Source organism: Devosia sp. Micro-HW1 (assembly GCF_056341075.1).
In genome coordinates this window covers 2,990,906-3,217,984 of sequence record NZ_CP094375.1, presented here as the reverse complement: position 1 = coordinate 3,217,984, position 227,079 = coordinate 2,990,906, and the positions used below count along the sequence as shown (strand labels likewise).

Annotated in this window: 212 protein-coding genes, 1 tRNA gene and 1 pseudogene (2 of these 214 only partly in view); 101 read left to right on the top strand and 113 right to left on the bottom strand. The window is 63.6% G+C overall.

Features of this window, described 5'->3' with window-relative positions:
• A protein-coding gene (locus MQW79_RS15505; protein ID WP_476585370.1) for a diguanylate cyclase domain-containing protein crosses the window boundary here: on the bottom strand, positions 1-931 show its 5' portion. 809 nt of this gene lie to the left of the window's left edge; only the first 931 of its 1,740 coding nucleotides appear in the window; the start codon lies at positions 929-931; its stop codon lies off the left edge, out of view.
• A gap of 66 nt (positions 932-997) precedes the next feature.
• Entirely contained in the window at positions 998-1,828 is an 831-nt protein-coding gene (locus MQW79_RS15500; protein WP_476585369.1) for a sugar phosphate isomerase/epimerase family protein, read from the bottom strand.
• 135 nt (positions 1,829-1,963) lie between these two features.
• On the opposite strand from MQW79_RS15500, the gene MQW79_RS15495 reads away from it, so the two are divergent.
• Entirely contained in the window at positions 1,964-3,454 is a 1,491-nt protein-coding gene (locus MQW79_RS15495; RefSeq protein ID WP_476585368.1) for an amino acid permease, read from the top strand.
• 122 nt (positions 3,455-3,576) lie between these two features.
• Here MQW79_RS15495 and MQW79_RS15490 read toward each other — a convergent pair whose 3' ends face one another.
• The 3 genes from MQW79_RS15490 to MQW79_RS15480 form a co-directional block, all read right to left on the bottom strand.
• A complete protein-coding gene (locus MQW79_RS15490) occupies positions 3,577-4,641 on the bottom strand; it encodes a D-TA family PLP-dependent enzyme (protein WP_476585367.1) in 1,065 nt (354 codons plus the stop codon).
• A complete protein-coding gene (locus tag MQW79_RS15485) occupies positions 4,638-5,414 on the bottom strand; it encodes an SDR family oxidoreductase (protein ID WP_476585366.1) in 777 nt (258 codons plus the stop codon). Before MQW79_RS15485 ends, MQW79_RS15490 begins: the two co-directional genes overlap by 4 nt.
• Positions 5,415-5,524: 110 nt before the next feature.
• Entirely contained in the window at positions 5,525-5,908 is a 384-nt protein-coding gene (locus tag MQW79_RS15480; RefSeq protein WP_476585365.1) for a RidA family protein, read from the bottom strand.
• A gap of 177 nt (positions 5,909-6,085) precedes the next feature.
• Between MQW79_RS15480 and MQW79_RS15475 the strand changes: the two genes are divergently transcribed.
• Complete coding sequence (locus tag MQW79_RS15475; protein ID WP_476585364.1) at positions 6,086-7,543, top strand: M81 family metallopeptidase; 1,458 nt, start codon at positions 6,086-6,088, stop codon at positions 7,541-7,543.
• Positions 7,544-7,760: 217 nt separating this feature from the next.
• Here the strand turns inward: MQW79_RS15475 and MQW79_RS15470 are convergent, their stop codons facing one another.
• The 7 genes from MQW79_RS15470 to MQW79_RS15440 form a co-directional block, all read right to left on the bottom strand.
• On the bottom strand, positions 7,761-9,767 hold the full coding sequence (locus MQW79_RS15470; RefSeq protein WP_476585363.1) for a beta-N-acetylhexosaminidase: 2,007 nt from the start codon (positions 9,765-9,767) through the stop codon (positions 7,761-7,763).
• Between the two features lie 154 nt (positions 9,768-9,921).
• A complete protein-coding gene (locus MQW79_RS15465; RefSeq protein WP_476588248.1) occupies positions 9,922-10,788 on the bottom strand; it encodes a MurR/RpiR family transcriptional regulator in 867 nt (288 codons plus the stop codon).
• 31 nt (positions 10,789-10,819) lie between these two features.
• Positions 10,820-11,896: an ABC transporter ATP-binding protein gene (locus tag MQW79_RS15460; RefSeq protein WP_476585362.1), complete on the bottom strand. Its 1,077-nt coding sequence runs from the start codon at positions 11,894-11,896 to the stop codon at positions 10,820-10,822.
• A gap of 176 nt (positions 11,897-12,072) precedes the next feature.
• On the bottom strand, positions 12,073-13,275 hold the full coding sequence (locus tag MQW79_RS15455; protein ID WP_476588247.1) for an extracellular solute-binding protein: 1,203 nt from the start codon (positions 13,273-13,275) through the stop codon (positions 12,073-12,075).
• A 137-nt stretch (positions 13,276-13,412) separates the two neighbouring features.
• A complete protein-coding gene (locus MQW79_RS15450) occupies positions 13,413-14,255 on the bottom strand; it encodes a carbohydrate ABC transporter permease (RefSeq protein ID WP_476588246.1) in 843 nt (280 codons plus the stop codon).
• 101 nt (positions 14,256-14,356) lie between these two features.
• Positions 14,357-15,244, bottom strand: a complete 888-nt coding sequence (locus tag MQW79_RS15445) for a carbohydrate ABC transporter permease (protein WP_476585361.1) — start codon at positions 15,242-15,244, stop codon at positions 14,357-14,359.
• An 11-nt stretch (positions 15,245-15,255) separates the two neighbouring features.
• Positions 15,256-16,410 carry a Gfo/Idh/MocA family protein gene (locus tag MQW79_RS15440; RefSeq protein ID WP_476585360.1) on the bottom strand — a complete coding sequence of 385 codons (1,155 nt, stop codon included), beginning with the start codon at positions 16,408-16,410 and terminating at the stop codon, positions 15,256-15,258.
• 368 nt (positions 16,411-16,778) lie between these two features.
• Here MQW79_RS15440 and MQW79_RS15435 point away from each other — a divergent pair, with 368 nt between their 5' ends.
• The 5 genes from MQW79_RS15435 (at position 16,779) to MQW79_RS15415 (ending at position 21,929) form a co-directional block, all read left to right on the top strand.
• Positions 16,779-17,273 (top strand): hypothetical protein, encoded by a 495-nt coding sequence (locus MQW79_RS15435; RefSeq protein WP_476585359.1) that lies wholly within the window; start codon positions 16,779-16,781, stop codon positions 17,271-17,273.
• 326 nt (positions 17,274-17,599) lie between these two features.
• Positions 17,600-18,787 (top strand): MFS transporter, encoded by a 1,188-nt coding sequence (locus tag MQW79_RS15430; RefSeq protein ID WP_476585358.1) that lies wholly within the window; start codon positions 17,600-17,602, stop codon positions 18,785-18,787.
• Positions 18,787-20,220 (top strand): M81 family metallopeptidase, encoded by a 1,434-nt coding sequence (locus tag MQW79_RS15425; RefSeq protein ID WP_476585357.1) that lies wholly within the window; start codon positions 18,787-18,789, stop codon positions 20,218-20,220. Before MQW79_RS15430 ends, MQW79_RS15425 begins: the two co-directional genes overlap by 1 nt.
• A 188-nt stretch (positions 20,221-20,408) precedes the next feature.
• The gene (locus tag MQW79_RS15420) at positions 20,409-21,176 is read left to right on the top strand and encodes a DeoR/GlpR family DNA-binding transcription regulator (protein WP_476585356.1); all 768 of its coding nucleotides are present in this window, start codon (positions 20,409-20,411) and stop codon (positions 21,174-21,176) included.
• A gap of 18 nt (positions 21,177-21,194) precedes the next feature.
• A complete protein-coding gene (locus tag MQW79_RS15415) occupies positions 21,195-21,929 on the top strand; it encodes a 2-keto-4-pentenoate hydratase (RefSeq protein WP_476585355.1) in 735 nt (244 codons plus the stop codon).
• Between the two features lie 151 nt (positions 21,930-22,080).
• Here MQW79_RS15415 and MQW79_RS15410 read toward each other — a convergent pair whose 3' ends face one another.
• The 8 genes from MQW79_RS15410 to MQW79_RS15375 all read right to left on the bottom strand — a co-directional run bounded on the left by MQW79_RS15410 (position 22,081) and on the right by MQW79_RS15375 (position 31,347).
• Entirely contained in the window at positions 22,081-23,352 is a 1,272-nt protein-coding gene (locus MQW79_RS15410) for an L-fuconate dehydratase (RefSeq protein ID WP_476585354.1), read from the bottom strand.
• A 164-nt stretch (positions 23,353-23,516) separates the two neighbouring features.
• Complete coding sequence (locus tag MQW79_RS15405) at positions 23,517-24,248, bottom strand: SDR family oxidoreductase (protein WP_476585353.1); 732 nt, start codon at positions 24,246-24,248, stop codon at positions 23,517-23,519.
• 183 nt (positions 24,249-24,431) lie between these two features.
• A complete protein-coding gene (locus MQW79_RS15400; protein WP_476585352.1) occupies positions 24,432-25,379 on the bottom strand; it encodes a substrate-binding domain-containing protein in 948 nt (315 codons plus the stop codon).
• 83 nt (positions 25,380-25,462) lie between these two features.
• Complete coding sequence (locus tag MQW79_RS15395) at positions 25,463-26,458, bottom strand: ABC transporter permease (RefSeq protein ID WP_476585351.1); 996 nt, start codon at positions 26,456-26,458, stop codon at positions 25,463-25,465.
• Positions 26,459-26,692: 234 nt separating this feature from the next.
• On the bottom strand, positions 26,693-28,249 hold the full coding sequence (locus MQW79_RS15390; RefSeq protein ID WP_476585350.1) for a sugar ABC transporter ATP-binding protein: 1,557 nt from the start codon (positions 28,247-28,249) through the stop codon (positions 26,693-26,695).
• A gap of 236 nt (positions 28,250-28,485) precedes the next feature.
• A complete protein-coding gene (locus MQW79_RS15385) occupies positions 28,486-29,427 on the bottom strand; it encodes a sugar-binding protein (RefSeq protein WP_476585349.1) in 942 nt (313 codons plus the stop codon).
• Between the two features lie 148 nt (positions 29,428-29,575).
• A complete protein-coding gene (locus tag MQW79_RS15380) occupies positions 29,576-30,607 on the bottom strand; it encodes an ABC transporter permease (RefSeq protein ID WP_476585348.1) in 1,032 nt (343 codons plus the stop codon).
• Positions 30,607-31,347: an ATP-binding cassette domain-containing protein gene (locus MQW79_RS15375; RefSeq protein ID WP_476585347.1), complete on the bottom strand. Its 741-nt coding sequence runs from the start codon at positions 31,345-31,347 to the stop codon at positions 30,607-30,609. The genes MQW79_RS15380 and MQW79_RS15375 overlap by 1 nt, the downstream gene beginning before the upstream one ends.
• A gap of 356 nt (positions 31,348-31,703) precedes the next feature.
• Here MQW79_RS15375 and MQW79_RS15370 point away from each other — a divergent pair, with 356 nt between their 5' ends.
• On the top strand, positions 31,704-32,396 hold the full coding sequence (locus MQW79_RS15370; protein WP_476585346.1) for a FadR/GntR family transcriptional regulator: 693 nt from the start codon (positions 31,704-31,706) through the stop codon (positions 32,394-32,396).
• Between the two features lie 83 nt (positions 32,397-32,479).
• Here MQW79_RS15370 and MQW79_RS15365 read toward each other — a convergent pair whose 3' ends face one another.
• The 7 genes from MQW79_RS15365 to pcaD all read right to left on the bottom strand — a co-directional run bounded on the left by MQW79_RS15365 (position 32,480) and on the right by pcaD (position 38,015).
• Positions 32,480-33,193, bottom strand: a complete 714-nt coding sequence (locus MQW79_RS15365) for a copper homeostasis protein CutC (RefSeq protein WP_476585345.1) — start codon at positions 33,191-33,193, stop codon at positions 32,480-32,482.
• Positions 33,190-34,104, bottom strand: a complete 915-nt coding sequence (locus tag MQW79_RS15360) for an ROK family protein (RefSeq protein WP_476585344.1) — start codon at positions 34,102-34,104, stop codon at positions 33,190-33,192. The genes MQW79_RS15365 and MQW79_RS15360 overlap by 4 nt, the downstream gene beginning before the upstream one ends.
• Positions 34,105-34,304: 200 nt before the next feature.
• Positions 34,305-35,333 (bottom strand): 3-carboxy-cis,cis-muconate cycloisomerase, encoded by a 1,029-nt coding sequence (locus tag MQW79_RS15355; RefSeq protein WP_476585343.1) that lies wholly within the window; start codon positions 35,331-35,333, stop codon positions 34,305-34,307.
• 160 nt (positions 35,334-35,493) lie between these two features.
• Complete coding sequence (gene pcaG / locus MQW79_RS15350; protein WP_476585342.1) at positions 35,494-36,099, bottom strand: protocatechuate 3,4-dioxygenase subunit alpha; 606 nt, start codon at positions 36,097-36,099, stop codon at positions 35,494-35,496.
• Positions 36,099-36,845, bottom strand: coding sequence for a protocatechuate 3,4-dioxygenase subunit beta (gene pcaH / locus MQW79_RS15345; protein WP_476585341.1), 747 nt, complete (start codon positions 36,843-36,845; stop codon positions 36,099-36,101). Before pcaH ends, pcaG begins: the two co-directional genes overlap by 1 nt.
• The gene (pcaC, locus tag MQW79_RS15340; protein ID WP_476585340.1) at positions 36,842-37,231 is read right to left on the bottom strand and encodes a 4-carboxymuconolactone decarboxylase; all 390 of its coding nucleotides are present in this window, start codon (positions 37,229-37,231) and stop codon (positions 36,842-36,844) included. The genes pcaH and pcaC overlap by 4 nt, the downstream gene beginning before the upstream one ends.
• On the bottom strand, positions 37,224-38,015 hold the full coding sequence (pcaD, locus tag MQW79_RS15335) for a 3-oxoadipate enol-lactonase (RefSeq protein WP_476585339.1): 792 nt from the start codon (positions 38,013-38,015) through the stop codon (positions 37,224-37,226). Before pcaD ends, pcaC begins: the two co-directional genes overlap by 8 nt.
• A gap of 146 nt (positions 38,016-38,161) precedes the next feature.
• On the opposite strand from pcaD, the gene pcaQ reads away from it, so the two are divergent.
• Positions 38,162-39,097: a pca operon transcription factor PcaQ gene (gene pcaQ, locus MQW79_RS15330; RefSeq protein WP_476585338.1), complete on the top strand. Its 936-nt coding sequence runs from the start codon at positions 38,162-38,164 to the stop codon at positions 39,095-39,097.
• Between the two features lie 27 nt (positions 39,098-39,124).
• Here pcaQ and MQW79_RS15325 read toward each other — a convergent pair whose 3' ends face one another.
• Entirely contained in the window at positions 39,125-39,997 is an 873-nt protein-coding gene (locus tag MQW79_RS15325; RefSeq protein WP_476585337.1) for a helix-turn-helix domain-containing protein, read from the bottom strand.
• A gap of 73 nt (positions 39,998-40,070) precedes the next feature.
• On the opposite strand from MQW79_RS15325, the gene pobA reads away from it, so the two are divergent.
• Entirely contained in the window at positions 40,071-41,228 is a 1,158-nt protein-coding gene (pobA, locus tag MQW79_RS15320; RefSeq protein ID WP_476585336.1) for a 4-hydroxybenzoate 3-monooxygenase, read from the top strand.
• Between the two features lie 259 nt (positions 41,229-41,487).
• On the opposite strand, the gene MQW79_RS15315 is transcribed toward pobA, so the two are convergent.
• From MQW79_RS15315 to MQW79_RS15305, 3 genes are all read right to left on the bottom strand, one after another.
• Entirely contained in the window at positions 41,488-42,507 is a 1,020-nt protein-coding gene (locus MQW79_RS15315; RefSeq protein WP_476585335.1) for a TRAP transporter substrate-binding protein, read from the bottom strand.
• 80 nt (positions 42,508-42,587) lie between these two features.
• Positions 42,588-43,910: a TRAP transporter large permease gene (locus tag MQW79_RS15310; protein ID WP_476585334.1), complete on the bottom strand. Its 1,323-nt coding sequence runs from the start codon at positions 43,908-43,910 to the stop codon at positions 42,588-42,590.
• The gene (locus tag MQW79_RS15305; RefSeq protein ID WP_476585333.1) at positions 43,907-44,449 is read right to left on the bottom strand and encodes a TRAP transporter small permease; all 543 of its coding nucleotides are present in this window, start codon (positions 44,447-44,449) and stop codon (positions 43,907-43,909) included. The genes MQW79_RS15310 and MQW79_RS15305 overlap by 4 nt, the downstream gene beginning before the upstream one ends.
• Positions 44,450-44,719: 270 nt before the next feature.
• On the opposite strand from MQW79_RS15305, the gene MQW79_RS15300 reads away from it, so the two are divergent.
• Positions 44,720-45,181 (top strand): MarR family winged helix-turn-helix transcriptional regulator, encoded by a 462-nt coding sequence (locus tag MQW79_RS15300; RefSeq protein ID WP_476585332.1) that lies wholly within the window; start codon positions 44,720-44,722, stop codon positions 45,179-45,181.
• A 145-nt stretch (positions 45,182-45,326) separates the two neighbouring features.
• Here MQW79_RS15300 and MQW79_RS15295 read toward each other — a convergent pair whose 3' ends face one another.
• From MQW79_RS15295 to MQW79_RS15270, 6 genes are read right to left on the bottom strand one after another with little or no spacing between them, the layout of a single operon-like run.
• Positions 45,327-46,094: a crotonase/enoyl-CoA hydratase family protein gene (locus MQW79_RS15295; protein ID WP_476585331.1), complete on the bottom strand. Its 768-nt coding sequence runs from the start codon at positions 46,092-46,094 to the stop codon at positions 45,327-45,329.
• Position 46,095: 1 nt separating this feature from the next.
• A complete protein-coding gene (locus tag MQW79_RS15290) occupies positions 46,096-46,527 on the bottom strand; it encodes an acyl-CoA thioesterase (RefSeq protein ID WP_476585330.1) in 432 nt (143 codons plus the stop codon).
• A gap of 8 nt (positions 46,528-46,535) precedes the next feature.
• Positions 46,536-47,297 (bottom strand): SDR family NAD(P)-dependent oxidoreductase, encoded by a 762-nt coding sequence (locus tag MQW79_RS15285; RefSeq protein WP_476585329.1) that lies wholly within the window; start codon positions 47,295-47,297, stop codon positions 46,536-46,538.
• A complete protein-coding gene (locus MQW79_RS15280) occupies positions 47,297-48,538 on the bottom strand; it encodes a thiolase family protein (RefSeq protein ID WP_476585328.1) in 1,242 nt (413 codons plus the stop codon). The genes MQW79_RS15285 and MQW79_RS15280 overlap by 1 nt, the downstream gene beginning before the upstream one ends.
• A 3-nt stretch (positions 48,539-48,541) precedes the next feature.
• On the bottom strand, positions 48,542-50,401 hold the full coding sequence (locus MQW79_RS15275) for a feruloyl-CoA synthase (RefSeq protein WP_476585327.1): 1,860 nt from the start codon (positions 50,399-50,401) through the stop codon (positions 48,542-48,544).
• Between the two features lie 40 nt (positions 50,402-50,441).
• Positions 50,442-51,224, bottom strand: coding sequence for an IclR family transcriptional regulator (locus MQW79_RS15270; RefSeq protein WP_476585326.1), 783 nt, complete (start codon positions 51,222-51,224; stop codon positions 50,442-50,444).
• Positions 51,225-51,436: 212 nt separating this feature from the next.
• On the opposite strand from MQW79_RS15270, the gene MQW79_RS15265 reads away from it, so the two are divergent.
• Both MQW79_RS15265 and MQW79_RS15260 read left to right on the top strand, forming a co-directional pair.
• Positions 51,437-53,140 carry a thiamine pyrophosphate-requiring protein gene (locus MQW79_RS15265; RefSeq protein ID WP_476585325.1) on the top strand — a complete coding sequence of 568 codons (1,704 nt, stop codon included), beginning with the start codon at positions 51,437-51,439 and terminating at the stop codon, positions 53,138-53,140.
• Between the two features lie 29 nt (positions 53,141-53,169).
• Complete coding sequence (locus MQW79_RS15260; protein WP_476585324.1) at positions 53,170-53,703, top strand: 2,4'-dihydroxyacetophenone dioxygenase family protein; 534 nt, start codon at positions 53,170-53,172, stop codon at positions 53,701-53,703.
• Positions 53,704-53,889: 186 nt separating this feature from the next.
• Here MQW79_RS15260 and MQW79_RS15255 read toward each other — a convergent pair whose 3' ends face one another.
• The 6 genes from MQW79_RS15255 to MQW79_RS15230 form a co-directional block, all read right to left on the bottom strand.
• The gene (locus MQW79_RS15255; protein WP_476585323.1) at positions 53,890-55,341 is read right to left on the bottom strand and encodes an aldehyde dehydrogenase; all 1,452 of its coding nucleotides are present in this window, start codon (positions 55,339-55,341) and stop codon (positions 53,890-53,892) included.
• A gap of 11 nt (positions 55,342-55,352) precedes the next feature.
• Entirely contained in the window at positions 55,353-56,078 is a 726-nt protein-coding gene (locus tag MQW79_RS15250) for an ABC transporter ATP-binding protein (protein WP_476585322.1), read from the bottom strand.
• Positions 56,071-56,799, bottom strand: a complete 729-nt coding sequence (locus MQW79_RS15245) for an ABC transporter ATP-binding protein (protein WP_476585321.1) — start codon at positions 56,797-56,799, stop codon at positions 56,071-56,073. The genes MQW79_RS15250 and MQW79_RS15245 overlap by 8 nt, the downstream gene beginning before the upstream one ends.
• Complete coding sequence (locus tag MQW79_RS15240) at positions 56,799-57,731, bottom strand: branched-chain amino acid ABC transporter permease (protein WP_476585320.1); 933 nt, start codon at positions 57,729-57,731, stop codon at positions 56,799-56,801. The genes MQW79_RS15245 and MQW79_RS15240 overlap by 1 nt, the downstream gene beginning before the upstream one ends.
• The gene (locus MQW79_RS15235; RefSeq protein WP_476585319.1) at positions 57,728-58,600 is read right to left on the bottom strand and encodes a branched-chain amino acid ABC transporter permease; all 873 of its coding nucleotides are present in this window, start codon (positions 58,598-58,600) and stop codon (positions 57,728-57,730) included. The genes MQW79_RS15240 and MQW79_RS15235 overlap by 4 nt, the downstream gene beginning before the upstream one ends.
• Before the next feature lie 218 nt (positions 58,601-58,818).
• Positions 58,819-60,048 carry an amino acid ABC transporter substrate-binding protein gene (locus tag MQW79_RS15230; RefSeq protein WP_476585318.1) on the bottom strand — a complete coding sequence of 410 codons (1,230 nt, stop codon included), beginning with the start codon at positions 60,046-60,048 and terminating at the stop codon, positions 58,819-58,821.
• 154 nt (positions 60,049-60,202) lie between these two features.
• On the opposite strand from MQW79_RS15230, the gene MQW79_RS15225 reads away from it, so the two are divergent.
• The gene (locus MQW79_RS15225) at positions 60,203-61,096 is read left to right on the top strand and encodes a helix-turn-helix domain-containing protein (protein WP_476585317.1); all 894 of its coding nucleotides are present in this window, start codon (positions 60,203-60,205) and stop codon (positions 61,094-61,096) included.
• Between the two features lie 205 nt (positions 61,097-61,301).
• On the opposite strand, the gene MQW79_RS15220 is transcribed toward MQW79_RS15225, so the two are convergent.
• The 3 genes from MQW79_RS15220 to MQW79_RS15210 all read right to left on the bottom strand — a co-directional run bounded on the left by MQW79_RS15220 (position 61,302) and on the right by MQW79_RS15210 (position 65,456).
• Positions 61,302-63,560 (bottom strand): ATP-binding cassette domain-containing protein, encoded by a 2,259-nt coding sequence (locus MQW79_RS15220; RefSeq protein WP_476585316.1) that lies wholly within the window; start codon positions 63,558-63,560, stop codon positions 61,302-61,304.
• 168 nt (positions 63,561-63,728) lie between these two features.
• Positions 63,729-64,481: an ABC transporter permease gene (locus MQW79_RS15215; RefSeq protein WP_476585315.1), complete on the bottom strand. Its 753-nt coding sequence runs from the start codon at positions 64,479-64,481 to the stop codon at positions 63,729-63,731.
• A gap of 12 nt (positions 64,482-64,493) precedes the next feature.
• On the bottom strand, positions 64,494-65,456 hold the full coding sequence (locus MQW79_RS15210; protein ID WP_476585314.1) for an ATP-binding cassette domain-containing protein: 963 nt from the start codon (positions 65,454-65,456) through the stop codon (positions 64,494-64,496).
• A gap of 171 nt (positions 65,457-65,627) precedes the next feature.
• On the opposite strand from MQW79_RS15210, the gene MQW79_RS15205 reads away from it, so the two are divergent.
• The gene (locus tag MQW79_RS15205) at positions 65,628-66,404 is read left to right on the top strand and encodes a TetR/AcrR family transcriptional regulator (RefSeq protein WP_476585313.1); all 777 of its coding nucleotides are present in this window, start codon (positions 65,628-65,630) and stop codon (positions 66,402-66,404) included.
• Here MQW79_RS15205 and MQW79_RS15200 read toward each other — a convergent pair.
• From MQW79_RS15200 to MQW79_RS15170, 7 genes are all read right to left on the bottom strand, one after another.
• Positions 66,394-67,338 (bottom strand): N-acetylglucosamine kinase, encoded by a 945-nt coding sequence (locus MQW79_RS15200; RefSeq protein WP_476585312.1) that lies wholly within the window; start codon positions 67,336-67,338, stop codon positions 66,394-66,396. The genes MQW79_RS15205 and MQW79_RS15200 overlap by 11 nt on opposite strands.
• Positions 67,335-68,000, bottom strand: a complete 666-nt coding sequence (locus tag MQW79_RS15195; RefSeq protein ID WP_476585311.1) for an N-acetylmannosamine-6-phosphate 2-epimerase — start codon at positions 67,998-68,000, stop codon at positions 67,335-67,337. Before MQW79_RS15195 ends, MQW79_RS15200 begins: the two co-directional genes overlap by 4 nt.
• Positions 67,997-68,860 carry a carbohydrate ABC transporter permease gene (locus MQW79_RS15190; RefSeq protein WP_476585310.1) on the bottom strand — a complete coding sequence of 288 codons (864 nt, stop codon included), beginning with the start codon at positions 68,858-68,860 and terminating at the stop codon, positions 67,997-67,999. Before MQW79_RS15190 ends, MQW79_RS15195 begins: the two co-directional genes overlap by 4 nt.
• Positions 68,857-69,777 (bottom strand): carbohydrate ABC transporter permease, encoded by a 921-nt coding sequence (locus MQW79_RS15185; protein WP_476585309.1) that lies wholly within the window; start codon positions 69,775-69,777, stop codon positions 68,857-68,859. The genes MQW79_RS15190 and MQW79_RS15185 overlap by 4 nt, the downstream gene beginning before the upstream one ends.
• Before the next feature lie 196 nt (positions 69,778-69,973).
• Positions 69,974-71,215 (bottom strand): extracellular solute-binding protein, encoded by a 1,242-nt coding sequence (locus tag MQW79_RS15180; protein WP_476585308.1) that lies wholly within the window; start codon positions 71,213-71,215, stop codon positions 69,974-69,976.
• A 47-nt stretch (positions 71,216-71,262) separates the two neighbouring features.
• Entirely contained in the window at positions 71,263-72,327 is a 1,065-nt protein-coding gene (locus MQW79_RS15175; protein ID WP_476585307.1) for an ABC transporter ATP-binding protein, read from the bottom strand.
• Between the two features lie 207 nt (positions 72,328-72,534).
• Complete coding sequence (locus tag MQW79_RS15170) at positions 72,535-73,386, bottom strand: MurR/RpiR family transcriptional regulator (RefSeq protein ID WP_476585306.1); 852 nt, start codon at positions 73,384-73,386, stop codon at positions 72,535-72,537.
• A gap of 216 nt (positions 73,387-73,602) precedes the next feature.
• Here MQW79_RS15170 and murQ point away from each other — a divergent pair, with 216 nt between their 5' ends.
• The 9 genes from murQ (at position 73,603) to dgcA (ending at position 82,522) form a co-directional block, all read left to right on the top strand.
• Entirely contained in the window at positions 73,603-74,538 is a 936-nt protein-coding gene (gene murQ / locus MQW79_RS15165) for an N-acetylmuramic acid 6-phosphate etherase (protein ID WP_476585305.1), read from the top strand.
• 10 nt (positions 74,539-74,548) lie between these two features.
• Positions 74,549-75,037, top strand: a complete 489-nt coding sequence (locus MQW79_RS15160) for a GNAT family N-acetyltransferase (RefSeq protein WP_476585304.1) — start codon at positions 74,549-74,551, stop codon at positions 75,035-75,037.
• Positions 75,038-75,041: 4 nt separating this feature from the next.
• Positions 75,042-76,064 carry a glycoside hydrolase family 3 N-terminal domain-containing protein gene (locus MQW79_RS15155; RefSeq protein WP_476585303.1) on the top strand — a complete coding sequence of 341 codons (1,023 nt, stop codon included), beginning with the start codon at positions 75,042-75,044 and terminating at the stop codon, positions 76,062-76,064.
• A 33-nt stretch (positions 76,065-76,097) separates the two neighbouring features.
• Complete coding sequence (locus MQW79_RS15150) at positions 76,098-77,765, top strand: ABC transporter substrate-binding protein (RefSeq protein ID WP_476585302.1); 1,668 nt, start codon at positions 76,098-76,100, stop codon at positions 77,763-77,765.
• A 169-nt stretch (positions 77,766-77,934) separates the two neighbouring features.
• A complete protein-coding gene (locus MQW79_RS15145) occupies positions 77,935-78,912 on the top strand; it encodes an ABC transporter permease (protein WP_476585301.1) in 978 nt (325 codons plus the stop codon).
• A gap of 13 nt (positions 78,913-78,925) precedes the next feature.
• Positions 78,926-79,804: an ABC transporter permease gene (locus MQW79_RS15140; protein WP_476588245.1), complete on the top strand. Its 879-nt coding sequence runs from the start codon at positions 78,926-78,928 to the stop codon at positions 79,802-79,804.
• Positions 79,801-80,619 carry an ABC transporter ATP-binding protein gene (locus MQW79_RS15135; protein WP_476585300.1) on the top strand — a complete coding sequence of 273 codons (819 nt, stop codon included), beginning with the start codon at positions 79,801-79,803 and terminating at the stop codon, positions 80,617-80,619. Before MQW79_RS15140 ends, MQW79_RS15135 begins: the two co-directional genes overlap by 4 nt.
• A complete protein-coding gene (locus MQW79_RS15130; RefSeq protein WP_476585299.1) occupies positions 80,616-81,530 on the top strand; it encodes an ABC transporter ATP-binding protein in 915 nt (304 codons plus the stop codon). Before MQW79_RS15135 ends, MQW79_RS15130 begins: the two co-directional genes overlap by 4 nt.
• Before the next feature lie 8 nt (positions 81,531-81,538).
• Complete coding sequence (dgcA, locus tag MQW79_RS15125; RefSeq protein WP_476585298.1) at positions 81,539-82,522, top strand: N-acetyl-D-Glu racemase DgcA; 984 nt, start codon at positions 81,539-81,541, stop codon at positions 82,520-82,522.
• 120 nt (positions 82,523-82,642) lie between these two features.
• On the opposite strand, the gene MQW79_RS15120 is transcribed toward dgcA, so the two are convergent.
• Positions 82,643-83,494, bottom strand: coding sequence for a MurR/RpiR family transcriptional regulator (locus MQW79_RS15120; RefSeq protein ID WP_476585297.1), 852 nt, complete (start codon positions 83,492-83,494; stop codon positions 82,643-82,645).
• Positions 83,495-83,760: 266 nt separating this feature from the next.
• Here MQW79_RS15120 and MQW79_RS15115 point away from each other — a divergent pair, with 266 nt between their 5' ends.
• Genes MQW79_RS15115 through MQW79_RS15085 form a run of 7 tightly spaced genes read left to right on the top strand, consistent with a single transcriptional unit; the run spans position 83,761 to position 91,406 of the window.
• Positions 83,761-85,272 (top strand): ABC transporter substrate-binding protein, encoded by a 1,512-nt coding sequence (locus MQW79_RS15115; RefSeq protein WP_476585296.1) that lies wholly within the window; start codon positions 83,761-83,763, stop codon positions 85,270-85,272.
• A 58-nt stretch (positions 85,273-85,330) separates the two neighbouring features.
• Positions 85,331-86,290 (top strand): ABC transporter permease, encoded by a 960-nt coding sequence (locus MQW79_RS15110; RefSeq protein WP_476585295.1) that lies wholly within the window; start codon positions 85,331-85,333, stop codon positions 86,288-86,290.
• Positions 86,290-87,132, top strand: a complete 843-nt coding sequence (locus MQW79_RS15105; protein WP_476585294.1) for an ABC transporter permease — start codon at positions 86,290-86,292, stop codon at positions 87,130-87,132. The genes MQW79_RS15110 and MQW79_RS15105 overlap by 1 nt, the downstream gene beginning before the upstream one ends.
• The gene (locus MQW79_RS15100; RefSeq protein WP_476585293.1) at positions 87,129-88,859 is read left to right on the top strand and encodes an ABC transporter ATP-binding protein; all 1,731 of its coding nucleotides are present in this window, start codon (positions 87,129-87,131) and stop codon (positions 88,857-88,859) included. The genes MQW79_RS15105 and MQW79_RS15100 overlap by 4 nt, the downstream gene beginning before the upstream one ends.
• Complete coding sequence (locus tag MQW79_RS15095; RefSeq protein WP_476585292.1) at positions 88,856-89,848, top strand: serine hydrolase domain-containing protein; 993 nt, start codon at positions 88,856-88,858, stop codon at positions 89,846-89,848. Before MQW79_RS15100 ends, MQW79_RS15095 begins: the two co-directional genes overlap by 4 nt.
• 10 nt (positions 89,849-89,858) lie before the next feature.
• A complete protein-coding gene (locus MQW79_RS15090; RefSeq protein WP_476585291.1) occupies positions 89,859-90,977 on the top strand; it encodes an anhydro-N-acetylmuramic acid kinase in 1,119 nt (372 codons plus the stop codon).
• A gap of 3 nt (positions 90,978-90,980) precedes the next feature.
• Entirely contained in the window at positions 90,981-91,406 is a 426-nt protein-coding gene (locus MQW79_RS15085; protein WP_476585290.1) for a GNAT family N-acetyltransferase, read from the top strand.
• On the opposite strand, the gene MQW79_RS15080 is transcribed toward MQW79_RS15085, so the two are convergent.
• The 5 genes from MQW79_RS15080 to MQW79_RS15060 form a co-directional block, all read right to left on the bottom strand.
• Complete coding sequence (locus MQW79_RS15080) at positions 91,403-92,221, bottom strand: ABC transporter ATP-binding protein (RefSeq protein ID WP_476585289.1); 819 nt, start codon at positions 92,219-92,221, stop codon at positions 91,403-91,405. The two genes, MQW79_RS15085 and MQW79_RS15080, sit on opposite strands and share 4 nt — an antisense overlap.
• Before the next feature lies 1 nt (position 92,222).
• Positions 92,223-93,062 (bottom strand): ABC transporter permease subunit, encoded by an 840-nt coding sequence (locus tag MQW79_RS15075; protein ID WP_476585288.1) that lies wholly within the window; start codon positions 93,060-93,062, stop codon positions 92,223-92,225.
• A 62-nt stretch (positions 93,063-93,124) separates the two neighbouring features.
• Complete coding sequence (locus tag MQW79_RS15070; RefSeq protein WP_476585287.1) at positions 93,125-94,084, bottom strand: aliphatic sulfonate ABC transporter substrate-binding protein; 960 nt, start codon at positions 94,082-94,084, stop codon at positions 93,125-93,127.
• Between the two features lie 30 nt (positions 94,085-94,114).
• Positions 94,115-94,672 carry an FMN reductase gene (msuE, locus tag MQW79_RS15065; protein WP_476585286.1) on the bottom strand — a complete coding sequence of 186 codons (558 nt, stop codon included), beginning with the start codon at positions 94,670-94,672 and terminating at the stop codon, positions 94,115-94,117.
• A complete protein-coding gene (locus tag MQW79_RS15060) occupies positions 94,672-96,042 on the bottom strand; it encodes an LLM class flavin-dependent oxidoreductase (protein WP_476585285.1) in 1,371 nt (456 codons plus the stop codon). The genes msuE and MQW79_RS15060 overlap by 1 nt, the downstream gene beginning before the upstream one ends.
• A gap of 436 nt (positions 96,043-96,478) precedes the next feature.
• Between MQW79_RS15060 and MQW79_RS15055 the strand changes: the two genes are divergently transcribed.
• The 9 genes from MQW79_RS15055 to MQW79_RS15015 all read left to right on the top strand — a co-directional run bounded on the left by MQW79_RS15055 (position 96,479) and on the right by MQW79_RS15015 (position 103,675).
• Complete coding sequence (locus MQW79_RS15055; protein ID WP_476585284.1) at positions 96,479-97,513, top strand: sulfate ABC transporter substrate-binding protein; 1,035 nt, start codon at positions 96,479-96,481, stop codon at positions 97,511-97,513.
• A gap of 70 nt (positions 97,514-97,583) precedes the next feature.
• Entirely contained in the window at positions 97,584-97,805 is a 222-nt protein-coding gene (locus tag MQW79_RS15050; RefSeq protein ID WP_476585283.1) for a hypothetical protein, read from the top strand.
• Positions 97,802-98,395, top strand: a complete 594-nt coding sequence (locus MQW79_RS15045; protein WP_476585282.1) for an RBBP9/YdeN family alpha/beta hydrolase — start codon at positions 97,802-97,804, stop codon at positions 98,393-98,395. The genes MQW79_RS15050 and MQW79_RS15045 overlap by 4 nt, the downstream gene beginning before the upstream one ends.
• 71 nt (positions 98,396-98,466) lie before the next feature.
• Positions 98,467-98,913 carry an RrF2 family transcriptional regulator gene (locus MQW79_RS15040; protein WP_476585281.1) on the top strand — a complete coding sequence of 149 codons (447 nt, stop codon included), beginning with the start codon at positions 98,467-98,469 and terminating at the stop codon, positions 98,911-98,913.
• A 37-nt stretch (positions 98,914-98,950) separates the two neighbouring features.
• Positions 98,951-100,294: an FAD/NAD(P)-binding protein gene (locus tag MQW79_RS15035; RefSeq protein WP_476585280.1), complete on the top strand. Its 1,344-nt coding sequence runs from the start codon at positions 98,951-98,953 to the stop codon at positions 100,292-100,294.
• A gap of 165 nt (positions 100,295-100,459) precedes the next feature.
• On the top strand, positions 100,460-101,326 hold the full coding sequence (gene cysT / locus MQW79_RS15030; protein ID WP_476585279.1) for a sulfate ABC transporter permease subunit CysT: 867 nt from the start codon (positions 100,460-100,462) through the stop codon (positions 101,324-101,326).
• Complete coding sequence (gene cysW / locus MQW79_RS15025; protein WP_476585278.1) at positions 101,310-102,185, top strand: sulfate ABC transporter permease subunit CysW; 876 nt, start codon at positions 101,310-101,312, stop codon at positions 102,183-102,185. Before cysT ends, cysW begins: the two co-directional genes overlap by 17 nt.
• An 11-nt stretch (positions 102,186-102,196) precedes the next feature.
• Positions 102,197-103,231, top strand: a complete 1,035-nt coding sequence (locus tag MQW79_RS15020) for a sulfate/molybdate ABC transporter ATP-binding protein (protein WP_476585277.1) — start codon at positions 102,197-102,199, stop codon at positions 103,229-103,231.
• Between the two features lie 15 nt (positions 103,232-103,246).
• On the top strand, positions 103,247-103,675 hold the full coding sequence (locus MQW79_RS15015; protein ID WP_476585276.1) for an RrF2 family transcriptional regulator: 429 nt from the start codon (positions 103,247-103,249) through the stop codon (positions 103,673-103,675).
• Between the two features lie 7 nt (positions 103,676-103,682).
• On the opposite strand, the gene MQW79_RS15010 is transcribed toward MQW79_RS15015, so the two are convergent.
• Positions 103,683-105,401 carry an SLC13 family permease gene (locus MQW79_RS15010; protein ID WP_476585275.1) on the bottom strand — a complete coding sequence of 573 codons (1,719 nt, stop codon included), beginning with the start codon at positions 105,399-105,401 and terminating at the stop codon, positions 103,683-103,685.
• A 361-nt stretch (positions 105,402-105,762) separates the two neighbouring features.
• Here MQW79_RS15010 and MQW79_RS15005 point away from each other — a divergent pair, with 361 nt between their 5' ends.
• The 7 genes from MQW79_RS15005 (at position 105,763) to MQW79_RS14975 (ending at position 112,957) form a co-directional block, all read left to right on the top strand.
• Complete coding sequence (locus MQW79_RS15005) at positions 105,763-107,340, top strand: ABC transporter substrate-binding protein (protein ID WP_476585274.1); 1,578 nt, start codon at positions 105,763-105,765, stop codon at positions 107,338-107,340.
• A 72-nt stretch (positions 107,341-107,412) separates the two neighbouring features.
• The gene (locus MQW79_RS15000; RefSeq protein WP_476585273.1) at positions 107,413-108,393 is read left to right on the top strand and encodes an ABC transporter permease; all 981 of its coding nucleotides are present in this window, start codon (positions 107,413-107,415) and stop codon (positions 108,391-108,393) included.
• Positions 108,394-108,396: 3 nt separating this feature from the next.
• Positions 108,397-109,356 carry an ABC transporter permease gene (locus MQW79_RS14995; RefSeq protein WP_476585272.1) on the top strand — a complete coding sequence of 320 codons (960 nt, stop codon included), beginning with the start codon at positions 108,397-108,399 and terminating at the stop codon, positions 109,354-109,356.
• Positions 109,356-110,996: an ABC transporter ATP-binding protein gene (locus tag MQW79_RS14990; RefSeq protein ID WP_476585271.1), complete on the top strand. Its 1,641-nt coding sequence runs from the start codon at positions 109,356-109,358 to the stop codon at positions 110,994-110,996. The genes MQW79_RS14995 and MQW79_RS14990 overlap by 1 nt, the downstream gene beginning before the upstream one ends.
• Before the next feature lie 15 nt (positions 110,997-111,011).
• Positions 111,012-111,623, top strand: a complete 612-nt coding sequence (locus tag MQW79_RS14985; protein ID WP_476585270.1) for a TetR/AcrR family transcriptional regulator — start codon at positions 111,012-111,014, stop codon at positions 111,621-111,623.
• A gap of 51 nt (positions 111,624-111,674) precedes the next feature.
• Positions 111,675-112,193 carry a sigma-70 family RNA polymerase sigma factor gene (locus MQW79_RS14980; RefSeq protein ID WP_476585269.1) on the top strand — a complete coding sequence of 173 codons (519 nt, stop codon included), beginning with the start codon at positions 111,675-111,677 and terminating at the stop codon, positions 112,191-112,193.
• Entirely contained in the window at positions 112,190-112,957 is a 768-nt protein-coding gene (locus MQW79_RS14975) for an anti-sigma factor family protein (protein ID WP_476585268.1), read from the top strand. The genes MQW79_RS14980 and MQW79_RS14975 overlap by 4 nt, the downstream gene beginning before the upstream one ends.
• A gap of 52 nt (positions 112,958-113,009) precedes the next feature.
• Here MQW79_RS14975 and MQW79_RS14970 read toward each other — a convergent pair whose 3' ends face one another.
• The 7 genes from MQW79_RS14970 to MQW79_RS14940 form a co-directional block, all read right to left on the bottom strand.
• Positions 113,010-114,167, bottom strand: coding sequence for a mandelate racemase/muconate lactonizing enzyme family protein (locus MQW79_RS14970; protein WP_476585267.1), 1,158 nt, complete (start codon positions 114,165-114,167; stop codon positions 113,010-113,012).
• Positions 114,168-114,220: 53 nt separating this feature from the next.
• A complete protein-coding gene (locus MQW79_RS14965; protein ID WP_476585266.1) occupies positions 114,221-114,967 on the bottom strand; it encodes a ribonuclease activity regulator RraA in 747 nt (248 codons plus the stop codon).
• A 19-nt stretch (positions 114,968-114,986) separates the two neighbouring features.
• Positions 114,987-116,147, bottom strand: coding sequence for a mandelate racemase/muconate lactonizing enzyme family protein (locus tag MQW79_RS14960; protein WP_476585265.1), 1,161 nt, complete (start codon positions 116,145-116,147; stop codon positions 114,987-114,989).
• A gap of 24 nt (positions 116,148-116,171) precedes the next feature.
• Complete coding sequence (locus tag MQW79_RS14955; RefSeq protein WP_476585264.1) at positions 116,172-117,269, bottom strand: ABC transporter ATP-binding protein; 1,098 nt, start codon at positions 117,267-117,269, stop codon at positions 116,172-116,174.
• A gap of 12 nt (positions 117,270-117,281) precedes the next feature.
• Positions 117,282-118,160: a carbohydrate ABC transporter permease gene (locus MQW79_RS14950; protein ID WP_476585263.1), complete on the bottom strand. Its 879-nt coding sequence runs from the start codon at positions 118,158-118,160 to the stop codon at positions 117,282-117,284.
• Complete coding sequence (locus MQW79_RS14945; protein ID WP_476585262.1) at positions 118,157-119,116, bottom strand: carbohydrate ABC transporter permease; 960 nt, start codon at positions 119,114-119,116, stop codon at positions 118,157-118,159. Before MQW79_RS14945 ends, MQW79_RS14950 begins: the two co-directional genes overlap by 4 nt.
• A 72-nt stretch (positions 119,117-119,188) precedes the next feature.
• Positions 119,189-120,670, bottom strand: a complete 1,482-nt coding sequence (locus tag MQW79_RS14940) for an ABC transporter substrate-binding protein (protein ID WP_476585261.1) — start codon at positions 120,668-120,670, stop codon at positions 119,189-119,191.
• Positions 120,671-120,915: 245 nt separating this feature from the next.
• Between MQW79_RS14940 and MQW79_RS14935 the strand changes: the two genes are divergently transcribed.
• From MQW79_RS14935 to MQW79_RS14915, 5 genes are read left to right on the top strand one after another with little or no spacing between them, the layout of a single operon-like run.
• Positions 120,916-121,617 carry a GntR family transcriptional regulator gene (locus tag MQW79_RS14935; RefSeq protein ID WP_476588244.1) on the top strand — a complete coding sequence of 234 codons (702 nt, stop codon included), beginning with the start codon at positions 120,916-120,918 and terminating at the stop codon, positions 121,615-121,617.
• A 20-nt stretch (positions 121,618-121,637) separates the two neighbouring features.
• The gene (locus MQW79_RS14930) at positions 121,638-122,816 is read left to right on the top strand and encodes a mandelate racemase/muconate lactonizing enzyme family protein (protein ID WP_476585260.1); all 1,179 of its coding nucleotides are present in this window, start codon (positions 121,638-121,640) and stop codon (positions 122,814-122,816) included.
• A gap of 52 nt (positions 122,817-122,868) precedes the next feature.
• Positions 122,869-124,221 carry a mandelate racemase/muconate lactonizing enzyme family protein gene (locus tag MQW79_RS14925; RefSeq protein ID WP_476588243.1) on the top strand — a complete coding sequence of 451 codons (1,353 nt, stop codon included), beginning with the start codon at positions 122,869-122,871 and terminating at the stop codon, positions 124,219-124,221.
• Between the two features lie 46 nt (positions 124,222-124,267).
• Entirely contained in the window at positions 124,268-124,594 is a 327-nt protein-coding gene (locus MQW79_RS14920) for an NIPSNAP family protein (RefSeq protein WP_476585259.1), read from the top strand.
• A 9-nt stretch (positions 124,595-124,603) separates the two neighbouring features.
• Positions 124,604-125,806, top strand: a complete 1,203-nt coding sequence (locus MQW79_RS14915) for a mandelate racemase/muconate lactonizing enzyme family protein (RefSeq protein ID WP_476585258.1) — start codon at positions 124,604-124,606, stop codon at positions 125,804-125,806.
• An 81-nt stretch (positions 125,807-125,887) separates the two neighbouring features.
• On the opposite strand, the gene MQW79_RS14910 is transcribed toward MQW79_RS14915, so the two are convergent.
• From MQW79_RS14910 to MQW79_RS14900, 3 genes are all read right to left on the bottom strand, one after another.
• A complete protein-coding gene (locus tag MQW79_RS14910) occupies positions 125,888-126,730 on the bottom strand; it encodes a carbohydrate ABC transporter permease (protein ID WP_476585257.1) in 843 nt (280 codons plus the stop codon).
• Positions 126,730-127,662, bottom strand: a complete 933-nt coding sequence (locus MQW79_RS14905) for a carbohydrate ABC transporter permease (RefSeq protein ID WP_476585256.1) — start codon at positions 127,660-127,662, stop codon at positions 126,730-126,732. Before MQW79_RS14905 ends, MQW79_RS14910 begins: the two co-directional genes overlap by 1 nt.
• A 108-nt stretch (positions 127,663-127,770) precedes the next feature.
• Positions 127,771-129,027 (bottom strand): extracellular solute-binding protein, encoded by a 1,257-nt coding sequence (locus MQW79_RS14900; protein WP_476585255.1) that lies wholly within the window; start codon positions 129,025-129,027, stop codon positions 127,771-127,773.
• Positions 129,028-129,342: 315 nt separating this feature from the next.
• Here MQW79_RS14900 and MQW79_RS14895 point away from each other — a divergent pair, with 315 nt between their 5' ends.
• The 13 genes from MQW79_RS14895 to MQW79_RS14835 all read left to right on the top strand — a co-directional run bounded on the left by MQW79_RS14895 (position 129,343) and on the right by MQW79_RS14835 (position 144,099).
• A complete protein-coding gene (locus MQW79_RS14895) occupies positions 129,343-130,569 on the top strand; it encodes an ROK family transcriptional regulator (RefSeq protein ID WP_476588242.1) in 1,227 nt (408 codons plus the stop codon).
• The gene (locus MQW79_RS14890; protein ID WP_476585254.1) at positions 130,566-131,210 is read left to right on the top strand and encodes a ThuA domain-containing protein; all 645 of its coding nucleotides are present in this window, start codon (positions 130,566-130,568) and stop codon (positions 131,208-131,210) included. Before MQW79_RS14895 ends, MQW79_RS14890 begins: the two co-directional genes overlap by 4 nt.
• A gap of 31 nt (positions 131,211-131,241) precedes the next feature.
• Positions 131,242-132,330 carry an ABC transporter ATP-binding protein gene (locus MQW79_RS14885; protein WP_476585253.1) on the top strand — a complete coding sequence of 363 codons (1,089 nt, stop codon included), beginning with the start codon at positions 131,242-131,244 and terminating at the stop codon, positions 132,328-132,330.
• Positions 132,331-132,959: 629 nt separating this feature from the next.
• Positions 132,960-134,198, top strand: coding sequence for an ABC transporter substrate-binding protein (locus tag MQW79_RS14880; protein ID WP_476585252.1), 1,239 nt, complete (start codon positions 132,960-132,962; stop codon positions 134,196-134,198).
• A 157-nt stretch (positions 134,199-134,355) separates the two neighbouring features.
• Complete coding sequence (locus MQW79_RS14875) at positions 134,356-135,387, top strand: carbohydrate ABC transporter permease (RefSeq protein WP_476585251.1); 1,032 nt, start codon at positions 134,356-134,358, stop codon at positions 135,385-135,387.
• 2 nt (positions 135,388-135,389) lie between these two features.
• On the top strand, positions 135,390-136,274 hold the full coding sequence (locus MQW79_RS14870; protein ID WP_476585250.1) for a carbohydrate ABC transporter permease: 885 nt from the start codon (positions 135,390-135,392) through the stop codon (positions 136,272-136,274).
• A 5-nt stretch (positions 136,275-136,279) separates the two neighbouring features.
• A complete protein-coding gene (locus tag MQW79_RS14865; protein ID WP_476585249.1) occupies positions 136,280-137,332 on the top strand; it encodes an ABC transporter ATP-binding protein in 1,053 nt (350 codons plus the stop codon).
• A gap of 3 nt (positions 137,333-137,335) precedes the next feature.
• Complete coding sequence (locus MQW79_RS14860; protein ID WP_476585248.1) at positions 137,336-138,856, top strand: amidase; 1,521 nt, start codon at positions 137,336-137,338, stop codon at positions 138,854-138,856.
• Between the two features lie 90 nt (positions 138,857-138,946).
• Entirely contained in the window at positions 138,947-140,269 is a 1,323-nt protein-coding gene (gene hisD, locus MQW79_RS14855) for a histidinol dehydrogenase (protein ID WP_476585247.1), read from the top strand.
• Positions 140,270-140,273: 4 nt separating this feature from the next.
• On the top strand, positions 140,274-141,038 hold the full coding sequence (locus tag MQW79_RS14850; RefSeq protein WP_476585246.1) for an SDR family NAD(P)-dependent oxidoreductase: 765 nt from the start codon (positions 140,274-140,276) through the stop codon (positions 141,036-141,038).
• Positions 141,023-142,093 (top strand): LacI family DNA-binding transcriptional regulator, encoded by a 1,071-nt coding sequence (locus tag MQW79_RS14845; RefSeq protein ID WP_476585245.1) that lies wholly within the window; start codon positions 141,023-141,025, stop codon positions 142,091-142,093. Before MQW79_RS14850 ends, MQW79_RS14845 begins: the two co-directional genes overlap by 16 nt.
• Positions 142,094-142,189: 96 nt before the next feature.
• A complete protein-coding gene (locus tag MQW79_RS14840; RefSeq protein WP_476585244.1) occupies positions 142,190-143,233 on the top strand; it encodes a cupin domain-containing protein in 1,044 nt (347 codons plus the stop codon).
• Between the two features lie 164 nt (positions 143,234-143,397).
• The gene (locus MQW79_RS14835; protein WP_476585243.1) at positions 143,398-144,099 is read left to right on the top strand and encodes an RraA family protein; all 702 of its coding nucleotides are present in this window, start codon (positions 143,398-143,400) and stop codon (positions 144,097-144,099) included.
• A gap of 68 nt (positions 144,100-144,167) precedes the next feature.
• Here the strand turns inward: MQW79_RS14835 and hisD (MQW79_RS14830) are convergent, their stop codons facing one another.
• Complete coding sequence (gene hisD / locus MQW79_RS14830; protein ID WP_476585242.1) at positions 144,168-145,457, bottom strand: histidinol dehydrogenase; 1,290 nt, start codon at positions 145,455-145,457, stop codon at positions 144,168-144,170.
• 173 nt (positions 145,458-145,630) lie between these two features.
• Here hisD (MQW79_RS14830) and MQW79_RS14825 point away from each other — a divergent pair, with 173 nt between their 5' ends.
• The 5 genes from MQW79_RS14825 (at position 145,631) to MQW79_RS14805 (ending at position 149,951) form a co-directional block, all read left to right on the top strand.
• Positions 145,631-145,759, top strand: a complete 129-nt coding sequence (locus MQW79_RS14825; RefSeq protein ID WP_476585241.1) for a hypothetical protein — start codon at positions 145,631-145,633, stop codon at positions 145,757-145,759.
• On the top strand, positions 145,756-147,681 hold the full coding sequence (locus MQW79_RS14820; RefSeq protein ID WP_476585240.1) for an alpha/beta fold hydrolase: 1,926 nt from the start codon (positions 145,756-145,758) through the stop codon (positions 147,679-147,681). The genes MQW79_RS14825 and MQW79_RS14820 overlap by 4 nt, the downstream gene beginning before the upstream one ends.
• Positions 147,682-147,850: 169 nt before the next feature.
• Entirely contained in the window at positions 147,851-148,138 is a 288-nt protein-coding gene (locus MQW79_RS14815; RefSeq protein ID WP_476585239.1) for a hypothetical protein, read from the top strand.
• Between the two features lie 260 nt (positions 148,139-148,398).
• Positions 148,399-148,995, top strand: coding sequence for a cysteine hydrolase family protein (locus tag MQW79_RS14810; RefSeq protein WP_476585238.1), 597 nt, complete (start codon positions 148,399-148,401; stop codon positions 148,993-148,995).
• A complete protein-coding gene (locus MQW79_RS14805) occupies positions 148,992-149,951 on the top strand; it encodes a TIGR03885 family FMN-dependent LLM class oxidoreductase (RefSeq protein ID WP_476585237.1) in 960 nt (319 codons plus the stop codon). Before MQW79_RS14810 ends, MQW79_RS14805 begins: the two co-directional genes overlap by 4 nt.
• A 62-nt stretch (positions 149,952-150,013) precedes the next feature.
• Here MQW79_RS14805 and MQW79_RS14800 read toward each other — a convergent pair whose 3' ends face one another.
• From MQW79_RS14800 to MQW79_RS14780, 5 genes are all read right to left on the bottom strand, one after another.
• A complete protein-coding gene (locus MQW79_RS14800) occupies positions 150,014-151,786 on the bottom strand; it encodes an alpha-amylase family glycosyl hydrolase (protein ID WP_476585236.1) in 1,773 nt (590 codons plus the stop codon).
• Positions 151,787-152,012: 226 nt separating this feature from the next.
• Positions 152,013-152,906 (bottom strand): SDR family oxidoreductase, encoded by an 894-nt coding sequence (locus tag MQW79_RS14795; RefSeq protein WP_476585235.1) that lies wholly within the window; start codon positions 152,904-152,906, stop codon positions 152,013-152,015.
• A gap of 132 nt (positions 152,907-153,038) precedes the next feature.
• Positions 153,039-154,145, bottom strand: coding sequence for a DUF3618 domain-containing protein (locus MQW79_RS14790; RefSeq protein WP_476585234.1), 1,107 nt, complete (start codon positions 154,143-154,145; stop codon positions 153,039-153,041).
• Entirely contained in the window at positions 154,145-154,564 is a 420-nt protein-coding gene (locus MQW79_RS14785) for a phage holin family protein (RefSeq protein ID WP_476585233.1), read from the bottom strand. Before MQW79_RS14785 ends, MQW79_RS14790 begins: the two co-directional genes overlap by 1 nt.
• Positions 154,561-155,160 carry a nutrient deprivation-induced protein gene (locus MQW79_RS14780; protein WP_476585232.1) on the bottom strand — a complete coding sequence of 200 codons (600 nt, stop codon included), beginning with the start codon at positions 155,158-155,160 and terminating at the stop codon, positions 154,561-154,563. Before MQW79_RS14780 ends, MQW79_RS14785 begins: the two co-directional genes overlap by 4 nt.
• Before the next feature lie 380 nt (positions 155,161-155,540).
• Here MQW79_RS14780 and katE point away from each other — a divergent pair, with 380 nt between their 5' ends.
• Complete coding sequence (gene katE, locus MQW79_RS14775; RefSeq protein ID WP_476585231.1) at positions 155,541-157,655, top strand: catalase; 2,115 nt, start codon at positions 155,541-155,543, stop codon at positions 157,653-157,655.
• Positions 157,656-157,764: 109 nt separating this feature from the next.
• On the opposite strand, the gene MQW79_RS14770 is transcribed toward katE, so the two are convergent.
• Positions 157,765-157,841, bottom strand: a tRNA-Arg gene (locus MQW79_RS14770).
• Positions 157,842-158,022: 181 nt separating this feature from the next.
• Here MQW79_RS14770 and MQW79_RS14765 point away from each other — a divergent pair.
• Positions 158,023-158,631, top strand: a complete 609-nt coding sequence (locus tag MQW79_RS14765) for a DNA-3-methyladenine glycosylase I (protein ID WP_476585230.1) — start codon at positions 158,023-158,025, stop codon at positions 158,629-158,631.
• Between the two features lie 128 nt (positions 158,632-158,759).
• On the opposite strand, the gene MQW79_RS14760 is transcribed toward MQW79_RS14765, so the two are convergent.
• From MQW79_RS14760 to MQW79_RS14750, 3 genes are all read right to left on the bottom strand, one after another.
• Complete coding sequence (locus tag MQW79_RS14760) at positions 158,760-160,298, bottom strand: PQQ-dependent sugar dehydrogenase (protein WP_476585229.1); 1,539 nt, start codon at positions 160,296-160,298, stop codon at positions 158,760-158,762.
• Entirely contained in the window at positions 160,291-160,674 is a 384-nt protein-coding gene (locus tag MQW79_RS14755) for a DUF2231 domain-containing protein (protein ID WP_476585228.1), read from the bottom strand. Before MQW79_RS14755 ends, MQW79_RS14760 begins: the two co-directional genes overlap by 8 nt.
• A 213-nt stretch (positions 160,675-160,887) precedes the next feature.
• Positions 160,888-161,325 carry an FKBP-type peptidyl-prolyl cis-trans isomerase gene (locus MQW79_RS14750; RefSeq protein WP_476585227.1) on the bottom strand — a complete coding sequence of 146 codons (438 nt, stop codon included), beginning with the start codon at positions 161,323-161,325 and terminating at the stop codon, positions 160,888-160,890.
• A 566-nt stretch (positions 161,326-161,891) separates the two neighbouring features.
• Here MQW79_RS14750 and MQW79_RS14745 point away from each other — a divergent pair.
• Positions 161,892-162,230, top strand: a pseudogene (locus MQW79_RS14745) (transglycosylase SLT domain-containing protein); the annotation flags it as partial.
• A 15-nt stretch (positions 162,231-162,245) separates the two neighbouring features.
• Here MQW79_RS14745 and MQW79_RS14740 read toward each other — a convergent pair.
• Positions 162,246-162,587 (bottom strand): response regulator, encoded by a 342-nt coding sequence (locus MQW79_RS14740; protein ID WP_476585226.1) that lies wholly within the window; start codon positions 162,585-162,587, stop codon positions 162,246-162,248.
• A 263-nt stretch (positions 162,588-162,850) separates the two neighbouring features.
• Here MQW79_RS14740 and polA point away from each other — a divergent pair, with 263 nt between their 5' ends.
• Complete coding sequence (gene polA, locus MQW79_RS14735; protein ID WP_476585225.1) at positions 162,851-165,769, top strand: DNA polymerase I; 2,919 nt, start codon at positions 162,851-162,853, stop codon at positions 165,767-165,769.
• Positions 165,770-165,773: 4 nt separating this feature from the next.
• Here the strand turns inward: polA and MQW79_RS14730 are convergent, their stop codons facing one another.
• Complete coding sequence (locus tag MQW79_RS14730; RefSeq protein WP_476585224.1) at positions 165,774-167,867, bottom strand: ATP-binding protein; 2,094 nt, start codon at positions 167,865-167,867, stop codon at positions 165,774-165,776.
• 55 nt (positions 167,868-167,922) lie between these two features.
• Complete coding sequence (locus MQW79_RS14725) at positions 167,923-168,231, bottom strand: hypothetical protein (protein ID WP_476585223.1); 309 nt, start codon at positions 168,229-168,231, stop codon at positions 167,923-167,925.
• A gap of 737 nt (positions 168,232-168,968) precedes the next feature.
• Between MQW79_RS14725 and MQW79_RS14720 the strand changes: the two genes are divergently transcribed.
• From MQW79_RS14720 to MQW79_RS14710, 3 genes are all read left to right on the top strand, one after another.
• Positions 168,969-169,124: a hypothetical protein gene (locus MQW79_RS14720; protein ID WP_476585222.1), complete on the top strand. Its 156-nt coding sequence runs from the start codon at positions 168,969-168,971 to the stop codon at positions 169,122-169,124.
• Entirely contained in the window at positions 169,108-169,569 is a 462-nt protein-coding gene (locus tag MQW79_RS14715) for a DUF1810 domain-containing protein (RefSeq protein ID WP_476585221.1), read from the top strand. Before MQW79_RS14720 ends, MQW79_RS14715 begins: the two co-directional genes overlap by 17 nt.
• A gap of 132 nt (positions 169,570-169,701) precedes the next feature.
• A complete protein-coding gene (locus tag MQW79_RS14710; protein WP_476585220.1) occupies positions 169,702-170,256 on the top strand; it encodes a hypothetical protein in 555 nt (184 codons plus the stop codon).
• Here the strand turns inward: MQW79_RS14710 and tsaE are convergent.
• The 10 genes from tsaE to MQW79_RS14660 form a co-directional block, all read right to left on the bottom strand.
• Positions 170,249-170,683 (bottom strand): tRNA (adenosine(37)-N6)-threonylcarbamoyltransferase complex ATPase subunit type 1 TsaE, encoded by a 435-nt coding sequence (gene tsaE / locus MQW79_RS14705; protein WP_476585219.1) that lies wholly within the window; start codon positions 170,681-170,683, stop codon positions 170,249-170,251. The genes MQW79_RS14710 and tsaE overlap by 8 nt on opposite strands.
• Before the next feature lie 225 nt (positions 170,684-170,908).
• Positions 170,909-173,344, bottom strand: coding sequence for a sensor histidine kinase (locus MQW79_RS14700; RefSeq protein WP_476585218.1), 2,436 nt, complete (start codon positions 173,342-173,344; stop codon positions 170,909-170,911).
• Positions 173,345-173,707: 363 nt separating this feature from the next.
• On the bottom strand, positions 173,708-175,108 hold the full coding sequence (gene ahcY, locus MQW79_RS14695) for an adenosylhomocysteinase (protein WP_476585217.1): 1,401 nt from the start codon (positions 175,106-175,108) through the stop codon (positions 173,708-173,710).
• Positions 175,109-175,360: 252 nt separating this feature from the next.
• The gene (locus tag MQW79_RS14690; protein ID WP_476585216.1) at positions 175,361-175,879 is read right to left on the bottom strand and encodes a DUF2937 family protein; all 519 of its coding nucleotides are present in this window, start codon (positions 175,877-175,879) and stop codon (positions 175,361-175,363) included.
• 49 nt (positions 175,880-175,928) lie between these two features.
• Positions 175,929-176,462: a GrpB family protein gene (locus tag MQW79_RS14685; RefSeq protein ID WP_476585215.1), complete on the bottom strand. Its 534-nt coding sequence runs from the start codon at positions 176,460-176,462 to the stop codon at positions 175,929-175,931.
• Positions 176,459-176,758 (bottom strand): HPr family phosphocarrier protein, encoded by a 300-nt coding sequence (locus MQW79_RS14680; protein ID WP_476585214.1) that lies wholly within the window; start codon positions 176,756-176,758, stop codon positions 176,459-176,461. The genes MQW79_RS14685 and MQW79_RS14680 overlap by 4 nt, the downstream gene beginning before the upstream one ends.
• 3 nt (positions 176,759-176,761) lie before the next feature.
• Positions 176,762-177,160, bottom strand: a complete 399-nt coding sequence (locus MQW79_RS14675) for a PTS sugar transporter subunit IIA (RefSeq protein WP_476585213.1) — start codon at positions 177,158-177,160, stop codon at positions 176,762-176,764.
• 142 nt (positions 177,161-177,302) lie between these two features.
• Positions 177,303-177,770: an HPr kinase/phosphorylase gene (locus MQW79_RS14670; protein WP_476585212.1), complete on the bottom strand. Its 468-nt coding sequence runs from the start codon at positions 177,768-177,770 to the stop codon at positions 177,303-177,305.
• Between the two features lie 9 nt (positions 177,771-177,779).
• Positions 177,780-179,564 (bottom strand): stimulus-sensing domain-containing protein, encoded by a 1,785-nt coding sequence (locus tag MQW79_RS14665; RefSeq protein ID WP_476585211.1) that lies wholly within the window; start codon positions 179,562-179,564, stop codon positions 177,780-177,782.
• A gap of 7 nt (positions 179,565-179,571) precedes the next feature.
• Positions 179,572-180,288: a response regulator transcription factor gene (locus MQW79_RS14660; RefSeq protein ID WP_476585210.1), complete on the bottom strand. Its 717-nt coding sequence runs from the start codon at positions 180,286-180,288 to the stop codon at positions 179,572-179,574.
• Between the two features lie 256 nt (positions 180,289-180,544).
• Here MQW79_RS14660 and pckA point away from each other — a divergent pair, with 256 nt between their 5' ends.
• The gene (pckA, locus tag MQW79_RS14655; protein ID WP_476585209.1) at positions 180,545-182,137 is read left to right on the top strand and encodes a phosphoenolpyruvate carboxykinase (ATP); all 1,593 of its coding nucleotides are present in this window, start codon (positions 180,545-180,547) and stop codon (positions 182,135-182,137) included.
• A 178-nt stretch (positions 182,138-182,315) separates the two neighbouring features.
• Here pckA and MQW79_RS14650 read toward each other — a convergent pair whose 3' ends face one another.
• Entirely contained in the window at positions 182,316-183,209 is an 894-nt protein-coding gene (locus tag MQW79_RS14650; protein ID WP_476585208.1) for a cell wall hydrolase, read from the bottom strand.
• A 276-nt stretch (positions 183,210-183,485) separates the two neighbouring features.
• On the bottom strand, positions 183,486-184,160 hold the full coding sequence (locus MQW79_RS14645; protein WP_476585207.1) for an HAD family hydrolase: 675 nt from the start codon (positions 184,158-184,160) through the stop codon (positions 183,486-183,488).
• 105 nt (positions 184,161-184,265) lie between these two features.
• Here MQW79_RS14645 and MQW79_RS14640 point away from each other — a divergent pair, with 105 nt between their 5' ends.
• The 8 genes from MQW79_RS14640 to MQW79_RS14605 all read left to right on the top strand — a co-directional run bounded on the left by MQW79_RS14640 (position 184,266) and on the right by MQW79_RS14605 (position 196,270).
• A complete protein-coding gene (locus MQW79_RS14640) occupies positions 184,266-185,675 on the top strand; it encodes a protein adenylyltransferase SelO (protein ID WP_476585206.1) in 1,410 nt (469 codons plus the stop codon).
• A gap of 170 nt (positions 185,676-185,845) precedes the next feature.
• Positions 185,846-186,400, top strand: a complete 555-nt coding sequence (locus MQW79_RS14635; protein ID WP_476585205.1) for a gamma carbonic anhydrase family protein — start codon at positions 185,846-185,848, stop codon at positions 186,398-186,400.
• A 109-nt stretch (positions 186,401-186,509) separates the two neighbouring features.
• Complete coding sequence (locus MQW79_RS14630) at positions 186,510-188,042, top strand: acyl-CoA carboxylase subunit beta (protein WP_476585204.1); 1,533 nt, start codon at positions 186,510-186,512, stop codon at positions 188,040-188,042.
• A 10-nt stretch (positions 188,043-188,052) separates the two neighbouring features.
• Entirely contained in the window at positions 188,053-188,856 is an 804-nt protein-coding gene (locus tag MQW79_RS14625; RefSeq protein ID WP_476585203.1) for an Abi-alpha family protein, read from the top strand.
• Positions 188,856-190,835 (top strand): acetyl-CoA carboxylase biotin carboxylase subunit, encoded by a 1,980-nt coding sequence (locus MQW79_RS14620; RefSeq protein ID WP_476585202.1) that lies wholly within the window; start codon positions 188,856-188,858, stop codon positions 190,833-190,835. Before MQW79_RS14625 ends, MQW79_RS14620 begins: the two co-directional genes overlap by 1 nt.
• A gap of 135 nt (positions 190,836-190,970) precedes the next feature.
• Positions 190,971-193,085 (top strand): methylmalonyl-CoA mutase, encoded by a 2,115-nt coding sequence (scpA, locus tag MQW79_RS14615; RefSeq protein ID WP_476585201.1) that lies wholly within the window; start codon positions 190,971-190,973, stop codon positions 193,083-193,085.
• Positions 193,082-193,486: a methylmalonyl-CoA epimerase gene (gene mce / locus MQW79_RS14610; protein WP_476585200.1), complete on the top strand. Its 405-nt coding sequence runs from the start codon at positions 193,082-193,084 to the stop codon at positions 193,484-193,486. Before scpA ends, mce begins: the two co-directional genes overlap by 4 nt.
• 123 nt (positions 193,487-193,609) lie before the next feature.
• Positions 193,610-196,270: a bifunctional diguanylate cyclase/phosphodiesterase gene (locus tag MQW79_RS14605; RefSeq protein ID WP_476585199.1), complete on the top strand. Its 2,661-nt coding sequence runs from the start codon at positions 193,610-193,612 to the stop codon at positions 196,268-196,270.
• Positions 196,271-196,348: 78 nt separating this feature from the next.
• On the opposite strand, the gene MQW79_RS14600 is transcribed toward MQW79_RS14605, so the two are convergent.
• Positions 196,349-197,074: an SIMPL domain-containing protein gene (locus MQW79_RS14600; protein ID WP_476585198.1), complete on the bottom strand. Its 726-nt coding sequence runs from the start codon at positions 197,072-197,074 to the stop codon at positions 196,349-196,351.
• Positions 197,075-197,152: 78 nt separating this feature from the next.
• On the opposite strand from MQW79_RS14600, the gene MQW79_RS14595 reads away from it, so the two are divergent.
• A complete protein-coding gene (locus MQW79_RS14595) occupies positions 197,153-198,187 on the top strand; it encodes a Gfo/Idh/MocA family protein (protein ID WP_476585197.1) in 1,035 nt (344 codons plus the stop codon).
• Here the strand turns inward: MQW79_RS14595 and MQW79_RS14590 are convergent.
• From MQW79_RS14590 to MQW79_RS14565, 6 genes are all read right to left on the bottom strand, one after another.
• The gene (locus MQW79_RS14590; RefSeq protein ID WP_476585196.1) at positions 198,177-199,250 is read right to left on the bottom strand and encodes a YihY/virulence factor BrkB family protein; all 1,074 of its coding nucleotides are present in this window, start codon (positions 199,248-199,250) and stop codon (positions 198,177-198,179) included. The two genes, MQW79_RS14595 and MQW79_RS14590, sit on opposite strands and share 11 nt — an antisense overlap.
• Positions 199,251-199,307: 57 nt before the next feature.
• Positions 199,308-200,138, bottom strand: a complete 831-nt coding sequence (locus MQW79_RS14585; protein ID WP_476585195.1) for an ABC transporter ATP-binding protein — start codon at positions 200,136-200,138, stop codon at positions 199,308-199,310.
• Positions 200,135-200,983 carry an ABC transporter ATP-binding protein gene (locus MQW79_RS14580; protein WP_476585194.1) on the bottom strand — a complete coding sequence of 283 codons (849 nt, stop codon included), beginning with the start codon at positions 200,981-200,983 and terminating at the stop codon, positions 200,135-200,137. The genes MQW79_RS14585 and MQW79_RS14580 overlap by 4 nt, the downstream gene beginning before the upstream one ends.
• A 3-nt stretch (positions 200,984-200,986) precedes the next feature.
• Positions 200,987-201,907 carry an ABC transporter permease subunit gene (locus MQW79_RS14575; protein ID WP_476585193.1) on the bottom strand — a complete coding sequence of 307 codons (921 nt, stop codon included), beginning with the start codon at positions 201,905-201,907 and terminating at the stop codon, positions 200,987-200,989.
• Positions 201,907-202,914 carry an ABC transporter permease subunit gene (locus tag MQW79_RS14570; RefSeq protein WP_476585192.1) on the bottom strand — a complete coding sequence of 336 codons (1,008 nt, stop codon included), beginning with the start codon at positions 202,912-202,914 and terminating at the stop codon, positions 201,907-201,909. Before MQW79_RS14570 ends, MQW79_RS14575 begins: the two co-directional genes overlap by 1 nt.
• 190 nt (positions 202,915-203,104) lie before the next feature.
• The gene (locus MQW79_RS14565) at positions 203,105-204,700 is read right to left on the bottom strand and encodes an ABC transporter substrate-binding protein (RefSeq protein WP_476585191.1); all 1,596 of its coding nucleotides are present in this window, start codon (positions 204,698-204,700) and stop codon (positions 203,105-203,107) included.
• 226 nt (positions 204,701-204,926) lie between these two features.
• Between MQW79_RS14565 and MQW79_RS14560 the strand changes: the two genes are divergently transcribed.
• The 3 genes from MQW79_RS14560 to MQW79_RS14550 are packed head-to-tail and all read left to right on the top strand — an operon-like array spanning position 204,927 to position 206,760.
• Positions 204,927-205,319 carry a VOC family protein gene (locus MQW79_RS14560; RefSeq protein ID WP_476585190.1) on the top strand — a complete coding sequence of 131 codons (393 nt, stop codon included), beginning with the start codon at positions 204,927-204,929 and terminating at the stop codon, positions 205,317-205,319.
• A complete protein-coding gene (locus tag MQW79_RS14555; RefSeq protein ID WP_476585189.1) occupies positions 205,292-205,825 on the top strand; it encodes a hypothetical protein in 534 nt (177 codons plus the stop codon). The genes MQW79_RS14560 and MQW79_RS14555 overlap by 28 nt, the downstream gene beginning before the upstream one ends.
• A complete protein-coding gene (locus MQW79_RS14550; RefSeq protein WP_476585188.1) occupies positions 205,822-206,760 on the top strand; it encodes an aldo/keto reductase in 939 nt (312 codons plus the stop codon). The genes MQW79_RS14555 and MQW79_RS14550 overlap by 4 nt, the downstream gene beginning before the upstream one ends.
• Positions 206,761-206,764: 4 nt before the next feature.
• Here MQW79_RS14550 and MQW79_RS14545 read toward each other — a convergent pair whose 3' ends face one another.
• Positions 206,765-207,790: a LacI family transcriptional regulator gene (locus MQW79_RS14545; RefSeq protein WP_476585187.1), complete on the bottom strand. Its 1,026-nt coding sequence runs from the start codon at positions 207,788-207,790 to the stop codon at positions 206,765-206,767.
• A 134-nt stretch (positions 207,791-207,924) separates the two neighbouring features.
• On the opposite strand from MQW79_RS14545, the gene MQW79_RS14540 reads away from it, so the two are divergent.
• Together MQW79_RS14540 and MQW79_RS14535 are read left to right on the top strand one after the other, a co-directional pair.
• Positions 207,925-211,119 (top strand): alpha-mannosidase, encoded by a 3,195-nt coding sequence (locus MQW79_RS14540; protein ID WP_476585186.1) that lies wholly within the window; start codon positions 207,925-207,927, stop codon positions 211,117-211,119.
• A 63-nt stretch (positions 211,120-211,182) separates the two neighbouring features.
• Positions 211,183-212,367 carry an ROK family transcriptional regulator gene (locus tag MQW79_RS14535; RefSeq protein ID WP_476585185.1) on the top strand — a complete coding sequence of 395 codons (1,185 nt, stop codon included), beginning with the start codon at positions 211,183-211,185 and terminating at the stop codon, positions 212,365-212,367.
• A 59-nt stretch (positions 212,368-212,426) separates the two neighbouring features.
• Here the strand turns inward: MQW79_RS14535 and MQW79_RS14530 are convergent, their stop codons facing one another.
• Positions 212,427-212,732: an HU family DNA-binding protein gene (locus MQW79_RS14530; protein WP_476585184.1), complete on the bottom strand. Its 306-nt coding sequence runs from the start codon at positions 212,730-212,732 to the stop codon at positions 212,427-212,429.
• A 195-nt stretch (positions 212,733-212,927) separates the two neighbouring features.
• Here MQW79_RS14530 and rirA point away from each other — a divergent pair, with 195 nt between their 5' ends.
• On the top strand, positions 212,928-213,404 hold the full coding sequence (rirA, locus tag MQW79_RS14525; protein WP_476585183.1) for an iron-responsive transcriptional regulator RirA: 477 nt from the start codon (positions 212,928-212,930) through the stop codon (positions 213,402-213,404).
• Between the two features lie 249 nt (positions 213,405-213,653).
• Positions 213,654-215,468 carry an ABC-F family ATP-binding cassette domain-containing protein gene (locus MQW79_RS14520; protein WP_476585182.1) on the top strand — a complete coding sequence of 605 codons (1,815 nt, stop codon included), beginning with the start codon at positions 213,654-213,656 and terminating at the stop codon, positions 215,466-215,468.
• Between the two features lie 102 nt (positions 215,469-215,570).
• Here the strand turns inward: MQW79_RS14520 and MQW79_RS14515 are convergent, their stop codons facing one another.
• Positions 215,571-216,617: a LacI family transcriptional regulator gene (locus tag MQW79_RS14515; RefSeq protein ID WP_476585181.1), complete on the bottom strand. Its 1,047-nt coding sequence runs from the start codon at positions 216,615-216,617 to the stop codon at positions 215,571-215,573.
• A 500-nt stretch (positions 216,618-217,117) separates the two neighbouring features.
• On the opposite strand from MQW79_RS14515, the gene MQW79_RS14510 reads away from it, so the two are divergent.
• Entirely contained in the window at positions 217,118-217,333 is a 216-nt protein-coding gene (locus MQW79_RS14510) for a hypothetical protein (RefSeq protein WP_476585180.1), read from the top strand.
• 49 nt (positions 217,334-217,382) lie between these two features.
• Here MQW79_RS14510 and MQW79_RS14505 read toward each other — a convergent pair whose 3' ends face one another.
• From MQW79_RS14505 to MQW79_RS14485, 5 genes are read right to left on the bottom strand one after another with little or no spacing between them, the layout of a single operon-like run.
• Positions 217,383-217,589: a hypothetical protein gene (locus tag MQW79_RS14505; RefSeq protein WP_476585179.1), complete on the bottom strand. Its 207-nt coding sequence runs from the start codon at positions 217,587-217,589 to the stop codon at positions 217,383-217,385.
• Positions 217,576-217,725, bottom strand: coding sequence for a hypothetical protein (locus tag MQW79_RS14500; RefSeq protein ID WP_198877164.1), 150 nt, complete (start codon positions 217,723-217,725; stop codon positions 217,576-217,578). The genes MQW79_RS14505 and MQW79_RS14500 overlap by 14 nt, the downstream gene beginning before the upstream one ends.
• 54 nt (positions 217,726-217,779) lie before the next feature.
• Complete coding sequence (gene phnN / locus MQW79_RS14495; RefSeq protein ID WP_476585178.1) at positions 217,780-218,346, bottom strand: phosphonate metabolism protein/1,5-bisphosphokinase (PRPP-forming) PhnN; 567 nt, start codon at positions 218,344-218,346, stop codon at positions 217,780-217,782.
• Entirely contained in the window at positions 218,343-219,479 is a 1,137-nt protein-coding gene (locus MQW79_RS14490; protein ID WP_476585177.1) for an alpha-D-ribose 1-methylphosphonate 5-triphosphate diphosphatase, read from the bottom strand. Before MQW79_RS14490 ends, phnN begins: the two co-directional genes overlap by 4 nt.
• 5 nt (positions 219,480-219,484) lie before the next feature.
• Positions 219,485-220,177: a DUF1045 domain-containing protein gene (locus MQW79_RS14485; protein WP_476585176.1), complete on the bottom strand. Its 693-nt coding sequence runs from the start codon at positions 220,175-220,177 to the stop codon at positions 219,485-219,487.
• Between the two features lie 123 nt (positions 220,178-220,300).
• Here MQW79_RS14485 and MQW79_RS14480 point away from each other — a divergent pair, with 123 nt between their 5' ends.
• Positions 220,301-221,554, top strand: coding sequence for a glycerate kinase type-2 family protein (locus tag MQW79_RS14480; protein WP_476585175.1), 1,254 nt, complete (start codon positions 220,301-220,303; stop codon positions 221,552-221,554).
• 103 nt (positions 221,555-221,657) lie between these two features.
• Entirely contained in the window at positions 221,658-222,596 is a 939-nt protein-coding gene (locus MQW79_RS14475; protein WP_476585174.1) for a Gfo/Idh/MocA family protein, read from the top strand.
• Here the strand turns inward: MQW79_RS14475 and MQW79_RS14470 are convergent.
• Both MQW79_RS14470 and MQW79_RS14465 read right to left on the bottom strand, forming a co-directional pair.
• On the bottom strand, positions 222,506-223,333 hold the full coding sequence (locus MQW79_RS14470) for a DUF1365 domain-containing protein (protein WP_476585173.1): 828 nt from the start codon (positions 223,331-223,333) through the stop codon (positions 222,506-222,508). The two genes, MQW79_RS14475 and MQW79_RS14470, sit on opposite strands and share 91 nt — an antisense overlap.
• Complete coding sequence (locus MQW79_RS14465) at positions 223,330-224,679, bottom strand: NAD(P)/FAD-dependent oxidoreductase (RefSeq protein WP_476585172.1); 1,350 nt, start codon at positions 224,677-224,679, stop codon at positions 223,330-223,332. The genes MQW79_RS14470 and MQW79_RS14465 overlap by 4 nt, the downstream gene beginning before the upstream one ends.
• Between MQW79_RS14465 and MQW79_RS14460 the strand changes: the two genes are divergently transcribed.
• From MQW79_RS14460 to MQW79_RS14445, 4 genes are read left to right on the top strand one after another with little or no spacing between them, the layout of a single operon-like run.
• Positions 224,678-224,818 carry a hypothetical protein gene (locus MQW79_RS14460; protein WP_476585171.1) on the top strand — a complete coding sequence of 47 codons (141 nt, stop codon included), beginning with the start codon at positions 224,678-224,680 and terminating at the stop codon, positions 224,816-224,818. The two genes, MQW79_RS14465 and MQW79_RS14460, sit on opposite strands and share 2 nt — an antisense overlap.
• A gap of 52 nt (positions 224,819-224,870) precedes the next feature.
• Positions 224,871-225,500 (top strand): sigma-70 family RNA polymerase sigma factor, encoded by a 630-nt coding sequence (locus MQW79_RS14455; RefSeq protein ID WP_476585170.1) that lies wholly within the window; start codon positions 224,871-224,873, stop codon positions 225,498-225,500.
• The gene (locus MQW79_RS14450; RefSeq protein WP_476585169.1) at positions 225,497-226,147 is read left to right on the top strand and encodes a ChrR family anti-sigma-E factor; all 651 of its coding nucleotides are present in this window, start codon (positions 225,497-225,499) and stop codon (positions 226,145-226,147) included. The genes MQW79_RS14455 and MQW79_RS14450 overlap by 4 nt, the downstream gene beginning before the upstream one ends.
• Positions 226,148-226,156: 9 nt before the next feature.
• Positions 226,157-226,573, top strand: coding sequence for a DUF2177 family protein (locus MQW79_RS14445; RefSeq protein WP_476585168.1), 417 nt, complete (start codon positions 226,157-226,159; stop codon positions 226,571-226,573).
• On the opposite strand, the gene MQW79_RS14440 is transcribed toward MQW79_RS14445, so the two are convergent.
• Positions 226,574-227,079: the 3' portion of an SDR family NAD(P)-dependent oxidoreductase gene (locus MQW79_RS14440; RefSeq protein ID WP_476585167.1), read on the bottom strand. Its footprint extends 226 nt past the window's final position; only the last 506 of its 732 coding nucleotides appear in the window; its start codon lies off the right edge, out of view; it ends in the stop codon at positions 226,574-226,576.

Sequence of the window (227,079 nt, the reverse complement as noted above, 5' to 3'; positions counted from 1 at the left end):
TCTCGGCAGCCGGGTTCATGAAGACGACGCGACCGTCGAGATCGGTTGAAATCATCCCATCGGCCATGGCCTCGAGGGTCACGCGCAGCCGTTCCTTTTCGGCCGCCAGTTCCTGCTCCATCACCTTCAGCCGCGTGATGTCGGTATCGGTGCCGATGGTGCGGACGGGATTGCCGTCCTCGTCCCATTCCACCGGGCGGCCGCGGCTCAGGATCCAGACATAGCTGCCGTCCCGCTTGCGCTCCCGGTATTCGAGGGCATCGAAATCGGTATCCCCGAGATCCTGCTTGTCGACATTGGCCAGGATATGGGGACGGTCATCGGGATGGATGCGCTCAATCCATTTGCGCTGGTCGCCATCGACGTCTTCATCGGGCGGGATGCCACGCATGACGCGCCACATGCGCGAATAGAACATGGTGTCGCTGCGGATGTCGTGGTCCCACACACCCTGGCGCGCGCTTTCGAGCGCGAAATTCCACCGGCTCTCGGAGGCGGCCAATGCCTCCTCGGCGCGTTTCTGCAATTCGATACTGTTCATCTGCACCAGCACCAGCGCCGGCGTGTCGTCCTCGGCCGGGAGGATGGTAGCGCCGACCATGACCCAGACGGCATGTCCGTCGGCATGGCGCAACTGGTGTTCGCCGCGGCTGACCGATAGCTCGCCGCGCAGCAGGCGATCAAAGTGCAGTCGCGCCGTGACATGCGCCTCTGTGGCCACCAGGTCGGCAAAGTTGAGCTGGCCGCCGGGCTCGGGCAGGTGGCCCAGAAGGTCGGCAAAGGCAGGGTTGGCATAGACCACGACGCCATCCACCGTGGTCACCAGCATGCCGAGCGGGGCCGCATCGAGCAGGCGCGCAAAAGTCCGCGCCGTATGCCATGCATCGGCGCCGGACTGCGTCGCGGCCTGTGATCGGGGCTTTACCATCATGTCATCATCGCCGGTGAGGCTTAATAACTGGCTTCGCGCCGATCACATTTTCACGGCGGATTGTCGCTAGGGCAGGCGTTCGAGGATGAAATCGCGCTCGACCCCGAGGCCAACCCACTCGCTGGGATGATCGGCGTCGAAGATCAGCGTATAGGGGCCGGCATAGCCCGCCTCCTGGGCGGCCGCAACGCAGAGGCCGTAATCGGCCTCGTCCATCACGCCATCGGCAAAGCTCGCCTTGGCGTGGCAGAGCGAGGCGCGCGGAAAGATCGACCTCAGGCCTTCATACTTGTCGGGGCCGGCCCAGTTGCCCATGTCGGCCAATAGGCCCACCTGCCCCTCCAGCCGGTCGAGCAATTCGTGCACGGCGTCGGGCGTCGCGAGCAGGTCGAACCAGTTTTCGGTGACGAGCTTGAGCGGTGAGCCGGCATTGAGCGCCAGCAATTCCCTAAAGCCAGCGACCGACCGAGCCATAGTTTCGGCAGAGTATTGCTGCTTGCCGGCAATGATCCGGGCATTCTCGGCCCCCAATGCATTGGCGACATCGACCCAGCCGGCAATCCAGCGCGTGTCGCTCTGGCCATTGACCGGGTCCGTCATGTCGCCGGCATCGATGAGCAGGGTCTGCAGGGTCACACCGGTCACTTTGAGCTGGTCGCGCAACTCACCGAGATAGACGGGATCGCGGCTGCGCAGGTGAAAGGAGACGATCTCGAGCCGGTTGTATCCGTGGTTGTTGAGCACCGAAGGCAGGCCGAGCAGGGATTCCTCGCCTTCACCATAGCGGTCATCACCATTCCCGATGGCATCGGTGCTCAGGTCGTGGGGATAGATCGTTCCCAGGAACCGGTGCAGCGACCAGGTGGATACGGCGATGCGCTCGTTGGAGTCGGCCATTTGTGTCTCCTCTTTTTTCGAGAGAGTTCCACGACATAGCGGGCATGGCAAGGCACCGCTCGCGGCAAGGAATCGTTGACTTGTGCGGCTCGCTGGCGCCACCTCTGCGCAGGGGCGCGAGCGGGGAGACAGGTCATGAACAATGCCAGGGGCCAAGGCGGGGTTGCCTATGCCAGCCGCGAAAAGGCCTATTTCGACCGGCGGGGCCTGGTTCGCCACGCCAATGTCTGGCACCTCTGGGCGCTGGGCGTCGGCGCCGTCATCTCCGGGCATTTTTCCGGCTGGAATGGCGGCCTCTTGCAAGGCGGCTGGGGCGGCATGCTGGCCGCCACGCTCATCATCGGCGTCATGTATCTGGGTCTCACCTTCGCCATTGCCGAAATGAGCCCGGCTCTGCCCCATACCGGGGGTGCCTATTCCTTTGCCCGCACGGCCATGGGCCCATGGGGCGGCTTCATCACCGGCCTCACCGAGAATGTGGAATATGTGCTGGCGCCCGCCGTCATCGCCTTTTTCATCGGCTCCTACATGACCGGCATTTTCGAGACGCCAGAGGCCTGGCAACCGGCCTGGTGGGTCGGCTGCTATCTGGTTTTTGTCGGTCTCAACATGTGGGGCGTGGCGCTGAGCTTTCGCGTCACCGTGGTGGTCACCCTGCTCGCCCTCGCCTGCCTGCTCACCTTCTGGATCTCGGCCCTGCCGCGTCTCGATTTTGCGCGCTTCGCCCTCAATGTCGGGCCTGAAGGCATCGAACTGCCGGACGGGAACGGGCCGCTGCTGCCCAACGGGATCATGGGCATTTTCATGGCCCTGCCCTTTGCCGTCTGGCTGTTCCTGGCCATCGAGCAATTGCCGCTGGCCGCCGAGGAAAGCATGGACCCTAAGCGCGACATGCCGCGCGGCATTCTGCTTGGCTTCCTCACCCTCTCGGTTTCGGCGCTGGCCGTGCTGACGCTCAATCCATCGGTTGTGGGTGTCGGCGCCTTCGCCCTGGGCGGATCGGGCGAGCCGCTGCTCGACGGCTTCCGCGCCATCTTTGGCGACGGGCTGGCCAAGGTGCTGTCGCTGGTGGCAGTGCTCGGGCTCGTGGCCTCGTTCCATACCGTGGTCTTTGCGCAGGGGCGGCAGATTTATTCGCTGAGCCGGGCCGGCTATTTTCCGACCTTTCTGTCGCTGACGCATGACCGGCGGCGCACGCCGCACCTGGCCATGGTGTTCGGCGCCATTGTCGGCCTCTCTGTGCTCACCGCCATCTGGTTTCTTGCCGGGGAAGACGACCGCGGCTCCATCATCGGCTTCACCCTGCTCAACATGGCCGTGTTCGGCGCCATGCTGAGCTACATCATGCAGGCGCTGAGTTTTATTCTCCTGCGCCGCAACCTGCCCCATATCCCAAGGCCCTTCCGCAATCCGCTGGGCATTCCGGGCGCAGTGGCGACGATCGCCATCGCAGCGGTGACCCTGTGGTTTCAGGTGACCGGCGACGCGACCTATCGTGCCGGTATTTTCGGCGTCGGCATCTGGTTTTCCGTCTGCATCGCCTATTTTGCCCTGTTCGGGCGGCACCGACTGATCCTCTCCCCCGAGGAAGAGTTCGCGCTCGAGCATGGGCGGAGGACGCGGTGAGCAAACGAGGTGGTCATTGCCCGGCCTGACCGGGCAATCAAGGTTTTACGACACCGCAGCATGGACCACCCGGTCAAGCCGGGTGGTGACGATAGTCGGGTTAGCCAGCGTGTGGACCTAAGTTAGTCCACCCGCCCGCGTGCCGCGACAGCGACGGTCTCGACCAGTTCGCCATTGCGGATGAGGTTGACCCGATCAAAGAGATTGGTCACCGGGCAGCAGTGATTGGGGATGATGCGGATGACATCGCCGATCCCAGGCTTGGTGGCGCAGGCCGAGACGTCGAGCGTCCCGTGCTCTTCGCTGAGGCCAACCACTTTCGCATCCGGGAATTCCACCACATGACCGTGGCCGACAAGGCCGAGCAGGTCGCTGGTCAGTGCCTTGGAGCCGGCGTCGATGATGGCGCGGTTTTCGGTCGGGCGGGAGACGACCGTGGCGAGGACGGTCAGGGCGCAGTCCTCAAAGCTGGCGGCGCCGGCGGCGACCTGCGAGCGATCCATATAGATATAGGTGCCGGGGCGATATTCCGACGCGACGGCGGCGGCCTCGCCCATCTTCCAGATGTCGGGCGTGCCGCCGGTGGTGATGGCGGGCAGCTCAACGCCCGCGGCCAAGAACACGTCTCGCGCGCCGGCCAGCCACTGCGCCGCCGCCTGATATTTACCGGCTGCCGGATAGGTCATCAGCCCGGCAAAGGCGAGGCCGGGCGCGGCAATGATCTGCCTTGCCAGGTCCAGCGCTGCCGCTGGCGACTGCACGCCGCAACGCCCCATGCCGGTATCGCATTCAACAAAGACGCCCAGCGGCCTCATCGCATCGGTGAAGGTCGCAGCCAGGCCCGCGACGCAGTCGGCACTATCGGCCACGACGCGAATGGTGACGCGCTCATGCAGCGCCTTGAGGCGCCTCAGCTTGGCGGCGCCGATGATATTGAACGTCAGCAGCAGATCGGTGAGCCCGGCATCGGCCATGACCTCGGCCTCGCCCAGCTTCTGCACGGTGATGCCCACGGCGCCCAGTTCCACCTGCCGTTTGGCAAAGTAGGGCAGCTTGTGGGTCTTGATATGGGGGCGCAGCGCAATGCCGGCGGCGTTGGCGGCATCCTGCGCTTTGCTGAGATTGGCCTCGGCGCGGTCGAGATCGATGAGGACGGCGGGGGTATCGAGTTGGGAAAAATGGGTCACTTGGCCCTCAGGACTTCGTCGACGAAACGGAGATTGCCGGCGGTCAGACCAGCATCGACGGCAATGGTGACGCCGGTGACGCCCGAGGCGGCGTCGGAGGCAAGGAACAGCGCCGCATTGGCCACTTCTTCCGGGCTCACCATCCGCCCCAGCGGATAGTGCGGCAGGACATTGTCGAGGAGGTTGGGATTGGCGGCGAGGCGATGATCCCAGGCCGGGGTGCGCACCGAGCCGGGCGCCACGACATTGGCCCGCACCCCCTCGCCGCCGCGTTCGACGGCAATGGCCTTGGCATAGGCGATGAGCCCGGCCTTGGCGGCTGAATAGCCCGGATTGCCGAAATGCTGGAGCGCGTTGACCGAGGAAATGAACACGACATTGCCCGAGCCGCGCTTCGCCATGGCATGGGTGATCGGATCGACCAGAGCATAGGCGCCGTTGAGATTGATGGCCATCTCACTGGCCCAGACATCGTCGTCCAGATGCCCCAGATGTTCGGCGCGGGTGAAACCGGCATTGGCGACAACGGCATCGACCACGCCATGCGCGGCAATGTCGGCCATGGCCGCGGTGCGCGTCGCCTTTGCATCGGCCTGGTCGAACAGCACCGTTCGCGCCAGCGGCAGGTCTTCGAGCATGGAGGCTTCACGATCGGCGCCAACCACAAGGGCACCTGCCTCGTGGAACACACGCACCAGCGTGCGGCCGATGCCGCCACCGGCGCCGGAGATGAGGACGGTCTTGCCGTCGAGGCGGAAGGGATTGAATGTCATTTTGCTTTTGCCCTCACAAACACAGTGCCGCCCAGCGCCCACCGTCGGTCAGCGCTGAACCTGAATGGCCCTCGGGTCGAGCCCGAGGACGGCCCGGTGGACGGATGAAATCACGGCCCCTTATAGGCCACGCATTCGATCTCGACCTTGCAGTCGACCATCATGTGGCTCTGCACGCAGGCGCGGGCCGGCGGATGCTCGCCGAAATAGGACTTGTAGACGGCGTTGAAGCTCCAGAAGTCCCTGGGATCGTCGAGCCAGACGCCGCAACGCACCACGTGTTCGAGCCCGTAGCCGGCCTCTTCGAGAATGGCGATGACATTCTGGATGGTGAGATGGGTCTGCTCGATGATGCCGGAGCCGACAATCTCGCCATCCTTCATCGGCACCTGTCCGGAGACGTAGAGCCAGCCGCCGGCCTCGACGGCACGGGCGAAGGGCAGGTTCTGGCCACCGGCACCCGACTTCTCTGCTCCATAGCGCTTGATCGGCATTCTGATCTCCATTTCATGAAATTCAATTTCGCTAGTTCGGGTATTTATAGCCAAAATTCTGACACAGGGCGAGTTTCGCTGCCTCAAAATGTAAATTTCTTACGTGAATAGCATTCAGGCTTGGTGTAGTGTGCGGCTCGATCACATCACCGTCCCGTTTCCTCCGGAAATCCGTCCTTGCGCATTTTCACTGCGGCCCTCGCCACCGAAACCAATACATTTTCGCCCATTGCCATCGACAAGCGCGCCTTCGAGGCGTCGCTGCATGCCAAGCCGGGGCAGCACCCGGTCACGCCGACGCTGTGCACCGCGCCGATCACTGTCGGACGGGAGGTTTGTGCGCGCCAAGGGTGGACGCTCATCGAGGGTACGGCAAGCTGGGCGGACCCGGCGGGGCTGGTGGCGCAGGCGACCTACGAGGAGCTGCGCGACGAAATTCTTGAGCAATTGCAGTCGGCTATGCCGGTTGACGCGGTGGTGATGGGCCTTCATGGCGCGATGGTGGCGCAGGGCTATGACGACCCGGAAGGGGATCTCCTCAGCCGCGTCCGCGCCATTGTGGGGCCGGATGTGCTGGTCTGCGCCGAGCTCGACCCCCACAGCCATCTGACGGCCAAGCGCGCCGAAGCGGCCAATTTCTTCGTCTATTTCAAGGAGTTCCCGCATACCGACTTTGTCGACCGGGCGCGCGACCTGTGGTCCATCGCGGTGCGGGCGCTCAAGGGCGAGATCAAGCCGGTCATGAGCGTCTTCGACTGCCGGATGATTGATGTCTTCCCCACCAGCAAGCAGCCGATGCGTGGATTTGTTGACAGGCTGTTAGCATTGGAGACGACGAAAGAGGGACTTTTGTCCCTTTCGGTCGTGCATGGCTTCATGGCCGGCGATGTCCCCGAGATGGGCACCAAGATCGTTGCGGTGACGGACAGCCGTCCAGAGATGGGCGCCGCGCTGGCCGAAGAACTTGGGCGCGAGCTCTTTGCCATGCGCGGCACCTTCATGGTGGCGCAGGTTGACGAAAAGACCGCCGTCGACGCCGCTCTCGCCGCCACCAGCGGGCCGGTTGTCATCGCCGATGTCTGGGACAATCCGGGCGGCGGCACGGCAGGCGATGCCACGGTCATTCTGGGCGAGCTGATGGCGCGCGGCGCGAGCGATGTGGCCGTGGGCACGATCTGGGACCCGATTGCCGTGCAGATCTGTTTTGCCGCCGGGGAAGGCGCGGTCATACCGCTGCGTTTCGGGGCAAAATCGGCGCCCCATACCGGCCACCCGGTCGATGCGCTGGTGACCGTAAGAGGCCTCGTGCGCAATGCCGAGATGAAGTTCGGCGACAGCTTTGCGCCCTTCGGCGACGCGGCCTGGATTCATTTCGACGGGGTGGACGTGATCCTCAATTCCACCCGCGCGCAGAGCTTTGACCCCAGCCTGTTCTCGGCGCTCGGCATCGATCCGACATCGAGGAAGATCCTGCTGATCAAGTCGACCAACCATTTCTACGACTCGTTCTCGAAGATCGCCTCGGAGATCATTTACTGCTCGGCCGGCAAGCCTTATCCGAACCGGCCGGCGGAAACGGATTATCGCAAGGCCCCGCGCGACATTTGGCCGATGGTGGACAATCCGTGGAGCTGACTGCTCAGAACGAATGCTCCTGCGCCTCCCTCCCCTTGAGGGGGAGGGAATGAGGGTGGGGTGAGGCATGAGCTCCGCGGGCGCCATTAGGTCACCCCACCCTAGCTTTGCTACGGACCTCTCGGTCCTAGCGACGCTACCCTCCCCCTCAAGGGGAGGGTGACGAAGGAGCCGAAGTCGTCAGTCGCTTCACCGGAGCGATTTGCGGTTAGTCGGCCTACTCGGCAGACCAGTGCCCATACATGATCGGCATGAGGCCGACCATGGACTTGAAGCGGTCGTAGCTCTTGCGCTCGGGCAGGGTCCAGCCGCTTTCGGCAATGGCCGAGATGCGCGGGAAGACCAGGCGGTCGAAGATGGCGCGGTCGGTCATCGATTCCGACCAGATGCAGCCCTGGATGCCCTTGAGGTGCTTCAGCCCCGCTTCTGAGAAGCCGGCGCGGGCTTCGAATTCGTAGGTTTCCTGCGGGCCGGACCAGCCGGCCCAGCCGGCGCCGGGTTCCGCCCAGGAGACGCCATTGGCCATGTCGAGATAGTAGCGCTGGCCGGGCGAGACGACGATGTCAAAACCGCGTTCGGCCAGGGCCGCGTTGATTTCCACATTGCGCCAGCCAATGACATAGGCCTTGTCCTTAGCCACGGCATCGCCGTGGGCCGCCTCTTCCCAGCCGCCGGTAATGGCGCCCTTGGACGCGATGTATTTGTGCACGCGCCTGATGAACTCGGCCTGCAGGATGGCCGTGGGCGAGCCTTCGATTTCGTCGGCGCCGTGGTGGTTGCCGAGCTGGTTGAACTGGGCTTCGTGCTTCTTGCGCATGGCGGGGCCCGCCATCTTCTCGATCATGTCGAGCGCCAGCGGCGAGCCCGACCAGGCGGCCAGCGGCACTTCGTCGGCGCCGAGGTGGAAAATGCCGGCCGGGAACAGTTCCAGCACTTCATCGACCACCGTCTCGACGAAGCGGTAGACCGGCTCATGGGCGGGGTTGAGACTGTTATTGGGGAAGCCCTGGACCGACTGGTATTCGCCCTTTTCATTGGGATCGCGCAGTTCGGGCAGCGCCTGCAAGGCCGCATAGAAATGGCCCGGCATGTCGATTTCGGGAATGACGGCAATCCCCAGGTCATCGGCCAAAGCCACGATCTCGCGCACCGCCTTCTTGGAATAATAGCCACCGGTGGGCTGCGGGCCGGAGCCGAGCAGCGGCGGCAGCGCCTTGCCGTGACCGCGCCAGGCGGCGATCTCGGTCAATTGCGGATAGGCGTCGATTTCAAGGCGCCAGGCCTCATCCTCGGTCAGGTGCCAATGGAATTTGTTCATCTTGTTCCAGGCCATGAGGCGGATGAGGCGGCTGACTTCGGCGGCAGTATAGAACTGGCGGGCCACGTCGAGATGTTCGCCCCGGAAGGAGAAGCCCGGCGCGTCGCTGATGCTGCCCGCAGTGGGGAACTGGAACGTCCCCGGATACTGCCGCGCGCCGCGCAGGATGTGCCCCAGGGTCACGAGGCCGTAGAAGAGGCCCGAGCGCGTGGTGGCCGAAACCGTGGCAGAGTTTTCGGCGAACGTGATTTCATAGGCCTCGTCGCCAAGACCCGCCTTTTCCACGATATGGACCGGCATGCCCGCTTCCGAAGCCGGGCGCACGATGGCTTCCACCGGGAAGAGCTCGGCGGTGAGGTCGGCAAAGGCCGCTGCCGCGCGGGTGGCGAGGTCGCCGACCGGCTTCAGATCAAAGCCCGGCGGGGCAATGCGGCTGCCGCTGGCGGCGACGTGGTTGGGCCAGGGAATGATCGAATAGGGCGCCGGGGCCTTTGCTGGAACCGGGAATTTCGCGGCGCCCTTGAGCAGCGGGGAATTGTGGCCCTTGCCCTGGGTCGGTGCCGTTGGCACGGCGACGATCTTGCCATCCTCGAGCACGACATAGGCCGAATTGGCGCCATCGCTCCAATGCCGGAGGCCATAGGAGAGGCCACGCGCCGTCGCCGTCCAGGTTTCACCCGGCTGCAGGACGAACCCGTCAGGCGGAGCGATCATCGTATGGTTGGACAGTCGCACGAGGAGCTTGCCGTTTTCCAGCGTCGCATGCGGATCGATACGGGCCGGGCCCGAGAAGCCAAGCTGGAAATTGCGGATCGGCTGGTCGCCGTTATTGGTCAGCTCGATGCCATAGCCAAGCGGCTCGGTGGCGGTAGCGGGGGACCAGGTGGTGACGAGAGAGAAAGACATGGAAGGGGTCCTGATGTGTCGGGATTTCAAGTTCAGCGTCATTGCCCGGCTTGTCCGGGCAATCCATGGCCCGGCTCGCGCCAGGTCATCGCATGGATCACCCGGTCAAGCCGGGTGATGACGAAAGAGCGGAAGGACAGCGGGGATCAAAACATCAATCCCCCAGCGGCTGGGCGTCGTCGCCGTCGCGGTTGACGACGAGCTGGTGCTTGATGCGGCGCATGCTGGCCACCGCCGTGGAGCCCAGCCGGGCGGCTATGGTCTGACTGAGGATGTCGAGCGTGGCGAGGAAGGCGTAGCGGGCGGGGGTGGGGCGCAGGATGTCCTGGTTCTCGCGCCAGTGGACGGGCAACAGGATGTCGGCCTGTTCGGCCATGGCTGAGCCCGGGCGCGACAGCACGATGCGCGTCATGCCATATTCGCCCGCCACGGACAGCGCCTTGACCAGCGGCAGGTTATTGCCCGACAGCGAGAAGGCGATCAGTACGGAGCCCGAAGGCGCCGAGGCCGCCCGCATCATCTGCATCTGGTGATCGGTGGAGGCGCTGACCTTGAGGCCAAGCCGGAACAGCCGTGCCTCGGCCTCGTTGGCCATCATCGAGGACGCCCCGCCCGAGCCGAAGCTCAGAACGAAGCTGGATTTCACCAGCGACTCGGCGGCGCGTTCAATGGCGTCGAAGTCGAGGCTTTCGAAAGCGTCATAGATGGTGGACTGGATGCCGTTGACGACGCCCTGGGCAATCTCGCGCACGCTCGAAGGGCCCGAGGCCGGCGCGAAATAGCGCTGGCCCACGAAGCGCGACTGGGCCAGCCGCACCTTGAAATCGGCATAGCTGTCGCAGCCAAGGCGGCGGCAGAAACGGGTGACGGTGGGCGGAGACACATCAGCCTGCGCCGCCAGGTCGACAATGCTCATCTTGAGCACGCTGTCGACATCGGCCAGCACGATTTCGGTGAGGGCGCGCTCGGACCGCGTGAAGGCATCCTTCTCGGTTTGCAGCAGCCCCACAATATCGAGCATCACGCGTCCCCCCCTGCGTCTGCGGACCGGACTAGTAGACGGCCAGACCCCTGGAGTCGAAGAGATGAACCTGTGCCGTGTTGAAGCCGACGCGGATGGTTTTGCCATCTTCGAGGTCGGGATTGCCTTCGAACAGGCCGATAAAGGGCTCGCCGCCAGGCAGGGTCGAATAGGCGATGGTGTGGATGCCCAGATGCTCGACGATATTGGGAGTGGTTTCGATGACGAACTGGCCAGCGTCGAGCGTCAGGTGTTCGGGGCGGATGCCCACGGTCACGTCCTGGCCAGCCACGGCCGTGCTGGTGCGCGGCAGTTCGAGGATGCCCAGTGCGCCCAGATCCACGGTCACGGTCGTGCCATTGGCGGCCCGCACCTTGCCGTTCACGAAATTCATCTTGGGCGAGCCGATAAAGCCGGCGACAAAGAGATTGTCGGGGCGGTGGTAGAGCTCGAGCGGCGAGCCCACCTGGCTGATTTCACCGGCATTGAGCACCACGATCTTGTCGGCCATGGTCATGGCTTCGATCTGGTCGTGGGTCACGTAGATCATGGTCGAGCCGAGGCGCTTGTGCAGCTCCATCAGTTCGATGCGCATTTCCGAGCGCAGGGCGGCGTCGAGGTTGGAGAGCGGCTCGTCGAAGAGGAAAATCTTGGGCTGGCGCACGATGGCGCGGCCGATGGCGACGCGCTGGCGCTGGCCACCCGAAAGCTGGCCGGGACGGTGCTGCAAACGGCTTTCCAGCTGGAGCACCTTGGCGGCTGCGCCGACGCGCTGGTCCACCTCGGCCTGCGGCAGTTTTTCAACGCGCAGCGGAAAGGCGATGTTTTCATAGACGGTCATATGCGGATAAAGCGCATAGGACTGGAACACCATGGCAATGCCACGCTGCACCGGGGGGAGATCATTGACGACCTTGCCGCCGATCTCGATCTCGCCTTCGCTGACGTCTTCGAGGCCCGCGATCATGCGCAGCAGGGTGGACTTGCCGCAGCCCGAGGGGCCGACAAAGACCACGAATTCACCCTCGCTGACATCGAGGTCGATGCCCTTGATGATGCGCGCTTCGTTGAAGGATTTTTCGAGGCGCTTGAGGCTCAGTTGCGACATGGTTCGCGTTCCATCAGTGCTATCGGGCCCCTCATCACCCCACCCTCACGCCCTCCCCATCAAGGGGAGGGATGCGCAGGGTGAGAGGTCCCGGTTCCAGCGTCTCCCTCCCGCTTGTGGGGAGGGATCAAGGGTGGGGACGTTGCCGCCCCTGGGGGCGGCAACGTCGTTTCAGATCACTTGTACTGTTCGAGCTCGGCGGCAGCCTTGTCGATGGCAGCCTGGGGCTCGGCAGCGCCGGTGACGACCGACTGCACCATTTCGATCATGACGTTCTGCAGACCGATATAGTCATTGAACAGCGGCTCGGGACCACCGAACTCGATGCCGTCGAGGAACGGCTGCCAGTACGGCTTTTCGGCCAGCAGTTCAGCGGTCTGCGGCTCGAGCGGACGCAGCGGGGTCAGGCCCTGGGCCATTTCGGCAGCCCACTGGCGTTCGCCGTCGGTGATGAACTTGGCCAGGCTGATGGCCTGCTCTTCAACACCGGTGCCCTTGAAGATGGCCAGAGCGTCGGTGATCAGCAGCGTGCCGGGACCCTGGGCATCAGGACCGAGCGGCAGGTTGGCGACACCCCAGTTCATGCCGGCTTCTTCAGCGCGGATGGCAGCACCCGGAGAAGCTTCGATCATGGCGACGCCGCCGTCGAGCCAGATGGCGCGGACTTCGTTCTGTTCGTAGGCGGTCGGGCCTTCTTCAGAATAGGGGATGATGTCCTTGAGGGCGGTCAGGGCAGCCAGGACCTGCGGCGAGTTCAGGGTGATGTTGCCGTCGGCATCGATCACCGAACCGTTGTTGGTGTACACCCAGTGCAGGAACTGGTGCATGGTGTTGTCGAAGGTCTTGGCGACAGCGCCGTAACCGGCGGCATCGGTGTTCTCGGTGATCTGCTTGGCGAAAGCGATCTTTTCTTCCCAGGTCTTGGGCGGGGTTTCCGGATCGAGGCCGGCTTCTTCGAACAGGTCCTTGTTCCAGAACAGGGCCTTGGTGGAGAAGGCGACCGGAACGCCCCACTGGGTGCCGTCGAAGGTGACGGTATCGGGAACGTAGTTGTAGTAGGCAGCCTTTTCCTCGTCGGTCATCGGCACCGGAACGATCAGGTCGTTCTGGGCGAACTGCTTGAGGGTACGCGAGCCGACATAGGCGAGCGAAACCGGCGTACCGGCAGCAGCCAGCGTGGTCACCTTGTCCTGGCACTGGCCCCAGCCGACGATTTCCGGCACGACCTTGAAGCCGGGATTGGCAGCTTCCCACTCGGCGAAGTATTCGGCATAGCCGGCGGTCAGTTCGTCACCGCAGTTGATGAAGGAGATTTCCTTCACGTCCTGGGCGAACGCACCAGATGTCGCGCTGGCCAGAGCCAGCATCGAAACGGCCATCAAACCGATTGTTTTTTTCACTTGTAGTCTCCCTTGCATGTGGGCCCCTCGGCCCTTTCCGGAGCGGATCACGTTTCTCCCGAAACGGCGGACCAGCTCCAAACCCTTGTTGCGCCCCGTTGCAGGGGGAGCGCCCCCTATTGCTTCACCGCCCCCGCAGTCAGACCGGCCACGAGATAGCGCTGCAGCAGGATGATCACGACCATGACCGGCAGGATGCCGACGAAGCTGGCTGCCATCAGCTCGTTCCAGATCACTTCCTGCTTGCCGAAGAAGGCGAAGAGCCCGATCGGCAGCGGCATGAATTCGGTCTTGGAGTTGAAGGTCAGCGCGAAGATGAACTGCTGGGCATAGGCACCGATGAAGGTCATGATGGCGACCACCACGATGCCCGGCATGGCCAGCGGCAGGATAACCCGGCGCAGGGTGTAGAGGCGGCTGGCGCCATCCACCCAGGCGGCTTCGTCCAGCTCGCGCGGAATGCGCATCATATAGGTGCGCAGGAGCCAGATGGACGAGGGAATGAGGAAGGCGGCGCCCGGCACGATCATCGCCCAATAGGTATTGAGCAGGCCCAGCGAGCGCATCAGGCGGAACAGTGGGATCAGCAGCACGGCGCCCGAGAACATGTTGACGGCCAGGAACATGGCCAGCAGCAGGCCCTGCCCGGCAAACCGGAAGCGGGCGAAGGAATAGGCGGCCGGGACCACGATGGCGACGACGATGCCGGTCACCACGGTGGAGATGAAGAACGAATTGAAGATGTGCAGGCCCAGCGCCGGCACCGAAGTCCAGATGGAGAAATAGGCGTCGAAGGACCAGGTCTTGGGAATGAAGCTATAGGGCGTCGAGAACAGCTGCGCGAGCGGCTTCAGCGACACCAGGAACCCTTCGATGAATGGCGAGAGCACAAAGAAGAGGAACACGGCAAGGCCAAGATAGAGCCCGGTGACTTCGTACCAGCGGTAACGGTCGATCATCGGGCGGGAAGCAGACCAGAGACCGCGGCGCCTGGCGATGGCGGGCTTGATGCTGGCCGGGCTCTCGACAGCGGCCACTTCGGTGGTGCGGGCGACGTCGCTCATTTGGCTTCTCCCTGCTGGAGCTTGCGGACGGCACGGAAGTAGACGATGCAGAAGGCTGTCACGAACAGCGAGATGACCACGGCACGCGCCGCACCCTCACCGTATTTCCGGCTGCCCATAGCGGTCTTGTAGGTGTCGATGATCATCGTGGTGGTCGAGCCCGAGGGGCCGCCCTGGGTGAGGATCCAGATGATGTCGAAGGAATTGAAGGTGGCGATGAGCGAGAGCAGGCTCATGGTGATGATGGCCGGCACCATCAGCGGCACGGTGATGCGGCGGAAGCGGTAGAAGCGGCCGGCGCCATCGGTCCAGGCGGCTTCATGCAGGTCCCGCGGGATCGACTGCATGGCGGCCAGGAAATAGATGGTGACCATGGGCACGCCGATCCACACGTCGGTGACGATGGTGGCCCAGAAGGCGGTGTTGCCATAGGCGAGCCAGGCGATGGGGCCATCGGTGATGCCGAAATTCTGCAACAGGCCCGAGATCATCCCGAACTGGCCGTTATACATCCAGCCCCACATGAAGATGCCGATAGCCATGGGCACGATCCAGGGCGGCATGGTGAGGATGCGGAACACGGTCTGGCCGGGAATGGCGGCATTGAGCAGCACGGCCCCGAACATGCCGATGACCATCTTCATGGAGACCGAGAAGAAGGTCCAGATGAAGGTGCGGATGATGACTTCGGTGAAATTGCCAGCTCCGAAGATGCGCTGGTAATTGGCCCAGCCGACAAAGTCATATTCCTGGCGCAGCGAGGCATTGGTAAAGCTGAGGACGATCGTATCGACCAGCGGGTAAGCCACGATGGTCAGGATGTAGATCAATGCCGGAGCCAGCAGGGCGAGGGCGAAGATTGTGGCGCTTCTGGTGCTGGTCATCGGCTCTCTCCTCAGTGCCCTTGGCCCAGGGCAGCATCGAAACGCTGCCAGATCGGGGTCATGTCGATCACGGATTTGGTCCGCATCGCCTCATCCATGGAGATGGCCAGCAGGCCCGCCTCCAGCGCGTTGGTGACCGAGACCGGCAGCGGCGCGCCTTCCAGGCAATGCTTGAGGATATCCTCGGCCATCTGCTCGTCGGCGCCATAGTGCTGGCTGAGCTCGGACATCTGGTAGGTGGTGTCGACAAGGCGATCGGACGTGCGGCTGTCGGTGACCCGGAAGTAATTGCGGATGAAATCGCCTTCCGCCATGCCCTTGGCCCCCATGACGGCAAAGCGACGGAAATCGTCGGGCACGTTCATGTTGGTGTGGAAGGTCAGGGCCGCGCCATTCTCGTACTGCACGATGGCGGTCTGGAAATCGATGATGTCGCCATCGCTGTCGAAGACCTTGTCCGAACCCTGCCAGCCCGACGGCTTGCGGTGATAGACTTCCAGGTCGTTGACGCCTGACGTGGCGGGCGCATTTTCGGGCGTAAAGCTCTTGCGGCCGCCAAAGCTGGCCACAAAGTTCGGGCGGCAGCCCATGACGCCGTTATAGAGATCGAGGTCGTGGCAGCACTTTTCCAGCATGAAGCCGCCGGCATATTTGCCGTAGCGGCGCCAGTCGCGCATGAAGAAGGCGCCATGATAGGGCGGAATATGCTCGGAGGCCTCGATGGAAACGATGTCGCCCAGCTTGCCTTCGGCCTGGGCCTTCCTGAGGTCGACATAGAGCGGCGCATAGCGCAGGACCAGGCCCACCATGACATTGTCGGAGCCGTATTTGCCGATCAGTGCGGCCAGCGCCATGGTGTCTTCCACCGTGGTCACGACCGGCTTTTCGGCAAAGATCTTCATGCCGCGCTCAAGGCCGATGCGAATATGTTCGAGATGCAGGTGGTTGGGCGAGCCGACCATGAGCAGGTCCAGATTGCCCTCGTCGATCATCTGCTCGAGGCTGCCGAACGACGTGCCGACCGAAACGCCATGCTCGGTGGCATAGGCAAGCCCAGCCGGGGCCGGGTCCACGTAGCCAACAATATGGAAGTCATCGCGCGCTGCCGAAAAGACGCGCGACAGATAGCCAAGACGATAACCCAGGCCGATAATGCCTACCCGCATATCCCGCCGTTCCCTTTTTATTAATCCGCCGATCTCTTCCGGACCGGTGTCGTTTTGTGTAAACGATTTTCAAGACTAGGCGCCTTGCGAAGCCAATGTCAACACACATTCGGCGCAAGCACAATACCAATTTAAGCCACCCCTTTTCACTGCCCAAAGCCGCGCCGCTTTGCTTCAATTCTAGGCGTTTATTGGTATCTCAGTGGTATTGCGGGAGTAGACAAAACCCTCTTTACCGGGCAGCATGTCGCAATTGGTATCCATGTGGCCTCTTTCACGAGACCCCATATCCATGTCGAATCTGAAAATATGAAACAGAATTGGTGCACGTGCCTCGGGCAGGTGTTCCAGCCAGGCAAGAGACGGAAATGAGCCTATCCACCAACCCTTTCCCCAATGACGCCGACCGCTCCGCCATCTGGACCATGCTGGTGCCGCGCGACATCAAGGCCTATGTCAATGCCGACTGGTCGATGGTGGAAGGCGACTTCGTCGCTGATGATTTCATGGGCATCAACGGCAACCGTGTCGACAACCCTGACGGATGGACCATCAGCTTCCCGACCCTGCCCGACTATCGCGACGAATGGCTGCGCCAGGCCCATGAAGGCCAGAAGACCGAATATGCCGAGGATGTCGAAGCCGGCATTCACCGCGCCACCAGCCTCACCGAAATCGAAATCACCGGCGATCGCGCGGTGGCCCACAAGAAGTTCAATGGCGAGATCAAGCTGAGCAATGGCGGCGTCGATCGCCTCAACTGGCAGACGCTCTATTTCCTGCGCAAGGTCGGCGGAGAATGGAAGCTGACCGGGTTTGTTGGCTATCTGCCCTACCCAATGGGCTCGCCAACGTCCCGCTAGGCCAATCGCTCCCGTGGAGCGATTTGAGGCGGCGAGGCCATGAGAGCTACGCTCGAATGGCGGGGCTACCACCCCATACCCACCGCACCGCCCTCGGACTAGATCCGAGAGCCACTCACAGCGCGGAGGGCACTTGTACTGGTCCTCGGGTCAAGCCCGAGGACGGAATTCGTGGGGTACTGGTATTGCACCCCACACGATGTCATCCCGGCGAAGGCCGGGATCGAAATCCGCGTAGATTCTCAAGCGCCGGCGTTGCGCGCGACATCCGGACATGGATTCCGGCCTTCGCCGGAATGACCTGGTGATCGAAACAAGAGATGCAGATGTCTTTCCTCACTCCCCAACGCCTTGTCATGCTGGTTTTCTTCCTCCAGCCCGTTGCCTTCGGCTCCTGGCTGCCGCGCATTCCGGAAGTGCAGGCCAGCATGGGCCTCGGGCCGGCCGCCCTGGCGCTGGCGCTCCTGGGCATGCCGGTGGGCACCCTGCTGACGCTGCCTTTTGCCGGGCCGCTGGTGGGCAAGATCGGGGCGCGCACCGCGATCTTTACCGGCTTCATCTTCTATTCCATCGCCGTGAGCCTGCCGGTGCTGGCACCCAACCCGGTGCTGCTGTTCATCGCGCTTGGCCTGGCCGGCTCGGCCATTTCCTTTGTCGAGCTCGGGCTCAATGTGCAGGCGGACCTCGTGGAAAAATCCACCGGCAAGCTGATCATGAACACGTCCCATGGCTGCTGGTCGCTCGGCATCATGGCGGGCAGCCTGATCGGGTCCGGTTTTGCGGCCATGGGCCTGGCGCCCGGTTATGCCGTGCCACTGCTGGCCGCTCTGGTCCTGCCTATTGCCCTGCTCGCCACCAAAGCCTTGCCCGTGCTCCATGACACGGCGGCGGAAGGCGAGACGCAGCGCTCGGCCTGGTCCCTGCCCAGCCCGGCGCTGATCGGCATCTGTCTGTTTGTCTTCGGCATCACCATGACGGAAGGCGCCATGGCCGACTGGTCGGCGATTTTCCTGCGTGACGCCCTCAATGCCGAAGGCGGCCTCGTGGGCCTCGGCTACTCGGTCTTTGCCTTCATGGTGGCCGCCGGCCGCTTTGGCGGCGATACGCTGAAGCGCCGGTTCGGCGGTGTCGGCACCGCCCAGCTTTGTGGCGCCCTCGCCGTGGCAGGCGCGGTGCTGCTCTATCTTGCGCCCAGCACCGAACTGGCCCTCGTCGGCTTTGGCGTCATTGGCGTCGGCGTCTCGGTCGGCTTCCCGCTGGCCGTCACAGCCGCTGCCGGCATTGGCGACCGCGCTGCCTCGGCCAATGTCGCCGTGCTCTCCTTCGTGGCACTGACCGGCTTCCTCATCGGCCCGCCAATGATCGGTTTTGTCGCCGAGCATTGGGGCATTCGTGTCGGCGTGGCCTGCGTCATCCCGGTGCTGCTGCTGAGCCTGTTGCTCACGCCGCGCCTCAGGCCGAGGCCGGCCAGCACTACCCACAATCCTGAAGCCGAAGTCCCGGGAGTCCTCTAGTGAAAATCGCCGTTGCCGGTCTCCACATCGAATGCAGCACCTATAATCCTGTCCTCAACCGCGAGGCCGATTTCCGGGTGCTGCGCGGCGCGAGCATGCTCAAGGATCAGTACTTTGATTTCCTGACGCATTTCCCGGCCGAGTTCGTGACCATTTTCCATGCCCGCGCCATTGCCGGCGGGCCGGTGGCGCGCGACACCTACGAGACGTGGAAGGCGGAAATCCTTGCCGGGCTCAAGGCGGCCATGCCCTTCGATGGCGTCTACCTGCCCATGCACGGCGCCATGTATGTGGAGGGGATGTTCGACGCCGAGGGCGATTTCATCGCCGCGGTGCGCGAGACCGTTGGCCCCGACGTGCTGATCTCGGCCAGCTATGACCTGCATGGCAATGTCAGCCAGAAGATCATTGATGGGCTCGACATGTTCTCGACCTATCGCACCGCGCCCCATATCGACGTGCAGGACACGATGCGCCGCTCCGTGACCATGCTGGTGCGCGCGTTGAGGACCGGGGTGAAGCCGCTGCTCGCCTGGGCGCCGGTTCCAGTGCTGCTGCCGGGCGAGCGCACCTCAACGCAGGATGAACCGGCGCGGACTTTTTACACCCAGATCCATGAGGTCGAGGAACCGACGGGGATATGGGATGCCAGCTTCCAGGTGGGCTATGTGTGGGCCGACGAACCGCGCGCCACGGCCTGCGCGGTGGTGACCGGCACCGACCGCGCGGCGGTGGAAAAAGCCGCTGCCCATCTCGCCCAAAACTATTGGGATATCCGCGAGGGCTTTGTCTTCGGCATGGAAACCGGCTCGATTGCCGAATGCGTGGACCGCGCCATCGAGAGCCCGACGCACCCCGTCGTGCTGGCCGAATCGGGCGACAACCCGACCGGCGGCGGCGTGGGCGACCGCGCCGAAGTGCTGGCCGAACTCATCGCCAAGGGTGCTGATGGCGTCATCTTTGCCGGCATCACCGACAAGGCTGCCACCGACGCCGCCTATGCGGCGGGCGTTGGCGCCAGGGTGCAGCTTCACATCGGGGCGAGCCTTGATCCATCGAGCACGCCTGTGGATGCCGAAGCCGAGGTGGTGTTCCTCGCCGAAGTCACCGAGGACCGGCTGCGCGAAGCCGTGGTGCGCATCGGCGGGATCGACCTCGTGCTCACCGCCCGCCGCCGGCCGTTCCACAATATCGTGGACTTCACCCGGCTCGGGCTCGATCCGCATGGGGCCAAGATCATCGCGGTGAAATCGGGCTATCTATCGCCCGAACTGGGGCCCATCGCCAATCCCGGAATCATGGCCCTGTCGCCGGGCGTGGTGGATCAGTTCGTCGAACGCACGGAGCGCAAGCACACGCCGCGGCCGAGCTATCCGTTTGATCGGGATTTTGCGTTTGTGCCTGACGTGAAGTGGTCGAGAAGGGCGGGGTGACGTTGGAGCACCCCCCACCCTTGGTCCCTCCCCACAAGGGGGAGGGAGACGATGAACACCGGCGACTGATGCCTGCGCCTCCCTCCCCTTGATGGGGAGGGAATGAGGGTGGGGTGGCCTTCAGGGTAACTCCCCTTCCCCTTTCGCCCCCTTTCGTTTAATCACCAAACGAAAGGGAGGGCCGCCGAATGACCCCATCGATGCGGCAGGCGAAAATCGTCGAACTGGCGCGCCAGCAGGGCGAAGTCACGGTCGAAGAGCTCGTTGCCGCTTTCGACGTCACCCCCCAGACCATCCGCAAGGATCTCAATATTCTCTGCGACCGGGGCGCGCTCAAGCGCACCCATGGCGGGGCCATGCATCCCTCCGGGGTCGAGAATGTCGAATATGAAGCCCGCCGGCAGATCGCCCCGGCCGAAAAGCGCGCCATTGGCCGGGCCGCCGCGGCGCTGATCCCTGACCATGCCTCGCTGTTCATCAATATCGGCACCACCACCGAGGCCGTGGCCCAGGCGCTGACCGAGCATCGCGGCCTCATGGTCATCACCAACAATATCAATGTCGCCAATCACCTGCGGGTCGTGCCGGGCCTTGAAGTGGTGATTGCCGGGGGCGTGGTGCGCGCCAGCGATGGCGGCATTGTCGGCGAGGCGGCGGTGGATTTCATTCGCCAGTTCAAGGTCGACTACGCAGTCATCGGCGTTTCCGCCATCGACCCGGATGGGGCCCTGCTCGATTTCGATTTCCGCGAGGTGAAAGTGGCGCAGGCGATCATTGCCAATGCGCGTCATGTCATCGTCGTTGCCGATCAGAGCAAGTTCACCCGGACGGCGCCTGTGCGGATCGGCCACCTTTCCCAGGCGCAGAGCTTTATTACCGACATTTGCCATCTGGATTCCATCCGCCGAGTCTGCGCAGATGCCGGCATCCAGTTGATCGAAACAGGCGCCGCCTGAACTGCTTAGGACTTTCCCATGAACACGATTGCCGACCTCGCCAGTGCGCTCATTGCCGCCCATGACGGAGGCGACCCGGTGGGCGTGGTGCCCGAGGCCGTGGTCCCTGCCGATCTTGACGCCGTCTATGCGGTGCAGGACGAAATCATCCGCCAGATCGGTCCGGTCGGCGGCTGGAAGGTCGCGGCCGGCCTGGGGCACCCGCCGCTCTGCGCCCCCATTCCGGCCAATCGCTGCTTCGTGGACGGCGACCGGATCGATGGCCAGCACCACAAGATTTTCCTCGCCGAGATCGAATTTGCTGTGCGCCTGGGCAGCGACCTCCATGCCGGTGCCACCAGAAACGATGTCGAAGCCGCCATTGCCAGCCTGCACCCGGCCATCGAGCTGATCGGCAATCCCTTTGTCGACCGCGATGCGCAGCCGCGCAATGTGCAGCTCGCCGATCTGCAGTCCAACGGCGCCGTTGTGGTTGGCCCCGATCTCGATCGCAGCATCACGGCCGCGCTCGCGACCCTGCCGGTCACGCTCCATCTCGACGGCCGCGAAGTCCATGGCGTCGACAAGGGCGCCAGCTGGGACGACATCATCGAAGCCATTGCCTGGCTCGCCAGCCATGCCGAAGCCCGCGGCCTGCCGCTGAGGGCTGGCCAGGTGATCATCACCGGCTCGCGGGCCCTGCTCAAGCTCGACGGCGCGACCACGATCGAGGGCGTGCTGGGGGATTTTGGCCGGGTCCGCTGCCGGGTTTGAGCTGCCAGCAACAAGCCCCCTCACCCGTCTCGACCTTCGGCCGATCCACCCTCTCCCACAAGGGGAGAGGGGTGAGCCGGTTCTCGTTCAAGCTCGGTGCCCCCTTCTCCCCTCGTGGGAGAAGGGGGCGCGCAGCGCCGGATGAGGGGGCCTAACCCCTGAACGTGTTCTCCGCAATCGAACCCGGCTTCATCTCAATCGAAAAACCCGGCCTCTCCGGCGGCATATAGGCGGCGCCCCTGATGACGCAGGGATCGAGGAAGTGTTCGTGCAGGTGGTCGACATATTCGATCACCCTGCCCTCCTTGGTCCCCGACACGACCAGATAATCGATCATCGAGAGGTGCTGCACATATTCGCAGAGGCCGACGCCGCCGGCATGGGGCCAGACCGCCTTGCCGTATTTCGTCGCCATCAGCAGCACCGAGAGCACTTCGTTGAGGCCGCCGATGCGGCAGGCATCGATCTGCACGATGTCGATGGCATCGCGGGTGATGAACTGCTTGAACAGGATCCGGTTCTGGCACATTTCGCCGGTCGCCACTTTCACCGGGCCGATGGCCTCGCGGATCTTGCGGTGGCCTTCCACATCATCGGGACTTGTGGGTTCCTCGATGAAATAGGGTTCAAACCGCTTGAGCTGGTTGACCCAGTCAATGGCCTGATCGACCTCCCAGACCTGGTTGGCGTCGATCATCAGATAGCGGTCGGGGCCCATGATCGAGCGGACGATTTCGAGGCGGCGGATGTCGTCAGAGAGATCGCGGCCGACCTTCATCTTGATATGGGTGAACCCCTGCTCGACCGCTTCGGTGGCGAGCCGCGTCAGTTTCTCGTTGGAATAGCCCAGCCACCCTGCCGAGGTCGTGTAGCAGGCATAGCCTTCGGCGCGGAGGCGGGCGATGCGTTCGGCCTTGCCCGGCTCTGCGGCCCTGAAAATCTCCAGCGCCTCTTCGGGAGTGATGGCATCGGTGAGGTAGCGGAAGTCGATGATATTGACGAGCTGTTCGGGACTCATTTCGGCGACGTAGAGCCAGACTGGCTTGCCGGCCCGCTTGGCGAGGAGATCCCAGACCGCGTTGACCACGGCGCCGGTCGCCAGATGCATGGCGCCCTTGTCGGGGCCGATCCAGCGGAGCTGGCTGTCGCCGGTCATGTGCCGCCAGAAGCGACCGGGATTTTCTTCCACCCAGTCGAGATCGAGTCCCACGACCCGATCCGTCAGCGCCGCAATGGCCGCGCAGACCACTTCATTGCCGCGGCCGATGGTGAAGGTGAGACCATGGCCTTCGAGCGCGCCATCACTGCCGAGGACGACATAGGCGGCGGAGTAATCGGGATCGGGGTTCATGGCGTCGGAGCCATCGAGGGACGCCGAGGTAGGGAAGCGGAGGTCGTGGGTGGTGAGGGTTGTGATCTTCATGTCGTCGCTATCCGGAAAGGCCCCCTCACCCGGCCCTTTGGGCCGACCTCTCCCCCAAAGGGAGAGGTGGGGCATCGTGCCCTATCTAATTCTGTCGGCTCCTGCGTCCCCTCTCCCTTGGGGGAGAGGGTAGGGTGAGGGGGCCTTCCCACCGCGTTGACCAGTCAGGCCGTCCAGCCGCCGTCGATGATATGCACCTGCCCGGTCGTATAGGTGGCGCCCGCCAGATAGACGGCGAGGTCCGCCACTTCATCGGGCCTGGCAATGCGGCCGATGGGCTGGCGGGCGATGAAGGCCTTTTTCGCCGCCTCGAAATCGCCGGTCGCGTGCCAGCGTTGATGCAGGCTCGGGCTATCCACCGTGCCCGGGCAGATGGCGTTCACGCGGATGCCCCTGGTCGTATAGTCGGCAGCCATGGACTTGGTGAGGCCCACCACGGCTGCCTTGGAAATCGTATAGGCCGCGCGGTTGGGCACGCCTTTGATCGAAGAGGCCACTGTCGCCATGTTGATGATGGCGCCGTCCTGACGCTCCAGCATCTGCGGCAGCACGGCCCTTATGGTGCGGATCTGCGCGCGGACGTTCAACGCCAGCGCGAAATCGAGATCATCGTCGCTCATCTCAAGCACCGTGCCGGAATGGACGACACCGGCGCAATTGAAGAGCACATCGATGCGGCCGATCTCGGCGACGGCCCGGTTGACCGCCTCGGCGGAGAGCACGTCGAGCACCCGCGTCGTGACATTGGGCACGGCGTCGAGTTCACTCAACAAGGCGGCATTGATGTCGGTCGCAATCACCTTCGCGCCGGCCTTGGCAAAGGCCTCGGCCGAAGCCCTTCCGATGCCCTGGGCAGCGGCGGTGATGAGAACGATCTTTCCAGTGAGGTCGGCCAATTTTTATCCTTTTGCATTCGGTGCGCCATACCCCCACCCTTGATCCCTCCCCACAAGGGGGAGGGAGACGCAGGACCACAAAGTCCCTGTTCATCGCCTCCCTCCCCTTGATGGGGAGGGACTGAGGGTGGGGTGACGGCGAACCCTCGCCCGTCAATAGAGCAAAGGCTCATCGCGTCGAAGTCAGTCGTACAGCACGGCCGCGATTTCGGGATCGGCCATGTTGGTCGCATCATAGTAGTAGAAGCCGGTATCGATGACTTCAGGCAGCTCTTCGCCGTTGAGGGCGCCGATGGCGGCCTTGACGGTTTCGTAGCCGATGCCGACGGGGTTCTGGGTGATGGCGCCGGCCATGACGCCCGAGGTGATCATGCCCTTCTGGGCGGCGCCGCTATCAAAGCCGATGACGACGACTTCGCTGCCCAGTTCCGTCTTGCCATTGGCAACACCGATGGCCGAGCCTTCATTGGCACCAAAAATGCCCTTGAGGTCCGGATTGGCCAGGAGGATCGACTTGGTGATTTCAGTCGACTGCAACTGGTCGCCGCCACCGTACTGGACGGAGACGACTTCGATATTGGGATAGGCTTCGGCCATGCGGTTGACGAAACCGTCGACGCGGTCGATGCCGGTGCGGCTGGTCTGGTCATGGGCCACGACGGCCACCTTGCCTTCGCCGCCGATCAGCTCGGCCATCTTGTCGGCCGCGAGCGCGGCAGCGGCAACGTTGTCGGTGGTGGCGGTCGAAAGCGGAATGTCGCTGTCGACGCCGGAGTCAAAGGCGATGATCGGAATGCCGGCATCCGACGCCTGCTGCAGCAGCGGCACGGCGGCCTGGCTGTCGAGCGCGGCAAAACCGATGGCGTCGGGCTGGCGCGACAGGGCGGCGGCCAGCATGTCCATCTGGCGGTCGACCTGGCTTTCGCTTTCCGGGCCTTCGAAGGTGACATTGGCACCGAACTCGGCGGCGGCCTGGTCTGCACCGGCCTTCACGGCCTGCCAGAACTGATGCTGGAAGCCTTTCGAAATGAGGGCAATGTCGACTTGGTCCTGTGCCAGGACTGCGGGGCCGGATGCGGCCAGCATGGCAATGGCGCTGATGGCACCAATCAGGCTACGGCGGTTGAGCATGGTTTTCCTCCCAGATGCTGCTTTGAAACTCATTTGCTTGTTCTTCTTGTTATTGGCGCAGGACGCGCTGGTATTTTCGGCGTCTAAAGTTTGCGGCGCCGCAGGATGTCGGCATAGACGGCCAGGATGATGATGCACCCGGTCACCACCGTCTGCCATTCCTGGGCCACCGACAGGATGCGCAGGCCATTGGCCAGCACGGAGATGATGAGCGCGCCGATCAGCGTGCCGAGTACAGTGCCGCGCCCGCCCGAGAGCGAGGTGCCGCCAATGACCACGGCCGCGATGGCGTCGAGCTCATAGCCCTGGCCCAGGGCCGGCTGGGCCGAATTGAGCCGGCTGGCAATGAGCAGGCCCGCGACTCCGCAGATCGAGCCGGCCAGCGCATAGACGGCAATTTTCCAGCGATCGACATTAACGCCCGAAAGGCGCACCGCCTCCTCGTTGGAGCCCAGCGCAAAGGTGTAGCGGCCGAGCGCAGTCTTGCCGAGAATGAAGGCGGCGAGCAGGGCCACGCCGAAGAGGATCAGGACGCCATTGGGGATGGGCAGGCCCGGAATGACCGAGCCGACAAGCGAACCCAGCGAAATCTGGGAAAAGCCGGGCGTATCGTTGAAATAGATCGGCCGCGTCCCCGAGATGACCAGCGACAGGCCCTTCATGATCAGCATCATGCCCAGGGTGGCGATGAAGGGCGGCACTTTGAGCTTGGCAATGATCGTGCCCGATGTCGTCCCGACCACGGTTCCGGCGAGGATGGCGCCGATGATGCCGAGCGGCAAAGGCAGGCCCCAATAGGTGAGGATCACCCCGGCGATCACGGCGCAGAAGGTCATCAGCGTGCCGACGGAAAGATCAATGCCGCCGGTGATGATGACCAGCGTTGCGGCAATGGCCAGGACGCCATTGACCGAGGTGGCCTGCAGGATGGCCAGGATATTCTGGGTCTGCATGAAATTGGGCGAGGCGAGGGAAAACACCACGACCAGCGCGATGAGGCCGGAAAAGGCCAGCAGCCTATGGAAGGCGCCGGTGATGCGAATGCCCGATTTCTGGCCGGGGGCTGCGGTGTCGGTCATGGGGTCTCTCCGGTCGTGGGAGCAATGTACCCCCACCCTTGCTCCATCCCCACAAGGGGGAGGGAGACGATGAACACAGGCGCCGTAGCCTGCGCCTCCCTCCCCTTGATGGGGAGGGAATGAGGGTGGGGTGATGCCGGCCAAAGGGACAGGGCAGGCCCCCTCACCCGGCGCTGCGCGCCGACCTCTCCCCCAAGGGAGAGGTGAACGCGCTGCCGGCTCGTCGAAGACAACCTACCCCGCATGGCGCACCTCCATCGCAGGCTCGCGCATGGTGGCGAGGCGCATGATTTCTTCCTGGCTCGAGCCGCCCGGCAGCATGCCGGTCAGGCGTCCCTCGCACATGACCGCGATACGGTGGCTCAAGCGCAGAATTTCCGGCAGCTCGGACGAAATCACGATGATCGCCTTGCCCTGCGCCGCGAGATTGTTGAGCAATCTGTAGATTTCGGACTTGGCGCCGACATCGATGCCGCGGGTCGGCTCGTCGAAGATCAGGATATCACAGTCACGCAGCAGCCATTTGGCGATGACCACCTTCTGCTGGTTGCCGCCCGAGAGCAGCCGCGCTTCCTGTGTGTCGCTGGGCGTCTTGATGGAAAGCTGGCGGATGGCATCCCTGGCCGCGCTTTCCATCGCCCCTTCATTGAGCACGCCGCCAAGGCCGGTGAAGCGGTCGAGACTGGCCAGGGCAATGTTGTTGCGCACGTCGAGGCCCGTGGCGAGGCCGAAGAGTTTGCGGTCCTCGGAGAGGTAGCCGATGCCCTTTTCAACGGCGTCGCGCGGTGTCGATATGCCGACGCGCTGGCCATGCACCCAGATTTCGCCGGCCTCCTTGCGGTCTGCCCCGAAAATGGCGCGGGCGACTTCCGTCCGCCCTGCCCCCATCAGCCCGGCAAAGCCAAGGATTTCCCCCTGCCGCACGGCAAAGCTGACATCGCGGATTTCACGGCCGCGTCTGAGGCCCTTCACTTCCAGCGCCACGGGCGCATTGGCGGTGTTGGGAATGGTCAGAACCTCATTGGAGAGCGTCCGCCCCACCATCATGGAAATGATGGTTTCGATAGGCGTCGTGGCGGCCTCGATGGTGCCGACATATTCGCCGTCGCGCATGACGGTGACGCGGTCGGAGATGCGCTTGATCTCGTCCATCTTGTGGGAAATGTAGACGATGCCGACGCCCTCGGCCTTGAGGCGATTGATGATGGTGAAGAGCTCGGCAATTTCCGCATCGTTCAGCGCCGCCGTCGGCTCGTCCATGATCAGCACCCTGGAGCGATAGGAGAGCGCCTTGGCAATCTCGACCATCTGCTGCTTGGCAATGGTCAGGCTCTCCACCGGCACGGATGGTTCGAGCTTCAAATTCATCGACGCGAAGATGGCCGCAGTGTCGCGGTTGAGCTGGCCCTCGTCGAGAATGCCGAAGCGGCGCGGCTCGCGGCCGATGAAGATGTTCTGCGCGGCGGTCAGGTCGCGCATCAGGGCCAGTTCCTGGTGGATGATGGAAATGCCGGCATCCTGGGCCTGGCGCGGCGAGGTGATCTCCACCGGCACGCCGCCGAGCTTCACCTCGCCGGCATCGCGGGCATAGACACCGGAGAGCACTTTCATCAGCGTCGACTTGCCGGCGCCATTCTCACCCATCAGGGCATGGACTTCCCCTGCGCGCAGGTTGAACTGCGCACCCACCAGCGCCCGCACGCCGGGAAAGGTCTTGTCGATCCCGGTCATTTCGACCAGGGGCACGGCATGGGTCGACGTGGCTATGCCCTCGAAAGCTCCTCCCGCCATGCCTTGCTCCTCCACTTCGGCTTCCGCCCGATCTGTGCCGGGTCGTGAAATCTGAAGTGGAGCTAATGGCAAGTCCATCAGGCTGTCAAGTGGTCAGACCAGTTGATGCGCGTGACGCCACCGATCAGGCAAAACAGGCCCCGCCGAGGCGGAGCCAGTTGCCGGCATGGGCCGGGTTCTTCAGGAGGTCACACGATCAGGAGGTGCCGGGGCGGTAGGCCGCCCCGGCAAGTCACTTACTGCAGGAATTCATCGACATTGTCGGCGGTGACGACGTCATTGCCGGTATAGATGATCTCTTCGACCGTCTCGCCATTGACGAGGGCAAGCAGGGTATCCATTGCCTTCTCGCCCATTTCATAGGGACGCTGGCCGACCAGGCCATGCGCATAGCCTTCCTTGAGCAGCTGGAGCTGCTGGGGGAGGGTGTCGGCGACGACCAGCGCCAGGGCGCCGCTATCGACATCGGCCTTGTACTGGTCGACGAAGTTCTTCCAGCCGTCAGGCGCGAACATCGGCCAGCCGCCGACCGGCACGATGGCCTTGATATCAGGATTGGCGGTCTTGAGGTCGCCCATCTGCTGCACGGCCAGGGCAATGTCGTCATTGGAGAAGGTCGGCGATCCCGGCACTTCGGTCCAGTTCGATCCGGCGAGGGCCTCGCGGACGCCATCGACGCGCAGGGCCAGGTTCGGCGCGGCGGCGCCGCCCGAGATCATGCCATAGGTGCCGCCTTCGGGGGCAACCTGCAGCAGAAGCTTGCCAAGATCTTCGCCAAACAGCTTGTTGTCGGTGCCGACATAGGCGGTGCGGGTGCTGTCGGGCGCGTCCGAGTCAAAGGTAATGACGGCAATGCCCGCTTCGGTGGCGCGATCGATCACGGTGGTGGCGGCGGCAATGTCCGACACCGAAATGGCCAGGCCGTCGACACCCTGGGTGATCAGGTCTTCGATGATCTGGGCCTGGGTCGTGGCTTCGTGTTCGACCGGACCGATATAGAGGCAGGTCACGTTGCCGAGTTCGGCGGCCCGGGCTTCACAACCGTCGCGGGTGAGGTCGAAGAACGGGTTGTTCATGGCCTTGGGAACGACGGCAAAGGTATAGCTATCCTGTGCGATGGCAGTACCGCCAAGGAACAGGCTGGCGATCGTGCCGAGCACGATGGCTGTCTTGGTCATTGTTGTCTCCTCAAATGGACCGGATGGGTGCATCCGGTTAGTCGAACCGGCGAGCCATTCGCCGGCCTCCCTTCGACGCCGCCAGTCGTTGCTGCGGTGCCGATCTCGTGGGGACCGCCATGGCGCGGCCCCTGAACTTGTGCCGAAGTCAGCCGTTGCGGGCCGAGCGCAGCCGGTCCACCAGCACGGCGGCGACAATGATCGCGCCCACCAGGGTCTGTTGCCAGTAGGGGTCGACACGGGCGAGGACGAGGCCGTTGCGGATCACCTCGATCAGCACGCAGCCGATGATGGCGCCGGCAGCGCCGCCGACCCCGCCCGCCAGATTGGCGCCGCCGATGACGGCCGCCGCAATGATGGTCAGCTCGTAGGCCGTCGCCAGATTGGCGGGGGCCGAGCCGAGCCAGCCGGAGATGATGATGCCATTGACCCCGGCCGCCAGCGAGCAGAGCACATAGACCTGGATCTTGACCCGATCTACATTGACCCCGGTCAGCCGCCCCGCATTCTCGTTGCTGCCGATGGCAAAGACATGCTTGCCCCAGGCGGTGTGGTTGAGCGCCACCCACATCACGACGGCGCAGATGATGAGATAGAGGAAGGATACCGGCACGACGTTGAAAAGTTTGCCGGCGGTGACGGCCAGGAACATGTCCTTGTCCGGCCCGGCCGGAAACGTGCCGCGCCCCTGGGTGGCGACATAGACGAGGCCGCGCACCATGGAGAGCGTGCCCAGGGTGGTGACAAAGGGACTGAGCTTGAGCTTGGCGATGGCCACGCCATTGAACAGACCCACCGCCGCCGCTGCCAGCAGGCCCGCCAGCACCGAGATCAGGAGGGCACTGCCGGGGAAAGGGTAGAAGCCCGCCGTGACCAGACCATTCATGGCGAGCGAGGTCACCGTAGCCGACAGGGCAATGGTCGAGCCGACGCTGAGGTCGATGCCACCGGTAATGATGACCAGGGTTATGCCCAGCGTGGCAATGGCGATGAAGGAGAAATTGCGGGTGATGTTGGAGATGTTGCCGGCGGTCAGAAAATTGGGCGAAAGCAGGCTCATCACCACGACGAGCACGATCAGGGCCACCAGCACATAGGCGGACTGGCTGGCGAAGAAACCGCGCTGCCAGAAACGGACCCGCCCCACATTGGTAAAGGTCGATGCATGGGCGTTGGACATCACGCGGCCTCCTTGGCGCCGGTTATCAGCGCGGTCACTTCTTCCGGTGACGAGCTGGCTATGGCCTTGTCGGCCACCTTGGTGCCGCGGCGCATGACGATGACCCTCTCGCACACGGCAAACACGTCCGGCATGCGGTGGGAAATCAGGATGACGGCGATGCCGGCTTCCTTGAGGCGGTGGATCAGGTTGAGCACTTCGGCGACCTGGCGCACCGAAATGGCGGCGGTGGGCTCGTCCATCAGGATCAGCCGGGCATCGGCGAGGCGCGTGCGGGCAATGGCCACGGCCTGCCGCTGGCCACCCGACATCTGGCGCACATAGTCGTCGGCACGGGTTTCGGACTTGAGTTCGGCAAAGAGTTCGGCAGCACGCACATTCATGGCGGCGTGTCGCAGGAACCGGAAGGGGCCGACCTGGCGCTTGAGTTCGCGGCCGAGAAAGATGTTCTCGGCGGCGGTCAGGTTGTCGGCCAAAGCGAGGTCCTGATAGACCGTTTCAATTCCCAGCCGGCGCGCTTCGCCGGGGCTGTGGATATGGGCGTGATCGCCGGCGAAATGCAGGCTGCCCGCCGTGGGCTGGTAGATGCCCGAGATAATCTTGACCAGCGTGGATTTACCGGCGCCATTGTCGCCCATCAGCCCGACCACCTCGCCGGGCTCGACGGAAAAGCTGACATCGGACAGAGCCCGGATGGCCCCGAAATCCTTGGTTACGCCGTTCAGTTCCAGAAGAGCCAACACGTCCTCCCTTGTTGGCGATCTATTGATGTACGTACCTACGCGCGGGGTGCGCGCCGCCGCAGAGCGGGTGTAACAGGTCAATCGGCTGCGTGTGGTCGGCCTGCCGCCGCAGGTCGCACCAGATCACTGTCCTCTTCCCCGACAGCGCGGTCGCCTCCTCCCAAAGGCGACAGTCACTCAGTTCTAAGTCAGACAGATTAGTATTACAATATGATTTTCATGATTGGCCGCCGCGTCTGGCGATTAAATGCAGGCCACGAAGTAATTGCTAAGCCCGCAGCCTCTTCCTGTCAAGTGGTCAGACCAGTGGACAGGCGGCCGGACGGGGGCTAAGAGAAGGCAAAGAGGGCACAATGAAGCTTCAGGCCGTTTCCAACCGTAAACTCTATATCCAGATCGCCGACCAGATCCGCGACCAGATCCATGCGGGTGCGGTCGAGCCGGGCGGGCAATTGCCGTCCGAACGCGATCTGGCACTCAGCCTGGGCGTTTCCCGTCCCACGGTGCGCGAGGCTCTCATCGCGCTGGAAGTGGCCGGTCTTGTGGAAGTACGGGTGGGGGTCGGGGCCTTCGTGCGCAAACGCGACACGGCCAACGAGGCTTTGCCGGAGCAGAGTGCCTCGCCGCTTGAAATCATGGCCGTGCGGCGCCTGCTCGAACCCGAGGCCGCGGCGCTGGCCAGCCAGCACATCACCCCTGAAGGCACGGCGCGCCTGGCCGAAACCATCCGCAAGATGCGAGCCGAAACCCTCTTGGGCCAGTGGTCCTCCGACAGCGACCGGCTGCTGCACATGACCCTGGCCGATGCCTGCGGCAATGCCGTCTTGCGCGAGATGCTCGACGGGCTGTGGAATTCGCGCCGCGGCGAAGTGGATACCCGTTTCCACCAGCACCTGGCCGATATCGGCGACGTGCGCAGCCATATTCTCAATGACCACGAGGCGATCATCGCGGCCGTGGTCAGCGGCAATGCGGAGGCCGCGCGCACGGCCATGGCCCGGCACCTGCAATTTGTCGCCGACGCCATGCTCGAAGCCTGGGAATAGCACAGACGCTGCGAACCCCTTGCCTTCCGCCCGGGTCGGGTGGTGACGCGCGAGGGGGAGGCCAGGCCTGTCGGGTGAATGCCCTAACCCAGCACTGCCTTCAATGCCGCTACAAGCTCGCGGCTGGTGCTGCGCCGTCCGGGGCTGACAAAGCCCAGCCGCTGCGCCACGACGCTGTCGGCAATGGCCAGCTCCGAGCAGGACCCATGCACCGCGCCCAGCGGCACGCGCCGCAGGATGTCGGGGGCCGTCCCCGCATTGATGCCTGACCCGGCCATGATGGTGATGCGCCCATCGGCATGGGCATGGGCGCGCTCCAGCACCGCGATACCCTCGAGCGCCGTCTTGGCCTGGCCGGAAGTCAGGATGGTGTCAAAACCCAGGGCGATCGCCTGGTCGACCGCCGCGATGAAGTCGGGCGCCAGGTCGATGGCCCGGTGCAGGGTCCGGGGCATTTCGCCCGCCTCGTCCACCAGCCTTTCGATCATGTCGAGGTCCAGCCTGCCATCGTCGAGGCTGGCCCCGAGCACGACGCCGGCAAGGCCGGCGCGGCGCGCTGCGTCGATGTCACCGAGCATGGTCTCAAGATCATCGGGCCCGAAGGCAAAGTCCCCGGCGCGCGGCCGGATCATGGCGCGCACCGGCACGGGCGATGCCGCGGCGAGGGCCATGAGACCGGCGGAAGGCGTCAGCCCGCCCATTTCCAGGACCGAGCAGAGTTCGATGCGATCGGCGCCGCCAGCTATGGCAGCCGCGAGCCCGGCGGCATCGTCGACGCAGACTTCGAGAATGGTCATGCCACACCCTCCGAGAATGCCAGACTGGCCGCGCCAATCAGCCCGGCATCTACAGTCAACTGCGCCGGGACCACCAGCGGCCGGTCGAGCTTGCGCAGGATGCGCGCGCGCACCGCCGTATCGAGGCGGGCGATCAGAGCATGGACATTGCCCAGCCCCCCGCCGACCGGAATGATGTCGGGGCCGACAATATTGATCGTTAAAGCCAGAGGCACGCTCACCAGTTCCACATGGAGGTCCACCGTCTGCGCGGCCTTTGCGTCCCCCGCCTGCCAGGCGGCGATGATTTCGGTGCTGTTCAGGTCCACGCCGTGCAAAAGCCGGTGCAGTTTCTCGATGCCGCGCGCGCCACCGATCGTGTCGACGCAACCGGCCTGGCCGCAGCCGCAGGGGAAATGCGCCACCTCGAAGGGCGGCACGCTGGCTCTCGTGGCCACAGCCGTGCCATGGCCCCATTCGCCCGAAAGCCCACCGCCGCCCCGGAACAGCTTTCCATCGGCCACGATCCCGCCGCCGACGCCGGTGCCCAGAATGGCGCCGAAGACGACGCGATGCCCGCGGCCGGCGCCGGCATGCGCTTCGGCCAGGGCAAAGCAGTCGGCGTCATTGGCGACCAGCACCTGGCGCCCGAGGCGTGCACCGAGTTCGGCGCCCAGATAGCGCCCGTCGATGCAGGGGATATTGGCAACCGTGGCCAGACCGCTATCGGGATCAACGACGCCGGTGACCGATATGGATATGGCGCTGCCATCAGGCGCACCGCCCTGCTCCACCAGGCCGGCAATGACGTCGACGAAGGACTGAAAATCGTCGCGCGGCGTCGGCAGGCGACCGACCGGTGTGAGCGCTGTGGGACCGATGGCGGTCGCGGCCTTGATTGTGGTGCCGCCGATATCAAATGCTGTGATCATGGGAATGGTGCGCACGAGACTGGACACAGGCTTGTGGCCCCGCCCTCGTACAAAAGCAATCGGCTTACTGCGTGGCCCCGGCCTGCCGGGGCAGCCACAGGACGATGTCGGGTCGCTGTGCGCTGACGCCGAAAGCCGCCAGGCGGCTTCCATCACCCACGGTGTCGTGCGCGTGGGCGGGGCAAAGGGCCGACAAGTCCTCAGGCGATCCGCACCTGCTCCAGCAGCAGCCAGGCCAGACGCAGGCTCGCGCCTGTGGTCACCAGCATCGGCGGGAGCGTCAGCCATTCGAGCGTCCAGGCGGCGCCCGAGCGCTCGTTTTCATGCACCATGGCCTGGTTGAGCGTGCCCGAAAGACCGGCACTGTAGCGTGCCAGTGCCACCAGCACTTCGGCATTCACCGGGTTGGACTTGTGCGCCATGGCCGAGGAGCCGCCACCGCCGGCGAGCGTGATGGCCGCGACTTCGTTCTGCGCCAGAAGCGTCACGTCCATGCCGAGCTTGCCCAGCGATCCCGAGATCTGTGCGAGGAGGGCGCCAAGCGCCACAATGGGATCGCGGGTCGCCTGCCAGGGTGTCGCCAGCCCGAGATCTAGGCGCCTGGCGAGGCCTGCGGCAATGGCATCGCCATGGCCGTCGAAACTGCCGCGATCCCCCACCGGCCCGCCGAGCTGGATGACGAGGAGGCTCCGGCGCATGGCCACGAGGGCACGCAGCTGGCGCTTGAGCGGTTCGGACCAGCTCGTGAGCTTGGCGCCCCAGGTGGTGGGGAGCGCCACCTGCATGCGCGTATGCGCCATCAGCGGTTTTGCGCCGTGTTCGGCGGAAAGCGCCGCAAGCTTTTCCAACAGGCCCGAAAGCCGCGCCTCATAGACGTCGAACACTTTCGCCAGCTGCAGCATCAGTGCCGTGTCGATGACATCCTGGCTGGTGGCGCCCCTGTGCAGGGCGGCGCGATGCGGCTCCTGGAGCCTTGCCTTGAGCTGCTTCACCAATGCCGGCACCACGACACCGTCCTGTGCCATGCCCGCTTCGAGCCCGGACCAGTCCGGGGAATAGCTGTCGAGGGCAGTGACGATGGCCCTGGCCGCATCCTCGGAAACAAGACCGGCTTCGGCGCTGGCTTCGGCCAGCGCGCGCTCGAATTCCAGCATGGCGTCGAGCTGGGCCGCGTCGGACAGCAGGGCTTCGATTTCGTCATCACCGGCAAGGGCGGAAAGGAGGGTCATGCGATATTCCTAGCTGGCTACGGTCTGCGTCGCCACCCCCACCCTTGGTCCCTCCCCACAAGGGGGAGGGAGACGATGAACACAGGCGCTGCACCCTGCGCCTCCCTCCCCTCGATGGGGAGGGACCGAGGGTGGGGTGTTGGCACACGCCGCACCCCCTTCAGATATCGAAAAACACCGTTTCCCTGTCACCCTGCAGGTAAATATCGAGCCGGTAGGTGGACCCGTCTTTCCGCGCGATCAGCGTCTCGCGGCGGCGCTTGTCCATGATCTTGTTGAGCACGAAATCGCCCGCATTGGCCTCGGCCTCATCGTCGAAATAGAGGCGGGTCTGCAGGCCGATATTGATGCCGCGCGCCACGATCCAGAGTGAGACATGGGGCGCCTGCAGCTTGCCGTCTGGCCCGGCGACGCGACCCGGCTTGAGGGTCGCGAAGCGCACTTCGCCCTGTTCATTGGCCGGCTGGCGGCCCCAGCCGGTAAAGACGGGCAAGGAATTGGGCGAAGTGGGGCCCACGAAATTGCCCTCGGCATCGGCCTGCCAGATCTCGACCACGCCGTCGAAAACAGGCGTGCCGGCACCGTCGAACATGCGGATGACAAGATCGATCCGCTCACCGGCGACATCGCCGTGGATCATGGTCTTGCCCAGGTCCTGGGCAATCACGCCGGTAATGTCACAGAAATTCGGCGTCATGCCGATATGCACATAGGGGCCGGCGGTCTGGGACGGGGTTTCCTTGAGGGTCGGGATCGGGTGCAGCATCAGTTCCCCTCCAGCTTGTTTTCGAACATGGTCGAGCGGCGGCCGCGCAGCACGATATCGAAGCGATAGCAGAGCGCATCCATGGGCGTGGTGTTGAGCCGGTCGAGCCGGGCCGTCAACTGATCGATGGCGGCCTTGTCATTGATGGTCGCCACGATCGGGCACTGCCAGATCATCGGGTCGCCCTCGAAATACATCTGGGTGATGAGCCTTTGCGCAAAGGCATGGCCGAAGACCGAGAAATGGATATGGGCCGGGCGCCAGTCATTGCCGGTATTGGGCCAGGGATAGGCGCCGGGCTTGACGGTGCGGAAGTGATAGAAGCCGTTCTCATCGGTGATCGAGCGGCCGAAGCCACCGAAATTGGGATCGAGCGCGGCCAGATACCCTTCCTTCTTGTGGCGGTAGCGACCGCCGGCATTGGCCTGCCAGTATTCGACCAGCGTATTCGGCACCGGCCGCGCATTCTCGTCCAGCACCTGGCCATAGACGACCATCCGCTGCCCGATGGCGTCGGTACCGTCCTGGCTGAAATTGCGGATGAGGTCATTGTCGAGGGGCCCGAGCTTTTCGTGGCCGAAAGTGGGCCCGGTCATTTCTGACTTGGTTGGCCCCAATGCCAGCAGGCTATGCTTGGGCGCGCGGAAAGTGGTCGACTTGTAGCCGGGCGTATCGGCCTTGGGGTGCCAGTCGCGGTCGCGCTGGAACAGCAGCCCGTCGGCTCCGGGGAGAATGATGCCGCTCATTGCGCTGCCTCCTGTCTTTTGGCCAGTTCGTTTTTCGCAATCTTATAGGCACTGTTGGCTGCCGGCACGCCTGCATAGACGGCGACATGCAGCAGCAGCTCCTTGATGTCGTCTTCCGTCGCGCCGGTATTGACCGTGGCGCGCACATGCATGGCGAATTCTTCCTCGTGACCGAGCCCGGCCAAAAGGGCGAGGGTGATGATCGAGCGTTCGCGCTTGGTCAGGCCAGGCCGCGACCACACCGAGCCCCAGGCGCCTTCGGTGATGAAGGCCTGAAAATCGGCGTCAAACCCGGTCTTGCGCGCATTGGCATTATCGACATGCGCATCGCCCAGAACCGAGCGGCGCGTTGCCATGCCGCGCTCGAACAAAGTCGTGTCAGCCATGGCCGGCCTCCTTGAGGAAATTCTGGATCAGCGCGGTCAACTGGGCCGGCTGCTCGATACTGGGGATGTGGCCGACGCCTTCGATGACTTCGAGACGCGCGCCGGGAATGGCGAGGCCGTTGCGCACCAGGTCCACCGGTGCGGCAAGATCAGCAGAGCCGGCCACGATCAGCGTTGGAGCGGAGATGGCTGCAATGGCCGAAGTCAGATCGGTGTCGCGCAGGGTGGCGCAGGTATTGGCATAGCCCTGCGGGTCGGTGCGGAGGAAAAGATTGCGCCAGCCGGCCAGCTCCACCGGACGTTCAGCGCGGAAGGATGGGCTGAACCAGCGCTCCATGATGTTGTCCACCATGGCGCCGAGGCCAGTGCGGCGGGCGGTTTCGATGCGGGTATTCCACATGGCCGCATCGCCCATGCGCGGCGCCGTGCAGCAGAGCACCAGACCCAGGACCCGCTCTGGCGCGCGCAGGGCAAAGCCCTCGGAAATGACCCCGCCAATGGAGACGCCGACCAGCACGGCGCGGTCGATGCCGACATGGTCGAGCAGCCCGGTGAGATCGTCGAGATGGTCCTCGAGCGCATAGTCACCCGAAGGCGCGTCGCTGAGGCCATGGCCGCGCTTGTCATAGCTCAGGCAGCGATAGTGGGCGCTCAATGCGTCAATGACGACATCCCAGATGCGGGCGTCAGTGCCCAGGGAATTGACAAATACAAGCGCGGGCGCGCCCGCGGGACCCCTCAGGCGGTAATGCAGCAAAGTGCCGTTGATGCGGACAAAGGACATGGCTTCTCCTGGCCCCGATTTAAGGGACCCGAAGGGGCACTGTAAAATGATATGTCTCGGGTATACCATAACCCTCAGATTATTGTATTTCGACCCAATCGAGGTATTTTGCCGATAATCAGGCTCTAGTCATAACCGGTACCTGCATGTCGCAACGCATTATCGACCCCCGAATCCGGCTTCGGCACATTGCCTGCTTCCTTGAAGTGGCGCGGCTGCGCTCCATGGCGGGGGCGGCCGACGCGCTCAATATCAGCCAGCCCGCCGCCACCAAGACCATCCAGGAACTCGAAGCGCTGCTGGGCGGGCAATTGTTCGACCGCAGCCGTCGGCGACTGGCGCTGACCGCCTTTGGCGAAGTGTTCTTCCGCTATGCCTCGACCAGCCTGGCGGCGCTGCGGCAGGGGATCGACGCGGCGCGTGGCACCCATGATGCGGCGATTGTCCGCGTCGGTGCCCTGCCCACCGTCTCGGCCCGTATCCTGCCCGATGCGGTGCGCGCTTTCACCACAGACAATGCCGGCGTCACCACCCGCATCATTACCGGCCCCAATGGCTATCTGCTCTCGCTGCTGCGCACTGGCGATGTCGACCTGGTCATCGGCCGCATGGCCGAGCCCAATGCCATGGTGGGCCTCTCTTTCGAGCATCTCTATTCCGAACGCGTCGTGCTCGCCGTGCGACCGGGGCATCCGGTGCTTGATGAGCCAGATTTCAACCTGCGGCTGATCGAGGGGTTTCAGACTTTGATGCCGACCCCGGATTCGGTCATTCGCCCCATCGTCGACCGTATCCTCCTCGCCCATGGCGTCACCCAGCTGCGCGACGAGATCGAGACCGTCTCCAATGCCTTCGGGCGCTCCTATGTGCGTCAAACCGACGCCATCTGGATCATTTCCGAAGGCGTGGTGGCCGGCGATGTCGCCGAGGGCCTTCTCACGCTGCTGCCGGTCGATACCAGCGAAACGCTTGGCCCCGTCGGTTTTACGACACGCACCGATACACCTGCGGCCCTCGCCACCACCAGCCTTATGCAGGCCGTGCGGGATGTGGCGGAGAAGCTGCGGCGCAACGGGGCGTAGCAGACGGCCCTGCGCCCCCTTGGGAGATCAAGGGTGGGGATTCTCTCTGCGCGCCAGCATCTCTGCCCGCAAGGCCGCTGGCGCCATGCCGAGCTTGCGCGTCACGAAGCGGGTAAAATAGCCGGGGTCGGCATAGCCCAGCTCGGCCCCGATCTGCTTGATCGAAAGCGTCGAGAACAGCAATTGCCGGCGCACCTCAAGAACAATCCGGTCCTCGATGACATCGAGCGCCGAGCAGCCCAGGACCTGACGGCACAGGCGGTTGAGGTGGGTATGGCTGACCCCCACCGCCCCGGCATAGTCGGCCACGCGTCGCGTCTGCCGGAAGTGCTGTTCCACCGCATCGCGGAACACGGCGACCAGTTGCGCCGCCCGCCCGCTGCTGGCTGCGGCATCGGCCCGGTCCGGCATGGCCCGCAGCAGCGCCACCAGCAGCAACGACAGGTGGGCCCGCATGGCCACGTCGTGGCCAGCCCCGGGGCGATCGGCTTCAGCTATCAACCGGCCGATGGCCTGGGCGATGTCCTGGCACTGCCCCCGCACCACCATGGGGCCGGGACGCGGCAGTCCGAGCCCCACGAGATCGCGCTCCATCAGCGTCAGCACCAAACCACGGACATCGGCGCTGAACCGGTAGCCATGCACAATCCCGGCCGGAACCACCGCAAAGGTCTCGGGAACCAGCTGGTGCATGTCACCGTCGAGCATCATCTCGGCGGCCCCACCCGTCAGTTGGAGGAGCTGGAAAAAGGCATCGTGCCGGTGCGGGGCGATGCGATAGTCATGCAGGCGGCTGCGGGCCTGGATGGTTTCCCAATGCAGCCAGTCCTGCCGCTGCGGGCTCTCGGTCTCTCCGTACAAGGCATAGGTCGGGACAAAGTTCATGTTCAGATAGTGCAAGAAATTGCCCGCTCTGTCCATTCACCCCGCACTGGCAGCGCAGCACAATGGCGGCAAAAGACGGGAGGATTTCATGCGCACACAGGTCGCCATTATTGGCGCTGGACCGGCCGGGCTGATGCTTGGGCGGCTGCTCGATCTGGCAGGCGTGGATAATGTCATCCTCGAGCGCAAGAGCGCCGACTATGTGCTCGGCCGCATCCGCGCCGGGGTGCTCGAACAGGGCACGGTCGACCTGATGGAGCGGGCCCAGGTGGCGACACGCCTGCACGAGGAAGGCCTCGTGCATGAGGGCACTGAACTCAGCTTCGACGGCGACCGGCTCCGCGTGGATTTTATCGGCCTGGTCGACCGCCATGTCGTGGTCTACGGCCAGACTGAGGTGACCCGCGACCTGATGCAGGCGCGTCAGGGCAAGACCATTTACGAGGCCGAGAACGTGTCCCTGCACGATTTCGACGGCAAACCCTACGTCACCTGGCTCAAGGACGGGGTCACCCATCGGCTCGATTGCGATTTCATCGCCGGCTGCGACGGGTATCACGGCGTCAGCCGCGCCAGCGTTCCGCAGGCCGCGCTGACCACTTTCGAGCGCATCTATCCCTTCGGCTGGCTCGGCATCCTGGTCGACAAGCCGCCGGTGGCGCATGAGCTGATCTATGCCCATCACGAACGCGGCTTTGCCCTCTGCTCGCAGCGCTCCACCACGCGCAGCCGCTACTACGTGCAGGTGCCCGCGGAGGAAAAGGTCGAGGCCTGGAGCGATGACCGCTTCTGGGACGAACTGCGCGCCCGCCTCAATCCCGAGACATCAGAGGCGCTGCAGACTGGCCCCTCGATCGAAAAATCCATCGCGCCGCTGCGCAGCTTCGTCGCCGAGCCGCTGCGTTTCGGACAACTGTTCCTCGCCGGCGACGCCGCCCATATCGTGCCGCCCACCGGAGCCAAGGGGCTCAACCTCGCCATGAGCGATGTCGCCATGTTGGCCGACGCCTTCATCGAACTCTATGCCGAGCATTCCAATGTTGGGATCGAATTCTATTCGGCAAATGCCCTGAGCCGGATCTGGAAGGCCGAGCGTTTCTCGTGGTGGATGACGAGCCTCATGCACACATTCCCGGAAAACGGCCCCTTCGGCCGCCGCATCCAGCGGGCGGAGTTCGACTATCTTGCGGGATCGCGGGCGGCGCAGCAGAGCCTGGCGGAGAATTATACGGGTCTGCCGGCTTAGATGTGGCAGCCCACCGTGGCTGGTGACGCACCGCACCCCCACCCTTGATCCCTCCCCACAAGGGGGAGGGAGACGATGAACACATGCGTTGCGGTCTTTTGCATCCCTCCCCTCGATGGGGAGGGAATGAGGGTGGGGTATGCCCCGCACGTGGTCGCCTCCATGGGCCCCCAATTGAGTGACCACGACCACCCCATCACAAAACAAAAAAGACCCGGCCAGTTTCCCGGCCGGGCCCGATCATGTTCGAAAAATCCAACTACATTTCGGCGGCGACGGCAGCGCGGGCTGCGTCGTAGAGGGCGCGGCCGTCAATGCCGGCGCCTTCCATGTCCGAGAACCACTTGTCGATGGTGGGCTGGGCCGCATCGATCCACAGCTGGGTCTGGGCTTCGTCGAGCTGAACGATATTGTTGCCCGCTTCCACCGCGATCTTGAGGCCGCGTGCGTCGCCTTCATCCATGACCTTGCCGAACTGGCGCGACACTTCGAGGCCGGAATTGGCGTCGATCACCGCCTTCAGGTCGTCGGGCAGGTTGTTATAGCTGTCCTGGTTCATGATGAAGCCAAAGGTCTGGGTGTAGAGGCCGTACTGGCTGGTGAAGCCGGTATGGTTCTTGACCAGCTCGGCGACGCGGATCGAGGGCGTCACTTCCCACGGCACGGTGGTGGCATCGATCACGCCCTTGGAGAGCGCCTCGGTGGTCTGGGGCACCGGCATGCCGATCGGCTCGGCACCCAGGTTGGCCAGCATGTCCGAGATGATGCGCGAACCGCCGCGCACCTTCATGCCCTTGAGGTCTTCGAGGCTGGCAATCGGGTCCTTGGAATGGAACAGGCCCGGGCCATGGGTGTGCAGCGCGATGACATGCACGCCGGCGAATTCCTCGGCGGAATTGGCCATGACGTAATTGTAGAAGGCGGCCGAACCGACTTCGCCATTGGGCGAGATGAAGGGCAGCTCGAACACTTCGGACTTGGGGAAGCGGCCAGGCGTATAGCCGAGCACGGTCCAGATGATGTCGACGACCCCGTCCTTGGCCTGGTCATAGAGTTCGGGCGGCGCGCCACCGAGCTGCATGGCCGGGTAGAGTTCGAACTTGATGCGGCCGTCGGATTCTTCCGAAACCTTGTTGGCCCAGGGTTCGATGGCGCCGGCGGGCATGGTGGCCTGGGCCGGCAGGAACTGGTGGATGCGCAGGGTGACTTCCTGGGCAAAGGCACTGGTTGACATGGCCAGCGCGGCCAGCGCGCCCAGCACCAAAGTCTTGGTCTTCATTGGGTTTCCCTCCCTTGTTGGCCCGAGGGCCGGTTCATAGCCCGCGTCCGGCGACAGCGCCGGGCGCAGGCGATTTCTCCCTAGTAGAGCAGCCAGACTAGCCCCAGTGTGATGGGCGGAAAGGCGACCAGGATGGCAGTGCGGATCATGTCGCTGGCCACGAAGGGCAGGACGCCGCGATAGGTTTCCGACAGTCGCGTCTGCGGCGACATGGAATTGATGATGAAGAGGTTCATTCCCACCGGCGGGGTAATGAGGCCCACCTCCACGACGATGAGCACGATAATGCCGAACCAGATGCCGAATTCGTCCGGCGTCAGGCCGAAATCGAGCACGGTCATCATCGGATAGATGATCGGCACGGTGAGCAGGATCATGGACAGCGAATCCATGAAACAGCCGAGGATGAGGTAGAAGGCGAGCACCAGGATCATCACCAACCAGGGGTTGAACCCCTGTTCGCCCACCCAGGCGGCCATGACCTGCGGCACTTGCGAGAGCGCCAGGAAGCTGTTGAGCGCCGCCGCGCCGAGCACGATGAGGAAGATCATCGCCGTGGAGCTGGCGGTGGTGAGGCAGGCCTCGACGATTTCCTTGCGGTTGAGCCGGCGCGCGGCCAGCGCAATGAGGAAAGTGCCGGCCGCACCCACCGCCGCCGCTTCGGTCGGGGTGAAGATGCCGCCATAGATGCCGCCGATAACGGCGAGGAAGACCAGCATGACCGGCCAGGTCTGGCCCAAGGCCTTGAACCGCTCACGATAGGGCATGCGCTCGCGCGTGCCGCCCGAACCGGGCACCATGCGGACATAGATGGCGATGACGATGAGATAGCCGATGGCCGCCAGGATGCCGGGAATGAAGGCCGCCATGAACAGCTTGGCGATGTTCTGCTCGGTCAGCACGGCGAAGATGACGAGGATGATCGAGGGCGGAATGAGAATGCCCAGGGTGCCGCCGGCCGCCACGGTGGCGGTCGAGAGAGCGCCCGAATAGCCGTATTTCTTGAGCTCGGGCAGGGCCACCTGGCCCATGGTCGCGGCCGTGGCCAGCGATGAGCCGCAAATGGCGCCAAAGCCGGCGCTGGCGCCGATGGCCGCCATGGCAACCCCACCCTTTCGATGCCCCAGCCAGGCCGCTGCCGCATTGAAGAGGCCGGCCGAGAGGCCGCTGACCGTGGCGAACTGGCCCATCAACAGGAACAGGGGCACCACCGAGAGCGAATAGGAGGCAAAGGTCGAATAGGTGAGATTCTTGAACTGCGCCGCCACCGGATTGAAGTTTCCGGTGATCATCCAGGTGCCAAAGATGCCCACGGCAAACATGGCAATGCCGATCGGCACGCGCAGGAAAATCAGGATCAGAACGGCAGGGAGGCCAAGAAAGCCCAGAAGCAAGGGGGTCATACTTCGGCTCCCATGCGCTTGGGTTCGGCTTCGCCCCGCGCCGCATAGCCGATCGAGCGGCCCAGCACATACAGCGACACCGCGACCCAGACCACGGCACCGACAAAGCCCATGGCATAGGCCCAGCTCAGCGGAAAGCGCAGCAGCAGGGTGGTTTCATTATAGGCGAACTTGTCCATCATGCCGAAATAGAGCCGCCAGGCGAGGAAGCTTGCGGTCGCCAGCATCATGAAATCGGTGACGACGAGGATCCAGGCGTTCACGATGGGGCCGAAACTGTCCGAGACCAGCGAGACCAGCGCGTGCGCCCGCGTCAGATGCGCCCAGGGCATGAAAGCAAACACGGCAAAGCCCATGCCGATGGAGACCAGTTCATAGTCCCCGGTGATGGGCCTGAGACCAAAGGCCAGGAAGGCACGCCCCACAATGGAAATGCAGATCATGGCCACCATGGCCATGAGCACGAGGCCGCCCGCAATGGCCAGCCACTTGGCCAGACCGACAACGCACCGCCCCAATAGGGACTCATCTCTAAACACGCAGGTCCTCCCCCACTTCAGCACCGATTTAAGGCGCTGGCCGCTCCCAAGTAAAATGACAAATAGCCGCTGTTACATAACCCTACACATATGAAACGTGGCGCATTGCGCCCCCAAATCGTGCTCTTTGCCGTTGATCCGATAACCGCAACGCATATTTCTTCCCGTTTCCGGCCTGACATCCCCAGGCAGGAATAATTTCACTGTGCCGCCGTCTGTTGCCCGCCGCGCCCTTGCCTTCGCCACGGGCCCCGCTAGGCTCGCACTACCATGAGTCACACCGCCGACATCCTGCCCGAAACCGAGACTGGCCTGCGTACCGAGACGACCACTGGCGCCGTCGGCTATCGCCTGCGCCGGGCCCAGCTCAGCGTCTTCCAGAAGTTCATCGCCTTTTTCGACGAGTTCAAGCTGCGTCCGGCCGAATATTCCGTGCTCGTGCTCATTGCCGACAATCCCGGCCGCAAGCAGACCGAGATTGCCGAAGTGCTGGGCATCAAGCGGGCCAATTTCGTCGCCCTGGTCAATGGGCTGGAAGACCGGGGCCTCATCGAGCGGCTGCCATCGCGGCAGGACAAGCGGGCCAATGCCCTGCATCTGACCACGCAGGGCAGGACCTTCCTGTCTACGGCCCAGACACGCCATGCCGAGCTTGAGGAGGAGACCACGACCCGCCTCGGCGGCGAGGCCGCGCGCGCCCAGTTGCTGGCGCTGCTCGATCGGCTGATCTGAGCGGCTTTGGCTGTTCCTTTCCTGCCTCATCGCTTCTCCTCCCCGCCGTGCCGCCCTCGGGCTTGACCCGAGGGCCACTCGCCACATCCAGCGCGTTCTGAGTGGTCCTCGGGTCAAGCCCGAGGACGGCACCGTGTGTAACCAGTTACCTGAACACCGGCGGCCGCTTTTCCAGGAAGGCCCGCAATCCCTCCTCCGCATCCGGTCCGGTCTGGCTCAGCGCCGCTGTCAGGCTTTCGGCATAGAGCCCGGCCTCGGGCGGCATGGTGCCGATCTGGGCGATGGCCTGGATGATAAAGCCGTTGATGGTCGGCGAATTCCTGGCGATCCGCTCGGCCAGTTCGAAGGCCTTCGCCAATGCGCCGCCTTCGGGAACGACATGATGGGCGAGGCCCAGCCGCTCACCCTCGACGCCCGAATAGGTGCGGCCGGTCAGCATCATTTCGGTCAGCCGGTCCGGTCCGATCAGCCGCGAAATCCGCACCGAGCCGCCACCGCCCACAAAAATGCCGCGCAGGCCTTCGGGCATCTGGAAGCGCACCGTTTCTTCGGCCACGCGCACATGGCAGGTCGCCGCCACTTCGAGCCCCCCGCCCATGACCGCACCATTCATGGCCGCAATGACCGGCACCGGCGAATGGGCAATCTGCGCCACAGCCCGGTGCCAGTTGCGCGAATGCGCCATGACCTCAAGCGGCTCGCGCGCCACATGCTGCGACAGATCGAGGCCGGAGGAAAAGTGTCCACCCGCCCCTGACATCACGATGGCCCGTGTCTCGCCTGGCACTTTCGCAAAGAAGCCATCGATCGCGGCGACCAGATCGTCGCTGAGCGCATTGCGCTTGTCGGGACGATTGAGGGTGAGGTGGCTGATAGCGCCCTTCTGCTCGATCAGCAGCACATCCTGGGTCATCTCACGATCCTTGCTTTTGTTCCTGGCCCAGCAGCGCCCGGACCTCGTCCGGAAGCGGCGCCGAGCGAATGCTGCCATCCTCACCCCGAACGACCCAGACCCGCTTTTCATGCGCCTCGATGGCCAGTTCGCCATCGCGGTAGAGGCTGTGCTTCACACCAAAGCTCGAACGGCCCAGTTCGGCGATCTCGCTCCTGATCTCCACCACATCGCCAAAGCTCGAGGGCCTGATGAAACGCGCGCCGGTATCGACCATGGGAATGCCCAGGATTCCGTAATGGTCGAGCCAGTTGCGCTTGTGCATGGCAAAGGCAGCGGAGAGCAGAGCGGCCGTGGCATTGTCGAAGAAGCGGAAGTAATTGGGATAGTAGACGATGCCGGCCGGGTCGCAGTCGCCGAACTGGATCTCAACCTTGGTGATACGGGAAAACATGACGCCTCCTATTTCGGCTGCATTCTGAGGGCGCCGTCGAGCCTGATCACTTCGCCATTGAGGTAGTCATTGCCGACCATTGCCATCACCAGACCGGCGAATTCCTCGGGCCTGCCCAGCCGCGCCGGATGGGGGATGGATGTTGCCAGCCCATCGCGCACCTCCTCGGGCAGGCCTTCGAGCAATGGTGTCAGGAACAGGCCGGGCGCGATGGCAAGGACGCGGATGCCGAAACGGGCAAATTCGCGCGCCGCCGGCAGGGTCAGCGCAACAATGCCGCCCTTGGAGGCGGCATAGGCCGCCTGGCCGATCTGGCCCTCATAGGCGGCCACCGAAGCGGTCGAAACAATGACCCCACGCTGCCCGTTCGCGTCGGGCTCGGCCAGCGACATGGCATGGGCGCAGAGCCGCATCATGTTGAAGCTGCCGACCAGGTTGACATTGATGACCTTCTGGAAAACTGCCAGGTCCATTGGCCCGTCGCGCCCGACAATGCGTCCTGCCGTGCCGATGCCGGCACAGTTGACGAGTACCGAGGGCGGGCCCAGCGCGGCGATTGCAGCCGCGACGGCGGCTTCGGCACTGGCCGCATCGGCCACGTCGACGGCGAAGAATTGGCCGCCCAGTTCGGCGGCAAGAGCTTCACCCCTGGTGGTGTCGCGGTCGAAGATGGCGATGGTGGCGCCGGAGGCCTTGAGGGTCCGCGCGGTGGCCGCGCCAAGACCCGAGGCGCCGCCGGTGACAAAGGCGGTTCTGCCCGCAATATCCATCACACGGCCTCCGGGTTCTCGATGAGAAGGGCAATGCCCTGCCCGCCACCGATACAGGCCGATGCAATGCCATAGCGGGTGCCGGAGCGCCTGAGTTCCAGCGCCAGCGTCAGGCCAAGACGAATGCCGGTGACGCCCAGCGGGTGGCCGATGGCGATGGCCCCGCCATTGACGTTGAGTTTCGTCTCATCGAGCCCCAGTTCCTCGACGCAAGCGAGAACCTGCGCGCCAAAGGCCTCGTTGATCTCCACGCGGTCGATCTGGTCGAGGCGCATGTCCGCCGTTTCCAGCACGGCGCGGATTGCCGGGGCCGGGCCGATGCCCATGATCTGCGGCGGCACACCCACTGCGGCACTGGCGAGAATGCGCGCCAAGGGCCGGTGGCCATTGGCTTTTGCGTAGTTCGACGAGGCCACCAGCACCGCGCCGGCGCCATCGACGATGGCCGAAGAATTGCCGCCGGTCTGTACGCCACCAAAGGCCGGACGGAGTTTTGCCAGCACCTCATAGGGCGAGGGGCGGATATGGCTGTCCACAGCGACGCTCTCGACCCCGCGCGGCAGCTTGATGCCGCGCTGGTCCAGGCCATCAATGGCAAAGACTTCGCTGGTGACCGGCATAATTTCCTCGGCCAGGATGCCCGCATCGCGCGCGGCAATGGCGCGCTCGAAGCTGCGCTCGGCATAGCGGTCGACCCGCTCGCGGGAGATACCGTATTTCTTCGCCAGGTTCTCTGCCGTGTCGCCCATGGTGACGCAGCCGGCCGGGTCATAGAGCGCTTCCCAGAGGAAATCCTTGAACTCCACCTTGCCCATGGCAAAGCCATTGCGGTGGGTATAGGCGGCGATCGGGTTGCGGCTCATGCTTTCGCATCCCGCCGCCAGCGCCAGGTCGACACGGCCCAAAGCCACGGAATCGGCCGCCTGGGCAATCACTTCGAGTCCGGTGCCGCAGATCCGCTGCACCAGATGCGCCGGGGCTTCGGTGGGCGCACCGGCATAGAGGCCGATATGGCGCGGGGTCATGAAGGCATCGAACGAGGCCTGGGCCATGGAGCCGGCAATGGTGTGGCCGATGTCGGCTGCCTTGACCCCGGTCTTCTCGATCGCCGCGCGGGCGGCCTTGATGCCGAGATCGATAGGGGAAATCTCGGCAAAGGCGCCGCGATAGTCCACGAAGGGCGTGCGTGCGCCACCCAGCAGAACGGCATCATCGAAGGTGAGGCGAAGTCCTTTGCTCATGGGTCAGGCGCCTTTTCGCGGCAGAATGAAAATGTCGGGACCGGTGGTTTCGGCATGGAGCTGCGCCACCAGTTGCGAGCGGTGCGTCCGCACGGCGCGCTGGTTGATCGAGCCCTTGTCGGTCACCTCGCCCTTGTCGATACTGGGCACTTCGTCCATCACCAGCGCCCGCGCCACATGGTTGGAACTGCCGGTGGATTTCTCGGCCAGTGCGGTGAGACTCGTTGCAAATTTCTCGCGCACCGAAGGATGGGCGAGAAGGACGGCAGGATCGGTATCGGCTTGCAGGCCGGCATGGCGGGCACAGGCGGCCAGATCGGGGAAGATCAGCGCGCCGATAAAATTATCGTCGGCTCCGGTCAGCACCACGTCGCGGATCAGCGGCGCACAGGCACCGATCACCGACGCGCGGACGGCGGCAAAATTGACCCAGGTGCCGGTGGAGAGCTTGAAATCCTCGGTGACGCGGCCGTCGAAGACGAAGCCTTTGCCCAGATCGTCAGGATCGGCAAAGCGCACCGCGTCACCGATCCTGTAGAAGCCTTCCTCGTCAAAGGCCTCCGCGGTCTTGTCGGCGTCGCGCCAATAGCCGGGCGTGACATTGGGGCCCTTGAGGCGGATCTCGGTCTTTTCGGCATTGGGGACGAGTTTGACTTCCATGCCCGCTGCCGGCAGGCCGATATGGCCCGCCTCGGTCACCGGCCAGGTGGTGGTGAAGGCAAAGGGCGCCGTTTCGGTCGAGCCATAGCCGGTAATGAGCATCACCCGCTGCCCCAGCTCTGCTCGCGCCGAGCGGTCCAGCCCGTCAAAGACATGCTGGGAGAGGCTGGCGCCCGCATATTGCAGGATCTTGAGCTTGGCAAAAAAGTTGCGCCGCACCTCCGGGTCCTCGTCGAACGCGGCGACCAGGAATTCATAGGCCTTGGGCACATTGGTCGAAACCGTCGGCTGCACGTCCCGCAAGTTCCGCAGCGTGCGACCAATGCCCGCCGGGGTCGGCACGCCGTCGTCAATATAGAAGCTGCCGCCATTGTAGAGCGCGATGCCGGTATTGTGGCTGCCGCCGGCGACATGGTTCCAGGGCATCCAGTCGAGCAGTACGGGCGGCTCGTCCTCCAGAAAAGCCAAGGCCTGCCGGATCATCTGCTGATTGCACGCCATCATCCTGTTGGTGGTGATCACCCCCTTGGGCAGGCCCGTGGAGCCCGAGGTGAACAGCACTTTTGCCACCGTATCGGGCGTGATCGCATCATGTGCCGCCGCCACTGCCGACGTAACAGGCGTTCTGAGCAGATCGTCAAAGCGGCGGACGGCGCGCCCCTCGATGGGGTTTGTGCGCACCACCAGCGGAATGTCGGCGCCGAACACTGCATCAATGGCAGGCGCGAATTTTGCCCCATCGCTGGCATAAATGAGGCCCGGCGTCAGCAGCCCGGCAATGTGCCGAAGCTTGCCGAAATCGGTCGAGACCAGCGAATAGGCCGGGGAGATGGGGGCATAGGGAATGCCCACCCACATGGCCGCCAGCCCCAGCAGGAAATGCTCGATCTCATTGCCCGAGAGCACCATCAGCGGCCGCTCGGGCGAGAGGCCGGCATCGAGCAAGGCCTGCGCCAGCGGGGGAATGCGGGAGAGCACATCCGCATAGCTCAGTTCGCGCCAGCTCTCGCCGTCGCGGTCGGCGATCAGCACCGTGTCCGGCGTCCTTGCCGCCCAATCCTTCAGTGCATCGACCATGGCGCGCGGATAGGCGCCCAGGGCCTCGATCGGCCGGATGATGGTCGTGCCATCAGCACGCTTTTCAGCGCTCGCTGCCATGCTGCCGAGCCGCACCGGGCGGATCGGCGTCGTCGCCAGGTCCATGAGTCTCCTCCCTCATGAATTTAGTTATGCTACATAACTATCATTTCGACAAGGGGGCAGTCAGACGCCGTCCATAGAGCAGCAGCGACGCCTCCCTTGCCGCAACCTGCAAGCGGTCGAGCGCCCGGTCCAGGGCCGCCCTGTCGATCCGCGAGCTCGGGCCGAACATGGAGAGCCCCGCCACCATGCGTCCGCCATCGGTCAACACCGGCACAGCCACGGCGGTGATGCCGTCTTCACGCTCGCCCATATTATAGGAATAGCCGCGCTGACCTACCGTAGCGATCTCGTCCTGCAATTGCAGCGGATGCGTGATTGTCCGACCCGTCATGGCATCGAGCCGCGCCGTCTTGAGATAACGCGACCGCTCGCTGGCGCTGACATGGGCCAGCCACAGCTTGCCATGCGCCGTGCAATAGGCTTCCAGCCGGTCGCCCACGCGAATGTCCACTGAAAGGCTGCGTGGCGGCATGGCGCGCGCAATGCACACCACCATGCCCGCTTGATAAATGGTCGCCATGCTCGCCTCGCCGAGGTCCGTGGTCAGGTCATCGAGCACCGGTTGCAGCCACTGGCCCAGCCGGTCCTCGTCGCGCGCCCGGTCGCCCAGATCGACCAGCGCATAGCCCAGCCGATAGCTGCCCTTGGCCAGCTGTACCAGCGCCCCCTCGGCTTCGAGCGTTTTCAGGAAGCGATGGGCTGTGATCGCGTTGAGCCCCAGCTCCCGCGTCACATCGGCCACGCTGATGCGCGGCCGCCCGCGTCCGAGCAGCCGCAAAATGTCAAAGGCCCGCGCCACAGAATTGTTGAGCTGCTGCGCCAAGCGCCACTCCACTTCTCAATAATAGACAAACCCGTCACCCACTCTGACCCAGGGACGCGCCTCCAACCCACCGCCCACCGCTCCCACCCGGCGCATAGGTCACCGATTTCTCGCGGAAATCCGGCCTTTTCGCTCACGCCCGGTGCGCTGCTTGACAGGTGGTAGCACAAAAACCACGCTTTTAGTGGAATGTGCAAAACTATAATAGATAAATGGAACATCAAACACCCTCTCTCACCGCCGGTGGCGCCCTGCTCGCCCGGCTGAAGACCATTGGCGTCGACTATATCTTTGCCAATTCGGGCACGGACTTTCCGCCGATCATCGAGGGCCTCGCCGAGGCCGCCGCGAAAAGCGTGCCACTGCCGCAGGCTTTGGTCATGCCGCATGAAGGCGCGGCCATGGGCATGGCGCATGGCTATTACCTCGCCACCGGAAAATCGCAGGTGGTGATGGCCCACACCAATGTGGGGCTCGCCAATTGCGCCATCGGGGCCGTCAATGCTGCCGTGGAGAATGTGCCGGTGCTGCTGTTTTCCGGCCGCACGCCCGTGACCGAGGCCGGCCGCTTCGGCGCCCGCACTGTGCCCATCGGCTGGGGCCAGGAAATGCGCGACCAGACCGCGCTGGTGCGCGAGGCGAGCAAGTGGGACTATGAATTGCGCTTCCCCGAGCAGGTGGGGGAACTGGCCGACCGCGCCTATGCCATCGCCAATTCGACACCCAAGGGCCCGGTCTATGTCAGCCTGCCGCGCGAAGTGCTGTGCGAAGCCTATGCAGGTCCCGATGTCGCGCGGCCCCTCTGCATGCAGCCGGCAAAAGTGTCCGCCTCCAGCGCAGCGATCGCCGCGGTAGCGCGGCGGATCGCCGACGCAAAGTTCCCGGTCATTTTCGCCCAGCATGGCGCCGGTTCGACCGAGGCCTTTGCTGCACTGTCCGCCCTGGTGGATCGCTGGGCCATTCCGGTCTGTCAGTATTGGGCCGTGCAACTGGCTCTGCCCACCGATCACACCATGCATGCCGGAGCCAATCCCAAGGCGCTTCTGGAGCAGGCCGATCTGGTCATCGTCCTCGACAGTCTCGCGCCCTGGTCGCAGCAGGCCCATGCGGTGAGGGACGATGCCCATGTGGTCCATATTGGCCCGGACCCGCTGAAAGCCCGCACGCCGATCCGCAATTTTCGGTCCGACTTGTCCATGGTCAGCGAATTGCCCGAGGCGATCCTGGCGCTAGCAGAGGCGCTGGAGCCATTGCCGCCGGGCCAGAGCGTGGAACACCGCCGCGCACAGATCATGGCGAAGACTGCCCAAACGCGGCAAGCCGCACTCACCCATGCCGAAGCCGGCCGCGACGGAGTGATGAGCGCCGACTATGTGGCGAAGTCAGTGTCCGACGCCATTGCCGGGCGCAACGCCATGCTCCTTTCCGAGCGCGGCTGCCCGATGAGCGCCATGACGCTTTGCCATCACCAGGCCTGGTATCAGGAGCCCCATGCCGGCGGTCTGGGCTGGTCCTTCCCGGCAGCGCTCGGCATGCAGCTGGCCGACCGCGAGCGGCTGGTGGTCGCCACCATGGGCGACGGCTCCTACATGTTCGCCAATCCGGTCGCCTGCCACCAGATCGCAGAAGCGCTGGAGCTGCCGCTCCTCGTTGTCGTCATGAACAATAATGAATGGGCCGCCGTGCGCCATTCGGTCACCGACATCTATCCCGATGGCTTTGCCGCCAAGGCCAACCAGATGCCGCTGACCGCGCTCTCGCCCAGCCCCGATTTCGTGCAGGTGGCCCGCGCCAGCCGCGCCTTTGCACAAAAGGTCAACACATCAGCCGAACTCGCCGGGGCCCTGCCCCTGGCGCTCGCCCATATCGCCGAGCATCGCTCTCTCGCGCTGCTCGACGTGACCATGCGCAACTGAAGCGCAAACAAGAAGAAGAGGAGGCCCCGATGCCCGAAATTGCAAAGAATGAATTCTGGAAGGATTTTAAGCCCATCACCAGGGTATTCCAGCCCGATGCCTTGCCCGAGGTTTATCTGGCCAATGCGCCGACCGAGGACGAGCGCTATTACGTGCCCTTTACCGAAACAGTGTCCTCGCGCCCGCTGTGGATTTCACCGACGCAGAACAAGTGGTGCGACATCCTGATGGCCAAGAAGGCGGGGCTGGTAAACCGCCACTATCACCCGCACGAAGTCTTCGCGCTGACGCTGTCGGGCAAGTGGGGTTATCTCGAACACGACTGGACCGCCACCAAGGGCGACTTCGTCTACGAGACGCCCGGCGAGGGCCATACGCTGGTCGCCTACGAACACGAAGAGCCGATGCGCGTGTTCTTCACCGTCACCGGGCCGCTGATCTGGCTGGACGAAAACGGCGAACCCAATGGCTTCTTCGACGTCCACAACTACATCGCCATGTGCCGCGAGCACTATGACAAGGTCGGCATCGGCGCGGATTATGTGAATTCGCTGTTCCGGTAGGGTGCAGGAGGCCAATGGGCTGACCTGGCAGTCGCCAAGAAAGCCGCACCGCCCTCGGGCTCGACCCGAGGGCCGCTCGCTCCATCCACATGCACTGTGCAGGTGCACAGAGGTCCTCGGGTCAAGCCCGAGGACGGAACGCGCCGGTGATGACAGAGATTTTTCCGTCGAGCAAATCCATGATGGTCAGATCGGGTAGTGGATATGACCGTCCTGCACGGTCACCCAGCGCAGTTCGGTAAACTCGGCAATGCCCCAATTACCGCCGAACCGGCCATAGCCCGAGGCTTTAACGCCGCCAAAGGGCATCTGCGCCTCGTCATGCACGGTCGGGCCATTGACGTGGCAGATGCCGCTTTCGATGCGGCGGGCCACGGCCAGCGCCCGATTGACGTCCTTGCCGAAGACGGCTGAGGAGAGCCCATATTCGGTGTCATTGGCGACGCGCACGGCCTCGTCGATGGAGCCGACGCGGACAACGGTCACGACAGGGCCAAAGGATTCCTCGGCATAGATGCGCATCGAGGGCGTGACCTTGTCGAGCAGTGTCGCATCGACCAGCGTGCCCTCGATCTTGCCGCCGGCGGCAAGCACCGCGCCCTTGGCCACGGCATCCTTGACCAGCTGGTCGAGGCGCGTGGCGGCCGTCTGGTCGACCACAGAACCCAGCGGCGTCTGGCCCTTGACGGGGTCGCCGGCGACCAGGGTCTTGGCCTTGGCGGCAAGCTTTTCGACAAAGCTGTCGGCGACGGTATTGTCGACCACGATCCGCTCGGTCGACATGCAGATCTGGCCCTGGTTCATATAGGCACCGAAGGCAGCGGCGGCGACGGCCTCATCGAGATCGGCGTCATCGAGCACGATGAACGGGGCCTTGCCGCCCAGTTCGAGCAGGGCCGGCTTCAAATGCCGGCCGGCCTTTTCGGCAATGATGCGACCGACGCGGGTCGAGCCGGTGAAGTTGACGCGGCGCACGGCCGGATGGGCAATCAGCGCCTCGACGATCTCAGCCGCATCCTGCGGCGCGTTGGACACGGCATTGAGCGCGCCCTTGGGCAGGCCCGCTTCGAGCAGCGTCTCGACGATCAGCCGATGGGTGCGCGGGCACAGTTCGGAGGTCTTCATCACCACCGTATTGCCGCAGGCCAGCGGGGTCGCCAGCGAGCGCACGCCCAGGATGACCGGCGCATTCCACGGCGCCATGGCCAGCACCACGCCGGCCGGCTGGCGCACCGCCATGGCGGTCGAGCCCGGACGATTTGAGGGAATGATCTCGCCCTTGATCTGGGTGACGAGACTGGCCGCCTCGCGCAGCATGTCGGCGGCCAGCATGACGTTGAACATGGCCCAGCCGGCGGTGGCGCCGATCTCGGCGCCCATGGCCGCGACGAAGAGCGGGCCCTTCTCCTCAAGCAGGTCAGCCGCCCTGAGCAGGATTTTCCGCCGCTCCCTGGGCACGGTCCTTGACCATTCGGGGAAGGCTGCCGCAGCGGCATCGGCCGCGCGCTGGGCGTCATCCACGGTGGCGGCCGCGGCGCGGGTGGCCACTTCGCCTGAAATCGGGTTCATGCGCTCGAAGACGCCGCCGCCCGTCGCCTTCTGGTCTTCATTGTCAATGAGCAGGCCCAGCTGGTCCATGGCTCTTCTCCTTACTGCTTTTGGGCGGCAGCGCCGCCAAGGAATGCCTGTTGTACGGCCGCGTCGGTCTTGAGCGCCTCGGCCGTGTTTTCACCGGTGATGCGGCCCGCTTCCATCAGGTAGCCGCGATCGGAAATGGAGAGCGAGATCGACACATTCTGTTCGACCAGCAAGAGTCCAACGCCCGTCTCCTTGACGCGGCGCAAGGCCCCGAACAATTCGGTGACGACGATCGGCGCCAGGCCAAGGCTCGGCTCGTCGAGCATGAGGAAACGCGGATTGCTCATCAGCGCACGGCCGATGGCCACCATCTGCTGTTCGCCGCCCGACATGGTGCGCACGAGCTGGGTCCGGCGTTCGGCAAGGCGCGGAAAGAGATCGTAGATCAGCGCGTGGCGCTCCGTCTCGCCGGCGCGCGCCCGTTTGGGATTGGCGCCCAGGCGCAGGTTTTCCTCGACGCTGAGGTCACCGAACACGCCGCGACCTTCCGGCACCAGCGCGATGCCGGCTTCGGGAATGAGATGCGGCCTGGTGCCGAGGATGGATTGGCCATCAAGCGTTACAGCCGAACCGGCTTCCGCCCCGGCGAGGCCGGCAATGGCCTTGAGCAGCGAGGATTTTCCCGCGCCATTGGCGCCGAGAATGACCACGGTTTCGCCCTCGGCAATGCGCAGCGCGACCTGGTTGAGCGCCAGGTGGCGTCCATATCGCAGCGAGAGGTTGCTGATTTCAAGCATGGCCGTCTCCGAGATAGGCGGCGATCACGGCCGGGTCGGCCAGGACGTCTGCAGTCGGTCCGTCGGCGATCTTGGTCCCCACATTCATCACCACGGCGCGGCTGCACAGCGCCCGCACCGCTTCCATGATGTGCTCGACCAGCAATATGGTCATGCCGCGCCGCCCCAGCGAGGTGATGAGGTCGATGCCGACCCGCAATTCCGTCGGGTTGAGACCCGAAAGCCATTCGTCGAGCAGCAGCAGCAGCGGCTCGGCCGCCAGCGCCCGCGCCAGTTCCATGCGCTTCTGGTCAATATAGGTGAGGTCATTGGCATGCTCATCGCCGCGGCCGCCCAGGCCCACTTCGGCGAGCAATTGCTCGGCCCGGTCGCGCGCTTCCTGGCCCCAGAGATGGTTGGGTCGGAAGGCCAAAGCCGCCATCACATTTTCAGCGACGCTCAGCGAGGGCAGGATGCGCACCAGCTGGAAGGTCCGCGCAATGCCCTTGTGGGCAATGCGATTGGGGGCGAGCCCGGCGATGTTCTCGCCGGCCAGCATGATGGAACCCGAAGTCGGAGCGAGGGCGCCCGAAATCATGTTGATCACGGTGGTCTTGCCCGAGCCATTGGGACCGAGCAGCGCCACCGTCTCGCCTTCGGCCACCGAGAAGCTGACATCGTTGACCGCGGTCAGGCCTCCAAACTGCTTGCGCAGGTTCTGGATATCGAGAAGCGTGGTCATCAGGCTGCCTCCCCCTTGCGTTTCATGCGCTGCATCAGATCCTCGATCCCCGCCAGCACGCCGCGCGGCACCACGAAGACGATGGCGATGAACATCAGGCCCAGGATGATCGAATAGTGGCTGGGGAAATTGGCGCTGAGCCATTCGAACAGCAGGAAGAGCGGGATCGCCCCCAGTGCCGGGCCCCAGAGGCGGTTGGCACCGCCGAGCAGGGCCATGATCAGCGTCAGGAAGGAGATCGTCGGATTGAAGACGATGGACGGTTCGACATAGGTCCAGCGCGGCGCCTGGATGGCGCCCACCAGCGTGATGATGGTGGCGCTGGTGGCAAAGAGCGCGAGTTTCACCCCCGCAATATTGATGCCGGTATGGGCGGCCACGGTCTCGTCATCGCCGATGACCTTGAGCGCGAGGCCCAGCCGCGAGCGCGCGATCAACCAGCCGATGCCGATGGTGAGCGCGGCGAGCGCCAGCAATTGCCAGTAGATCTGTTCCGGGCTGATCGGCAGGAAGATGTAGCGGCCCAAAGTGCCCGTGACATTGACCTCATACCAGGTGACGAGCTGGCGGATGAGTTCAGCCAGGCCAAAGGTGAAGATGACGAAATAGACCCCGGCCAGCCGCAAGGTTGCGAGCCCGACCACCAGAGCCACGGCAAGGCCGATGCCTGCGGCCACCAGCAGCACCGCCCAATAGGGCAGGACTTCGCTCAGCACCGCGACCGTATAGGCGCCGATGCCGAAGAAGGCGACCGTGGCCAGTGACACATAGCGGGTGGGGCCGGAAAACAGCGCCCAGGCGCTGGCAAGCACCACATAACCGGTCATGCCGAGAAGCAGCCCGACACCATAGGCGCCGGCCTGAGACGGCAGCCAGGCGAGCGCCGCAAGGCCGAGTACAATCAGGACAATCGAGACAGCAGCACGGGTCATCGTCCGGCGACCTTTCCGAACAGGCCCGCGGGCTTCCACAGGAGCACGGCGAGGAAGAGACAATAGGTAGCGGCGAGCGTCAGGCCCGGATCGACATAGGTGGCGACAAGGGTTTCGACCACGCCGAGCAACAGGCCGGCGACCAGCGCGCCCATGAGATTGCCCAGGCCCCCCATGATGACGATGACCAGCGCCTTCATGGTGAAGACCACGCCCATCGAGGCATTGAAGGTCTGGTACATCGAAATCATCACCCCGCCCGAGGCGGCCAGCATGGTGCCCAGCGCGAAGGCGAAGCGGGCGGTTCTGGCCACGTCGATGCCCACCAGCGGCGCGGCATTGGGATTGACGGCGATGGCCCGGATGGTGGTGCCCCAGCGGGTGCGGGTCAGCACATGGAACAGGGTTGCGCCGATGATGACGGCGAGGGCAAAGGCCAGAAGGCGATTGGCCGCGATATTGGTGCCCAGCACGTTGATGCCGAAGTTGAGATAATTGTAGCTGGTATAGTTCGATCCGAAGGCCACCAGCATGACGCCCTGGATGACGAACAGGAGGCCAAAGGTGGCGAGGATCGAATCCACTTCCAGCGTGCCGCTTTTTTTCGAGCGGGTGACCAGCGGCTGCATCATCACGCCATAGATGACATAGCCTGCAATGAAGGCGACCGGCAGGATGATGCCGAGGCCCAGGATCGGGTTGATCCCGAAAGTGGAGAACAGCAGGAAGGCGGCAAAGGCAGCGAAGATCAGGATCTCGCCATAGGCGAGGTTCATGATGCGCGAGATGCCGTATTGAAGCGTCAGCCCCATCGCCACCAGCGCATAGGTGCCACCCAGCACCAGCCCGGTTATCAGTGTCGAGATCATTTTGTTCCTTCTCCCGCTGCCGACGCGTCTACTGATCGTTCTACGTCAGCGGAACGGCTTCCCTCGCTTGGGAGAGGTCGTTCCTGGGTTCGCAAGGTACACCCCCACCCAACCTCCCCCTGAAGTAGGGGGAGGAGAAGAGTCGAGCCACCGGCCCAGCTCCCTCCCCTATCAGGGGGAGGGTTGGGGGTGGGGGGTACCCCGTCATAAGAGTTCAATCAGTTTGCCGGCCAGGGGGCCTTGGGCAGGATCGGGGCGACCGCGCCTTCACGGTCGGACGGAGCGACGGCAACGAAATTGCCGCCCTGCCACTGACCGCCGAACCACAGCTGGCGCAGCTGGTTGTCTTCGAGCTTGGTCTCCCCCAGCACGGTTTCGAACGTGCCGGTGGAGAGTTCTTCAGAGACCGCTTCGCGATCGAGGCCGCGACGCTTGATCGCCTCTTCGAGCATTTCAAGGCTCGCATAGGTGATCACCGAACCCCACCAGTCCGGCGCCTGGCCGATGAATTCGGTGTGGCGGGCGCGATAGTCCATGACGGCCTCGTTGTTCACGTCGATGCCGCCAAGGCTCATGATGCCTTCGATCTTGTCGCCATTATTGGCCTGGTAGACCGGGAAGCCGGTGCCCACACCCAGATAGAGGACCTTGGGATTGTAGGCGGCGACCTGGGCCTGCTGGGTCAGGGCAAAGGTGTCGGGCGGATAGGAGAAGGCCACGAATGTGTCGGCACCGGAGGCGGCGGCTTCGTTGAGCATGGGCGTGAAGTCGGTGGTGCCGACCGGATAGGTCACGTCATAGACCATGTTGAGCCCGGCATCGGCAAAGGACTGGCGGGCGGCATTGATCAGGTCGATACCAAAGCCGTCGGCCACCGAAATCACCGCGACATCGCCATTGATGGTGCCGGCTGCCTGCTGGTCGGTGAGGATTTTCGACAGGGTCTCGGTATAGTCATGGCCGCCGCCAAGGAGCCAGAAGCTCTTCTTCCAGCGCTGCACGAATTCGGGGGCCTTGTCGGTCACGGCCGACACGGCCAGCTGCGGATAGCCAAAACGGTCGAACAGCGGCGCGGCGGCGAGGTTGAAGCCGGTGCCCCAGGGCACAAGAATGAAATCAACCTGATCCTGGGTGGCGAGGCGCTCGACGGCCCGCACCACTTCCTCGGACGAGGATCGGTCGTCATATTCGATGACTTCGATGGGCAGGCGGCTGCCGTCGGGCATTTCGAGACCTCCGGCTTCATTCACCTCATGCACCCAGAGCTGATAATTGGGCAGGGTGGTGATGCCGGCGCCACCGGCATTGGCGCCGGTCTTGGAAATGGCATAGCCGATCTTGACCGAAGTGCGGTCCTGAGCGGAGACGGCGGCGACGCCGACGCTGGCGAGCAGGGTCGCGGCAAGGCCGATGGCACGCAGGGCGGACCTGCGGGAAAACACAGTCATGGGTTCCTCCTCTGGGCCCTGTTTCGGGCCAGCTGTGCCGGGCAGCGTTTGACTGTTCTCCGGCCACTGGGCGAACGCTACACGGGTGCATGGCCGGTCACGAATAGACTTTTTGCGGAGAAACTTGTACTTTTTCCGGGTTTCGGAGGGGAAAATGCGCAAGCCTGACACCAGTCTCGGGTTTCGGCCTTTGGTCGATCTCGCTCGCGAACTCGACGGGCAAGTGATTGCCACGACGCTCGATACCGCCCGCTGGACAATGCCGGGCGGACAGAACTGCGTCTTCGTCCTGATATCAGGCTCGGGCACGGTGACCACGGCAGGCGAAACGACGCCATTGCAGGCGCCCAATCTCATCTGGATCCCCGCCAGCCAGCGGGCCGAACTGTTGCTGCTGGCCGGCTCGCGCGGGGCCTGGCTCACCATGTCCGACGCGGCCCTGGGTCAGATTGCCCTGCCCGGCAATATTGCCGAGGACATGCGCCGTTTCGCCCTCAGGCCCCAGCTGGGTACGCGCATCGAGCGCGACGTGGCGGCGCGGCTGGCAACGCTGTTCACCCTGATGACCGAGGAACTGCGCTCCAATGCCTCGGGCTCGCAGGACATGGTGCGGCACCAGTTGGCGATCGTCGCGATCCTCCTCTGGCGCACTTCGGACCTCGCACCCACCACCGCGCGCCCGGCGCCGCGCACCATTGTCAGCAACTTCCTGTCCATGGTCGACCAGCAGATGCGCAGCCATTGGTCGGTGGCCAATTATGCCCGCTATCTGGGGGTCAGCGTCGACCGCCTGACCAGCGCCGTACAACGCGCCACCGGGCAGACGCCGCTCGGCCTGATCCATGCGCGGCTCTTTGCCGAGGCAAGGCAGATGATGGAAAATTCGGGGCTGCAGATCTCCGAGATTTCCGCCCATCTCGGCTTTGACGACCCAGCCTATTTTTCACGATTTTTCAAACGGCTGAGCGGGAAATCGCCACGGCAATACCGGCAGGATGCGGCGATGAACCAGGTGCGCGACAGCGGGTCCTATGCGGCCTGGCCGTGAGCCTCTTGTGCTTTATTTGCGCCGAGTGTCGCCAACCACGATGCCGTCCTCGGGCTCGACCCGAGGACCACGCCGAACAGGCACAATGTGCCCGTGGTGAGCGGCCCTCGGGTCAGGCCCGAGGGCGGCGCGGTGGTTTGCACAGCCCTCCCACCTTTCGTTACCGGGACAAGCCCGGTGGTGACGATGAACAGGGGTGCCGGGTTCAGCCCCGCCCCGCCAGAAACTGCCCCGTCAGCGAGCCCGACGACTTCGCCAAATCCCCCGGCACGCCTTCGAACTGCACCCTGCCGCCATCGTGCCCCGCACCCGGCCCCATGTCGATCACCCAATCGGCGCGGGAGATGACGTCCAGATTGTGCTCGATGACGATGACGGTGGACCCTGCATCGACCAGCCGGTCGAAGAGGCCGATCAGCGTATCGACGTCGTTCATGTGAAGGCCGGTGGTGGGCTCGTCGAGCACGTAGATATTGCCCTTCTTGCCCAGTTCGGCGGCGAGCTTCAGGCGCTGGCGTTCGCCACCCGACAGGGTCGAGAGCGGCTGGCCGAGGGTCAGATAGCCGAGACCCACATCCACCAGGCCCTGCACGATTTTCGCCAGAGCCGGTTCGGTGAAATAAGCCGCGGCCTCCTCGATGCTCATCTCATAGACATCGGCGATCGACTTGCCGCGCAGCTTGTGTTCGAGCACTTCGGGCAGGAAGCGCTTGCCCTCGCAGGTCTCGCAGGTGGTCACCATGGGGTCGAGATGGGCGAGGTCGGTATAGATCACCCCGAGCCCGTTGCAGTCCGGGCAGGCGCCCTTGGAATTGGCCGAGAACAGCGCGGCTTCCACCCCGTTTTCCTTGGCAAAGGCCTTGCGGACGCCATCGAGAATGCCGGTATAGGTGGCCGTATTGGAGCGGCGCGAGCCGCGCGCAAGGTTCTGGTCGATGATGACGGTGTCGGGATAGGCCGCTGGGAGGCACCCCTGGATCAGGCTCGACTTGCCAGACCCCGCCACGCCGCTGACCACGGTCAGCACGCCGCGCGGAATATCCACCGACACGTCGCGCAGATTGTTGACCTTGGCGTGCTCGATCTTCAGTGGCTCGCCCGACGCCTTGCGCACAGTTTCCTTGATCGGCTGGTGCTTTTTCATGTGATTGCCGGTCAGCGTGCCCGACGACAGGAGGCCCGCAAAATCGCCTTCATAGACCACCTGTCCGCCACGCGAGCCGGCCAGCGGTCCCATGTCCACCACATGGTCGGCAATGGCGATCATGTCGGGCTTGTGCTCGACGATCAGCACCGTATTGCCCTTGTCGCGGAGCTGGGTCATCAGCGTCGCCAGACTCCCCACATCGTGCGGGTGCAGGCCCACCGAGGGCTCGTCGAAGACATAGGTGATGTCGGTGAGCGAACTGCCCAGATGCCGCACCATTTTCACCCGCTGGCTTTCGCCCCCTGAAAGAGTCGAGCTTTCGCGATCAAGGCTAAGATAACCCAGGCCGATAGTGACGAGGTTTTCGAGCCGCAGCGCCAGTGCCTCCAGCATCGGCCCCACCTGCGGCGCTCGAAGCGCGCGAATGAACACGGCGAGATCGGACACCTGCATGGCCGAAAGCTCGGCGATGGATTTACCGTTGACCAGGCTGGTCCGCGCGCCCTCATTGAGGCGGGTGCCGGAACAGGCGGGACAGATGGCGCGGGTAAAAATCTTCTCGTATTCGCGCAGCACATGGGGTTGCAGGCTTTCGGGATCTTTCGAACCGAGACCCTTCTTCAGCTTGGCGACCACGCCCTCATAGGTCAGCCCGATCTTGCCCACCTTGATCTTGCGGCCGTCATCGAGGTGAAGGAGATTTTCGCGCTCCTCGGCCGAATAGTCCTTGATCGGCTTGTCGAGATCGAAGAGCCCCGAATTGGCGTAGATTTCCCAGTACCAGCTGTCGACCGCAAAATCCTTGGGCAGCAGTGCACCGCCTTTCAGCGACTTGCTCTCATCGATCACGGCGGACATGTCCATGGCCGCGACCTGGCCTATGCCTTCGCAATCGGGGCACATGCCGCGCGGATCGTTGTAGGAGTAAAGCCCCGGCGGCCCGAGCCTGGGTTCGGCCAGGCGCGAGAACAGCACACGCAGCATCTGCGCCGCGTCGGTGACGGTGGCGACCGTCGAGCGCGAATTGCCGCCCAGCCTCTGCTGGTCGACAATGATGGCGGCCGAGATGTTTTCCAGCTGGTCGGCATCGGGCTGGCCATAGCTGGGCATGAACTGCTGGACGAAAGCGGGATAGGTCTCGTTGATCAGCCGCTGGCTTTCGGCGGCGATGGTGCCGAAGACCAGCGAGGATTTGCCCGAACCGGAGACGCCGGTGAAGACGGTGATGCGCCGCTTGGGAATGTCGAGCGAGACATTCTTCAAATTGTTCTCGCGCGCCCCTCTGATAACAATGGCGCCGTAAAGATCGTCCTGCATGTCGACTCCCGAAAATCTGCTCATTCACAGTTTACGCCGCTGAGACGCGATACCTTTTCCATCGTCATTGCCGGGCTTGTCCCGGCAATCCATCTTGCTGAGCCCTGGACCACCGGGACAAGCCCGGTGGTGACGATGGGGGACGATCGCGCTCATCACGCATCCGCCCTAGATACTCGCCTTGCGGATGGCATTGCCGCCTACGGCAAGGCCGATGACCAGGGTCGCGGCCACGACCAGCGTGCCATAGAGCACGGTCATGCTGACCAGCTCGCCCATGAACAGCGCCCGTTCCGCCTCGATGAGGTAGGTCAGCGGATTGAAGCGGCTGGCGATAAACAGCCAGGTCGGTCCGCTTTCGAGCGGCAGCAGCACGCCGCCGAGCAGCATCAGCGGCAGGGCCACGGACTGGCTGACCATGTAGAAGAGCGAGGTATTGTCCTTGGTGGCAATGGCCAGCGCATAGGAGAGCGCCGCAACACCGACGCCGAAGAGACCGAGCAGGACAAGGCCATAGAGCATGCCCACGGGATAGAGCTTCAGGCCAAAGGGAATGGCGATGACAATCATTACCAGGGCCTGAAAGAACAGCGGGAACATTTCCTTGAGGGCCCGGCCCATCAGAATAGCCGGCCGCGACATGGGCGTGGCGAGGAAGCGTTCCAGCACGCCGCTCATCAACTCCTCGGTCAGGCTCCAGCCCACCATGGCAGTCCCGAAGAGGGTGAGCATGACCATCATGCCGGGAATGAACCATTGCAGCGGCGAGACGCCGTCGCCCCCGACATCGCCCAGAAGCGGCACGAAAAGACCGATATAGAGCAGCGGCTGCACGAGGCCGAAGGCCAGCCAGACCCAGCCGGACACCAGCGGCCGCATCTCGCGGACGAAGCTGGTTTTCACGTCGTAGAGGAAATCCATTTCCGCTCTCCTTCAGGCCACGCTGCCCTGCGCTTCGCGCAGGGTGCGGCCGGTGAGGCCAAGGAAGACGTCATCGAGGGTCGGGCGACGGACATTGGCACTGGCAATATCGACGCCGACCTCATGCAGACGCCGGATGAATTCGGGCAGCAGGGCCTCGCCCTCGCCCACCGTCACTTCCACGCGGCTGTCAGCCACCGCGACGTCGCGGGCCTGGGGCAGGTTCTGCGCCAGTTCGGCGGCTCTTGCCGCGTCGGAATTGGCAAGGCCGATGGTGATGCGGTCACCGGCGAGATTGGCCTTCAACCGGGCCGGCGTGTCGTCGGCGATGAGCTGGCCATTGTCCATGACCATCACCCGCTCTGCCATGGTATCGGCCTCTTCGAGATAATGAGTGGTGAGGAAAATGGTCATCCCCGTCTCGCGCCGGAGCCTCAGGACATGCTCCCAGAGATTGGCGCGGCTATGTGGGTCGAGCCCGGTGGAAGGCTCGTCGAGGAACAACAGCGTCGGCTCATGCATAAGGCCCAGCGCCACGTCGAGCCGCCGCTTCTGCCCGCCCGACAGGGTGGTGCCGATGCGATCTTCCATGCCCGACAATTCCAGCATGCCGATCAGTTGGTCAGCGCGTTTCCTAGCATCGGCGGGGTTCATGCGCATGGCGGCGCCCTGCGTGAGGAGTTCGTCGCGCAGCTTGTAATACTGCCCGGCGCCGCTCCCCTGCCCGACATAACCGATGCGCTTGCGCACCCCTGCCGGGTCGCGGGCAATGTCGCAACCGGCAACCATGGCACTGCCGGAACTCGGTGGCAGCAATGTCGTCAGCATGCGCACCGAGGTGGATTTTCCAGCCCCATTAGGGCCGAGAAAGGCCACGAGTTCGCCCTCGGCGACATCGAGGCTCAAACCTTTGACGGCCTCGACCGGTCCGGTCTTGGTCTTGAAACTGCGAGTCAGATCTCTTGCATGGATCATGTGTTCCCCCTTGCGCCCGGACGCACACTCACCCCGCCCGCCGACATGACGTGTCAGCAGGGATGATTTCGACAGGCGCTCGACTTTTACGAGATGCGCAATTAAACTCTATACGCCGCACAATGTTTAGCAGAACATCGTACGGTGTAAAGAGTATTTTTCGAGGATGGCATGGCCGAAGAGATTTCCGGCAGGGGTGACCCGCTGCAATCGCTGCACCTGCTCTGGGGCAGAGTGGCGGCCGGCAAGCGCGGGCCCAAATCCAAGGTCAATCTCTCCGACCTCGTGCAGGCCGCCATCGCCATTGCCGACGCCGAGGGGATCGACGCCGTCTCCACCCGGCGCGTGGCCGAGGCGGTGGGCATTTCTGCCATGAGCTTTTACACCCACATCCCCGACAAGTCGGTGCTCATAGACCTGATGATCGACGCCATTGCCGGCGGACCCGAAGGCGCCGACCTGCCGCGGTTCGAGCCGGCGCAATGGCGCGACAATATCACCATGGTGGCAAGGGCCTATCGCCAGTTCTATCTCGATCACCCCTGGGCGCTGCAGGTGGGCACGCACCGGCCGGTGCTGGGCCCCAATACGCTGCGGGCCTATGAGGCGATATTGAGCGTCGTCGATGGGCTCGGGCTCGACGAGGTCGAGATGGACATGACCGTGTCGCTGATCACCAATTATGTCTATGGCGCGGTGCGCGACGTGGCGCGGGCGGCGCAGGTCAAGCAGCAGACCGGCATGAGCGACGACGAGTGGTGGTATGCCATAGCGCCCTTCCTCGAAACCATCGACTGGACACCCTTTCCCGTTGCCAGCCGCGTCGGCCCGATCGTCGGCGAGCTCTATGGGCTGGGCGATCCGGACCTGACCTTCAGGTTCGGTCTCGAGCGCATGCTCGACGGCATCGAAGTGATGATCGCGCGCAAGGCCGCGCTCAAGGCGTAGAGAGGCCTCGTGCCAAGAGCGGACGCCAGGCGGCGCCGCCCTCGCTCACCCCGAGCCGCGCGGCCGAGAGGGCGCTGTCGATGCTGGGCCGCGTTACCTCGACGCCCGGAAAACGCCAGGCGATTTCCTCAGCTATGACCTTGTGCAGGTTGAGCACGCCGCCGATCAGCGCAATCGGGCCTGGCCCGGCCCGCTTGCTGAGGGCCTCTCCAAGGCCCGCCAGTTCCGCCCCGGCACGGCGCAGAATATCGAGCGCCGTCTGGTCGCCGGCTTCGGCCGCCTTGGCCACGCCCACGGCCAGTGTACCGATACGGCCGCGATCCCCGGCATAGACGAACTGCCGGACATCGCTCCAGCCATTGCCGCCAACAGCCAAAAACATCTGTGCGGCAAGTTCGGCCAGTTCTTCGAAGGAGCCGGTATGGTCGAGGGCGCGATACATATGGTCGAGGGCCTGGAGAGCAATCCAGCTGCCCGACCCGGCATCGTCGATGAGAATGCCGCGGCCGCCGACGCGGATGACCTCGCCATTGCGGGTCACGTGAATGCCGATCGAGCCGGTGCCGGCGGAAATGAGATGCCCCTCACCAGGCCGGAAATGGGCGGCATAGGCCATGGCAATATCGTCCATGACGAGGATCTGGTCCGGGTCGAGGCCAAGCGCCGCGCTGGCCATGGCGCGGATCTCCGCCGTAGCGGGCGCGCCAAAGCCGGTCATGCCGGCACAAAGGCTGGCGGGGACCATCCCGGCTGCGCCGAGTTCTGCCGCGACTGTGGTGAAGACGCCGGCAAGCCTGACATGCTCGGCCGGGTTGAAGACGTGGGCGGTGGCGCCGCTGGCATTGCCGCGCGCCACGAGGTCGCCCGAGGCGTCGCAGGCAACCCAGCGGCTGGCCGTACCGCCGACATCGAGCCCGAGATGGACCTGGGTCACGCGGGCACGCCGGTCTTGACGAAAGCGCGGGTAATCTCGCGCGGATTGGTAATCATGGTTCCCACCACCACGGCATGGGCGCCGGAAGCAAATGCCGAGGCGACCAGTTCGGGACTATTGTAGCGTCCTTCGGCGACGATGGGTACGGTCAGCCGCGCCGCCAGGGCCTCGACCAGCGCCAGGTCGGGCTCTTCGGGCTTGGGCATGGTCGCCTCGGTATAGCCCGAGAGGGTCGTGGACACATAATCGGCGCCCCAGGCGGCCGCCTTGAGGCCCTCGTCCAGCGTCGAAATATCGGCAAAGACTTCCGCCCCCAGCTCGTCCCGGATGCGGCGGATCAGGACGCTGGGATGCTCGCCATTGCGGGGCCGCTCGGTACAGTCGAGGGCGACGATTTCTGCGCCGGCTTCGACAATGGCTCGGGCCGCTGCAAAATCGGGGGTGATATAAACCGGCCAGGCTTCGGAGAAGACCTTGTATATGCCGATGACCGGCAGGCCGGCCGCCTTGACGGCAGCAATGTCGGCCGGGCCATTGGCACGGATGGCGAGGGCGCCGCCATCCCGCGCGGCCAGCGCCATGGCGCCCATGAATTGAGGGCCGTGAAGAGGATTGTCGCTCCGGGCCTGGCAGGAGACGACGAGGCCCTTGGGAAGTCTCATTTGATGGCGCCCGAGGTCATGCCGGCGATGAACTGCCGGGACAGCACGATATAGATGATGATGATGGGCGCGGCCGACAGCGTCAGGCCCGAGAACAGCACGCCCCAGTCGGTCGTATATTCACCCATGAAGGTGGTCAGCCCCTGCGGCAGGGTCTTGAGATTATCGTTCTGGATGAAGACCAGCGGGAAGAAGAAGTCATTCCAGATCGGCACGACATTCTGAATGCCGGCGATCACCATGGCGGGGCGCACCAGCGGCAGCATGATCGACCACATGATGCGCGCTTCCGAGGCGCCATCCATGCGTGCCGCATCTTCCAGCTCATTGGGCAGGGTGCGGATGAAACCGGTCATGATGAAGATGGTCGAGGGCAGTCCCATGGCCGTATAGACGAAGATCAGCGAGAGCTGATTGTTGAGGATGGAGAGATCACGCATCAGCATGAAGAGCGGGATGATGGCGAGCTTCAATGGCAGCGTCAGCCCGGCGATGAAGAACATCAGGATGAAGCTGGCGCCGGTAAAGGCGTAGCGCCCCAGCGCATAGGCGGCCATGGTTCCCAGCGTCAGGATCAGCACCATGGAGGCACTGGTGACGACGAAGGAATTGACGAGGTAGCGCAGGAAATTGGTCTCGTTCCAGATTTTCACGAAATTCTGGACCTGGGTGAAATCGGGCAGACCGAAGGGCGAGGCAAAGATCTGCGGCGTGGTCTTGAAGGCCGAGAACACCATGATGACGATGGGCGCCAGCATCAGGATGGTGTTGGCGATGAGAATGACCTGCAACAGCCCGTCGCGTCCAAGCGCGCCCAGAATCCCCCGGCGGTCGTAATAGTCGGCCTTGGCGGCGCTCATAGCTGGATCTCCCTGGCGCGCAGCCGTGTGGTGATGACCGCTGCAACGACGGCAACGAAGAGGAAGATCAGCACGGCAAGAGCCGAGCCGAGCCCGAAATCCTGCTGGCCGGAGGACACATTGCCGAAGGCCGTGCGGTAGAAATAGAGCCCCAGCACATCGGTCGAGCCGAAGGGCGAGCCATCAAGTCCGCCCATGATGTAGGGCAGTTCGAACCAGTTGAAGGCGCCTACGAACAGCAGGGTGAAAACGATGGTGGCGCTGGGCGCGACCAGCGGCCAGACGATCTTTGAAATCTTGACCCATTCGCTTTCGGTTTCCATGCGCACGGCGTCGAGGATTTCACTGGGGATGCGCTGCATGCCGGCGAGGAAGACGAGGGTGGGGAAACCCACCATGTGCCAGGCCTGCGCCACGATGATGCTGCCCAGCGCCGTGCTCGATTGGCCGAGCCACGGCTGAGCCAGCCAGTCGAGCCCGATATTGCGCAGGGTCACATTCACCACGCCGAAGAGCGGGTGATAGAAGAGCTTGAACAGATAGGCGACGATGATGGTCGAGAGCACCACCGGCAGGAACACCGCAATGCGATGGAAGCGGGCGCCGGGCAATTCGCGCCAGAGCGCATAGGCGAGGATGAAGCCCAGCCCGTTCTGCAGCACCATGAGCGCAAAGAAGACGATGATGTTGTTCTTGAAGGCGTTGATCGTCCAGCTTCGGTAGGGCTCGACGAAGAGGACGGTATGAAAGTTTTCCAGCCCCACGAAGTCGAGGCGCTTCAGGCCCTGCCAGTCGAAGAAGGCATAGGCGAAGGCCGAAATGATCGGATAGACGATAAACAGCGCCACGAAGGCGAGCGGCGGCACGATCAGCACCGTGATCCAGAGGCCGCGACCTGTCATCCGAAACTGAGGCATTGGGGGCTCGCTTGGGCTTTTCTGCGTGGGAGAACCCCACCCTTGGTCCCTCCCCACAAGGGGGAGGGAGACGATGAACACAGGCGACTGATGCCTGCGCCTCCCTCCCCTTGATGGGGAGGGAATGAGGGTGGGGTGAAGCGGAGGACCCGGAGGAGCCCAATGCTCCACCCCTTTGGCGGAGGGAGTGGCCGCCTTAGTCCTGGAAGGGCTCGTACCAGGCAGCCAGACCGGTGGTCAGGGTCTCGCCGATGGCTTCCGGCGTGGTTTCGCCGGCGAACAGCTTCTGCATTTCGCCTTGGATCAGCACCGAGCCCGAGGGTTCGCCATAGCGGAAATGGGCGAGCATCAGGTAGGGGATCGAGGATTGGTTGAGCTCATTGACCTCGGCCAGCAGCGGGTTGTCGAAGGTGACGCCCGGAATGGTCGAGATGTTGTTGAGCGTATTGGCAAAGGCCTGGCCGAATTCCTGGCTGGCCAGGTAGTTCAGGAATTTTACCGAGGCTTCCTTGTTGGCGCCGGCGGCATTGGCGGCATAGCCGCCGTCGAAATAGAGGCCGACCAGCTTTTCGTCCTCGGCGGCCCTGCCGGGCGCAGCAAAGACGCCCAGTTCGATATCCGGGTTCTGGGCCTTGAAGGTCGCCAGCTCATAGGAGCCGCCAACGAACATGCCGGCCATGCCCGAGGAGAAGAGCTGCTGGGCGCTGGGATAGTCGAGGCCGATAAAGCCATCGGGGAAGTAGTCCTGGGCCAGCTCGTTGACCGAGGCCAGGGCCGAGGTGAAGCGCTCATCGGTGAAATCAGCGGTGCCGGCCATCAGCTCGTCATAGAAGGCCTTGCCCATCAGCGTCGAGCCGAGGCCGAAGGTGACGGTCTCGTTCTGCCAGGCGGTGGCGGTGCCATTGGCAAAGGGGATGACGCCGGCATCCTTGAGCGTCTGGCTGGCTGCAAGCAGCTCGTCCCAGGTCTGGGGTTCTTCGAGGCCATTGGCGTCGAACAGGGCCTTGTTATAGATCACCAGCTGGGTCTGGCTGGCAAAGGGCACGGCATAGAGCTTGTTGTCGGCGCGCACGCTTTCAGCGGCGAGGGCCGGGGCGGCGAATTCGGCCAGGGCCGGGACGCTCTCGGTGGTCAGCTCTTCGAGATAGCCGGCAACAGCGACGTTTTCGAGCCCGCCATAGGCGCGCACCATCATCACGTCGGGGCCCGTGCCACCGGCAAGGGCGGTCGAGAGAATGGTGTTGTAATTGGTGGCCTCAAACGTCTCGAAGGTGACGGTGATGCCGGGATTGGCCGCCTCGAACGTTTCGATGAACTGTTCATAGGCAGCCTTGTCTTCCTGGCGCCAGCTCCAGAAGGTCAGATCCTGGGCAAAAGCCGGGGCGGCGACGAGCACGGCGGCCAATGCGGCCCCGGTGCGAAGTACAGTTTTCTTCATGGATTTCCCTTCCCTTGAAAACGTCTTGGAATGATCTTTTCCGAGCCTCAGGGGCTCAGCCGCCGGCCATCCTCGGCGGAAAAATAATGCGCAGCCCCTGACGCGACCGTCACGGTCACCGTCTCGTCTGGCGCAAAGAGGTCATTGGGCGTGGTCCGCGCCGAAAGCAGCGTGCCGTCGGCAAGCCGGACATAGACATAGGCATTATCGCCCAGATACTCGGTATATTCGACGCGGCCGGAGAGCCCCTCGCCTCCCGGACCGCGCTGCAAATGTACCGAATCGGGCCGCAGGCCCAGCTTGAACGCGGCCCCGTCAGGCAGCGCGCCGGTCGCGATCGAACCGCCATTGGCAACCGCCAGTCGATCGCCTTCACGCGTCACGTCCACCAGCGTCATGCGCGGCGACCCGATGAAGGTGGCAACGAAGGTATTGGCGGGGGTCTCGAACAGTTCGCGCGGCGAGCCGACCTGCTCGATGCGCCCGTTGTTCATGACCACGATCTTGTCGGCCAGGGTCATGGCCTCGACCTGGTCATGGGTCACGTAGATCATGGTGCCGCCGATCTCGCGATGCAGCTTGGCGATCTCGAGGCGAACCTCGGAGCGCAGGGCGGCGTCGAGATTGGACAGCGGCTCGTCGAGCAGGAACACGTCGGGCTTCCTGACCAGCGCCCGGCCGATGGCGACGCGCTGACGCTGGCCGCCGGAAAGCTCGCGCGGCTTACGCTTGAGCAGAGGTTCGAGGCGCAGCATGCGCGCGGCCTCGGCAATGCGATTTTCCACCTCGGCCTTGTCGAGCCCCATGAGGCGGGCGCCGAAGGCCATGTTTTCGTAGACATCCATATGCGGGTAGAGCGCGTAGGACTGGAACACCATGGCAATGCCGCGGCGCGAGGGCGCGACGTCATTCATCTTCGTGCCGTTGAGCACGAAGTCGCCGTCCGAAATCGGATCGAGGCCCGCAATCAGGCGCAGCAGGGTGGACTTGCCGCAGCCGGAGGGGCCGACAAAGACCACGAATTCGCGGTCACCGATCTCGAGATCGATACCGTGCAGAATCTCGGTTTCGCGAAAACGCTTCTTGATGCCGCGAAGCGATAGCTGAGCCACATTGCTCTCCCGTCCCGACCCACCCCACGCGGGTCTCCCGAAGGCCCCTTCCAGGACTCTCAGATTGGAATACTAAATTCCACGAAAGAGCGGTGTCAAGAATATTCAATTACGATAGGCGCGCCAAGGAAAAGCGCAAAACCGGTCCAAAAAACCGTTCATCACAGGGGGCCAGGAGGAGAGCCGGGAGAGCCGGGAGAGCCGGGGTCAGCGGGCCTTGAGCACCGTGACTGCACTTTCGGAATTGTGGATGAAGTCATGCGCATCCGCCTGCTCGCGGATCATCAGGATGAACAGCATGTCCATCAGCATCAGCTGCGCGTCGCGCGAGGTGATCGCCGATGAGCGCACCCGCTCCTCGTCCGCCACCGTGAAGAGGTGAATATCGGCCAGATCAATCAACGGGTTAGGCTGCAGCCCGGTCATGGAGATGACGGTGGCGCCGCGCTGCTTGGCCACCTCGGCAATCCTGAGGGTTTCGACGCTGCGGCCCGAATGGGACAGGGCCAGCAGCACATCGGCGCTGTTCAGCGCCGAAGCGTTGGAGATCTGGATATGGCTGTCGCTGTCGATCAGCGCCATGCGTCCCAGCTTCAGCAACTTGTAAGAAAAATCCTTGGCCACCAGCGAAGACGCACCGACACCAGCAAGCTGGATTTTCCTTGCATTTCCAAGGGCTTCCAGCGCCAGGTCAATGGTCGCTTCGTTGTTGGCGGCGAGGGTTTCGCGCATCGAAAGCAGCTTGGAGCCGATCAGTTTTTGCAGGATGGTGACATAGCTGTCGGCCGCGTCGATGGTGCCGTGAATGACCCCGCCCGGGGTGTGCCATTCAAGCGCCTTGGCCTTGTTCACGGCGAGCTTCAATTGCTGGTAACCAGCATAGCCCAGCTTCTGGCTGAACTTGACGATGCTGGACTGGCTGCGCCCGGTGGCCTCGGCCAGGGCGACCGAGGACAGGGTCAGCATCTGCTCGGGGTGATCGATGATGAACTGGGCGATCTGGCGATCGGCCTGGGTCATGGTGTCGAGCTTGGCGCTGAGAACTTTCAGGACAGACATTTCGGCTTCCGTGACACCGGCGCCACCTCCGGCCCCCGATTTCGAGGACTAAAGCCGACACCGCTCCATTTGCAACTGGCTTCTCCCGCCACTTCCCACTCTCCCCCGATCGAGGCCGATGTGGAAAGCGCGAATTTTGGAATACAATATTCCTTGTCTCGTTGACAGCCGGAATATTCACTTCTAGCATCCGGCCGGAACTTGAGCATAGGCACAATGGCAAAAACCACCCTCATGGCTGAGCTGGAACAGCTCGTTTCCGAAGCCCGCAATCCGCATACGATGCAGATCGACCTGATGAGCTCGTCCGAGATTGTCACGGCGATGAATACGGAGGATGCGCGCGTCGCAGAGGCCGTGAACAAGGTTTTGCCCGAAGTCGCCGCGACCGTTGACTGCATCGTGGAAGCCTTCAAGGCCGGCGGACGGCTCGTCTATATGGGCGCCGGCACCAGCGGACGCCTCGGCGTGCTCGACGCCTCCGAATGCCCCCCGACTTTCGGCGTGCCCGAAGGCATGGTCGTGGGCCTGATTGCCGGCGGCGACCGCGCCCTGCGGCATCCGATCGAAGGGGCCGAGGACTCCCGCGAGGAGGGCCGCAAGGACCTCGAAAAGATCAACCTCACCGCCAAGGACGTTGTCGTCGGCATCGCCGTGAGCGGTCGCACGCCCTATGTCATTGGTGGCCTCGACTATGCCAGACAAGTCGGCTCGGTGACGGCGGCCCTGTCGTGCAATCCGGATTCGGCCATCGCGCGCATGGCCGACATCGCCATCTCGCCCCTTGTCGGACCCGAGGCGCTGACGGGCTCGACCCGCCTCAAGTCGGGCACAGCCCAGAAACTGGTTCTCAACATGCTGACCACGGCCAGCATGATCCGCATCGGCAAGTCCTACGAAAACCTCATGGTCGACCTGTCGGTGAGCAACGAAAAGCTCGCCGCCCGCGCCACCCGCATCCTCGTGGATGCGACCGGTTGTTCGCCCGAGGATGCTGAGAAATTCCTCGTCGCCAGCAACAATAATGTGAAGCTTGCCATCCTGATGGCGCTGACCGGCCTCGACGTGGCCGATGCAGAGATCGCGCTGGCCAATGCCGACGGCTTCCTGCGCCGCGCCGCCGCGCCCTCGCAGCCGCGCGCGGCCAGCTGAGGGCAACGGCATGGACCTTCTCGTCAATCTTTACAGCCGCAAGCTGGATGACCTCAAGGCGCGCGCCGAAGGGGTCGAAGCCACAATTCGCGTCGCCCTGCCGCCCGAGCAGCACATCATCAAGGACTGGGTGCGCAAGCACTTTTCCGAATATTGGGTGAGCGAAGTCAGCGCCGCCATGGCGCATCAGCCACCGGGATGCCTCATCGCCACCGTGGACGGGCAGCTGGTCGGCTTTGCCTGCTACGACGCCACCGCGCGGGGCTTTTTTGGCCCGACCGGCGTTTCGGAGGACCAGCGCGGCAAGGGCATCGGCCTCGCGCTCTTCCATCACACGCTCGTCGCCATGAAGGCGCAGGGCTACGCCTATGCAATTGTCGGCTCCGCCGGCCCGGTGGACTTCTACGTCAGTGCCGCCGGCGCCATGCCGATCCCCTCCGACAAGGAGGACATCTATCAGGGTCTGCTGCGCATCAAGCCGCAGCCGCAGGGAAACTAAGCCTATGTCGTCTACGCCGCTCGCCCTTTTCGTTGGCATGCCGGGCCATGAGCTGTCGCCATCGGAAATGGCCTTCTTCCGTGAAGCCAATCCGTTCGGCCTCTTCCTGTTCAAGCGCAATCTCGACAATCCCGACCAGATCAAGCATCTGGTCGGGCAGTTCAAGGAAGCGGTCGGCCGCGACGACGCCCCTGTCTATATTGACCAGGAAGGCGGCCGCGTGCAGCGGCTCGACAACGGCAACTGGCCGCTCTACCGCTCGCTCGGTGATTTCGGGGCCCTCGCCCGCAAGGATCTCGAGGCCGGCAAGCGCGCCCTGCGCCTGTCGTCCCTCGCCATGGGCTCCATGCTGAGCGAGCTGGGTCTGGGCAGCGGCACCACCCCGGTCGTCGACCTGGCTCGGCCCGGCACCCATAATGTCGTCGGCAACCGCTCCTTCGGCGACGATCCGGAACTGGTGACGACCCTGGGCCGCGTGGTCGTGGAGGCCATGCTCGAAGTGGGCTCGATGCCGATCTTCAAGCACATTCCGGGCTATGGGCGGGTGAATGTCGACCCGCATTTCACCTGCCCGGTGGTCGACGCAACGGTCGAAGACATGGCCGGCAGCGACTTCAAGCCTTTCGTGGCCCTCAAGGATGCGCCCTGGGCCATGGTCGCTCATCTCATCTTCTCGCAGATCGATGCCGAGCGCCCCGCTTCGGTATCGCCTGTCATCTGCGAGATGATCCGCCATGATTTGGACTTCGATGGCGTCTTGATCAGCGATTGCCTCACCATGGAGGCGCTCAAGGGAACATGGCCGGAACGAGTGCGCGCTTGCCTCGATGCCGGCTACGACATCGCCCTGCACAGCCAGGGTGATCTTGCCGCGAGCGAGGCGGCGGCAAAGGCGGCGAACCCGCTGAGCGATGAAAGCCTCGCCAGAATTGCCCGCGCCGAATCCCGGCTCGGGTCAAGCCGCTTCGACGTGCAGTCCCTGCATGCCGAGGTGGAGGGAATTTTCAGGGAGAACGGCTTCGCCTGAAGGCGAACCGCGATAACAAGGAGAGATATTGAGATGACCAGAACTTCATGGATTGCCACCGCATCCGTGCTGGCTCTGCTGGCGGCCGCGCCCGCCCAGGCCCAGGAGGCCAGCGGCAATGTGCTGACCCTCGTGTCCGAGCAGACCACCACGTTCGTGCGCAACTTCAACCCGTTCGGCCAGACCTCGGCGCGCTACACCACGCTCGACTTCATCTATGAGCCGCTGGTTGTGTTCAACCGCCTCAAGGCCAACGAACCGAATTTCCGCCTCGCCGAAAGTTACGAACTGGCTGACGACCTCAAGTCGATCACCTTCGTGCTGCGTGACGGCCTCAAGTGGTCGGATGGCGAGGCCCTTGATGCTGACGACGTCGTGTTCACCTACGACTACATCAAGCAGTTCCCGGCCCTCGACTTCATCTCCGTCTCGGCCCAGCTCGCTTCGGTCGAAAAGGTCGATGACCGCACCGTCAAGTTCAACCTCAACGAACCCAATGCTCTGATCGCCAATACCATTGTCGGCATGCCGATCGTGCCTCAGCACGTCTGGGCCGACATTGCCGATCCGGTGACCTTCGCCAACGAAAACCCGGTGGGTTCGGGTCCGATGACCGAGATCACCCGCTTCACGCCTCAGGTTTACGAACAGTGCCGCAACCCGAACTACTGGGATGCTGAAAACCTCAAGGTCGACTGCCTGCGCATGCCGCAGCTCGCCGACAATCCGCAGGTTCTTTCGGCCCTGGCCGACGGCACCCTGGACTGGGCAACGAGCTTCATCCCGGACATCGACAACACCTTTGTCGCCAAGGATCCGGAGCATCACCACTACTGGTTTACCCCGTCGAGCCTGGTCTCGCTCCAGGTGAGCATGACCACCCCGGACGAGAACAACCGCAAGGCCTTCACCGACGTCAACTTCCGTCGCGCCCTGTCGCAGCTCATCGACCGCCAGACGATCGTTGACATTGCGGGCTACGGCTACCCGCTGGTCAATGACGATCCGGCTGCCCTGGGCGAGCTCTATGCGTCCTTTGCCAATCCGGAAGTCGACGCCCAGTTCGGCCAGTATGGCCAGTTCGACCTCGAAGCCGGCATCGCCGCGCTCGATGCTGCCGGCTATGTCGATGCCGATGGCGACGGTTTCCGCGACAATCCCGATGGCACCCCGATCGCCATCGACTTCATGGTGCCGAACGGCTGGACCGACTGGATCGACGCCGTGCAGATTTCCATTGAGAGCCTTAGCGAAGCCGGCCTCAACGTGAAGATGTCGACGCCGGAAGCTGCGGTCTGGACCCAGAACCTGATCGACGGCACCTATTCGATGACGCTGAACGCCCTCGCCTCGGCGGCCAACCCCTACTTCCCGTATATCCGTTCGTTCAACCCGAACGATTTCGGCAAGTCGCGCTTCACCGCGCCGCATTGGGAAAATGCCGAGCTGAGCGCGCTCCTGGCCGAGTACACCCAGATCAAGGACCCGGCGGAAGCCAAGGCCGTGATGGACCAGGCTCAGCTGATCGTGGCCGAGAACCTGCCGATCATCCCGATCTACAACAGCCCGGCCTTCTATCAGTACAATACCAGCCGCTTCACCGGCTGGGCCGACGCTGACAATCCGAAGTACTCGCCGGTCGTCTCCAACGCCAACCCGGCCCGCCTGCTGCAGCTGCTGGATCTCGATCCGGTTGAATAAGGCTCAGTCCTGAGTCTCAACCCCCACCCAACCTCCCCCTTCCAGGGGGAGGAGCCACATCGGTGGCAATAACCAGGTCCGTGGCCGACCTCGCTCCACCCCTCCCCCTTCTTCAGGGGGAGGTCGGGTGGGGGTCAGGCACGGACCAATTGAAAGGGAACACATCACCATGGCCTTTTTGCTACGGCGACTGGCGTTCTACCTCGCGGCCTTCCTTGTTGCCGCCACCATCAATTTCTTCCTGCCCAGGCTGATGCCGGGCGACCCGATCCAGATCATGTTCGCCAGCGCCGGTTCCGAGCTCAGCCTCGAGAACCTCAACGCGCTCAAGCTGACCTTCGGCTTTATCGATGCGCCGCTGCACGAACAATATTTCGCCTATCTGAAGAGCGTCTTCACCGGCGATCTGGGCCGGTCGATCAAATTTTTCCCGCTGCCCGTCACCGAACTGCTGGGGCGCGCCCTGGTCTGGACGCTGGGCCTGATGGGCATTGCCACCGTCATCAGCTTCACCCTCGGGAGCTTCCTCGGCGTGTTCGCAGCGTGGCGCCGCGGGCGTCTCGTTGACTCGGTGATTTCGCTCACTGCCATCTTCTCAAGCTCGGTGCCGGCCGTGGTCGTGTCGCTGATCATGCTCTTCGTCTTCGGCTACACGCTGGGCTGGTTCCCCAATGGCTATGCCGCCAATCCGCTGATCGATCCGGCCTGGAACTGGGAATACATTTCGAGCGTGATCTACCATGGCACCCTGCCCATGCTGACGCTGGTCTTCGTGCTCTCGGGCGGCTTTGCCGTGACCATGCGCAACAACATGATCAACCTCCTGGGCGAAGACTATATCGTCATGGCCCGCGCCAAGGGTCTTTCCGACAACAATGTCATGATCTGGTACGCGGCGCGCAATGCGCTGCTGCCGACCGTGTCGAGCCTCGCCATCGCCATCGGCACCATTCTGGGCGGCTCGCTGGTCACCGAAGTGGTGTTCAACTATCCGGGCCTCGGCAACACGCTCTATCAGGCGATCATCGCGCGCGACTATCCTGTCATCCAGGGCCAGTTGCTGATCATGACCGCAGCGATGCTTGTCTCCAATTTCGTCGTCGATCTGAGCTATGTGTTGCTCGATCCGCGTCTCAAGAAGGCCTGACGCGATGAAGCTCATCCGCCAACTGCTGCAGAACAAGAAGGCCATGACCGGCCTTATCATTCTCACCATCATTCTCCTCGTGGCGATCTTTGCCCCGTTCCTGACCGAATACAGCCCGGTCAAGCGCGTCGGCCGGCCGCACCAGCCACCGAGCTGGGACCACTGGCTGGGCACGACCCGTCTGGGACATGACGTGTTCTCGCGCCTGGTCTATGGCGCGCGCGTGTCGCTGGCCGTGGGCTTTGGCGCGGGCCTGATGATCACCGTGATCGGCACGGTTCTCGGCATCATCGCCGGCTACAAGGGCGGCGTCGTCGACGAGGTCATCAACTTCTTCACCAATATGGTTCTGGTTGTTCCCAACCTGCCGCTGCTGCTGGTGCTGGCCGCCTTCATCGGCCAGGCGAGCCCGCTGGTCATCGCCGTGATCCTGGGCTTTACCTCCTGGGCCTGGGGCGTGCGCGTCACCCGCTCGGAAACGCTCTCGATACGCCAGCGCGACCTCGTCAAATCGGCGGAAATGCTGGGCGAGCCGAGCTGGCGGATCATGCTGTTCGAGATTTTCCCGAACCTCATTTCCATCGTCGGCATCAACTTCATCGGCTCGGTCATTTTCGCCGTCATCACCGAAGCGACGCTCGAATTCCTCGGCCTGGGCGATCCCAACACCGTCTCTTGGGGCATCATGCTTTACAATGCGCAGAACGCGGCGGCCCTCTCGGTCGGCGCCTGGTGGGACCTGCTCTCGCCCTGCTTCGCCCTGGCCTTCCTTGGCCTCGGGCTGGCACTCATCAACTTCGCCATCGACGAAATCGCCAATCCGCGGCTTCGCACCGGCGGCATGCTCAATCGCTGGACCCGCATGGTCCGCATCGGGGAGGGCAAGCTATGACCACGCCCGTCCTCTCCGTCCGCAATCTCAACATCGACTATATTGGCGCCGAAAGCGATTTCCACGCGGTCAAAGATGTCAGCTTCGACATCGCCCCCGGCGAGTTCTTCGGCCTGGCCGGGGAATCGGGCTGCGGCAAGTCGACCATCGCCTTTGCGGTGAGCCGCCTGCACCGCCCGCCGGCGCTGATCCGCACGGGCAGCGAAATCCTCGTCGAGGGGCGCAATGTGCTCGACCTCAGCGACGACGAACTGCGCAAATTCCGCTGGCGGGAAGTCGCCATGGTGTTCCAGAGCGCCATGAATTCGCTCAACCCGGTTCTCACGATCGAGACCCAGTTCTACGACGTGCTGCGCGCCCATGGCCCGATCAGCCGGGCCGAGGCCCGCGCCCGCGCGACCGAGTTGCTCAAGCTGGTCGACATCGCGCCGGAGCGGCTCGATTCCTACCCGCATCAGTGTTCGGGCGGCATGCGCCAGCGCATCGTCATCGCCATTTGCCTCGCGCTCGATCCGAAACTCCTGATCATGGACGAACCGACCACGGCGCTCGACGTGGTGGTGCAGCGCGAAATCCTGCAGCGCATCGACGTGCTGCGCAAAAAGCTCGGCTTTGCCGTGCTGTTCATCACCCATGATCTCGGGCTCATGGTGCAGGTGAGCGACCGTATCGGCATCATGCTCGAAGGCAAGCTGGTGGAAATGAACGAGGCCCAGACCATCTACCGCCAGCCGCAGCACCCCTATACCAAGAAGCTCTGGGCCTCGATGCCCAAGCTGCGTGGCGAGCAGACCCGCGTGGAGGCCACGCCATGACCGTGACACGTGACCCCATTCTTGCCCTCGACAATGTCTCGAAGGTTTTCGGCGACGCCAAGCATACGGTCTATGCCGCACGCGCCGTGAACTTTGCCCTCTATCCGGGCCGCACGCTGGCACTGGTCGGGGAATCCGGTTCAGGCAAGACCACGGCTGCCCGCCTCATCATGCGCGAATACACGCCCGACGAAGGGCGGCTGATGTTCCGCGGCGCCCCGCTCGGCAAGGCTGATGCCAAGGCGCTGAAGGCCTATCGCTCGGCCGTGCAGATGGTGTTCCAGGATCCGTTCTCATCGCTCAACCCGACCCACACGATCCGCTACCATCTCGAACGACCGCTGAAACTGCATCAGAAGGGGCTCACCTCTTCCCAGCGGCAGGCAGCCATCGAGGAACTGCTCGAACGGGTCAAGCTCGATCCCAAGCTCATCATGGGCAAGTTTCCGCACGAGTTGTCGGGTGGTCAGCGCCAGCGCATTTCCATTGCCCGCGCTTTGGCGGTCAATCCGCAGGTCATCGTCGCCGATGAGCCGACCTCGATGCTCGACGTCTCGGTACGGCAGGGCATTTTGAACCTGCTCAACGACATGAAGGCCGAGCTCAAGCTGGCGCTGCTCTACATTACCCATGACATCGCCACGGCGCGCTATGTCGCCGACGACATTATGGTCATGTATGCCGGCCAGATCGTGGAATGGGGCGCCGTCGACAAGGTGCTCGACGATCCGCGCCATCCCTATACGCGCCTGCTGCTCTCGGCGGTGCCGGACCCCGACCGGCGGTTTGATGACATCCGCTTTGCCGACGAGCTCGGCCGGATCGAGGAAATCCGCAAACAGGCGGCACTGGCGCAACCCGAAGTAAGCCAGGTGGGCGAGAACCACTTTTTCCGCCCCATGCCCGCCTGAGACCGCCTATGACCACGCTGTCTGCAACCATCGAGCGCTTTCCCATTGCCGGTAACTTCACCATTGCCCGGGGCAGCAAGACCGAGGCCGTGGTTGTCAGCGTGCGACTGGAAAAGGACGGACAGGTGGGCCGGGGCGAATGCACGCCCTATGCCCGCTATGGCGAGACGCCGGAAACGACGCTTGCCGCCATCGAGGGCATGGCGCCCGCGATTGCGGCCGGCATGACGCGGCTGGACCTGCAAGGCGAACTGCCGCCGGGAGCCGCGCGCAATGCGATCGACTGCGCCTTCTGGGACCTCGAGGCGAAGTTGGCAGGAACCACTGTCGCCGCCCTGGCGGGGGTGACCCTGCCGGAGCGGATCGAAACCGCCTTCACCATCAGCCTGGGCTCGCCCGACGCCATGGCTGATGCAGCCGCCAGGGTGGCGCATCTGCCGCTCCTCAAGATCAAGCTCGGTGCGCCCGGCGATGCGGAACGCCTGGGCGCCGTTCGCGCTGCCGCGCCCAATAGCCGCCTCGTGGTCGATGCCAATGAAGGCTGGCATGTGGAGGATCTCGGCGTCCTTCTTGATATCTGCCGGCATTGCGGTGTGGAACTGGTGGAACAACCCCTGCCTGCCGGCCAGGATGCGACGCTGGCCGACATCGACCATCTCGTCCCCATCTGCGCCGATGAAAGCGTCCACGCCCTCCAGGGCCTCGAGGACCTCGTCGGCCGCTATGACGCCATCAACATCAAGCTCGACAAGACCGGCGGCCTCACCGAGGCGCTGGCCGTGGCACGGCGGGCCGAGGAGTTGGGTCTCTCCATCATGGTGGGCTGCATGGTCAGCACGTCGCTCTCGATGTTGCCGGCCCGACTCCTGGCATCGAAGGCGAAGTGGGTGGACCTCGACGGGCCACTGCTACTGGCCGAAGACCGGCCGGATGGGCTGGTTTATCGCGGTGGGGGAATCGGAACAGGGGCTTCGGGGTTGTGGGGCGGGTAAGTCGTCCACCAAACCGACCGCCCTCTGGCTTGACCCGAGGGCCACTCACGACAGCTACGACCTGCCGGTGGAGAATGGTCCTCGCGAGGACGGCATCGCGTTTGAACAAGAGCTAAGCCGTCACTTCGGATGCGTCACGTCCCGCGTGCGCTGCAGGGCATCGACCGTCTGCTCGTAGCGCTGGCTGGCGACGCCGAGGAACAGGCAGTCGACGATGGCCAGTTGCGCAATGCGGCTGACCATGGCGCCGGCCCGCAGCCGGCTTTCGCGCGCCCGGCTGATCAACCTTTCGTCGGCAGCCCGCGCCAGGGGCGAATCCGGAGATCCGGTCAGGGCCACCGTCAGGGCGCCGGCCTGGCGCGCGATTTCGAGAAACCGCACCGTATCGGCAGTCGCTCCGGAATGGGAAAAGCCCAGGGCCACGGTACCGGGTGGCGAGAGCAAAGCCGCGGTCCAGGCCTCATGCGGATCGGCCAGAAGGAAAGCATTGCGGCCGACACGAAACAGCTTGTGGTGCAGGTCCTGGGCGACGAACTGGCTGGCGCCAATGCCGAACAGCAGGATGCGCTCGGCCCCGTCGAGCGCAGCCACGACCCGTTCAAGCGCGCCATAGTCGAGGCCGGACACGGTTTCGTCGATCGCCAGGATTTCGAGCGAGGCAACCTTGGAGGCCATTTCCTGCAAGGTGTCGGATTGGGCGATCTCGGCACCCAGCATGAGATCGGAACCGAACTGTGCCGCCTCCTTGCCCAGTTCGGTCGCCAATTGCATGCGCAGTTGTGCATAACCCGACAGGCCCAGGGTGCGGCAGAAGCGCACGACCGAGGCCACCGACGTTCCACAACTCTCAGCCAGTTCGGAAATTGTCTGCTCGAGCACGATGCGCGGCTGGTCGCGGATCACCGATGCCACACGCTGCATGGCTGGCGTGAACCTGTCCGCAGATGCTTCTATGCTCGTCTGAATGCCCAAGAAATTCCCCTCGCCTGGCCCTTTCGCGCCAGCCCGGCCCGAAATCGGCGCGACCCTATATGAGCCGCGTCCGGAACCCTATTGAAACAAAAGTTCAGAACAAACTTCAATCTTGAAAATTATTGACAGACAAAGCCCTGACTTCATAGGTTTGTCGCAGAGGTTGGTGTGGCCGGGGGCGAGGGACGCTGCTGTTGGCCCGCACCGGACGACCTTTGGCACGGCACCCATGCGTGGAGCCGGCCCAACAGAGAGGGAACTCGACAATGCTATTTTCCAGGAAACTTCTGGCCGGCCTCGCCGTGGCCACTGCTCTGACCTCGGTCAGCGCCGCGCTGCCCGTCCAGGCCGCCGAACTGCGCATGGCCTGGTCGCAGGACGCCACCGGCCTCGACCCGCACAAGCAGACCGCTTTCTCGTCGCTGCGCCTGCTCGAGCTGATCTATGAGCCGCTGGTGCGCCTCGATGCCGATCTCAACGTCGTTCCCGCGATTGCCACCGAATGGGAATTTGCCGAAGACGCCAAGACCCTCACCTTCACGCTCGACCCGAACGCCAAGTTCACCAATGGCGCGCAGGTGACCTCGGCTGACGTCAAGGCCTCGTTCGAGCGCCTGCTCGACGAAGAGACCGCCGCGGCCGCCCGCTCGAATTTCCTGTCGATCGAGAGCATCGACACGCCCGATGACACGACCGTCGTATTCAACCTCTCGACCGCTGATGTGCCGATCCTGGTCGCCATGGCCACGATCAACGCTGCCGTGGTCCCCGCTTCGGAAATCGAGGCCGGCACGGTCGGCACCGAGGCCATTGGCTCGGGTCCGTTCGTACTCGACAGCTGGGAACCCAATTCGCGCGAAGTGCTCTCGGCCAATGCCGACTGGGCTGGTGGCGAGGTCGGTGTCGAGGGCATCACCATTTCGGTCCTGCCCGACGAAATGGCGATCCTGGCTTCGCTGCGCGCCGGCCAGACGGATTTCGCCCTCCTGAATGACCCGCTGGTCGCCACCCTCGTGCCGATGGAATCCAACCTCACCCTCAACCGTGTCGGCCAGCTCGCCTATAACGTGCTGCAGCTCAATCCCTCGCGTCCGCCGATGGACAACCTGCTCGTGCGTCAGGCCATGAGCTGCGCCATCGACCGCCAGGCCATCATCGATGCGGCGCTCGCCGGTGAAGGCAAGGTGACCGGTCCCCTCACCATGCCGGCCTTTGCACAGGATCCGAACAACCTCTTCTGCTACACGCAGGACCTCGAAAAGGCCATGGCGCTGATGGCCGAAGCGGGCGTTGACGGCTTTACCGCCACGGTGATCGCCGCCACTGGCGAACCGCCGGTCGCCGCCTCGGAAGCTCAGGTACTGCAGGCCCAGCTGGCCGAGATCGGCGTCAATCTCGAAATCGAGATGATGGAACTCAACGTCTATGTCGACACCTGGCTGGCCGGTGACTTCGACATGGCCGTGGCGCTCAATGGTGGCCGTCCCGACCCCTACCCGATGTACAACCGCTACTTCACCAAGGACGGCAACCTGCTCAAGGTCTCCAACTTCGTCGACGACACGCTCGACAGCCTGATGAAGCAGGGCCAGGCCGAAACCGACCCGGCCAAGCGCGTGGAAATTTTCCAGGCCTTCGAAAGCCACCTGGCCGAACAGGCTCCGTGGCTCTGGCTCTCGACCAGCTATGGCTACACCGCCTCGCTCAACACAGTGACCGGCTTCGTGCCGTCGCCGACCGGCACGCTGTTCGGCCTCGTCGACGTCACTGTAGAGTAAGCCTCACAACGAAAAGGGCCGGCCGCATCGGCCGGTCCTTCCCACAGGGTCCGATTTCATGAGTTACGTGGTTCAGCGCCTGCTGACCTTTCCCCTGATCCTGCTGGGGGTTTCCATCCTGGTCTTCGTCTCGATCCGGCTGGTGCCGGGCGATGCGATCACGGCCATGCTCGGCACCGAAGCGGGCCTGCTGACGCCCGCCCAGCGCGAGTCGCTGGCCGCCTATTTCGGTATCGACCAGCCCGTCTGGCAGCAGTATCTGCGCTGGCTCAGCGGCCTGTTTCAGGGTGATCTCGGCATCTCCTCGATCTACGGCAAGCCCGTCCTGCAGGTGATCCTCGAGCGTTTCCCGCTGACCTTGCAGCTGTCGCTGATGTCGATGGTGATTTCCCTCAGCGTCGGCATTCCCTTGGGCGTGCTCGCCGCCTCGCGCAATGAGCGCCCGAGCGATCTCATCGTGCGGGTCCTGGCCATGCTCGGCCAGTCGACCCCGAGCTTCGTCATCGGCATTCTCATCATCTATGTGCTCTCGGTCTGGTTCGGCTTCGTGCCGGCCATGGGCACGTTCACGCCCTTCTTCGTTGATCCGCTGGCCAGCATGGCGCAGTTGATCTTTCCCGCCATCACGCTCGGCTTTGCCTTTGCCGCCTCCGTCACCCGCATCTCGCGCTCGGCCATGCTCGATGTGCTGAGCGATGACTATGTGCGCACCGCCCGCTCCAAGGGCGCTTCACCAATGAGGGTCATCTGGCGCCACGCCCTGCCCAATGCGCTCATTCCTGTCGTAACGCTGTGCGGTGTGGAATTCGGCTATCTTCTGGGTGGCGCCGTCATCGTCGAGCAGATCTTTGCCTTGCCTGGTCTCGGACGCCTCGTGCTCGATGCCATCACCCAGCGCGACTATGCGCTGGTGCAGGGGACGATCCTCTTCATCGCCTTCAACTTCCTGGTGGTCAATCTGCTCGTCGACCTCGCCTATGTCGCGCTCGATCCGCGCATCCGGATCGGGGGGCGCTGATGAAAAGCCTGTTCTCGGCCCTCTTCCGGCATCCTTCGGGGCGCATTGGCCTCGTCATCATCGGCATCTACCTGCTGGCTGCGGTGCTCGGCACGCTGGGCCTGACCCCGCATGATCCGCTCAAACTCTATGCTATCGACCGCCTGAAGCCCCCCAGTTCAACCTATTGGTTCGGCACGGACCTCCTGGGCCGTGACACGTTCAGCCGCCTGATGGTGGGCATCCGCCAGTCGATGATCATCGCCTTTTCCTCGGTGGCCATCGCGACCCTTGCCGGCACGATCATCGGCCTCCTCTCGGCCTGGTGGGGCGGGATCTGGGACGGCATCTTCATGCGCATCATGGACGTGCTGCTGGCCTTTCCGGCCATCCTCCTCGCGCTCCTCATCATCGCCATTGTCGGCCCCGGCACCGCGACCAGCGTCGCCGCCATCGCCATCGTCTATACGCCGATCTTTGCCCGCGTGGTGCGTGGTCCAGCCCTGTCGCTGAAGCAGCGCGACTTCGTCGATGCCGCCCGCACCTTTGGCAGTTCGCAGTCCTATGTGCTGACCCGCCACCTGCTGCTCAACCTCGTCGCGCCGCTGGCCGTGCAGGTGACCCTGGCCCTCGCCTGGGCGCTGCTCACCGAAGCGGGTCTGAGCTTCCTCGGCCTCGGCACCCAGCCGCCGACCCCGTCGCTCGGGCTGATGTTGGCGGAGAGCCGCAATCTCATGACGCACGCGCCGTGGCTGATGATCTTTCCTGCCATCACCATCATGCTTGGCATTCTCGGCTTCAACCTCACCGGCGATGCCTTGAGGGATATTCTCGATCCGCGCACCCAGAGGAGGGAAGCATGACCCGCCTGCTTTCTGTCCGCGACCTCCGCGTCGGCTTCGGCCAGGACCCTCGCGCCAACGAAGTGGTCAAGGGCGTGAGCTTCGACCTCGATGCCGGCCAGACCCTCGCCATTGTCGGGGAGAGCGGCTCGGGCAAATCGGTCTCGGCACTGTCGATCAATCGCCTCGTCGATTTCGGCGGCGGCCGCATCACCCATGGCGCCATCGAACTCACCCGCGCCGACGGCTCCGTCATCGATGTCGCCAAGGCCGATGAAAAAGCCATGCTGGGCATTCGCGGCCGCGATGTCGGCATGATCTTCCAGGAGCCGATGACTTCGCTCAACCCAGTCCATACTGTCGGATCGCAGATCGAGGAGGCGTTTCGGCTCTCCAAGGGCCTCACCGGCGCACAGGCGCACAAGGCGACTTTGGACGTGCTGGGCCGCGTGCGCATCCCCGACGCACAATCGCGCCTCGGCTATTATCCGCACCAGCTCTCGGGCGGCATGCGCCAGCGCATCATGATCGCCATGGCGCTTGCCGCCAGTCCGCGCCTGCTCATCGCCGACGAGCCGACCACCGCGCTCGACGTCACCGTGCAGGCCCAGATCATGGGGCTCCTGGCCGAACTCAGGCAGGAGACCGGCATGGCGATGATCTTCATCACCCATGACATTGGCCTTGTTGCCGGCATAGCCGACCGCATCATGGTGATGCAGAACGGCGTGGCGGTCGAGCAGGACGAAGCCGACAAGGTGCTCGACTTCCCGCAGCACGATTACACCAAGCACTTGTTGCGCGCCGTGCCGCACTTCACCTCCGGCGCCGCAGTGCGCGAGGACAGCGCCCGTCCCAAAGCCCGCGACCCGATCGTCAGGGTCGATGACCTCGTCGTCCGCTTCCCGGTAGGCAAGGCCTGGTTCAAGCCCAAGGGCGCCATCCATGCCGTCGACGGCGTGAGCTTCGACCTGATGCCTGGCGAGACCCTGGCCATCGTGGGCGAGAGCGGTTGCGGCAAGTCCACGACGGCGCGCGCCCTGCTCGCCCTCAATAGCAAGACGCGCGGCGACATCCAGGTCACCTCCACCCGCTCCGGCCGGCCAGTGCAGATGGTGTTCCAGGACCCGTTCGCCTCGCTCAATCCGCGTCTCAATGTCGAGGCGCTGCTGGCCGAGCCCGCCATTGCCAATGGCCAGCGGCTCGACGATGCGTTGCGCAAGCGGATGAGATTCCTGATGGACCGGGTGGGCCTGCCCCAGGATGCCCTCACCCGCTATCCGCACCAGTTTTCGGGCGGCCAGCGGCAGCGCCTCTGCATAGCCCGGGCGCTGATGCTCAACCCCGATGTGGTGGTGCTGGACGAGGCCGTTTCGGCGCTCGACGTCTCGGTGCAGGCGCGCGTGCTCGACCTCCTGATCGACCTGCAGCACGAATTCGGCCTCGCCTATCTCTTCATCTCGCATGACATGGCCGTGGTCGAACGCATCGCGCACCGCATTGCGGTGATGTTTGCCGGCCAGGTGGTGGAGATCGGCAATGCCCGTTCCGTCTTGGCCGAGCCGCAGCACAGCTATACCAGGCGCCTGATCGCAGCCGTGCCGGCCGTCGAGCGCCGCCGCCAGACCTTTGCCGTCGACATGACGCAGGTCCCTTCCCTGGTCCGCCCGGCTGGCTATGAACCGCCCCCCGCGCAATGGCGCGACGCCGGCGAGGACCATCGCGTCCGTCTTGAGGAAAACGCATGACCACTGTCGAAGACAAGCTCGATCGCGCCTTTGCGCCGCTCGCCCGGGCCATCGAAACGGGCCGCATTCCCGGTGGCATTCTCGGCGTCGTCGACCGCGACGGCAATCGCGCCACCCGCGTCATTGGCGAGGCGCAGACCGTGCCGATGCGCCGGCCGATGACCGAGGACACCTGGTTCGACCTCGCTTCGCTGACCAAGGTGCTGTTCACCACGGAACGGATACTGGCGCTGGCGGAAAGCGGTCGCATCGACCTCGACGCGCCGCTGGTCAGCGTCCTGCCCGACTATCGGCACTACAACCTCGACAATTGGGAACGCAAGGTCACCTTCCGCCAGTGCCTCGGGCACCAGACGCCCTATCCGGCCGTCTTCCCGCTCTATACCTATGGGCGCGATCCGGACCTGCTGCGCACCTTCCTGCTGCAGCATGAGTTTGCCGCCGGCCCGGCTGTCTATTCCGACATCAACTTCATCCTCCTCGGCCTCGCGCTCGAACGCATCGAGGGCAAATGGATCCGCCAGCAGGATGCCGGCACGGGCTTTGCCTGGTCGGCCGATCCGGCCAGCGCCGCCGCTACCGAGGACTGCTACTGGCGCCATCGCGTGCTGGTGGGCGAAGTGCATGACGACAATTGCTCGGCGCTCGAAGGCGCCGGCCATGCCGGTCTTTTCGGCACCGTCACCAGCGTCCTCGACTTCGCCGCGGCCAAGCTCAACAGCGCTGGCCCCGATGCGCTGATCCGCACGCCGCTTTCGGGCCGCCGCACCCATGGCTGGGAACGGCCCTATGAGGGCTGGTCGGGTGGCGAACTGTCGTCGCGCGACACGATCGGCCATACCGGCTTCACCGGCACGGGCCTGTGGCTCGATTTCGACCGCGGCCATGCCTGGACGCTGCTGACCAACCGCGTACACCCCACGCGCCATTTCGACAGCGGCATCTTGCCCCTGCGCCGCGCCGTGGGCGATTGCATCAATGCCGAATAAGGAGACGGTAATGGAACCGATCTGGGCCATAGGGCTGATGACGGGCACTGTGCTCGATGGCAATATCGACGTGGCTTTGCTGCGCACCGATGGCGAGACCATCGCCGAGTTCGGCACCTATACGCTCGCCCCCTATCCGCAGTCGATCCGCGATACGCTCGAGGAAACGCTGGCCCAGGCGCGCCGGTGGAATTTCGAGGGTCCCGAGCCCGCCATCTTCGCCGAAGCCGAGGAGGCGCTGACCCGCGCCCAGTCGGCCGCCGTGCTCGACCTCGTCAAGCAGGCCGGCCTCAAGCCCGAGGACATCGGCATTATCGGCTTCCATGGCCAGTCGGTACTGCACCGCGCACCGCAGCCGGGCCGCATCGGCGCCACCCGCCAGCTCGGCAATGGCGCGCTGATGCGCCAGCTGACCGGCATCAGGGTGGCCTACGACTTCCGCTCGGCCGACGTCCGCGCCGGGGGACAGGGCGCGCCGCTGGCCGCGCTCTATCATCGCGCGCTGCTCAGGAAGGCCGGCGCGACCGATGGCAAGACCGCCGTGCTCAATCTGGGTGGCGTCGCCAATGTCACCTATTGGGATGGCGCCGATACGCTGATTGCCTTCGATACCGGTCCAGCCAATGCGCCGATCAACGACTTCATCAAGGGTCTTGGCCTGGGTGACATGGACCGCAATGGCGAGATGGCGCTGCACGGCAAGGTCGATGAAGAGCGGCTGGCCCGCCTCCTCACCCACCCCTATCTTTCCGCCGCCTATCCCAAGTCGCTCGACCGTTTCGACTTCCTCTCCTCCATGGCCGATGGCCTTGGTGCCGAGGATGGCGCAGCGACGCTGACCGCCTTCACCACTGGTGCGGTGGGCAAGGCGCTGGATCTTCTCCCGCAGCGGCCGGAACGGCTGGTGGTCTGCGGCGGCGGACGGCACAATCCGGCGATCATGGCCATGCTCCAGACCCGCGCCCAGGTCGAGGCGGTCCCGGCGGAAGCCGTGGGCTGGCGCGGCGATGCGGTGGAAGCCGAATGCTTCGCGCTCCTCGCCGTGCGTGTGCTGCGCGGGATGCCCATCAGTTTTCCAACCACGACCGGCGCCCCGCATCCGCTGACCGGCGGCGTGCTGGCGGCCTGAGCCATGAGTGACCTCGCCCTTGAAGTCACTGACACGCCCCGGCCGGACGATCTCGATTTCACTGGCAGGGCGCTGACGGCATTCAACGATGCTGACGTCGGCGCTTCAGAACGGCGGGCCCTCGCCGTGTTCCTCCGCGACGAGACCGGCGCAATCGTTGCGGGCATTTCGGGCTACACGGCCTGGGGCTGGCTCTATGTCCAGTGGCTGTTCGTGGCCGAAAGTCAGCGCGGAAAGGGTCGGGCCGCAGAAATGCTCCTTGCCGCCGAGGACGAAGCGCTTCGGCGCGGCTGCCATGGCGCCCATATCGACACGTTCAGCCCGCACGCCCTCAAAGTCTACGAGCGTGCGGGCTACGCGGTCTTTGGCCAGTTGCCCGACTTTCCGGTTGGGCGGACGCGCAGCTTCCTGGCCAAGACGTTGCTCTAGCGGAATATCGCGTCGAGCAATTGCCGCTCGAGGCTGGCAAAGGCGGCGCTGCCGCGTTCACGCGGCCGCGGCAGGTCCACGGTCAGGTCCAGCGCCACATGGCCTTCGTCGAGCACGATGACGCGGTCAGCCAGCACCACCGCCTCGGTGACGTCATGGGTCACGAAAAGCGCGGTAAAGCCCTGTTCGCGCCACACATCCTCAAGCAGACCCTGCATGGTGATGCGGGTGAGGGCGTCGAGCGCGCCGAGCGGCTCGTCCAGCGCCAGAAAATTGGGCTGGCTGACCAGCGCCCGCGCCAGGGCCGCACGCTGGCGCTGGCCGCCCGAAAGCCGGGCCGGCCACTGGTCGATCTTTTCCGAGAGCTGCACCGCTTCGAGCGCCGCCACGACACGTGGATCGTGGCCGCTGACGCGGGCGCCAAGACCCACTGCGACATTGTCGCCAATGCTTGCCCAGGGCAACAGTCGCGGCTCCTGGAAGACGATGCGCTTGTTCACCGCCCCCTGCACGCCCCTGGGCGCGGCGAAGGCAATATCGCCATGGGTGGGCGGATCGAGATCGACCAGCAGGCGCAGCAAGATGCTCTTGCCGCAGCCACTCTTGCCGACGATGGCGACGAACTGGCCGGGCTCGATCTCGAGGTCAAGGTGCTTGAGCACCTTGGTCGGCCCGAAATTCTTGTCGAGACCGGTGATGCTGATGCCGGCACCTTCGGTGCGGAAAGCGGTCGCGCGGCGGGACACAGGGCGCAGTTCGGGCTCGATTTCACGGCCGGAAGCAGTATGGGTGCGGGCGCGTTGAATGGCGGTCATGTCACTTCTCCGGAGCCTGGTAGGCGGGGTGCCAGCGCAGGGTGCTGCGTTCGAGGAGGCGTGCCGTGACATCGGCCAGCTTGCCGAGCAGGGCGTAGAGCACGAGGGCGAGGATGACGACATCGGTCATCATGAATTCGCGGGCGCTATTGGCCATGTGGCCGATACCCGAGGACGCCGCCATGGATTCAGCCACGATCAGCGTCAGCCACATGATGCCGAGCGAGAAGCGCAGGCCGATGAAGATGGATGGCAGCGCGCCGGGGAAGATGACCTTGCGGAACAGGGTCCAGCCGCTCATGCCATAGACACGACCCATTTCGAGCAATTGTGGATCGACCGTGCGCACGCCGTGGAGCGTATTGAGATAGATCGGGAAGAAGACGCCGAGCGCAGTGAGGAACAGCTTGGCTTCCTCGCCGATGCCGAACCACAGGATGACCAGCGGGATCAGCGCCAGGTTGGGAATGGTGCGCAGCATCTGCAAGGTCGTGTCGGTCAGCGCATGGGAATGGCGTGACACACCATTGGCAATGCCCAGCACAAAGCCGATGGACCCGCCAACGAGCAGGCCGGAAATGGCGCGCACGGCGCTGGCCCAGATGTCGACAAAGATGCGGCCCGAGCTGACGCGGTCGACCAGTGCCGCCAGCACGGCAGAGGGCGCCGGCATCAGCCGGTTGCCGATCCAGCCGGCGCTCGCGGCCACCTGCCAGAGCAGGATGGCGCCGATGGGCAGAATGAACGGCACCAGCGGCGACAGGCTGGCGAGACTGAAGCCGGGTGTCGCGCGGCGCGGGGTCGAGAGCGTGGTCTTGAACGGCTCGGTCGCAGTGGTCATGACACGTTCCTTTTGCGGAGAATGGAAATGGCCCGGCGACCAGCCGCCGGGCCTTGCCTGGATCAGCTGGGCGCGTACCAGACGATGTCGGTGATGGTGAGCTGGCGCGGGATGATGCCCAGTTCGAAGAACTCGTCGGCCAGGCTCTGCTGATAGGCGATGGTCTCGTCGGTAATCGGGAAGATGCGGCTGAAATCGGCGCCTTCGCGGGTGAGGGCGACACGCTGGATGTCGACGGGTATGCCCGTCGTTTCGGAAATCTGCCCGATCGTGGCCTCAAGATCGGCCTGAGCCTCTGCGCCGACCTGCTTGAGCACCTCGATGACCTCGGCCACGATTTCGGCATGGTCGCGGGCGAAGGCACCATTGGCCTGATAGAAGCTCCATGCATCCAGGATGCCCTTGGTGGTGGTGAGGACGCGGGTCGTGGGCTCCTGTTCGGCAATGGCGAAGTAGGGATCCCAGATGACCCAGGCATCGACCTGGTCGGTGGCAAAGGCCGGCGCGGCGTCGGATGGTCCAAGATCGAATGCTTCGATATCCTGGAGCGTCAGACCAGCGGTGCGCAGCGCCTTTACGGTGAAGTTATGCGCACTCGAGCCACGCTTGAATGCGACCTTCTTACCCTTGAGATCGGCAATGGACTGGATCGGGCTATCCTGCTTGACGAGGATGGCCGAGCCCTCGGCGCTGCCCTTCTGGGCCGCGACATAGACGAGGTCGCCGCCGGCGGCCTGGGCAAAGAGCGGCGGCACGTCGCCGGTGGAACCGAAGTCGAGGGCATTGGCACCGAGCGCTTCGAGCAGCGGCGGACCGGAGGTGAATTCACTCCATTCCACCGTAATGCCGCGTTCAGCCAATTTGGTTTCGATGGCGGCGGACGCCTTGGCGAGGGCGAGAATACCACCCTTCTGCCAGCCGATGCGGAACGTGGTGGGCGCGGTCTGGGCAAGGCCCGCACGGGTGAGGGCGAGGCCGACGGGAGCGGCGGCGATCAGAGAGAGCAGGTGACGGCGTTTCATTGGTCGTTGGTCCTTGAGGAGGAGGAGAAATCAGGCGGTGCGTGCCAGGGGGCGGACGGTGCCCAGCCGCCAGGACAATTCCTCGGCAGCGCGGGCAATCCGGGCGTTGAGCGCATCGCTCTGCGGCCGGTATTCGGAGAATTCGGATTCGGTGCCGTAGATGGCAGTGGGGATGATGTCGGCCGCGAAGAAGGCAAAGAGCGGCCTGAGACCGTGGTCGAGCGCCAAGGCGTGGCGGTCGCTGCCGCCCGTCGCCGAGAGCACCACCGGCTTGCCCTTGAGTGCCTTGGGATCAACGAGGTCGAAGAGGTGCTTGAAGAGGCCCGAATAGGTGCCCTTGTAGACCGGAGACCCGACGACCAGGGCATCGGCCTTGGCAACGGCCTCCAGCAAGGCCGCCACGCTGGGCGCGGCATTGCGCGGATCGAGCGTGTGGCCGAGGTCCGGCAGCACGTCGTTGAGATCGAAGACCGAGGCTTCGACGCGCGGATCGCGGGCAGCAGCCGAAATCACTGCCTCGACCAGCCCACGCGTACGCGACGGACGGGATGGGCTGCCGGAAATTCCGAGGATTCTGATCGTGCTCATCAGGCGCTCCGCTGGCTGGATTGGGCGTCGCGGCGGGCGACGAACCGGTTGACCGGGCGCTCAAGGCCGAGGTTTTCGCGCAGGGTCGCGCCCGCATATTCGGTGCGGTAGAGCCCGCGTCGCTGCAGGATGGGCACGACCTGGTTGACGAAATCGTCGAGACCGGTGGGCAGGATCGGCGGCATGATGTTGAAGCCGTCGGCCGCGCCATTGGTGAACCAGACCTCGATGGCATCGGCGATCTGTTCGGGCGTGCCGACGACCGTGCGATGGCCGCGGGCGGTGGCGAGCGACAGGTAGAGCTGGCGGAGGGTGAGGCCAGTGTTAGCGAGGTCCGACACCAGTTTCAGGCGGCTCTTGTTGAGCTCGGTATCTGAGGGAAGCGGCGGTGCGCGGTCGTCGAGCGAATAGCCCGAGAGGTCGACCCCGACGTAATATTGCTTGAGGATGGCCCAGGCGATGGTGGGGTGGACCAGGGACTGGATAAACTCGTAATTGGCCTGCGCCTCGGCCTCGGTGCCGCCGATGACCGGGAAAATGCCGGGCATGATGAGCAACTGTTCGGGGCGGCGACCGAAACGCGGCAGGCGGACCTTGACGTCGCTGTAGAATGCCTGCGCGTCGGCAAGGGTCTGGTTGGCGGTGAAGATCACCTCGGCGGTGCGGGCGGCGAGATCGCGCCCGGCTTCGGAAGCCCCGGCCTGCACCACGACCGGCCGCCCCTGCGGCGAGCGGGCTACATTGAGTGGGCCGCTGACCGAGAAGAACTGCCCCTTGTGGTTGGTCAGATGCACCTTGTCGGGATCAAAGAAAATGCCGCTCTGCTTGTCGATGACCAGCGCGTCGTCCTCGTAGCTGTCCCAGAGATCGAGCACCAGGTCGACGACTTCCTCGGCCCGCTCGTAGCGATTGGCATGGGCCGGATGACCGGCAATGGAGAAATTCTTCGACACGTCGGCGGCGGTGGTCACCACATTCCAGGCCGCCCGCCCCTTGCTGATATGGTCGAGCGAGGCAAACTTGCGTGCCAAGAGATAGGGGTCCTCATAGGTGGTCGAGGCCGTGGCGACAAAGCCGATATTGCTGGTGACCTGCGAGAGCGCCGACCACAGTGTCACCGGTTCGAAATGGGCCGAATGGCTGACGCGCGAGCGGATTTCGGGACCGGCGCCACCATCCCAGCCGGCAGGACTGTCGGCGACGAAGACCATGTCGAACTTGCCGCGCTCGGCCGTCTGGGCCAGCTCGCGATAGTGATCGATATTGTGTCCGGCCGTCGCCTCGGCGTCCGGATGACGCCAGGCCGCGATGTGGTGACCCGTGGCCATGATGAAGGCGCCCAGGCGGATTTGACGTTGCGGATCGCTCATGGAAATCGCTCCTTTAATGCCAGCCCTCGAAGCCGGCGATGTCAAAAGCGTATTTAGTCTATGTTTTTTGTCGACTAATGAATTTGCGAAAATCCCGTCTCCGGGAGATTGGGATTGCGCCGAAAAAGCACGGCGAGAAAATCTCTGATCTTCGCGGCAGACCGCGCCCTGTCGGGAGCCGATCGCGCGCGTATAGGCGCCCAGGCGTGTTCCAATTCACCCCAGACGCGTCCCGCGGCCGTGATTGGCCCAACCATCGGGCCGGGCATATTTCACGTCGATTCCGCCACTATCCGAAACTGGATTGCGCCGTGGACAGACCGCTGACGCTGTCAGAGTAAAATTTTCTCCATTTCAAAAATCGCGCGCAAGCCTGAGCCTTCCCAATCACGACTGAGTTGATAGGGTTTGTGTATTATTCACTCGGGAGGCTCCGATGAAACGGACAGCCAAGATAGTTACCTACACCGCCCTTGCCGCTTCGCTGGCACTGGGCCTTGCCGTGACCACTTCGGTTCAGGCGCAGGACAAGACGCTGATCAACGTGTCCTACGATCCGACGCGCGAGCTCTATCGCGAATTCAACGAGGCTTTTGTCGCCCACTGGCAGGAAACCAAGGGCGAAAGCGTCGCCATCCAGGTCACCCATGGCGGCTCGGGCTCGCAGGCCCGCACTGTCATCGATGGGCTCGAAGCCGACGTCGTGACGCTGGCCCTTGAAAGCGACATCAATGCCATTTCCGACGCCAATCCCGACCTCATTCCCGCCGACTGGCGCGGTCAGCTCGAAAACAACAATGCCCCCTACACCTCGACCATCGTGTTCCTGGTGCGCAAGGGCAATCCCAAGAACCTCAATGATTGGGGTGACCTGATCGGGGAAGGCGTGGAAGTCATCACCCCCAATCCCAAGACCTCGGGTGGCGCGCGCTGGAATTTCCTGGCCGCATGGGCCTGGGCCCGCGAAGCCAATGGCGGCGATGACGCCAAGGCGCAGGAATTCGTGACCGAGCTGTTCAAGCATGTCCCGGTTCTCGATACCGGCGCCCGCGGCTCGACCACGACCTTCGTGCAGCGCGGCATTGGTGACGTGCTGCTCGCCTGGGAGAACGAGGCCTATCTCGCGCTAGAGGAACTCGGCCCCGACGCTTTCGACATCGTCACCCCCTCGCTCTCGATCCTGGCTGAACCGCCGGTGGCCCTGGTGCCGGGCAATGCCGACAAGAAGGGCAATCTCGAAGTCGCTCAGGCCTATCTCGACTATCTCTATTCCGATGTCGGCCAGGCGCTCGCCGCCAAGCACTATTATCGCCCCTACAAGCCTGAACTGGCGGCGGCCGAGGACATTGCCCGCTTTGGCGAACTGAACCTGGTCACCATCGAGGACTTCGGTGGATGGCGCGAAGCCCAGCCGAAATATTTCGGCGATGGCGGCGTGTTCGACCAGATCTATTCCGGTCCCACCCAGTAAGCGAAGACGTGGCCGGCCCGGGGCCGGCCACACCAGTTCTGCCCGCAGATATCCTTCTCATGAGCATGACATGGTTCACTTCCTTGGAATTTTCGGCCCCGGCCGCCTGGCGCGTAGCGCCGGCCAGGGGGCCCCGCACAAGGCCAACTTTTTCGGCGGCCTGCCGGATGCCGCTCTGGGTGCCGTGCCGATGAGCCGCGCCGAGCAGGACGCCTGCTATATCAACGGCAAGGCCCCGGAGCCGGTCAGGATCTCGCTCGATCCGCAGCGCGATGGGATGCCGGAGCGATGACCCGCCCCGTTCTCATCGTTCCTGGACTCAACGGTTCGGGTGCGGATCACTGGCAGCAGCACTGGCTGGCGGACCACGACCATGCCCTGCTTGTTGAACAGTCCGACTGGGCCAATCCGCAGGCCGGACGCTGGCTGCACCGGCTGGAGCAGGCAATCATCGCCAATCCGGGAGCATTGTTGGTCACCCATAGCCTCGGGACAATCCTGGCCGCGCGGCTGGGCACCAGTTCGGTCGCGCCGCTGGTCGGGGGCGCGCTGCTGGTGGCGCCGGCCGATATCGAGCGCACGTCGAGCCTGCATGCCCGTACCTACGAATTCGGCACCCTGCCCACCATGCCGCTGCCCTTTCCGGCGCTGGTCGTGGCCAGCCGAGACGACATCTATATGAGCCTTGCCAAGGCGCAGGCGCTGGCCGCCGCCTGGCACGCACCAGTGGTCGATCTGGGCTTTGCCGGCCATATCAACACCGCCAGCGGCTTTGGGCGCTGGCCCGGTGGCTATCACCTCGCCCGGCAGGTTCTGGACCGCGCCGACAGGCGCCCGCCGGCGATCCGGCAGGGCCTCCTCTCCGCCCAGGGTCTTGTTTAGTATGGCTATGGAATTTATACGCTGTTCCCGGATGCCGGTCGTGTCGACCGCCGACCGGTGGATGACCGCCTATGCTGACCAAGAAGGGCAAATACGGCCTCAAGGCCCTGGCGGCGCTGTCGCATCAGCCCGAGGGCGCGTTGATGGGCGTGGCCGAGCTGGCCCAGGCCAATGCCATTCCCAAGAAGTTCCTCGACGCCATCCTTGCCGATCTGCGCAATGCCGGCTTCGTGCGCAGCAAGAAGGGCAAGCTGGGGGGCTATGGACTGGCCCGACCTGCGGCCGAGATCATGATCGGCCATGTGGTGCGGGCGCTCGACGGGCCCCTGGCGCCCATTCCCTGCGCCAGCCGGACCCGTTTCGTACCCTGCGACGACTGCAATGTGGCGACCTGCCAGGTGCGGCACCTGATGCTCGACGTCCGCAATGCCGTTGCCGAAGTCCTCGACAATACGAGCCTCATGCAATTGGCGTCCATGGGGGGTGCCGACGCGCTGGACGCGGCCCTGCCCGGCTGAGCCGGCCACACCGCCACCCCCGGGGAGGCGCGGCGGCATGAGCGGGCAATCCATCGTCATTGTCGGGGGCGGCGCCAGTGGCGTGCTGCTGGCCGCCCATCTCCTGCGCAGTGCCGATCCCGACCTGCGGGTGACGCTCATCGAAAAGCAGGGGCAGTTCGGCCAGGGCCTCGCCTATTCGGCGCTGAACCGCGAGCATCGGGTCAACGTCCCGGCAAGAGGCATGAGTGCCTTTGCGGACGATCCCGAGCATTTCTGGCGCTGGCTGCAACGGCACGAACCGGGCAAGCATGCCAGCTCCTGGGTCTTTGTGCCCCGCCGACTCTACGGGGTCTATCTTGAGGCCGTGCTGCGCGACGCCGCTGCGCGCCTGCCGGGCCGGCTGCGCGTGCTCGCCGAGGAAGTGGAGGCCCTGCACGAGCGTCCCGATGGCGTCGACATCCGCCTCGCCTCGGGCTCGGAACTCACCGCCGACCGCGCCGTGCTCGCGGTCGGCCACGAGACCCAGCCCGCCCGTGGCAAGGGTCTGGCCGTGCGGGCGGGGTCTGCCCAGGATACGCGGCTGGACCCCGATGCGCCGGTGATGATCCTGCGCTCCGGGCTCAGCATGGTGGACGCCTTCGTCTCGCTTTCCTCGGCGCAGCATCGGGGGTCGATCACCGTGGTGTCGCGCAATGGCCTTGTGCCGCGCGCCCATCGTGACGTCGCGCCGCTCAGCATTGACGCTGCCGACGTGCCCTTGGGCACCAGCCTTGCCTATCTGACCACCTGGTTCCGCGACCTCGTTGCCGAGACCGCAGCGCAAGGCGGCGACTGGCGGAGCGTCGTCGACGGCCTCAGGCCCTACAATCAGCGACTGTGGCAAAGCTGGCCGGACCGGGAGAGGCGCCAGTTCCTGCGCCATGTCCGGCCCTGGTGGAACATCCATCGCCACCGCCTGCCACCAGACCTCCACCAGGGTCTCGTCGCCGCCATCACCGCGGGTCAGGTCGATCTGATTGCCGCCGAATTCCTGAGTATCGAGAAGCAAGCGGGCGGCGTCCGTGCCACGATCCGGCCGCGCGGAACGGACCACCGACAGGTCCTCGACGTCGCCCGGGTCTATGATTGCGGCGGCGTCAGCGTCGATATCGGCTCCAGCGCCAATCCGCTGATCCGCCAGCTGGTCCGGAGCGGCGCCGCGCGGCCCGATGCCATGAGCATTGGCATGGATGTCGATGAAAGCTGCGCCCTGATCGGCGCCGACGGACGCATCTCGAAACGCGTCCATGTCGTGGGGCCGCTGACAAGGGGCCGCTTCTTCGAGATCGAAGCGGTGCCGGACATCCGGGTGCAATGTGCTGACCTAGCCAGGTCCCTGACCCTGCCGCATCCAGTATAGGGCGCAAACACCGCCCATTAAACCGGCAGACCCGCAGAACAATTTTCTAGAAAATCGGAAAATCTTGCCGAATGACGACCTTGTTATACCCGACTATCCAGATAGAGTTAACGCAGTAAAGCGAAGGTACAGCAGATGGTTCTTGCTCCATCCAGTGCTCGGCCAATGGGACCAGCGGAGGTCAAGGTGACAGGATTTGGCCGTTTCCGCCAGCCCAGCGTCATCCCCGGATTTGGACTGACCTTTGGCTTCACCATTGCCTATTTCTCCCTGATCATCCTTGTGCCGCTCATCGCGCTGGTGTTCCGCTCGGCGGGCCTGGGTTGGTCCGGCTTCTGGAGCGCAGCGCTCGATCCGCGCGTGCTCGCCGCCCTCAGGACAAGCTTTGTCACCGCCTTCATCGCCGCCGCCATCAACGTCGTCTTCGGCACCCTGATCGCCTGGGTACTGGTGCGCTACCGCTTTCCGGGCAGGCGGATCTTCGACGCCATGGTCGACCTTCCCTTCGCCCTGCCCACCGCTGTCGCCGGCATCGCCCTCACGGCCATCTATGCGCCCAACGGGTTTATCGGCCAGCTTGTGGCGCCGCTGGGCTGGCGCATCGCCTACACGCCGGTCGGCATCACCATCGCCATGATCTTCATCGGCCTGCCCTTTGTGGTGCGGACCATCCAGCCGATCCTCGAAGAAACCAGCAAGGAAGTGGAAGAAGCCTCGGCCACGCTCGGCGCCAACCGCTTCCAGACCATTTCGCGCGTCCTGCTGCCCAGCCTGACGCCGGCCATTCTCACCGGCTTCGCCCTCGCCTTTGCACGGGCCGTGGGGGAGTACGGATCGGTCATCTTCATTGCCGGCAATATACCCTTCGTCTCGGAAATCGCGCCGCTGCTCATCGTCATCCGCCTCGAAGAGTTCAACTATACAGGGGCGGCGGTCATCGCCATGGTCATGCTGATCATCTCCTTCATCATGCTGTTCGTCATCAATCTCATCCAGGCCTGGAGCCGCCGGAGGTATGGCTATGGCCAATAGTGTCGCCGCCCGCCGCCTGGCATCCCCCACCAATGAACCCGTCTGGGTCCGTTGGACGCTGATCCTTGCCGGCATGCTGTTCATGGCGCTGTTCCTGGTGCTGCCGCTGGCTGCGGTTTTCTCGGAGGCTTTCCGGCAGGGGATCGGCGCCTATTTCCAGTCGCTGCAAAATCCGGACGCCCTCGCGGCCATCCGCCTGACCCTCCTGGTGGCCGCCATTGCCGTGCCGCTCAACGTCGTCTTCGGCATCTGCGCCTCCTGGGCCATCGCCAAGTTCGAATTCAAGGGCAAGGCGTTCCTGACCACGCTGATCGACCTGCCCTTCTCGGTTTCGCCGGTTATTTCGGGCCTCGTCTATGTGCTGCTCTTCGGCACGGGGAGCCTTATGGGTCCCTGGCTCAAATCCATGGGCGTCGAAATCCTGTTTGCCGTGCCCGGCATCGTGCTGGCGACGATTTTCGTCACCTTTCCGTTCGTCGCGCGCGAGCTGATCCCCCTGATGCAGGATCAGGGCACGGGCGACGAGGAGGCAGCGCTATCGCTGGGCGCCTCGGGCTGGCAGACCTTCTGGCGGGTGACCCTGCCAAATATCAAATGGGGCCTGCTCTATGGCGTACTGCTGTGCAATGCCCGCGCCATGGGCGAGTTCGGCGCCGTTGCCGTGGTCTCAGGCAAGATCCGCGGCCAGACTACCACCATGCCTTTGCAGGTGGAGATGTTTTACAACGAGTATCAGGGCACAGCCGCCTTTGCGCTTGCCTCGCTGCTGGCATTGCTGGCCCTGGTCACACTCGTCCTCAAGGCGGCGCTGGAATGGCGCTACAGCGATGAGCTGGCCGCCTCGGGACGCGGGCACTGACAGGACAGACGATGGACGTACGGGTAGACAGGGTTCGCAAGGAATTCGACCGGTTTCCGGCACTGCATGAGGTCTCGCTCGACATTGGCTCGGGGGAACTGATCGCGCTGCTGGGTCCTTCGGGATCGGGCAAAACCACGCTGCTGCGGTTGATTGCCGGATTGGAGCGCCCCACCGCCGGCCGCATCTTCTTTGGCGATACCGACGCCTCGGAAAAGAGCGTCCAGGAGCGCAATATCGGCTTCGTGTTCCAGCACTATGCCCTGTTCCGGCATATGACCATTCTCGAAAACGTCGCCTTTGGCCTCAAGGTCCGGCCGCGTTTGACCCGCCCGCCCAATGGCGAGATCCGCCGCCGGGCACTCGAACTGCTTGACCTGGTCCAGCTTTCCGGCCTTGAAAAGCGCTATCCCAACCAGCTCTCGGGCGGGCAGCGGCAGCGCGTGGCCCTGGCCCGGGCGCTTGCCATCGAGCCGGCCGTGCTGCTCCTCGACGAGCCCTTTGGCGCCCTCGACGCGCAGGTGCGGCGCGAATTGCGCAAGTGGCTCAGGGAAATCCACGAGCGCACCGGCCATACCACGGTATTCGTCACCCATGACCAGGAGGAGGCGCTCGAGCTGGCCGACCGGCTCTGCGTCATGAGCCAGGGAAGGATCGAGCAGGTCGGCTCGCCCGACACTGTCTACGACACCCCGACTTCGCCCTTTGTCTTCGGCTTTATCGGGGAAAGCTCGGAACTGCCGGTCACCGTGGAAAAGGGCGATGTCTGGCTCGGCGACCGGCCGATCGGCCTTGCCCGGACCGGGGCCGAGGGCAGGCAGCGCCTGTTCTTCCGCCCGCATGACATCGAACTGGTCGAGGGCGATGCAGCCCTGGCCGGGGTCGTCGCCTCCAGCCGCCGGGTCGGGGGCACCAGGCGCGTCGAACTCGACATTGGCGGGGCCGCCCATCGCGTCGAGATCGACCTCCCCTTCGATCACCCCGCCGGCGAGCGATCCCAGATCGCCTTCCGGCCAAAACGCTTCGCACTCTTCCCCGAAAGCTGAACCAGGAGCCGCGCAGTGATCTCGCAAAAGGCCAGATATGCACTGCGTGCCCTCCTGGCGCTGGCGCGTCCGGGGCCGGGCAAGACGCTGATGATCGGCGAGATCGCCAGCGAGCAGAAGATCCCCAAAAAGTTCCTCGAGCAGATCCTGCTCGAACTCAAGGCGGGCGGGATCGTGCAGAGCCGGCGCGGCCGCACGGGCGGCTATGAACTGATCCGATCCGCCGAAGACGTCACCTTTGGCGAGGTGTTGCGGCTGATCGACGGGCCGATTGCGCTCCTGCCCTGTCTCTCCAAGGTCGCATATCGCCCCTGCCAGGACTGCAAGTCCGAAGAGAGCTGCGAGCTGCGCCATGTCTTTGCGCAAGTAGCCGTCGCGTCGCGCGCCGTGCTCGACCGGACCAGCCTTGCCGAAGCGCTGGCAACGCCCGGTTTCGAAGCCTGATCGCCGGCTAGGCGAAACGCCAGGCCAGAACCAGCACGGTCGTCGCCCCCGTCAGGAGGACCAGCGGGCCGCCCAGACGCAGAAAATCGGCGAAGCTGTAGTCGCCCAGCCCCATCACCAGGGTGTTGTTGTGGTGACCGAAGGGCGTCAGGAAATCGAGCGAGGCGCCAACCCCGACTGCCAGCAGCAGCGGCTCGACGGGCACACCATACTGCCCCGCCATTTCCACCGCGATCGGCGCCAGCATGAGCACGGTGGCGGGATTGTTGACGAAGGGGGTGAGGATCGCCGCCAGCAGCACCATGGCGGCGATCAGGGCCGGCAGATTGGCGACCGGCAGCAGCGCCGTCACCATGTCCACAAGGCTTGCAGCAAGCCCCGTCGTCTCGACCGCCGCGCCGATCGGGATAATGGCCCCCAGCATGATGAGGATGGGCCAGTTCATGGTTTCGAGCCCCCGCCGGATCGACAGCGCGCCGGTCAGCGCCAGCGCGATGACGACCAGGCCAAAGGCAATCTCGGGATTGAGCCCGGCAAAGGCGGTGAGCATCACCCCTGCGGCAAAGATGAGGACGGGCAGCAGGGCCGCGCGCTCCGCCTTCCGACCTTCGGGCTGTGCCAGCGCCATCAGTCCGCAATCCTCGAGCTCTGCCGCCAGCGCTTCGGGCGAGCCGCGCAGCATCAGGACGTCGCCGATACGCAGCCGCTGCTCGGCAAAGGGACCATCGAGCGGGCGGCCGGCGGCGCGCAGTCCATCCACGATGATGTCGCGCGCATGCAGAGGCTCGAGATCGGCGATCTGCGAGCCGACGAAAATGCTGTCAGGCATGACGACGACGTCGACCCGCTGCGCAGCGTCATCGAGGGCCGGCAGCGGCACCAGCTGCCCGCTCCGCTCGAGCGCGTCGAGGTCATCGGCCGCGGCATGCACGAAGATCAGGTCACCGGCACGCAGACTGTCACCAATGGGGCGGTGGCGACCGGTGAGCAGCAGGTGGATGATCTCGATATTGTGCTGCTCCAGAGCGGAGACAGGCTGGCCGATCAGGTTCGAGCCCTCGGGCACAAGCCGCTGCAGGGAGGCGGCAGGCGCCTGCAGTTTCGCATCCCTGTCCCCGCCCGGCGCCTGACGCGGCCAGTACGGGGTCACCAGGGTCAGGTACACAATGCCGGCAGCGGCGACGGGGAGGCCCACAAGGCCAATTTCGAAAAAGCCGAACTGCGTTGCCCGCATCTCTTCGAGCGCCTGGGCGACCAGCAGGTTGGCGGGCGTACCGATGAGCGAGCCCAGCCCGCCGAGCAGGGTGGCAAAGGAGACCGGCATCAGCAGGGCCCGCGCCGGCAGGCCATGTCGCGCGCCGACCGCCAGAACCATCGGAATCACCAGGGCCAGCGCCCCGATATTGTTCATGAAGACCGACAGGGCCGCCGAGACCACGAGCAGACCGAAAAGCGTCGCCCGCGGACCCGAGGCCGCCGGCCAGGCACGACCGACGGCCTCGACCACATGGCTGCGGTTGAGCACGCTGATGATGAGGAGGATTTCCAGAACCGTGACGACCGTGGGGCTCGCAAAGCCGGAAAACACGGCAGTCTCGGACACCAGCCCGAGCATGAAGGCGACGGCCAGCCCGAGCAGCGCGACCATTTCGATCCGGAAACGGCCGGAGGCAAAGGCCACGACCATGACGGCCAGCAGGATGGTCAGACTGGTTTGCGCGAACATGCCCAAGTGATGCCAGCCGGGCCGCCGCTCTGCCAAGGGGAATATTCCGGATCAGGAAAGGCCGGAGGAACCGCAGGACGAGAAAAAATCGCAAGGCCACGGAAGAAATCCCACCTTCACTCCGTATACATGACGTGCGAATTCGCACGTCATGTATTTTGAAGTATTTCTGGCAACGAGACGCGTACCGATTTGTCAAAAACCGTTCGGCGCGGTGTTTGTCACAGCTTTGTGCCAGCAGCACGACTATTGATGCCAAGCTTGTGCAATTGCACTCCTGATAAATCTGAGCTTTTGTGTGGCCCAAGCCTTCCAAATGACTATTTCGAGAAGGCGTTATTCAGGAATGGAGAGAACGCTAATGCACACTTCACTGACCCGCATTGCCGCTGCGCTTATCGCGACGACCATGCTTGCCGGTGTTGCCCAGGCTGAAACGATCCGCTGGGCGCGCTCGTCCGACGCGCTGACGCTGGATCCGCACTCGCAGAACCAGGGCAATACCCACACCCTGGCGCACCACATCTACGAAACCCTCGTCGGCCGCGACAATGACGGCAACCTGACCCCGCGCCTGGCCACGGAATGGGCGCTCAAGGAAGGCGATGACACCGTTTGGGTGTTCAAGCTGCGCGAAGGCGTCAAGTTCCACGACGGGTCCGACTTCACCGCCGAGGACGTGGTCTACTCGATCACCCGCGCCAAGAGCGAATTCTCGAACATGAAGCAGCTCCACGCCGAAGTGGAGTCGGTGACGGCCGTGGACGACTACACTGTCGAGTTCCAGATGGCCGGCCCGTCGCTTATCTACCCGAACAACCTCACCAACACCTTCGTCATGGACAAGACCTGGTCGGAAGCCAACGACCTCGACACCGTCCAGGACTTTGCCTCGGGCGCCACCAACTACTCGGTGCTCAACACCAATGGTACCGGCCCCTACACGCTGGTCTCGCGTGAAGTCGACGTGAAGACCGTCCTGACCGCCAACCCGGAATGGTGGGGTGAAGCCGCCCCGGTCACCGACATCGAATATGTCGTGATCTCGGACGCCGGCACCCGCGTTGCCGCTCTGCTCTCGGGCGAAGTGGACATCGTCCAGGACGTGCCGCCGCAGGACATCGAGCGCCTTTCTTCGACCGAAGGCTTCAAGGTCGAAACCGGCCCGGAAAACCGCTTCATCTACTTCGGCTACAAGTTCGGTGACGAACCGCTGAAGTCGTCCAACATCACCGACAGCAACCCGTTCAACAATCCGCTGGTCCGCGAAGCCATGGAGCTGGTGCTCGATCGCGATGCGATCAAGCAGGTCGTGATGCGCGGCCAGTCGATCCCGACCGGTATCCCCAACCCGCCCTTCGTGGCCGGCTGGACCGAAGAACTTAATGCCTATCCGGCTCCCGATGTGGAAAAGGCCAAGGCGCTGATGGCCGAAGCCGGCTATCCGGATGGTTTCTCGGTCACCCTCGACACCCCGAACAACCGCTATGTCAACGACGAGGCGATCTCGACCGCCTATGTCGGCATGCTCGGCCAGATCGGCATCAACGTCACCCTGGCCTCGCGTCCGGTTGCCGAACACAGCCCGATCATTCTCGCCAACGAGTCGGACTTCTACCTGCTCGGCTGGGGTGTCCCGACCTTTGACTCGGCCTATGTCTTCAACGACCTGATCCACACCAAGACGGATCTGCACGGCACCTACAATGTCGGCCTCTACTCGAACCCGGAACTGGACGAGAAGATCATCTCGCTCGGCACCGAGAGCGATGCGGCCGTGCGTGAAGCCACCGTCGCCGAGATCTGGGCAACGGTTAAGGCCGATCGCGTGCTGCTGCCGATCCACAACCAGGTCCTGGCCTATGCCATGCGTGAAGGTGTGACGCTGCCGGTTCAGCCGGAAAACCAGCCGAACATGACCACGGTCACCTTCGAGTAAGCGTCCCGCAATCAGGAGCCGCCGCGCCAGGGCCTCGCGCCCGGCGGCGGCTCCGTCGTATCGGAGGGCATTATGCTCGCCTTCATCGCCCGGCGGCTGTTCCAGTCCGTCATTGTCATGCTCGTCGTGGCCTTCATCGCCTTCCTGGTGTTCCGCTATGTCGGTGACCCGCTGGCGAACCTGCTCAGCCAGGACGCGACCATGGCCGACTACGACGCTGCCCGCGAACGGCTCGGCCTCAACCAGCCCTTCTACGTCCAGTTCTACCATTTCGTGGTCAACGCCCTGCAGGGCAATTTCGGGGTCTCCTACCGGCTGCAGCAGCCGGTCAGCCAGCTCATCCTCGATCGCCTGCCAGCCACGATCGAGCTTGCCTTTGCCTCGGCCATCATCGCCCTTGTCGGCGGCGTGTTCCTGGGCATCTACACGGCCCTTCGCCCCCGCGCCTTTTCCTCGGGCGTCATCATGACCGCCTCACTGGTCGGCGTGTCGCTGCCCACTTTCCTTATCGGCATCGGGCTCATCTATGTCTTTGCCGTCGAGCTCAAATGGCTGCCCAGCTTCGGCCGGGGCGAAGTGGTGCAGATCGGCTGGTGGCGCACGGGCCTGCTTACCTCGTCGGGCCTGCGCTCACTCATCCTGCCGGCGATCACCCTCTCGCTGTTCCAGCTGACGCTGATCATGCGCCTCGTGCGGGCCGAAATGCTCGAAGTGATGCGCACCGACTATATCCGCTTCGCCAAGGCCCGTGGCCTTTCCAAGCGGGCGATCAATTTCGGCCATGCGCTCAAGAACACCATGGTGCCCGTGATCACCATTACCGGTCTGCAGCTGGGCTCGGTCATCGCCTTTGCCATCATCACCGAGACGGTGTTCCAGTGGCCGGGCGTGGGCTCGCTGTTCGTCAACTCCGTCGCTGCCGTCGATGTGCCTGTCATGGCCGCCTACCTCGTCTTCGTGGCGCTGGTCTTCGTGGTCATCAACCTCATCGTCGACATCCTCTATTTCATCGTCGATCCGCGCCTGCGCGACGGCGCCAAGTCCGGGAGGTAGGCCATGAGCGATCTGCCCCAAGCCTCAGTTAAGCCCGTCGTGGCCGTCAAGACCTCGCGCTGGAAGATGTTCCTCAAGTCGGACATCGTCTGGTCCTACCGGCACTCGCCGGTGACCATCGTCGCCTCCATCGTGGCAGTGCTGCTGGTCCTCATGGCCGTCTTCGCGCCGTGGCTGGCGCCCTATGATCCGTTCAACCCGGCGACGCTCAACCTGATGGACGGGTTCACCCCGCCCAACTCGACCTCGTTCGCCGGCAACTACTTCCTGCTCGGCAGCGACAGTCAGGGGCGCGACGTGCTTTCGACCATCATGTATGGCCTGCGCGTTTCCCTGTTCGTCGGCCTCATGGCGACGCTGTTTGCCATGGTACTCGGCGTTGGCCTGGGCCTCGTTGCGGGCTATGTCGGCGGTGTCCTCGACGCCGTCATCATGCGTATCGCCGACGTCCAACTCAGCTTCCCGGCCATCCTCATTGCGCTTTTGATCTTCGGCATTGCCCGCGGCATCATCCCCCCCAACCAGCAGGAAGGCGCGGCCGTCTGGGTGCTGATCATCGCCATCGGCCTTGCCAACTGGGCCCAGTTCGCCCGCACCGTGCGCGGCGCCACCATGGTCGAGCGGCAGAAGGACTATGTCGCGGCCGCTCGCATCCTGGGCGTCAATCCGTTTATCGTGCTGCTGCGCCATGTCCTGCCCAACGTCACCGGCCCGGTTCTGGTGATCGGCACGATCGGCCTGGCCCTCGCCATCATCGAGGAGGCGACCCTGTCCTTCCTTGGCGTCGGCGTGCCTCCGACCCAGCCCTCGCTGGGGACGCTGATCCGCATCGGCCAGCAGTTCCTGTTCTCTGGCGAATGGTGGATCCTGCTGTTCCCGGCCCTTACCCTTGTCCTGCTCGCCCTGTCGGTCAACCTCCTCGGTGACTGGCTGCGCGACGCCCTCAATCCGAAGTTGCGCTGATGACCGAGCCCGTTCTTTCCATCAAGGACCTCGTCGTCGAGTTCCCGTTCCGCGATGACGTGTTCCGCGCCGTCGATGGCGTTTCCTTCGACATCATGCCCGGCGAAGTCGTCGGGGTGGTCGGCGAAAGCGGCGCCGGCAAGTCGATGACCGGCTCGGCCGTCATCGGCCTGATCGAGCGCCCCGGCCACATTGCCGGCGGCGAAATCCGCCTCAAGGGCGAGCGCATCGACAACCTCCCGGAGGAGGCTCGCGCCAGGCTGCGGGGCAAGCGCATCGGCATGGTGTTCCAGGATCCGCTGACCAGCCTCAATCCGCTCTATACGGTGGGCGAGCAGCTGGTCGAGACCATCCGCGCTCATCTGCCGCTTTCGGCGGCCGAAGCTCGGCAAAAGGCCATCGACCTCCTCGCCGAGGCCGGCATTCCCAAGGCTGCCGAGCGCATCGACAGCTATCCGCACCAGTTCTCGGGCGGCATGCGCCAGCGTGTCGTCATCGCCCTTGCCATTGCGGCGGGTCCCGAGCTGATCGTGGCCGACGAGCCGACTTCGGCACTCGACGTGTCGGTGCAGGCCCAGATCATCAAGGTGCTGAAAAAGCTCTGCTCCAACCATGGCGCGGCGGTGATGCTCATCACCCACGATATGGGTGTCATTGCCCAGACGGCGGACCGCATGGTGGTGATGCACCAGGGCAAGGTGGTCGAGACCGGCACCGTGGGCGACATCATCCGCCGCCCGCGCGAGCCCTATACGATCAAGCTCATCAACTCGATCCCGACCATCGAACGCCAGGCTGGCGCCGTGGCCGTCGCGCCGGCTGCCAATGACGATGGCGCCTATGTGCAGGTCAAGAAGCTGGTCAAGGACTACGAGATCGGCGGCGGCGGCTTCCTGAAACTTCTGCCCGGCAAGGTCGAGGTCTTCCGCGCCGTCAACGAGGTCAGCTTCACCATCGAAAAGGGCAAGACCTTTGGCCTCGTCGGCGAATCCGGATCGGGCAAATCCACCTGCGCCAAGATGATCGTGGGCCTCGTGCGCCCCACTTCGGGTCAGATCACGGTCGATGGCCATGATATCTGGGCCAGCGGGGCCGGGCACAAGGAGCGCCGCAAGCGCGTCCAGATGATCTTCCAGGATCCCTATGCCAGCCTCAATCCGCGCTGGCGCGTCGCCGACATCATCGCCGAACCGATGCGGACCCTGGGCATTGCCCGAAACCGTTCGGAAGTCGATGACCGGGTGGCCGAACTGCTGCGCCGCGTGCGCCTCGATCCTGCCGTCATGCGCAAGTTCCCGCATGAATTTTCCGGCGGCCAGCGCCAGCGCGTCGCCATTGCCCGGGCGCTGTCGAGCCAGCCCGAATTCATCGTCTGCGACGAACCGACTTCGGCCCTCGACGTGTCGGTGCAGGCGCAGGTTCTGGACCTGATGAGCGAGCTGCAGGCCGAGTTCGGCCTCACCTACCTGCTCATCAGCCACAACCTGGCCGTGGTGCGACAGATGTCGAGCTCGGTCGGCGTGCTGCATAACGGGGTCCTGGTGGAAAACGGTCCGACCGATGCCATCTTCGACAACCCGCAGGCCGACTATACCAAAATGCTGCTGGACGCGGTTCCAGACATCTCCAAGGTCGCCTGAGGCGGGGCCGGGGCGATGAAGTCGATCGAAGCGGAACGGCGCCAGCACATCATCGACTGCACCATCGCCGTGCTGGTTCAGCACGGCGCGGCCGGGACGTCGCTGTCGCGCATCGCTTCGGAGGCCCGCGTCGCCAAGGGCATCATCTGCTACTACTTCGGCAACAAGGAAGGCCTGTTTGATGCCGTCCTCGCCAGCGTCCATGAGCGCATGGTCGAGGCGATCGTCGCCGATGCCGACGCCATCGAGGAAGAATGGCAGCGCGTGTCCGCCTTCATTGGCGGGCACCTCACCTATGCCCGGGAAAACCGGGACCAGTTGCTCGCCTTGCGCCACCTCTCGCCCACGCGGGCGGGTGGCTCGGACGTCTCCGATCATCTCGCGGTCTGGCGGGAGCAGCGGGAATGGCTCATTGCCACACTCACGGCCGGACAGGATCGCGGCACCTTCAAGTCCTTTGATCCAGCGGTCGTCGCCACGGCCATATCAGGGGCCCTCGAAGGCGGTCTGCTCCACTGGGCCCATGACGATACCCTCGACCTCGACCGCTATGCCGACCAGTTGCTCGACCTGTTCGAGCCGGGCGTCTGTGGACCCGCTGCCAGCGAGCAGGCAATGCAGGCCTGACGTGTTCGTGTCGGGTCTGGATGTCCGGACCCTTTGGCCCGTATATAGGGCATGGTCCAACGCTTGCTCCGCAAACTTGAAGTCATGAAGGCGCTTCCGGCTCTGCGGCGCTACGCCTTGAGCCTGACGCGCAACCGCACGGATGCCGAGGACCTTGTGCATGACGCGCTGGTGCGCGCGCTCGAGCGCAGTGCCAGCTTCAATCCCGATGGCAATCTGCGGGGATGGCTGATGTCCATCGTGCACAACCTGCATATCGATCGTGTCCGGTCAGGCCGGAGCGCTGTGGCCCGCGACCGTGACTTTGCGGCCCAGGCCGGCGAGACGCTGGCGCCCAATCAGGTCGACAGCGTCCGGCTCAACCAGGTGCGACGCGCCTTTGACACCCTGCCCGAGGAACAAAGGGAAGCCATGCATCTGGTGACGATAGAAGGCCTCAGCTACGAGGAAGCCGCAAGAGTCCTGGGCGTGCCGGCGGGCACGGTCATGTCGCGGATTTCGCGCGGCCGCGAGGCCCTGCGGCGCTGGGAAAGCGGACCACCCCTCAGACTGGTAAAAGGAGGCGAATGATGCGGACACCGGAAGCCCTCGATCCACTGGACCTTGCGGCCTTTGTCGATGGTCAGCTCGATATGTCGCGACGCATCGAAGTCGAGCACTGGCTGTCACGCCATCCTGATGTCGCGGCGCAGGTGATGACCGATCTGCGCATGCGGGACGAGCTGCGTCTCGCCCTCAGCGTCGACGACACGCCACCGCCTTCCGCCACTGCCGACCTGGCGCGGCGCCTCGAAGACCGTCTGCAACGCGGGCAGCTGTTCCGCCGCCTGCGCCCGCTCGCGGCGGCCTCGGTCCTGGTCAGCGCCGGCTGGGTTGCCCATGCCCAGCTGGGCGGCACGCTTGCCGCGCACGCGTCCAGCGACGTGCCCGAATATGTCACCGCCGCGGTCGAGGCCCACCACATCACCGCGCTGCGCGCCAGCATGCATTCGCAGACCCGCGTCACCGACTATGATCCGGCAGAGCTTCTGGCCGAGACCCAGATCCGCATGCCTGATCTGCCCAAAGGCTGGACCGTCACCGATGTGCAGGTCTATCCCTCGCATTTCGGGCCTTGCGTCGAACTGGCCGTCACGGCCGGCGATCTGGGCTCCGCATCGCTGTTTGCCGCGCGACCCGGAGAGTTCGGCTTCCAGCGCCCGACGACCCGACATGTCGCGGAAACCACGACCGCCTTTTGGCAATTCGGCGACATGGCCTATGCCCTGGTGGCTGCGGCCCCGACGGCCGAGGTTTCCAGCGCTGCGGGCGCGCTCTACGAGGCGCTGGACTGAGCGGTTCCGGGGCAAGGCAGAACCGCGTCACGACGGCATGACACTGCCAGGGTCAGGCAAACCAGGTCGTGCCGGGATATTGGTGCGCCCTTGCCACCTCCTCGTTGAGCTCGAGCCCGATGCCCGGCCGGTCGCTCAGCGCGATCCTGCCATTCTTGATGATCTCGCCGCCATCGGTGATGGTCGACCAGTAGTCGCGATGGAACCAGTGGAACTCGAGCACGAGGAAGTTGGGCACAGTGGCGCAGACATGGGCCGAGGCCATCGTGCCGATGGGCGAGGACACGTTGTGCGGCGCAAACGGGATCGAGTAGAGATCGGCCAGCTCTGCGATCTTGCGACATTCCGAAAGGCCGCCGCATTTCGGAATGTCGGGCATAATGATGTCGACGGCCTGGGTTTCAAGCAGTTTGCGGAAGCCGTGGCGCAGATAGAGGTTTTCGCCCGCGCAGATCGGCGTTGAGGTTGAGCGCGTGATCTCGGCCATGACGTCGATATTTTCCGGCGGGATCGGTTCTTCGAGCCACATCAGCTGCAGGTGCTCGAGATCGCGGGCGAGGCGGATGGCGCTGTGCTTGTCGAGGCGCGTGTGGAGGTCGCAGGCAACCTCGACGCCCTTGCCGGCGGCCTTCACCACCATCTCGGCCAGTTGCACCATGCGGTCATGCTCCCACTTGTTGGGAGTCATGTTGAAGCCGTCCTTCTCGTACCACCCGGTTTCCGTGCCGGTATGGCCATAGGCGCGGATGTCGAGATCGACCTTGAGCGCGGTGAAGCCGGCCTCCAGCACCTGGTCGACCTCGCGCTGCACTTCGTCCATGTTCATGCCGGGCGAGACTTCGCAATCGCAATAGACGCGGATATTGTCGCGGAACTTGCCGCCCATGAGCTCGTAGACCGGGACCTTGAGCGCCTTGCCCTTGAGGTCCCAGAGCGCAATTTCGACACCGGTCAGCGCGGTGATCAGCGCGCCGGCAAAGCCGCCTTCGAACACCAGGCTGCGGCGGATTTCCTCAAAGATGGCGTCGATGGCAAAAGGATCGCGTCCGACCAGCTTCTCCGCCAGTTCCGTCTCGATGATGGCAATGGCCTGGTGCCCGCCATGGACACATTCGCCGAGGCCCGTAATGCCGGCATCGGTTTCGATGCGGACCCACAGATGCATGCAATGGCCAACCGTGGCCGCAGTCTTGACGGAGGTGATTTTCACGGCCGTTCCCCAGGCAGGTTCGTATTGGAATGAGGTGATGCTGCGCCGGGCGATCAGCCCGGCTTGACCGGATTGAGCCTGCGCCAGGCCTGATATTCTTCCTCGGCATCGGGATGCAGCGGGTAGTAGCGCTGGAGCGGCTCGCCGGCCATGAGCTTCATGCGGGAGAATTCCTCCCATTCGGCATGTTTCTGGCCGTCTTCGAGTACCTGCTGGGCCATGGAGACCGGCACCACTACCGCGCCATCGTCATCGGCCACGATGATGTCGCCGGGCACGACTGTAACGCCGCCACAGGCAATGGTGACGTTGACGGCATTGGGGAAAATGTCGGTCTGCACGTGGTAGTTGGGCGACCAGCCCTTGAGCCAGAGCGCCAGGTCGAGTTTTTCGACATTGGGGCGGTCCCGCATGACCCCGTCGATGATGATGCCGGCGCCGCCACGACCCTTGAAATAGGTGGACATCATGTCCCCGAAAATGCCCGAGCGCATGTCGCCGCGCGCATCGACGACCACGACGTCGCCCTCCTGCACGTGATAGAGCACGTGCCGGTGCAGCTGGGTCTCGGGGTCGGCATATTCGCCTTCGCTGAACAGGTCCGGTCGTTGCGGCAGACACTGCAGGGTCAGCGCCGGACCGCAGATCGCCTTGCCCCTGATCTGGGGCAGAATGCCGGTCATATGCGGGTTCTTGAAGCCCATATGCCCCAGCGTACCCGCTATGGTCGCGGCGCCCAGCTGTCGCAGGCCGTCGACCAGTTGCCGGGGGGGCCGGGAGATATCGGAAGACGTGATCATGCTTGTCTCTCTTGATGGGCTACCAATTGGTGACCGAGCCGTCATTGCGCCGGAGGTGAGGTGCTTCCCAGAAGGCGAAGCTCTGTTTGGCCAGAAGGGCCTCGTTGACTTCAACGCCCAGACCCGGCGCATCCCTGACCGGGTAGACCGCGCCATCCAGGCGCGGCTGGACGGGAAAGAAGTCGGAATTGTCGAAACCAAGCGCGACTTCCGGCGCCCGGGTCTCGAGCCAGGCGAAGTTGGGAATGGCGGCCGCGAAGTGGATCGTCGCCGCCGTGCAGACCGGCCCAAGGGGGTTGTGCGGCATGAGGTCCACATAGTGCGCCTCGCTCCAGCCGGCCACTTTCATGGCTTCGGTCAGGCCGCCGACATTGCAGACATCGAGCCGGTTGAACTGGTGAATACCGCGTTCGATATAGGGCAGGAACTGCCATTTGCTGGCGAATTCCTCGCCGATGGCAAATGGGATGTCGGTCATCGTGCGCAGGGACTCATAGGCCTCCGGCGTCTCGTCGCGGATGGGCTCTTCGAGGAAGTCCAGGACGCCCTTGTCGAGCCTGGCGCAGAAGCTCGCGGCCTCCGCCACCGACAGGCGGTGATGATAGTCGATGCCGAGCACGACTTCATCGCCCAGCTCCTGCCGGGCGCGATTGAGCACGCGGGCCGTGGCCGCGATGGAGGCGCGCGGCTCGAAAATCTCGCGGCTGTCCTGGCCGATGGGGAAGAAGCGGATGGCGTCAAAGCCCATGGCGCGCAATTCGTGGGCGCGCTCCACCGCCCGTTCGCCGGCCGCATCGCCGGTCGAGGCAAAGGTGGGGATGACGTGACGCTGCCGGCCACCGAGCAGTTCGTAGACCGGCAACCCGAGCGCCTTGCCCTTGATGTCGTGCAGGGCAATGTCGATGGCCGAAATGGCGGCCTGCAGCACGCGGCCGCCCTCGAAATACTGGCTGCGATACATTTCCTGCCAGATGCGGCCGATCTGCATGGCGTCCTGGCCGAGGAGGAATTCGCGATAGTGTTCGACGGCGCCGGCAACGGCCTTCTCGCGCCCGGTCAGCCCGCTTTCTCCCCAGCCGAACACGCCCTGGTCGGTCTCGATCTTGAGCAGGAACTGGTTCCTGATGCCCACCCGCACCGGGTAGGTCTTGATGTCGGAAATCTTGAGCTTGAGGGACATGATCGTCTCGGTTGACCGCTATCGTTAGTCGGCGCGCAGCGCCATTTCGGTCTCGCCGTCGAAGAGGTGGATGCGGTCCTGGTCGAATTCGAGCCAGACCGTGCTGTCCGGTTCGACATGGACTGTGGGCGGCAGGCTGATATTGACGATGGCGCCCGAGAGGAAGGTCTGCACGAAGGTGATGTCGCCCGTTGGCTCGACCGTATAGACCCGGGAAGGAACAGCTCCGGCCACCTGTTCGGTATGCAGCTTGATTGTGGAGTGACGTGCACCGAGCACGACCCTGGACGACCTGGACGAGGCAACCTTGCGGGCATTGCGGTCGGACAGCGGCAGGTGCCAGCCTTCGGCGCTCCTAAGCGCGGTGTGTCCATCGACCTGGGTGGCCTCCAGCGGCACCAGGCTCATGGCAGGGCTGCCCACGAAGCTGGCGACGAACATGTTGACCGGATCGGCAAAGACCCTGGCCGGGGAATCGTATTGCTGGAGCAGGCCGCCATTCATCACCGCCATCTTGTCGGCCATGGTCACGGCCTCGAGCTGGTCGTGGGTCACATAGATGATGGTGGCGTTGAGGTCCTGGTGGAAGCGCTTGATCTCGGACCGCATCTGCACGCGCAGCTTGGCGTCGAGATTGGACAGGGGCTCATCCATGAGGAACACGGCGGGGTCGCGCACCAGGGCGCGGCCCAGGGCGACGCGCTGCTGCTGTCCGCCGGAGAGTTCGCGCGGACGGCGCTCGAGCAGGTGGGTGATGTCGAGAACCCGCGCCGCCTCACGGACCTTGGTGTCGATCTCCGCCTGTGGCAGCCTGCGCATCTGCAGCGGGAAGGCCAGGTTCTGGAACACGGTCTTTTGCGGGTAGAGGGCGTAGTTCTGGAACACCATGGCGATGTCCCGGTCCTTGGGGTCGAGATCGTTGACGATGCGATCGCCGATGACGATGTCCCCCGAAGTGATGGGTATGAGCCCGGCAACGAGGTTGAGCGTCGTGGTCTTGCCGCAGCCCGAGGGCCCGACCAGGGCCACGAACGCCCCGTCTTCGACCGTCAGCGATACATCCCTGGCGGCATAGACAGAGCCGTAGGTCTTGACGAGATCTTTGAGAACCACCTGGGCCATAGATGAAACCTTCTAGTGCTTGACCGCGCCTTCGGTGAGGGCACGCACGAAATACTTTTGCAGGACGAGAAACAGCACGACGACGGGCACGCTCATCATGAAGCTGGCCGCCATCAGGCCGGGAAAGTCGGTGGTGTTTTCCGAGAAGAAGCGCTGGATACCCACCGGCAGGGTCAGCTGTTCGTTCTTGGTGAGGAAGGTGGCGGCGTAGATGTATTCATTCCACGCCCCAATAAACGAGTAGATCGCGGTGGCGATGATCCCGGGCACCGAGAGTGGCATGACGATCAGCAGGAAAGCCTGGAAGCGGGTGGCGCCGTCGATGCGCGCCGCCTGTTCGAGCTGGACCGGGATGTTGTCGTAAAAACCCTTGAGCAGCCAGATGGCGAGCGGCAGGCCGAAGGTCAGGTAAGTCAGGATCAGCGATCCGTGCGTATTCACCAGGCCCAGCCAGCGCATCAGAATGAACAGCGGCACCAGGAAGATCACGGCGGGAAACATGTTCCGCAGCAGCACCGAAAAGAACAGAAACTTGCGTCCGGGAAAGCGGAAGCGCGAAAAGGCATAGGCCGCCGGCACGGCCACGACGACTGCCAGGATCGTCGTCACTGTCGAAACGAAAAGACTGTTCCAGAAGAAGCGCAGGAAGTCCTGGCCGACGCTGTTCTGCGGATCGAGCAGTTTCTGGTAGCTCGCCAGGGTCGGCTCGGCCGGCCACCATTGCGGCGGAAACTGCATGGCGGCGAAGCCGGACTTGATGGACGTGATCAGCATCCACACCATGGGCACGGCCGTATAGAGCAGCATGAACACCAGGAAGATGCGGCCGGACCAGCGCCAGCCGTCGATGCGGCGGCGGCTGCGTGGAGCCTCGGGTGAGATCGTGGTCATGCGCCATGCTCCTTCGGCTCGTTACCGCTGAGGGCGCGGACATAGAAGTAGCCCAGCACCATAAGGATGACGAACAGCAGTACCGAATAGGCCGCCGCCACACCCCAGCGCTGCCGGCCGAAGGCCAGCTCGTAGATGTGGGTGATCCAGATGTGGCTGGCATTGGATGGGCCCCCACCGGTCATGATCCAGGGCACGATGAAGGAGTTGAAGTTGGCCACGGCCAGCAACAGGATGGTGACCGTCGACACGCCGCGCAGATGCGGGAAGGTGACATGCCAGAAGCGCTGCCACGCCGAGGCCCCGTCGACCTTGGCGGCGCGCAGCAACTGGTCCGGCACGGTCTGGAGACCGGCCATGATCATGATCATGGCGAAGGGAAATTCCCGCCAGATGTTCACCACGATGAGCGACGGCAACACCGTATGGACATTGTCGATGAAATTGGGCTGCCGGTCGGTGATGCCGAGCTGCACCATGACGGCGCCGATGATGCCGAAGTCGGAATGGTAGATCCATTTCCAGATGTAAGACGCGGCAACGGCGCTGATCACCCAGGGAATGATCAGGATGGCGCGCAGCACGGCCCGACCGAGGAAATCGCGATGAAGAGCCAGTGCACACCCGTAGCCCAGAACGAAGGCGATCAGCGTCGAGGCGATGGTCCAGATGAAGGTGTTGAGGGTGACCCGCCAGAACACGTCGCTGGACAGGATCGCGCCATAATTGTCGACGCCCACAAAGATCTTGTCGCGCAGCTGCAGGCCGGGCGGGGTTTTGAAGAAGCTGAGTTCGATCGTGTAGTAGATCGGGTAGGCGATGACGACGAGCATCACCACGATGGCGGGCAGAACATAGAGATAGTCGGTGCGGCCGTTCCACATCTGGCGCAGCACGTTCGGACGTACCGGACTGGATGTGCGGAAGCCTTCCCGCTGGGCCGCCTGAATGGTCATGATCATGGTCCTGCGCTGCCGGAGGGATGATGCCGGCGGCCCATGGGCCGCCGACAGATTCTTCAGGGAGAGCTAGAGCCCGCCGCCGTCCGTCAGGTCCCGGATCTTCTGGGCGGCATCGGCCGCGGCCTCTTCCACCGTCATCGCTCCGGTCAATGCGTTCTGCAGCATGTCGGGAATGATGATGTTCATGATCTCAGGCGTTTCCGGCAGTGTCGGGAACGGGATGCCGTAAGGCAGCATGGAGGTGGTGACGTCGAGGAACTTGATGGAGTCCAGACGCTCCTTCATCCACACGGTCTTGAAACCATTGAGGTTACCCGGATTGGAGCCGGCATAGGCCATTTTCAGCGACCATTCCGGGCTCGTCCAGAAACAGACCATGGCCCTGGCCGCGGCCTCGTCAACCACACCGCCCTCGACATATTCGGGGTTGAGGATGTGGATGTTGGAGCCGCCGAACACGACGGCACGCTTGCCGTCCGGGCCCTTGGGGATCAGGCCATAGCGCATGTTGTCGATGACGGTCTGCGCCGTTTCCTGATCTGCGCCGGTCGCCTTGGCCTGCAGGTCAAGCATCACGTTGTAGTCTGAGGGGTGGCTGATCATCATGGCCAGCTGGCCGGCGAGGAAAAGCGGCTGATTGTCGGCCTGCTGGTTGGTGAGGGCCGAGACCGGCACCGACTGATCCTGGACATACATGTCGTAGGATGCCTGCAGCGCCCTTATGCTTTCGGGACTGTCGAGACGGATTTCGCCGTAAGTCGGGCTGGGATCGGCCTCGTCAAACACGCCGCCGCCATAGGCCCAGAGCTGGGGCATGAAGCGATAGGGCGTGTTGCCGGCGTTTTTGCGGGCAACCAGGCCGTAACCGGCCACGCCAAGCGTGTCGTGGATCTGCTTGGAATAGGCGACCACGTCGTCCCAGGTTTCCGGTGGCGAGTCGGGGTCGAGGCCTGCGCGCTCGAAAATATCGGCATTCCAGATCAGGGCCATGGTCTCGTTATTGGTGGGAATGCCATAGGCCTTGCCTTCCCACATCACCGACTTCATGGCGCCGGGCCAGAAATCCTCGGTCTTCCAGCCGACATCCTCGGGCTTGAGTTCCTGGAGATAGCCCTTGGACGCGAATTCGACGCCGCCCAGGATCTGCAGGCGCACCACCATGGGGCCGGCATTGCCCAGCAGGGCGGTACGGAACTTGTCGAGCAGGTCGTTGTAGGTGAGCGCCTGTTCTTCCAGTTCGATGTTGGGATAGGTGGTGCGGAACGCTTCGAAGAAGTCGCGGTAATACTGGCGAAGCAGGTCGGGGTCACCCTCGAACACACCCTGGTACCAGAAGGTCAGCTTGCCCTCGTAGTCGAGCGGCGTTACGGCGCCGCACTGTTCGGCAGTGTCGTATTCCTCGGTGCCGGCGATCGAGCGTACATATTCCGGCGACCACTGGCTGAGATCCACGCCCTGAGCCATCACGGACGTGCTCAGCATAGAAACAGCAAGCGCAGAGACAACTGCGCCGCGCGCAAGCGCACGGCCCATTCGGTAAGTCCTCATCTAGTCCTCCTGTCACCCTGCCCTGATTGCTGCGGCAGGTCCCTTGTCGGCGGAATACATCGGGCTTTGCCTCTTATGTACAATACGCCTTGCGGATACCGTTGCAGATGCCATATTGCGTGTCAACTGCGCAGGATTATACATTATCTGAGTTCATCGCTGTGCAATATGCCGATAATGCGCAGACTCAGCGGCCTGAAATGGCTAGTGCCAACGCCTGGAGCGAGCACAAAGGGACTATTGGGATGACGGCCTTCAAGGCGCAGCCACCGGCGGGAATGGAGTTCAGCGGAGCCACGCCAGCCGGCGACTCAGTCTATCAGCAGATCCGGGACGACATCATCGCGGGGCGACTCAGGCCCAATGAGCGCCTGGTGGTCGCCGATCTGGCCCAGCGCCACCACACATCGACAAATCCCATCCGCGAGGCACTCCAGATGCTGCGGGGCGAGGGTTTCGTCGTGATTTCACCAAATCGCGGTGCGCGTGTCCGTGCCATCGACCAGAATTTCGTGCGCGACATCTACGAGATTGGGGTGTTGATCGAACCGGCACTGACCCGCTGGTTCGTCGGGATGGCCACCCATGACGACATTGTCAAACTCGAGACTGTGCAGGCGGAAATCGAGCGGAACAATTTCGAGGATCCCATTCGCCACAGCGAATTGGACACGCAATTCCACACCATCATGTACGAGCGGCATTACAATCAGCACGCCGCCGAACTCTGGTGGAAACACCGCGAAGTCCTGCGTGCAGTCAGCCGCAGGTTCAATTTCACCCTGGCCCGGCGTGTGCAGGTGCTGCGGGAGCATCGCGAATTGATCCAGCTCATCAAGGATGGTGAGGCGGACAAGGCAGCGGCACTGGTGGCCCAGCACGTGGAGGGGTCGGGCCGCCATATTCTGGAACACATGCGGGCCGCGGAGGCGGCGCGGGCCAGCTAGGCGTCAATCTGGGAGGGGACATGAAGATCACGGGCGTCAGGCCGTGGCTGATCAAGACCGAGGCATCCTATTGGGGGGAATTCCTGTTCGTCGAAGTGACGACTGATGCGGGCGTTTCCGGGTGGGGCGAAATCACCACCACGACCTTTGTGGCCAACCGGGCGCTCTGCGTCATGCTCCGGCAGATCAGCAAGATCGTCGAAGGCGATGATCCCGGTCGCATCGAACAGATCTGGCACAAGGTGTTCCGCAATTTCACCTATATGGGCAGCCGCGGCGCCGCCGTCGAATGCCTCAGCGCCATCGACATCGCCCTTTGGGATATCAGAGGCAAGGTCCTCGGGCAGCCGATCTACGAATTGCTAGGCGGTGCGGTGCGTGAAGATGTGCTGCTCTATACCCATCCCGACCAGCGCAAGTTCACCAGCAGGGAAGGCGTTGTCCAGGAAATCCGCGACATCATCGCCTCGGGCCACACGGCCCTCAAGTTCGACCCCTATCCGCAGCAGGGGCCATTGGGCAGGAACGGGATCGCCCGCGAACAGGCCGATGGCTATCTCGATGGGTCCATGGACCGCAAGCATGCCCGCGAGGCCGCCGAACTCACGGCCCTGATCCGCGAAACTGCGGGGCCCGATGTCGATATTCTCATCGACGCCCATGGGCGCTTCGACGTCCCCACCGCGATCCGCTGCTGCCGCGACCTCGAGGAGGCCGGCGACATCGACTGGTTCGAGGAGCCCGTCCCGCCGGAAAGCATCGAGGCATTGCGGCAGGTCCGCGACAAGGTCAATGCGGCCATCTCCTGGGGTGAGCGCGGCCACACCAAGTGGGACTTTGTGCCCATCCTCGAAAACCGGCTCGCCGACTATATCATGCCCGACGTCACCTGGACCGGGGGCATTACCGAACTCAAGAAAATCGCGGCCCTGTGCGAGGCCTATTACATCCCCGTGTCGCCCCATGACGCGGCCGGGCCAATCAATGTCGTTGCCGGTGCGCAGGTGATGATGACCGTGCCCAATTTCTACCGGCTCGAAACTTCCGAATGGAACCTGAGCAAATACGATCACCTGATCGACAGGCCCCTCGACAATTCCAATGGCAGCCTCAAGCTCAACCGGGCGCCGGGCCTCGGCATCGAGATGAACCGGGATTACCTGGACGACAACCAGATCCAGTTCGACGAGAGGTCATGACGACAAGGCCGGTGAAGAGCTTGCCGGCGTCACGGGAGGACAAGACGTGGATGTGCCAACGGCCGCCGAAACCATAGAACACAATATCCGCACCGCATCGCGGCCGAGCGAACTGCGCATCACCGACATGCGGGTGGCCGAGATCGTCGGCGCTCCCTTCACCTCGGCGCTGCTCAAGATCTACACCAATCAGGGTATCGTGGGTTTTGGCGAAGTGCGCGACGGCGCCAGTGCGACCTACGCGCTCATGCTCAAGAGCCGCCTCCTGGGCGAAAATCCGCTCGATGTCGATCGCCTGTTCCGGCGCCTCAAGCAGTTCGGCGGCCATGGCCGACAGGGCGGTGGTGTCTCGGCCGTCGAGATTGCCCTGTGGGATATTGCCGGCAAGGCCTATGGCGTGCCGATCTACCAGATGCTGGGCGGCAAGTTCCGCGACAAGGTGCGGATCTATTGCGACACGGATGCCGAAAAGCCCAGTGGCACCGAAACCGGCAGGCGCCTCAAGGCGCGGATGGACATGGGCTTCACCTTCCTCAAGATGGACCTGGGCCTGATGCAGATTGCCGACGTGCCGGGTGCCGTTGTGGCGCCGGCCGGATCGCTGGAAGGCTATCGCGTCCATCCCGGCCACGGCCCGGCCCGCTCGATGGAGGATCGGCGGGCACGCAACGCGGTTTATGACACGCATAATGTGCGCCACCCGTTCACGGGCCTGCACTTTTCCGACAAGGGCCTCGACCTGCTCGAACAATACATTGCCGAAGTGCGCGAGGTCATCGGCTACGAGGTACCGCTGGCCATCGACCATGTCGGCCATATCTCGCTGCAGAACGGCATAAGACTGGCCCGGCGCCTCGAGAAATACGTTCCCGCATGGCTCGAGGACGTGATCCCCTGGCAATATGCCGACCAGTACCGCCAGTTGCAGCAGTCAACCACGGTGCCCATCTGCACGGGCGAGGATATCTACCTCAAGGAAGGCTTCGAGCCGCTGCTCAAGGCCGGCATTTCCGTGATCCACCCTGATCTGCTGACCTCGGGTGGCATTCTCGAAACCAAGAAGATCGGCGACATGGCGCAGGACCACGGCGTGGCCATGGCCATCCACATGGCCGAAAGCCCCATCGCCGCCATGGCCGCCGCCCATGTGGCCGTGGCCACCGAGAATTTCATGGCGCTCGAATATCATTCGGTGGAGGTGGATTGGTGGGACGACATTGTCACCGGCCTGCCCCGGCCGCTGGTGCAGGATGGCTTCATCACCGTGCCCGACAGGCCGGGTCTCGGCATCGACGATATCGCCGACGATGTCATCGTTGAGCACCTGCAGCCGGGCGTGACCGGCATCTGGCGGCCGACCGAGCAGTGGGACGACGAATATTCCTGGGACCGGACCTGGAGCTGAGACGTCTCACCCCATCATCAGGTGAGGCGAAAGGATACTGGACACAATGATCTACGAATTGCGCATCTATGACTGCCTGCCGGGCCGGCTGCCGGCCTTGCTCGAGCGGTTCTCGCAGGCCACCCTGGCGATCTGGGATCGGCACGGCATCCGCCAGGCCGGCTTCTTCACCACCGTCATCGGTGAGAACAGCAACCGCCTGACCTATCTGCTTGCCTGGGAATCCTTGGCCGAACGCGAGACCAAATGGGCCGCCTTTGTCGCCGATCCGGCCTGGCACGCCGCTCGCGACGCATCGGAGCGTGATGGGCAGATCATTGCCAACATATCCAGCCAGCTGCTGACGCCCACGGCGTTTTCGGCGCTGCAATAGAGGTTCGCCATGAAGATCACCGACCTGCGTTGCGCCGTCATCGGGCGTCATCCCATTGTGCGCATCGTCACCGATGAGGGGCTTTACGGGCTGGGAGAGGTTGAGTTCACCAAAACCTATCTCAAGCCCTTCGTGCTGCATTTTCGCGAGGCGCTGATCGGGGAGGACCCGACCGATGTCGAGCGGGTCATGCTCAAGATCCGGCAGCGCGGCAGTTTCAAGCCTTATGGCGCGGCCGTCAGCGCCATCGAGCATGCGCTCTGGGACATTGCAGGCAAGGCTGCCAATGTACCGGCCTACAAGCTGCTCGGCGGCAAGGTGCGCGATCAGGTGCGCGTCTATAACGGATCGATCCGCCGGAAACGCAGCGGGGACAGGCCGGAGGATTACGCCGCCGACGTCAAATGGATGATGGAGCAGAGCCAGAACTTCTTCATGGTCAAGCAGGGCATCAGCTTCCATTCGAACATGAAGGACACGATCGACGGTTTCCACTACGGGGTGCGCCAGAACAATGCCGGCTATCACGGCGCCATGGACCAGGGGCAGATTTCCGAGCGCGGCTTCAACCACATGCTCGATTGCGTGGCCGCCATGAAGGACGTGCTGGGGGACAAGGTGTCGCTGGCGCTCGATTGCGGTCCGGGCTGGTTCCTGCCCGACGCCATCCGATTCGCCAATGCGGTGGAAAAATACAACCTGATGTGGCTCGAGGACATGCTGACCGGAGACTATGTGCCCTGGGTCAACCCGCAGGCCTATCGGGAGCTGACGCGCTCCACCACAACGCCCATTCATACCGGTGAGCAGATCTATCTGCGACACAATTTCAAGGAGCTGATCGAGACCCAGGCGGTGCGGGTCATCGGTCCCGATCCGGCCGATATCGGCGGCATGGCCGAGCTGAAATGGGTGGCGGAGCACGCCTATATGCATTCGATCATGATGGCGCCGCATGGCACGGCCAATGGCCTTCTGGGCCTCGGCGCCCTGATCAATGTCTGCGCCACCCTGCCCGCCAATTTCATCGCCTTCGAATATCCCAGCGCCTCGGACCCGTGGTGGGAGGATATCGTGGTGGGCTTGCCCAAGCAGATCGTCAGGGACTCGATGATCGACCTGCTCGAAGCGCCGGGCCTCGGGCTCGACATCGACCCGGAGGGGGCTCGGAAGTATCTCAAGGACGAGGACGCCGGTTTCTTCGATCCCTGATCAGGGTCGGCAGTATCTCCCTGAAAAGCAGAAAGCCCGGCATAAAGCCGGGCTTTCTTTTGGCTTGAATACGCCGTGGCCTCAGCCCTTGACGGCGCCGCCTGTCAGACCCGAGATCACATAGCGCTGGGCCAGCAGGAAGAAGGCGATGGCCGGCATGATCGAGAGGGTGAGGAAGGCCAGGATGCGCGGCCAGTCTGAGCCGAACTGCCCCTGGAACTGCATGATGCCCAGCGGCCAGGTGTACTTTGCCTCCGAATTGAGGACGATGAGCGGAAGCAGGAAGCTGTTCCAGCTGCCCACGAAGTTGAACACGCCCACCGTGGCGATGATCGGCAGGCAGAGCGGCAGGGTGATGTACCAGTAGATGCGGATATAGCCGCAATTGTCCATGCGCGCGGCGTCGATCAGGTCCTTGGGCAGTTCCTTGAAGAAATTGTGGAACAGCAAGACCGAGAAAGAGACGCTGAACGCGACCTGCACGGTGATGATGCCCCAGTGGCTGTCCAGCATGCCCAGGTCGCGCATCTTGATGAACAGCGGCAGGATGCCCGTGGCTGCGGGGAAGAGCAGCCCCAGCATCAGGTAGCCAAGGATGAACTTGGACCCGAAGAACTTGATATGGGCCAGGGCAAAGGCCGTCATCGAAGCGACCAATGTCGAAAGCAGAACCGTGCCCCCCGCGATCAGCAGGGAATTGCCCAGGGAGGAGAAGTATCGCGGACCGCCCAGGATTTCGGTAAACCGGATCGGGTCCCAGCTAGCCGGCAGGCCGAAGGGATTGACGCGCAGTTCGCCGATCTCCTTAAAGCCGCCCAGCGCGGTCGTGTAGAATGGCACGATGACGAAGGCGGCCACGACCATCAGGCTGATCCACTGGACGGGAGAGATGACCGGGCGGCGTTTCTTGGATGTGGCAGCCATCAATTCTGCTCCACTTTGAACAGGACGCGACGATAGGCCAGCGCGACGATGACGCAGGCGATGAACAGCAGCACGCTGACGGCGCCGCCAAAACCAAGTTTCATGCGCAGGATGCCGAACTGGTAGAGGAAGGTCACGATCGTGTGGCTGGAATGGGATGGCCCGCCATTGCTGAGCGGGATGATCAGATCGAACAGCTGCAGCGCCCCGGTAATGGCAAAGAAGACCGAGATGACGATGGCAGAGCGGATCATCGGGATTTTGATGTGGCGCACGATCTGCCACTTGCTGACACCATCCAGGCGGGCTGCCTCGATGACCTCATTGGGAATCGATTGCAGGCCGGCGATGAAGATCATCATGTGGAAGCCAAAATACTTCCAGGTGATGACCAGCATGATCGCCGGAATCACCCAGAGCTTGTCGCCGAGCACGAAGGGCATGTCGACGCCGATGGCCCCGCCAATGGCTGGGAGCAGCCCGTAATTGCCGTCATAGACGAATTTCCAGATCAGGCCCGCCGCGACTTCAGCCAGCATGTAGGGCAGGAAGAACAGGACCCGGATCAGGTTGATATGCGCACCGCGCTCCGCCAGAGCAATGGCGCACCACATGGCCAGCGGCAACTGGATCAGCAAGGACACGGCTACCACGATCAGGCTGTTGCGGACGGCGGTGCCGAAATTGCGGTGGGTGATGACGTCGGCATAGTTCTCGAAGCCGACGAAATCGGTGATCGGCCCGTAGCCGTTCCAGTCGAAAAACGAGAAGGTCGCCGCGTCGATCATCGGCAGAACGACAAAGACCGTGAAGAGGATCAGCGACGGCGGCAGAAAGAGCAGGAGCGGCACCAGGCTCTTGCGATCCATGTAGCGACGGCGATGGGTGGTCGGCATGACCCCGGCTGTGGCACCCGCAGAAACTGTGCTCATGGCAATTCTCCTCGCGCCCGGTATGGATTCCGCTCAGCAGACACGGGGCGTTGCTTGGTGGATGACTGACCCTGGCGGGCAGGCTGCCCGCCAGGGCCATTGGCGAACTCAGAGAGAGTCGTCCACGGCTTCCTTGATCAGCTCCGCTGCTTCTTCGGCGCTGATGGAGTTGCTTGAGAGTTCCGCCGAGACGTCATTGACGACGCCACCGACATTGGGACCCAGGGCCTGGTCGAAGAACAGCGCGTGCCAGTGTGCATTGCCGATATTGCGGGCAATCTGCACCTTGAACGGGTTGGTCATGACGTCGGCTGCACCCTTGGAGATCGGGATGTAATAGGCGTCCTGGGCGTATTTCGCCTGGTTTTCCTGGTTATTGAAGAACTCCACCCAGCGCACGGCCGCATCCGAGGCGTTCTTGCTGAACAGCACGCCGCCCAGGCCGCCCAGCGTGTCAGTGGGGTCGCCCTTGCCGCCTTCGATGGTCGGGAAAGGCAGGATACCGAGCTGGTCGTCGGGAATGCCTTCCTTGTTGGCCGAATTGTCCTTCATGGCGCCGTAGTCCCAGTCGCCCATCAGGTGCATTGCGGCATTGCCGTCGCCGAAATAGCCCGAGGCGTCGCCATAGCCGGCTGCCAGGTAGCCATCCTGCCACGGTTCCAGGGCAGCCAGTTCCAGGAAGTACTCGCCAGCCTTGACGAAGTCCTCGCCGGCAAAACCGTCGCCCTCGCCGCGCGCTGCGGCCTGGAAGCCTTCCATACCGGCCTGGCGGACGACCAGCTTGGACCACCAGAAATGAGCGGGCCACTTGTCCTTGGCGCCGATGGCGATCGGGGTGATACCCGCATCCTTGAATTTCTGGACACCGGCCAGGAAACCTTCCCAGGTTTCCATGCTGGCGGGGTCGACGCCAGCCTGTTCGAACAGGGCTTTGTTATACCACAGCACGACTTCGGCAACATCGCGCGCGACGCCGTAAAGGTGTCCGTCGGCGGCGGTGTAGGCCGCGATGCCGGCACTGCCCACCGCTTCCTTGGCTTCGTCGCTCAGAACGTCCTCGATGGGACGCAGGAATCCGGCCTTGGCCTGCTCATAGAAAACGCCGCCACCCCAGGTGTGGAAGACGTCAGGTGCATCGGCTGACTGCAGCAGGGTGGTCAGTTTGGCCTTGAAAGCCTCGTTTTCGAGGAACGGCAGTTCCACGACGATATCGGGATTCTGGGCCATGAAATCGGCGGCGATACTGTTCATCAATTCCACCTCAGCCGGGATGGACGTGATGTGCAGGTGCTGGACCACGGTCTGGGCCTGAACGGGTGCAACTGCAGCCAGTCCAAGCATTGCGGCGAGCGCAATATGCTTCATTTGTTTCCTCCTTATGTGATGCGGCCTGGACCATCCGGTCCACTCCCGTGCCGCCATGACGCGATCCTCCCAGAACTCGCCACTTGCTACTTTCTACGCATCCCTTATTAAAGACGCAAGAGGAACGTACCTCGTACTTGTTTCGCGAAAAGGAGGTGAATGACGATCATTGTATAACACCTTGAAATATATGACGTAATTGCACTTTATCGAGGCGTATGGCGAGTCTCCGCTAGGAACTGACACAAGACTTTGATACAGACAGCAAACTAAATCACCGATCCTGAATTTGTTCGCCGGGGTGCCCTCTTGGCCGTGAAGATCGCCGATCCGCTTTTGATGCGCGAAATCAACAAGTTTCACGTGCTGGAAACCATCCGGTTCCACGGCCAGATTTCGCGCGTCGAGATTTCGGAGCGCACGCTTCTGAGCGGCACGACTGTTTCAGCCATTACCGGCGCCCTGATCGAGGAAGGGCTCATCCATGCCACGCATAGCCAGGCCAACGAGGAAACGCATCGCGGCCGACCGCGCGTGTTGCTGGGGCTCGTGGCAGACGCCGCCTATGTGCTGGGCATCAAGATTTCCGAGGCAACGACGACGGTCACACTGATCGACTTCCGGGGGGAGGTTGTCTCGTCGGTGCAGTTGCCGATCCGCCTGGCGCGCCAGCCCGCCGAGGTGATTGCCGATCTCATCGAGGATGCGATGGACGATTGCATCAACAAGTCCGGCGTCGATCGCAAGCGCATCCGCGGCATTGGCATCGGTGTGCCGGGGCTTGTCGACCCGCGCTCCGGCCGCAGCTATGCGAGCTCGGTCTTCGGGGAGCGCGAAGTGCCCTTGAGCGCCATGCTGGGCGAGCGGACCGGATTGCCGGTGAAGCTCGAGAAGCCTGCCAACTTGCTTGCCTTGGCGGAGGCCTGGTTCGGCCATGCACAGCGCGACAAGAGTTTCGGGGTGATCGTGCTCGACCAGACGGCGAGCCTTGGCCTCTGGCTCGACGACGACGTGCATCGGGGCGCCAGCACGCTCGGGCCCACCTTCGGCCACCTCAAGGTGTCGGGAAAGGGCATTGCCTGCGATTGCGGTCAGCTCGATTGTCTCAATGCCCATGCCAGCGACGCCGCCTTGCGCCAGCAGGCGGCCAGGGCGCTCGGTGAGGATTTCCTCCAGACACCCCTGGCCCGCGGCTCCATCATGGCAGCGCTGGCCGAAGCCTGTGACAGTGGCAATGCCAATGCGCGCGCCGTGATCGAGGCGCATGGCGCCCATCTGGGGATCGGGATCTCTCATGTCATCAACCTGATCAACCCCGAAAAGATCATCGTTGTGGTCGAATCGCGCCGCTACGGCGACCTGGTCGGAGCCTCGCTGAGGGCCGCCGCAGCGGCCAACAGTTTTCGCGCGCATTACGCATCAACCGAGCTGATCCTTGACACGCTCGACGATCAGCTCTGGGCACGTGGCGCCGCGGCTTTGGTGCTGCGCGACATCTACAGCGCCCCCTGGACTTCAGCCGATCAGGAGAAATTGCAATGACCAAATCTGCCCTCATCGTATGGGGAGGCTGGGATGGACATACCCCCGAGCAGAGCGCCCGCCTGGTGGGCACTCTCCTTGAGGCGCACGACTATGCGGTGGATATCGAGGCGACGACCGAAGCCTTTGCGGATGCCGATTTGCCTCGATACGATCTCATCATCCCCGCCATTACCATGTCGCGCATCGAGCGCGAGGAACTGACCAATCTCATCGCTGCCGTTCGAGGCGGCACCGGGCTTGCCGGCTTTCACGGCCTCATGTGCGACAGTTTCCGGAACGAGCCCGACTATCAGTTCATGACCGGCGGCCAGTGGGTCGCCCATCCCGGCAATATCATCGACTTCACGGTCAACGTGACCAGGCCCGAGGATCCGATCATGCTCGGTCTCGGCGATTTCGACTACCGCTCGGAACAATACTACATGCACTTCGACCCCAGCGTTGAGGTCCTGGCCACGACGACATTCTCGGGCGAGTATTTCGACGAGATCGAGGGCGTCGTCATGCCCGTGGCGTGGAAGCGCAGGTTCGGAAAGGGCCGGGTCTTCTATTCAGCGCTCGGACACGTAGTGGACGAATTCCAGGTGCCGCAGATGCGCACCATGTTCGAGCGCGGCGCCCTTTGGGCCAGCCGCTGAGATAACTCTAACCATCGGCAAGGAGGAGACGATGGCAGAACTGAAATTGCGAGGCATCAACAAGAGCTTTGGCGCCGTCAAGGTGATCCATGACATTGATCTCGACATTCCCAACGGCGAGTTCGTGGTGTTTGTCGGCCCGTCCGGCTGCGGCAAGTCCACCCTGTTGCGCACCATATCGGGGCTCGAGGAGCCGAGTTCCGGCCAGGTCCTGATCGGCGGCGAGGACGTCACCGATTTCGACCCGTCCGAACGCGGCGTGGCCATGGTATTCCAGTCCTACGCGCTCTATCCGCATATGACGGTAGAGCAGAATCTCGGCTTTGGCCTGAGAATGGGCGGCATGCCCAGGGACCAGGTTGCCGAGCGCGTCATGGAGGCGGCGCGCATCCTGGAACTGACCGATCTCCTGGAACGCAAGCCGCGCCAGCTTTCCGGCGGACAACGTCAGCGCGTCGCCATCGGCCGCGCCATTGTGCGTCAACCCAAGGCCTTCCTGTTCGATGAACCGCTTTCCAATCTCGATGCCGAGCTGCGCGTGCAGATGCGCATCGAGATTGCCAAGCTCCACCAGCAGCTGGGCGCCACCATGGTCTATGTGACGCATGACCAGGTGGAGGCAATGACCCTGGCGGACCGCATCGTCGTGTTGCGCGCCGGTCGCATCGAACAGCAGGGCAGCCCAATCGATCTCTACGACAACCCGGACAACAAGTTCGTCGCCGGCTTCATTGGCTCGCCGCGCATGAACTTCCTCGACGGCACTGTGACGGCCATCGATGGCCCCGACATCACCGTGGCGCTGGACGCCTTCGATGCGCCGGGGCTCACGGTGCGTCGGCGCGGCAGCGGCGGCGCGATCGGGCAGAAGGTCAGCGTCGGCATTCGACCCGAACATTTCAGCGAGGCCGCTGGCCAGGGCCCAATGCTGACGGCGCATGCCCAGGTGGTCGAGCAATTGGGGGGCGTCTCCTATGTCTATGCCGTTGGCAATGACGGCGCTACAAAGGTGACCATCCAGCAGAAGGGGCACTCGCGGATAGCCGACGGCGCCCCGATTACTGTCGGTTTCGAGCCGGGAGCGCTTCTCGCGTTCGATGAGAACGGATTGAGAATCTAGCCGTGCCGAAAGGCGCACTTCTCCCGTTCTCAACCTGCGCGCTGTAGGTTAGGGCTCGAGGGCTATCGGCAGCGCGTCTGCGATTGCAGCAGCGAAAGGCGGTCGCGCAGGAAGTTGGCTTGACCGGCTCCGTGATGCCACGGAGCCGGCGTCGCCGAACCTGAAGTTCCAGGCACGAATTGCTCTGGGCAAGCTCCTGTCTCGCGAGGGCAATCCCAAGTTGGAAACCTGGCGTCGAGACAGGAGCGCCACTCTTCCCCGACATGATTTGCCGCTGCGCGTCAGGAATTCTCCACCGGCTTCATGACCTCGACCCGTCCTTCCGCCGCGCTGGCTTACATGCCCGTCCTCAAGGTCCCTGCTTGAGGATACGATCCAGGTTTGCGGACCCCAGGGTTCAGCTTCTGTCGTCGGCCAGACCGCCAATGCCGGTAACCTGCTTCCCCGTTCAACTGCAAAAACAGGACCATTGCGCACGGCCGAATGATGTGCTTAGCTGCATTTTGCATACGAATGCAAAATTAAGTCGCATACGTATGCAGAGGGTTGGAACGTTGAATGTTGTGCCCGCCAACGCCGGCAAGCGCAACGAGGGTGGGTACGCAGTACCCAAAGTCAGGAGAACCAAGATGAAGCCCCTTCTTACGCTCGCCGTGTCGGCGATTGCACTGGCCCTGGGGACGGGCGCTGCTTATGCCGATTGCGGCATCGAGGCCGGATCGGTGCGCATTCTGAGCAACGACTTCGAAGCATTGCGGACAATCAATGCCACCGCGCAGGAATGCGCCACCGATGCAGTCACCGTGACGGCAAATGCGACCGCCGAGCACAAGGAAATCCAGGTGCCGGCGCTGACCATCAATCCGGCAGAATATTCGGTGGCCGTGGTCGCCAACAATTCCATCGTGCCGCTGCTCAATGACGATCTGATCCGCCCGCTCGACGACCTGGTGGCCGAATACGGCCAGGACCTGCAGCCGAGCCAGCTGGTCAAGATCGATGGCAAGGTCATGGCTATCGCCTTCATGGGCAACGGCCAGCACATGTTCTACCGCAAGGACATCCTGGAAGAGGCCGGCGTCGAGCCACCCACCAGCTATGATGAAGTCCTGGCCGCCGCCGCCGCGATCAAGGAAGCGGGCCTGATGGACTATCCGCTGGCCGCGTCGGTCAAGCCGGGCTGGGACCTGGCTGCCGAGTTCGTGAACAACTACCTCGGTACCGGCGCCGAATTCTTCGCCCCTGGCAGCGCCGAGCTGACCATCGACAACGAGAACGGGCTCGAAGTGCTGCGCGTCATGCGCGAGATGATCGCCTATATGGATCCGGACTACCTGACCTTTGACGCCAATGAAATCCAGAAGGAATACGAGGCCGGCAACGTTGCCATCATGAACGAATGGGGCTCGCTCGCGGGTGCGGTCCTGGATGACGAAGGCGCTGTCGAGGGCGTGGTGGAAAACACCGTGCTGGCCGCTACGCCGACTATTGGTGGGGGCACCATTCCGGCGGCCGCGCTCTGGTGGGACGGCTTCACCATTGCCAAGAACATTTCGGATGAAGACGCCGAAGCGTCCTTCCGCGCCATGGTCCACGGCATCAGCCCCGAAATGATGGCCGCCAACAAGGATGTCGCGACCTGGCTGATCGCCGGTTACGAACCGGGTCCGGCGGCGGTCGGGGTCATCGCCAATGCCAATGCCGGTGCCCGCGCCTATCCGATGCAGCCCTATATGGGCCTGCTGCACACCGCCCTGTCGACTGAACTGGCCGAATTCGTCGCCGGCTCGGAAGATGCCGAACAGGCCCTGGCCGACGTCAAGGCCGCCTATGACACAGCTGCCCGCGAGGCCGGCTTCCTCCAGTAGTCCTCCCTCGGACGTGCTGCGACGCCTCCTCCCGCAAGCGGGGGGAGGCAACGGACCAGGCCGGAAGAACCCCCTCGGTCCGAAACCGGCTTGGCCTCGCACGCCCTGCTGTTCCATCATCATCGCTGACAGGCCAGCGCTTTCAGGGAGGCAGGCAATGCCACACAAGACATTCTTTGCTTTCATCCTGCCATCGCTGATCGCCATGGTGCTGTTCATTGCCCTGCCGATCGTGTCGGTCGTGGTGCAGTCCTTCTATGTGAGCCATGAGCAGGTCATGGTCGAGGTCGAGAACTGCCAGCCCTTCGGCGGCTGTTCCAAGGAACGTCGGATCGATACTGCTGCTACCGCAGCCCTTCGCGAGGAGCAGCCCCTGGGCCGCTTCAACGGACTGGGTACCTATGTGAACCGCGCGCACCTGGCGACGGCGGAGCTGGGCGCGATTCTGTCCAGTGACCAGACCCTTGGCGCCAAATGGACCCAGATCCTCAACCTGCCCTTCTACAAGGCGCTGATTTTCACGCTGGTCTATTGCTTCGTTGTCACCCCTCTGGCCATGGCACTGGGTTTTGCCATCGCGCTGGCGGTCAATGCACTGCCCAAGGTGACCAAGGGCCCGATCATCTTCTTCTCGCTGCTGCCCATGATCATCACGCCGCTGATCGGGTCGCTGATCCTTTACTGGATGCTCAGCCCGAATGGCATTCTGGGCGCCACGATCCAGCACATCTTCAACGATCCGACGCTATCGCTGCGCGCTTCGCCGGCCATGACCTGGGGGGCCCTCTTGACCTATGGCGTCTGGACCAATGCCCCCTTCTCCTTCGTGGTCTTCTATGCCGGGCTGCAGACCGTGCCCGGCGACACGCTGGAATCGGCGATGATCGACGGCGCCTCGCGCTGGGAGCGCATCCGCTTCGTCATCATTCCGCATCTGGCACCGCTCGCGACCTTTGTCGCCCTGGTGCAGCTGATGGACAATTTCCGCGTTTTCGAGCCGATCGTGGGCTTCTCGGCAGAGGCCAATGCCACCTCGCTGAGCTGGCTCATCTACAATGACCTGACGGGAGACAGTCAGCAGTTCGGCTCGGCCGGCGCGACCTCGGTGCTGACCATTATCGGCGTCGTCATCCTGCTTTCCCCGGTTCTGGTGCGCACCTGGCGCGAATTCAAGCACAAGGCAGTGTGATCATGTCCGAAGCGATGGCCCACAAGCGCCCGGCCCTTCTCAACCTCACCATCTACGGCTTCATCATCATCTGGGTGATCCTGGCGGCCGTGCCCTTCTTCTGGACGGTCTGGGGATCGTTCAAGGTGGAGGCCGACTTCTTCTCCCGCGATAGCTGGTGGAACGCGATTTTCGGGACCGCGACCGTGCGTCAGACCGGAGAGGCCTTCACCGGGGCCGGCTATTATGGCGCCTGGATCACTCGTGATTTCTGGCGCGCCGCAGTCAATACCGTCATCGTCACCATTTTCGTGACCGCCATCTCGCTGACGCTGGGCACCCTGGGCGGCTATGCGCTGGCGCGCTCGGGCCGGAACTACGCATTCTGGATCCTGATTGCGGCGCTGGTCTTCCGGGCCATGCCGCATATCACCCTGGTCTCGGGCTACCTGCTGCCCTTCTTCGAGCTCAATATCTGGGGCGTATTGCCGACCTCGATCATTGTTCTCGTGGCCATCAACCAGCCGTTCACGCTCTGGATGCTGCACTCGTTCTTTCTCTCGATCCCCAAGGATCTGGACGAAAGCGCCATGGTGGATGGCTGCACGCGCTTCCAGGCGTTCCGCATGGTGATCATGCCGGTCATGTGGCCGGGCGTGGTGACGACCGGTCTCTTCAGTTTCTTGCTGGCCTATAATGACTTTGCCGTCACCGCCATGCTGCTCAGCGCCGATAACCAGACCATGGTACCCAAGATCTCGAGCTTCCTCGGCTCGATCCAGGAAACCGGCAATGTCATGTATGCCGTGGCCGCCGTGGTTTCGGCCACGGTGCCGCTCTTCATCCTCGTCCTCTTCTTCCAACGCCAGATCGTCAGCGGCCTGACCGCCGGCGCTGTGAAAGGCTGATCCCAATGGCCCAGATCCGTCTCAAGAATGTCTCCAAGCGCTGGAACAAGTTCGTCGGCGTCGACAATTTCAACCTCGACATTGCCGACCAGGAATTCCTGGTCCTGCTGGGCCCATCGGGCTGCGGCAAGACCACGACCATGCGGATGATCGCAGGGTTGGAGGAAATCACGGAGGGCGAAATCTGGATCGGGGATCGGCTGGTCAACAAGCTCGAGCCCAAGGATCGCGACATTTCCATGGTGTTCCAGAGCTACGGGCTCTATCCCAACATGACGGTCTACGAGAATATCCGCTTCCCTCTCAAGGTCCGGAAGGTCCCCCAGGACCAGCATCATGAACGGGTCATGAAGGCGGCGGCCATGGTCGAGCTCGAACCGTTTCTGGAGCGTCGCCCGGCGGCTCTCTCCGGTGGGCAGCGTCAGCGTGTTGCGCTGGCCCGCGCCATCGTACGCGAACCGAACGCCTTCCTGATGGACGAGCCCTTGTCCAATCTCGATGCCAAGCTGCGTGTCTCGACCCGTGCGCAGATCAAGAACCTGCACCACGCGCTCAAGACCACCACGATCTACGTGACCCACGACCAGATCGAAGCCATGACCCTGGCCGATCGCGTCGTCGTCATGAACAAGGGGCTCGTCCAGCAGGTCGGCACGCCTATGGAAATCTACGACCGCCCGGCCAATACCTTCGTTGCCAGTTTCATCGGCTCTCCCGCCATGAACCTGGTGAGCGGCGAGGTCAGGGACGGGGTGTTCACCAGTGACGGCATCCGCATCGAGGGCCTCACGAAGGCGGCCAACGGTGCCGTCACCCTCGGGTTCCGCGCCGAGGATGCCAGCCTGGCCACCTCCGGCGGCCAGATCGAGGCGCCGATCTATTCGGTGGAACTCCTGGGCGAGGCCACGATGCTGTCCATGCGGGTGGCCGGCGAACTGGTCTCCATCAAGGTCGGCAAGGACTATCGCGCCGAGATCGGCGACGTGGCGCGCATTGCCATCCCGGCTTCCGCCTGCCATCTCTTCGACAAAGCCAGCGGCGCACGGATCGAGGCCTGACCCATGGCGCGTGACAGCGCATCCGATGCCCGGTTCCGGTCGGCCCTCGCGGCCAGCGGCCTGAACCTGACGCCCGAAGAGGCCACCGGCGTGTCAAAGCTGGCCGGCTGGATGCATGCCGGCCTCGCGTCGCTCGAAACGCCCCAGTCGATGCCGGGCAATGGAAGCGTCTGCGACCTGGACATTGCCGAACTGGGCGCACGCCTGCGTGACGGCCGCCTGACATCGGAACACCTGACCCGCGCCACTCTCGAGCGGATCGGCCAGCGCGACCCTGCCTATCGGAGTTTCTACGCGCTGCTGACGGAAGCGGCGCTGGAAGAGGCGAGGCGCGCTGACCGGGAGCTTGCGGACGGAACCGACCGCGGACCTCTGCACGGCATTCCGGTCGGCATCAAGGACCTCATCGACGTCGCCGGCGTGGCGACCACGGCCAATGCGCCGGGGCGGGCCGAGGCCATCGCAGACGAGGATGCCGAAGTCGTGCGCCGGCTGCGGACAGCGGGTGCCGTCATCATCGGCAAGCTGGCGACCTATGAATGGGCGACGGTCGGGCCCGATAATCGCGGTCTCTTCCCACCGGCCCGCAACCCCTGGAACCTCGACCATATTACCGGCGGTTCGTCCTCCGGCTGCGCCGCTTCCGTCGCCGGTGGCCTGATCCGCACCTCCGTGGGCACCGATACCGGCGGCTCGGTGCGGGGACCGTCCTTCTATTGCGGCACTGTCGGGCTCAAGCCGACATACGGCCTCGTCCCGACGGATGGGGTGCTGGACCTGGCTGCCAGCCTCGACCATGTCGGTGCGGTCAGCGCGACCGTGTCCGAGGCAGCCGTGACGCTCGATGTGCTGAGCGCACGGTCCGGGGACAACCGGGCGGCCAGCCGGCTGGGAGAGCCCATTTCGGGCTTGCGGATCGGCTATGCGCGCAACTGGTTCGCCCACGACCCGCAAGCCATGCCGGAAGTGACCGCTGCAATCGATGCGGCCGTATCGGTGCTGTCCGAACTGGGGGCGGCGGTCGGCGAAGTGGACTTGCCCGACTATGCCGGAGTGGAAGTTGCCGTCGCGGCGATCCTGCATGCCGAAAGTTTCAAGCTGCACGCGGCCAATCTGCGCGATCACCCCGAGGCCTATGGCCGGCGCGCCTTCCTCAGCCTTGCTTCAGGCCTCTCGCTGGAGGAGGCGGAGGTCACCAGGGCGCGCGCCGAAGGCCGCGCTTTTCGTGCGGCGGTGGACAGCCTGCTGGAGCAGCACGACGTACTCGTCACCGTGGGCGCACTGACCACTGCCCTGCCCGCTGCGCCCTTCGAGAAGGAAGCGGTGTGGACACCGATGCGAACCATCGGCTTCAACGTTTCGGGCCACCCCGTGCTGGCGCTGCCCGTCGGCTTTCACCTGGGCCTGCCGATCGGCATGCAAATCATCGGCCGACATCATGCCGAAGCAGGCATCGTCCAGATCGGCCATGCCTTCGAACGCGCCACCGATTTCAGCGTGCAAAGGCCACCCGTCCCACGCTGATGCACCCAAAGTCGTGCTTTTGCGCGTCACACTCTTGCAGTATTGCATACGTATGCAGTAATCTCGAACACTCAATGGAGGGGCCACCCCATGCCAGTCTGGCTGAAGCGCGGTAAGGATGTCGAAGAGCGTGCGGAGGCGGATCGTCAGGTCCGCGCCACGGTCGAGGGTATCCTCGCCGATATCGAGAAGCGCGGCGACGAGGCCGTGCGCGAGCTGTCGCTGAAATTCGACAATTGGGACCGCAAGGATTTCCGCCTGAGCCAGAAGGAGATCGACGACTGCAAGGCGCAGCTCACCGATCAGGATCTGGCCGACATCGCATTCGCCCAGACCCAGGTGCGCAACTTCGCCCAGAAGCAGAAGGACACCATGCTCGACCTCGCAGTCGAGACCCTGCCGGGCGTCACCCTGGGCCACCGCCACGTGCCGATCAACGCGGTGGGCTGCTATGTGCCCGGTGGCAAGTATCCGCTGCTGGCCTCGGCCCATATGTCAGTGCTGACTGCAAAAGTAGCCGGCTGCCCGCGCGTCATCACCTGTGCCCCGCCCTTCCATGGCAAGCCGGCCCCCGCCATCGTGGCCGCGCAGGCCATGGCCGGCGCCGATGAGATTTATGTGCTGGGCGGTATCCAGGCCATCGGCGCCATGGCCATCGGTACGCAAAGCATCGATGCTGTCGACATGCTGGTCGGGCCGGGCAACGCTTTCGTGGCTGAAGCCAAGCGGCAGCTCTATGGACGCGTCGGCATCGACCTTTTCGCCGGTCCCACCGAAACCCTGGTCATTGCCGATGAAACGGTGGACGGCGAACTCTGTGCCACGGACCTCCTCGGACAAGCAGAGCATGGCCCCAATTCGCCGGCCATCCTGCTCACCAACTCGGAGAAGCTGGCGCGCGAGACCATGGAGGAGATCGAGCGCATCCTCGCCATCCTGCCGACGGCCGATCTGGCGCGCAAATCCTGGGCCGACTATGGCGAAGTCATCGTCTGCGACAGCTATGAGGAAATGCTGGCCGAGGCGGACCGCATTGCCTCGGAACATGTGCAGGTGATGACCGATCGCGACATGTGGTTCCGGGACAACATGACCAATTACGGCGCGCTGTTCCTCGGGCCGCGCACCAATGTGGCCTATGGCGACAAGGTCATCGGCACCAACCACACCCTGCCCACGATGAAGGCGGCGCGCTATACGGGCGGCCTCTGGGTCGGCAAATTCATGAAGACCTGCACCTGGCAGACGGTCACCACCGACGCGGCATCGGCCATGATCGGGGAATATGGCTCCCGCCTCTCGATGCTGGAAGGCTTTGTCGGCCATGCCGAGCAGGCCAATATTCGTGTGCGCCGCTATGGCGGGCGCAACGTGCCCTATGGTACCGCTGCAACTCCGACCACCAAGGCCTAGGCAGATGCACCTCCCCAAGACCCCCAGTTTCCGCCTTGATGGCAAGCGCGCCCTGGTGACGGGTGGGACGCGCGGCATCGGGCTGGGGGCCTCGGTGGCTTTGGCGGAGGCCGGGGCGCATGTGACGGTGGCGGCGCGAACCGCCGCGGACGTGGCCGAGGTCGTCAACGTCATGGCAGGGCGCGGCTGGTCGGTCGAGGGCGTGGCCCTCGACATTACCGACTTCGCCGGCGTGCAGAGCTTTGTTGCCGACAGCCAGCCCTTCCATGTTCTGGTCAATTCCGCCGGCACCGCCCGCCACAGCGAGCTGGCCGGCATTACCCCGCCGGACTACCAGGCGGTCATGCAGATCAATCTCGGGGCGACGCTGTTTGTCACCCAGGCCGTTGTCGGCAGGCTGCAGGCTGAGGGTCTGGGCGGTTCGGTCATCAATGTCTCGTCGCAGATGGGGCATGTCGGCGGACCCAGGCGTGCCGTCTATGCGGCCAGCAAACATGCTGTTGAAGGCCTGACAAAAGCCTTGGCCATCGAGCTCGGCGCCAGCAATATTCGGGTCAATACGGTCTGTCCGACCTTTATCGAAACCGAGCTGACGGCCAGGAACCTGAGCGATCCCGATTTCCGCTCCTGGGTTCTGTCCAAGATCAAGCTTGGCCGGCTCGGGCGGGTGGAGGATATCATGGGGCCGATCGTGTTTCTGGCCTCCGATGCGGCGTCGCTGATCACCGGCACCGCACTTCTGGTGGATGGCGGATGGACAGCGGAGTAAGGAAGCCGGGGGTAACCTCGTCGGAAGTTGCCAGGCGCGCAGGCGTCTCGCAATCCGCCGTCTCCCGAACCTTCACGCCAGGCGCCTCCATCTCTCCCAAGACCCGTGAAAAGGTCATGGCCGCCGCCCAGGAACTGGGCTACCGTCCCAACGCCATTGCCCGTTCCCTGATCACCAATCGCTCCCGCATCATTGCGGTGGTGATGGCGTATCTGGAGAACCTGTTCTATCCCGACGTGCTCGAAGAGCTCGGGCGCCTGCTGGTCAAGGAAAACTACCGCCTGCTGCTGTTCACCGGCCACATGGACCGCGACAGCGACCCGGTCTTCGACCAGCTCATGCAGTATCGCGTCGACGGCATCATCCTGGCCTCCACCACGCTTTCCTCGCATCTGTCGGAAGAATGCGCCACGGCCGGCATTCCGGTGGTCCTGTTCAACCGCACCACCGAGCGCGATGCCGTTTCGAGCGTGACCACCCGCAACCGCGAGGGTGGGAGGCGCATCGGCGAGTTCCTTGTCGCTGGCGGGCACAAGCGCTTCGGCTATATTTCGGGCGTTGAAAGCTCCTCGACCAATCGCGACCGTTTTGCCGGCTATGCCGAGGCCCTGGCCGAAGCCGGACATACCGACATTGCGGTGGGCATCGGCAACTATGATCGCGCCGAAGCCGAAGCCGCTGCGCGGACCCTGCTGTCGCGCCCCTACCGGCCCGACGCCCTGTTCGTCGCCAACGACCATATGGCCGTCGCGGTGATGGACGTGGCGCGCCATGAATTCGGGCTGCGCATTCCCGACGACCTCTCCATTGTCGGCTATGACGATGTCGGCCCGGCGCGCTGGACCTCCTATGGCATTACCACGATGAGCCAGCCGCTCAAGCGCATGGTCGAGGCCACCGTCAACATCCTGATGGGGCAGATCTCGAGCGGCGAGATCGAGGCCGAGCACCGCATCCTCAGCGGCGAGCTGATCGTGCGCACCTCGGCGCGCCTGCCCAAGACCGGCATTGTCGAAGTCGACGGCCGCCGCATCTACAAACCCGGCAAAACCTGAAGAAAAGGTGCCGATGACATCGGTCAGCCACATCTCAAACTCATATTGCATACGAATGCAAAAATGCTATCCTGCCCTATGAAAGGGGATTTCATCATGACCCAGAAGACTTGGACCCAGGCCGAAATGGAAAAGCGCCTGGTGCGCTATGCGGACCTCAAGGGCCTGCGCAACGCCTTCATCGACGCGCGCACGCCGGGCTCGGACCGGAAAGAGAATTTCACCATTATCGGGCCGGGCGTTTCGGAAAATCCGGCACAGGTCGTGCATATTCCCGAGGCGCACGGCTTCAATGTCGGCGCCGCCCGCCAGCCCTTTGGCTGCACCAATTCCCAGCACAGCCACCTGACCGCCGAGACCTTCGTGGTCCATACCGGCCGCTGGCGCTTCGTCTTCGGCCCCGACAAGTCCGACGGCTATATCGATGTCGAGCCGGGCGATGTGGCAACAGTCCCCACACACATGTTCCGCGGCTTCGAAAAGCTCGACGAAGGCACCGGCTTCCTCTTCGTGGTGCTTGGCCACGATGATCCGGGCAAGGTGGTCTGGGCCCCCAGTGTCTTCAAGATGGCCGAGGATTTCGGCCTGAAGCTCCTGAAGGGCGGCAAGCTGATCGACACCACGCTGGGTGAAAAAGTGCCCGAAGGCGCCGAACTGGAGCAGCCCCCGACCGCCGAGAAACTCCGGGAACTGGCGACGCCACCCCTGTCCGAGCTGGCCAAGTACGCGATCAAGGCCAAGGATATCAAGGGCGACCCCAATTCCCCGCTGGCTGGCGAAGGCGTCGAGGAAGCCGGCGTTATTGGCGATGTCGATGGCCAGGATGGCATCAAGGCCGGCCCGATCAGCGGCCACTGGCAGCATGACTTCACCCTGCGCCGCCTCAAGCTGGAAACGGGCGCCGACATCCCCGCCCATGCCCGCGCCGAGCAGGAAGTGATCTTCGTGCAGTCCGGCACACTGGAATTCACCTGGGCTGGCGGTTCGCTGATCATGGGTGCCGGCGACACGTTGACCGTGCCCATCGGTGTTATGCATGGCTTCCGCAACCCGGCTTCCGCCGACGCGATTGCCTTTGTCATTCGCGGGGCAGCGTCCCCGGCCGCGCCGGTTTTTGCCACCGCACAGGCAGCCGAGTAGGCGCACTCGGCCTCCTCTTCAACTCTCCCTCTGGGGGAGAGGTCGACCCGCCTTCGGGTCGGGTGAGGGGGCCTTTTCTTGGCCCGGTGCGGAGGAAGGCCCCCTCACCCGGCGTTGTATGCCGACCTCTCCCCCAGAGGGAGAGGTAAGACGGAGGAGAACCCATGCCCACCATTTCGCCCGAAACCCTGGCCGCATTGCGCAAGGCCGATACGCCGACCGTATGCAATGCCCTCGAGCATGTCATGGGCGGTCGCACCGCCGAAGGGTTTACCAAACACCCCGTGGTCTGCGCCGATCCCAAGCTGCCGCCGGTCGTGGGCTTTGCTAGGACGGCGAAAATCCGCGCCTCCTCACCGGCCCAGAAGCCGGCAGCCGAGGTGCGGGCGCTCAGAATGCGATACTACGAGTATGTTTCGCAGGGTGACGGCCCCAACGTGGCGGTCATCGAGGACACCGACTGGCCCCATGTCATCGGCGGGTTCTGGGGCGAAATGCAGGTGGCCCAGCACAAGGGCCTCGGCGTCGCCGGTACGGTGACCAATGGCGTTCTGCGCGATCTCGGCATGCTCGATGAAGGCTATCAGGTGATCGCCGGGGCCGTGGGTCCGAGCCATGCCTTCGTGCATGTGACCGAGCTCGACTGCCCCGTGACCGTCTTCGGCATGACAGTGCGCCCCAACGACCTGATCCACGCCGACCGTCACGGTGCGGTGGTCATCCCCGCCGAGCATATCGAACGCATGGCCTGGGCCATCGATGTGGTGATGCGCAAGGAAGTCCCGATCCTCTCCGCCGCGCGAGCCCCCGGTTTCACGGTGGAGAAACTGCGGGCGGCCTGGGCCGAGGCCGACGAGATCAAGTGAACCTGTCTTCTCCCAATCGGGCAGAGGGATAAGAATAAGGCCCGCATTCGCGGGCCTTTTTGCTTTGTTCAGTTGACCTTCGCCTGCATGCGGTCGAGCCGCAATTGCGCGGCGCGGCGATGGCCTTCGAGACCCTCGCTGGCCGACTGGCGGGCCGCGGGCGGGGCAACCTGCCTGACACCCTGTTCGTCGAGCCACTGATGCGTGGCGATCTTGACATAGGCGCCCACCCAGAGGCCGCCGGTGTAGCGACCGGCGCCCATGGTGGGCAGGGTGTGGTTGGTTCCCGAGCACTTGTCGGAATAGACCACGCTGGCCAGCTCGCCGATGAACAGGCTGCCATAGTTCCGCAGCTTCCTGGCGAAGGCCTTGGCGTCCGCGGTGTGGACCTGCAGGTGTTCGGCAGCGATGAGGTCGGAATAGGCGATCATGGCGGCTTCGTCTTCGCAGACGGTGATCTCGCCATAGTTGATCCAGGCTTCGCGGGCCGTGTTGGCGGTGGAGAGGGTTTGGAGCTGCTTTTCGACCTCGACAAGCGTGGCCTCGGCCAGGGCCTTGTCGGTGGTGATGAGGCCAACGCGCGTGCGGATGTCGTGTTCAGCCTGGGCGAGGAGGTCGGTGGCAATCATTTCGGCGTCGCCGGTCGAGTCAGCGACGACGAAGATCTCGGAAGGGCCGGCAAGCTGGTCGATGCCGACGGGTCCAAAAACCTGGCGCTTGGCCTCGTTGACGAAGGCATTGCCGGGGCCGACGATCTTGTTGACGGCCGGAACGCTCTCGGTACCATAGGCCATTGCGGCAATGGCCTGCGCCCCGCCGATCTTGAAGATGCGATCGGCGCCGGAGAGATGGCAGCCGGCAATCATCGCCTTGTGGGCATTGGGCGGCAGGCAGGCAACCACCTCGTCGACACCGGCAACCTTGGCCGGGACAATGGTCATGATCGGTGCGGACAGAAGCGGATAGCGGCCGCCGGGAACATAGCAGCCGACGCGCTCGATGGGGATGACGCGGTGCCCCATATGCACGCCCGGCAAAGTCTCGACCTCCAGCGGCAGGATCGTGGCGAGCTGTGCCTGGGCAAACTTGCGCACATTCTCAATGGCAAATTCGGTGTCCTTGCGCGTCTGCGGATCGAGCTCGGCCAGCGCCGCCTGCCGCTCCGCATCCGTGACCTCGAAGACCTCCAGTTCGGCCTTGTCGAACTTGGCGGAATATTCGCGCACCGCCTTTTCGCCATTGGCGCGGACATTGGCGATGATCTCGGCAACCAGCGCCTCGACGGGCGCATTGTCGCCCACCGAGGACCGCTCGGGGGCCTTCACATAGGTAACGCCGGGAAAGGGGGAAGTGGTCATTGCATCTGTCTCCGAAACATAGCGCGAGCACGGCAACAGGTTGGCAGACTGCCAACACCTGGGCGTCTCATCGAGGCGCAGATTGTTCTTGCATACGTATTCAATATTTGCCAGAATTTTTTGCGAAAGTGGGGTTCGACCATTGGATGATGGTCTGCCCATGGGAGACGCCTATGCAGTACCAGCAGACCGAGCTGCTGATCACCGGCCATGTCGCCAAGGTGACACGGGTCGACCTCGACGAGGCGATCGGGGCGGCGGGCGACGTTCTCGGCCGACCCATCATCGAGTTCACCCGGTGACCACACACCCTGCCCCGCTGCGGCCCGCCCCTGCATCCGCCCAGGTGCCACTGCTGCTCCTGCCCGGCACCGTCTGTGACGAGCGCCTGTTCCTGCCGCTGATGGGGGCGCTCGGCTATCCGGACATGCGTGTCATGGAGATGACCGGCGCGGAAACGACCCCCGCCCTGGCAGCGCGGCTGCTAAGCAACGCCCCGGAACAGTTCGCGCTGGCCGGCTTCTCGCTGGGCGGCATTGTGGCCCTGGAAATGGTAGCGCAGGCGCCTGAACGCATTGCGCGGCTGGCGCTGATCGACACCACGCCCCGCCCCGACCCGGAAGGCAATGCGGCGCTGCGCCGTGCCGCCGTGGCCAAGGCGAGGGCTGAAGGCATGGACGGCTACATAATCGAGGCCTGGTCCCGCCTGGTCTCCCCGGCCAATGCGGCCAACCCAGCGCTCCGCGACGTGATCCTGGTCATGGCCCGCGATGCCGGCGCCGACGTGCTGGCCGACCAATCGGAAGTGGCCATAAACCGGGCCGACAGCCGCCAGCGGCTGGGCGCCATTGCCGTGCCGACGCTGATCCTGGCGGGCGCCGACGAACGGGTGTGCCCCATCGAGGCGCATCAGGAACTGGCCGAAGGCATTGCCGGATCCCGCTTCTTCACCATTCCCGAAGCCGGGCATTTCGCCCCGCTTGAAAATCCCGCCGCAGTGGCGCGTCATATGCGTGCCTGGCTGGGGGGAGAACACGACCACCATGCCTCGCCGGCAGCAGACCAAGGAGTCACCATGAGCGACAACGACAGCACCACCAAGGCCAAGGGCGTCAGCCCCGCCCCCCGCAAGGAAGAGGTGCTGCAGGTCGAGCGCCACGATTATCAGGACCTGGCGCCGACCAATCGCCCCCGCGGCCAGTCGCTGGAAGGGTTCGACGACATCTATACCGACATCGTCGACTACATCATCCGCTGCACCCACAAGATCTGGGACGAGCGCGATATCGGGCTGATCTACACCCACTACACGCACAATATCGTGCTCTATGGCACCACAGGCACGATCTACAATCGTGAAGATGTCGTGCGCGACACCATCCAGCGGCTCGTCTCCTTCCCGGAGCGCCGCGGCATGGGCACGCAGGTGATCTGGAACGGTAATGACAAGGACGGCTTCTATACCAGCCATCTCGTCACCGGCTCTGGCCGCCATACCCAATACGGCCATCTGGGCCAGCCCACCGGCAAGCCCTTTGTCAGCCGCACCATTGCCGACTGCATGATCTTCCAGAACAAGATCTACCGCGAGTGGGTCGTCGCCGACACGATGGCCATCATCCAGCAGCTGGGTCTCGACCCCAATCATTTCGCCATGAAGACCGCCAAGGCCAAGTTTGCCGCTGGCCTCGTCTCGCTTGATATCGGCGAGAATCGCCGCTTTGTCGGCCAGACGCCGCCGGCCGAAAAGGCCGATACTTCGCTCGCGCATAACGACATCGAAGCGCAGACCATCGAGATGCTGCACGAAATTTTCACCAAGCGCATGTTCGGCCGCATCGCCCAGGACTATGCGCCCAATGCGCAGTATCACGGGCCCCTGATGAAGGAGCTCTATGGCCACGCCGCCATCATCCACCAGCATCTGGGCCTGATAGGCTCGCTGCCGGACGCCTCCTACGAAGTCCAGCATGTCGCCTCCAATCCCTGCGAAGAAGGCGGCACCAAGGTTGCCGTGCGCTGGATCATGGAAGGGCACCACCTGGGCTACGGCATTCTGGGCACGCTGGGCGACCCGACGGGCAAGCGCGTGCAGGTGATGGGCATGAGCCACTATCACTGGAAGAACGGCAAGATCGTCGACGAGTGGAATGTCTATGACGAGTTGAGCCTGCTCACCCAGATCAAGCTCGGCCAGCTGGCCGATGGCGAACTCGACACCTGACAAAAGCAAGCGGGGCGGCGCGCCGCCCCGTATCTGCGGCCGTAGCGGCCGTTTTTCCAATGGCACCGTCTTGCACTCCCAGAAACGGCAACGATCCGCCACGGCAGGAATAGCAGCGCCAAGCCGCCGAGCCGGAAAGGTCGCGGCGGCCCTTGCACCTGAAGGCTAAATGGTCGCCCTGCCCGGATCGATCTGGATCACCACGCGTTCACCCTCGATAACCCATTTTCACTTCTCGGAGGCGGACGAGATGGAAGAGTTTCGAATCATTGATTTGCGCGACGCCAGTAGCGGCCGCGAACGCGTTGTCGCAGACAAGACGCCCGAAGGCGCGGCTTCCGGTATTTTGAAGCTCCGTCTGGTCAGAGGTGGCAGCCCCTCGCGTCTGGTGTGCAAGGTCTACTGGAAAAGTGGTGAGGCCACCAACATGGTGCGTCTGTACGAAGCTTTGGCTTAGCTCGATCAATCTGCACTCGGACGGCGGACAGGCACTTTCCTCGGTTCCGATCGCTTCATCGTGGTCATGGAATGGTTTTCGCTTGCTTAGCGAGAACGGCCTATCGAGTCATCCTCGAAGCGAGGATTGCTCCACCCGGGCAGGCTCTCCATTGAGATCCCCGTGTCAGAAGTCCGCGCCTTGCGAAAGCTCCCGCTTCCCCCTGGTATCGGAACGATTGCGGCCGGTACCGATTGTGGGTCTTGCGGAGGAACAAGACCTTGAACACGCTTCAGAACTGGGCGCATCTGTGTGTCGACATGCAGTCACTCTTTGCCGACGAGACACAGTGGCATGTCCCGTGGCTCAACAGGACACTGCCTGCGGTGGAAGAACTGGTAGCGATGGCGGCGGCGCGCACGGTCTTTACCCGCTTCATCCCCCCAAATTCCCTCGAAGATGCCCAGGGGCGCTGGCAAAACTATTACGCGCTTTGGCCTGACATGCTGGCCAACAGGCTGCCGCCGGACCTGCTCGATCTGGTGCCGTCGCTGACCCGGTTCGTGCCGCCGGCCCGAGTGTTCGACAAAAGCGTCTATTCGCCATGGTGGTCCGGCGAGCTGCACCGCACTTTGCGCTCGGAAGGGGTGACGCACCTGGCCATCAGCGGCGGGGAAACCGATGTCTGCGTCCTGGCCACGACGCTTGGGGCGATCGATCTGGGCTATCGTGTCCATATGGTCGCCGATGCGCTCTTCGGCTCGGCAGACCCCACCCATGACGCCATGCTGGAAATCTACCGGAGCCGGTTCCAGACCCAGCTGGCGATGACCAGCGTGGATGAATTGCACCAGCTCTGGCGCGAGGGCGGGCTATGACCCTTATCGGCTATCACGCTTCGCACGAGCAGTTCGCTCCCGGCGCGCTTCTTGGTTACGTGCAGCAGGCAGAGGCGGCGGGGTTTGGCGGCGCCAAGTCCTCGGACCATTTCCATCCCTGGAGCGAGAAACAGGGACAGTCGGGTCATGCCTGGTCGTGGCTGGGCGCGGCCATGCAGGCGACCACACTGCCCATTGGCATGATTTCGGCGCCTGGCTATCGATATCATCCCGCCGTGCTGGCCCAGGCCGCGGCCACTATCGGGGAAATGTATCCGGGCCGGCTGTGGCTGGCTTTGGGCAGCGGTGAAGCGGTCAACGAGGCCATAACCGGACAGGCCTGGCCGGACAAGCCCGAGCGCAATGCCCGACTGCGCGAATGCGTCGATATTTTCCGGGGTCTGTTCGCGGGAGACACGGTCACCCATCGCGGGCGGGTGACGGTTGTGGAGGCCAGGCTTTACTCGCGACCACCCATTCCGGTCCCGCTGTTCGGCGCCGCCGTGTCGGCGGAGACGGCGGCATGGGCCGCAGGATGGGCCGATGGTCTTCTGACCACAGGGGGCGAACCGGACGTCGTGGCAAAGGTGGTCAGGGCCTTTCGCGACAATGGCGGCGGGGGAAAGCCCATCCACGTCCAGCACGCGCTGTCCTGGGACCGCACCGACGAGCTGGCTGTGCGCAACTCGCTGGAGCAATGGGGGCCCGTCTCTGCCGCCGGCGATACCAACTGGAACCTCAGCCGGCCGGCGGATTTCGACGCTATCGGGGCGCTGGTCACAGAAGAGACGATCCGACAGCGGATTGCCGTCTCCGCAGATACGGGCTGGCATCGCGCGCGCATCGAGGCCTTGATGGCGCTCGGCGTTACCGCGGTTCATCTGCACAATGTTGGGCGCAACCAGGAGGCATTCATCGACACCTTCGGCCGCGACGTCCTGCCGGGCCTGCGCTGATCGGGCGGCCACGCCGGTCGGGTCTGCCTGCAAGATCCGACCGGCATCCATCACTGGCACGTCTAGACGGTGGTGACCGATGTCCAGGCCACTGCGCTCCAGGGGCTCAGTCGAAGCACCTCGCCCTGCTGCGTGAAATCACCCGTGGTCACCGGCGTATTGGTGACGACGCAGGCAATGTCGGCCGGGCGGTCGCTGGGATTGAGCGCCATGGTGAGCACGCCCGCCTCGAAGATCCAGCTGACAACCAGCGCACTACCCTGGCGCCCGCTGCGGGCATCGCGGCACGGCGTCGCGGCAAGCGGCCAGAGGTGATCGCGGCGCCATTTGGCCAGCATCCGGAACCGGTCCAGCGCCGCCTGCCTTTCGGGGCTTGCATAGTCGTCCCAGTCGATGCGGGCGCTTTGGAAGGTCGAGATGGCATTCGGGTCGGGCAGGCCGCCCTCCCCGACATCCTCCTGAAAGTTCTCGCGCATCTGCTTGTAGCGGTCTGCGCGGACCGCTTCGGCCTCGTGCTCCGGCAAGTCGATGAAGAACGGAAACGGCGTTCTCATATGCGCGTCCTCGCCCATGAAGAGCAGCGGGACCTGCGGCGCCAGCAGGGTCACGAAATGCAGGAAGTCCAGCTTGTTGGCGCTGATCCGGTCCGGCAGGCGCTTTGCATCGGCGCGGTTGCCGATCTGGTCGTGGTTCTGCACATAGGAGACGAAGGCGTCGGGTGGCAGGCGACTGGCCGGCTCACCGCGACTCTTGCCATCGCTGTCGTCGCCGGCTTCCCCGTCATGGATGAAGCCGTCGGCCAGGCCTTTTTCGAGGTCGGCGACGGCGTCGCGATCACCTTCTTCATAGCCATGCTTGCGCTCGCCGGTGACCAGGTAGTGCAGCACATGATGGATGTCGTCGTTCCATTGGGCGGTATAATCGAGCGGCCGGTTGCATTCGTCACGGTCGAGCCAGGAGGCGATATTGTCCATGTTCTCGACGATGAGCTTGGCATCGGGCTTGACGCTGCGGGCCGCCTTGGCGAGGTCGCCCAGGAAGAGGTCGCGCGCTTCGGTCTTCATCTCGTGGATGGCATCGAAGCGCAGGCCGTCGAAGTCGAATTCCTCCAGCCACATCCTGGCGTTCTCGTAGTAGAACTGCCGCACCATGTCCTCGGTAAAGTCGATCCCCTTGCCCCAGGGTGTTTCGATCGAGGCGTCGAACCATTCGGGCGCATGGAGTTCGATGAAATTGTCGAACTGGCCGAAGTGGTTGTAGACCACATCGAGGATGAGGCAGAGCCCGAGGTCGTGAGCCCGGTCCACCAGCCGACGCAGGTCCTCGCGTGTGCCATAGGCGTCTGCCGGCGCGAAGATCAGGGTGCCGTCATAGCCCCAGTTGCGCTGCCCGGGAAAGGCATTGACCGGCATGATTTCGAGGGCGGTGAAGCCGGCGTCCCTGAAATGTTCGAGGCGGCTGGCAAGGCCGGCAAAGGTCCCTTCGGGCGACACTGTCCCGATATGTACCTCGCACAAAATGGTTTCGTGCCAGGGCCGCAGGGGGCCGTCCCGCCCGCTCGGTACAAGCGGCGCGCAGACCAGGCTCCACCCCGCGGTGCCGTCCGCCTGCTGGCGAGACGCAGGATCGGGAAATTCATGGCCGCCGGAGCGAAAGCGGTAAAGCGTCCCGGGTCCGCACCCGTCCAGCCGGACCGACCAGAAGCCGTTATCGTCCTTGTCCATGGATTGGGCTTGCCGATCCGGAAACAGAACCTCCACCGCTTGTGCGCCGGGAGCCCAAAGTCGAAATTCGGTTGCGTCGCCATCGAGGCGCGGGCCGAACAGTGTTTTCATTGCGTCCATCCTTGAAACGGATTCGGCCAACGGTTGCGCCCACTACCGGTTCCGCTGGAAAGGCCGGTTCATTCCGACCCGCGTTTGGACGTCTTTTTCGAGCGGGAGAACCTCTCCCATCAGCTGCTGGGAGAGGTCGCCATAGCCCTCGTGCCGGTAGTGCAGATGGGCCCATGAAGCCGTCTCCGTCCGCCTTATGGATTGTGCCCCGGACAAGCAGGAGCGCCTATGCGATCCCCTTGCCGCCGGTAACGCCGAAGACCTCGCCAGTTATATAGCTGCTCTCCTGCGAGGCCAGGAGTACGTAGACGGGGGCGAGTTCGACAGGCTGGCCGGGGCGACCGAAGGCGCTGTCCTGGCCGAAGGTTTCGACCTTTTCGGGAAACTGTCCGCCGCTCGGCTGCAGCACCGTCCAGAACGGGCCCGGGGCCACTGCATTGACCCGGATGCCCTTTTCGATCAGCTGCTCGGCCAGCGCCTTGGTATAGGCGACGATGCCGGCCTTGGTGGTCGCGTAGTCGAGCAGATGCGCCGATGGCTGGTAGGCCTGGATGGAGGCCGTGGTGATGATCGACGCGCCGGGCGGCAGATGCGGCACGGCGGCGCTGGCCAGCCAGTGCAGCGCGTAGAGATTGGTCTTGAGCGTCTTGTCGAAATCGTCGCTCGTGACGTCCGTCACCGACTTGCGGGCCTGCTGTCGGGCCGCGTTGATGACGAGAATGTCGAGGCCACCCAGTTGCGTGATGGCGTCATCGATCAGGCTCTTGCAGAATTTCTCGTCCGACACATCGCCGGGCAGCGCCACGGCCTTGGTGCCAGCCTTCTCGATATAGCCGATGACCTCGTTGGCATCGTCCATCTCGGAGGGCAGAAAGTTGATCGCGACATCGGCGCCTTCACGGGCAAAGGCGATGGCAGCCGCCCGACCGATGCCGGAATCGCCGCCGGTGATCAGCGCCTTGCGCCCCAGCAGCCGTCCAAATCCGGCATAGCTCTGCTCGCCATGATCGGGCGCTGGCGTCATCTTGCCGGCAAGCCCCGGTGGGTCCTGTGGCTGGCGGGGAAATGGCGGTGCAGGGTATTGATGCCGGGGATCCTGCATCGAAAAGCGGTCGGTCATGGAGTTCTCCTGGTCTGGGGCCAATGCCCGAAATCGTCACCGAAAGTCGGCCACCCTTGCGCAGGGCCGGCAAGGCGTGTCGGCTTGTCTGTCTGACGCGATGGGAAGGGGAGGCAGTGCCTCCCCTCCTTGTCAGCTTCCGTAATTGCCGGAGGAGCCGGGCGAACTGGGCGCGCCCGCGGCGCCGGACTGCTCGCCTGCGCCTGTCGCCCCGTCCTTGACCTGCTGATAAAGCTCGCCGGCCTTGTCTGCGGCGCTCGAATAGAGGTCGGCCGCCTTCTCCTTGCCCTGGTCATAGAGGTCGGAAGCCGTCTCGCCGACCTTGCCTTTGACCTTGTCGGACGCTTCCCCCAGAAGGGCATCTTCCTGGGCGGTAGACGGCAGAGCCGAACCCAGGGCTGCGCCAAGGGCAAAAGCCAGGGCCCCACCCACCAGCGGCTGGTCGCGGAACTGGTTGATGATGGTCTGGTTGAGACTGTTCACCTGCCCATGCAGCATCTCGCCCGCCTGGCCGGCACGGCTCTTGCCCGAGCTGGCGCCCGATTGCAGGGCCTCGGTCGCCTCATGCATCTTTTCGCGGGCCTTCTGCCAGGTGTGCGATGCCCAGCCGGTCGCTTCGTCGAGCAGGTTGCCCGCCTCGTCGCGGAAGTGCTCGATGCGTTCACCGGCGCTGTTGGTGAAGCCGCGGAACGTGTTGCCGGTCTCGTCCATGAAGTGGCCGGCGCGCTTGCCGCTTTCGTCGGCGAGAGCCTTGAACTTCTTGCCCGCGTCGTCGGTGAACTCGCTATAGGTGTGACCGCGCTCGTCGGTGGACGTCCCCACCCGCTGCAGCCCGGCGCCACTGATGATGGTGACGGGATAGTCGTCATCCGCGTCGAAGTCGGCGCTAGTGCTGTAGCCGCTGCGATGGTTGATGCTGTCATCCCAGTGACGATCACTGCGAATGGTGCTGGGCTGTTCACTGCCGCCAGCGCCGGTTGCCCCTGCGGGTTTGGCCATGAGCCAGGCGAGGCTCACGCCGAGCAACGCCACCGGAAGCGGGTTGGCGGTGACGTTGCGCTGCAGGCTCGAGACAAATTCGCCGCCACCGCCCTTGGTATAGGCCAGCAGTTCATCGACCAGCTGGCCCGGCGACAGCCGGTCCTGAATCTGGTCTATCGTGCTTTCCACGCGACTGCGCTGCATTTCGATTTCGCGCTGCAGTTCGGCAGAACTCTTGTGTTCGCTATCGTGAGCCATCAGAGCCTCTCCTTGACGATGTCAGCATCCCGGCCGAGCGAGGCAGCCGTGCGGTTCATGTTGAGATTGCTTGCCTTGAGGGCGTTGAGCCCCTTGTTGATGGTCGTCCAGCCGGCAAGGCCGAAGACCAGCGCCACGATCACCGCCGAAAGCGCGCTGGCCAGCGTGGGGTCCATGCCCATATTGACGAAAAGCGCCGCCAGCAGCGACACCAGCGCCGCGAGAAAGACCCCCAGCGCGCCGATCACCAGCACGCCGCCAATGGCGATGGAGCTGGCGGCGCCGGCCGCTTCCGAGACTTTTTCGGAGGCCTCGACCTTGGCCAGCTGCACTTCCTTGCGGAAGAGCGTGGAGATGTCGGACACAAGTCCGCCGAGGAGATCGGCAATCGGTCTGCCTTCACCTGACGTGGCCATCATTCGCCTCCCATATTGCTGGAGGACGGACGGCTGGCATAACCCTGCGATCCTTCCGTCTGATAGGAAGTGCTGGACTGGGACGCCTTCTGCTCACGCCGCTGGTTCGAGGCCATTGCGAAACGGCTGGCGACGAAGCCGGCCAGCGCCGCGGCCCCAAGAAAGGCGACCGGCTGCCTGCGGCCAAAATCCTGGGCCAGGCCCATGAGGTCGTCGACATCACGATCCTCCACCGTCTTGCCCATGCTGGACAGGCCCGAGGCCAGATCGCGCGCATAACGGGCAATCGTCTGCTGGTCCGACCCGTCCAGCTCATCGGCCACCTTGCCGATCGCCGCGGCGACACCATTGATCTGGTTGGCGGCGAGGTCCTTCTGGTCGGCGGCGAAGGATTTCACACTTTCCGTGGCTTCCGACACCTTGGCGCCGGCTTCCTCGCCCAGCGCGCGGGCATCGGTCCTGGCGCGTTGCGCGATGGCATCCAGGTCATGTTTGGCATGCTCGGTTGCGGTCTCCAGGTCGTGACCGACCTGGGTTTTCAAGCCATCCGTGCCGCGGGACGCGCCGCCGTTCGGATTGCTGGAATCATCGATGCTCATCTTTGAACTCCTGAGGGAAGGCCAAGACTGGCCGGTTAGGCACGGTCAATGGCTCTCACCCCAAAACGGTTCCAGAATAAGATAATCAATTCAATGACTTAAAGCGCACTGATGAGCCGACCCGCAGCCTTGTCGGGGCGCAGGCGATCGAGCAGTCCAGTGATGGCGGCATTCCGCTTGGCCGCAACGGTCGCACGCGCGGACCGTTCCCCAGGCTCACCAATTTGTCGGCATGAGACAGGCAAGCTGACGATTGCCGGCGCGGCGCCATCTCGACCAGTTAGCGAAGGGGGAGAATGTGAGCGAGCTCGGCCCATCCTGGCCGGAACGATTAGCGCCTGTGACGATTGCAGCCCCAAGAAGCATTAATGGAGGATGTAATGGCGCGCCGTTCAACCAAGCCTGGCCTGGAAGCAGCGAAATACGGCGATCAGACCGTACACCGCGGCCAAGGTGGGGAAACCCATCAGATCGCCGAGGATGGCTACGATACGCTGACAACGCAACAGGGTATCCCTGTCGCCGACGATCAGAACACCCTCAGGCAGGGCGCGCGCGGTCCGGCGCTGATGGAAGATGCGCATTTCCGCGAGAAGATTTTCCACTTCGATCACGAGCGCATTCCGGAGCGTGTGGTGCATGCGCGCGGATATGGCGCCCATGGCTATTTCGAGACCTATAAGTCTCTGAGCAAGCTCACACGTGCCGATATTTTCCAGCGCGAGGGCGAGCAGACGCCGGTCTTTGTCCGGTTCTCCACCGTGGCTGGGTCGAAGGGCTCGTTCGATCTGGCGCGCGACGTGCGCGGCTTTGCGGTCAAGTTCTACACGCAGGAAGGCAATTGGGACCTCGTCGGCAACAATATCCCGGTCTTCTTCATTCAGGACGCGATCAAGTTTCCCGACATCATTCATTCGGTGAAGCCCGAGCCCGACAAGGCCTTTCCGCAGGCCCAGAGCGCGCATGACAATTTCTGGGATTTCATCTCGCTGACGCCTGAATCCATGCACATGATCATGTGGGTCATGTCGGACCGGGCCATTCCCCGGTCCTACCGGTTCATGCAGGGCTTTGGCGTGCACACGTTCCGGCTGGTCAATGCCAAGGGCGAGTCCCACTTCGTCAAGTTCATCTGGAAGCCCAAGCTGGGCATGCAATCCGTGCTGTGGAACGAGGCCGTGAAGATCAACGGCGCCGATCCTGATTTTCATCGCCGCGACCTGTGGAATGCGATCCAGAGCGGCGATTGCCCGGAATGGGAACTGTGCCTTCAGGTGTTCGACCAGGATTTTGCCGACAGTTTCGATTTCGACGTGCTCGATCCCACCAAGATTATCCCCGAGGAAATCCTCCCGGCCGAACCGGTGGGCCGCCTGGTGCTCGATCGCATGCCGGACAACTTCTTTGCCGAGACCGAACAGGTCGCCTTCATGACGCAGAATGTGCCGCCCGGCATCGAGTTTTCCAACGATCCGCTGCTGCAGGGGCGAAACTTCTCCTACCTCGACACCCAGCTCAAGCGCCTGGGGAGCCCCAATTTCGCGCAATTGCCGATCAACGCGCCCAAATGCCCGTTCCATCATCTGCAGCAGGACGGCCACATGGCCTTCCAGAACCCGCGCGGTCGCGCCAATTACGAGCCCAATTCCTGGGGTACGGAGATCGGCGGCCCGCGTGAATCGCCGGCGCGCGGTTTCCAGACCTTCGCGCAGGAGCCCGAGGGTCCAAAAGTTCGCCTGCGCCCGGAGAGTTTCGCCGATCATTACAGTCAGGCGCGCCAGTTCTATGTCAGCCAGACTCTCGTCGAACAGCGGCATATCGGCGAGGCGCTGGTCTTCGAGCTCAGCAAATGCGAATTCCCGGCCATTCGCGAGCGGATGGTAGCGCACTTGCGCAACATCGACGCCGATCTGGCCCAGACAGTCGCGGACGGGCTCGGCATGAAGAAGCTGCCGCCGGCGGCGCCGCCAGCGCAGAAACCCCGTACCGACCTGCCGCCATCGGACCTGCTCAGCATCCTCAAGAACCCGCCCCCTTCCTTTGCCGGTCGCAAGATCGGCGTCCTCGTTACCGAGGGGAGCGATGCGCAACTGCTTGCCGCTCTCGAGGCGGCGGCGACGGCAGAGAGGGCGACCATCGAGATCATTGCCCCGACGGTCGGCGGTGTGACCCTCAGTGACGGCTCGGTCCAGCCGGCCCACCACAAGATCGATGGAGGGCCTTCGGTCCTGTTCGACGCCGTGGCCCTGCTGCCCTCGGAGGAAGGCATAAGGGAACTAGTGAAACTGCCGCCAGCACGCGATTTCGTCAGCGACGCCTATGCGCATTACAAGTTCATCGCGTTCACCGAAGCGGCGACAAGGCTCTTCACCAAAGTCGGCTTGCCCGACGACCTCGACGATGGCTTCCTGCCCCTCGGGTCAGACACCGATGCCGGTGCGTTCATTACCCTATGTCGCGACCTGCGCTTCTGGGATCGGCCCGATGGAGCGTGAACGATAGCGAACTGGTCGTCGGTCCGGGCGAAGTAGCACCAAGCCGCGCGCACTGCGCGATGGCCTGTGTGGGAAGCACAGGCCATGCTTGCCTGACATGCTGGTTTGTTGGCGCACCCGGCGAGATTCGAACTCACGACCTCTGCCTTCGGAGGGCAGCGCTCTATCCAGCTGAGCTACGGGTGCAGGCCGGAATCGGGCAGGTGCCCGGTGGATTTGGCGCAAACTAGTCGAAGCCCCGCCCGCGCGCAACCGGACAATTCGTTTCCCGTATCAGGGCCAGGCCCCCGCGGATGAACGGATGCTGCCAGGACGTGACAGCAGCGCTCCGCCATGGTGCACTGACCCGGACAGCGACGAGGAAAGCATGAATCTGTTTGAAGCGCCCGATGGCCTGATGCGCTGCCGCTGGTGCGGCGGGGCGCCGGAATTTTTGCCCTATCATGATGCCGAATGGGGTTTTCCGGTCAGCGATGACCGGCGGCTCTTCGAAAAGCTCAGCCTTGAAGGATTTCAGTCGGGCCTTTCCTGGCGGACCATCCTCAACAAGCGCGAGGCGTTCCGCGCCGGCTTTGCCGGCTTTGACATCGACAAGGTCGCCGCCTTTACCGAAGAGGATGTCGACAGGCTTCTGGCCGACAAGGGCATTGTGCGCCATCGCGGCAAGATCCAGGCCGTCATCAACAATGCAGCGCGGGCGCAGGAATTGATCGCCGAGGCGGGTTCGATCGCCGCCTTTGTCTGGCGCTATGAGGCCAGGACACCGGCACCGCCCCAGACCCAGAGCACCAGTCCGGAATCGGAAGCCCTCTCGAAGGCGCTGAAAAAGCGCGGCTGGCGCTTTGTCGGCCCCACGACAGTCTTTGCCTTCATGCAGGCCATGGGGCTGGTCAATGATCATGCAGAAGGCTGCATCAGCCGCGACCAGGCCGCCGCCATGCGCAGGAATTTCGCGGTGCCCGGCGCGTCAGGCTGACCCAGGCCTCTCGGTTGCCCCGTCACCCGCCCTGATCCACCTCCAGCAAGGAAAGAGGCGCAGGGCCGGTCCCGGTGTCGCCATCTCCCTCCCCCTTGGGGGGAGAGCAAGGGTGGGGTCTTTGCCGCTTACTCCGCCGGCGGCGGCACACCGTCCTCGGGGCCGACGGCCGGGGCGATGTCAGTCTGCGACGGCTCGCCGGCGGCCTGCTCAGGCGCCGGTGCCGCTGGTTCGGCGGCCGGAGCCTCGGATGGTGCCTGGCTGCCCGGCGCTGCTGCGGGGGCGTCTGCCGCTTCGGCCTCAGCGACCACATCCGATGGCACCGGCTCCGGGATCACCGCGCCATCGGCTGCCGCCACGCGCCAGACCGTGTTGCCGCTGTCGTCGGCGATCAGCAGCGCGCCGGTGCCGTCGATGCCCAGGCCAACCGGGCGGCCATGCGCCTTGTCCCCTTCGAGAAAGCCGGTGACGACGTCGATTGCCATGCCCGAAGGCGCACCATCGACAAAGGGCACATAGACGACCTTGTAGCCATTGAACTGATTGCGGTTCCAGCTGCCGCGATTGCCCACAAAGGCCCCGCTCTCAAAGCCCTGCGGCATTGCGGCATTGTCGGTAAAGGCCAGGCCGAGGGCCGCGACATGGCTCGACAGCGCATAGTCGGGCTTGATGGCTGTTTCGACCAGGTCCGGGCGCGGCGGGTGCACGCGCTCGTCGACCACCTGGCCGTAATAGCTCCAGGGCCAGCCATAAAAGCCGTCCTCCTGCACCGACGTCATATAGTCGGGCACGAGATTGGGCCCCAGTTCGTCGCGCTCGTTGACCACGGTCCAGAGCATGCCGGTTTGGGGGTGGAAGGTGAGGCCGTTGGGATTTCTGAGACCCGAGGCGAAGACGCGGGCGGCGCCGGTTTCGCGATCGATCTGCCAGATGGCGGCCCGGCCCTTTTCCGCTTCAAGGCCGCGTTCGCCGGCATTGGAGTTGGAGCCGACCGAGGCATAGAGGAACTGTCCATCCGGGCTCAGCGCCAGGTCCTTGGTCCAGTGGTGGTTGATCGGCCCGCCCGGCAGCGGCGCCAGCACTGTCGGCCCAGCCGTGATCTCGGTGTCGCCCAGCGCGTAGGGATAGGAAATGACCGCATCGGCCGCCGCGACATAGAGCGTGTCTTCGTGCCAGGCGACGCCAAAGGGCGAGGTCAGGTCGGTGAGAAGATCGAAGCGCTCGTCGACCACGCCGTCCCGGTCCGTGTCCTGCAGCAGCGTGATCAGATTGGTCGGCTTCTGTTCGCCGCCACCGCCCGACGCCAGACCCATGATCCAGCCACGGATAAAGTCCTTGGGCCGATTGAGCGGCTTGCCTTCGGGCGCCTTTGACTGCACCACCAGCACGTCGCCATTTGGCAGCGTCTGGACGGTGCGCGGATTAGCCAGATCCTGTGCATAGGCGGTAATGACGAAGCCTTCGGGAACCACGGGCGTCTGCCCCTCTTCCCAGCCCACGACCTCTGCTACCTTGAGGTCAGGCATCAGGCTCTGCGCGGGTTCGGGCAGCACCGGATCGGGACCGATCTGGCTTGCCGTGTCGAATTCACTGCTGCCGCAGGCGGCAAGCACGAGGGTGGATGCCGCGGCAAGGGCCGAAAGGCGAAGCGCGTTGAGCCTAGACATGCTGCACTCCCCTGCTGCCCAAAATGCCTGTCACGATCATTGCCACCACAGTGGCGGCCGACAGTGCCACGCCCATCGGCATGACCGCCGTCCAGCCGTCCGCCGTGTGGACCAGATTGTTGAGAATGGCCAGGATCAGCACCACGACCCCGGCCAGCACCGCCCACCATGAAGGGCGCACGCGACGGATCAGCAGATCGACCGGCAGCGCGAGCAAAGCCAGCCCGGTAAAGACCACGCCGGCCAGCAAGAGCCATTCGGAAAAGTGCAGCCAGAGCAGATTGGATGTCTGCAGATAGGCTATGTCGGTGATCAGCGCGAGCGCGAAACAGGTAAGTGGCACCGCACGCAGGATGTAATGAATGGCCGCCGCCATGATTTATGAGCCCTCCCAACGGTCTGTGGGAGGAACAGGGTTTGGCGGCCATTGGTTCCGACAGCGGGAGCGCGGCTCGTCGGGCCCGTTCCCTGAAAGGCGCCTGGAGCCTTTCTCTGTCCTTCGGCTACCCGCCCGTCGCGCGCAGCGCTCATGGCCTGCTCCGGCTTGAAAGGCTCCACTGGAGCCTTTCACCTTCCTTCGGAAGGACGCCTACGCAGCCTTGACGACTTCGATCAGTTCGACGTCGAAGACCAGGTCCTTGCCGGCCAGGGGATGGTTGGCGTCGACGGTGACGCTCGCATCATCAACGCCGACCACGGTGATCGGCAGCATGCCGCCATCGGCGGTGCGCGCCTGGAGCTGGGTGCCGACCTGGATGTCGATGCCATCAGGGACCTTGGCGCGATCGAGCTGCTGGATGGCCTCGTCGCGGCGCGGGCCATAGGCATCGGCCACGGGAATCGTCACTGTGGATTTCGTGCCGGTTTCCATGCCGGTCACATGCTGTTCGAGACCGCGGATCACCTGGCCCTGGCCGAGCGTGAATTCGAGCGGCGCGCGGCCTTCGGAACTGTCAAACTGGGTTCCATCGACGAGGCGACCGGAATAGTGGATGCGCACGATGTCGCCTTGAGCGGCAGTGGTCATGAGAACAGGCCTTTCGGATTGGTGCCATCCCGGAGGAGGACGGCATTGCCATCCCCTGGGGGAACGACATTTCGGGTCAGTCGCGCAGTGGCGGTGGCCAGCCGAGGGCGGGCCAGCGCTCCGGGGCGCACGACGGCGATGCCCCCAGTTTAGGGACGTGTAACGAAATGTAAACCTTTGCCCGTCAAGTGCCCGCAGCGCCTGCGCTTTTTCGACCGCGGCAGCGATCACACTTGTCAGTGCGTCGTATTTCCGCCATCAAGCCGCCGTGTTTGCCCCTTAGCGGGCAGAATTGAGGGACTGCATTGGTACATAGAGGTATTGCCATGACGGCTCGACCAATTCCCATTGCCGGTTCCATAGCCCTTGCCCTGGTGCTGGCGGGCTGCTCGATGGCAGGCCTCAAGCCGATGCCGGGCAACAAGGCCACGGCCAGCGCTGCGATTGCCGGATTTGCCACGCCGAGTGCGGCTACGCCCGCCGGGCATGTGCCCAAGGCCGCTTCCGTGCCTTCAGCGCCTGCCGGTCTTGCCCTGGCCTATGCCGGTGGGGGACAACAAGCCTATGATGGACTTATCGCCCACTATTCCAGCCAATACCGCGTGCCTGAGCACCTGGTCCGTCGCGTCATCGTGCGCGAGAGCGGCTACAATGCCGGCGCCCGCAACGGGCCCTATTACGGCCTCATGCAGATCAGCCACGCCACGGCGCGCGGCATGGGCTATCGCGGCGAGGCCGCAGGCCTGCTCGATGCGGAAACCAACCTGCGCTATGCGGTGCGGTATCTGGCCGGCGCCTATGTCACCGCGGGTGGCAATGACGACCGGGCGGTGCAGTTTTATGCCCGCGGCTACTATTATGACGCCAAGCGCCTTGGATTGCTGGAAGAAAGCGGGCTGCGCTGAGCGCAACCCTTCCCGCTATTCGGCCGCCGTGGCCAGCAGCGTCTGTACGCGTCCGATCAGGTCTTCTTCACGAAACGGTTTTTCGATAAGCGGATAGACGCACGAGCTACCGCTGGGCAGCTCGGAATAGCCTGACGTCAGCAGCACGGGCAGGCCGGGGCGCAATTTCACTGCCGCCTCTGCGAGCTCCACCCCGGTCATGCCGGGCATGGAAAAGTCGGTGATCAGCATGCCGATATTGGCATGCTGGCGGATACGTTCGAGCGCTTCCGCGCCGGAGAACGCTTCGATGGCCGTGTGGCCCTGCTCATTGAGCACATCGACTATATTGAGGGTAATCAAGGCATCGTCGTCCACCACCAATATGGTAGTGCCTGGTCCCCTCAAAGGGGTGATTTGCACGGATGTCCTTAAAGGCCCCACCGGGCCAGTTATCTAAAGAGTGGAGGAACCGCTCTTCTCAGCACTTGGGAGCCTAAGCGGCAAATAAGGTCAAAGCTAGATGCGGGCGCAAAAACGTGATCGGGGGCATCCTGCTGACAGGTCCGGTCAATTTTGGGTGCCATCCTGGCGCCTGAGGCGATAAAGTCGCCGCCGACTGACTTGAGGGAATCGCATAAATGCATCTGCTGCTCGTCGATGGCTCGGGCTATATCTTCCGTGCCTTCCACGCTTTGCCGCCATTGAGCCGCAAGTCCGATGGGCTGCCCGTGGGCTGTGTGCAGGGCTTCTGCAACATGCTCTACAAGCTCACCCAGGACATGGAGGGAGACGACGCGCCCACCCATATGGCCGTCATCTTCGACGCCAAGGGCAAGACGTTTCGCGACGACCTTTACCCCCAATACAAGGCCCAGCGCCCGCCGGCACCCGAAGAACTGGTCCCGCAATTCCCGCTGACCCGCTCGGCCACCCGCGCCTTTTCCATCCCCTCCATCGAAATGGAGGGCTGGGAGGCCGACGACATCATGGCCACCTATGCCTGCATGGCGCGCGACGCCGGCTTCAAGGTCACCATCGCCTCCTCAGACAAGGACCTGATGCAGCTGGTGGAGCCCGATGGCTCGATCCGCCTGCTCGATACCATTCCCCGCCCCGGCCAGCCGCCGCTCAGGTGGATCGGCCCCGACGAGGTCTTCACCAAGTTCGGCGTGACGCCCGACAAGGTCATCGACGTGCAGGCGCTGTGCGGCGACAGCGTCGACAACGTCCCGGGCGTGCCCGGCATTGGCGTCAAGACCGCGGCCGAGCTCATCAATACCTATGGCAATCTCGAAACCCTCCTCGAGCGCGCCAGCGAGATCAAGCAGAATGCCCGCCGCGAAAAGCTGATCGCCAATGCGGACCTGGCGCGCATTTCCAAGCAGCTCGTCACCCTCGAAAGACAGGTGCCGGTCGAGATCGACCTCGATGGCCTCGTGCGCCAGCCGATGAGCCCCTCGGCGCTCTTTCCATTTCTCAAGGCCATGGAATTTGCCACCATCACCAAGCGCATGGCGAGCTTGCTCGAAGCCAATCCCGACGACTTCGCGCCCGATCCGGAGCTGAAGGCCGGCGGCACCACCGATGTCGGCGCGCCCAGGAAATCGGCCGACCTCTCCGTCGCCAAGGCCAAGCTCGCCGCCAATGTCGTGCCCGGCTCCGGCCCGGCCCGCCACGCCGCCGAGGAACATGCGCGCGTCAAGGCCATCCCGGTCAATTACGACGCCTATGAAATCGTCACCACGCCCGACCGGCTCGATGCCTGGATCGCGAAAATCGTCGACCGGGGCTATTTCGCCGTCGATACCGAGACCACGGGCCTTGATCCGCAACTGGCCGACATTGTCGGCATCTGCCTTTCCACCGAAATCGGCGAGGGCTGCTATATCCCGGTCGGCCACGCCAAGCCCGGCGATCTCCTCGAGGGCGGGGGCCTGGTCGAAGGCCAGCTGCCCATCGGCTTCGTGCTGGAAGCTTTGAAGCGCGTCTTGCAGGATCGCTCGATCCTCAAGATCGGGCAGAATGTGAAATATGACATCGAGGTCTTCGAGCGCTACGGCATCACCATGGCGCCGGTCGATGACACCATGCTCATCTCCTACGCGCTCGATGGCCCGCAATATAACGGGCTCGACGTGCTGGCCGATCATTGGCTCGGGCACAAGACCATCACCTTTTCCGAGCTGGCCGGGTCAGGCAAGAACCAGAAGACCTTCGACCAGCTCGATATCGCCCCCGCCGCCCGCTATGGCGCCGAGGATGCCGACATCACCATGCGCCTCTGGCATGTGCTCAAGCCCCGCCTTGCCGCGGAAAACATGACGACCCTCTACGAGACCATCGAGCGCCCGCTGGCGCCGGTGCTGGCCCGCATGGAAGCGCGCGGCATCATGGTGGACCGGCAGATCCTCGCCCGTCTCTCGGGCGACTTCGCCCAGCGCGCCGCCGCCTTCGAGGCCGAGGCGCATGAACTGGCCGGCCAGAGCTTCAATCTCGGCTCCCCCAAGCAATTGGGCGAAATCCTCTTCGACAAGATGGGGCTCGAAGGCGGCACCAAGACCAAGACCGGCGCCTGGTCGACCGGCGCCGATGTGCTCGAAGACCTGGCGCTGAAGGGCATTCCACTCGCCCGCACCATTGTCGACTGGCGCCAGCTGACCAAGCTCAAGGGCACCTATACCGATGCCCTGCCCACCTATATCAACCCGCGCACCGGCCGCGTGCACACGTCCTATTCGCAGGCCTCGGTCCTTACGGGCCGCCTCTCGTCCAACGACCCGAACCTGCAGAACATTCCTGTTCGCACCGAGGACGGCCGCAAGATCCGCACCGCCTTCATCGCCCCGCCGGGCAAGACCCTGATCTCGGCAGACTACAGCCAGATCGAGCTGCGCGTCCTGGCGCATATCGCCGATATCCAGGCCTTGAAGGACGCGTTCGAGGAAGGCCTCGACATTCACGCCATGACGGCATCAGAGATGTTCAACGTGCCGGTAGAGGGCATGCCGAGCGATGTGCGCCGGAGAGCCAAGGCCATCAATTTCGGCATCATCTACGGCATTTCCGCCTTCGGCCTTGCCAACCAGCTCGGCATCGAGCGCTCGGTGGCCGGCGAATACATCAAGACCTATTTCGAACGCTTCCCGGGCATCAAGGACTACATGGATTCCCAGAAGGCGCGGGTGAAAGCCGATGGCCACGTGATGACCATTTTCGGCCGCAAGATCCAGTTCCCCAATGCCAATTCGGGCAATCCGAGCGAGCGCAGCTTCGTCGAACGCGCCAGCATCAACGCCCCCATCCAGGGTTCCGCCGCCGACATCATCCGCCGCGCAATGATCCGCATGGAACCGGAACTCGCCAAGGCTGGGGTCGACGCCCAGATGCTGCTGCAGGTCCACGACGAACTGATCTTCGAAGTGCCCGAAGGCACGGAAGACCAGGCCATCCCGGTCATCAAGCGGGTGATGGAGGGGGCGGCGGAACCGGCGGTACGGCTGTCAGTACCGATCCAGGTGGATGCGCATGCGGCGAAGAATTGGGATGAGGCGCATTAAAGAGCTAACTCGCGTCAAGTTTTGCCTGGTCGAATTCTCGCCGAAGGATTATCGGCCGAGAAGAGCGCACCCCTTTCCCGTAGGCAAGGAACTCATATCTACCAAGATTGGGTATCATCCGAGCATGCTGGCTACTGTAGACACTGTCTAGGAAGGAGAGGCTGGTCTGATCTATCAACGTATGCGTCAAAAAGGTGTTGCACTGAGACAGGATAGTCTTGCTAACCAAGGCGGTCCGCTGTGACAGCACAAGCAGGCCGACGCCGTACTTCCTGCCCTGGAGCGCTATTTGGCCAATGCGGTTGACGACGCCTTGCGTGTCGAAGTCAAAACCAGATCCTCCGGTTTCAGGTATGATGGTGTGCGCCTCTTCAAGCACTATCAGTACCTGCCGCTGCCCCCTATTTTCCTTAGCCCAGCGCATTATAGCGGAAAGATACATTTCTGTGATGCGTAGGGTCGCACGAGTGTTCGTGATTTCGGCAAGTTCGAAGATTGCTAAGTTGCCGCCCGCCCCCAGATAATCCGCTACCTGTTTTTCAGTAGATTCCCGCAGACCATCCAATGCCTCGTCCAATGCCTTCTTTTCTTTCTCGGCCTTGAACGCGCCATAGTCCACCGCGCGCATCTTTTGCTCTATGTCTTGAGTTTCATCTCCGCTTGGACCGGGGAATGAGGGAGAACAGTCTACGAGACGCCTGGCATACTGACCTGTAAAATCTACACAAAAGACTTTGACGTCTCGCGAGATCGCCTCTCTTACAATGTCCAGAGCCAGCTCGGTCTTGCCGGTACCTGTAACTCCCAGAATTGCAGTGTGATAATTGATCAGGTCGTCAATTTTTGCGCCAACCTCTACCCCTGTTTCGGGGACCTTTGCCAATGGAAACTCGCGGTTCGTAAAAGTCGGCGCTGGCAATTGAGGCGCTGCCGCCCAAAATACCGGCGCATTCATCGACGGCAACCAAGAAAACTTTTCAAATCCAAGTGCAGCATCGTAGGCACCGATTTGACTTGCCATCACGATATGTGTGCCGCGTGGGTTGCGATCAAAACTCTCCTCAGAGGTCTCCGCATCCAAGATTTGATAGAAGACTATTCGCCCCTGCATGAGCAGAAACACCACTCCTCCCTGCGCGAGTGGCGAGGTGCTTGCGACTTCGAAACGCACTAATCCAATAGAGGAGTTCTCTACAACGAAGCCAACCAGTGTTGCACCATTCATGCCACTATGTTTGCTTAAGAACTCTTTGGTCAGCTGTTCGTCGTGTGTCGAAATGACGGTCTGTGGCTTGATCTTAAGCGGCTCCTGCGGCTGGGCTATACACAGTCCAGTGCCAAGAATTTCAGCACCATTTACCTGGGAGAACAGAGCCACCACGTAATGCTGACTTCCATCGGCCATGGCGGCAAGGTGTAGCCGATTTGCCTGCCATGTCTCAGTCGACGACAGGCTGACCCTGACTATATTTGGATCATCTACCCGTATGAGTGTTCCCACAGCCTCCAACGGCACTGATTTCGTCTCAAGCTGAAAATATTTCAAAATTGGGAAGAGCTTTTCAATTGGACGACCAATAGCCAAGAAGACCCATATTGCAACCAGCCAAGAGATTGCACCGAAGTCTGGCTGATAGCCACCAATGACACTAATAAGTACTGCAGGGGTGAAGATTAGCTCCCCTTTCCCCATTGCAGCAGAGAGCCGAGCGGCAGCTGCGCCTGTCGCGCTTCGGCTGTCATTCGAGAGGGAAAATAGGGCCAACAGGGCCACTGCAATTAGCAGGAGCACGTATACGAATGCGGTCCAACGCAGCCCTTCGAGGGCACCTATGAACGACTGCGTCTGCGAGACGTCGATCGTCCAGTATAAGACGGCCGCCGCCGCACCCGTCGCTAGCGCATCTCTTGGAGGTACAAACCATGGCGATGAAAGTAGATTTAAGAACCACATTGAGAGCGCGGCTATCAACCATGTACTCTCTAGTGCGCCAGTAATTTGGAACTGCCGTCCCACGATCACGTAGGCCGCATAAGCCAATAGTGCATTTCCAATCAGAACGATCACTCGTTCCTTAATTGTCAGTCTGCTTTCCATGTAGCCCCCCTGCTGGTGAACTTAGCATCAAGCAGATGGATTTGCAGCCCAATCCTCACCCACGCATTACCTCCACCGCCAGATGCAGCCGTTCCGCGCTCGCCAGAGCACTCCGCTCCACCGCGTCCCGCTCCGCCGTGTCACTGCGGACAAACGCCTCGATCCGTTCCACCCCGATCTCATCGAGCAGGTGCCGGATCGGCTTCCACATGGTCCAGTCGGGGTTGACCATGCGCATGTGCAGGCGGTCGTGGACAATGTCGAAGTGGACATTGGCCGAGCGCGCCAGGTCGAGGAATTCGGCGACGGCGTCGTCGGTCATTGTGTCGGAAGTGTCAATGTAAGCGGTCTCTTCGTAAGCCATGGGGCTGCCTCGTATTTGATACAAATGCAATGCAGTTCGGGCCGTGAGGCTCCGGAAAGTGGCTTGCGTGGTGAATGAAGGGTTAAGAACGCGGCGCGGGATCGGTCCTCCCCCGCCTGCGGGGCTTCGAACCGGCCAGCGGCAAAATTGCTCAGGTGGCGCGATTTTAGGTGAGACGGCCTTGAGAGCTTGGAGCGCCCCGCAAGGGCAAATCTCTCCGGTGGAGAGATTGAGCGAACAAGGCTCGAAAGGCGGGGAACATGGTGCAGGGGGGAGCCACGGCGCCGGTGCCGATTGACGGTAATCCCTTAAAAGCCACTCCCCACTCCACCGCGCCTTGCGCGGTCCCCCTCTCCCGTGAACGGGAGAGGAACGGCGCCGGTCGCACAAACTTATCCCCGCCGCGAGACTTGGCCCCATACTCCCCTCATCAACCGGGCAAAGATGGAGTTGCAACGATCAACTGCCCGGCGACAGTCGGGTGGGCTCTGAATCGTTACGGAGCCTGGGTCCGGGGATGGGTTGGGGCAGTAATGTCCTCCCTAGCGAACCCCCCTGCCGGAAATCCCGACGCCCGGAGGCGGTTCTCGTCTCATTATCTTAAACTCAGAGGCGGTGATCGCCTCCGGGCTCCATCATCTTGCCGAACGCGCGACGCCGGAAGGCCGGGCGCCGCGACTGCACACCTGCAACCAGCAGGGCTGGGTTTCGTTGGTCTTCACACAAGGAGGCACGCCATGAGCAGCACCGAAAAATCCGGCAAGGTCCGGCAGGATGAGACCAAGCCACTGGCCGAGGCCCGCAGGGAACAGGAACAGCCCGCCGGCGAATTCGAGACCGAACACGACGGTGCCCGCAAGATGCCCGGGCCGGACAATGACCAGCGCAAGTGACGCCGACCATGGCGCGATGATCGCCAGGTTCATCGCCGCGCAGGACAAGATCTATCCCCAGGCCCTGCACGAATTGCGCGCCGGGCGGAAGGAGACGCACTGGATGTGGTTCATCTTCCCGCAGCTGGCCGGCCTCGGGCGCAGCGCCATGGCGCAGACTTACGCGCTGGACGGGCCCGATGCGGCAAAAGCCTATTTTGCCCATCCCGTGCTGGGCGCGCGCCTCAGGGCCACGACCGAAGCGGTGCTGCTGCATGCGCCCGACGCGGCCGCGCCGCGCGACCTGCACACGATCTTCGGCTCCCCCGACGATATGAAATTCATCTCCTCGATGACCCTGTTCGCGCGCGCCGTGCCCGAGGAGGCCCTGTTCCGCGCCGCGCTCGTCGCCTTCAATGACGGCAGCGAGGATGCGCGCAGCGTGGCGCTACTGGCCGGAGCCTGAACAAAGCACATCAGGAATAGTCCTCAGAAACAACCACACCAAATATTGGCAAACACATCTTTCGCTTACTTGTCGTTATACTTCTAGGCGCAATATTGGCTGGCAAATACGTTCTTGAGGAGGGCCTGGGACGTGGTCAGCGAGATCCTGAACTCTTTTGACAAATGCTCCGCCCTGATCTTTGCGCCGACGCCGTATGAGCTGGCCGAGCTGGAACACGTCGTGCGCTCGCTGGGCTTTGGCCATGTGCTGCATCTGAGCAAGCTCAACGCCGTGCCGGAGCGGTCGCTGCCCTTCTATTTCCTGCATGACCACGTTCCGACCCAGAACAAGCTCAAGCTGCTGCGCGGGCTGCGGGTCAGCGAGGAATTGCGGCGTCGCTATGCGCCGATCATCTGCGTCATTCCCCGCGGGCCGCGTCACCAGCTGGTGGCGCAGGTGGAAATGGGCTTTGACGAGGTGGTCTTTCTCAGCGAGCCGCTGGGCGTGACGCGGCGCACGCTTTCCGGACAGCTGGGGCAGGATCTGCTCTATATCGAGGCGCCCAACTATTTCGGGCCTGACCGGCGACGGCTCGAACGGGTGAGCCGGGGCGATCCGCGCCGGGTGCCGGGCGGGCTCATGCATCAGCGCATCCAGGTGGTGCGCGACCCCGACAAGGGCATCCGCGCCACCTATGTCAGCTAGGTCTGCGCGTCAGCTGCACCAGTCGCCCCTCGCCGCCCCTGGGAATGTCGAGATGCACGGTGAGTGTCACCGCAGCAACCACCTGCGGCGCGCGCGCCGCCCATTCCACCAGCACGATGGCGTCGGGGTCGTCCAAGAGGCCCAGTTCATCGGCTTCCGACGCATCGGCCAGCCGGTAGAGATCGGCATGCAGCACCGGGCCCTGGGGCGTGTCATAGGGCTGGATGATGGCAAAGGTCGGCGAGGGCACTTCGAGGCCGGGGTCGCCGGCCAGGGCGCGTAGCACGGCACGGGCCAGGGCCGTTTTGCCGGCACCAAGATCACCTTCAAGGCTGACGATATCCCCGGGCTTCAGCGTCGTGGCAAGCTCGGCGCCAAAGCGGGCGGTGGCGTCGTCATCGGGGAGGAAGGTTGCGGTCTCGTTCATCTTGTCAGCCCGGTGTCCCACCACCCCACCCTCTTTCCCTCCCCATCGAGGGGAGAGAGGCGCAGGACCGGTGCGTCAGTGTTCATCGTCTCCCTCCCCCTTGTGGGGAGGGATCCAGGGTGGGGGTGAACTGAAACCGGCATCGAGTCAACGGTGTCCCAGCCTCCGTCCAGGCGGCTCCTTCGCCTCTGTCGCCTCAGGGGGAGGGAGGCAGACCGGCAGCTCTCACTCCGCCACGCCCGCCATGGCGCTGTCGAGCGGCAGGTTGACGATGATGCGGCTGCCCTTGGGTTCGCGCTTTTCGGCCGAGATCGTGCCGCCATGCATGTTGACGAAGGTGCGCACGATGGAGAGGCCGAGCCCTGCGCCGCGCTGGCGGCCGCCGGCAGCGGGTGTATCGAGGCGGGTCAGGATGGCCGACTTCATCTCGTCGGTAATGCCGGGCCCCTCATCCTCGATGACGAACAGGATGCGATCGCCGCGATGACCGGCGGTGAGGCGGATTTCTCCGCCGGGCGGGGAGAAGCGCGCCGCATTGGACAGGAGATTGTAGAGCACCTGCACGATGCGCGTGCCATCGCCGACAAAGGCGGGCAGATCAGGCTCGATATCGACCACGAGGCGCGGCGCCTCGCCGGACACTTCGGGGAAGGTCGCGGTGATGCCGGCGCGGGCCTTGTCGATCAGCGCGGTGACGTCGAGCGTCTCGGGGTTGAGCTCGGCAATGCCGGCATCGACCGAGGCCAGGTCGAGAATATTGTCGATCAGCACGCCCAGCGTCACCGAGGAGGCGCGGATATAGTCGATATATTCGCGCTGTCGCTCATTGAGCGCGCCGCTTTCCATGCCCGAAAGCAGGTCGGCAAAGCCGATGATATTGGTCAGCGGCGAGCGCAGCTCGTAGGAGACGTTCTCGACAAAGGCGTCCTTGAGGCGGTCGGCGGCAACCAGCGCGTCATTGCGCTCCTTGAGCACTTTGGAATAGCCGGCGCTCTCGGTGACATCGAGAAAGGTCATCATGGTCTGCCCGTCGGGCAGGCGGGTGATGGCATAGTCGATGAGGCGCCCGTCGGAGCGATTGATGCGGCCAGTACGGTCGGTGCGGGTGGGATTGAGGTCGATGATGGTGCGCTTGAGATCGCGCCAGATCGTTGCCCCGTCCTCGGGAAGGGCGCGGCCGCTGGTTTCGGCCAGCTGATCGATATGGGGATTGCTGCCCATCTCGTTCATCGGCAGCTTCCACAGCTTGCTCAGCTGCGGATTGGAGAGGGTCAGCCGCCCATTGGTGCCGAAAACGGCCACGGCCTCGTTGAGGGCCATGATGGTTTCGCGCAGCACATTGGTGAAGGCCTTGTTGGTCGATTCGAGCTCGAGCCGCTCGGTCATGTCCTCAAACACATAGATGACGCCACCGGCCGGGCTGGCCGGGGCCGAGATCACCTTGATGGTGCGCCCGTCGGGCAGGTGCCACGGGTCGGCCTCATGCGGCTCCTTGCGGGTGTAGCTCTCGAGATGTTTGGCCCGCCAGGTGTGGTAATCCACCTGATTGGGCAGCATGCCCTCAGTACGCAGCTTGTCGAGAATGGCCCGCTCGTCGAGGCCGGGGGTGAGAAAGCGCCGCTCCAGCCCCCAGAGCCGTGCATAGGCGGCGTTGAACTGGAGCAGTTCACGCTTGGCGCTGAAGATGGCGATGGGCGTGCCCAGCGCATCGATAATGCCGCCGATATGGGTGAGGCCCGCTTCGGCCGCAGCGACGGGGCGGACCATGTCTGCTGAGGGGCGCAGATAGCCGGCGCGGCCGCCGGGCACCGGAAACTCCACCAGCTCGAACTTGCCATGGGCGGCAAAGTCGAGAGAGAGACTCACTGGATCGACGCCCTGGCTTCCCGCCTTGAGATGGGCGGCAAGGCGCGTGGCGTCGAGCAGTTCGGCCGGCTCCTCGCTCGAACAGGGCTTGCCCATGGCCTTGGCCAAAGCCCTGTAGGCGGGATTGGCATAGACCAGACGGCCCGTACCATCGCGCAGAAAGGCCGGCTTGGAGAGAAGTTCGAGAATGGCGCGGGCGCTTTCGCCATCGCCGTTCCGCGTCTCGGCGGCAAGGGCTTTGCTCTCGCCGGGCTGGCTATGGGCGGGGCGGAGGCGCAGGGCGACGGCATCGCCCATGACCCAGCCATTGGCGCGCACCAGGCGCCCGTCGAGCGTATCGAAGCTGGCGGCAAAGGCGTGGCCATGCATCCGCAGGTCTTCGACGTGGCTGATCAGGCGATTGCTTTCGGCCGCACCCAGCCAGGAATGAAAGTTCAGCACGCTTTGCGGTTGCCGCCCGGCCGGCAGCACCGAGGCGGCCTGGCCCAGGATACGGGGGCTGTCATGGCCCTGCCAGAGCACGGTCAGCTCGCGGCTGCCCGAGAGCAGGTTTTCATATTCGTCGACCAGGGCGCGCATATCCGCGATCTGTTCGGCAGCGCGGCTGCGGGCGGCGCGACTGTCCTTGAGCAGGGTCCGGACCAGCGCCACCGAGAGAAGCGCAAAGCCGCCGGCGCCGATGGCGACCGCGATGGGGGCAATACCGCCCAGACTTGCCGGAACAATACCCTGGGCCAAGGCGGGAACGGCCGTAACCAGGGTCAGGGGCGCGGCGCAAAGGCCTGCGAATCCCAATTGTTTCCGGAATCGATCCGGCGCCATACCAGCCCTCTTTCGCTAATTGCGATGCCAACCCGGTCGATGCGACCGGTACGCTTCAAACTCAATCAGGCTGCCGACACAGAGCCGAATGCGGCTCCAGCTGCCCCCATGACCGGCTGCGTGTCCCCCCGCAACCCGAATCACAAAGACCATAGCGGGCAGGTGAATCGCGAAAAAGAGTCTTGATGGCTGTGCGTTGCGGGCAAAGGGCAAGGAAAAGGCTTGACCCGTGAACGAAACAGAAACCTTTAAAAAGCGTAAAGCCCGGAGCATTGCCCCGGGCTTTTTTGTGTCATTCGTTAACGGCGACCATCGATGTGATGGGCCATCCACTGATTAGTAGCGGTATTCGGCCGACTTGAACGGGCCTTCGACCGTCACGCCGATATAGTCGGCCTGGGTTTTGGTGAGCTTGGTCAGCTTGGCGCCAAGCTTGGCCAGGTGCAGTTCGGCGACCTTTTCGTCGAGATGCTTGGGCAGGACATGCACCTTCTTCTCGATCTTGTCGCCATTGGTCCACAGCTCGATCTGGGCCAGGGTCTGGTTGGAGAAAGAGGCGGACATGACAAAGCTCGGGTGGCCGGTGGCATTGCCCAGGTTCACGAGGCGACCCTCGGAGAGGAGGATCAGGCGATTGCCATTGGGCTGCTCGATCAGGTCGACCTGCGGCTTGACGTTGGTCCACTTGAAATTGCGCAGGCCCAGGACATCGATCTCGTTGTCGAAATGGCCGATATTGCAGACGATGGCCATGTCCTTGAGATTGCGCATGTCATCGACCATCAGCACGTCGCGGTTGCCGGTGGCGGTCACGACGATATCGGCGCGGTGGGCGGCATCTGCGAGGGTGACGACCTCAAAGCCTTCCATGGCCGCCTGCAGGGCGCAGATCGGATCGACTTCGGTGACCAGCACACGGGCGCCGGCGCCGCGCAGCGACTCGGCCGAACCCTTGCCCACGTCGCCATAGCCGCAGACGATGGCGACCTTGCCGGCCAGCATCACGTCGGTGCCGCGACGGATCGCATCGACGAGGGATTCACGGGTGCCGTACTTGTTGTCGAATTTCGACTTGGTGACGGAGTCGTTGACGTTGATGGCCGGGAAGGGCAGCTCGCCCTTGGCGTGCAGCTGGTAGAGACGCATCACGCCCGTCGTGGTCTCTTCCGAGACGCCGCGGATCGCGTCCTTGACCTTGGCAAAGAAGCCCGGGCTCCTGGCGAGGCGGCGCCTGATGGTGGCGAAGAAGATCTCTTCCTCTTCATTTCCGGGCTTGCTCAGCACCGAGATGTCCTTCTCGGCCTTGGCGCCGGTCAGGATATACATGGTCGCATCGCCACCGTCGTCGAGGATCATGTTCGGGGTCGCGCCCGGCCAGTCCATCATGCGGTCGGTAAAGTCCCAGTATTCTTCGAGCGTCTCACCCTTGTGGGCAAAGACCGGAATGCCGGCGGCGGCGATGGCGGCGGCGGCGTGATCCTGGGTCGAGAAGATATTGCAGCTCACCCAGCGCACTTCGGCGCCCAGCGCGACCAGCGTCTCGATCAGAACGGCGGTCTGGATGGTCATGTGCAGCGAGCCGGCAATGCGCGCGCCCTTGAGCGGCTGGGCCGCGGCATATTCCTCGCGGATGGCCATGAGGCCCGGCATTTCGATCTCGGCGATGCTGATTTCCTTGCGGCCGAAATCGGCGAGGGAAATGTCCTTGACCGCGTAGTCGGTCGGGCTCTTGGTCATGGTGGGCTCCGGCAGAAAGGGATTTCGTTGCCTTTCCTATAAGGGAGCGGGTGTTACCGATCAATGACGGACATAAAGATTTGTTTATATCCTTCAAGCGGTGCCAACCTGTCACAAAGCCCTCGGCCGAACTGGTCCGCCCTCGGGCTTGACCCGAGGGCCGCTCGCAGCCGGCACGCGCTTTGAATGGTCCTCGGGTCAAGCCCGAGGACGGCGCAGTGTGTCGGTCAGGCAGTCGCAAGCCGGCCTTTGCTAAGCCCGCGTGACCCTGATCCGCCCCCTGCCCCGTCGGAAGGGCATGGCGGCAAAGCGCACGAGCCCCGAAAGGACCAGGTAGCCCAGGATGAAGCCGGCCCCGGCATAGAGAATGCCTTCCATGGTGACCGGCACGGCCGGCCGGTAGTTTTCGAGCGTCCGCCGGCCGATATCGCTGTCGAGATAGGCCGGCAGCGACTGGAGGCGCTCGACCGGTCCCGCCCCCTGGATTTCCGCGAGGGTCTGGCTCAGCGTCGCATAGCGCAGGAAGGTCGTTTGCATGGAGGTGCCGCGACCGGCGAGGAAATCGTCATTGGAAATGGTGTAGCGCGTCAGGGCCGCCTCGCGGTCGAGCCCGCCCTCGGCGGCCGCACGGTCGAAATCCTCGGTGATCACCCGCAATTCATCCACGGCGCCGCCCAGGCGCTGGGTATATTGCTGCGCATATTCGGGAAACTGGCTGAGCACCACGGCCAGAGCCACGCCGCCGGTCCCCGCAATCGCCTGCCTCAACACGCTTTGGCTCCCCGTTTGCCATCCATTACTTTCACAAGGCAGGAATAAGTCACGGGTTCCACGGCGTCTTGCGCGCCGGTCCGCCCATGCCCAGCACAATAGCATCGACAAAAGCTGTCTTGTGCTTCGAATAGGCCGCACGGTCGTCTCGAAACTGCGCCGCGAGGTCTGCCTTGAGGGCTGCATAGGCATCGCGCACCGCCGCATCCTGCCGTAGTCGGTCTCTGAACATCAGGTGCCGACGCACCTCGTCGGCATCGGAATGGACATGCACATGGTGACTGCGCTCACCATCGGCCCGGCGCTTGATCAGCACCAGCCGGTTCGGGTCGACATAGTTGGGCACATTGGCATAGCCAAGAGCCTCGAGTGCCGGAATGGCGGCCTCTGCACGGGCCCGGTCCACAACATGGATCAGGATATCGATGATCGGCTTGGACGCCAGCCCCGGCACCGATGTCGACCCGATATGTTCGATGGCCAGTGGCCGTTCTTCGAAGCAGGTCAGAAGTCCGGCATATTCCGCGTCAAAGGATGCAGCCCACGCCCCGTCGTAAGGCCTGAGCGTCACGGCGTCGCTCACACCTCGGCCCCGTCCACGTCCTCGTCAAAGCCGTTGTTGACCAGTTCGACAATCGCTTCGAGCGCCTCGCGGGCCTGCTTGCCGGTGGCCTGGACCAGAATGGTCGAGCCGGGACCGGCGCCCAGCATCATCAGTCCCATGATCGAATTGCCGGCCACGGACGTGCCGTCCTTGATGACGGCAATGGTGGCATCAAAGCATTCGGCCGTGCGCACGAAACGCGCCGAGGCGCGCGCATGCAGGCCCTTGCGGTTGAGAATGGTCAATTGCTGCGCCAGGGCGCGTCCGGCATCCATGCGTCAGCCGCCCAGGATCGAGTTGGCGACGGTGATGTATTTCTTGCCCGCTTCCTGGGCCATGGCCACGGCTTCGGCCATAGTCATGTCGGCCCTGATGCGGCCGAGCTTGACCAGCATGGGCAGGTTGACCCCGGCAATGACTTCGACATTGCGGTTCTGCATCACCGAAATGGCCAGGTTCGACGGCGTACCGCCGAACATGTCGGTCAGGATGATGACGCCATCGCCGCTATCGGCACGATCAAGCGCCTTGAGGATGTCGTCGCGCCGGCTCTCGGCATTGTCTTCGGGACCAATGGCGATGGTCTCCACATAGTCTTGCGGACCAACCACATGCTCCATCGCCAGCTTGAACTCGTCAGCCAGCGAGCCATGGGTCACCAGTACCAATCCAATCATGCACTTTCCCCAGACGGTCGCCGCGACCTGAAAATCCAGTCGCGACAACTCTTGCGTCCCCCGTTTACCCCTCCGCCGGGAGCCGGGTGGCAAACGGCGCACAGTCTTGTCCCCATCCGAATGGGTTGCAAGGGATAATTTCTCACGACTTCGCGTGTTCCAGGCTTGCGCGCACCGCTTCGGCCGCCAGCAGAATCTGGTGACCCAGACTTACCACCCCGGCCTGCGGGATCGGGGCTCGCGGCAGGATGCGGCCGGAAATCTCGGTCTGCAGCTCTTCTTCCTCGACCATGCGGACCATTTCGGGCACCAGGTCGAGCACCAGATGCAATTGCGCCCGCTGCCGATGCGGCCGGCTGACAATGCCGCGCCCGCGCAGTTCGATGAGCCCGGCCAGTTGCGGCGGGGCGATCATCTGGATGGCGTTTCCATCGTTCTCGATATCCACCCGGTCGTCAGCGACCAGGAAGGCGTCCTGGCCCCTGACTTCCCAGCGATCTAGGAGGGCTAGAGACAGGGTGGATTTTCCCGCGCCCGATGGGCCCCGCAGCAGGACCCCGGTTTGACCCAGGACGAGACCCGTCCCATGCACATTGACTGGTTTACTCATGGGATGAGTCTATTTGCGCGCCCGCGGCAGCACAATTGTAAAAATAGCACCGGAGCGGTCGGTCCGGTTCTGGGCGCGGATCTTGCCCTTGTGCGCGTCCACGATCTGCTTGGAGATCGACAGGCCAAGGCCTGAATGATTGCCAAAGCCCTCGCCTTCGGGGCGATCGGTATAGAAGCGCTGGAAGATGCGGCCGACATCGCCGGTAATGCCCGGCCCCTCGTCGGACACGGTGACGGTGATGGCCTCGCCCTCGGTCGAGACGGCGACCGTGACGGTGCCGCCCGGCGGTGAGAAGGACACGGCATTGTCGATCAGGTTGGCAAAGACCTGGGCCAGCCGGCTTTCATGACCATTGACCATGGTCGAGCCGCGACCCACGCGCTTGCCCATGACCACATTGACATCGCGCCCCGCCGCCATGTCCTTCTGGATGCCCACCATGGCCTGGGCGAGTTTTTCCACATCAACCCGTTCGGCGCTTTCGCGAGCCAGTTCGGCGTCGAGCCGGCTGGCGCTGGAAATATCGGTGATCAGCCGGTCGAGACGGCGAATATCGTGCTGAATGATGTCGTTGAGGCGCTGCTTGTCCTCCGACTTCTTGGCCAGGGGCAGGGTTTCCACCGCCGAGCGCAGCGAGGTCAGCGGGTTCTTGAGTTCATGGGCCACGTCGGCGGCGAAGCGTTCGATGGCTTCGATGCGGTTGTAGAGCGCGTCGGTCATGCGCCGCAGGGCGCCGCTGAGATGGCCGATTTCGTCGGCGCGGTCGGTGAGATCGGGGATTTCGGCGCGGGCATCACCCGCCGTCTGCACGCGTTCGGCGGCAGCCGAAAGGCGCCGCATCGGGCCGGCAATGGTGCCCGCCAGCAGCAGCGACAGCACGATCTGTACCCCTGCGGCAATGCCGGCAATGCGCAGGATGCTCCAGCGCTCCTGGGCGACGACCGCATCGATCTCGCCCGGCTCGGTGGAGAGCAGAATGGAGCCGACGATGGCGCGCAGGCGCTGCACCGGCACGGCCACGGACACGACCAGCTGGTTCTGGCTGTCGACGCGCACGAAATCTGCCGGCACGCCCTGGAGGGCCGAGGCGACTTCTGGATAACGCGTGCCTTCGTCGGCCTGATATTCCTGATAGGTCGGGTAATTGCCGCCCGGAGCCCAGGAAATCAGGTTGTTCCACCAGTCCAGGAGAAAGAAATTGTCTTCAGGCGGTTTGTTGGCCTGCTGCAGCACTTCCCCGCGCGCATAGATATTCTCGCTGTCGAGGATCATCAGGCCCTGGCTGTCATAGATGCGGGCGCGAGTCTTGGTTGGGGTGATGAGGTTGCGCAGCAGCGGTGCGACACGCTCGGGATTGATCGGGAATTCGAGCGTTGGGTCGAAATAGGAAAAAGGCGAGATCGAGCCGGACTGCGCATCGAGCAGGCGGTCGGGATCGATGGAGATGATGTCGCTATCGACGGTCGCGGAGGCGGCGATGGCAGCGGAGATGATTTCGCCCTGCACGCGCAGCGATTGCACCCGCGCCTCGATGAGGCCGGCGCGCCACTGGTTGAGATAGAGGATGCCCACCACCAGCACCAGGAGGCCCGCCATGTTGAGCACGACGATGCGGCGGGTGAGGCTGGAAAAGATGGTGAAGTCGAGAAAGCGTCTGATGCCGTCGAAGAGCTTGAACAGCGGCATCATCAGCATGCGCCAACCCCGGCGGCCGGGACGCTGTGCGTTCTCGTCCGAAGCGGGGGCCTTGAGGGCCTCCGGTTCGCCAACATGCGGGTCGAGCGTAGCCAAGAGGGTCTTACTGCTCCTTGAAGCGATAACCGACGCCATAAAGCGTTTCGATCATCTCGAAGTCGTCATCCACCGCCTTGAACTTCTTGCGAAGGCGCTTGATGTGGCTGTCGATGGTGCGATCATCGACATAGACCTGATCGTCATAGGCGGCGTCCATCAGCGCATTGCGCGACTTGACCACGCCGGGCCGCAAGGCGAGGGCCTGCAGGATCAGGAATTCGGTTACCGTCAGCGTCACGCGCTGCCCTTTCCAGGTGCAGGTATGGCGTTCCTCATCCATGACCAGCGAACCGCGCTCGATCAGCGCCTTGCTTGGCGCCGGCTCGGAGCCGGTGGCGCCTGGTGCCGAGGGATCGCGCGGGGCGGAACGGCGCAGGATCGCCTTGACCCGCTCGACCAGGAGGCGCTGGCTGAAAGGCTTGGTGATGAAGTCGTCCGCACCCATCTTGAGGCCGAACAGCTCGTCGATTTCCTCGTCCTTGGAGGTGAGGAAAATCACCGGAACATCGGACTTCTGTCGGAGGCGGCGGAGCAGTTCCATGCCATCCATGCGCGGCATCTTGATGTCGAGTATGGCCAGGTCCGGCTTGTCGGTGGTGAGGCCCTCAAGGCCCGACGCGCCATCGGTATAGGTGGCAACCTGATACCCTTCTGCCTCCAGCGTGAGGGAGACAGAGGTGAGGATGTTGCGGTCGTCATCCACAAGGGCAATCTTTGGCATGTACTGCCTTTCTACTTTGACGCTTGGCTTAGGGTTCCGGGCCCGCCGCGGTCCGGTCTCGGGCCACGTTGCAGGCGAAAATTACGTATTAAATAAGGCGTTCGGCACTCCAGTGCCAGTGTCGGCATGTATTTCCTGTCGATGAGACTTCCGTCGTAAGACCGATTTCGGGATGGTTGCAGCGCTGCCCCTGCTCCTATTTTGCCTTCATCAGGCCGCCCATCTTGTTCTGGTGGCCCAGTGGAGAGACAAAACCATGCCGGCCTTCGATCATACGCGCCTCAGAGCGGGAATTGCCGATGCGGCGGCGTCGCTTAGCGACAACGCAAACGCCCCGGCGCTGGTTGCTGCATCCCTCGGCCAGGGCGGCGCCACGCTGACCGCCCATGGCGCGCTCAGCGTTGAGACCGGGGCTTTCACCGGCCGCTCGCCCAAGGACAAGTTCATCGTCCGCGATGGCCTGACCGAGGCAAAAGTCTGGTGGGACAATTCGGCCGCCATGGCGCCGGAGAAATTCGACCTGCTGCTGGCCGATGTCATGGCGCATCTCAAGGGACAGAACCTTTTCCGCCAGGACCTGCTGGCCGGCGCCGACCCGACCTATCAATACGATGTGACGGTGCTCACCCCCAGTGCCTGGCATGCCCTGTTCATCCGCAACCTGCTCATCCGCCGTGGCGAGGGCATCGCCGCCGCAGACACAGCCGCGCCGGTCACCATCGTGCACGCCCCGCTGTTCCAGGCGGACCCGGCCCGCCATGGTTGCCGGACCGAAACTGTGATCGCGCTCGACATGAGCCGCAATCTGGTGCTCATCGCCGGCACCCGCTATGCCGGCGAAATCAAGAAGAGCGTTTTCTCGCTGTTCAACTTCCACGCGCCGGACCAGGGCGTATTGCCCATGCATTGTTCGGCCAATCTCGGCCCTGATGGCGAGGCGGCCCTGTTCTTCGGCCTGTCGGGTACCGGCAAGACCACGCTCAGCAATGACCCGGCGCGGCCGCTGATCGGGGACGACGAGCATGGCTGGAGCCAAACCGGCGTCTTCAACCTCGAGGGCGGGTGCTATGCCAAGACGGTCAATCTGTCGCCCAAGGCCGAGCCCGAGATCTTCGCGGCCACGCGCCGCTTTGGCACGGTGCTCGAAAATGTGGTGCTTGACGCTAACAATGTGCCAGCATTTTCGGACGTGACACGCACCGAAAACACCCGCGCCGCCTATCCGATCGACGTCCTCCCCTCGATCGCCAGAGGCAGCATCGGCGGCACTCCCAAGACCGTCGTCTTCCTCACGGCCGACGCTTTTGGCGTGCTGCCGCCGCTGGCGCGGCTGTCGCCGGACCAGGCGGTCTACCATTTCCTTTCGGGCTACACGGCCAAGGTGGCCGGCACCGAGCGCGGCGTCACCGAGCCGCAGGCGACCTTCTCCGCCTGCTTCGGGGCACCGTTCATGCCTTTGCATCCAACGGTTTACGGCGCCATGCTGGCCGAGCGGCTGCGCCAGAGCGGGGCCCAGGCCTGGCTGCTCAATACCGGCTGGATCGGCGGCGCCTATGGGGTCGGCGAGCGCATCGACATCGCCTCGACCCGGCGCCTCCTGTCAGCGGCGCTCAATGGCGAGCTCGACCAGGTCGACATGCGCTTCGACCCGCTCTTCGGCTTTGAAGTGCCGATGAGCGTGCCGGGCGTTGAAGACCGCCTGCTCGACCCGCGCCAGTCCTGGAGCGACGGCGATGCGTATGATGCACAGGCCGCCAGGCTCGTCGCGCTGTTCAGGAAAAATTTCGAAAAGTTCGGGCCGGAGGCCAATGCCGAGGCCGGACCGCGGCTAAAGATGGCGGCGGAGTAGGATCCTCCAACACTCGCCGTTCCGCCCTCGGGCCTGACCCGAGGGCCACCCCCGACACCCTGCATGTTTCAATTGGCCCTCGGGTCAGGCCCGAGGACGGCGGCGCGCGTTGGGAGAGCTGGATGACAAACCAAAGGGCGCCAACGGCGCCCCTTTCCGTATCACCCCAGATCAGAGATCAATTGGGGGAGTAGAAGATATGGCTGTCGACGACGGCGACGCGGCTGAAAGTGTTGGCCCAGGAGGGGCGCACAGCCGTGGTGTGATAGTAGAGCGCGGTCCCTGGCAGCACGCCGATCTCCTCGCCCTGGGCAAATTCGGCATAGACGGTGCGGGCCAGTTCCTGCGAGTTGATCCAGGCGCGACGTTCGCCCGGCGTATCGTCGCGGCCATCACAGGCAAAGGTGAACTGGCAGCGATAACGACCCTTGTCGGCATTCTGGTAGATAACGTCGCACAGAGTCGATGGGAATTTGCCGGAGCGGGCGCGATTGACGATGATATTGGCCACGGCCATCTGGCCGGTGGCACTTTCGCCGCGCGCTTCGTGATAGATGGCCTGGGCCAGGCATTCGCGCTCGCCATTGGCATATTCGACGCGTTTGGCGGTCGGCTGGTAGCCGCTGGCGACATAGTCGGCGAGCAGGGCCGAGGTCACTGAAGGTTCGATGCGCGGCGGCGGCGCGGTGAAGCTGGCAATGGCCGACAGGGCGTTGTTGCCACCCTCAAGCGACCCGCGACCGATATAGCCCATCAGCAGGTCGCTGGTCAGTTCCGGCTGGGGACCAGCCAGGGTCACGTCAACAGCACGCAGTTCCTGCTGGCGCTTGGCGTAATTGGCGAGCAGTTCGGGGGTCAGCTTCTGCTGGCCGGGGGCCAGCGGCACGGCGGTGGAACCCAGAGCGGGCTGGGTCCGCAGGCTCAGCACGTCGGCCGGCATGGTGGCGGGCAGGGTCAAACTGGTTTGGGCATGGGCAGGCGACAGCGTGACGAAGAGCACCAGTGCAGCGGCGCCCAACGCCAGAACAGGCGAAACGGCACGCGCGATTTTCTGCTGCCAGCCAGGTGTCAACGCTTGGTCCTTACCCCTGAGCCCTGCCGTGCCTCCGGCGGGCCTTCTATCGAGGGGCACCCAAGAGGGGCCCCTGCACTTCCCGGTTTGCACACTAGCCAAGGCCGCGCCGGGATGGAAGTCGAAATTTACGGCTGGTTAACCATACCTCTTAGCGACTTAAAGCAGAGTTAACGGAGCCGCAGCCCCAGGAAAACCCTAGAAATTTCCGGACTTTGGACGTGCTGAACCGAGCCTTGCTGGCTTCGTTAAAGGTTTAACGATCTGCACAGATGGTTAATTGTGATCGAAGGCCGCCAGGCGCACCTGGATCAGCGAGGTCATCACATGCACGCCCAGGGCGTGAATGTCTTCGCTGGGCCCCACAAGGTCAGGCACCATTACCGTCTGCATGCCGGCCGCATGGGCGGCCTGGACACCGGCATGGCTATCCTCAAGCGCAAGGCACCGCAGCGGATCGACGCCGAGGCGACGGGCTGCGGTCAGATAGGGTTCGGGATGCGGTTTGGGATTGACCACGTCGTCCCGCGTGACCACGGTGTCGAAGAGATCGAGCAGGCCCGCTGCGCCGAGGTGATGCTGTGCATGGGGATTGCGCGAAGAGGTGGCGACGGCCGTCGGGATACCCCGCTCCCTGAGTTCGGTGATGAATTCCACCGCGCCCGCCTTGACCGGCACGCCGCCATGGCTGCGCTCGCGCATGATGACGCGGCATTTCTCATCGAACAAAGTATAGGGGAAGGCCACGCCATAGCTTTCGACCAGCAATTGCTGGGTCCGTTCGTGGCTCGATCCGACCATGGAGCGATGCACGTCGTGGGTCATCTCGAAGCCCAGTTCAGTGCAGACATCAAAGACAATATCGCGGAACACGGCTTCGGTATCGAGCAGGGTTCCGTCCATGTCGAAAATGGCGGCGTCGAAGGGAGAAAGGCGAGATGCAATGGTCATCTTTGTCCCTATAGGCCGATTTGATGACATTCGCCAGACGGCCCGGCGCAAAGCCGGTTTACCCGGGGCGACGAACGAAAGCCCCTCTGCTAGCGTTGCGCCGCCATGAACACCTTCATCCCCTCAAAAGCCCATGCCGCGCTCGGTCGTGATTTTTTCGATCCTGTCGCGCCGGCCGATTTCCCGAAAACCGTGCTGCGCCACCGCGACCAACGCTGGGCAACGCGCATTGGTCTGGGGGGGCTGGGCGAGGCGCAGTGGCTCGCCCATTTCGGGCGGTTCGAGCCCCTGCCCGGGTCGTTCGAAACACCGCTGGCCTTGCGCTACCATGGCCACCAGTTCCGCTCCTATAATCCCGAGCTGGGCGACGGGCGCGGGTTTCTCTTTGGCCAATGCGTCGACCCGGTGGATGGACGGCTCCTCGATTTCGGCACCAAGGGGTCGGGCAAGACCCCGTGGTCGCGCGGCGGCGATGGGCGCCTGACGCTCAAGGGCGGGGTGCGCGAAGTGCTGGCCACCGAAATGCTCGAAGCCCTGGGGGTCTATACGTCCAAGAGTTTTTCGCTGGTCGAGACCGGCGAGCCGCTCTATCGCGGCGATGAACCCTCGCCCACGCGCTCCTCGGTGCTGACGCGGCTCAGCCACAGCCATATCCGCATCGGCACCTTCCAGCGCCTCGCCTATCTCGAGGACACGGCCAGCCTCTCCCGCCTCGTCGACCATTGCGTCACTCGATATTACCCTGAACTGGCAAAAGCCGAGGACAAGGCCGCCGCGCTGCTGGAAGCCGTCGTTGCAAAAGTCGCGCGGCTTGGGGCGCAATGGACCGCTGCAGGCTTTGTGCATGGCGTGCTTAACACCGACAATATCAACATCACCGGCGAGAGCTTTGACTATGGTCCATGGCGCTTCCTGCCGCATTACGACCCCGACTTCACCGCCGCCTACTTTGACGAGACCGGCCTTTATGCCTTCGGCCGGCAGCCCGACACGCTGGCCTGGAACCTGACCCGCCTCGCCGAATGCCTCGTGCCGGTCTCATCCATCGAAAAGCTCGAACCGGCGCTCAATACGGTCTGGCCAGTGTTTCGCGAGGAGCTGCCACGCCAGATGCTGCGCCGTCTTGGCCTTGCCCCGCGCGATATTGAGCAGGATGGCGCCTTCGTCACCGCGCTGTTCGGCTTTCTCTCGGCCAGCAAGGCGCCGTATGAACAATTTTTCTTCGACTGGCGCGGTGGGGTCTTGAGCACGGACCGGGCGGCGCGCAGCCCCTCGGTTGACCATTATGCCAGCGAGGCGTTCCGCCCCGTGGCGAACCTGATGGAGGCCTATGGGCCAGGCGAGGACGTCAATCTCGGCCACGCCTATTTTGCCCGCGCAAAGCCGCGCACCATGCTGATCGACGAAATGGAAGCCATCTGGGCGCCGATTGCGGAGCGGGATGATTGGAGCCTGTTTCACGAGACGCTGGGTGAGATCGCGGTGATGCGGGCGGCTTATGGGGTGGCGCCTTAAGTTACCCCTCACCCGTCTCGGCCTACGGCCGATCCACCCTCTCCCACAAGGGGAGAGGGAAGGCGCGGTGTTTCCCTTCTCCCCTTGTGGGAGAAGGTGCCCGAAGGGCGGATGAGGGGTTGTTGCCGCGTGCGCGAGCGCTCGCTAGTGTCCCCCGAGGAGACCAGCCCATGCCCATATACGCACTCGACGGAATCTCGCCCCGCATCGATCCCGAAGTCGGCTGGATCGCGCCGACGGCAGTGCTTGTAGGCGATGTGGTTGTGGGCGCCGAAGTGGGCATCTGGTTCGGTGTCGTTGCCCGTGGCGATATCGAGACCATCACCATTGGCGCCCGCAGCAATATCCAGGAAAACTGCGTGCTGCATACCGACAAGGGCTTTCCGCTCAATATCGGTACCAATGTCACCATTGGCCATTCCGCCATCGTCCATGGCTGCACCATTGGCGACAACAGCCTGATCGGCATGGGCGCCACCGTGCTCAATGGCGCCATGATCGGAAAGAACTGCCTCATCGGCGCCAATGCGCTGGTGACCGAGGGCAAAGTCATCCCGGACAATTCGCTGGTCCTGGGCGCCCCAGCCAAGGTGGTGCGCGAGATCGACGCCGAGGGCGTGGCGGGCCTCGCTGCCTCGGCCGACCGCTATGTGAGCAATGCCAAGCGCTTTGCCGCCGGCCTGCAGCACATTGCCGATCTCGGACCGGATTTCGAGCCGGGCTGACCGATTTCCCGGTGCGGGAATGGCGGAAGGCATTTGCCTTTTTCGCGCAGGCCCGCCAATCTCGGATTTGACTGTCCGGTCAAAAAAAGAGGCAGCGGGAGGCCAGCGCATGCAAAAGATCATTTCCGCCCTGGAAACCAGGCGCGAGGAAGCCCGCCAGGGCGGTGGACAGAAGCGCATCGACACCCAGCATGCCAAGGGCAAGCTGACCGCCCGCGAACGGCTTGACGTGCTGCTCGACCCCGGCTCTTTCGAAGAATACGACATGTTCGTCACCCACCGGGCGACCGATTTTGGTATGGAGAAGACCATCATCCCCGGCGATGGCGTGGTGACCGGCTGGGGCACGATCGAGGGTCGGCTCGTCTACGTCTTCAGCCAGGATTTTACCGTCTTCGGCGGCTCGCTGAGCGAGACGCATGCGAAAAAGATCTGCAAGATCATGGACCTTGCCATGCAGAATGGCGCGCCGGTCATCGGGCTCAACGATTCTGGCGGCGCGCGCATCCAGGAGGGCGTGGCCTCGCTCGGTGGTTACGCCGACGTGTTCTGGCGCAATGTCCAGGCCTCGGGCGCCATTCCACAGATATCCGTCATCATGGGGCCCTGCGCCGGCGGCGCGGTCTATTCGCCCGCCATGACCGACTTCATCTATATGGTCGAGGATACGAGCTACATGTTCGTCACCGGGCCGGATGTGGTCAAGACAGTCACCAATGAGAGTGTCACCCAGGAGGAACTTGGCGGCGCCTCGACGCATACGAAAATCTCGTCGGTGGCCGATGCAGCCTTCGCCAATGACATCGAAACGCTGCTCGAAGTGCGACGGCTGTTTTCCTACCTGCCGCTGGCAGCCGGGCAGAAGCCGCCGCGCGTCACGACGCACGACCCCGTGGATCGGCGTGACGACAAGCTCGACACGATCATCCCCGACAGCGCCGCAAAACCCTATGACATGCGCGAGGTCATCACCACCGTGGCCGACGAGGGAGACTTCCTCGAAATCCAGAAGGACCATGCGGGCAATATCCTCTGCGGTTTTATCCGGCTGGATGGACACACAGTGGGCGTCGTCGCCAACCAGCCGCTGGTGCTGGCCGGGTGTCTCGACATCAATGCCAGTAAGAAAGCGGCGCGCTTCATCCGCTTCTGCGACAGTTTTGAAATCCCCATCCTGACCTTTGTCGACGTGCCGGGATTCCTGCCCGGCGTGGCGCAGGAATATGGCGGCATCATCAAGCATGGTGCCAAGCTGCTCTTTGCCTATTCGGAAGCCACTGTGCCGCTGGTCACGGTCATCACGCGAAAAGCCTATGGCGGCGCGTATGACGTGATGGCGTCAAAACACATCAAGGCCGACGTCAACTATGCCTGGCCCTCGGCCGAAATTGCCGTGATGGGCGCCAAGGGCGCGACGGAAATCCTCTATCGTTCGGAACTGGGCGACAAGGAGAAGATCGCCCAGCGCACGGCGGACTACGAAGCGCGCTTCGCCAACCCGTTCGTCGCGGCGGAGCGCGGCTTTATCGACGACGTGATCATGCCGCATGGCACGCGTCGGCGCGTCATCCGCGCCTTCTCGACCCTCCGCCACAAGAGCGTGCAGGGGCCGAAAAAGAAGCACGACAATATTCCGCTGTGAGGAGCGACTTATGAGCGACGTTGTGGAAACGGCCGTCTCCAAGGCTCTCGTGTCTTCGCTGGGGAGCTCGGCGAAAGAGTTGAGTGAGGTAATTGCCGACAAGATACGCTACCTGCGCTGGAAGTCGGCAGTTAAGACCTTGGAGCGAGCGCGCGAGTATGCCGTGCCCTATGGCGGACTCAATAATACTCCCCCCTTGAAGTTTTTTTTGCCCTTCATGGAGAGCTGCTCTCTAGAGGAGGAGGATGAGGAAGTTGTGGATCTGTGGGCGAACCTGCTTGTTTCAGCTTCGGTGAAATTCGAGCCAGGCCACTTGCTTTTTATGCGCATCCTGAAGGAGATAACCGCGTCCGAAGCCAGGCTGCTCAGAGACATCGCCCATGGTAGACGATATCGTCCGGTGCACGCGTCGGCATTGGATGACGCCGAATTCTCATGGGAAATGCTCTCTGCCCCTGCGTCACCACTTTCGGAGATCGACATCTCTGGCGAATGGGAGACGACGAAGGCGTTTATCTTCAAACGCTTTGAACTGCCTGGCGTCGCAATCGACAACTTCGCAGTGACCGAGGGCAAGAAGATGCCCTATCAAGAAATAGAGACCACTCGAGTAGATGACACACTATTTGACGGTCACGATCGCATTTCCAAAGATATTCTTGTGTCCTTGAACCTCCTGCGGAGGATTGAGGCAGAATACGTGCAAAGGGCGAGCACGTATCGTGTCGTAGGGGTTGCATATTGCTTCACGCCTATGGCTGCGTCGTTCTATGCCAACTGTGCTGGCAAAGCTGTGGTTAGGGGTGACTACTGATGATCACCAAACTCCTCATCGCCAATCGTGGTGAAATCGCCTGCCGGGTGATCAAGACCGCGCGGAAGATGGGCATTGCCACCGTCGCCGTTTATTCCGATGCCGACCGCGAGGCGTTGCATGTGCGGATGGCCGATGAGGCCGTGCATATTGGCGGGTCGGCGGCCAAGGAGTCTTACCTCCAGATCGACAAGATCATTGCGGCCTGTCAGCAGACCGGCGCGACGGCGGTGCATCCAGGCTATGGGTTTCTCTCGGAAAATGCCGGCTTTGCAGCGGCACTCGCCGAGGCCGGGATCGTCTTTGTCGGTCCGCCCGCCAGCGCCATCGAGGCGATGGGCGACAAGATCACCTCGAAGAAGATCGCTGCCGAGGCTGGCGTCTCCACCGTGCCCGGCCATATGGGCCTGATCGACGATGCCGAGCATGCGGTGACCATTGCGAAGTCCATCGGCTATCCGGTGATGATCAAGGCCTCGGCCGGCGGCGGCGGCAAGGGCATGCGCATTGCCTGGAACGACGCGGACGCGCGCGAGGGGTTCGAACGGTCGAAATCCGAAGCCGCATCCAGCTTTGGCGACGATCGCATCTTCATCGAAAAATTCGTCACCGAGCCGCGCCATATCGAAATCCAGCTGATCGCCGACGCGCATGGCAATGTGCTCTATCTCAACGAGCGCGAATGCTCGATCCAGCGGCGCAACCAGAAGGTCATCGAGGAGGCCCCCTCGCCTTTCCTCGACGAGGCGACGCGCAAGGCGATGGGCGAACAGTCGGTGGCCCTGGCCAGGGCGGTTGGCTACCAGAGCGCCGGGACGGTGGAATTCATCGTCGACAAGGACCGCAATTTCTACTTCCTCGAAATGAATACGCGCCTGCAGGTCGAGCATCCGGTGACTGAGTTGATCACGGGGCTGGACCTGGTCGAACTGATGCTGCGCGTGGCTAATGGCGAAAAGCTGCCGCTGACGCAGGACGAGGTGCAGCGCAATGGCTGGGCCATCGAAAGCCGGCTCTATGCCGAAGACCCGTATCGCAACTTTCTGCCCTCGACGGGGCGGCTGACGCGCTATCGGCCGCCGGCGGAAAGCGCCAGCGATACGCTGGTCGTGCGCAATGATACAGGTGTTTTCGAAGGCGGGGAGATTTCCACCTTCTACGATCCGATGATCGCAAAACTCTGCACCTGGGCGCCGACCCGCCTTGCTGCCATCGACGCCATGGCCGTGGCGCTGGACAGCTTTGAGGTCGAGGGCGTGGGCAACAACCTGCCTTTCCTGTCCACCGTGATGGAACAGACCCGGTTCCGCGAGGGTCGGCTGACGACGGGCTATATTGCCGAGGAGTTTCCCGAGGGGTTTGCGGGCGCCGAACTCAGCGGCGAGCATCACTTCGATGTTGTGGCAGGCGCCGCCCTGCTCATGGCGCGGCGCGAGACCCGCAGGCTGGGCGCCGAGGCAGAGAGCCAGTGGCATGTGCAGGTCGGCGACAGGGCCGAAACCGTGGTGCTGCACCAGCATGGGCTCGATACGCTGGTCGATCTCGACTGGCGCTCCGAGGCGGTGCGCCTGACCTGGCAGCCGGGCGACTCGATTGCCCATCTTGATTGGTCGGGCGGGCGCAATGCCGTGCTCAAGGTCGATCCGACCAGTTCAGGCTTCCGCATCCGCTACAGGGGGGCGGACCTGAAAGTGCTCGTGCTCAGGCCGCATGTGGCGCAATATCTCAAATACATGCCGGTGAAAGTGCCGCCGGACATGAGCAAGTATCTGCTCTGCCCAATGCCGGGCCAGGTGGTGCGGATCGACGTCAAAGAGGGCGATATTGTCGAAGATGGCCAGACGCTCGCCATTGTCGAAGCCATGAAAATGGAAAATGTGCTCAAGGCCGTGAAACGGGCACGCGTGGGCAAGGTGCATGTGGCGCCGGGCGCCGTGCTGGCCGTGGATACGGTCATGATTGAGTTCGAGGGGGTGTGATGGGTCTGGTTTCCACTCGCGGCGCCATCCCACCCTCAGTCCCTCCCCATCAAGGGGAGGGAGGCGCAGGACCACAGCGCCAGTGCTCATCGTCTCCCTTCCCCTTGTGGGGAGGGATCAAGGGTGGGGGTTGCGATGTCTGATCCCCACGACAAATGGGCCAAGCTCGCCCAGCGCGAACTCCGCGACACGCCGCTTGCCTCGCTCGATCGCGACTATGGCGGCATTGGCGTAAAACCGGTCTATTTCGGCGAAGGCTCAGAGGTGCCGGGCATGGAGCCGTTCACCCGCGGCGTGCGGGCGACCATGTATGCCAACCGGCCCTGGACCATCCGCCAGTATGCCGGTTTTTCGACGGCGCGGGAGAGCAATGCCTTCTATCGGCAGGCGCTGGAAAAGGGGCAGAAGGGGCTTTCGGTCGCCTTCGACCTGGCCACCCATCGCGGCTATGACAGCGACCATCCGCGCGTTGTCGGCGATGTCGGCAAGGCCGGTGTCGCCATCGATACGGTCGAGGACATGAAGGTGCTGTTCGACGGTATTCCGCTCGACCAGATGAGCGTCTCGATGACCATGAATGGCGCCGTCATTCCGGTGCTGGCCATGTTTATCGTCGCGGCCGAGGAACAGGGCGTCCGACAGGATCAGCTCGAAGGGACCATCCAGAACGACATCCTCAAGGAGTTCATGGTTCGCAATACCTATATCTATCCGCCCGAACCCTCGATGCGGATCGTGGGCGACATCATCGCGCATACGGCCGAGCATATGCCGCGCTTCAACTCCATCTCGATTTCGGGCTACCACATGCACGAGGCCGGGGCGACCGCGGTGCAGGAACTGGCCTATACGCTGGCTGACGGCATGGACTATGTCCGCGCCGCCCAGGCCAAGGGGCTCGATATCGACGCCTTTGCCGGGCGCCTGAGCTTCTTTTTCGGCATCGGCATGAACTTCTTCCTCGAAGTCGCCAAGCTGCGCGCCGCACGGCAGCTCTGGAGCCAGATCATGAGTGATCTCGGCGCCAGGGACCCGCGCTCGAAAATGCTGCGCACCCATTGCCAGACGTCGGGCGTGTCGCTGACCGAGCAGGACCCGCACAACAATATCGTCCGCACCACGATCGAGGCTCTGGCCGCAACGCTGGGCGGCACACAATCGCTGCATACCAATTCCTTCGACGAAGCCATTGCGCTCCCCACCGAGTTTTCGAGCCGCATTGCCCGCAATACCCAGTTGATCCTGCAGCATGAAAGCCGGATCACCGACGTGGTCGACCCTCTCGGAGGGTCTTACTATGTCGAAGCCCTGACCGCGGACCTGGTCAATGGCGCGCGAAAACTGATCGAGCAAGCCGAGGCCGAGGGTGGCATGACCGCCTATGTGCAATCGGGCGGCCCGAAACTGGCCATCGAGGAAGCGGCGGCGCTCCGGCAGGCGCGGGTCGACCGGGGTGAGGACGTCATTGTCGGCGTCAATCGCTACCGCGTCGACAGCGAGGAGAGCATCGAGCTGCGCGAGATCGACAATGCAAAGGTGCGGGCCGAGCAGATCGCCCAGCTGGACCGGATCAGGGCCACGCGGGACGAGGCAAAATGCCAGTCCATGCTGGCGGGCTTGCGCGAATTCGCCGCCAAGGACGAGGGGAATTTGCTCGAAGCAGCCATCGAGGCGGCCCGCGCCCGCGCGACATTGGGCGAGATCAGCCAGGCAATGGAAGACGTCTTCGGCCGCCATCGCGCCGTCACCAAGGTGATTTCGGGCGTCTATGCCGGCTTCTATGGCGAGGACCCGCAGCTCAAGTCGGTTACCGCGCGCATCGACGCCTTCAAGGCGGCGCGTGGGCGGGCGCCGTCGATCTTCATCGCCAAGATGGGGCAGGACGGCCATGATCGCGGCGCCAAGATCATTGCCTCGGCCTTTGCCGATCTTGGCTTCATCACCCATATGGGAGACCTTTTTGAAACGGCGCCAGAAGTCGCCGCCCATGCAGACACCTTGCGGGTCGATGCGGTGGGTGTCTCCTCGCTGGCGGCCGGCCACAAGACGCTGGTGCCTGAACTGATCGCGGCTTTGCGCGACCGGGATCTGGGCGAGATCACCGTGGTTGTGGGCGGGGTCATTCCCGAGCCCGACTATGACTTCCTCTACGATGCCGGCGTCGCCGCCATTTTCGGTCCCGGCACCAATGTGCTCGACGCCGCCTTTTCGGTGCTGAACGAGATCGAGGGAAGGCTCTCCAATCGATGATCGGCCGCCTCAATCACATCGCCATCGCCGTGCCCGATCTCGCAGCTGCTGCCACGAGGTATCGCGACCAGCTCGGCGCCCAGGTCGGGGCACCGCAGGCACTGCCCGAGCATGGCGTCACCGTGGTCTTTGTCGATACCGGCAATAGCAAGGTGGAACTGCTCGAGCCATTGGGGGACAATTCGCCCATCGCCGCTTTTCTCGAAAAGAACCCGGCCGGGGGCATGCATCACCTCTGCTTCGAAGTGCCCGACATTGCCGCCGCCATGGCGCAGCTGCAGCGGACCGGGGCCCGCGTGCTGGGTGATGGCACGCCCCGCATCGGGGCCCATGGCAAGCCGGTCGTGTTCCTCCACCCCAAGGACTTCAACGGCACGCTGATCGAACTCGAGCAAGTCTAGGGCGCTCTTTTGCAGAGCATTTACCAGTTTGTCACAATGGCGCTCTGGTAAGCTACTCATCAAGGTCTCTCCTCCTAGTATGACCTCCAGACACAGAACGTGTCGGAGCGCTCAGGCGGGACAATGATCGAGGATCGGGCCGAGAAACATCGCGGGGACTGGCGGCGCACCATGGCGCTTCCTGTCGTGCTGGCGCTTGTCGTCATGGTGGTGATCGGCATCTTCCTGGAGCAGCAGAACCAGCAGATCACCGAGAACCGGCTGCGCACCGAGGCCCTGAACCAGATTTCCGTGATCAGGGCCCGGCTGGAGGGCAACCTCTCGAGCAATTTCCAGCTCGTCAAAGGGCTGGTCTCCACGATTTCAACCGAGCCGGACATGGATCAGGCGCGCTATGACGCCCTGGTTGGCAACCTGTTCGAGGAAAAGAGCCAGCTCAAATCGGTGGCCGCCGCCCCGGATCTGGTCGTGCGCATGACCCATCCGCTCAAGGGCAATGAGGCGGTCATCGGGCTTGACTACCGCACCATCCCCGAGCAGTGGGAGGCGGTCGAGCGCGTCGCGACAACAGGCAAGCTTTCCATTGCCGGACCGGTCGATCTGGTTCAGGGCGGCCGCGGCTTTATCGGCCGGTTCCCGGTCTTTACCGGCCAGGGTCCGGATCGGCGCTTCTGGGGCATCATCTCGGCAGTGGTCGATGTGGATCGCCTCTATCTTCAGAGCGGCCTCTTCAACCCGCTGCTCAACCTTCACATTTCCATCACCGGACACGACGGCACCGGCGTCGGCGGGCGCCGGTTTTTCGGCCCCGATCTCCGCGGCCAGCGCCCCGTCATGGTCGATGTCGTCCTGCCCTCGGGCAAGTGGCAGATCGCCGCCGTGCCAAAATCGGGCTGGGCAGGAAACCCGCTTTCGCTATGGCTGCTGCGCGGCATACTGGTGGCGGCCGGCGCGCTGATCCTGCTGCCCATTGCCGTCACTGCGCATATGATCAGCGAGCGGCATGATCACATCCATGAACTGAGAGCGCGCGAAAAGCAGCTGGCCATCCTGACCCGCCGGCTGAATCTGGCGCTCGATGTGTCCAAGATCGGTGTCTGGGAAATGGATATGTCCACCGGCGACCAGACCTGGGATGACCGGACATATGAACTCTATGACATCGTCAAAGATGGCAAGGCCCGCAACCACAATGACTGGCTCGCCATCCTCCATCCAGATGACCGCGACCGCGCCGGGGCCGACTTCCGCGACATGATCAATGGCGGCCACTATGAATCGGACTATCGGGTTGTCCTGCCCAATGGAGGGCTGCGCTATGTGCGTTCGGTGGGCGCGCTGTTCTCCGAGCCGGGCCAGCCCGATCGCGTCGTGGGCGTCAACTGGGACGTGACCAGCGATGTCGAGCTCAATGACGACCTGCGGCGCGCCAAGCGCCAGGCCGAGGCGCGCAATAACGAGCTGGAAGCGGCCCGCATCCGCATCGAACACAATGCGCTGCATGACAGCCTGACCGGCCTGCCCAACCGCCGGTATCTTGATGAAGTGCTCAAGCGCCACGCCGCCGATGGTTACCACGGCAGCGGCTCGATCGCGCTGCTGCATATCGACCTCGACCGCTTCAAGCAGATCAACGATACTCTCGGCCACGCAGCAGGCGATGCGATGCTCGTGCATGCCAGCAAGGTGCTGCGCGCCAATTGCCGCGAAACCGATTTCGTCGCCCGTATCGGCGGGGACGAATTCGTCATCGTTTCCAGCGCCGGTCCCAACGATTCCCGCCTGACACTGATCGCCGACCGCATCGTGCGCGAAATGCGCCGCCCGGCCTCGCATGAAGGCCATGAATGCCGCTTTGGCGTCAGCATCGGGGTGGCGGTCTCGCGCGCCTCGGCCATCGACGTCAAACAATTGCTGGTCAATGCCGATATTGCGCTCTACCGGGCCAAGGCGCGCGGTCGCAACCGCCACGAATTCTTCACCGAGGCGCTGCAGGCCGAAGTGGTCAATACCAAACGGGTCGCCGACGAAATCCTCAAGGGGCTCGAAACCGAGGCCTTCGTGGCCTACTACCAGCCGCAATTCTGCGCCCGCACGCTGGACCTGGTCGGGGTCGAGGCGCTGGCCCGCTGGCACCATCCCGCAGAGGGCATCCGGACGCCCGACCGCTTCATGGCGGTGGCCGAGGAGCTCAACGTGGTCGCCCAGATCGACCGGCTGATCCTCAACCACACCCTCGCGGACCTCGCCCGCTGGGACAAGATCGGGCTCGACGTGCCGCGGGCCTCGGTCAATGTCTCGCTGCGGCGCCTGCATGACGAGGGGCTGATCGACAGCCTCAAGTCGCTGCCGCTCGAGCCGGGCCGGCTGGCTTTCGAGCTGGTGGAAAGCATCTATCTCGACGAAAACGATGGCGTCGTCGCCTTCAACATCGACCAGATCAAGGATCTGGGCATCGACGTGGAGATCGACGATTTCGGCACTGGCTATGCGTCCATCGTGTCACTGCAAAAACTGCGTCCGCGTCGCCTCAAGATCGACCGGCAGCTGGTCATGCCCATTCTCAACGATCCCGCCCAGCGTCAGCTCGTGGCCTCGATCGTCGATATCGGCAAGAGCATGGACATCGAAATCGTCGCCGAAGGCGTCGAGACCATGGAACATGCGGTCATCCTGCGCGATCTGGGCTGTGACATCCTCCAAGGCTATGCTTTCGCCCGGCCGATGGCCCGCGACGCGCTGGAAGATTTCCTGCGCGAAAAGAATTTTGCGCGCGCAGGCTAGCAGCGTTCGCCCCTCCCCCATCCTGCGCCTCAAGACGGAAGGGGCGATACTCCGCCGGAATTCCCGATGCCAGGGCGCTCAATCGACCAGGAAATAGGTGATGGTCGTCACCACCCGCACCTTCTTGTCGATCTGCTTTTCGGGCCGATCATTGGGGATTTCCACCGCCGGCAGGATTTCGAAGACGCCCTGATTGGCGCTCTGGATATCGCCCACGGCAGCGCCGGACTCGGTGGCAAACTGCGCGGCGGTTTCCTTTGCCCGTTGCGTTGCCTCGGTCAGCATCTCGCTCTTGAGATCATTGATGCCGGTAAAGACGAAGCTGGCGCCGGCGCTATAGGCATCGGAGGAAAAGACGACGCCCTGGCGCAAGAGGTCGGCGACGGAGCGGCTCGCGTCCGCCAGGTCAGTGACACGTTCGGTGGTGACCAGCATGTCCTCGGTCAGCACGAACCGGTAATCATCAGGCGTCGAGCCGGCATTGTAGCCGGCAGCCCGGTCTTCGACGAGGACGTTCTGGACCTGGATTTCTTCTTCGGCAAAGCCGCGATCGGCAAGGAAGGTGCGCACCGCAGCTTCCGAGGTCTCGAGGCTGGCGCGGGCTGCCTGCAGGGTCGGGCCGGTGGCGACGAAACGGATGGGCCAGAAGCCCAGATTGGCCTCGACGGAGCGCTCGCTGAGACCCTTGACGGTCACCGTACGCAATGGCTGGCGGCTTTCTACCAGTCCCGTGCTGACGAACCAGCCGGACAGCGCAATTCCCGCGGCAACCAAAAGTGCAGCAGCAATCCCAAGCCATTTCATGATAGGTGCTCTCCCATGTCCCAAGACAGATGAGCGCCGGAAACGTGGCGCAACCAAGACTTATGAGGAGACGGCTGAATGGCGCATGAACACAGGACTTTCGGGCTGGGCGTGGTGGGTGCCGGCATGGCGGCCAAACCCCATGCGCTGGCGCTCAACGCGCTGCGCGATCGCGTGTCCGTGCGTGGCGTCTGGCGGCGCAACCGGGCCGAACTCGAGCAGTTCTGCGCCACCTATGATTTTCCGGCCGCCGAGAGCTACGAGGCGCTGCTTGCTGATCCCAAGGTCGATGCCATCCTGGTTCTGACCCCGCCAAATGCCCGCGAGGAGATCGTTGCGGCCGCTGCCAAAGCGGGCAAGCATGTGCTGATGGAAAAGCCGGTGGAACGCACCACTGTCGCCGCCGAGCGGATCGTGGCGACCTGCGACGCGGCGGGTGTGACCTTGGGCATCATCTTCCAGCACCGGTTCCGCGCTGCGTCCAAGGCGCTGGCCGAAAAGGTCAGCAGCGGTGAACTGGGGACGCTTCATGCCGTGCATCTGGTCGTGCCGTGGTGGCGGCCGCAACAGGGCTATTACGACAAGCCCGGTCGCGGCAGCTTTGCCCAGGATGGCGGCGGCGTGCTCATCACCCAGGCCATCCATTCGCTCGACCTGATGCTGAGCCTGACCGGGCCGGTCAAGGCGGTGACGGCCCTGGCCGCGACGACCGGCCTGCACAGGATCGAAACCGAGGACTTCGTCGCCGGCGGTCTCGAATTCGCCAATGGCGCGGTGGGCAGCGTGATGGCGACGACGGCCAATTTTCCGGGCGGAGTGGAAAGCCTGACGCTCAATTTTGCCGATGCCAGTGCAACGCTGACTGGCGGAAACCTCACGCTCTCCTGGTTTGACGGGCGCACCGAGACCATTGGCGAGGCCAGCAATTCCGGCGGCGGCGCGGACCCCATGGCCTTCCCCTTCGACTGGCACATGGCCCAGATCGCCGAGTTTGCCGAGGCGGTCGAGATGGGCCGACAGCCGGTCTCGACCGGCCACTCGGCCTTGCAGGTACATCGCCTGATCGACGCGCTGATCCGCTCCGGCAAGGCAGGACAGCGCGTCAGCGTTTGACGGCTTCCTCGCTGGCTGGCCGGCCCTCGGCGGCCTCGCCACCGCGTGCCGGCCAGCGGCCGCCGACAGTGTCGGCAACATAGGCCCCCCGTGTACCGATGGGCTCAGGTCGGCCGGTGGTGCTGTCGACCACGGTCTGATGTTCGATTTCAGAATTGAGCGAACCGCCCAGGATGACAATGGTCACCGACAGCCACATCCAGGTGAGGAAGCCGATGACCGCCCCAAGCGAGCCATAGGCAGCACTGTAATTGGAGAAATTGGCGGCGTACCAGGAATATCCGGCGGACATGATCAGGATGCAGAGCGTAGCCAGGATGCTGCCCGGGGTCACCCAGCGCCAGCGCGCAGCTTCCCGGCTTGGTCCCCAGCGATAGACCGCCGAAAGTACGAGGCCCAGGCAGAGCAGCATGACGAAATAGGCACCTACCTGTACCGCCCAGTCATAGACGCCAAGGGAAAACATGCTGAAAAGGACCGGGAGGACCAGAACCACGGTCAACATCAGCATCATCATGATGAGGCCCCCGAGCACGAAGACCAGGGCGATCAGGTTGATGACGAGGAAGTTCCGTTTCTCGGTCTCGCCATAGACCACGTTCATGGCCTCGAACAGGGCCTTGATCCCGGCGCCCGCGCCCCACAAAGCGACCCCGAGCGAGACCAGCAGGGTGATGCTCAAGGAGCGATTGTCCTCGATCGTGAGGCGGATCAACTGGTCGCGAATGATGCCGAGGCCGCCATCGGGGACGATCCCCTCGAGCAGATTGACCTGCTCGATCACGCTGCGCGCGTCGTTGAGCAGGCCATAGGCCACCACCAGCAGGGTGAGCGAAGGCACGAGGGCCAGCAACAGATAGAACGTGACCCCGGCGGCGGTCAGCAGTATCCGGTTCTGGTTGAAGCCGACAAAAATCCGGTAGGCCACATCCTTCCAGCCGCGCAGGGGAATATCCTGCGGCGCCTTGGCGTTGCGGCCGCGGTTCTTCTGGACGGCACGAAGTTCCTGGGTCGGTGTCGGCATGTGAACGAAACGTCCGATGCCGCCACTTGGCTCCCCCATGCGCCGCGCCGGTACCTCCCTCACACCTCGGGTGGGCGAGGGAGGCCAAATGTGCCGTCAGGCGACGACGGCCTTCTTGCGCTCGATGCGGGCCCTTATGTGCTCGACATCGGCGCGGGGCGTCGCGGCAAAGAGCGTCCTTGTATAGTCGTGCTGGGGCGCCTCGAACACCGCATCGCGGCTGCCATGTTCGACCACATCGCCGAAATACATGACCATGACTTCATCGGCGATATAGCGCACGACGCTGAGGTCGTGGCTGATAAAGACATAGGTCAGGCCGAATTCGTCCTGCAGGTCCTTGAGCAGGTTGAGGATCTGGGCCTGGACGCTGAGATCGAGCGCAGACACCGGCTCGTCGAGCACGAGAAAACTCGGATTGAGCATCAGTGCGCGGGCAATGGCGATACGCTGCCGCTGGCCGCCCGAGAACATGTGCGGATAGCGGTTGAAGTGCTCGGGCCCGAGGCCGACCTTGACCAGCATGGCCATGGCCTTGTCGCGCCGTTCGCCGGCCGACAGTTTGGTATTGAGCAGCAGTGGCTCGGCAAGGACGTCACCGATCTTCTGGCGCGGGTTGAGCGAACCATAGGGATTCTGGAAGACGATCTGCACCTTCTGGCGCATTTCGCGGGTGACATGGGCCGCGCTGGCGGGAGTACCATCGATGACGATCTCGCCCGATGTGGGTTCATCGATAAGTGTGATCATGCGCGCCAGGGTCGACTTGCCGCAGCCGCTTTCGCCCACCACGGCCAGGGTCTTGCCCTTTTCGAGGGTGAAACTGACCCCCTTGACCGCATGCACGACCTTGCTGGGCCTGAGGAAACCACCCGAGGAGACATAGTCGCGCTTGAGATTGCGCACTTCGAGAACGGGCGTGGTCATCGGCGCGCTCCCGGGGCCGCTTCAAACAGCATGTCGGACACGGTGGGCAGGCGCCCGCCCACGGCGTTTTCGGGCAGAGCGGACAGCAGCGCGCGGGTGTAGTTGGACTGGGGATTTTCAAACAGGGAGAGCACCTCGGCTTCTTCCATCTTGTGGCCCTTGTACTGGACAATCACCCGGTCGGCTGTTTCAGCGACGACGCCCATGTCATGGGTAATCATGATCAGCGCCATGCCGGTTTCGGCCTGGAGTTTTACCAGCAGGTCGAGAATCTGCTTCTGGATGGTCACGTCGAGCGCCGTGGTCGGCTCGTCGGCGATCAGCAGTTTTGGACTGCAGGCGAGGGCGATGGCGATCATCACCCGCTGGCATTGCCCACCGCTCATCTGATGCGGGAAGGCGTTGAGACGCTCGGCCCCGTCGCGGATGCCGACCAGCCCCAGCAGTTCCACGGCCCGGTCGCGGGCCGCTTTGCCGCGAAGACCGAGGTGCCGTTCGAGCACTTCGCCAATCTGGAAACCGACGGTGAAACAGGGGTTGAGGCTGGCCACGGGCTCCTGGAAGATCATGGCAATGTCCTTGCCGATGATCTTGCGGCGCTCGCTGCCGCTCATGGCCAGCATGTCGCGGCCGTCAAAACGCATGACGTCGGCGCTGACCACGGCGGTGCGGGGCAACAGACCCATGCAGGCAAGCATGGCGACCGACTTGCCCGAGCCGCTTTCGCCCACGATGGCCAGCACTTCGTGCCGATCGACCGAAATATCGATGCCGTCTACGGCCTTGAACAGGCCCACCGACGTATCGAAGGCAACAGTGAGATTCTTGATCTCGAGAAGGGCCATGGTTCAGCTCCTCTTGAGCTTGGGATCGAGCGCGTCGCGCAGTCCGTCGCCGATAAGATTGATGGCCAGCACCGTGATCAAGATTGCCAGGCCCGGAAAGGTCACGACCCAGGGGGCCTTGATGATGAATTCGCGGGCCGAGGCCAGCATGGTGCCCCATTCGGGGGTCGGGGGCTGGGCCCCCATGCCGAGGAAGCCGAGCGCGGCAGCGTCGAGAATGGCATTGGAAAAGCTCAGCGTCGCCTGGACGATCAGCGGCCCGAGGCAATTGGGCAGAATGGTCACCAGCATCAGGCGGAAATGCCCGGCACCGGAAAGCTTTGCCGCCGTGACATATTCACGGTTTTTCTCGGCCATGACCGCCGCGCGCACAAGGCGGGCGAAATGGGGTTGCAGGACGATGGCGATGGCAATCATGGCGTTGAACAGTCCCGGCCCCAGAATGGCCACCAGCACCAGGGCCAGCAGCAGCGAGGGGAAGGCGAGGATGATGTCCATGACGCGCATGATGGCGACGTCGACCCAGCCGCCGAAATAGCCGGCCAGGACGCCCAGGATGACACCGACGACCAGCGCCGCAACAACGACGAAAAAGCCGATGAACAGCGAATAGCGGGCGCCGTGAATAAGACGCGAAACGATGTCGCGGCCCACCGGGTCGGTGCCCAGGATAAACCGGGGATCGCTGTTCGGATCCCAGATCGGTGGCTTGAGCAACGCATCGCGGAACTGCTCGTCCGGGGCGTATGGCGCAATCAGCGGCGCAAAGATCGCCAGGAGGAGAAGGATGGAAAAGACCGTGAGCCCGATGACGGCGCCACGATTGACGGAGAAGTAGAACCAGAATTCGCGCAGGCCCGAGACCGGCTTGGCGGCCGGAGCGGTGCTGGCAATGGCGGTGGTTTCCTGGGTTGTTGTCGACATTACTGCACCCTGATGCGCGGATTGATGAGGGCATAGAGCAGGTCGACGATGAGGTTCACCGCCATGACCACGAGGGCGATGATCAGCAGGCCCGACTGCACCACGACATAGTCGCGCTTGAAGATGGAATCGATCATCCACTTGCCGATGCCCGGCCAGGTGAAGATGGTTTCGGTGAGGATGGCGCCGCCCATCAGGAGACCGACCTGAAGACCGATGGTGGTGACCACAGGGATCAGCGCATTGCGCAGGGCGTGCACATTGACCACGCGGCGCGGCGACATGCCCTTGGCGCGGGCGGTGCGGACATAGTCCTCGCCCAGCACTTCGAGCATGGCTGAACGCGTCTGGCGGGCAATCACTGCCAGCGGGATCGTCCCCAGCACGATGGCCGGCAGGATCAGGTGGCGCAGCGCCGACACAAAAGCCGCCCAATTGCCATAGAGCAGGGTATCGATCAGCATGAAGCCGGTAATCGGCTTGAGGAAGAAGGTCAGCGCGATGCGTCCCGAAACCGGGGTCCAGCCCAGATAGCCGGAAAAGAAAATGATGAGCAGCAGGCCCCACCAGAAGATCGGCATGGAATAGCCGGTCAGGGCCACGCCCATAGTGAGCTGATCGAACCAGGAGCCGCGCTTGATGGCGGCAAAGATGCCGGCGGGAATGCCGATGATCACGGCAAAGAACAAAGCGGCGAGCGCCAGTTCGACCGTTGCCGGGAACAGCGCCATGAACTCGTTGATGACGGGGCGCTTGGTGGCCAGCGAGACGCCGAAGTCGCCCTGCAGGACCGAGCCCAGATAATTGAAATATTGTTGCCAGATCGGCAGGTTGTAGCCGAACTGCTCGCGGAGCACTTCGTAGCGCTCGGGGCTGACCCCGTGTTGGCCGGCCATGGCCAGGATCGGATCGCCCGGCAAGACGCGCACAAAGGCAAAGGCGCAGATGGAGATGCCGATGATCGTCGGCACCAGAAGCGCAATCTTGCGCAGGATGAAATTCAGCATTGTGAGGGTCGCCCCTGGGTGCCCGCTCGCCACAACATGCAGCGAACCGGCTGAGCCCGTTTCCTGTCTCTGGCGAGGCCTTCGCGCGGATCATGTCCTGACCCATCCGCCCCGCTCTCATTTTAAAAGGTGGAGCCCCGCTCCGGTTTTGCCGGATCGAGGCTCCCTGCTTGCTGTCAGGCCCTAAGGCTTATTCCTGGACGTCCACATACTTGAAGCTGTGGGTGCCGAGCGGGCTCAGGGTGTAGTTGAGCACGCGCTTGTTCATCGGCATGAACACCTTGGAATGGGCCAGGGTGATCGCCGGCTCTTCGGCCTTGAAGATTTCCTGGGCCGTGGTGTAGAGCGCGGTCCGCTCGTCCTGGTCACTGGTGGTCTTGGCAGCCTGGATGGCAGCCTCGAAATCGTCATTGCACCAGCTCGAATAGTTCGAGACGCCGATGGCCGAGCAGGAGAACAGGGTGGCAAAGAAGTTGTCCGGATCGCCATTGTCGCCGGTCCAGCCGATCATGAACGGGCCCTTGCGATCGGGCTGCTTGCCGCGCTCGCGATACTCGGTCCATTCGTAGGTGACGATATTGGCAGTGACGCCGACTTTGGCCCAGTCGGCCTGGATCAGTTCGGCAACGCGCTGGCCGTTCGGGTTGTAGGGACGCGACACCGGGATCGCCCAGAGATCGGTGGTCAGCTCGGTCACGCCGGCAGCCGCCAGCAGTTCCTTGGCCTTTTCCGGATCATAGACGTCGGCTTCGGTGGCGTCGTCATAGGACCACATGGTGGGCGGGATCAGGTTCTTGGCGTCCTGGCCGGCACCCTGGTACACGGCCTCGATGATCGAGGCCTTGTCGATGGCCATGGTCAGCGCCTTGCGCACGTCCGGATTGTCGAACGGGGCTTCGGTCGTGTTGTAGGAGATGTAGCCAATATTGAGGCCTTCGCCTTCCTGGACGACGAGGTTTTCGTCGGCCTGCAGGGCCTCGAGATCGGCCGGAGCCGGATAGGGCATGATATCGCATTCACCGGCGAGCAGGCGCTGGGCGCGCACCGATGCGTCGGTGGTAATGGCGAAGATCAGGTCGTCGATCGGCTGCTTGCCTTCCCAATAGTCGGGGAAGGCGGAATAGCGGATGACCGTGTCGAGCTGATAGTCGACCAGCTGGAACGGGCCAGTGCCGACGGGCTGGGTAGAGAAGGCGGCGAGATCGCCCGAAGCCTCGAGCTGGTCCGCATATTCCTTCGACACGATGGCCGCGAAGTCCATGGCCAGGTTCGCCAGCATCGGGGCGTTCGGCTCGGTGAGGGTCAGCTTGACGGTGAGGTCATCGACCGCTTCGATCGAAGCGATATATTTGGGCATGTCCATGCCCTGGAAATAGTCCCAGGTCATGCCTTCGAGATAGTCGAACCAGGGGCTTTCTTCGTCCATCTGGCGGGTGAACGAGAAGACGACGTCTTCAGCGGTCAGGTCGCGGGTGGGGGTGAAGTAGGGCTGGGTGTGGAACTTGACGCCCTCACGCAGCTTGAACGTGTAGGTCAGACCGTCCTCGGAGATCTCCCAGCTCTCGGCCAGCGCGGGGACGACTTCGGTCGTGCCGGGCTTGAAGTCCACGAGGCGGTTGTAGATCGTGTGCGAGGACGCGTCGAAGTCGTTGCCGCCGGTCAGCGGGCCAGGATCGAAGTGAGCCGGGGAGGCTTCCGAGCAATAAACCAGCTGCTTGGCCTGCGCCGCACCAGCAGCAAGAGCCAACATGGCGGTCGCCGCCATGAGGGTTTTCATCAATTTCATGATTGTTGTCTCCCGAGACATATTTTTGCGCACCCGGCTTGCCGACCGGGGCTTGGCGGCTACCAAATCCTAGAAATCGAGGAAGCGCAATGGCCTTATTGACCAATTGGTCAATCGCCATATTGCGGGCGGGACTTTACAACAGAATTGGACGGAACATGGCGCATGCGTTCGGCAGCACGTTTGCGGCTTGACCGCGGGCCGCGCCGCGGCACAGCATGGCCTCATGACCCAAGCCATTGCCACCTTTGCCCTCGTGGTCGCCGATTATGACGAGGCCATCGCCTTTTACCGCGACCGGATCGGCTTTGCGCTGATCGAGGATACGCCGCTGAGCGGCGGCAAGCGCTGGGTGCTGATGGCGCCGCCGGGCGGTGCGGGTGCCCGCCTGTTGCTGGCTCGGGCCGATAGTCCAGAACAGAGTGCAGCCGTGGGAAACCAGGCCGGCGGCCGCGTCATGCTGTTTCTTGAAACCGATGATTTTGCTGCCGACCATGCACGCATGAGCGCGGCCGGGGTTCAGTTTCTGGAGCCGCCGCGCCACGAGGCCTATGGGTCTGTCGCCGTCTTCGCAGACCTTTATGGGAACAAATGGGACCTTATCGAGCCAAAACGCTGATCGCCCTGGTTTGCCTGGGCTGCGGACCGGCACTGGCCCAGGAACCGGGCTGGCGCTATTCGTCCCTCCCCGGCGAAGGGGACAGGGCCAGCATGGGCTGCGCCGAAGGCTCCAGCGACGCGGCCCATACGTGCCTCGTCGTGCGCTGCGAGGATGATTTTTCGACCGGTGTTCATATCCATTCCAACCGGCAGGCCGATGTGACAGGGCTTTGGGAAATCACCCTCGATCGGGAGACGCGCATGCTGCAGGCCCACTCCGCGTCGCCCTATGGCGGACGGCTCGCCGACCCGGATGGCTGGCTGGTCGACGGGCTGCGTCACGGCACCTTTGTCTATCTGCGGCACGAAGGCGAAACAGATGGCGGATTTGCCCTGATCGGGCTTTCCGGTTCATTCAACGCCATTGCCGAAGCCCTTCTCTGGTGCGCGCCGCGAGTGCCGGACACCGAACAAAATGGCGGCCAAGGCGTTGATGCCGATAATGAAGAAGGAGAGACAGAATGAACCGACGCCCCCTTGGACGCAGTGAACTGGTCATCGAACCCCTGGTGCTGGGCGGCAACGTGTTCGGCTGGACGGTGGACGAGGCCAGGGGTTTTGACATTCTCGACGCTTATGTCGCGGCCGGCTTTACCGCCATCGACACAGCCGAGGGCTATCCGAACTGGGTGACCGGTAATCCACCGGGCATGAGCGAGACCATTATCGGCAAGTGGATGAAGGCGCGAGGCAACCGCGAGAGCGTCCACATCATCACCAAGGTCAATTCCGGAAAGCAGCCGGGCGGGCTCAAGGCCGAGGCCATCAAGACCAGTGTCGAGGCCTCGCTCAAGCGCCTGCAGACCGACTATATCGATCTCTATTTCAGCCACTGGCCCGATGCCGAGACGAGCCATGAAGAGACGCTTGGGGCGTACGATGTGCTGATCCGCGCCGGCAAGGTGCGGACCATTGGGGCCTCCAATTACACGGTGCAGATGATGGAGGATGCCCAGCAGACGGCGGTGATCAAATCGCTGCCGCGCTACGAAGTCACGCAGCCCCGCTACAATCTCTATGATCGTGAAGAGTTCGAGGCGCTTCGTCCCTATCTTCTGGAAAATGAAGTCGGATCAATTGTTTACTACAGCCTTGCAGCCGGCTTCCTGACCGGGAAGTATCGCTCTGAGGCCGATTTCGGCAAATCGCCGCGCGGCGGCGGCGCTGCCAAATATCTCGACGACAAGGGCAAGAGGATCCTCGCGGCGCTGGATCAGGTGAGCAAGGAACTCGATGCCACGCCGGCGGAAGTGGCCTTGGCCTGGCTGGTTGCGCAGCCCGGCGTCAGCGCCCCGATTGCCTCGGCAACGTCGGTGGAGCAGGTGCAAAGCCTGGCGCGTGGTGTGCGCCTGACGCTCAATGAAAATGCCAACACATTGTTAACGGCAGCCGGCGCCTAGTCACTCATCGTGTGCCACTGCGCCAGTGCAACACGGGCTCGGCGAGGGTCTGCAGATCCTCGGCGGGCTCCCCGTCGATGCGCCGGAGCAGCAGCCGGGTCAATTCCGCGCCCGAGGCGATAACATCCTCCTCGATGGAATCGAGGTCGGGATAGAAGGCGGGCAGAATACCCGAGGTCTGCTTGTAGACCAGTTCCACCCCCTGCCCCGGCACCAGGCCTGCGGTCTGCATGCCCGCCAGCAGGGTGATGGTGCGGACTTCATTGTCCGTGATGATGCCGTCGGGACGATCGGGGCGGCGCGCCAGTTCGCTCCCCAGCACCCGCACCTCTTCGGGAGTGCGACGCTTGTCTCCCACATCGAGCACCTCGGCATGGATGCCGCGTTTCTGCGCGGCCATTCTGAAGGCCGTGGCGATATTGGCGAAGTTGGTAATGCGCGGATTGCCCACGAAGAGCATGACCCGCTTGCAGCCCTTGTCCGCCAGACGATCCAGCGCCCGCCGGGCAAACATTTCGGAATGAAAATCGTGATACGGGTGCGGCGTGGCAAAGCCGGTGCGGCCATGGGTCACGAAGGGAAAGCCGGCCGCCACGAGAGCGGCCACCCTGACATCATCGGGCGTCGTATGGGTGAGAATGACACCGTCGGCCGTGCGGTTGTCGAGGACATATCGGACCTCTGTCACACCGCCATCACCAGCGAATTCGGGCGTTACATTGAGATGATACTGGGTGCCGGCCAGCGCCTTGCCGATGCCCTGGATCATCTGTCGGGCAAAATCGATGGAATCGTCGCCGCCATGCAGGATCAGGGTGATGACATTGGTCTTGCCGGTGCGGAGGCGCACGCCGGCGCGGTCGGGCACATAGCCCACCCGTCGTGCCGCCTCGGCCACCTTGTCGCGCGTTTCCTGCCTGAGGGAAGCGCCCCCGCGCAGCGACAACGAGACGGTGGACAGGCTGAGGCCGGTCATTTCCGCAATCGTCCTGAGCGTCGGCCGCCCCGGTGGGTCGTCACGATCCTGCATGCATAGGCTCCATGGTTCATCCTTTTAGCGTGAACGACACCAGTGGGAACAGGACAAACTCAAATTCATTGCAACGTTGCAATTTCCTGACTAGCTTGGCAAGTCGGGGCGCTCGACGGCGCCGGGAGGACATCATGGCCTATGCAAATCCACTCGCGACCCGCCTCGCGCTTGGCGCCGAGGATATCAAGCGGGAAGGAAAGCTGTTCCGGCTCTGCGCCGATCTCGAGTCCAGGATCCGCACGCCGCTCGCAGACATACCGTTTACCTGGCGTATCCAGCGCGAAAACCTTGCGGCGGCCGATGCCTTGCGAGCCGACTGGCGAAGCTGGGAACAGTTCGACCGTCACTCGGTCTGGGCAAAGCATCAGGACCATAGCTGGTTCGCAGCCGAAGTGGTGGTGCCCGAGGGGGCGCGCGGCAAGACTTTCGTCATGCGCTTTTCCAGCCAGTGGCAGGACCGGCCAGGCACCACCGACCCGCAATGCCTCGTCTATCTCGATGGCCGTATCGCTCAGGGCCTCGACGGCAATCACACCGAGCTGGTCATCGAGACCGATGCCGTACCGGGTAACCACCATGTGGTGATGATCGACGCCTTCACCTTTTTCGACCGGCCCCTGGTCGGCTTCGGGGTGGATTTTTTCACCCGCGACCGACGGATCGAGAGCCTCTACTTCGACCTGATGACGCCACTGGAAGTGGCGGTACGCCTGCACCAGAGCGATGCGCGCCGCCATGCCATCCTCGATCGGGTGGAGCGGGCACTGCGGGCGCTCGACCGGCGCGGGCACCAGAGCGCGGGCCTTTGGGAAAGCTTGCCCGAAGCCGAGGCCATTGCGGCGGAGATCTATGCGCTTGTCGATACCGAGCTGCAGCCGCAGGTCACGGCTGTTGGCTCCACCCATCTCGATGTCGCCTGGCTGTGGCGGGTGATCCATACGCGTGACAAGACGGCCCGCAGCTTTGCCACCGTGCTCCAGCTGATGGAGGAGTTCCCGCAATTTGTCTTCATGTACAACCAGTCGGTGCTGTTCGATTTCCTGAAGCGCGACTACCCGGAACTCTGGCAGCGTCTGCTCGACAAGGTGAAATCGGGACAGTTCGAAATCGAAGGCGCCATGTGGGTGGAGCCCGACGTCAACATAGCCTCGGGCGAAAGCCTCGTACGCCAGATCATGCGCGGCAGGCGCTTCCACCAGGAGCATTTCGGGGTGACCCCGCGCACCGTGTGGCTGCCCGACACCTTTGGCTATTCGGCCAACCTGCCGCAGATCATGGAAAAATCCGGCCTCGATTATTTCGTGACCTCGAAGCTGAGCTGGAACGACACCGACCGGCACCCATACGATACGTTCTTCTGGCGCGGCATCGATGGCACGGTGACCAAGGCGCAGCTGATCACGGCGCAGGCCTATGAGAGCGACGCCATCTATACGACCTATAATGGCGACCTGTCGGTCAGCGAGACGATGGGCGCCTGGAAGCGTTACGAACCCAAGCGCGCCAACAGCGAAGTCATCATGTCCTACGGCTATGGCGATGGCGGGGGCGGTCCGACACGGGCGATGATCGAGCGTGGCACGCGGCTCGAGCGCGGCATTCCCGGCGCGCCCAGGGTGAAACTCGAAGGCATCGTGCCCTTCCTCGACCGGCTGGGCGCGCGCATGGACGCCGATCCCGGGCGCTTCCCCAGCTGGAATGGCGAGCTTTACCTGCAATATCACCGGGGAACGCTGACCACCTGGGCCAAGAACAAGGCCAAGAACCGGCTGGCCGAGAGGCGGCTGCGGGAGCTGGAATTTCTGGGCGCCATGGCGCAGGCCAGGGCCGGCGCCGCCTATCCCGTGGAGACTTTGCGCGAATTCTGGGAGCTGGTGCTCATCAACCAGTTCCACGACATCCTGCCCGGCACCTCGATCCCGGAAGTCTATGTCGACAGCGACGCCGACTATGCGCGCATCTTTGCCGCCCATGACGCGGCGCAGGGGCCCTGGCAAAGTGCTGCCCGGGCGGTGGCTCCGCTGGCCGATGGCGCCCTGCGCCTTGTCAACTTCCTCGCCCAAAGCCGCAGCGATCTCGTGCGCCTGGGCGCACAGGACGGGCTGGATGGGGCGGCGCTGCAGGTGGGGGACACAAAGGTGGTCCTGCAAAGCCTGATGCGCGCCGATGGCAGTCGCGAATGGGCGGCGCCAGCGGGTACTCTGCCCTCGCTGGGTTGGGCGGACATGCAGGTCGTGGCCGCCGAGGCCACAGTGCCGAGCAGTCTTTCGGTGTCGGAGCGGCATCTGGAGAATGCAATGCTGCGCGTCGCCTTCGACGCCAATGGCGAGATCACGTCCATTTTCGACAAGACGACGGGACGCGAAGTGCTCAAACCTGGCCAGCGGGCCAACCGGCTTGTCGCCTATGAAGACAAGCCGATGGACTACGAGGCCTGGGACATCGACGCCTATTTCGAAGAACAGTTCTGGGTGCTGGACAGGGCCGAGAGCATCAGCGTGGCCGAAACCGGCCCGCACCGGGCCGCCCTGCGCATCGAGCGCCGCTATGGCGCGTCACTGATAGTGCAGGTGATCTCCCTGGCCGAGGGGGAGCGACAGATCGAGTTCGACACCTTTGTCGACTGGCAGGAGCGCGCGCAGGTGCTCAAGGCCGCGTTCGATTTCGACCTCAACACGTCGGAAATCCGCTCGGAAATCCAGTTTGGCCATGTCACCCGCCCGACTCACCGGAATACCAGCTGGGACCGGGCCCGCTTCGAAGCCAGCATGCAGCGCTGGGTGGACATGAGCGAGGCCGACTTTGGCGTCGCCCTGCTCAACGACTGCAAATATGGCTATGACGCAGTTGAGCAGATGGTGCGCCTGAGCCTGGTGCGGGGCCCGAGCTGGCCCAGCCCCGAGGCGGATCGCGGCGAACATCGCCTGCGCTACGGCCTTTTCGTACATGCGGGTCTCGAAGACCTTGCCGAAGTGCATCGCGCCGCGGAGCGGTTCAACAACCCGGTCATGGTCGTGGGCACGCCGCGTCTCATGGAGGGACCGCCACTGGAAGCAAGCCGGTTCAGCCTCGCCTGGGTGGAGGCGCCCAATGTCACCATAGAGACGGTCAAGAAGGCGGAAAAATCCGAGGCGCTGGTGCTGCGCCTGTTCGAACAGGCCAATCGCCGGGCCGAGACAGTGCTGCATTTTGGCCTACCGGTCCGTGCGGTGCGGCGCGCCAATCTGATGGAGGAAGGAAATGCCGCAGCGCTGGTGCTTGACGGCAACGCGCTGGCGTTGTCTCTGCGACCATTCGAGATCGTCACGCTGATCGTCGACCTCTAGCGCGCCGAGACCGTCCTTCCCCATTCCGCCCTGCCCTCAGGGGCCGCAGGCTGGAGCCTTTGCATGACCAAATCCGACGAACCGACACGGGATGTGTTTGAATCGGGACGACGTGGCGTGAGCCATGTCGGCGTGCGCCGTGCCAATGAGAAAACCGTCCTGACGGTTGTCGGCTTCAATGCCGGCGCGTCCAATGCCGATATTTCCCGCCTGTCCCAACTGGCGCCGCAAACCGTTTCGGCCATTCTTGTCGATCTGGAGCGCGAAGGCCTTATCGTGCGCGGGCCGGTCCTGCGCGGCCGGCGCGGCCAGCCCGCCACCCCCATCACACTGAACCCTGACGGTGGTTTTGCCATCGGCATCGAACTGGGCTGGCGGCATCTCGCTGTCGTATTGCTCAACATGCATGCCGATGTGCTGCGCCGGCACCATGTCGACTATCTCTATCCCGATGCCACCAGCATTGTGGGCACCATCAGCGCGATCGTGGCCGATTTCGTTGCCGGCCTCACGCCCGAACAGGCCCTGCGCCTGCACGACCTGGGGCTGGCCATGCCCAGCGACCTCGCGGAAAATGTGGGCGTGCTGGGCGCGCCGCCAGAGCAGGTCGCGCAGTGGCAGGCACTGGACCTCGGCGGCGCGCTTGCGGCGCAGACGGGCCTGACCGTGACGCTGCTTAATGACGGCAATGCCGGTTGCTGGGCGGAGCTGATCGACCTGGAGCCGCCGCGCCCGGCCAATATCATCTATCTGCTCGTGTCCCATTTCATCGCCGCCGGCATCGTCGGCAACGGGGCCCTGTGGGAAGGGCCGACCGGCAATGCTGCGGAACTGGGCGGTATATTGGTGACCACCGAAAGCGGCACGCCCGAACGGGCCCATCGCATTGCTTCGCTCTCGGCGCTGCGGCAGAGCCTCGAGGGAATTGATCCCAAGGCCGCCGGAGCCGCCGCTTCGACCCTGGACCCGGACCAGGCAGGCGGGGCGGAAGGCTGGCTGGGCCGGGCGGCGCGGGCCCTGGCGCAGGTGATCTACAATGCCAATAGCGTGGTCGAACAGCCGCTGGTGGTGGTCGATACGGTGCTGTCGCGCCCGCATAGCGAAAGACTGGTCGAGCTGGTCGCGGCCGAACTGACGCGCCTGCCCAAGCGATCGCTGCCGCCCCCGCGGGTCGTCTGTGGAAGGCTGGGCAGCCTTGCTCCGGCCATCGGCGCGGCGGAACTGCCGCTGTTCCGCCGCTACTTCTAGATCATTGCCTGGTCGCGCTTCCGGACCGCAAAACCGTTGCCACTTCGCTGGAAGCGCTATCAGGCCTTTTCGGACACGAGATGATCCAGCGCATCGCGCATGCGGGCGCTGGGAATGAAGACGACGGTCTGTCGGGGAGCGATCCGGTGCTCGTCGCCGGTGCGCGGATTGCGCCCGACCCGTTCGGCCCGGGAGCGCACTTCAAGCGTGCCGAATCCCGTGAGCTTCACGGACTCGCCGGTCTTGAGTGCCTCGCCGATGATTTCGAACATGCGATCGCCAATATGGGCGATGTCGTAGCGCGACAGGCCAGTGGCATCGGCAGCGCCATCGCTCAGCACTGCCCTCGTAACGGTCTGGTCCAATTGACGAACCTCCTCCAGCTATTAAATTCATAGGTGGAACATAAATCAGTGTCCAGTCCGCCGCGGATCACAAAAACCTGATGACTGCCTTCAAGATTATTTGACATTTTTTAGAATGGTTATAAGCTAGCGCACACAGTAGAAGAGCAAAAGCCAGATTTTCGACCCTCGTCCGAGGCCCCAGAAAGGTTTCCCGTGAGACTGACACGACAATCCAACTATGCCATCCGCACGCTGGTCTATTGCGCTGTTAACGAGCCAGGCCTGAGCCGGGTTGCAGAGATCGCCCGGGCCTATGGCATTTCCGAATTGTTCCTGTTCAAGCTGATCAAGCCGCTGGTCGAAGCGGGCCTGCTGCAGACCGTGCGCGGGCGCCATGGCGGCATCAAGCTGGGCAAGAAGGCCGAGGACATTACCCTGCTCGATACCATCCGGCTGACCGAAGAGAACTTCGCTTTGGCCGAATGTTTTGAAGAGGGCGCGGACTGCCCGCTGATCGGAGAATGCGACCTCAATGGCGCATTGCGCGAGGCGCTGGGGGCCTTTTTCGACGTGCTCAGCAAGCATACCATTGCCGATCTGGCCAGCAAGAAGCGCTCCATCCGCGAACGCCTGGGCATCACGACGGCCGAGGCGGTGAACGAGAGCATGGCGGCGATTTCAGCGGCCTGAGGAAAACCTGACCAGAAAACTCAATTATGAGTTTGACAATCAGGTTTAGTCATGTTTGATTGCGGACATGGCGCTGCGACCCCTTGGGGCCTGTGGGTCCGAACGCCAGAACACGACGGGGCTTGCTGCTACCGTCTCCCCGGGCCGGCCAGGATCCTCAACGTCCTGACCGGCCTTTTTCATTGCGCCATCGATTGATCTGCTTTCGGGCCTATGCTCTAGAGCGCTGGCACACTCTCCGGACATCTCATGGCCCAACCTCCTCTCCTTTCCCTGCAGGACATTCAGCTCACCTTTGGCGGCACGCAGCTGCTGGAGGCCGCCGAGCTCATCGTCTCTCCGGGACAGCGCATCGCCCTTGTGGGGCGCAATGGATCGGGCAAGTCGACACTGCTCAAGATCGCGGCCGGCATCGTCCAGCATGACGGTGGCAAGCGCTTCGCCGAGCCCAGTGCCACCATCCGTTACCTGCCGCAGGAGCCCGACCTGACCGGCCATGCGACGACGCTGGCCTATGTCGAGGCGGGTCTCGCGCCCGGCGACGACCCTTATCGGGCGCAATATCTGCTCAATGCCCTGGGGCTCAGCGGCACGGAAAACCCGGCAACGCTTTCGGGCGGCGAAGGCCGCCGCGCGGCCTTGGCCCGGGTGCTGGCGCCGCAGCCGGATGTGCTGCTGCTCGACGAGCCCACCAACCACCTTGATCTGCCGGTCATCGAGTGGCTGCAGGATGAGCTCAACCAGATGCGCTCGGCCATGGTTCTGATCAGCCACGACCGGCGGTTCCTCTCCGATCTCTCGCGCTCGACTGTCTGGCTCGACCGCGGCGTCACCCGCCGCATCGAAAAGGGTTTTGGCGCCTTTGAGGGCTGGCGCGACGAGGTGCTGGAGCAGGAAGAAAAGGACCGCCACAAGCTCGATCGGCAGATCGTGCGCGAGGAGCACTGGCTGCGCTACGGCGTAACGGCTCGACGCAAGCGCAATGTCGGCAGGCTCGAACGCCTCGCCGGGCTGCGTCATGAGCGGCGCGAGCAGCGCAAGGTCACCGGGTCGGTGACCATGGCGGTGACCGAGGGCCGGACCTCGGGCGCGCTGGTGGCGGAAGCTGAAAACATTTCAAAGAGCTTCGGCAGCCGCGCCGTGGTCAAGGAGTTCTCGACCCGCGTGCTGCGCGGCGATCGGGTTGGCATTGTCGGCCCCAATGGCGCGGGCAAGACGACGCTGATCAAGATGCTGACCGGCCTGCTCGAGCCCGATAGCGGCACCATCAAGCTCGGCTCGGCCATTGAACTGGCCATGCTTGACCAGGGCCGGGCCAGGCTGGAACCCGAGACGCGACTCAAGGATGCATTGACCGGCGGGGGCAGCGACACGCTCAAGATCAACGGCGAGAACAAGCATGTCGTTGGCTACATGAAGGACTTTCTGTTCACCCCGGAACAGGCCAATACGCCCATCGGCAAGCTCAGTGGCGGCGAGCGTGCGCGCGTGGCACTGGCCCGCGCACTGGCTTTGCCCAGCAATTTCCTCGTGCTCGACGAACCGACCAACGACCTCGACCTTGAAACCCTCGACCTGCTCGAAGAGATGGTTTCGGACTATGCCGGCACGGTCGTCGTGGTCAGCCATGACCGCGATTTCCTCGACCGGGTGGCGACCTCGGTGATCATGGCCGAGGGCGATGGCCGCTGGACGGAATATGCTGGCGGCTATTCGGACATGGTGGCCCAGCGCGGCGAGGGCGTGCTGGCCCGCAGCGTGGACAAGGCCGCCAAGGCGGAAAAGCCGAAGGCGGAACCGGCCGCCGCACCAGCCGCCGCCAAGCGTAAGCTGAGCTTCAAGGAAAAGCACGCGCTCGAAACTCTGCCCAAGGATATCGAGAAGCTCGATGCCGAGATTGCCACGCTGAACAAGGCCCTGGCCGCGCCGGACCTTTACACCAGGGACCCGAACGGCTTTGCTGCCAAGTCCAAGGCGCTGGAGGCGGCGGCGGTGAAGAAGGCCGCGGCAGAGGAGCAGTGGCTGGAGCTGGAAATGCTGCGCGAAGAGCTGGAAGGCTCCTGAGCCGACCCGCAGGGCCCATCGCCTCCAGTGGCGCGATTGGAGTGAAGGGGGTCTTGAGGGTCAGGCCCCAGGGCTGCGCGGCTTGGTTTGCGACCGGCGAGGTCAATCCTTCCAGTCGAAGACCGGCTTTTGCATGATGTGCAGGTTTTGCGTTTCGCCGGATATGCGGCGCAGCAAGGTGCTGGCAAGGCCCCGGCCGGCAGCGACGAAGTCTTCCTGGACGGTCTCTGCGCCCGGCTGGAACTGCATGAACATGGATGTCGATTGCTTGGTCACGACATGGGCCGTCTTGCCCACGACCAGACCGGCATCGGCGAGGCCCCCGATGACCGCAAGGGCCGAGACCTCGGATGCACAGACATAGCCATCCGGCCCGTCCGGGCGCTTGGAGCGCTTGATCACATAATTGCGGATGGAATCGGTGGGGCTCGAGAGATTGACGTCGGCCGCAAATTCATAGGCAAGCCCGGTCTCGCGCGCACCGCGCTCTATGCCGGCCTTCAAATGCTCGGTATAGGTCAGGGCGCTGTCAGGCAGGACGATCGAGACCTTGCGGCAGCCCTTGGCGGCCAGGCGCAAAGTGGCGCCGTAGGCATATTCCTCGTTGTCGAAATCCACATAGGGATGCGGCTCGGGCCAGTGGCTGCGACCGTGGCTGACGAAGGGGAAATCATTGTCGATGAGGAAGCGGATGCGCTCGTCGAACGTCTCCGCCTTGGAAAAGATCACACCATCGGCCATGCGATTGCGCACGATATGCTGGATCGGCACGATGGGCTGGACATTGCGGAAGAGCGGCGTGATCACGAGGTGATAGCTGGTGTCGCGCAAGGCCTCGGTAATGCCGGTCACCAGGTTGGTGCCGAAGCCATAGATCTGCTCGTCGGGCTCGAGGATCAGCGCAACGACATTGGTCCGACCCGTCTTGAGGCGGAGGGCGGCGCGATCGGGCAGGTAGCCGATTTCGGCCGCGATCTTCTGCACCCGATCGCGGGTTTCCTGCGCCAGTTCAGGCGCATTGTTGAGTGCCCGCGAAATCGTGGTCACCGCCAGACCCGTCATCTGCGCGATGGTCTTGAGCGTCGGCTTGCCCGATGGCTTAACCCCCCGCTTGCCGCGCGTGGCGGGCGGTGCTTCTTCCTGCGACACTATTTTCCCCTCTAACCCGCCAGATCCGACGGGGACGCATGTCGGGCGACAACATCAGATTGCAAGGCTCGGCGCAAGCTTCAGGGCTTGCCAGTAATCATGAGCACATGTATCAACATTTTAGGGCGACGCGATTTCGGGAGCAAGTTTTCCAGATTTTGTCGCCAATACGCATAAAGGTGCACTGGCAAAACCTGAACGCGTCGCTTATCTTGCCTTCGCTGCGCCGCAAAGGCGTGGCAGCTTACCGTCCAACACCTGCTGGGAAAGGAATGACGATGACGACATCGACGACCCTTACAATCCAAGCCACGTGTTTGACCGTAGTAGGCAACCTGCAAGCCGCCAAACGCTGGCAAGGGTCCTGTCGCTCGAAACGAATGTGAACTCGCGTCACATCCCCGTCTCAATAATCCGATAGAACCCGTGCTGCCAGCGACCAGTCGCCCTTCTCTTGAAGGCGCCAGTGCTGGACGAGCGCGCAAGTGGAGATTCCACCCATGCAGGAAAATAATCTGAACAGGGCCGAACGGCTCAGACCCATCGTCATAGAAGTGGCAGGCGAACCCCAGGGCGTCGTCGTGCCGGCCGAAGGCGGCTACAAGTTCGTGGCCGTCAAGCTTCCCGCCTTTGCGATGGATGGACTGCTGTTTCCGTCGATCGAAACGGCGCACCTGGCCGTCAGCCAGGCCGTCGCGGACGGCGAAACCGCATAAAAAAGCCGGTGGCAGCAGCCACCGGCTTTTTCATGGGACATTGGCAACATCAATCGTCATTGGTGGCATTGAGCTCGGACGGCCGCTTGCCTTCGGCAGCGGGCGGCGCTGGATCGATTGCGCGTTCGACGGCGCCGGCCAGCGCTTCGACATCGAGGCGTGAAGCGCCTGATTGCGCCTGCCGCTCGATTTCGGCCGTCAGGGCCGTGGCAATGGCCTGGCGACGCAGGCCGATGACATCACTAGCTGTTTCCATCTATCGAAATCCCCTGCTCGTCGACACGAACCTCGATGCCGGGCCGGGCCTGTTGCTGCTGATAGGTGTAGATGCCGAAGGCAACGAGCGCGATGACCAGAATGGCGATCACGCCGTAAAGACTATTGCGAGACACGAAAAACTCCTGACGCTTTGGATCAGGGATCCAACGCGCAGAACCGGGTTCGGTTCAATCCTCGGCAATGCGGCGCAGGGCCATGACAAAGGCGGTGACGCCAATGCCGACGGAGCTGGAATTGTCGATGACGATGGGCGACACATCGGCCGGCAGGGCTGCACCTTCGCGCGCCAGACGGGCCACGATCTGATCGCGATTTTCGCGTCCGCGCCGGGCGAGCCGTTCGGCCCTGAGAGAGATCTCGGCGGAAATCTGAATAACGCGGCAGAGCGGATATTTGGCCAGGGCCGCCGGAACGGCATGGCGTGAGATATTGGCAATCACGACGCGCCCCAGCGTCAAGTCGGTGTCGACGCCAATGGGCAGGGCATAGTCGAGGCCGTGGGCCTGCCAGGTCAGCGCAAAACGTCCGGCCCGCTGGGCCTGCGCGAATTCGGCCGGGTCAAGGCTGACATGATCCTCGAGGTCGATGTCGGCTGGCCGGGTCACGAGGCGCCGCACGAAGCTGAAGCGCTTGTCTCCGTCGAGCGCCTGACGGGCGCCGCCGATCAGCGTATCCTTGCCGACCCCGGACGGGCCGATAACGAGAACCAGAACTCCGGGCGGCCTATCGGTCAACTCACACGTGTTCCTTCACGCCAGACACTTCGTACTGCCGGTAGCGTGCCCCCGGCGGCGACCCGCACCAGATCGGCGCGCTTGCCCGGCGCAATGACGCCGCGATCGTCGAATCCGGCGGCGTGCGCCGGATTGCTGGTCACGGTAGCAAGCGCCCGGGGCAGGTCAAGGCCTTCGACGCGGCTGGGCAGGACGAAGGCCGCCTGCAGCAGCGCAAAGGGCACATAGTCGGAGCTCAGAATATCCAGAAGACCGGCTGCAACCAGGTCGGTGGCGGAAATATTGCCCGAATGCGACTTGCCACGCACCACATTGGGCGCGCCCATGAGGATGGCGAGCCCGGCCGCATGGGCGGCAGATGCCGCTTCCAGCGTGGTGGGAAATTCGGCAATGGCGACGCCGTCGGCCTCCGCCTCATCGACATGGGCAAGCGTGGCATCGTCGTGGCTGGCCAGCGCAATATTCATCCGGCGGGCCCGCTCTACTATGGCCTGCCGGTTGGGCGTCGCATAGCGTTCATGCTCGGCCTGGCGGGCATCGATATAGGCCTGCGCTTCCTCGGGCGTGCCGCCCATGTGGCGGGCATAAAAACCCTTGTAGGTTTCGAGGGAGCGGAACTGGCGCTGGCCAGGCGTGTGATCCATGACCGAGGCGAGACGCGTCGAGGGATGATCGGCCAACGCATCGAAATGGGCGACAACGTCGTGGCTGGGCAATTCACAGCGCAGGTGGATGAAATGCTCGCTGCGGAGCCAGCCGGCCTCGCCGCCCTGGCGCACCGCCGAGACCAGTTTTTCGGCATGCTCGAGCATGTCGGGCAGGTCAACGTCGGACCCGATGCGCACCGCATCGAAGACTGTGGTGATCCCCGATCCGGCGACCTGCGCGTCATGGGCATGCAGCGCCGCCAGCGGATCCCAGAACACGCCCGGGCGCGGACGATAGTGGTTCTCGAGGTGATCGGTATGCAGTTCCACGAGGCCCGGGATCAGGAAATCGCCGCCCAGATCCTCCCCCTCGCCGCCAGCGCCTGTGTCGATGGCGGCAATCCGGCCGTTCCGCACCAGGAGGCTTCCGGTGACGATTTCATCGGCGAGGACAATGCGGGCGTTGCAAAAGGCAGTTTCGGACAAAAAGCTCACTCTCCAAGGGCAAATTCGGCGACGCGGTTAAACGGCAGTTTGTTCTCCCGCTCGTTGAAAAGCACCAGCCGGTCCAGCGTCATTTCCGCATCCAGCACAGGGCCGAACCAGGTCTGCGCCGCCTGCAGCACAGCGTCGAAATCTTCGGGGGCGAGGCGGTCGCTCAGCGTCATGTGAAAGCGGAATTGGTCAAACACATAGGGATAGCCATAGGCATCAAGCAGCTCCTGCTGGCGCGGACTAAGCCCCCCGGCGATGCGCGCTGCGCGATCGCGCATGCTCAGGGGCGCGCGGAACGGCTCGAAGCGTTCCACCACATGGGCTGCGAAATCCTGCAATTGCGGATTGCCTTCCGGATCGGGCACGAGGGCGAGGAATCCATCGAGACTGGCGATCCTCAGCCGTCCGAGGGCGACCCTGGGCAATTCGGCGGCGGCCTCTCGCATGGCGGCGCGCAGCGAATCCTCGGTTTCGCCCGCCACCAGCGCCATTGGCGGCTTGAGCGTGGCGTGGAAGCCGTAGCGTCCGGCCGACTGGGTGAGATTGAGGAGGCGGGTGCGATCCAGCCCGGCAACGGCGCCATCATAGGACTGGCCGGTTGCAGGATCCCGGCCAAGCCACACCGCGGCGCGGTCCCAGAGAAGATCGGTGACGGCGGGGGCGTAGTAGACGGCGAATCTCTGCGGCATGGGACCTCCTGCGCGGGGAGCTAATGGACCTATATGGCAGGCATTTGACAAGCTGAAGGGCTGGACAAATGCCGGAGGTCTGGCGACAAGTTCCACCCCGATGCCGAAGAAGTCTCCACAAACATGACCCGTTCCTTACTCGAAAGCCTTTTCCATCAGGCCGTTGCTCAAGCGCAACCGGCTTTGGCGGTAGAGCGGCACCTGCCCGAGCCGCCCCGGGGCAAAACGTTGGTGATCGGCGCCGGCAAGGCCTCCGCGCAGATGGCCCGCGCGTTCGAGCAGGCCTGGACCGGCGAGATTTCCGGACTTGTTGTCACGCGCTATGGCTATGCCGAGGCCTGCGAGCGCATCGAAATCGTCGAAGCGGCGCATCCGGTTCCCGATGCAGCGGGGCAAGAGGCGGCGGCCCGGCTGATGGCGCTGGTGAGCGGGCTCACCGCGGATGACCTTGTCGTGGCGCTGATTTCGGGCGGCGGTTCGTCGCTGCTCCCGGCCCCGGCCCCGGGCCTGGACCTGGCGGATGAACAGGAAATCAACCGCGCGCTGCTCGCCTCGGGCGCGCCTATCGGGGTGATGAACCTCATCCGCAACCAGTTCTCGACCATCAAGGGCGGGCGCCTCGCGGCGGCGGCGGCGCCGGCACGTGTGGCAACGCTTGTTGTCTCCGACGTACCGGGCGACGATCCGGCCCTCGTGGCCTCGGGCCCTACCCTGCCGCTTGCGGGCGGGCGGGTCGAGGCGAGACGGCTGGCGGCGCTCTATCGGCTCGACCTGCCGGAGACGGCAGCAAAACTCCTGGCCAGTGACGAGAACCTGCCGCCGGAGGCCAGCGACCCGGTCTTTGCCGGCAACAGCGTCGTAACCATTGCCTCGGCGGCCCTGTCGCTGGAGGCGGCGGCGGTGCTGGCGCGCCAAAATGGTATCGAGGCCGCCATCCTTTCGGACAGTATCGAAGGGGAGGCGCGCGATGTGGCGCAGGTCCATGCGGCTTTGGCCCGCGAAATCGCGACGCGCAACCGCCCGTTCAACAAGCCGGTCGTGCTGCTTTCCGGGGGCGAAACCACGGTCACCCTGCGCGGCAAGGGACGCGGCGGGCGCAATGGCGAATTCCTGCTGTCGCTGGCCATTGCGCTTGACGGCGTGGACGGCGTCATGGCGCTGGCCGGGGACACCGATGGCATTGACGGCTCTGAAGACAATGCCGGCGCCTTTGTCGACGGCACCTCCGCACGACGCATGCGGGAGGCCGGGATCGACCCGCAGGCGGCCCTGGCCAATAACGACGCCTATGGCGCCTTCGCGGCTATTGGCGACCTATTCGTGACCGGGCCCACCGGCACCAATGTCAATGACTTCCGCGCCATCCTGATCCGCTGAGACACCGCGGAAATAAAAATCATACTTTTGTTGCCGTGGAGGTCTTGGCAGAAGTGGTCAAGACCTGCTCTATAGCCGCGCCTTTTGATGACGGAGTTTCGGGATGGCCAAGCGCAAGATTGCCGTGATCGGCGTGGGCAAGATCGCTATCGACCAGCACCTGCCCGTTATCGATGCCTCGGATGATTTCGAACTGGCAGCCACCGTGTCGACGCGCGGCGTCGGGCACAATGACGTGCCGGTGTTCCGCACTGCCGCCGAGCTTTATGCCGCCATGCCCGAGGTTGGCCTCGTTTCCATCTGCACGCCGCCGGGGGTACGTCACACGCTGGTGCGCGAGGCGCTTGACGCGGGCAAGGACGTGATGATGGAAAAGCCGCCCACCACCACGATTTCCGAACTCGACGACCTCATCGCCCATGCAGCGCGCCTGGACCGCGTGCTGTTCCAGACCTGGCACAGCCAGTACAATGCCGCGGTCGACCGGGCCAAGGCGATCCTCAGTGACCAGGGCGTCAATTCCGTGCGCATCGACTGGCGCGAAAGCGTGCGCAAATGGCATCCGGGCCAGGACTGGGTGTGGGAGCCCGGCGGCTTCGGCGTCTGCGACCCCGGCATCAACGCCTATTCGATCTTCACCAAGATCATGCCCTTTCCGGTCTTTGTGGAAAGCGCCAGGCTGACTTTCCCGGGGAACCGGCAAACGCCTGTTGATGTGGAAGTGCAGTTCAAGTCCGGCCAGCCGCACCAGCCCCCGATCTCTTCGGGCTTCAACTGGCTCGAAGAGAGTGGAGAAATCTGGACGATCCAGGTGACCACGGGCACAGGCGATGACTTGAAGCTCGAACGCGGAGGACGGACTCTCAGGATCAATGGCGAGGTCGTGCTCGAGCATGGCGACGAAGAATATGCAGGCATCTATGACCGCTTCGCCGACCTGCTCGATGCGCGTCAGTCGGACGTGGACGCAGCGCCCTTGCGGCTGATGAGCGACGTCTTCTTCCTCGGCGCCCGCGACAACGGCCCCGATTTCGAGTGGTGACCGGCCGCTAACGCCTTGGGCTTGCGGTTCGTGTACCAGCGAATGCGGATGCCCTTGGCAATGAGGCGAAGAGCTTCCCAATGAATGCCGGCCGTGACCTTGAGCGTCATCAGCGGGTGGCTGAAGAACAGTTTTAGCAGCGTCGCGTCGGTGAAGGGACGCTGCTCGCCGGTGAAGGCCGCATAGAGCAGCGGCAGTCCATCCTGCGTTTCGTTGATCGCCACGCGGATGCGCGCGTCCGGCTGGCCGAGGCGGAACTCGTAGCGGCAATCCATGTCGATAAAGGGCGAGACGTAGAATGCCTTGTCGGCTTCCTGTTCGGGCGCGGCCGCGGGCAGCACATAGGTGTGGCGCTCGCCAAAGGTATTGTGCACCTCGTAAATGGTCGCGAGCGGCTTTCCATCCGCCCCGTCGCAATACCAGACCGTCAGCGGGTTGAAGACATAGCCAAGGATGCGGGGATAGCAGAGGAGCCGGATGCGCCCCGGCGCCGGCAGGTTTTCGGCCGCCAGCTGCGCGGTCACCCAATCGCGCAGGGGACCGCCGTCGGCATGGTCGCTGTCGCGGAAGGAAAACAGCGCCCCCCGGTTGTGTCCGAACCAGCGCAGCGTGTTGAGCATCGGCAGGTCGTCGAGATCGATCAGCACCGAAAACACACGATAGCGCAGATGGTGCTTTTTCGGCCGGTGCCGCTGATGCACCACATGGCCCACATAGATGGACGAGCCGGGGCTCATGCGGCGATGGCCTGCTGCGGCGGCCCCAGCGTGATGCGGCCCGACGGATTGGGCACGATCCATGGGCGCGGCTGCGAACCCATGGCCTCGGCCGCCGCGAGACCGGACTGCAACCCATCCTCGTGGAAGCCGCGACCGAAATGGGCGCCCGCAAACCAGGTGCGGTTCTGGCCCTGCAACTGCCAGAGATTGTCCTGCGCGTGGATGGCCCTGGAGTCGAACAGTGGGTGGGTATAGTCGAAACGAGCAATCTCGTGTTCGGGATTGCCGGGCGGGTTGAGGGTGACGAAGAGGTCGCGGCCGGGCAGGCTCTGCAACCGGTTCATCCAGTAGCTGACGCAAAGCGGATGGGCGCTCTCGGCGTGGTCGACGGACATGTAGTTCCAGCAGCTCCACACCCGCCTGCGGCGTGGCATGAAGCGCTTGTCAGCATGGAGCACGGCGGTATTGACCGTGTAGCCAAAAGCGCCCAGCAGATCGCGTTCGGCCTGGCTCGGACTTTCCAGCATGCCGAGCGCCTGATCGGCATGGCTGGCAATCAGGATCTGGTCGAAACGGTCGGACTGGCCCTTCGCGTCGATCACCGTTACTCCCGACGCATCGCGGCGAATGCTGGCGACCGGGGTCGAGAGACGCAGTTCGCCGGCAAACTGGCCAAGAAGCGCGTCCACATAGGAGCGGCTGCCGCCCTTGACGGTGCGCCAGTTGGGTCGCTCCCAGATCTGCAAGAGATTGTGGCTCTGGAAGAAGCGCACAAAGGCGAGAAGCGGATAGGAGCGTATGTCTGACGCCGAAGACGACCAGATGGCCGCTGCCAGCGGCAAGAGGTGATCGTCGACAAAGGACTGCGAATAGCGCTGGGCGCGCAGATATTCGTCCAGCGTCAGCTTCTGCAGATCCGGTCGGTCGAGCACTGCGGGCGCTTCGCGATAAAAGCGCAGGAGATCGCGCAGCAGGCTCCAGAAGCGGGGACGGAAAGCGTTGCGCTTCTGCGCCAGAAGGCCCGCCAGCCCCTCGCCGCAATATTCAAAGCCCCCCTGATCGAGCGAGGCCGAAAAGGACATTTGCGACTTGATGCTCTCGACGCCCAGATGGCTCATCATGGCGGTGAAATTGGGGTAGTTCTTCTCATTGTAGACGATGAAGCCGGTATCGACCGGCCCGGTGCCGGGCACATCGACCGTATTGGCATGGCCGCCGGCGCGGCTTTCGGCCTCGTAGAGCACCACATCGTGATTCTTTGACAAAAGCCATGCGGCCGACAGGCCGGAAACGCCACTGCCCACCACGGCAATGCGCTGCCTCGCCGAAGGCAGGCGAGAAAAGCCAGAAGCGGAGTGAACCATGATCATGCGTCCCAAAGTGTTTGGAGAAGGTACGGGCGGGGCAGAAAAATGGATCAGCCTGATCCGGATTATTTCGTCGGACCGGCGAGAAGATTTTTATGGCCCTGCTGATCCAGTGCGCATGGGGCGGCGTATCTGAGGACATGTCACTTGCGATTTACCCACTTGCCGGGCCGTGTCAGGATGGAGCGTTGCCAACGCGCCGTCGCCTTGCCGTGCCCGCGCCAGAAGAGGGGCTGCATCGCATGACGGACCGGAGCGAGGCCGCACCAGCGCCACCCCCTGATACCAGTGGACAGATCGTGGCGATTGCCGCGAACCATGACATGGCCGCCTTCGAGGCCCTGTTCCGCGATTTCGGGCCCCGCATCCGCGCCTATCTCCTCAAACTCACCCGCGACCGGCAGGCGGCCGAGGACTTGATGCAGGAAACCATGCTGGCCATCTGGCGCAAGGCCGGGCAGTTCGACCCGTCCCGCGGACAGGCCGCCGCCTGGATTTTCACCATCGCCCGCAACATCTGGATCGACGCCTGGCGCAAGCAGAAGCGTCCTGCCATCGACCCCGACGACCCCGCCTTGGCGCCCGACCCCGAGCCCGACGCCCCTGACGTCATGGCGCTGAGGCAAAGCGGGGCGGCGCTGCATGCGGCGCTCAAGACCTTGCCCCCCGAACAGGTGGAGCTGATTCGCCTCTCCTTTTTCGACGAGGCTTCGCACTCGACCATCGCGGCCCAGACGGGGCTGCCGATCGGAACCGTAAAATCGCGCATCAGACTGGCCTTCGGACGCCTTCGCGCGGCGCTGGAGGAATTCAAATGACCCAAATTCGCCACCACATCAACGACGACCTGATGCTTGATTATGCCGCCGGGACCCTCTCGGAAGGCTGGTCGCTGGCGGTTGCCTGTCACCTGGCCATGTGCCCGGAGTGCCGCAAGCAACTGGAACTGGCCGAAGCCGCAGGTGGCGCGCTCATGGAAGAGTTGCCGCCGGTGGAAGCGCCAGCCGGCAGCTGGGAAGCGCTCAAGTCGCGGCTCGAACAGGAGCCCGAAGCCAGGGCTGTCCCGGTCACCCGTCCGGCCAGCGCCACCATTCCCGAGCCGCTTCGCTCCTATCTCGGTGGCGATGTCGACAGCCTCAAATGGCGGAACCTGGGCAATGCCAAGCAGATCCTGATCAAGACCGATGACCCGACGACGCAGGCGCGCCTGCTCTGCATCGCCGCTGGCAAGCCGGTGCCCGAGCATAGCCATGGCGGGCGCGAGCTGACCGTGGTGCTTTCAGGGAGCTTTCACGACGAGCTCGACAGCTTTGGGCCGGGCGATATCGAGGATGCCGACGGCTCGGTGCTGCATACGCCGACGGCCGGGCCGGAGGAAGACTGCATCTGCCTGGCCATCACCGATGCACCGCTGAAATTCTCCAGCCGGATATTGCGGCTGGTGCAGCCTATCCTGGGAATCTGAGGAGCGGATATGTTTGGTATTCCATTGGTGACACTGCTTGCGGCCTATGGCGGCACGGCCCTCGTCTTCTTCGGGCTCGATTTCCTGTGGCTGACCGTGCTCGGCATCGGCTTCTATCGGGCCGAAATCGGCGACCTGCTGCTCGAACAGCCCAATCTGGTGCCGGCGGGCGTGTTTTACCTCTTCTATATCGCCGGCCTTGTCGGCTTTGCCGTGCTGCCCGCCGCCAATGCCGGGAGCTGGGTCTGGGCGCTGGTTGCGGGCGTGGCGCTGGGCCTGCTCGCCTATGGTACCTATGACATGACCAACCTCTCCACCCTCAAGGGCTGGAGCCTCAATATCAGCCTCATCGACCTCGCCTGGGGCGGGTTCCTCTCCGGCGCGGCCGCCCTGGCCGGTTATTTTGCGGTCAGTCTCGTCAAATAATCAGCCATTGAGCCGCCGGGTCATGGCAAAGGCCAGCGGCCGCGGCAACAGGTTGAGCAGCCGCAGGGGCCAGATCAGGCGCCGGGGAAAGGCGATCTCGAACGCCTTGCCATCGAGCCCGCGGACAATGCGCGCGGCGGCATCCTCCGGCTCCATGAGGCCGGGCATGGGGAAGTCGTTGAGATCGGTCAGCGGGGTGCGCACGAAGCCGGGCGTCACCAGCCGCACATCGACATCGGGCGCATATTCCACCCGCAGCGACTGCGCCAGGTTGACGATGGCGGCCTTGGTCGCTGAATAGACCTGGCCATTGGGCAGGCCGAAAATGGCGGCGGCGGAGCCGAACAGCACCAATTGCCCGCCCGGCTTCAGCGCGTTCTTTGCCACCCGCGCGACGTTGAACGTGCCGGTGAGATTGACCGCAAGGATCGCCTCGGCCTTTTTCTGCTCGGCCTTGCCGACCGGGCCCGGATCATAGATCGCGGCGGTGGTGATGATCTTGTCGA

Excerpts from the sequence above, each read along its gene's own strand:
- MQW79_RS15090 (WP_476585291.1), top strand. The coding sequence starts at position 89,859 with ATGGAACCGATCTGGGCCATAGGGCTGATGACGGGCACTGTGCTCGAT.
- MQW79_RS15460 (WP_476585362.1), bottom strand. The coding sequence starts at position 11,896 with ATGTCGCAACTGAGCCTCAAGCGCCTCGAAAAATCCTTCAACGAAGCG.
- MQW79_RS15395 (WP_476585351.1), bottom strand. The coding sequence starts at position 26,458 with ATGACCGACACCGCAGCCCCCGGCCAGAAATCGGGCATTCGCATCACC.
- pckA (WP_476585209.1), top strand. The coding sequence starts at position 180,545 with ATGCCGGCCTTCGATCATACGCGCCTCAGAGCGGGAATTGCCGATGCG.
- MQW79_RS15385 (WP_476585349.1), bottom strand. The coding sequence starts at position 29,427 with ATGACCAAGACAGCCATCGTGCTCGGCACGATCGCCAGCCTGTTCCTT.
- MQW79_RS14640 (WP_476585206.1), top strand. The coding sequence starts at position 184,266 with ATGAACACCTTCATCCCCTCAAAAGCCCATGCCGCGCTCGGTCGTGAT.
- MQW79_RS14800 (WP_476585236.1), bottom strand. The coding sequence starts at position 151,786 with ATGAAAACACTGTTCGGCCCGCGCCTCGATGGCGACGCAACCGAATTT.
- MQW79_RS15180 (WP_476585308.1), bottom strand. The coding sequence starts at position 71,215 with ATGAAGAAAACTGTACTTCGCACCGGGGCCGCATTGGCCGCCGTGCTC.
- MQW79_RS15105 (WP_476585294.1), top strand. The coding sequence starts at position 86,290 with ATGAAAAGCCTGTTCTCGGCCCTCTTCCGGCATCCTTCGGGGCGCATT.
- MQW79_RS15240 (WP_476585320.1), bottom strand. The coding sequence starts at position 57,731 with ATGACCCGTGCTGCTGTCTCGATTGTCCTGATTGTACTCGGCCTTGCG.
- MQW79_RS14520 (WP_476585182.1), top strand. The coding sequence starts at position 213,654 with ATGGCCCAACCTCCTCTCCTTTCCCTGCAGGACATTCAGCTCACCTTT.
- MQW79_RS14980 (WP_476585269.1), top strand. The coding sequence starts at position 111,675 with ATGGTCCAACGCTTGCTCCGCAAACTTGAAGTCATGAAGGCGCTTCCG.
- MQW79_RS15295 (WP_476585331.1), bottom strand. The coding sequence starts at position 46,094 with ATGACCCAGGATGTGCTGCTGATCGAGCAGAAGGGCGCTATCAGCCAC.
- MQW79_RS14485 (WP_476585176.1), bottom strand. The coding sequence starts at position 220,177 with ATGCCGCAGAGATTCGCCGTCTACTACGCCCCCGCCGTCACCGATCTT.
- MQW79_RS14460 (WP_476585171.1), top strand. The coding sequence starts at position 224,678 with ATGATCATGCGTCCCAAAGTGTTTGGAGAAGGTACGGGCGGGGCAGAA.
- MQW79_RS14920 (WP_476585259.1), top strand. The coding sequence starts at position 124,268 with ATGATCTACGAATTGCGCATCTATGACTGCCTGCCGGGCCGGCTGCCG.
- MQW79_RS15170 (WP_476585306.1), bottom strand. The coding sequence starts at position 73,386 with ATGTCTGTCCTGAAAGTTCTCAGCGCCAAGCTCGACACCATGACCCAG.
- MQW79_RS14910 (WP_476585257.1), bottom strand. The coding sequence starts at position 126,730 with ATGGCTGCCACATCCAAGAAACGCCGCCCGGTCATCTCTCCCGTCCAG.
- MQW79_RS14995 (WP_476585272.1), top strand. The coding sequence starts at position 108,397 with ATGAGCGATCTGCCCCAAGCCTCAGTTAAGCCCGTCGTGGCCGTCAAG.
- MQW79_RS15110 (WP_476585295.1), top strand. The coding sequence starts at position 85,331 with ATGAGTTACGTGGTTCAGCGCCTGCTGACCTTTCCCCTGATCCTGCTG.
- MQW79_RS14480 (WP_476585175.1), top strand. The coding sequence starts at position 220,301 with ATGACCCGTTCCTTACTCGAAAGCCTTTTCCATCAGGCCGTTGCTCAA.
- MQW79_RS14505 (WP_476585179.1), bottom strand. The coding sequence starts at position 217,589 with ATGGAAACAGCTAGTGATGTCATCGGCCTGCGTCGCCAGGCCATTGCC.
- MQW79_RS15075 (WP_476585288.1), bottom strand. The coding sequence starts at position 93,062 with ATGACCACTGCGACCGAGCCGTTCAAGACCACGCTCTCGACCCCGCGC.
- MQW79_RS14915 (WP_476585258.1), top strand. The coding sequence starts at position 124,604 with ATGAAGATCACCGACCTGCGTTGCGCCGTCATCGGGCGTCATCCCATT.
- MQW79_RS14965 (WP_476585266.1), bottom strand. The coding sequence starts at position 114,967 with ATGATCACGTCTTCCGATATCTCCCGGCCCCCCCGGCAACTGGTCGAC.
- MQW79_RS15130 (WP_476585299.1), top strand. The coding sequence starts at position 80,616 with ATGACCGTGACACGTGACCCCATTCTTGCCCTCGACAATGTCTCGAAG.
- MQW79_RS14885 (WP_476585253.1), top strand. The coding sequence starts at position 131,242 with ATGGCAGAACTGAAATTGCGAGGCATCAACAAGAGCTTTGGCGCCGTC.
- MQW79_RS14605 (WP_476585199.1), top strand. The coding sequence starts at position 193,610 with ATGATCGAGGATCGGGCCGAGAAACATCGCGGGGACTGGCGGCGCACC.
- murQ (WP_476585305.1), top strand. The coding sequence starts at position 73,603 with ATGGCAAAAACCACCCTCATGGCTGAGCTGGAACAGCTCGTTTCCGAA.
- MQW79_RS15355 (WP_476585343.1), bottom strand. The coding sequence starts at position 35,333 with ATGACCCTCCTTTCCGCCCTTGCCGGTGATGACGAAATCGAAGCCCTG.
- cysT (WP_476585279.1), top strand. The coding sequence starts at position 100,460 with ATGGGACCAGCGGAGGTCAAGGTGACAGGATTTGGCCGTTTCCGCCAG.
- MQW79_RS14785 (WP_476585233.1), bottom strand. The coding sequence starts at position 154,564 with ATGATGGCCACGTCAGGTGAAGGCAGACCGATTGCCGATCTCCTCGGC.
- MQW79_RS14790 (WP_476585234.1), bottom strand. The coding sequence starts at position 154,145 with ATGGCTCACGATAGCGAACACAAGAGTTCTGCCGAACTGCAGCGCGAA.
- MQW79_RS14990 (WP_476585271.1), top strand. The coding sequence starts at position 109,356 with ATGACCGAGCCCGTTCTTTCCATCAAGGACCTCGTCGTCGAGTTCCCG.
- MQW79_RS14565 (WP_476585191.1), bottom strand. The coding sequence starts at position 204,700 with ATGAAATTGATGAAAACCCTCATGGCGGCGACCGCCATGTTGGCTCTT.
- MQW79_RS14975 (WP_476585268.1), top strand. The coding sequence starts at position 112,190 with ATGATGCGGACACCGGAAGCCCTCGATCCACTGGACCTTGCGGCCTTT.
- msuE (WP_476585286.1), bottom strand. The coding sequence starts at position 94,672 with ATGAGCACGATCAGAATCCTCGGAATTTCCGGCAGCCCATCCCGTCCG.
- MQW79_RS15365 (WP_476585345.1), bottom strand. The coding sequence starts at position 33,193 with ATGACCATTCTCGAAGTCTGCGTCGACGATGCCGCCGGGCTCGCGGCT.
- MQW79_RS15300 (WP_476585332.1), top strand. The coding sequence starts at position 44,720 with ATGAGTCACACCGCCGACATCCTGCCCGAAACCGAGACTGGCCTGCGT.
- MQW79_RS14720 (WP_476585222.1), top strand. The coding sequence starts at position 168,969 with ATGAGCAGCACCGAAAAATCCGGCAAGGTCCGGCAGGATGAGACCAAG.
- MQW79_RS14950 (WP_476585263.1), bottom strand. The coding sequence starts at position 118,160 with ATGACCACGATCTCACCCGAGGCTCCACGCAGCCGCCGCCGCATCGAC.
- MQW79_RS14860 (WP_476585248.1), top strand. The coding sequence starts at position 137,336 with ATGGCGCGTGACAGCGCATCCGATGCCCGGTTCCGGTCGGCCCTCGCG.
- MQW79_RS15115 (WP_476585296.1), top strand. The coding sequence starts at position 83,761 with ATGCTATTTTCCAGGAAACTTCTGGCCGGCCTCGCCGTGGCCACTGCT.
- MQW79_RS14600 (WP_476585198.1), bottom strand. The coding sequence starts at position 197,074 with ATGAAATGGCTTGGGATTGCTGCTGCACTTTTGGTTGCCGCGGGAATT.
- MQW79_RS14805 (WP_476585237.1), top strand. The coding sequence starts at position 148,992 with ATGACCCTTATCGGCTATCACGCTTCGCACGAGCAGTTCGCTCCCGGC.
- MQW79_RS14620 (WP_476585202.1), top strand. The coding sequence starts at position 188,856 with ATGATCACCAAACTCCTCATCGCCAATCGTGGTGAAATCGCCTGCCGG.
- MQW79_RS14935 (WP_476588244.1), top strand. The coding sequence starts at position 120,916 with ATGACGGCCTTCAAGGCGCAGCCACCGGCGGGAATGGAGTTCAGCGGA.
- MQW79_RS14960 (WP_476585265.1), bottom strand. The coding sequence starts at position 116,147 with ATGTCCCTCAAGCTCAAGATTTCCGACATCAAGACCTACCCGGTGCGG.
- MQW79_RS14870 (WP_476585250.1), top strand. The coding sequence starts at position 135,390 with ATGTCCGAAGCGATGGCCCACAAGCGCCCGGCCCTTCTCAACCTCACC.
- MQW79_RS14625 (WP_476585203.1), top strand. The coding sequence starts at position 188,053 with ATGAGCGACGTTGTGGAAACGGCCGTCTCCAAGGCTCTCGTGTCTTCG.
- MQW79_RS14475 (WP_476585174.1), top strand. The coding sequence starts at position 221,658 with ATGGCCAAGCGCAAGATTGCCGTGATCGGCGTGGGCAAGATCGCTATC.
- MQW79_RS14635 (WP_476585205.1), top strand. The coding sequence starts at position 185,846 with ATGCCCATATACGCACTCGACGGAATCTCGCCCCGCATCGATCCCGAA.
- cysW (WP_476585278.1), top strand. The coding sequence starts at position 101,310 with ATGGCTATGGCCAATAGTGTCGCCGCCCGCCGCCTGGCATCCCCCACC.
- MQW79_RS14900 (WP_476585255.1), bottom strand. The coding sequence starts at position 129,027 with ATGAAGCATATTGCGCTCGCCGCAATGCTTGGACTGGCTGCAGTTGCA.
- MQW79_RS14575 (WP_476585193.1), bottom strand. The coding sequence starts at position 201,907 with ATGTCGACAACAACCCAGGAAACCACCGCCATTGCCAGCACCGCTCCG.
- MQW79_RS14840 (WP_476585244.1), top strand. The coding sequence starts at position 142,190 with ATGACCCAGAAGACTTGGACCCAGGCCGAAATGGAAAAGCGCCTGGTG.
- MQW79_RS14645 (WP_476585207.1), bottom strand. The coding sequence starts at position 184,160 with ATGACCATTGCATCTCGCCTTTCTCCCTTCGACGCCGCCATTTTCGAC.
- MQW79_RS15095 (WP_476585292.1), top strand. The coding sequence starts at position 88,856 with ATGACCACTGTCGAAGACAAGCTCGATCGCGCCTTTGCGCCGCTCGCC.
- MQW79_RS15060 (WP_476585285.1), bottom strand. The coding sequence starts at position 96,042 with ATGAGCGATCCGCAACGTCAAATCCGCCTGGGCGCCTTCATCATGGCC.
- MQW79_RS15155 (WP_476585303.1), top strand. The coding sequence starts at position 75,042 with ATGTCGTCTACGCCGCTCGCCCTTTTCGTTGGCATGCCGGGCCATGAG.
- MQW79_RS15390 (WP_476585350.1), bottom strand. The coding sequence starts at position 28,249 with ATGGCGGGAGGAGCTTTCGAGGGCATAGCCACGTCGACCCATGCCGTG.
- MQW79_RS15205 (WP_476585313.1), top strand. The coding sequence starts at position 65,628 with ATGGCCGAAGAGATTTCCGGCAGGGGTGACCCGCTGCAATCGCTGCAC.
- MQW79_RS15135 (WP_476585300.1), top strand. The coding sequence starts at position 79,801 with ATGACCACGCCCGTCCTCTCCGTCCGCAATCTCAACATCGACTATATT.
- MQW79_RS15445 (WP_476585361.1), bottom strand. The coding sequence starts at position 15,244 with ATGACCAGCACCAGAAGCGCCACAATCTTCGCCCTCGCCCTGCTGGCT.
- MQW79_RS14845 (WP_476585245.1), top strand. The coding sequence starts at position 141,023 with ATGGACAGCGGAGTAAGGAAGCCGGGGGTAACCTCGTCGGAAGTTGCC.
- MQW79_RS15210 (WP_476585314.1), bottom strand. The coding sequence starts at position 65,456 with ATGATCCATGCAAGAGATCTGACTCGCAGTTTCAAGACCAAGACCGGA.
- MQW79_RS14540 (WP_476585186.1), top strand. The coding sequence starts at position 207,925 with ATGGCCTATGCAAATCCACTCGCGACCCGCCTCGCGCTTGGCGCCGAG.
- MQW79_RS15480 (WP_476585365.1), bottom strand. The coding sequence starts at position 5,908 with ATGCCGATCAAGCGCTATGGAGCAGAGAAGTCGGGTGCCGGTGGCCAG.
- MQW79_RS15310 (WP_476585334.1), bottom strand. The coding sequence starts at position 43,910 with ATGACCCCCTTGCTTCTGGGCTTTCTTGGCCTCCCTGCCGTTCTGATC.
- MQW79_RS15080 (WP_476585289.1), bottom strand. The coding sequence starts at position 92,221 with ATGACCGCCATTCAACGCGCCCGCACCCATACTGCTTCCGGCCGTGAA.
- MQW79_RS15415 (WP_476585355.1), top strand. The coding sequence starts at position 21,195 with ATGAACACGATTGCCGACCTCGCCAGTGCGCTCATTGCCGCCCATGAC.
- MQW79_RS14780 (WP_476585232.1), bottom strand. The coding sequence starts at position 155,160 with ATGAGCATCGATGATTCCAGCAATCCGAACGGCGGCGCGTCCCGCGGC.
- MQW79_RS15380 (WP_476585348.1), bottom strand. The coding sequence starts at position 30,607 with ATGTCCAACGCCCATGCATCGACCTTTACCAATGTGGGGCGGGTCCGT.
- MQW79_RS15250 (WP_476585322.1), bottom strand. The coding sequence starts at position 56,078 with ATGCTTGAAATCAGCAACCTCTCGCTGCGATATGGACGCCACCTGGCG.
- MQW79_RS14630 (WP_476585204.1), top strand. The coding sequence starts at position 186,510 with ATGCAAAAGATCATTTCCGCCCTGGAAACCAGGCGCGAGGAAGCCCGC.
- MQW79_RS14465 (WP_476585172.1), bottom strand. The coding sequence starts at position 224,679 with ATGGTTCACTCCGCTTCTGGCTTTTCTCGCCTGCCTTCGGCGAGGCAG.
- MQW79_RS14545 (WP_476585187.1), bottom strand. The coding sequence starts at position 207,790 with ATGCAGGATCGTGACGACCCACCGGGGCGGCCGACGCTCAGGACGATT.
- MQW79_RS15185 (WP_476585309.1), bottom strand. The coding sequence starts at position 69,777 with ATGCCTCAGTTTCGGATGACAGGTCGCGGCCTCTGGATCACGGTGCTG.
- MQW79_RS14795 (WP_476585235.1), bottom strand. The coding sequence starts at position 152,906 with ATGACCGACCGCTTTTCGATGCAGGATCCCCGGCATCAATACCCTGCA.
- MQW79_RS14730 (WP_476585224.1), bottom strand. The coding sequence starts at position 167,867 with ATGGAAAGCAGACTGACAATTAAGGAACGAGTGATCGTTCTGATTGGA.
- MQW79_RS15070 (WP_476585287.1), bottom strand. The coding sequence starts at position 94,084 with ATGAAACGCCGTCACCTGCTCTCTCTGATCGCCGCCGCTCCCGTCGGC.
- MQW79_RS15190 (WP_476585310.1), bottom strand. The coding sequence starts at position 68,860 with ATGAGCGCCGCCAAGGCCGACTATTACGACCGCCGGGGGATTCTGGGC.
- MQW79_RS14450 (WP_476585169.1), top strand. The coding sequence starts at position 225,497 with ATGACCCAAATTCGCCACCACATCAACGACGACCTGATGCTTGATTAT.
- pcaH (WP_476585341.1), bottom strand. The coding sequence starts at position 36,845 with ATGAGCGGCATCATTCTCCCCGGAGCCGACGGGCTGCTGTTCCAGCGC.
- MQW79_RS15450 (WP_476588246.1), bottom strand. The coding sequence starts at position 14,255 with ATGATCGACCGTTACCGCTGGTACGAAGTCACCGGGCTCTATCTTGGC.
- MQW79_RS15290 (WP_476585330.1), bottom strand. The coding sequence starts at position 46,527 with ATGTTTTCCCGTATCACCAAGGTTGAGATCCAGTTCGGCGACTGCGAC.
- MQW79_RS15260 (WP_476585324.1), top strand. The coding sequence starts at position 53,170 with ATGCCCGAAATTGCAAAGAATGAATTCTGGAAGGATTTTAAGCCCATC.
- MQW79_RS15500 (WP_476585369.1), bottom strand. The coding sequence starts at position 1,828 with ATGGCCGACTCCAACGAGCGCATCGCCGTATCCACCTGGTCGCTGCAC.
- MQW79_RS15470 (WP_476585363.1), bottom strand. The coding sequence starts at position 9,767 with ATGTCTTTCTCTCTCGTCACCACCTGGTCCCCCGCTACCGCCACCGAG.
- MQW79_RS15215 (WP_476585315.1), bottom strand. The coding sequence starts at position 64,481 with ATGGATTTCCTCTACGACGTGAAAACCAGCTTCGTCCGCGAGATGCGG.
- MQW79_RS15220 (WP_476585316.1), bottom strand. The coding sequence starts at position 63,560 with ATGCAGGACGATCTTTACGGCGCCATTGTTATCAGAGGGGCGCGCGAG.
- MQW79_RS15435 (WP_476585359.1), top strand. The coding sequence starts at position 16,779 with ATGAGCCTATCCACCAACCCTTTCCCCAATGACGCCGACCGCTCCGCC.
- MQW79_RS14535 (WP_476585185.1), top strand. The coding sequence starts at position 211,183 with ATGACCAAATCCGACGAACCGACACGGGATGTGTTTGAATCGGGACGA.
- MQW79_RS14955 (WP_476585264.1), bottom strand. The coding sequence starts at position 117,269 with ATGGCCCAGGTGGTTCTCAAAGATCTCGTCAAGACCTACGGCTCTGTC.
- MQW79_RS14660 (WP_476585210.1), bottom strand. The coding sequence starts at position 180,288 with ATGCCAAAGATTGCCCTTGTGGATGACGACCGCAACATCCTCACCTCT.
- MQW79_RS14715 (WP_476585221.1), top strand. The coding sequence starts at position 169,108 with ATGACCAGCGCAAGTGACGCCGACCATGGCGCGATGATCGCCAGGTTC.
- MQW79_RS15455 (WP_476588247.1), bottom strand. The coding sequence starts at position 13,275 with ATGGCCGTTTCGATGCTGGCTCTGGCCAGCGCGACATCTGGTGCGTTC.
- pcaD (WP_476585339.1), bottom strand. The coding sequence starts at position 38,015 with ATGTCCTTTGTCCGCATCAACGGCACTTTGCTGCATTACCGCCTGAGG.
- MQW79_RS14550 (WP_476585188.1), top strand. The coding sequence starts at position 205,822 with ATGAACCGACGCCCCCTTGGACGCAGTGAACTGGTCATCGAACCCCTG.
- MQW79_RS15000 (WP_476585273.1), top strand. The coding sequence starts at position 107,413 with ATGCTCGCCTTCATCGCCCGGCGGCTGTTCCAGTCCGTCATTGTCATG.
- hisD (WP_476585242.1), bottom strand. The coding sequence starts at position 145,457 with ATGACCACTTCCCCCTTTCCCGGCGTTACCTATGTGAAGGCCCCCGAG.
- MQW79_RS15005 (WP_476585274.1), top strand. The coding sequence starts at position 105,763 with ATGCACACTTCACTGACCCGCATTGCCGCTGCGCTTATCGCGACGACC.
- MQW79_RS14585 (WP_476585195.1), bottom strand. The coding sequence starts at position 200,138 with ATGACCACGCCCGTTCTCGAAGTGCGCAATCTCAAGCGCGACTATGTC.
- MQW79_RS14670 (WP_476585212.1), bottom strand. The coding sequence starts at position 177,770 with ATGAGTAAACCAGTCAATGTGCATGGGACGGGTCTCGTCCTGGGTCAA.
- MQW79_RS15285 (WP_476585329.1), bottom strand. The coding sequence starts at position 47,297 with ATGGATATTGCGGGCAGAACCGCCTTTGTCACCGGCGGCGCCTCGGGT.
- MQW79_RS14890 (WP_476585254.1), top strand. The coding sequence starts at position 130,566 with ATGACCAAATCTGCCCTCATCGTATGGGGAGGCTGGGATGGACATACC.
- MQW79_RS15050 (WP_476585283.1), top strand. The coding sequence starts at position 97,584 with ATGGTTCACTTCCTTGGAATTTTCGGCCCCGGCCGCCTGGCGCGTAGC.
- MQW79_RS15400 (WP_476585352.1), bottom strand. The coding sequence starts at position 25,379 with ATGCTCAACCGCCGTAGCCTGATTGGTGCCATCAGCGCCATTGCCATG.
- MQW79_RS14470 (WP_476585173.1), bottom strand. The coding sequence starts at position 223,333 with ATGAGCCCCGGCTCGTCCATCTATGTGGGCCATGTGGTGCATCAGCGG.
- MQW79_RS14865 (WP_476585249.1), top strand. The coding sequence starts at position 136,280 with ATGGCCCAGATCCGTCTCAAGAATGTCTCCAAGCGCTGGAACAAGTTC.
- mce (WP_476585200.1), top strand. The coding sequence starts at position 193,082 with ATGATCGGCCGCCTCAATCACATCGCCATCGCCGTGCCCGATCTCGCA.
- MQW79_RS14825 (WP_476585241.1), top strand. The coding sequence starts at position 145,631 with ATGCAGTACCAGCAGACCGAGCTGCTGATCACCGGCCATGTCGCCAAG.
- MQW79_RS14835 (WP_476585243.1), top strand. The coding sequence starts at position 143,398 with ATGCCCACCATTTCGCCCGAAACCCTGGCCGCATTGCGCAAGGCCGAT.
- MQW79_RS15235 (WP_476585319.1), bottom strand. The coding sequence starts at position 58,600 with ATGATCTCGACACTGATAACCGGGCTGGTGCTGGGTGGCACCTATGCG.
- MQW79_RS15160 (WP_476585304.1), top strand. The coding sequence starts at position 74,549 with ATGGACCTTCTCGTCAATCTTTACAGCCGCAAGCTGGATGACCTCAAG.
- tsaE (WP_476585219.1), bottom strand. The coding sequence starts at position 170,683 with ATGAACGAGACCGCAACCTTCCTCCCCGATGACGACGCCACCGCCCGC.
- MQW79_RS15085 (WP_476585290.1), top strand. The coding sequence starts at position 90,981 with ATGAGTGACCTCGCCCTTGAAGTCACTGACACGCCCCGGCCGGACGAT.
- MQW79_RS14765 (WP_476585230.1), top strand. The coding sequence starts at position 158,023 with ATGAATCTGTTTGAAGCGCCCGATGGCCTGATGCGCTGCCGCTGGTGC.
- MQW79_RS15225 (WP_476585317.1), top strand. The coding sequence starts at position 60,203 with ATGCGCAAGCCTGACACCAGTCTCGGGTTTCGGCCTTTGGTCGATCTC.
- MQW79_RS15255 (WP_476585323.1), bottom strand. The coding sequence starts at position 55,341 with ATGGACCAGCTGGGCCTGCTCATTGACAATGAAGACCAGAAGGCGACG.
- MQW79_RS15440 (WP_476585360.1), bottom strand. The coding sequence starts at position 16,410 with ATGCGGGTAGGCATTATCGGCCTGGGTTATCGTCTTGGCTATCTGTCG.
- MQW79_RS15280 (WP_476585328.1), bottom strand. The coding sequence starts at position 48,538 with ATGAGCAAAGGACTTCGCCTCACCTTCGATGATGCCGTTCTGCTGGGT.
- MQW79_RS15485 (WP_476585366.1), bottom strand. The coding sequence starts at position 5,414 with ATGACATTCAATCCCTTCCGCCTCGACGGCAAGACCGTCCTCATCTCC.
- MQW79_RS15265 (WP_476585325.1), top strand. The coding sequence starts at position 51,437 with ATGGAACATCAAACACCCTCTCTCACCGCCGGTGGCGCCCTGCTCGCC.
- pcaG (WP_476585342.1), bottom strand. The coding sequence starts at position 36,099 with ATGCTGCACCCGATCCCGACCCTCAAGGAAACCCCGTCCCAGACCGCC.
- dgcA (WP_476585298.1), top strand. The coding sequence starts at position 81,539 with ATGACCACGCTGTCTGCAACCATCGAGCGCTTTCCCATTGCCGGTAAC.
- MQW79_RS15145 (WP_476585301.1), top strand. The coding sequence starts at position 77,935 with ATGGCCTTTTTGCTACGGCGACTGGCGTTCTACCTCGCGGCCTTCCTT.
- MQW79_RS14580 (WP_476585194.1), bottom strand. The coding sequence starts at position 200,983 with ATGGCCCTTCTCGAGATCAAGAATCTCACTGTTGCCTTCGATACGTCG.
- MQW79_RS15100 (WP_476585293.1), top strand. The coding sequence starts at position 87,129 with ATGACCCGCCTGCTTTCTGTCCGCGACCTCCGCGTCGGCTTCGGCCAG.
- pobA (WP_476585336.1), top strand. The coding sequence starts at position 40,071 with ATGCGCACACAGGTCGCCATTATTGGCGCTGGACCGGCCGGGCTGATG.
- MQW79_RS14510 (WP_476585180.1), top strand. The coding sequence starts at position 217,118 with ATGCAGGAAAATAATCTGAACAGGGCCGAACGGCTCAGACCCATCGTC.
- MQW79_RS14560 (WP_476585190.1), top strand. The coding sequence starts at position 204,927 with ATGACCCAAGCCATTGCCACCTTTGCCCTCGTGGTCGCCGATTATGAC.
- polA (WP_476585225.1), top strand. The coding sequence starts at position 162,851 with ATGCATCTGCTGCTCGTCGATGGCTCGGGCTATATCTTCCGTGCCTTC.
- MQW79_RS15020 (WP_476585277.1), top strand. The coding sequence starts at position 102,197 with ATGGACGTACGGGTAGACAGGGTTCGCAAGGAATTCGACCGGTTTCCG.
- MQW79_RS14570 (WP_476585192.1), bottom strand. The coding sequence starts at position 202,914 with ATGCTGAATTTCATCCTGCGCAAGATTGCGCTTCTGGTGCCGACGATC.
- MQW79_RS15055 (WP_476585284.1), top strand. The coding sequence starts at position 96,479 with ATGAAACGGACAGCCAAGATAGTTACCTACACCGCCCTTGCCGCTTCG.
- MQW79_RS14875 (WP_476585251.1), top strand. The coding sequence starts at position 134,356 with ATGCCACACAAGACATTCTTTGCTTTCATCCTGCCATCGCTGATCGCC.
- MQW79_RS14675 (WP_476585213.1), bottom strand. The coding sequence starts at position 177,160 with ATGATTGGATTGGTACTGGTGACCCATGGCTCGCTGGCTGACGAGTTC.
- MQW79_RS15420 (WP_476585356.1), top strand. The coding sequence starts at position 20,409 with ATGACCCCATCGATGCGGCAGGCGAAAATCGTCGAACTGGCGCGCCAG.
- MQW79_RS14590 (WP_476585196.1), bottom strand. The coding sequence starts at position 199,250 with ATGGGGGAGCCAAGTGGCGGCATCGGACGTTTCGTTCACATGCCGACA.
- MQW79_RS14555 (WP_476585189.1), top strand. The coding sequence starts at position 205,292 with ATGGGACCTTATCGAGCCAAAACGCTGATCGCCCTGGTTTGCCTGGGC.
- MQW79_RS15360 (WP_476585344.1), bottom strand. The coding sequence starts at position 34,104 with ATGATCACAGCATTTGATATCGGCGGCACCACAATCAAGGCCGCGACC.
- MQW79_RS14445 (WP_476585168.1), top strand. The coding sequence starts at position 226,157 with ATGTTTGGTATTCCATTGGTGACACTGCTTGCGGCCTATGGCGGCACG.
- MQW79_RS15195 (WP_476585311.1), bottom strand. The coding sequence starts at position 68,000 with ATGAGACTTCCCAAGGGCCTCGTCGTCTCCTGCCAGGCCCGGAGCGAC.
- MQW79_RS14755 (WP_476585228.1), bottom strand. The coding sequence starts at position 160,674 with ATGGCGGCGGCCATTCATTACATCCTGCGTGCGGTGCCACTTACCTGT.
- MQW79_RS15010 (WP_476585275.1), bottom strand. The coding sequence starts at position 105,401 with ATGTTCGCGCAAACCAGTCTGACCATCCTGCTGGCCGTCATGGTCGTG.
- MQW79_RS15230 (WP_476585318.1), bottom strand. The coding sequence starts at position 60,048 with ATGACTGTGTTTTCCCGCAGGTCCGCCCTGCGTGCCATCGGCCTTGCC.
- MQW79_RS14760 (WP_476585229.1), bottom strand. The coding sequence starts at position 160,298 with ATGTCTAGGCTCAACGCGCTTCGCCTTTCGGCCCTTGCCGCGGCATCC.
- MQW79_RS14595 (WP_476585197.1), top strand. The coding sequence starts at position 197,153 with ATGGCGCATGAACACAGGACTTTCGGGCTGGGCGTGGTGGGTGCCGGC.
- MQW79_RS15430 (WP_476585358.1), top strand. The coding sequence starts at position 17,600 with ATGTCTTTCCTCACTCCCCAACGCCTTGTCATGCTGGTTTTCTTCCTC.
- ahcY (WP_476585217.1), bottom strand. The coding sequence starts at position 175,108 with ATGACCAAGAGCCCGACCGACTACGCGGTCAAGGACATTTCCCTCGCC.
- MQW79_RS14750 (WP_476585227.1), bottom strand. The coding sequence starts at position 161,325 with ATGACCACTGCCGCTCAAGGCGACATCGTGCGCATCCACTATTCCGGT.
- MQW79_RS15315 (WP_476585335.1), bottom strand. The coding sequence starts at position 42,507 with ATGAAGACCAAGACTTTGGTGCTGGGCGCGCTGGCCGCGCTGGCCATG.
- MQW79_RS14940 (WP_476585261.1), bottom strand. The coding sequence starts at position 120,670 with ATGAGGACTTACCGAATGGGCCGTGCGCTTGCGCGCGGCGCAGTTGTC.
- MQW79_RS14680 (WP_476585214.1), bottom strand. The coding sequence starts at position 176,758 with ATGGATGCCGGACGCGCCCTGGCGCAGCAATTGACCATTCTCAACCGC.
- katE (WP_476585231.1), top strand. The coding sequence starts at position 155,541 with ATGGCGCGCCGTTCAACCAAGCCTGGCCTGGAAGCAGCGAAATACGGC.
- MQW79_RS14725 (WP_476585223.1), bottom strand. The coding sequence starts at position 168,231 with ATGGCTTACGAAGAGACCGCTTACATTGACACTTCCGACACAATGACC.
- MQW79_RS14815 (WP_476585239.1), top strand. The coding sequence starts at position 147,851 with ATGGTCGCCCTGCCCGGATCGATCTGGATCACCACGCGTTCACCCTCG.
- MQW79_RS15245 (WP_476585321.1), bottom strand. The coding sequence starts at position 56,799 with ATGACCACGCTTCTCGATATCCAGAACCTGCGCAAGCAGTTTGGAGGC.
- hisD (WP_476585247.1), top strand. The coding sequence starts at position 138,947 with ATGCCAGTCTGGCTGAAGCGCGGTAAGGATGTCGAAGAGCGTGCGGAG.
- MQW79_RS15495 (WP_476585368.1), top strand. The coding sequence starts at position 1,964 with ATGAACAATGCCAGGGGCCAAGGCGGGGTTGCCTATGCCAGCCGCGAA.
- MQW79_RS14850 (WP_476585246.1), top strand. The coding sequence starts at position 140,274 with ATGCACCTCCCCAAGACCCCCAGTTTCCGCCTTGATGGCAAGCGCGCC.
- MQW79_RS15150 (WP_476585302.1), top strand. The coding sequence starts at position 76,098 with ATGACCAGAACTTCATGGATTGCCACCGCATCCGTGCTGGCTCTGCTG.
- pcaQ (WP_476585338.1), top strand. The coding sequence starts at position 38,162 with ATGTCGCAACGCATTATCGACCCCCGAATCCGGCTTCGGCACATTGCC.
- MQW79_RS15370 (WP_476585346.1), top strand. The coding sequence starts at position 31,704 with ATGAAGCTTCAGGCCGTTTCCAACCGTAAACTCTATATCCAGATCGCC.
- MQW79_RS15275 (WP_476585327.1), bottom strand. The coding sequence starts at position 50,401 with ATGGACCTGGCGACGACGCCGATCCGCCCGGTGCGGCTCGGCAGCATG.
- MQW79_RS14905 (WP_476585256.1), bottom strand. The coding sequence starts at position 127,662 with ATGAGCACAGTTTCTGCGGGTGCCACAGCCGGGGTCATGCCGACCACC.
- pcaC (WP_476585340.1), bottom strand. The coding sequence starts at position 37,231 with ATGGCTGACACGACTTTGTTCGAGCGCGGCATGGCAACGCGCCGCTCG.
- MQW79_RS15465 (WP_476588248.1), bottom strand. The coding sequence starts at position 10,788 with ATGCTCGATATTGTGGGGCTGCTGCAAACCGAGAAGGATGCCTTCACG.
- MQW79_RS15045 (WP_476585282.1), top strand. The coding sequence starts at position 97,802 with ATGACCCGCCCCGTTCTCATCGTTCCTGGACTCAACGGTTCGGGTGCG.
- MQW79_RS15410 (WP_476585354.1), bottom strand. The coding sequence starts at position 23,352 with ATGAAGATCACAACCCTCACCACCCACGACCTCCGCTTCCCTACCTCG.
- scpA (WP_476585201.1), top strand. The coding sequence starts at position 190,971 with ATGTCTGATCCCCACGACAAATGGGCCAAGCTCGCCCAGCGCGAACTC.
- MQW79_RS14945 (WP_476585262.1), bottom strand. The coding sequence starts at position 119,116 with ATGACCATTCAGGCGGCCCAGCGGGAAGGCTTCCGCACATCCAGTCCG.
- MQW79_RS14985 (WP_476585270.1), top strand. The coding sequence starts at position 111,012 with ATGAAGTCGATCGAAGCGGAACGGCGCCAGCACATCATCGACTGCACC.
- MQW79_RS15035 (WP_476585280.1), top strand. The coding sequence starts at position 98,951 with ATGAGCGGGCAATCCATCGTCATTGTCGGGGGCGGCGCCAGTGGCGTG.
- MQW79_RS15040 (WP_476585281.1), top strand. The coding sequence starts at position 98,467 with ATGCTGACCAAGAAGGGCAAATACGGCCTCAAGGCCCTGGCGGCGCTG.
- MQW79_RS14880 (WP_476585252.1), top strand. The coding sequence starts at position 132,960 with ATGAAGCCCCTTCTTACGCTCGCCGTGTCGGCGATTGCACTGGCCCTG.
- MQW79_RS14930 (WP_476585260.1), top strand. The coding sequence starts at position 121,638 with ATGAAGATCACGGGCGTCAGGCCGTGGCTGATCAAGACCGAGGCATCC.